This window comes from Shewanella putrefaciens, assembly GCF_016406325.1.
Lineage (GTDB): Bacteria > Pseudomonadota > Gammaproteobacteria > Enterobacterales > Shewanellaceae > Shewanella > Shewanella putrefaciens.
In genome coordinates this window covers 2,651,170-2,881,855 of the sequence record NZ_CP066370.1, presented here as the reverse complement: position 1 = coordinate 2,881,855, position 230,686 = coordinate 2,651,170, and the positions used below count along the sequence as shown (strand labels likewise).

181 protein-coding genes, 15 tRNA genes, 1 pseudogene, 1 riboswitch and 1 other annotated feature (2 of these 199 running past the window's edge) are annotated in these 230,686 nt (G+C 43.9%); of the genes and pseudogenes, 108 read left to right on the top strand and 89 right to left on the bottom strand.

Going from position 1 to position 230,686, the window contains the following annotated elements:
* A protein-coding gene (locus JEZ96_RS12815) for a hypothetical protein (protein WP_061783063.1) crosses the window boundary here: on the bottom strand, positions 1-695 show its 5' end (the start). Its footprint begins 1,225 nt before the window's first position; the window shows 695 of its 1,920 coding nt (coding positions 1-695); the start codon lies at positions 693-695; the stop codon falls past the left edge of the window.
* A gap of 230 nt (positions 696-925) precedes the next feature.
* Here JEZ96_RS12815 and JEZ96_RS12810 point away from each other — a divergent pair, with 230 nt between their 5' ends.
* Both JEZ96_RS12810 and JEZ96_RS12805 read left to right on the top strand, forming a co-directional pair.
* On the top strand, positions 926-1,708 hold the full coding sequence (locus tag JEZ96_RS12810; RefSeq protein ID WP_011919592.1) for an MlaA family lipoprotein: 783 nt from the start codon (positions 926-928) through the stop codon (positions 1,706-1,708).
* 119 nt (positions 1,709-1,827) lie between these two features.
* A complete protein-coding gene (locus JEZ96_RS12805) occupies positions 1,828-2,958 on the top strand; it encodes a response regulator (protein WP_025008418.1) in 1,131 nt (376 codons plus the stop codon).
* A 496-nt stretch (positions 2,959-3,454) separates the two neighbouring features.
* On the opposite strand, the gene JEZ96_RS12800 is transcribed toward JEZ96_RS12805, so the two are convergent.
* Positions 3,455-4,960: a peptide MFS transporter gene (locus JEZ96_RS12800; protein ID WP_025008419.1), complete on the bottom strand. Its 1,506-nt coding sequence runs from the start codon at positions 4,958-4,960 to the stop codon at positions 3,455-3,457.
* 473 nt (positions 4,961-5,433) lie between these two features.
* Between JEZ96_RS12800 and rfaH the strand changes: the two genes are divergently transcribed.
* From rfaH to wecA (JEZ96_RS12695), 22 genes and pseudogenes are all read left to right on the top strand, one after another.
* Positions 5,434-5,940: a transcription/translation regulatory transformer protein RfaH gene (gene rfaH, locus JEZ96_RS12795; RefSeq protein ID WP_025008420.1), complete on the top strand. Its 507-nt coding sequence runs from the start codon at positions 5,434-5,436 to the stop codon at positions 5,938-5,940.
* Positions 5,941-8,205: 2,265 nt separating this feature from the next.
* Positions 8,206-10,941: an SLBB domain-containing protein gene (locus JEZ96_RS12790; protein ID WP_061783246.1), complete on the top strand. Its 2,736-nt coding sequence runs from the start codon at positions 8,206-8,208 to the stop codon at positions 10,939-10,941.
* Between the two features lie 196 nt (positions 10,942-11,137).
* A complete protein-coding gene (locus JEZ96_RS12785) occupies positions 11,138-11,491 on the top strand; it encodes a four helix bundle protein (RefSeq protein WP_025008839.1) in 354 nt (117 codons plus the stop codon).
* 241 nt (positions 11,492-11,732) lie between these two features.
* Positions 11,733-12,722, top strand: a complete 990-nt coding sequence (locus tag JEZ96_RS12780; protein ID WP_025008838.1) for a Wzz/FepE/Etk N-terminal domain-containing protein — start codon at positions 11,733-11,735, stop codon at positions 12,720-12,722.
* Positions 12,723-12,971: 249 nt separating this feature from the next.
* Positions 12,972-14,054 (top strand): dTDP-glucose 4,6-dehydratase, encoded by a 1,083-nt coding sequence (gene rfbB / locus JEZ96_RS12775; RefSeq protein ID WP_025008837.1) that lies wholly within the window; start codon positions 12,972-12,974, stop codon positions 14,052-14,054.
* Positions 14,055-14,131: 77 nt separating this feature from the next.
* Entirely contained in the window at positions 14,132-14,311 is a 180-nt protein-coding gene (locus tag JEZ96_RS19595) for a four helix bundle protein (RefSeq protein ID WP_306303471.1), read from the top strand.
* A 16-nt stretch (positions 14,312-14,327) separates the two neighbouring features.
* A pseudogene (locus JEZ96_RS19590) lies at positions 14,328-14,483 on the top strand (four helix bundle protein); the annotation flags it as partial.
* Between the two features lie 50 nt (positions 14,484-14,533).
* Positions 14,534-15,400 carry a glucose-1-phosphate thymidylyltransferase RfbA gene (gene rfbA, locus JEZ96_RS12765; RefSeq protein WP_025008836.1) on the top strand — a complete coding sequence of 289 codons (867 nt, stop codon included), beginning with the start codon at positions 14,534-14,536 and terminating at the stop codon, positions 15,398-15,400.
* 10 nt (positions 15,401-15,410) lie between these two features.
* A complete protein-coding gene (locus JEZ96_RS12760) occupies positions 15,411-15,833 on the top strand; it encodes a sugar 3,4-ketoisomerase (protein ID WP_025008835.1) in 423 nt (140 codons plus the stop codon).
* On the top strand, positions 15,811-16,272 hold the full coding sequence (locus JEZ96_RS12755; protein ID WP_025008834.1) for an acyltransferase: 462 nt from the start codon (positions 15,811-15,813) through the stop codon (positions 16,270-16,272). The genes JEZ96_RS12760 and JEZ96_RS12755 overlap by 23 nt, the downstream gene beginning before the upstream one ends.
* A gap of 1 nt (position 16,273) precedes the next feature.
* Positions 16,274-17,377 carry a DegT/DnrJ/EryC1/StrS family aminotransferase gene (locus tag JEZ96_RS12750; protein ID WP_025008833.1) on the top strand — a complete coding sequence of 368 codons (1,104 nt, stop codon included), beginning with the start codon at positions 16,274-16,276 and terminating at the stop codon, positions 17,375-17,377.
* Entirely contained in the window at positions 17,374-18,624 is a 1,251-nt protein-coding gene (locus tag JEZ96_RS12745; RefSeq protein ID WP_025008832.1) for an O-antigen translocase, read from the top strand. The genes JEZ96_RS12750 and JEZ96_RS12745 overlap by 4 nt, the downstream gene beginning before the upstream one ends.
* Entirely contained in the window at positions 18,621-19,346 is a 726-nt protein-coding gene (locus JEZ96_RS12740; protein WP_128090284.1) for an acyltransferase, read from the top strand. Before JEZ96_RS12745 ends, JEZ96_RS12740 begins: the two co-directional genes overlap by 4 nt.
* Positions 19,347-19,640: 294 nt before the next feature.
* Entirely contained in the window at positions 19,641-20,615 is a 975-nt protein-coding gene (locus JEZ96_RS12735; RefSeq protein WP_198779809.1) for a glycosyltransferase family 2 protein, read from the top strand.
* Positions 20,616-20,790: 175 nt separating this feature from the next.
* The gene (locus JEZ96_RS12730; RefSeq protein ID WP_061783243.1) at positions 20,791-22,077 is read left to right on the top strand and encodes a hypothetical protein; all 1,287 of its coding nucleotides are present in this window, start codon (positions 20,791-20,793) and stop codon (positions 22,075-22,077) included.
* A gap of 4 nt (positions 22,078-22,081) precedes the next feature.
* A complete protein-coding gene (gene pssD / locus JEZ96_RS12725; protein ID WP_025008828.1) occupies positions 22,082-22,573 on the top strand; it encodes a PssD/Cps14F family polysaccharide biosynthesis glycosyltransferase in 492 nt (163 codons plus the stop codon).
* Positions 22,570-23,043, top strand: coding sequence for a PssE/Cps14G family polysaccharide biosynthesis glycosyltransferase (pssE, locus tag JEZ96_RS12720; protein ID WP_025008827.1), 474 nt, complete (start codon positions 22,570-22,572; stop codon positions 23,041-23,043). Before pssD ends, pssE begins: the two co-directional genes overlap by 4 nt.
* Positions 23,040-24,029 (top strand): glycosyltransferase, encoded by a 990-nt coding sequence (locus tag JEZ96_RS12715; RefSeq protein ID WP_025008826.1) that lies wholly within the window; start codon positions 23,040-23,042, stop codon positions 24,027-24,029. The genes pssE and JEZ96_RS12715 overlap by 4 nt, the downstream gene beginning before the upstream one ends.
* A 143-nt stretch (positions 24,030-24,172) precedes the next feature.
* Positions 24,173-25,177 carry an NAD-dependent epimerase gene (locus tag JEZ96_RS12710; RefSeq protein ID WP_025008825.1) on the top strand — a complete coding sequence of 335 codons (1,005 nt, stop codon included), beginning with the start codon at positions 24,173-24,175 and terminating at the stop codon, positions 25,175-25,177.
* 251 nt (positions 25,178-25,428) lie between these two features.
* Positions 25,429-26,595 (top strand): nucleotide sugar dehydrogenase, encoded by a 1,167-nt coding sequence (locus tag JEZ96_RS12705; RefSeq protein WP_128090288.1) that lies wholly within the window; start codon positions 25,429-25,431, stop codon positions 26,593-26,595.
* Between the two features lie 230 nt (positions 26,596-26,825).
* Entirely contained in the window at positions 26,826-27,899 is a 1,074-nt protein-coding gene (gene wecA, locus JEZ96_RS12700; protein WP_025008823.1) for a UDP-N-acetylglucosamine--undecaprenyl-phosphate N-acetylglucosaminephosphotransferase, read from the top strand.
* A 145-nt stretch (positions 27,900-28,044) separates the two neighbouring features.
* On the top strand, positions 28,045-29,088 hold the full coding sequence (gene wecA, locus JEZ96_RS12695; protein WP_025008822.1) for a UDP-N-acetylglucosamine--undecaprenyl-phosphate N-acetylglucosaminephosphotransferase: 1,044 nt from the start codon (positions 28,045-28,047) through the stop codon (positions 29,086-29,088).
* A gap of 560 nt (positions 29,089-29,648) precedes the next feature.
* On the opposite strand, the gene JEZ96_RS12690 is transcribed toward wecA (JEZ96_RS12695), so the two are convergent.
* Positions 29,649-30,095, bottom strand: coding sequence for a copper resistance protein NlpE (locus JEZ96_RS12690; protein WP_025008820.1), 447 nt, complete (start codon positions 30,093-30,095; stop codon positions 29,649-29,651).
* A gap of 373 nt (positions 30,096-30,468) precedes the next feature.
* Between JEZ96_RS12690 and JEZ96_RS12685 the strand changes: the two genes are divergently transcribed.
* Positions 30,469-31,818, top strand: a complete 1,350-nt coding sequence (locus tag JEZ96_RS12685; RefSeq protein ID WP_025008819.1) for a GAF domain-containing sensor histidine kinase — start codon at positions 30,469-30,471, stop codon at positions 31,816-31,818.
* 780 nt (positions 31,819-32,598) lie between these two features.
* Positions 32,599-32,901, top strand: coding sequence for a GIY-YIG nuclease family protein (locus tag JEZ96_RS12680; RefSeq protein WP_011788823.1), 303 nt, complete (start codon positions 32,599-32,601; stop codon positions 32,899-32,901).
* A gap of 69 nt (positions 32,902-32,970) precedes the next feature.
* Here the strand turns inward: JEZ96_RS12680 and JEZ96_RS12675 are convergent, their stop codons facing one another.
* From JEZ96_RS12675 to JEZ96_RS12655, 5 genes are all read right to left on the bottom strand, one after another.
* Positions 32,971-33,261, bottom strand: coding sequence for a hypothetical protein (locus JEZ96_RS12675; RefSeq protein ID WP_025008758.1), 291 nt, complete (start codon positions 33,259-33,261; stop codon positions 32,971-32,973).
* Positions 33,262-33,471: 210 nt separating this feature from the next.
* On the bottom strand, positions 33,472-35,838 hold the full coding sequence (locus JEZ96_RS12670; protein ID WP_025008759.1) for a YjbH domain-containing protein: 2,367 nt from the start codon (positions 35,836-35,838) through the stop codon (positions 33,472-33,474).
* Entirely contained in the window at positions 35,838-36,623 is a 786-nt protein-coding gene (locus tag JEZ96_RS12665; RefSeq protein WP_025008760.1) for a capsule biosynthesis GfcC family protein, read from the bottom strand. Before JEZ96_RS12665 ends, JEZ96_RS12670 begins: the two co-directional genes overlap by 1 nt.
* Before the next feature lie 8 nt (positions 36,624-36,631).
* Positions 36,632-37,342, bottom strand: a complete 711-nt coding sequence (locus JEZ96_RS12660; RefSeq protein ID WP_025008761.1) for a YjbF family lipoprotein — start codon at positions 37,340-37,342, stop codon at positions 36,632-36,634.
* A gap of 147 nt (positions 37,343-37,489) precedes the next feature.
* Entirely contained in the window at positions 37,490-37,741 is a 252-nt protein-coding gene (locus tag JEZ96_RS12655; RefSeq protein ID WP_025008762.1) for a hypothetical protein, read from the bottom strand.
* A 482-nt stretch (positions 37,742-38,223) separates the two neighbouring features.
* Between JEZ96_RS12655 and JEZ96_RS12650 the strand changes: the two genes are divergently transcribed.
* Entirely contained in the window at positions 38,224-39,348 is a 1,125-nt protein-coding gene (locus tag JEZ96_RS12650; RefSeq protein ID WP_011788828.1) for a patatin-like phospholipase family protein, read from the top strand.
* 142 nt (positions 39,349-39,490) lie between these two features.
* Here JEZ96_RS12650 and JEZ96_RS12645 read toward each other — a convergent pair whose 3' ends face one another.
* The 8 genes from JEZ96_RS12645 to JEZ96_RS12610 all read right to left on the bottom strand — a co-directional run bounded on the left by JEZ96_RS12645 (position 39,491) and on the right by JEZ96_RS12610 (position 48,433).
* The gene (locus JEZ96_RS12645) at positions 39,491-41,206 is read right to left on the bottom strand and encodes a proline--tRNA ligase (RefSeq protein WP_011919566.1); all 1,716 of its coding nucleotides are present in this window, start codon (positions 41,204-41,206) and stop codon (positions 39,491-39,493) included.
* Between the two features lie 80 nt (positions 41,207-41,286).
* On the bottom strand, positions 41,287-41,430 hold the full coding sequence (locus JEZ96_RS12640; protein WP_156471686.1) for a hypothetical protein: 144 nt from the start codon (positions 41,428-41,430) through the stop codon (positions 41,287-41,289).
* A 13-nt stretch (positions 41,431-41,443) separates the two neighbouring features.
* Entirely contained in the window at positions 41,444-42,088 is a 645-nt protein-coding gene (locus JEZ96_RS12635) for an acyltransferase (RefSeq protein ID WP_025008763.1), read from the bottom strand.
* On the bottom strand, positions 42,089-42,823 hold the full coding sequence (gene tsaA, locus JEZ96_RS12630; protein WP_011919565.1) for a tRNA (N6-threonylcarbamoyladenosine(37)-N6)-methyltransferase TrmO: 735 nt from the start codon (positions 42,821-42,823) through the stop codon (positions 42,089-42,091).
* A 138-nt stretch (positions 42,824-42,961) separates the two neighbouring features.
* Positions 42,962-43,342, bottom strand: a complete 381-nt coding sequence (rcsF, locus tag JEZ96_RS12625; protein WP_025008764.1) for an Rcs stress response system protein RcsF — start codon at positions 43,340-43,342, stop codon at positions 42,962-42,964.
* Between the two features lie 76 nt (positions 43,343-43,418).
* Positions 43,419-44,735 carry an amidohydrolase family protein gene (locus JEZ96_RS12620; protein ID WP_061783240.1) on the bottom strand — a complete coding sequence of 439 codons (1,317 nt, stop codon included), beginning with the start codon at positions 44,733-44,735 and terminating at the stop codon, positions 43,419-43,421.
* Positions 44,735-47,824, bottom strand: a complete 3,090-nt coding sequence (locus tag JEZ96_RS12615) for an amidohydrolase family protein (RefSeq protein ID WP_128090290.1) — start codon at positions 47,822-47,824, stop codon at positions 44,735-44,737. Before JEZ96_RS12615 ends, JEZ96_RS12620 begins: the two co-directional genes overlap by 1 nt.
* Positions 47,825-48,040: 216 nt before the next feature.
* Positions 48,041-48,433 carry an H-NS histone family protein gene (locus JEZ96_RS12610; RefSeq protein ID WP_011788835.1) on the bottom strand — a complete coding sequence of 131 codons (393 nt, stop codon included), beginning with the start codon at positions 48,431-48,433 and terminating at the stop codon, positions 48,041-48,043.
* Between the two features lie 312 nt (positions 48,434-48,745).
* On the opposite strand from JEZ96_RS12610, the gene JEZ96_RS12605 reads away from it, so the two are divergent.
* The 3 genes from JEZ96_RS12605 to JEZ96_RS12595 all read left to right on the top strand — a co-directional run bounded on the left by JEZ96_RS12605 (position 48,746) and on the right by JEZ96_RS12595 (position 52,363).
* Positions 48,746-49,495 carry an electron transfer flavoprotein subunit beta/FixA family protein gene (locus tag JEZ96_RS12605; RefSeq protein WP_025008765.1) on the top strand — a complete coding sequence of 250 codons (750 nt, stop codon included), beginning with the start codon at positions 48,746-48,748 and terminating at the stop codon, positions 49,493-49,495.
* Positions 49,496-50,422, top strand: coding sequence for an electron transfer flavoprotein subunit alpha/FixB family protein (locus tag JEZ96_RS12600; RefSeq protein WP_025008766.1), 927 nt, complete (start codon positions 49,496-49,498; stop codon positions 50,420-50,422).
* Between the two features lie 95 nt (positions 50,423-50,517).
* A riboswitch (Lysine riboswitch) is annotated at positions 50,518-50,714 on the top strand.
* An 80-nt stretch (positions 50,715-50,794) separates the two neighbouring features.
* Positions 50,795-52,363: a Na+/H+ antiporter NhaC family protein gene (locus JEZ96_RS12595; protein WP_011919562.1), complete on the top strand. Its 1,569-nt coding sequence runs from the start codon at positions 50,795-50,797 to the stop codon at positions 52,361-52,363.
* Between the two features lie 70 nt (positions 52,364-52,433).
* On the opposite strand, the gene JEZ96_RS12590 is transcribed toward JEZ96_RS12595, so the two are convergent.
* Complete coding sequence (locus JEZ96_RS12590) at positions 52,434-54,587, bottom strand: M3 family metallopeptidase (RefSeq protein ID WP_061783237.1); 2,154 nt, start codon at positions 54,585-54,587, stop codon at positions 52,434-52,436.
* Between the two features lie 200 nt (positions 54,588-54,787).
* Positions 54,788-56,890 (bottom strand): multiheme c-type cytochrome, encoded by a 2,103-nt coding sequence (locus tag JEZ96_RS12585; protein ID WP_128090337.1) that lies wholly within the window; start codon positions 56,888-56,890, stop codon positions 54,788-54,790.
* Positions 56,891-57,432: 542 nt separating this feature from the next.
* Here JEZ96_RS12585 and JEZ96_RS12580 point away from each other — a divergent pair.
* On the top strand, positions 57,433-58,011 hold the full coding sequence (locus tag JEZ96_RS12580) for a thymidine kinase (RefSeq protein WP_011788841.1): 579 nt from the start codon (positions 57,433-57,435) through the stop codon (positions 58,009-58,011).
* A gap of 102 nt (positions 58,012-58,113) precedes the next feature.
* Positions 58,114-61,185: a transglycosylase domain-containing protein gene (locus JEZ96_RS12575; protein WP_011788842.1), complete on the top strand. Its 3,072-nt coding sequence runs from the start codon at positions 58,114-58,116 to the stop codon at positions 61,183-61,185.
* A 106-nt stretch (positions 61,186-61,291) separates the two neighbouring features.
* Here JEZ96_RS12575 and JEZ96_RS12570 read toward each other — a convergent pair whose 3' ends face one another.
* The 11 genes from JEZ96_RS12570 to JEZ96_RS12520 all read right to left on the bottom strand — a co-directional run bounded on the left by JEZ96_RS12570 (position 61,292) and on the right by JEZ96_RS12520 (position 68,946).
* A complete protein-coding gene (locus JEZ96_RS12570) occupies positions 61,292-62,671 on the bottom strand; it encodes a sigma-54-dependent transcriptional regulator (RefSeq protein WP_128090291.1) in 1,380 nt (459 codons plus the stop codon).
* Positions 62,668-64,479 (bottom strand): sensor histidine kinase, encoded by a 1,812-nt coding sequence (locus tag JEZ96_RS12565; protein ID WP_061783234.1) that lies wholly within the window; start codon positions 64,477-64,479, stop codon positions 62,668-62,670. Before JEZ96_RS12565 ends, JEZ96_RS12570 begins: the two co-directional genes overlap by 4 nt.
* 111 nt (positions 64,480-64,590) lie before the next feature.
* Positions 64,591-65,988 carry a TRAP transporter large permease gene (locus JEZ96_RS12560; RefSeq protein ID WP_011788845.1) on the bottom strand — a complete coding sequence of 466 codons (1,398 nt, stop codon included), beginning with the start codon at positions 65,986-65,988 and terminating at the stop codon, positions 64,591-64,593.
* Positions 65,988-66,632, bottom strand: coding sequence for a TRAP transporter small permease (locus tag JEZ96_RS12555; protein ID WP_011788846.1), 645 nt, complete (start codon positions 66,630-66,632; stop codon positions 65,988-65,990). The genes JEZ96_RS12560 and JEZ96_RS12555 overlap by 1 nt, the downstream gene beginning before the upstream one ends.
* A 62-nt stretch (positions 66,633-66,694) precedes the next feature.
* Positions 66,695-67,717 carry a TRAP transporter substrate-binding protein gene (locus tag JEZ96_RS12550; protein ID WP_011788847.1) on the bottom strand — a complete coding sequence of 341 codons (1,023 nt, stop codon included), beginning with the start codon at positions 67,715-67,717 and terminating at the stop codon, positions 66,695-66,697.
* 592 nt (positions 67,718-68,309) lie between these two features.
* Positions 68,310-68,385 (bottom strand) — tRNA-Val (locus JEZ96_RS12545).
* A 28-nt stretch (positions 68,386-68,413) separates the two neighbouring features.
* Positions 68,414-68,489: transfer RNA gene (locus tag JEZ96_RS12540), tRNA-Val, on the bottom strand.
* Positions 68,490-68,517: 28 nt separating this feature from the next.
* Positions 68,518-68,593: transfer RNA gene (locus JEZ96_RS12535), tRNA-Val, on the bottom strand.
* A 44-nt stretch (positions 68,594-68,637) separates the two neighbouring features.
* Positions 68,638-68,713 (bottom strand) — tRNA-Val (locus JEZ96_RS12530).
* Between the two features lie 37 nt (positions 68,714-68,750).
* A tRNA-Val gene (locus JEZ96_RS12525) sits at positions 68,751-68,826 on the bottom strand.
* Between the two features lie 44 nt (positions 68,827-68,870).
* Positions 68,871-68,946: transfer RNA gene (locus JEZ96_RS12520), tRNA-Val, on the bottom strand.
* Between the two features lie 414 nt (positions 68,947-69,360).
* On the opposite strand from JEZ96_RS12520, the gene gltX reads away from it, so the two are divergent.
* From gltX to JEZ96_RS12470, 10 genes are all read left to right on the top strand, one after another.
* Positions 69,361-70,770 carry a glutamate--tRNA ligase gene (gltX, locus tag JEZ96_RS12515; RefSeq protein WP_014610857.1) on the top strand — a complete coding sequence of 470 codons (1,410 nt, stop codon included), beginning with the start codon at positions 69,361-69,363 and terminating at the stop codon, positions 70,768-70,770.
* Between the two features lie 104 nt (positions 70,771-70,874).
* Positions 70,875-70,950, top strand: a tRNA-Ala gene (locus JEZ96_RS12510).
* Positions 70,951-71,025: 75 nt separating this feature from the next.
* Positions 71,026-71,101, top strand: a tRNA-Glu gene (locus JEZ96_RS12505).
* Between the two features lie 114 nt (positions 71,102-71,215).
* Positions 71,216-71,291, top strand: a tRNA-Ala gene (locus tag JEZ96_RS12500).
* A gap of 166 nt (positions 71,292-71,457) precedes the next feature.
* A tRNA-Glu gene (locus tag JEZ96_RS12495) sits at positions 71,458-71,533 on the top strand.
* 131 nt (positions 71,534-71,664) lie between these two features.
* Positions 71,665-71,740, top strand: a tRNA-Glu gene (locus JEZ96_RS12490).
* 223 nt (positions 71,741-71,963) lie between these two features.
* A tRNA-Glu gene (locus JEZ96_RS12485) sits at positions 71,964-72,039 on the top strand.
* Positions 72,040-72,262: 223 nt separating this feature from the next.
* Positions 72,263-72,338 (top strand) — tRNA-Glu (locus tag JEZ96_RS12480).
* A 236-nt stretch (positions 72,339-72,574) separates the two neighbouring features.
* Positions 72,575-72,650: transfer RNA gene (locus JEZ96_RS12475), tRNA-Glu, on the top strand.
* Between the two features lie 100 nt (positions 72,651-72,750).
* A tRNA-Glu gene (locus JEZ96_RS12470) sits at positions 72,751-72,826 on the top strand.
* Between the two features lie 381 nt (positions 72,827-73,207).
* On the opposite strand, the gene JEZ96_RS12465 is transcribed toward JEZ96_RS12470, so the two are convergent.
* On the bottom strand, positions 73,208-75,037 hold the full coding sequence (locus JEZ96_RS12465) for an ABC transporter ATP-binding protein (protein WP_198779808.1): 1,830 nt from the start codon (positions 75,035-75,037) through the stop codon (positions 73,208-73,210).
* A 498-nt stretch (positions 75,038-75,535) separates the two neighbouring features.
* Here JEZ96_RS12465 and JEZ96_RS12460 point away from each other — a divergent pair, with 498 nt between their 5' ends.
* The 7 genes from JEZ96_RS12460 (at position 75,536) to JEZ96_RS12430 (ending at position 82,708) form a co-directional block, all read left to right on the top strand.
* On the top strand, positions 75,536-77,227 hold the full coding sequence (locus JEZ96_RS12460) for an Ada metal-binding domain-containing protein (RefSeq protein ID WP_061783306.1): 1,692 nt from the start codon (positions 75,536-75,538) through the stop codon (positions 77,225-77,227).
* A 45-nt stretch (positions 77,228-77,272) separates the two neighbouring features.
* Complete coding sequence (locus JEZ96_RS12455) at positions 77,273-77,830, top strand: methylated-DNA--[protein]-cysteine S-methyltransferase (RefSeq protein ID WP_025008712.1); 558 nt, start codon at positions 77,273-77,275, stop codon at positions 77,828-77,830.
* Between the two features lie 47 nt (positions 77,831-77,877).
* A complete protein-coding gene (locus tag JEZ96_RS12450) occupies positions 77,878-79,161 on the top strand; it encodes a DEAD/DEAH box helicase (RefSeq protein WP_061783307.1) in 1,284 nt (427 codons plus the stop codon).
* A 64-nt stretch (positions 79,162-79,225) separates the two neighbouring features.
* Complete coding sequence (locus JEZ96_RS12445) at positions 79,226-79,696, top strand: phosphatase domain-containing protein (RefSeq protein ID WP_025008713.1); 471 nt, start codon at positions 79,226-79,228, stop codon at positions 79,694-79,696.
* A 131-nt stretch (positions 79,697-79,827) separates the two neighbouring features.
* On the top strand, positions 79,828-80,727 hold the full coding sequence (locus JEZ96_RS12440; RefSeq protein WP_011788854.1) for a chemotaxis protein CheV: 900 nt from the start codon (positions 79,828-79,830) through the stop codon (positions 80,725-80,727).
* 153 nt (positions 80,728-80,880) lie between these two features.
* Complete coding sequence (gene sstT / locus JEZ96_RS12435) at positions 80,881-82,107, top strand: serine/threonine transporter SstT (RefSeq protein ID WP_011788855.1); 1,227 nt, start codon at positions 80,881-80,883, stop codon at positions 82,105-82,107.
* A 76-nt stretch (positions 82,108-82,183) separates the two neighbouring features.
* The gene (locus JEZ96_RS12430; RefSeq protein ID WP_025008714.1) at positions 82,184-82,708 is read left to right on the top strand and encodes a CIA30 family protein; all 525 of its coding nucleotides are present in this window, start codon (positions 82,184-82,186) and stop codon (positions 82,706-82,708) included.
* Between the two features lie 56 nt (positions 82,709-82,764).
* On the opposite strand, the gene JEZ96_RS12425 is transcribed toward JEZ96_RS12430, so the two are convergent.
* Positions 82,765-84,144, bottom strand: coding sequence for a Gfo/Idh/MocA family oxidoreductase (locus tag JEZ96_RS12425; protein WP_128090294.1), 1,380 nt, complete (start codon positions 84,142-84,144; stop codon positions 82,765-82,767).
* 322 nt (positions 84,145-84,466) lie between these two features.
* On the opposite strand from JEZ96_RS12425, the gene JEZ96_RS12420 reads away from it, so the two are divergent.
* The gene (locus JEZ96_RS12420) at positions 84,467-84,901 is read left to right on the top strand and encodes a hypothetical protein (RefSeq protein ID WP_061783309.1); all 435 of its coding nucleotides are present in this window, start codon (positions 84,467-84,469) and stop codon (positions 84,899-84,901) included.
* A gap of 57 nt (positions 84,902-84,958) precedes the next feature.
* On the opposite strand, the gene JEZ96_RS12415 is transcribed toward JEZ96_RS12420, so the two are convergent.
* Both JEZ96_RS12415 and JEZ96_RS12410 read right to left on the bottom strand, forming a co-directional pair.
* The gene (locus tag JEZ96_RS12415; protein WP_025008716.1) at positions 84,959-85,630 is read right to left on the bottom strand and encodes an RluA family pseudouridine synthase; all 672 of its coding nucleotides are present in this window, start codon (positions 85,628-85,630) and stop codon (positions 84,959-84,961) included.
* Positions 85,631-85,840: 210 nt separating this feature from the next.
* A complete protein-coding gene (locus tag JEZ96_RS12410) occupies positions 85,841-86,455 on the bottom strand; it encodes an acyl carrier protein phosphodiesterase (RefSeq protein ID WP_025008717.1) in 615 nt (204 codons plus the stop codon).
* 106 nt (positions 86,456-86,561) lie between these two features.
* Here JEZ96_RS12410 and JEZ96_RS12405 point away from each other — a divergent pair, with 106 nt between their 5' ends.
* The 9 genes from JEZ96_RS12405 to JEZ96_RS12365 all read left to right on the top strand — a co-directional run bounded on the left by JEZ96_RS12405 (position 86,562) and on the right by JEZ96_RS12365 (position 94,601).
* Entirely contained in the window at positions 86,562-86,780 is a 219-nt protein-coding gene (locus JEZ96_RS12405; RefSeq protein ID WP_011788861.1) for a hypothetical protein, read from the top strand.
* 56 nt (positions 86,781-86,836) lie between these two features.
* Positions 86,837-87,874, top strand: coding sequence for a tRNA preQ1(34) S-adenosylmethionine ribosyltransferase-isomerase QueA (queA, locus tag JEZ96_RS12400; protein ID WP_061783319.1), 1,038 nt, complete (start codon positions 86,837-86,839; stop codon positions 87,872-87,874).
* A 158-nt stretch (positions 87,875-88,032) separates the two neighbouring features.
* Positions 88,033-89,157, top strand: a complete 1,125-nt coding sequence (gene tgt / locus JEZ96_RS12395) for a tRNA guanosine(34) transglycosylase Tgt (protein ID WP_011788863.1) — start codon at positions 88,033-88,035, stop codon at positions 89,155-89,157.
* Positions 89,158-89,184: 27 nt separating this feature from the next.
* The gene (gene yajC, locus JEZ96_RS12390; protein ID WP_011788864.1) at positions 89,185-89,517 is read left to right on the top strand and encodes a preprotein translocase subunit YajC; all 333 of its coding nucleotides are present in this window, start codon (positions 89,185-89,187) and stop codon (positions 89,515-89,517) included.
* 17 nt (positions 89,518-89,534) lie between these two features.
* A complete protein-coding gene (gene secD / locus JEZ96_RS12385; RefSeq protein ID WP_011788865.1) occupies positions 89,535-91,385 on the top strand; it encodes a protein translocase subunit SecD in 1,851 nt (616 codons plus the stop codon).
* Between the two features lie 12 nt (positions 91,386-91,397).
* Positions 91,398-92,345 (top strand): protein translocase subunit SecF, encoded by a 948-nt coding sequence (gene secF / locus JEZ96_RS12380; protein WP_011788866.1) that lies wholly within the window; start codon positions 91,398-91,400, stop codon positions 92,343-92,345.
* A gap of 233 nt (positions 92,346-92,578) precedes the next feature.
* A complete protein-coding gene (locus JEZ96_RS12375) occupies positions 92,579-92,896 on the top strand; it encodes a putative signal transducing protein (RefSeq protein WP_011788867.1) in 318 nt (105 codons plus the stop codon).
* 153 nt (positions 92,897-93,049) lie between these two features.
* Positions 93,050-93,961 (top strand): precorrin-2 dehydrogenase/sirohydrochlorin ferrochelatase family protein, encoded by a 912-nt coding sequence (locus JEZ96_RS12370; protein WP_011788868.1) that lies wholly within the window; start codon positions 93,050-93,052, stop codon positions 93,959-93,961.
* A 94-nt stretch (positions 93,962-94,055) separates the two neighbouring features.
* Positions 94,056-94,601 carry a YaeQ family protein gene (locus tag JEZ96_RS12365; RefSeq protein ID WP_011788869.1) on the top strand — a complete coding sequence of 182 codons (546 nt, stop codon included), beginning with the start codon at positions 94,056-94,058 and terminating at the stop codon, positions 94,599-94,601.
* A 56-nt stretch (positions 94,602-94,657) separates the two neighbouring features.
* Here the strand turns inward: JEZ96_RS12365 and JEZ96_RS12360 are convergent, their stop codons facing one another.
* The 17 genes from JEZ96_RS12360 to JEZ96_RS12280 all read right to left on the bottom strand — a co-directional run bounded on the left by JEZ96_RS12360 (position 94,658) and on the right by JEZ96_RS12280 (position 115,900).
* Positions 94,658-97,096 carry a S8 family serine peptidase gene (locus JEZ96_RS12360; RefSeq protein WP_128090295.1) on the bottom strand — a complete coding sequence of 813 codons (2,439 nt, stop codon included), beginning with the start codon at positions 97,094-97,096 and terminating at the stop codon, positions 94,658-94,660.
* A 561-nt stretch (positions 97,097-97,657) separates the two neighbouring features.
* Entirely contained in the window at positions 97,658-98,038 is a 381-nt protein-coding gene (locus tag JEZ96_RS12355; protein WP_041408159.1) for a rhodanese-like domain-containing protein, read from the bottom strand.
* Positions 98,039-98,069: 31 nt separating this feature from the next.
* Positions 98,070-98,282 carry a YgaP family membrane protein gene (locus tag JEZ96_RS12350; protein ID WP_011788872.1) on the bottom strand — a complete coding sequence of 71 codons (213 nt, stop codon included), beginning with the start codon at positions 98,280-98,282 and terminating at the stop codon, positions 98,070-98,072.
* 41 nt (positions 98,283-98,323) lie between these two features.
* A complete protein-coding gene (locus JEZ96_RS12345; protein WP_061783312.1) occupies positions 98,324-101,551 on the bottom strand; it encodes an efflux RND transporter permease subunit in 3,228 nt (1,075 codons plus the stop codon).
* 25 nt (positions 101,552-101,576) lie between these two features.
* On the bottom strand, positions 101,577-102,599 hold the full coding sequence (locus tag JEZ96_RS12340) for an efflux RND transporter periplasmic adaptor subunit (RefSeq protein WP_011788874.1): 1,023 nt from the start codon (positions 102,597-102,599) through the stop codon (positions 101,577-101,579).
* A gap of 170 nt (positions 102,600-102,769) precedes the next feature.
* The gene (locus JEZ96_RS12335; RefSeq protein ID WP_011788875.1) at positions 102,770-103,486 is read right to left on the bottom strand and encodes an SIMPL domain-containing protein; all 717 of its coding nucleotides are present in this window, start codon (positions 103,484-103,486) and stop codon (positions 102,770-102,772) included.
* A gap of 107 nt (positions 103,487-103,593) precedes the next feature.
* A complete protein-coding gene (locus tag JEZ96_RS12330) occupies positions 103,594-103,980 on the bottom strand; it encodes a VOC family protein (protein WP_011788876.1) in 387 nt (128 codons plus the stop codon).
* Between the two features lie 104 nt (positions 103,981-104,084).
* Positions 104,085-105,392 (bottom strand): OmpP1/FadL family transporter, encoded by a 1,308-nt coding sequence (locus JEZ96_RS12325; protein ID WP_025008718.1) that lies wholly within the window; start codon positions 105,390-105,392, stop codon positions 104,085-104,087.
* A 345-nt stretch (positions 105,393-105,737) separates the two neighbouring features.
* A complete protein-coding gene (gene putP / locus JEZ96_RS12320) occupies positions 105,738-107,189 on the bottom strand; it encodes a sodium/proline symporter PutP (RefSeq protein ID WP_041412347.1) in 1,452 nt (483 codons plus the stop codon).
* A 156-nt stretch (positions 107,190-107,345) separates the two neighbouring features.
* Positions 107,346-108,050 carry a DUF3379 domain-containing protein gene (locus tag JEZ96_RS12315; RefSeq protein WP_128090296.1) on the bottom strand — a complete coding sequence of 235 codons (705 nt, stop codon included), beginning with the start codon at positions 108,048-108,050 and terminating at the stop codon, positions 107,346-107,348.
* Positions 108,043-108,606, bottom strand: coding sequence for a sigma-70 family RNA polymerase sigma factor (locus JEZ96_RS12310; RefSeq protein ID WP_011788880.1), 564 nt, complete (start codon positions 108,604-108,606; stop codon positions 108,043-108,045). The genes JEZ96_RS12315 and JEZ96_RS12310 overlap by 8 nt, the downstream gene beginning before the upstream one ends.
* Positions 108,607-108,681: 75 nt before the next feature.
* Positions 108,682-110,325, bottom strand: a complete 1,644-nt coding sequence (locus JEZ96_RS12305; RefSeq protein ID WP_061783314.1) for a BatD family protein — start codon at positions 110,323-110,325, stop codon at positions 108,682-108,684.
* Positions 110,319-112,310, bottom strand: a complete 1,992-nt coding sequence (locus JEZ96_RS12300) for a VWA domain-containing protein (protein WP_128090297.1) — start codon at positions 112,308-112,310, stop codon at positions 110,319-110,321. Before JEZ96_RS12300 ends, JEZ96_RS12305 begins: the two co-directional genes overlap by 7 nt.
* Complete coding sequence (locus JEZ96_RS12295; protein ID WP_128090298.1) at positions 112,310-113,329, bottom strand: vWA domain-containing protein; 1,020 nt, start codon at positions 113,327-113,329, stop codon at positions 112,310-112,312. Before JEZ96_RS12295 ends, JEZ96_RS12300 begins: the two co-directional genes overlap by 1 nt.
* Complete coding sequence (locus tag JEZ96_RS12290) at positions 113,323-113,886, bottom strand: DUF4381 domain-containing protein (protein ID WP_025008721.1); 564 nt, start codon at positions 113,884-113,886, stop codon at positions 113,323-113,325. Before JEZ96_RS12290 ends, JEZ96_RS12295 begins: the two co-directional genes overlap by 7 nt.
* Positions 113,887-113,965: 79 nt before the next feature.
* Complete coding sequence (locus tag JEZ96_RS12285; RefSeq protein ID WP_198779807.1) at positions 113,966-114,919, bottom strand: DUF58 domain-containing protein; 954 nt, start codon at positions 114,917-114,919, stop codon at positions 113,966-113,968.
* Between the two features lie 24 nt (positions 114,920-114,943).
* A complete protein-coding gene (locus JEZ96_RS12280; protein ID WP_014610834.1) occupies positions 114,944-115,900 on the bottom strand; it encodes an AAA family ATPase in 957 nt (318 codons plus the stop codon).
* Positions 115,901-116,162: 262 nt separating this feature from the next.
* Here JEZ96_RS12280 and fadI point away from each other — a divergent pair, with 262 nt between their 5' ends.
* From fadI to JEZ96_RS19530, 3 genes are all read left to right on the top strand, one after another.
* Positions 116,163-117,473 carry an acetyl-CoA C-acyltransferase FadI gene (fadI, locus tag JEZ96_RS12275; RefSeq protein ID WP_061783317.1) on the top strand — a complete coding sequence of 437 codons (1,311 nt, stop codon included), beginning with the start codon at positions 116,163-116,165 and terminating at the stop codon, positions 117,471-117,473.
* A gap of 5 nt (positions 117,474-117,478) precedes the next feature.
* A complete protein-coding gene (fadJ, locus tag JEZ96_RS12270) occupies positions 117,479-119,599 on the top strand; it encodes a fatty acid oxidation complex subunit alpha FadJ (RefSeq protein ID WP_025008723.1) in 2,121 nt (706 codons plus the stop codon).
* A 328-nt stretch (positions 119,600-119,927) separates the two neighbouring features.
* Positions 119,928-120,128: a hypothetical protein gene (locus JEZ96_RS19530; RefSeq protein WP_011788889.1), complete on the top strand. Its 201-nt coding sequence runs from the start codon at positions 119,928-119,930 to the stop codon at positions 120,126-120,128.
* Positions 120,129-120,424: 296 nt separating this feature from the next.
* Here the strand turns inward: JEZ96_RS19530 and JEZ96_RS12265 are convergent, their stop codons facing one another.
* The 3 genes from JEZ96_RS12265 to JEZ96_RS12255 form a co-directional block, all read right to left on the bottom strand.
* Entirely contained in the window at positions 120,425-121,123 is a 699-nt protein-coding gene (locus tag JEZ96_RS12265) for a hypothetical protein (protein ID WP_128090299.1), read from the bottom strand.
* 109 nt (positions 121,124-121,232) lie between these two features.
* A complete protein-coding gene (locus tag JEZ96_RS12260) occupies positions 121,233-125,510 on the bottom strand; it encodes an EAL domain-containing protein (RefSeq protein ID WP_061783167.1) in 4,278 nt (1,425 codons plus the stop codon).
* A gap of 284 nt (positions 125,511-125,794) precedes the next feature.
* Positions 125,795-128,584, bottom strand: coding sequence for an insulinase family protein (locus JEZ96_RS12255; RefSeq protein ID WP_025008265.1), 2,790 nt, complete (start codon positions 128,582-128,584; stop codon positions 125,795-125,797).
* Positions 128,585-129,015: 431 nt separating this feature from the next.
* Here JEZ96_RS12255 and sixA point away from each other — a divergent pair, with 431 nt between their 5' ends.
* Positions 129,016-129,486 carry a phosphohistidine phosphatase SixA gene (sixA, locus tag JEZ96_RS12250; protein WP_011919532.1) on the top strand — a complete coding sequence of 157 codons (471 nt, stop codon included), beginning with the start codon at positions 129,016-129,018 and terminating at the stop codon, positions 129,484-129,486.
* A gap of 77 nt (positions 129,487-129,563) precedes the next feature.
* Here the strand turns inward: sixA and smrB are convergent, their stop codons facing one another.
* Positions 129,564-130,094, bottom strand: a complete 531-nt coding sequence (gene smrB, locus JEZ96_RS12245) for an endonuclease SmrB (protein ID WP_011788894.1) — start codon at positions 130,092-130,094, stop codon at positions 129,564-129,566.
* 81 nt (positions 130,095-130,175) lie between these two features.
* On the opposite strand from smrB, the gene prmB reads away from it, so the two are divergent.
* From prmB to JEZ96_RS12215, 6 genes are all read left to right on the top strand, one after another.
* Positions 130,176-131,120 (top strand): 50S ribosomal protein L3 N(5)-glutamine methyltransferase, encoded by a 945-nt coding sequence (gene prmB, locus JEZ96_RS12240; protein ID WP_011788895.1) that lies wholly within the window; start codon positions 130,176-130,178, stop codon positions 131,118-131,120.
* A gap of 124 nt (positions 131,121-131,244) precedes the next feature.
* On the top strand, positions 131,245-132,339 hold the full coding sequence (gene aroC / locus JEZ96_RS12235; protein ID WP_014610826.1) for a chorismate synthase: 1,095 nt from the start codon (positions 131,245-131,247) through the stop codon (positions 132,337-132,339).
* Between the two features lie 67 nt (positions 132,340-132,406).
* The gene (locus JEZ96_RS12230) at positions 132,407-133,582 is read left to right on the top strand and encodes an MFS transporter (protein WP_011919528.1); all 1,176 of its coding nucleotides are present in this window, start codon (positions 132,407-132,409) and stop codon (positions 133,580-133,582) included.
* 50 nt (positions 133,583-133,632) lie between these two features.
* Positions 133,633-134,811 carry an ATP-NAD kinase family protein gene (locus tag JEZ96_RS12225; protein WP_011919527.1) on the top strand — a complete coding sequence of 393 codons (1,179 nt, stop codon included), beginning with the start codon at positions 133,633-133,635 and terminating at the stop codon, positions 134,809-134,811.
* A gap of 4 nt (positions 134,812-134,815) precedes the next feature.
* Complete coding sequence (locus JEZ96_RS12220) at positions 134,816-135,100, top strand: YfcL family protein (protein WP_011788898.1); 285 nt, start codon at positions 134,816-134,818, stop codon at positions 135,098-135,100.
* A complete protein-coding gene (locus tag JEZ96_RS12215; RefSeq protein ID WP_025008267.1) occupies positions 135,090-135,863 on the top strand; it encodes an RNA methyltransferase in 774 nt (257 codons plus the stop codon). The genes JEZ96_RS12220 and JEZ96_RS12215 overlap by 11 nt, the downstream gene beginning before the upstream one ends.
* A gap of 75 nt (positions 135,864-135,938) precedes the next feature.
* Here JEZ96_RS12215 and mnmC read toward each other — a convergent pair whose 3' ends face one another.
* A complete protein-coding gene (mnmC, locus tag JEZ96_RS12210; protein WP_061783165.1) occupies positions 135,939-137,981 on the bottom strand; it encodes an FAD-dependent 5-carboxymethylaminomethyl-2-thiouridine(34) oxidoreductase MnmC in 2,043 nt (680 codons plus the stop codon).
* Positions 137,982-138,119: 138 nt separating this feature from the next.
* Here mnmC and fabB point away from each other — a divergent pair, with 138 nt between their 5' ends.
* The 9 genes from fabB to purF all read left to right on the top strand — a co-directional run bounded on the left by fabB (position 138,120) and on the right by purF (position 150,351).
* A complete protein-coding gene (gene fabB, locus JEZ96_RS12205; protein ID WP_061783164.1) occupies positions 138,120-139,331 on the top strand; it encodes a beta-ketoacyl-ACP synthase I in 1,212 nt (403 codons plus the stop codon).
* A gap of 158 nt (positions 139,332-139,489) precedes the next feature.
* Positions 139,490-140,620 (top strand): 4-phosphoerythronate dehydrogenase, encoded by a 1,131-nt coding sequence (locus JEZ96_RS12200; RefSeq protein WP_025008269.1) that lies wholly within the window; start codon positions 139,490-139,492, stop codon positions 140,618-140,620.
* A gap of 2 nt (positions 140,621-140,622) precedes the next feature.
* A complete protein-coding gene (locus JEZ96_RS12195; protein ID WP_061783163.1) occupies positions 140,623-141,639 on the top strand; it encodes an aspartate-semialdehyde dehydrogenase in 1,017 nt (338 codons plus the stop codon).
* A gap of 177 nt (positions 141,640-141,816) precedes the next feature.
* The gene (locus tag JEZ96_RS12190) at positions 141,817-145,110 is read left to right on the top strand and encodes a FimV/HubP family polar landmark protein (protein WP_061783162.1); all 3,294 of its coding nucleotides are present in this window, start codon (positions 141,817-141,819) and stop codon (positions 145,108-145,110) included.
* A gap of 102 nt (positions 145,111-145,212) precedes the next feature.
* Entirely contained in the window at positions 145,213-145,998 is a 786-nt protein-coding gene (gene truA, locus JEZ96_RS12185) for a tRNA pseudouridine(38-40) synthase TruA (RefSeq protein WP_011919520.1), read from the top strand.
* Between the two features lie 69 nt (positions 145,999-146,067).
* On the top strand, positions 146,068-147,339 hold the full coding sequence (gene folC, locus JEZ96_RS12180) for a bifunctional tetrahydrofolate synthase/dihydrofolate synthase (RefSeq protein WP_025008270.1): 1,272 nt from the start codon (positions 146,068-146,070) through the stop codon (positions 147,337-147,339).
* Positions 147,332-148,102: a cell division protein DedD gene (gene dedD / locus JEZ96_RS12175; RefSeq protein WP_014610820.1), complete on the top strand. Its 771-nt coding sequence runs from the start codon at positions 147,332-147,334 to the stop codon at positions 148,100-148,102. Before folC ends, dedD begins: the two co-directional genes overlap by 8 nt.
* Positions 148,103-148,216: 114 nt before the next feature.
* Positions 148,217-148,705 carry a CvpA family protein gene (locus JEZ96_RS12170; RefSeq protein WP_011788908.1) on the top strand — a complete coding sequence of 163 codons (489 nt, stop codon included), beginning with the start codon at positions 148,217-148,219 and terminating at the stop codon, positions 148,703-148,705.
* A gap of 131 nt (positions 148,706-148,836) precedes the next feature.
* Positions 148,837-150,351, top strand: a complete 1,515-nt coding sequence (purF, locus tag JEZ96_RS12165) for an amidophosphoribosyltransferase (protein WP_011788909.1) — start codon at positions 148,837-148,839, stop codon at positions 150,349-150,351.
* A 102-nt stretch (positions 150,352-150,453) separates the two neighbouring features.
* Here the strand turns inward: purF and JEZ96_RS12160 are convergent, their stop codons facing one another.
* Positions 150,454-150,753 (bottom strand): hypothetical protein, encoded by a 300-nt coding sequence (locus tag JEZ96_RS12160; protein ID WP_025008272.1) that lies wholly within the window; start codon positions 150,751-150,753, stop codon positions 150,454-150,456.
* Positions 150,754-150,915: 162 nt separating this feature from the next.
* Here JEZ96_RS12160 and JEZ96_RS12155 point away from each other — a divergent pair, with 162 nt between their 5' ends.
* Positions 150,916-153,042 (top strand): DNA topoisomerase III, encoded by a 2,127-nt coding sequence (locus JEZ96_RS12155; protein WP_128090300.1) that lies wholly within the window; start codon positions 150,916-150,918, stop codon positions 153,040-153,042.
* Positions 153,043-153,290: 248 nt separating this feature from the next.
* The gene (locus JEZ96_RS12150; protein ID WP_061783160.1) at positions 153,291-154,460 is read left to right on the top strand and encodes a porin; all 1,170 of its coding nucleotides are present in this window, start codon (positions 153,291-153,293) and stop codon (positions 154,458-154,460) included.
* A 129-nt stretch (positions 154,461-154,589) separates the two neighbouring features.
* Here the strand turns inward: JEZ96_RS12150 and JEZ96_RS12145 are convergent, their stop codons facing one another.
* A complete protein-coding gene (locus JEZ96_RS12145) occupies positions 154,590-156,116 on the bottom strand; it encodes a sigma-54 interaction domain-containing protein (RefSeq protein ID WP_011788912.1) in 1,527 nt (508 codons plus the stop codon).
* A gap of 165 nt (positions 156,117-156,281) precedes the next feature.
* On the opposite strand from JEZ96_RS12145, the gene JEZ96_RS12140 reads away from it, so the two are divergent.
* Genes JEZ96_RS12140 through JEZ96_RS12130 form a run of 3 tightly spaced genes read left to right on the top strand, consistent with a single transcriptional unit; the run spans position 156,282 to position 159,939 of the window.
* Complete coding sequence (locus JEZ96_RS12140) at positions 156,282-157,835, top strand: flavocytochrome c (protein WP_011788913.1); 1,554 nt, start codon at positions 156,282-156,284, stop codon at positions 157,833-157,835.
* A 40-nt stretch (positions 157,836-157,875) separates the two neighbouring features.
* The gene (locus JEZ96_RS12135; protein ID WP_025008273.1) at positions 157,876-159,513 is read left to right on the top strand and encodes an HAL/PAL/TAL family ammonia-lyase; all 1,638 of its coding nucleotides are present in this window, start codon (positions 157,876-157,878) and stop codon (positions 159,511-159,513) included.
* 42 nt (positions 159,514-159,555) lie between these two features.
* Positions 159,556-159,939, top strand: a complete 384-nt coding sequence (locus JEZ96_RS12130) for a cytochrome c3 family protein (protein ID WP_025008274.1) — start codon at positions 159,556-159,558, stop codon at positions 159,937-159,939.
* A 220-nt stretch (positions 159,940-160,159) separates the two neighbouring features.
* On the opposite strand, the gene JEZ96_RS12125 is transcribed toward JEZ96_RS12130, so the two are convergent.
* Positions 160,160-161,449: an alpha/beta fold hydrolase gene (locus JEZ96_RS12125; RefSeq protein ID WP_025008275.1), complete on the bottom strand. Its 1,290-nt coding sequence runs from the start codon at positions 161,447-161,449 to the stop codon at positions 160,160-160,162.
* A gap of 181 nt (positions 161,450-161,630) precedes the next feature.
* On the opposite strand from JEZ96_RS12125, the gene JEZ96_RS12120 reads away from it, so the two are divergent.
* The 10 genes from JEZ96_RS12120 (at position 161,631) to JEZ96_RS12075 (ending at position 171,261) form a co-directional block, all read left to right on the top strand.
* A complete protein-coding gene (locus tag JEZ96_RS12120) occupies positions 161,631-162,275 on the top strand; it encodes an MBL fold metallo-hydrolase (protein WP_011788917.1) in 645 nt (214 codons plus the stop codon).
* Positions 162,276-162,516: 241 nt separating this feature from the next.
* Complete coding sequence (locus JEZ96_RS12115) at positions 162,517-163,533, top strand: XdhC family protein (protein WP_011788918.1); 1,017 nt, start codon at positions 162,517-162,519, stop codon at positions 163,531-163,533.
* Positions 163,533-164,207 carry a nucleotidyltransferase family protein gene (locus tag JEZ96_RS12110; protein ID WP_049766855.1) on the top strand — a complete coding sequence of 225 codons (675 nt, stop codon included), beginning with the start codon at positions 163,533-163,535 and terminating at the stop codon, positions 164,205-164,207. Before JEZ96_RS12115 ends, JEZ96_RS12110 begins: the two co-directional genes overlap by 1 nt.
* Positions 164,208-164,210: 3 nt before the next feature.
* On the top strand, positions 164,211-164,714 hold the full coding sequence (locus JEZ96_RS12105) for a (2Fe-2S)-binding protein (RefSeq protein ID WP_011788920.1): 504 nt from the start codon (positions 164,211-164,213) through the stop codon (positions 164,712-164,714).
* 1 nt (position 164,715) lies between these two features.
* A complete protein-coding gene (locus JEZ96_RS12100; RefSeq protein WP_128090301.1) occupies positions 164,716-166,962 on the top strand; it encodes a xanthine dehydrogenase family protein molybdopterin-binding subunit in 2,247 nt (748 codons plus the stop codon).
* A 385-nt stretch (positions 166,963-167,347) separates the two neighbouring features.
* A complete protein-coding gene (locus JEZ96_RS12095; RefSeq protein WP_011788922.1) occupies positions 167,348-167,839 on the top strand; it encodes a DUF1097 domain-containing protein in 492 nt (163 codons plus the stop codon).
* A gap of 127 nt (positions 167,840-167,966) precedes the next feature.
* Positions 167,967-169,421 (top strand): methyl-accepting chemotaxis protein, encoded by a 1,455-nt coding sequence (locus JEZ96_RS12090; protein ID WP_025008276.1) that lies wholly within the window; start codon positions 167,967-167,969, stop codon positions 169,419-169,421.
* 368 nt (positions 169,422-169,789) lie between these two features.
* Entirely contained in the window at positions 169,790-170,212 is a 423-nt protein-coding gene (locus JEZ96_RS12085; protein ID WP_233058878.1) for a hypothetical protein, read from the top strand.
* A 106-nt stretch (positions 170,213-170,318) separates the two neighbouring features.
* Entirely contained in the window at positions 170,319-170,750 is a 432-nt protein-coding gene (locus JEZ96_RS12080) for a nuclear transport factor 2 family protein (RefSeq protein ID WP_011788925.1), read from the top strand.
* A gap of 73 nt (positions 170,751-170,823) precedes the next feature.
* The gene (locus JEZ96_RS12075) at positions 170,824-171,261 is read left to right on the top strand and encodes a hypothetical protein (RefSeq protein WP_011788926.1); all 438 of its coding nucleotides are present in this window, start codon (positions 170,824-170,826) and stop codon (positions 171,259-171,261) included.
* 135 nt (positions 171,262-171,396) lie between these two features.
* Here JEZ96_RS12075 and xthA read toward each other — a convergent pair whose 3' ends face one another.
* From xthA to JEZ96_RS11995, 16 genes are all read right to left on the bottom strand, one after another.
* On the bottom strand, positions 171,397-172,209 hold the full coding sequence (xthA, locus tag JEZ96_RS12070; RefSeq protein ID WP_011788927.1) for an exodeoxyribonuclease III: 813 nt from the start codon (positions 172,207-172,209) through the stop codon (positions 171,397-171,399).
* Positions 172,209-172,508 carry a YciI family protein gene (locus JEZ96_RS12065; RefSeq protein WP_011788928.1) on the bottom strand — a complete coding sequence of 100 codons (300 nt, stop codon included), beginning with the start codon at positions 172,506-172,508 and terminating at the stop codon, positions 172,209-172,211. The genes xthA and JEZ96_RS12065 overlap by 1 nt, the downstream gene beginning before the upstream one ends.
* Positions 172,508-173,053 carry a septation protein A gene (locus JEZ96_RS12060; RefSeq protein WP_011788929.1) on the bottom strand — a complete coding sequence of 182 codons (546 nt, stop codon included), beginning with the start codon at positions 173,051-173,053 and terminating at the stop codon, positions 172,508-172,510. Before JEZ96_RS12060 ends, JEZ96_RS12065 begins: the two co-directional genes overlap by 1 nt.
* Positions 173,054-173,272: 219 nt before the next feature.
* Positions 173,273-174,397: a siderophore-iron reductase FhuF gene (fhuF, locus tag JEZ96_RS12055; protein ID WP_061783155.1), complete on the bottom strand. Its 1,125-nt coding sequence runs from the start codon at positions 174,395-174,397 to the stop codon at positions 173,273-173,275.
* 144 nt (positions 174,398-174,541) lie between these two features.
* Positions 174,542-176,755 (bottom strand): TonB-dependent siderophore receptor, encoded by a 2,214-nt coding sequence (locus tag JEZ96_RS12050; protein WP_025008279.1) that lies wholly within the window; start codon positions 176,753-176,755, stop codon positions 174,542-174,544.
* A gap of 96 nt (positions 176,756-176,851) precedes the next feature.
* Entirely contained in the window at positions 176,852-178,780 is a 1,929-nt protein-coding gene (locus JEZ96_RS12045) for an IucA/IucC family protein (RefSeq protein ID WP_061783154.1), read from the bottom strand.
* Positions 178,781-178,834: 54 nt separating this feature from the next.
* Complete coding sequence (locus JEZ96_RS12040) at positions 178,835-179,470, bottom strand: GNAT family N-acetyltransferase (RefSeq protein ID WP_061783153.1); 636 nt, start codon at positions 179,468-179,470, stop codon at positions 178,835-178,837.
* Entirely contained in the window at positions 179,470-180,987 is a 1,518-nt protein-coding gene (locus JEZ96_RS12035; RefSeq protein WP_061783152.1) for a lysine N(6)-hydroxylase/L-ornithine N(5)-oxygenase family protein, read from the bottom strand. The genes JEZ96_RS12040 and JEZ96_RS12035 overlap by 1 nt, the downstream gene beginning before the upstream one ends.
* A 686-nt stretch (positions 180,988-181,673) precedes the next feature.
* Positions 181,674-181,958 (bottom strand): DUF2798 domain-containing protein, encoded by a 285-nt coding sequence (locus JEZ96_RS12030; RefSeq protein ID WP_025008281.1) that lies wholly within the window; start codon positions 181,956-181,958, stop codon positions 181,674-181,676.
* Positions 181,959-182,029: 71 nt separating this feature from the next.
* A complete protein-coding gene (locus tag JEZ96_RS12025; protein WP_061783151.1) occupies positions 182,030-182,461 on the bottom strand; it encodes a hypothetical protein in 432 nt (143 codons plus the stop codon).
* Between the two features lie 70 nt (positions 182,462-182,531).
* Positions 182,532-183,368, bottom strand: coding sequence for a tryptophan synthase subunit alpha (gene trpA, locus JEZ96_RS12020; RefSeq protein WP_025008283.1), 837 nt, complete (start codon positions 183,366-183,368; stop codon positions 182,532-182,534).
* Positions 183,369-183,373: 5 nt separating this feature from the next.
* Complete coding sequence (gene trpB, locus JEZ96_RS12015) at positions 183,374-184,564, bottom strand: tryptophan synthase subunit beta (protein WP_011919509.1); 1,191 nt, start codon at positions 184,562-184,564, stop codon at positions 183,374-183,376.
* A gap of 112 nt (positions 184,565-184,676) precedes the next feature.
* Complete coding sequence (gene trpCF / locus JEZ96_RS12010; RefSeq protein WP_128090302.1) at positions 184,677-186,155, bottom strand: bifunctional indole-3-glycerol-phosphate synthase TrpC/phosphoribosylanthranilate isomerase TrpF; 1,479 nt, start codon at positions 186,153-186,155, stop codon at positions 184,677-184,679.
* Positions 186,156-186,161: 6 nt separating this feature from the next.
* Positions 186,162-187,208, bottom strand: a complete 1,047-nt coding sequence (trpD, locus tag JEZ96_RS12005) for an anthranilate phosphoribosyltransferase (protein ID WP_061783149.1) — start codon at positions 187,206-187,208, stop codon at positions 186,162-186,164.
* Positions 187,205-187,807, bottom strand: coding sequence for an aminodeoxychorismate/anthranilate synthase component II (locus tag JEZ96_RS12000; RefSeq protein ID WP_025008284.1), 603 nt, complete (start codon positions 187,805-187,807; stop codon positions 187,205-187,207). The genes trpD and JEZ96_RS12000 overlap by 4 nt, the downstream gene beginning before the upstream one ends.
* Positions 187,808-187,816: 9 nt before the next feature.
* Positions 187,817-189,442 (bottom strand): anthranilate synthase component 1, encoded by a 1,626-nt coding sequence (locus JEZ96_RS11995; RefSeq protein WP_128090303.1) that lies wholly within the window; start codon positions 189,440-189,442, stop codon positions 187,817-187,819.
* Between the two features lie 97 nt (positions 189,443-189,539).
* Positions 189,540-189,648: a sequence feature (Trp leader region), on the bottom strand.
* 210 nt (positions 189,649-189,858) lie between these two features.
* Between JEZ96_RS11995 and rnm the strand changes: the two genes are divergently transcribed.
* The 6 genes from rnm to JEZ96_RS11965 all read left to right on the top strand — a co-directional run bounded on the left by rnm (position 189,859) and on the right by JEZ96_RS11965 (position 194,818).
* Positions 189,859-190,719: an RNase RNM gene (gene rnm, locus JEZ96_RS11990; protein ID WP_061783148.1), complete on the top strand. Its 861-nt coding sequence runs from the start codon at positions 189,859-189,861 to the stop codon at positions 190,717-190,719.
* Positions 190,716-191,336, top strand: a complete 621-nt coding sequence (locus tag JEZ96_RS11985; RefSeq protein ID WP_011788944.1) for an L-threonylcarbamoyladenylate synthase — start codon at positions 190,716-190,718, stop codon at positions 191,334-191,336. The genes rnm and JEZ96_RS11985 overlap by 4 nt, the downstream gene beginning before the upstream one ends.
* A gap of 159 nt (positions 191,337-191,495) precedes the next feature.
* Positions 191,496-192,284 carry a segregation and condensation protein A gene (locus JEZ96_RS11980; RefSeq protein WP_011788945.1) on the top strand — a complete coding sequence of 263 codons (789 nt, stop codon included), beginning with the start codon at positions 191,496-191,498 and terminating at the stop codon, positions 192,282-192,284.
* A 3-nt stretch (positions 192,285-192,287) separates the two neighbouring features.
* Positions 192,288-192,884: an SMC-Scp complex subunit ScpB gene (scpB, locus tag JEZ96_RS11975; RefSeq protein WP_011788946.1), complete on the top strand. Its 597-nt coding sequence runs from the start codon at positions 192,288-192,290 to the stop codon at positions 192,882-192,884.
* Complete coding sequence (gene rluB / locus JEZ96_RS11970) at positions 192,877-193,752, top strand: 23S rRNA pseudouridine(2605) synthase RluB (protein WP_011788947.1); 876 nt, start codon at positions 192,877-192,879, stop codon at positions 193,750-193,752. The genes scpB and rluB overlap by 8 nt, the downstream gene beginning before the upstream one ends.
* A 100-nt stretch (positions 193,753-193,852) precedes the next feature.
* Positions 193,853-194,818, top strand: a complete 966-nt coding sequence (locus tag JEZ96_RS11965; protein WP_025008285.1) for a hypothetical protein — start codon at positions 193,853-193,855, stop codon at positions 194,816-194,818.
* Between the two features lie 146 nt (positions 194,819-194,964).
* On the opposite strand, the gene JEZ96_RS11960 is transcribed toward JEZ96_RS11965, so the two are convergent.
* Positions 194,965-195,702 (bottom strand): YciK family oxidoreductase, encoded by a 738-nt coding sequence (locus tag JEZ96_RS11960; protein ID WP_128090304.1) that lies wholly within the window; start codon positions 195,700-195,702, stop codon positions 194,965-194,967.
* 261 nt (positions 195,703-195,963) lie between these two features.
* On the opposite strand from JEZ96_RS11960, the gene JEZ96_RS11955 reads away from it, so the two are divergent.
* Both JEZ96_RS11955 and sohB read left to right on the top strand, forming a co-directional pair.
* On the top strand, positions 195,964-198,438 hold the full coding sequence (locus JEZ96_RS11955; protein ID WP_128090305.1) for a VolA/Pla-1 family phospholipase: 2,475 nt from the start codon (positions 195,964-195,966) through the stop codon (positions 198,436-198,438).
* A gap of 123 nt (positions 198,439-198,561) precedes the next feature.
* Entirely contained in the window at positions 198,562-199,578 is a 1,017-nt protein-coding gene (sohB, locus tag JEZ96_RS11950) for a protease SohB (protein WP_061783146.1), read from the top strand.
* 93 nt (positions 199,579-199,671) lie between these two features.
* Here the strand turns inward: sohB and JEZ96_RS11945 are convergent, their stop codons facing one another.
* Positions 199,672-200,739 (bottom strand): DUF3083 family protein, encoded by a 1,068-nt coding sequence (locus JEZ96_RS11945; protein WP_011788952.1) that lies wholly within the window; start codon positions 200,737-200,739, stop codon positions 199,672-199,674.
* Positions 200,740-200,884: 145 nt separating this feature from the next.
* On the bottom strand, positions 200,885-201,484 hold the full coding sequence (locus JEZ96_RS11940) for an arylesterase (RefSeq protein WP_011788953.1): 600 nt from the start codon (positions 201,482-201,484) through the stop codon (positions 200,885-200,887).
* Between the two features lie 52 nt (positions 201,485-201,536).
* Here JEZ96_RS11940 and JEZ96_RS11935 point away from each other — a divergent pair, with 52 nt between their 5' ends.
* On the top strand, positions 201,537-202,292 hold the full coding sequence (locus JEZ96_RS11935) for an ABC transporter ATP-binding protein (protein ID WP_011788954.1): 756 nt from the start codon (positions 201,537-201,539) through the stop codon (positions 202,290-202,292).
* A gap of 2 nt (positions 202,293-202,294) precedes the next feature.
* Positions 202,295-204,790 carry an ABC transporter permease gene (locus JEZ96_RS11930; protein WP_128090306.1) on the top strand — a complete coding sequence of 832 codons (2,496 nt, stop codon included), beginning with the start codon at positions 202,295-202,297 and terminating at the stop codon, positions 204,788-204,790.
* A 58-nt stretch (positions 204,791-204,848) separates the two neighbouring features.
* Here the strand turns inward: JEZ96_RS11930 and gltS are convergent, their stop codons facing one another.
* From gltS to folX, 3 genes are all read right to left on the bottom strand, one after another.
* The gene (gltS, locus tag JEZ96_RS11925; protein ID WP_011788956.1) at positions 204,849-206,072 is read right to left on the bottom strand and encodes a sodium/glutamate symporter; all 1,224 of its coding nucleotides are present in this window, start codon (positions 206,070-206,072) and stop codon (positions 204,849-204,851) included.
* Positions 206,073-206,587: 515 nt separating this feature from the next.
* Positions 206,588-207,481 carry a TIGR01777 family oxidoreductase gene (locus JEZ96_RS11920; protein WP_011788957.1) on the bottom strand — a complete coding sequence of 298 codons (894 nt, stop codon included), beginning with the start codon at positions 207,479-207,481 and terminating at the stop codon, positions 206,588-206,590.
* Between the two features lie 94 nt (positions 207,482-207,575).
* Entirely contained in the window at positions 207,576-207,947 is a 372-nt protein-coding gene (gene folX / locus JEZ96_RS11915; RefSeq protein ID WP_011788958.1) for a dihydroneopterin triphosphate 2'-epimerase, read from the bottom strand.
* 97 nt (positions 207,948-208,044) lie between these two features.
* Between folX and JEZ96_RS11910 the strand changes: the two genes are divergently transcribed.
* Complete coding sequence (locus tag JEZ96_RS11910; protein ID WP_011788959.1) at positions 208,045-209,151, top strand: AI-2E family transporter; 1,107 nt, start codon at positions 208,045-208,047, stop codon at positions 209,149-209,151.
* 7 nt (positions 209,152-209,158) lie between these two features.
* On the top strand, positions 209,159-210,073 hold the full coding sequence (locus tag JEZ96_RS11905) for a class I SAM-dependent methyltransferase (RefSeq protein WP_128090307.1): 915 nt from the start codon (positions 209,159-209,161) through the stop codon (positions 210,071-210,073).
* Positions 210,074-210,505: 432 nt separating this feature from the next.
* Here the strand turns inward: JEZ96_RS11905 and JEZ96_RS11900 are convergent, their stop codons facing one another.
* The 3 genes from JEZ96_RS11900 to ackA form a co-directional block, all read right to left on the bottom strand.
* Positions 210,506-210,934 carry a hypothetical protein gene (locus JEZ96_RS11900; protein WP_011788962.1) on the bottom strand — a complete coding sequence of 143 codons (429 nt, stop codon included), beginning with the start codon at positions 210,932-210,934 and terminating at the stop codon, positions 210,506-210,508.
* Between the two features lie 482 nt (positions 210,935-211,416).
* Positions 211,417-213,570 (bottom strand): phosphate acetyltransferase, encoded by a 2,154-nt coding sequence (gene pta, locus JEZ96_RS11895; RefSeq protein ID WP_011788963.1) that lies wholly within the window; start codon positions 213,568-213,570, stop codon positions 211,417-211,419.
* A 118-nt stretch (positions 213,571-213,688) separates the two neighbouring features.
* Positions 213,689-214,891 carry an acetate kinase gene (ackA, locus tag JEZ96_RS11890; protein ID WP_011788964.1) on the bottom strand — a complete coding sequence of 401 codons (1,203 nt, stop codon included), beginning with the start codon at positions 214,889-214,891 and terminating at the stop codon, positions 213,689-213,691.
* A 140-nt stretch (positions 214,892-215,031) separates the two neighbouring features.
* On the opposite strand from ackA, the gene yfbV reads away from it, so the two are divergent.
* Positions 215,032-215,475 carry a terminus macrodomain insulation protein YfbV gene (gene yfbV, locus JEZ96_RS11885; protein ID WP_014610792.1) on the top strand — a complete coding sequence of 148 codons (444 nt, stop codon included), beginning with the start codon at positions 215,032-215,034 and terminating at the stop codon, positions 215,473-215,475.
* A gap of 44 nt (positions 215,476-215,519) precedes the next feature.
* On the opposite strand, the gene pflA is transcribed toward yfbV, so the two are convergent.
* From pflA to JEZ96_RS11870, 3 genes are all read right to left on the bottom strand, one after another.
* Positions 215,520-216,260 (bottom strand): pyruvate formate lyase 1-activating protein, encoded by a 741-nt coding sequence (gene pflA / locus JEZ96_RS11880; RefSeq protein WP_011788966.1) that lies wholly within the window; start codon positions 216,258-216,260, stop codon positions 215,520-215,522.
* A gap of 63 nt (positions 216,261-216,323) precedes the next feature.
* The gene (gene pflB / locus JEZ96_RS11875; RefSeq protein WP_011788967.1) at positions 216,324-218,606 is read right to left on the bottom strand and encodes a formate C-acetyltransferase; all 2,283 of its coding nucleotides are present in this window, start codon (positions 218,604-218,606) and stop codon (positions 216,324-216,326) included.
* Positions 218,607-219,250: 644 nt separating this feature from the next.
* Complete coding sequence (locus tag JEZ96_RS11870; protein WP_011788968.1) at positions 219,251-220,783, bottom strand: DUF3360 family protein; 1,533 nt, start codon at positions 220,781-220,783, stop codon at positions 219,251-219,253.
* A 916-nt stretch (positions 220,784-221,699) separates the two neighbouring features.
* Between JEZ96_RS11870 and focA the strand changes: the two genes are divergently transcribed.
* A complete protein-coding gene (focA, locus tag JEZ96_RS11865; RefSeq protein WP_025008290.1) occupies positions 221,700-223,313 on the top strand; it encodes a formate transporter FocA in 1,614 nt (537 codons plus the stop codon).
* Between the two features lie 79 nt (positions 223,314-223,392).
* Here the strand turns inward: focA and JEZ96_RS11860 are convergent, their stop codons facing one another.
* Entirely contained in the window at positions 223,393-224,304 is a 912-nt protein-coding gene (locus JEZ96_RS11860; protein ID WP_011788970.1) for a LysR family transcriptional regulator, read from the bottom strand.
* A gap of 355 nt (positions 224,305-224,659) precedes the next feature.
* Here JEZ96_RS11860 and yfcC point away from each other — a divergent pair, with 355 nt between their 5' ends.
* On the top strand, positions 224,660-226,213 hold the full coding sequence (gene yfcC / locus JEZ96_RS11855; protein WP_082785982.1) for a putative basic amino acid antiporter YfcC: 1,554 nt from the start codon (positions 224,660-224,662) through the stop codon (positions 226,211-226,213).
* Between the two features lie 108 nt (positions 226,214-226,321).
* Here yfcC and JEZ96_RS11850 read toward each other — a convergent pair whose 3' ends face one another.
* Together JEZ96_RS11850 and JEZ96_RS11845 are read right to left on the bottom strand one after the other, a co-directional pair.
* The gene (locus tag JEZ96_RS11850; protein WP_011788972.1) at positions 226,322-229,222 is read right to left on the bottom strand and encodes a TonB-dependent receptor domain-containing protein; all 2,901 of its coding nucleotides are present in this window, start codon (positions 229,220-229,222) and stop codon (positions 226,322-226,324) included.
* 699 nt (positions 229,223-229,921) lie between these two features.
* Positions 229,922-230,686: the 3' portion of a TDT family transporter gene (locus tag JEZ96_RS11845; RefSeq protein ID WP_011788973.1), read on the bottom strand. Its footprint extends 240 nt past the window's final position; the window shows 765 of its 1,005 coding nt (coding positions 241-1,005); its start codon lies off the right edge, out of view; the stop codon is at positions 229,922-229,924.

The window sequence follows — 230,686 nt, the reverse complement described above, 5'->3', positions numbered from 1 at the left end:
TTCCTCAGAAAGCTAGCATAAATCTGGGCAGGTTCTGCTTTTGCGATAACCACGTTTGCCGCTTGTTTATCGATTATGGGAACATTAGTTTCATTTATTGAAGCGCCGATAAGGATTTCAAGTTTGCTCACAATAGGGGTGAGTACTAATATAGGACGTCCCTGTGACAAGGCAATTTTAGCTTGGTATTCACCAGCACTCAGTCGAGTCCCCGCGTCTTGTGCAATAACAGTCCCATTTGAAAATTGGAACTCTTTGTGGGTAATAGTGACATCGGGAAGTGGGTAACCTTGAGGGCGCCCAGCTAAGCTGAATAAGCGTTCTAATGATATGCCATTTTGCTGGGCGAGCTGAGCAATAGCTTCTGGTAATTTTAGTGTTAATGCGGTGCCAAGTGCTGTGAGTTGAGCTGGTTGGCTTGCTGTTGTTATGGCAGCGTTAGGTGTCGTATTGGCCGCAGGCTCTGCTGTCGTTTGCGTTAGTAAAAAACGATTGGCGTTAATCAGTGCTTGTCTTTGTTGAGCATCAACGAGCTTTAAATTATATTCTGTACCGTTTAGAATAATACTGTCGCCCTTAGGTGATACAAGCACTTCAACAGGTATTGGACGTGCAGATACGTTTGAGGCATCGTTTTGGTATGCTGGAGCAGGTTGCTGTGGGTTAGCATTATTGATGACTGGGATCGACTCCATGGGATGACCTTAAATAGTTTATCCTGCGGCATGGCATGTTGATAAATTAACAATTGACCAAAATAATTTGCCAAGTATGCTTATGCGTTTTGTGAAAACAATATCAATAGCAAGCTTTCGCAATACTAGAATATACGGCTAAGACGAATGTTACTTATATCGTCACTTGTCTATAGTCACTTTAGCGAAAACTTTGCACCTAAGCAGTACATTTATATTAAGAGATCAATATGAAGTTGAAATGGATAGGGCTATCGTTAGGATTTGTATTATTGCCCCAAGCATATGGGGCAGAAGTCTCCGTACCTGATACCACTTCTCAAGACATTACAGCAGTGACCATTACCTATGATGATCCACGGGATCCTTTCGAGGGTTTTAACCGTGCAATGTGGGATTTTAACTATCTGTATCTTGATAAATATCTCTATCGTCCAGTTGCCCATGGTTATAACGACTATATTCCCCGGCCCGCTAAAACGGGTATTAATAATTTTGTACAGAACTTAGAAGAGCCAAGTAGCTTAGTTAACAATGTGTTACAAGGCAAGTGGGGATGGGCTGCGAATGCTGGCGGGCGTTTTACCGTTAACTCCACAATAGGTTTGTTAGGCGTTTTTGATGTGGCCGATATGATGGGAATGCCGCGTAAGCAAGACGCATTTAACGAAGTGCTGGGTTACTATGGTGTGCCAAATGGTCCTTATTTTATGGCGCCATTTGCGGGCCCCTATGTTGTGCGTGAACTCGCAACAGATTGGGTTGATGGTCTATACTTTCCACTATCAGAGCTCACCATGTGGCAATCCGTTGTTAAGTGGGGGCTTAAGAGTCTTCATGCGAGAGCTTCAGCGATTGATCAAGAAAGGCTCGTTGATAATGCGCTTGATCCCTATGCTTTCGTGAAAGATGCGTATTTACAACACATGGACTATAAAGTCTATGATGGCAATGTTCCTCAGAAACAAGAAGATGATGAGTTGCTTGATCAATATATGCAGGAGCTTGATTAACGTTACGCAACATGGCTATCGATGTTGCTTTCACAACCTAGTCCTTGCCGTATCGAATGATTCTTCCGATGTCATGATTGAGTTATTGCTATAGCAATGAATTTTATTCGGGAATCTTTATGGTGTTAAATGGTGTTTCGATTCTTTTGGTTGAAGATGATCCTGTGTTTCGGCAAATTGTCGCCACGTTCCTTTCTGGGCGTGGCGCTGATGTAGCTCAAGCCTCTGATGGTGAGCAAGGACTGAGTGTTTTCAAACAACAGCGCTTTGATATTGTCTTGGCTGACTTGAGTATGCCAAAGTTAGGAGGACTCGATATGCTCAAGGAAATGACTAAACTTGAGCCACTTATCCCTTCCATTGTGATTTCAGGTAACAATGTCATGGCAGATGTTGTCGAGGCATTACGCATTGGCGCCAGTGATTATTTAGTTAAACCCGTATCCGATTTATTCATTATTGAACAAGCCATTAGGCAAGCCCTACATAAAATCCTTGGTGATGAACCTATTCAAGCAGAAATAGATGCACTGTCCCGGCAAGAGCTAAGTGATAATTTAGCCCTTTTGGAGCAAAGTGTAGAAGCCGCAAAACAGGTTCAGCAGCAGCTATTTCCTGCCTCTAATATCAGTTACCCCGTCGCCAAAGTTGACTACAGTTTGTTTAAAGACAGTGATATTAGTAGTTATTTTATAGACTCGACTATGGTCGGCAATGATCATTTGATCATGTATATGGCACATCTTTATCCTGAGGATAATCGCGCAGCATTTGCCTGTGTATTACTGCGTAGTTTTGTCAATCAAAAGCTTAAAAATTATCGTAGTGGCCAGAGTAAAACAATTATTGAACCGTTCAATATGCTTAGCTATTTGAATGAGCGTTTAGTTAACTCTGGTTTAGATATCACGGTCGATATTATTTATATTTCAATTGAATTGACAAAATATCGAGCGGCGATAGCCCAAGCAGGGAGGGGATTACGCTGCTATTTACGTAATGATCAAGGGCTTAGTCCTTTGGCACTTTCTGATAGTTTACAGTTAGGTTTACTTGACTGGGGTAAACCCAGTATTCAGTTCCGCACTATCCTGCCACAAGAACAACTATGTATAGCTACAAGTGAACCTATACATAAGCAAAATCTACTCGAAAATAAATTCAAAGGGTTAGTTTACGATCGCCATATTCCCGCTGGTGGATTTATGCAATTAAGTCTACCTATAGAGCGTTCGCAAGCTCACGGCTAGGGCACAGTAAAAGGCGCTGTTGCTAGAATCGAGTAAGGCTTCGCAGCGTTCTACATCCTCCCGCGTCCATTTGTTATTTCCGCAATCCTTATTATTTTCGCGTTCCTTTGTTATTCGAACCTCCTCGTCATTTTGCATTCTTTTGTTATTTGAACCCCATCGTCATTTTCGTATTCTTTTGTTATTCCAATCCCCTCGTCATTCCTGCGAAGGCGGGAATCTATAAGTGCACTCTTTTGATGTTTTAAGGCTGGGTGGTTTAAAAGTCAAAGCTGGATCCCCGCATACGCGAGGATGACTATTTGAGGCGATGATGGCTTAAATGCGAGGATGGCTTAAATGCGATGACGACTTAAATGTGAGGATGGTTTACATCGAGGATGGTGGTCAAAGGTTGCTTCGCAACTAGTAGAACATTCGCAGGATTGCTCAAGAACATCACTGCGAGACTCTATAAGAAGCGAAGCCTTTATCTAGCTAGATTCTAGCTGTTATCTTATCGTTTAATCGCTTCGTGCTCAGCAGTTACGGCAATTTCATCTTCTAAAGCCTGCGCTTCTGAAGAATGCTTCGTTTCTGCGCCATGCATCCAGTCAACTAACTTGTCTGCCATAAAGTAGAGCACCACAGCAGAAAATGTGGCTGTAATGGCAATACCTGCGAAAATAGACATGGCATTCGCGAGTTGTTCCTCTTTGCCACCACCATGGCCAATAAACGAACCTACAACACCAGCCACTTTGTTCGCCATAGCGATAAAGAGGAACCAAGCGCCCATCATTAGCGATGCAATACGTAATGGAGCAAGCTTAGTTACCATAGATAAGCCAATAGGTGATAAGCAGAGTTCACCCATAGTATGGAAGAAATAAGCACCCACTAACCACCACATGCTGGATTTAGCGTTAGGATTGCCCCCCATTTCAACTACCGCGCCAATCATAAATAAGAAACCGATCGCCAATAAGAATAGGCCTAAGGCAAATTTAACGGGTGAGTTAGGTTCATTTTTACCTAAACGGATCCAAATTGAAGCAACAACGGGGGCAAATAACACAATGAAAATGGCGTTAAGTGATTGGAAATAGGTGGTGGGGACTTCCCATGTACCAATATAACGGTCAGTGAATTCATTGGTAAATAAGTTCATTAACCCGCCAGCTTGTTCAAAACCTGCCCAGAAGATGATGGTAAAGAGACCAAGCACCATAATGACTTTAATACGGTCGCGTTCAACTTTGGTTAGCGGTTCTTTACGCACATTCCCCAACTGAGCTTGGCGTTCACGTTCAAGTTTCGCCGCAGGCACTGTACCAATATCACCAAGTAGTTTTTGGGCAAATAAGAATTGAATAACAAGGGAAAGTAGCATACCAATACCAGCACAGAAAAAACCTGCTTGCCAGTTATTAACAAACACTTCTTGGTCATTGATTATTTCAGTATGACCAAAGCTGGTATAAGCCCATGCAACAACAAAACCAGATAATGCAGCACCTAAGTTAATCCCCATATAGAAGATGGTAAACGCACCATCGCGTCTATGATCGCCTTCTTCATAGAGATCGCCAACCATAGTGGATATATTAGGTTTAAATAAGCCGTTACCTAAAATAAGCGTTCCCAAACCTACATAGAAGAGTGTCGTTTCAACACCAGGAAACCATGCATGTGGTGCGGCTAACATAAACTGGCCCGCAGCCATCAATGCGCCACCAAAATAGATGGCTTTACGTTGACCAAGAAAATTATCTGCTAACCAGCCACCAATCAGTGGCGTTAGGTAAACTAAAGCAGTGAAGGTACCATAGAGTGACAGTGCATCAGCTTGGCTCCAACCTAACCCACCACCACCTTGCTTGCCAACTTGATCAACTAGATACAGCACCAAAATGGCACGCATTGCGTAATAACTAAAACGTTCCCATAGCTCTGTTGTAAATAGCAGGAACAATCCTTTGGGATGCCCAAGCATTGTCCCTTGTGGTTTTGCTACGCTCATGAAGTCTTCCACCTTAAGCTCGTGATTGCCTGTGGGCCCCTGAAACAGGATGATGTCACCACAGAAAAATGATTTTTCTTATCCCATTAATCGACTTACATTTCAGCAAAACATCTACACGAGAAAGCTCGAATAAAGTTGTTGAATAACTGCAAGTTACGTATGGGTTATTGTTACGTTTTTATAATAAAAGTAATATTTTAAGCGGCAAATTGAATCTTTTCGCTAAAATCCCACCTTATATACCCCTTAAAAGCAACGAAAGTCAATTTTGGCTTGCAAACTGGCGACATAACCAACGATTCAAAGCTAGAGCTGATTACAGTTGATTTACCTAATATAAGTCACACTTGTACGCATACCGAACAGTAGGTCCTCTATGGTGAAAAACTGCTTCCATCGACATTAACATCTTTGTTATGATTGCCGCCCGTGAATGGACGTCACTTGACATAGGGTAATGAGATAAACAAATGAAGGCATGGTACCTTTTGTACTGTAAACCTCGGAGTGAAGCGAGAGCACAGCAGAACTTAGCACTTCAAAATTTAGAGACCTACTTACCAATGGTCTCTGAAGAAAAATCTCAGCGTGGACAGAAACGGATCTGCCGCGTACCGTTGTTCCCAAATTATTTGTTTATCAAATTTGACCCAAGCCAGACAAGCGTCAGGCAGGTCCACTCTACCCGTGGAGTAAATCGAATCGTCAATTGTCAAGAAAAAATGACACCCATTGATGACCGTATTATTCACACCATTCGCATGAAAGAATTCACATCTTCCCAAACCGTATTAGCCGAAGAATCTGAGCTAAAAATGGGGGAAAAAATTCGCTTTAAAGATGGTCCATTTGTTGATTTAGAAGGTATTTTTCAAGAAAAATGCCCAAATAAACGCTGCCATGTTTTATTTAGTCTTATGGGGCAAGTCAATACTATTACTGTTCCAGAAGAATCACTCGAACGAGTTTGTGTATAGGTATGGCATCAGAGTGTTAATGTAAGGATTGTGCTGAGTATTTTGTGAGATATTAGCTATAGTGATGACATTTTTTGTTTATTTTTAATAAAAAGCAGCATTAAAAATATCTATAAAGTCATAACTTTAAGTTGATTTGATTATTAGATGGTTTATTTGCATCTAAAGTGGTGAAAAAGTGAGCTGCGATGCCCGTGTATGAATATTAATTGAACATCCACGGTCGGAAATACGCAGTAAAATTCGGCGGCTAAATTTTTCGTGACTAAACTTAACGATAACTTAATCATACTAAAGATTGATGTTTAGCTACTTTTGGCACTGTTATTGCCGTTTTTACCGGAAATTTCTCCTTTATTTTTCGCTAGATAATGGAGTCAAGTATGGTGTGTTTAATCACGTTTCTACTGATATCTTTAAAGATAAAATCTGACACGGTTCAAATACACGCTAAAAACTAAGAAATCACAGCTGAACCATTCTTTAGCTTTAGTTTATGGACTGTTGGTTTCTATTTTATTGAAAAATATGAATTTTTGCATTGCAAAGGGCAGTATAGAGGCCGCAATCTATGGGCGGTAGCGTGCCTGGAAGGCAAAAGACAGAAAAGTTTCTGTCTTTTAGCGAAAGCCGAAGGGCGTCTCGCCCGCCACGCGGATCGGTAGCGTGCCTGAAAGGCATCGAATGAATAGTTTCATTCGTTAAGCGGACGCCGCAAATAATTGTCTGGAACAATTATTAACAGCTTTAGCCGATCCCAAGGATGAAGTATAGGAAGTACTGAATAAGGCCTCGGGCCGCCACGCGGATCGGTAGTGGGCCTGAATGTTAATAAGAAAAGGCGTAAGTTCACTGCTAGAGCATTATTTCGCGGCTGCTAGATTTTTGTGTCAACTAGATTTTAGAACTTACGTAGCTGCAGGAGAACTTTACACTTTGGTTATTCCGGTGTTACTCAAGTAAGACTCGCTTTTTACGTCATTCCCAGTTTCTTGACGTTATACCTGTGCTACTTCGTTACTCTCAGCTTCTGAGGCTTACGTACTACTTCGTTATTCCGGTGTTTCTCAAGTCAGTCCAGTTTGTTACACCATCTCGGCTTCTTGATGTTATTCCGTGTTCCTTCGTCATTCCCGCGAAGGCGGGAATCCACAGCAGAGTCTTTTTGCTGTTTGAACCTAGAGATATGAAAGCCAAAGCTAAAAGCTGGATCCCCGCATTCGCGAGGATGACGGCTGAAAGGCGAATATGACGGTTAAGAAGTAAGGATGACGGCTTATAGGTAAGGATGACGGTGTAAAAGGCAATATAGCAGCTTAGAGTCAAGAATGATGATTAAGTGTAGGAATCCAGCGTCTTTACGTCATTCCCGTGCTACTTCGTCATTCCCAGTTTCTTGACGTTATACCTGTGCTACTTCGTTACTCTCAGCTTCTGAGGCTATTTTCGTACTACTTCGTTATTCCGGTGTTTCTCAAGTCAGTCCAGTTTGTTACACCATCTCGGCTTCTTGATGTTATTCCGTGTTGCTTCGTCATTCCCGCGAAGGCGGGAATCCACAGTAAAGTCTTTTTGCTGTTTGAACCTAGAGATATGAAAGCCAAAGCTAAAAGCTGGATCCCCGCATTCGCGAGGATGACGGCTGAAAGGCGAATATGACGGTTAAGAAGTAAGGATGACGGCTTATAGGTAAGGATGACGGTGTAAAAGGCAATATAGCAGCTTAGAGTCAAGAATGATGATTAAGTGTAGGAATCCAGCGTCTTTACGTCATTCCCGTGCTACTTCGTCATTCCCAGTTTCTTGACGTTATACCTGTGCTACTTCGTTACTCTCAGCTTCTGAGGCTATTTTCGTACTACTTCGTTATTCCGGTGTTTCTCAAGTCAGTCCAGTTTGTTACACCATCTCGGCTTCTTGATGTTATTCCGTGTTGCTTCGTCATTCCCGCGAAGGCGGGAATCCACAGTAAAGTCTTTTTGCTGTTTGAACCTTGAGATATGAAAGCCAAAGCTAAAAGCTGGATCCCCGCATTCGCGAGGATGACGGCAAAAAGGCGAGTATGACGGTTAAGAAGTAAGGATGACGGCTTAAGCCGAAGATGACTGCTTAAATCAAGGATGACTGCGATAGACCTAATTGACTTAGAAGTCGCGTAGCGACGTTCTGCATTAAAAGCAGCATTCTGCTTTAAATGCTTTAAATGCTTTAAATGCTTTAAATGTTTTAAATGTTTTCCATCTTTAACCCAATCGGAGATATCTGGTGTTACAACAAATCAAAAAATTCATCATAGTTGGCCTTAGCGCCACGATATTGATGGGCGCGCAGGCGCAAGCCGTTACGCCCTCTCCGCAAATGATTGAGCAGTTCAAACAACTCCCAAAAGCGGAACAACAACGCCTTGCACGCCAATATGGTATTGATCCCAATATGCTTTCTGGTAACCAGGCGCAATCACAACCCATTGTTAATCCCGATATAGTGGGTAACCGTGAGGTTAATGCTGCTAACAGTGCAGATAAGAAAGCCAATGCTGAATTGGACTTTACTGAAGACACCAGCAAGCTAAAGTTGCGTCGTTTCGGTTATGAAATGTTTGCTGGCGAGCCTAGTACCTTTGCGCCTGTTTCCGATGTGCCTGTGCCTGGCGAATATCTTGTTGGCCCTGGTGATAACATCAAAGTGCAGCTTTATGGCAAAGAAAATAAAGAATACGACTTGGTGATTAGTCGCGACGGTGTCATTCAATTCCCTGAATTAGGACCAATTCCGGTGATGGGGTTGAGCTTCTCTGAACTTCGCGACTCGCTTTCACAGCGCATAAAGCAGCAGATGATAGGTATTGAGTCGAATATCACTATGGGGCAATTGCGCTCAATTCGTATTTTTGTCGCGGGTGATGCCTATAAACCTGGCTCTTATACAGTTTCAAGCTTATCAACTATCACCCAAGCGTTGTTTGTTGCTGGTGGTGTTAACGAAATTGGCTCATTGCGTAATATCCAATTAAAACGTAATGGCAAATTAGTCGGTTCTTTCGACCTTTACGACCTGTTACTACGAGGCGATGCATCGGGGGATTTGCGCCTGCAATCCGGTGATGTAGTGTTTATTCCTTCCATTGGTGGCCTAGTTTCAGTAACAGGCGAAGTCCGTCGCCCTGCTATTTATGAGCTAAAACAGCATGAAACCATGGCTGATATTATTACTATGGCAGCAGGATTGAACCCTGGTGCTTATCCTAAAAGTAGCTCAGTCGAGCGCTACAATAGCAAATCGCTTAAAACGATAGTGAATGTAGATTTAACCACTGAGCAAGGTAAAAATACTCTCGCCAAAGCGGGTGATGTCATCCGCGTGAAGAGTGCGTCAGAGCAGTACGAAAGTGCAATTACTATTGTTGGTGCAGTCGTTCGCCCTGGTAAATATCAGTGGCTTGCAGGGCAAAAAATTAGTGATGTATTACCATCGCTATGGGGTGATCTTGCCATTTCAGCCGACTTAGATTACGGTCTTTTGGTACGCGAAATAAACCAATATGGTGATGTTCAGGTATATCAATTTTCCCCTGGTCAAGCGATTGGCAATAAAAATACCAGCCAAGATTTAGCCTTACAGCCCCGTGATAAAATCATCATCTTTAACTTCTCGGATGAAGAACAAAACCGTTTTGAACTTAATAAACTGGTAAAGCAACGCATTCAAAAAGTGACATCACTCAGTGATGATAAAATTCTGGGTACAGATCTGTTTCAAGCTGGCTTTAGTCAACTTGACGATGTGAAGTTAACCAGGCGAGCACAAGTGGCTGGTATTGTGGTTACTGATAACGATGGTAATGAACAGGTTGCTGTTGTTAAAGGGGTTGTTGGTAAAATGCTAGCTAACCTTTTTGAAGATAACGACCTTATCAAGCTAAGTAGTCAAATGCGCCGCAATGAGTTGCTTTACCCCATCATGGTTAAACTCAATAACCAGGGTAAAGCAGGTGCAGGTACAAGCATTGTCGCTATCAGTGGTCAAGTTAAACAGCCAGGTGCTTATCCGCTTACTGTGGGGGCAAAAATATCGGATCTTGTGACTGCTGCGGGTGGTTTAAAAGAAGGCGCTTACACCGTTAGAGCAGAGCTAACTACAACCAGTACGACAAGCGAAGGCGTAAATATTGAACACCGCTCAGTAGACTTACAGCAGGCGTTAAGTGGAGATAGTAGTGCAAATCTGCGTTTGGTGAGTCGTGATAATCTAACGGTAATGACTACACCAGATTGGCAAGAAGCTAAAGTGGTTGAAATCCGTGGTGAAGTGAAATTCCCTGGCCGTTACAATATTCGCCGTGGTGAAACATTAAGCCAGTTAATTACTCGTGTAGGTGGTTATACAGAGTATGCCTATTTACCCTCAGCGGTATTTGTGCGTGAGTCAGTTCGTCAGCAAGAACAGATTGAAATTAAAAAGTTAGCCGATCAACTCCGCCGTGATATTGCCACCCGTGGTGTATCAAAAGATGGAACAGTCGTTAACTATTCCGATGCTCAGTTGATGTTGACGGATCTTGAAAATATCAAAGCAGTGGGTCGTTTAGTCGTTGATTTACCAGCAATCAGCTTAGGCATTAAGCAGGCCGATCTGCAATTAGAAGATGATGATATTCTTTATGTGCCATCAACTAAACAGACTATCGCTGTTATGGGTGAAGTGCAGCATCCTGCCACCCACAGATTTAAAGATGGCTTAACCTTAGACCAATATTTGGCAATGTCTGGTGGCGCCAGAGAACGAGCCGATGCTGACCGAACTTATATTATTCAAGCTAATGGGTCAGTATTAATGCCTAGCCGTTCGAGTTGGTTTAGCAGTGGTGATCAGTTACAACCTGGTGATACTGTGATTGTCCCACTTGATACTGAATATAAAGATAACCTAACGCTTTGGTCACAAGTGACAGGCATCATCTATAACACCGCGGTTGCAGTGTCAGCCATCGCAGGGCTGTAGAACTAAGGATCTAGGACGCTGCTTCGCAACTGCGAGAACGCAGCAAAAAGCGCTGCTCTAGAACGCCACTACGTGGCGCTAGAATCTAGAAGGAGTGAAGCGACGCTCTGCTTTTAGCTTTTGCTTGTATAGTAGGCCGAAGGCCGTTCTAGCCGCGAACCGTCCTAGATTCTAGTTTCTGCTCTCAAGGAAGATTATGCGATTCGAACAACTGGATGTTTGGAAAAGAGCTTCACGATTATCTTGTCAAATATATCGAGTGACTGAATCAGTAAGTAATTGGGGTTTTAAAGATCAAATAACCCGTTCAGGGTTATCTGTCCCTTCAAATATTGCTGAGGGTGAAGAGCGTGAAACACTAAAAGATCAAATTCGCTTTTTGTACTATGCCAAAGGCTCTCTAGGAGAGCTAGTTACCCAACTTTATATAGGTATTGAAGTTGGATATTTGGCAAAGGAACCCGCGTTACTTATGGTTCAAGAAGCAAAAGAATTAGCCAAAATCTTAGGTGCAATTATCAAACAAAAGCAAAGTAAGAGTAAAAGCTAAGAAGAACGCGGCAAAGAGCGCTGCTCTAGAACGCGGCAAAGAGCGCTGCTCTAGAACGCAGCAAAAAGCGCTGCTCTAGGACGGCCTTCGGCCTCTAGAACGCTTCGCTCTAGATTCTAGAAGGAGCGAAGCGACGCTCTGCTTTTTCTAGCAGCGCAGCGTTCTGTCTTTATCTTTTGCCTTTATAGAAGCGCAGCGCTCTCGCCGCGCAGCGTACTAGAATCTAGAATCTGAAGAACCAATGAACACACAAATTACTCAAAATCCAAACACATACCAATCCGACGCTAGATTTCCTCAAGTGCAAGACGACGAAATCGATCTTCGTGAGTTGTTTTCTGTTATTTGGCAAGGCAAATGGCTCATTATTGGCATAACTGCTGTTTTTGCTATTGCCTCTGTCGCCTTTGCTATTTTGCAGCCCAATATCTATAAATCCGAAGCCTTGTTGGCACCCGCATCAGAGGAGCAGGGCGGTGGCTTAAGTGCCTTGGCATCGCAGTTTGGTGGTTTAGCCAGCCTTGCAGGGGTTAACCTTGGCAGTAAAGGCGGCACAGATAAAACCGAATTGGCGATTGAGGTATTAAAATCCCGCCAATTTACCAGTGAGTTTATTCAAAAGCACAACATCCTTGCCGATTTAATGGCGGCTGAAAAATGGGATAGGGATACGGATAAAATTATCTATGACCCTGAGTTATACAACGAGCAAACCAATAATTGGGTGCGTGATGTCGAACCACCATTTAAACCTGAGCCATCCATGCAAGAAGCATACAAAGAGTTCAGCAAAATTTTTGCCGTCAATAAAGCCAAAGATACTGGCATGGTGACCATATCTGTTGAGCATTTATCCCCAACGGTTGCAGAGCAATGGGTCACTTGGTTAATTCAAGATATTAATAAAGTGATGAAGGATCGCGATGTCGCAGAGGCTAACCGTAGTAGTGAGTTTTTAAATAAACAAATAGCCTTAACCAATGTGGCCGATATTAGAACCATTCTTTATAAGTTAGTGGAAGAGCAAGCCAAAACCATTATGTTTGCCGAAGTACGTGATGAATATGTGTTTAAGACTATCGATCCTGCATTAGCGCCAGAAGAGAAAGCCAAACCGAAACGCGCATTAATTTGCGTATTAGGCACCATGCTCGGCGGCATGTTAGGTGTGATGTTAGTACTGGTAAGGCATTTTATGAGAAAAGAGCAGAATTTAGAGTCTAGAGTCTAGAGTCTAGAGTCTAGAGTCTAGAGTCTAGCCCCTTTCTGTTCCGGTATACTAGCCCTTCAGCCGTCATCCTTGCGAACGCGGGGATCCAGCTTTTTGCTTTAATCTGTGAGCTTTGCTCTTCAGCCGTCATCCTCGCGCATGCGGGGAGCCAGCTTTTCGCTGTTGCTTATAGCCGTTATTTATAGAGCTGGCAGCGTTTTTGCCGCTCGATTCTTTACTCAACATTGTTATTTTATCGAGGTTTTTGTTGTGAAAATTCTAGTCACAGGTGGTGCTGGTTTTATTGGTTCTGCAGTTGTAAGGCATATTATTAGTAACACCAATGACAGTGTGGTTAACGTCGATAAACTGACTTACGCTGGCAACTTAGAATCATTAATTACAGTTAGCGGCAGCTCACGTTATGCCTTTGAACAAATAGATATCTGTGACCGTGCAGAACTTGATAGAGTCTTTTCACTACACCAACCTGATGCCGTTATGCATTTAGCGGCAGAGTCACATGTTGACCGTTCAATTACCGGCCCGGCTGATTTTATCCAAACCAATATAGTGGGGACTTACACGCTACTCGAAGCCGCACGCAGCTACTGGCTACAACTTGCTGCCGGGCGTAAAGCTGCATTCCGCTTTCACCATATTTCAACCGATGAAGTGTATGGCGATTTGCCACATCCAGATGAGCAAGAAGGACAAGCAGTAAATCAAGAACTGCCTTTATTTACAGAAACAACGCCTTATGCGCCGAGCAGCCCATATTCTGCCTCTAAAGCATCAAGCGATCATTTAGTACGCGCATGGCTTCGCACCTATGGCCTGCCGACGATTGTAACCAACTGTTCCAATAACTATGGCCCATATCACTTTCCAGAAAAGTTGATCCCACTGGTGATTTTGAATGCTCTTGAAGGTAAGCCGCTACCTATTTACGGTAAAGGAGATCAGATCCGCGATTGGTTGTATGTAGAAGATCATGCTAGTGCCTTATACAAAGTAGTTACCGCGGGTAAGATTGGCGAAACCTACAATATCGGTGGTCATAACGAAAAGCAGAACTTAGAAGTGGTCCAAACCATTTGTAGCATCTTGGACTCATTAGTACCTAAAGCCACGTCCTATGCTGAGCAAATCACCTATGTAACTGATCGTCCAGGTCACGATCGCCGCTATGCAATCGATGCAAGCAAAATGAGTGCAGAACTTAATTGGCAACCACAAGAAACCTTTGAAACTGGCTTACGTAAAACGGTTGAGTGGTATTTAACTAACCAAGAATGGTGCCAGCATGTACAAGACGGCACATACCAGCGAGAGCGCTTAGGCGCACTTTAATTGTGAATTGTGAGTGGTGAGTTGTTAATGGTGAATGCGCCACTAACCAGCAATGACCAATAACGCAGGTTCAAGGAATGAAAACGCATAAGCAGCTTGATGTATGGATACAGGCTATGGCGCTGGTAAAAATGGTATATGCAGTTACATCCACTTTCCCGCGTGAAGAGATGTTTGGTTTAACAAGTCAAATGCGGCGAGCTGCAGTTTTAATACCATCGAATATTGCCAGAAGGTGCTGGTCGGAGTGGTTGTAAATAATTTACGCATTTCCTCGATATTGCTCGCGGTTCATTAGCGGAATTGGATACGCAATTCGAAATTGCACAAATGCTCAACTATTTGTCACTAGACCCATTGATTACACAACAACTAAATAGTGTTGGCGCATTGCTCACCGGACTAAAGAAAAGCATAAAAGGTTTATAGAAATGGAAAGCAAACAATTAACAAATAACAACTCACCAGTCACGAGTAAAATAAAAGGAATTATTTTAGCCGGAGGCTCAGGTACGCGTTTATATCCCATTACTAAAGGTGTATCCAAACAGTTATTGCCAGTTTACGACAAGCCAATGATTTACTACCCTATTTCTGTGTTAATGTTGGCAGGTATCCGTGATATTTTGATTATCACCACACCAGAAGATCAATCTTCTTTTCAACGTCTTCTTGGCGACGGTAGTGAGTTTGGCATCACATTACAATATGCAGTTCAAGCAACGCCTGATGGGCTAGCACAAGCATTTATTATTGGTGAAGAGTTTATCGGCACAGACAATGTGTGTTTAGCACTAGGGGATAATATCTTTTGGGGGCAGGGGTTTTCACCAATACTAAAGAAAGCGGCTGTAAGATCAGAAGGTGCATCAGTATTTGGTTATCAAGTCAAAGATCCTGAACGCTTTGGCGTGGTTGAATTCGACCAAGACCAAAAAGCCATTTCCATTGAAGAAAAACCTTTAAAGCCAAAATCTGATTTTGCAGTTACTGGCCTTTATTTTTACGACAATCGAGTTGTAGATATTGCTAAAAATGTCAAACCCTCCGAACGTGGTGAGTTAGAAATCACCAGTATTAATCAAGCCTATCTTGAAATGGGTGAATTAAATGTTGAGTTACTCGGTCGTGGTTTTGCTTGGTTAGATACAGGTACGTATGAAAGCTTATTAGAGGCCGCATCATTTGTTGAAACGATCGAAAAACGCCAAGGCTATAAAATCGCCTGTTTAGAGGAAATAGCATGGCGTAATAAATGGTTGACTGATGAACAGATAATCGCAGTAGCTAATCAGATGGCCAAAAATAGTTATGGCCAATACTTGTTTGATTTATTGGGTAAATAAAAGGGATAGCATGAGCCTGATTACTATAATTGATTTTCCAGTGTTGGGTGATGAGCGCGGCGCTTTAGTCGCGCTAGAAGCAAATCGCCACATTCCATTTGAGATTAAGCGGGTTTATTACATTTATGGCACAGCACAAGATGCGGCCAGAGGTTTTCATGCACACAAGGCGCTTAAACAAGTCGCCATTGTGGTGCGCGGCTCTTGTCGTTTTGTATTAGATGATGGTAAGAAACGGGTAGAAGTATTGCTCAATAATCCAGCTCAAGGTTTGTTGATTGAATCCTTTATGTGGCGGGAAATGTATGACTTTTCTGAGGATTGTGTGCTAATGGTGTTTGCTGACCAAGTTTATGATGAATCTGATTACATTCGCGAATATTCAACATTTATTGAGGCAGCAAATACTCATGTTTATTCATCAGCTAAGTGATGTACAAAGTAGCAAAATAGGTGAAGGTACTCGCGTGTGGCAGTTTGCTGTTGTGCTAAAAGAAGCCACAATTGGTCGTGATTGTAATATTTGTGCCCATACCTTGATTGAAAACGATGTGGTACTAGGAGATAACGTAACTGTTAAATCTGGCGTATATATCTGGGATGGTACCACCATTGGCAATCATGTCTTTATAGGTCCTTGTGCGACCTTTACCAATGATAAAATGCCCCGTTCTAAAGTTTACCCTGATACATTTTCTAGAATAACCATTGAGGACCATGCCTCTATTGGTGCTAATGCCACCTTATTACCCGGCATAACGATTGGAAAGCATGCAATGGTTGGTGCGGGTTCTGTGGTGACTAAAGATGTGCCTGCTTATGCTGTTGTTGTCGGTAATCCAGCCAAAATTATTAAATATATAGAGCAGTAATATGATCAACTTTCTTGATTTAAAAGCCATTAACAACCAATACCAGCAAGAACTGAAAGATGCTTGTGCTCGGGTGATCGATTCTGGCTGGTATATTATGGGCAATGAGCTAACCCAATTTGAGACCGAGTTTGCTGCATATTGCGGCACCAAACATGCGATAGGTGTGGCTAATGGACTCGATGCACTCATTCTCACACTGCGTGCATGGAAAGAACTGGGTAAACTAAACGCTGGTGATGAGGTCATTGTACAGGCTAATACCTATATCGCTTCTGTGTTGGCAATTACCGAAAATGATCTCGTGCCAGTATTGGTAGAACCAAATCCAGATAGCTATAATCTCGACCCTGAAACGCTAGTCGCTGCCATTACCCCTAAAACTAAGGCGATCTTACCAGTGCATCTCTATGGTCAGTTGTCGCCGATGCCAGAAATTATGGCGATTGCTAATGCACATAACTTGCTAGTGTTGGAAGATTGTGCTCAAGCCCATGGGGCTGAAATTAATGGTAAGCGAGCGGGAAATTGGGGAGATGCGGCTGGATTTAGCTTTTACCCTGGTAAAAACCTAGGAGCGCTAGGTGATGCTGGTGCTATTACGACCAATGATGAAGAATTAGCTCAAACAATTAAAGCACTGCGCAACTATGGTTCGCATAAAAAATATGAAAACCTTTATCAAGGTGTAAACAGTCGCCTTGATGAAATACAAGCGGCTATGCTGCGTGTTAAGTTGCGCCATTTAGATGGCGAAACCGCTCGCCGCCAGCATATTGCTCAAACATATCGAGCTGAGATTAGCAATCCACTAATAACGCTACCGCAAGTAAATGAAGAGCTCGCACACGTCTGGCACTTATTTGTGATACGTTGTGAGAAACGTGAAGCCTTGCAGCAGCATTTAGCTGCAAAAGGCATTCAAACCTTAATTCACTATCCGATCCCTCCGCACAAGCAGCGGGCGTATCATCAATATGCAGATATGCCATTACCGCTGACTGAATTAATCCATCAGCAGGTGCTTTCTATTCCGCTAGATCCAACCATGAGTGATGAAGCTATTGCTCAAGTTATTGCAGCTATGAATGAGTTTGTTGCATGAAGCGTTTGCTCCAAGTTACCGCCATGACAGGATTACTAACGCTATTACGCATGGTGATGGGTTTTGTGATTGCTAAAGTGGTGGCAATTTATACTGGCCCAACTGGTTTGGCGATGCTTGGGCAAGTGCAAAGCATGGTTGGCTGTTTAAACGGCATTATTAATGCGCCAGCCGGAAGCGGTGTGGTGCGTTATACTGCTGAAAATAAAGAACAAGGTTTTGAGGCCTGCGCCCCTTGGTGGCGCGCTGCATTGCAATGGGTGTTGATCATCTCGTCCATAGCCATTCCACTGGGGATGTTATTAGCCAAGCCCATTGCCAGCGGTTTGTTTAAAGATGCTAGTTTAGCTTGGGTGGTGGTGGCGACTGTCTGCGTGTTGCCCTTTGCTGCTATCGGCACCTTATGTAATTCGGTGATCAACGGGCAGCAGCTATATCGCCGTTATGTCGGTCTTGGCATGATTTCAGCGCTAATTTCGGGTGGAGCGATGTTGTTCATGATCGCTTTGTACAATATTCAAGGTGCATTATTAGCTGCTGCTGTACAGTCTGCTTTAATTGGCATCGTGATGTTAGTCGCTAACCTGCGTCAGCCTTGGTTTAAACTACTTTATTGGTGGGGAGCGGTAGAGCCTGAAGCACGCAAACAAATAGGTGGCTATATGTTGATGGCGATCACTAGTGCCTTGACGGTGCCTGTATCGTTAATCTTGGTGCGCAATATTTTAATTGAGCAAGTAGGCTGGGATGCTACCGGACAATGGCAAGCGGTATATAAAATCTCTGAAGTGTATTTAGGGGTGATTACTATGGCGCTGGGCACCTATTATTTGCCGCGCTTGGCGTCATTAACCAGTGTTGATGCCATCGTTAGTGAAATTCATAAAACCGCGCGTGTGATTATCCCGATTGTCACGACCATGGCTTTTGGTGTTTACTTATTACGTGATGTGGCTATTTCATTATTATTTACTGAAGCATTTCGTAGCGCCCGTGAATTGTTTGCGATCCAATTAACCGGTGATGTGATTAAAATCGCCAGTTGGTTATATGCCTATCCGATGCTATCCCGTGGTTCTACCAAATGGTTTGTTAGTACTGAAATTATATTTTCACTAACATTTGTTATCTTGACTTATTTATTTGTTTCAAAGATAGGTCTGAAAGGTGCAACACTTGCTTATCTGATAAATTATGTGATTTGTTTAGTTTACGTATTAATTAATTGTAGGCGTTTCATAAGATGATTTCGAATTTTAAAGCTAATGTAAAAAATAATTTTATTTTATTTTGCTTCTTTAGGCGTCTTTGGTTAAGGCCATACTTGTTAGGTCTTGATTTTGTTTTATGTTATTTTTACTCACTTTATTTATCTTACAAGTTATTTGGATTTTCAATTTCTCCTAAGGTTTTCTTTAGCTCAGATATTTTTAGAGTAATTATTGTTAAATCTGCTAAAAGCAAAGTTTCCAGTACTGTACCAATGGCGCTTATATTTGAATCATTTCAGCATGGTATTGAACGAACTGTCTTGATTATGAGAGAGGGGGCACATTTAGAAATCTGCAATACATTTCATATTGGTAATGGTTGTGCTTTCTCATTAGCAAAAAATGCTAAATTAAAACTCGTCGGAAAATTAGATAACTTCACATCAGGCATAACATGTCAAAGTAAAATTTTATGTACTGATGATATTCATATAGGTGGAGGTGTTATTATTTCCTGGAATGTTTTTATTACAGACAGTAATAATCACTATATAAATGGTATTTTACTAAAAAAACGTGTTTATATTGATGATCATGTTTGGATTAGTGAGGGTTGTACCATAGCTCCTGGTTCTTTGATTGGTAAAGGTTCTATAATTGGCGCTAAATCTTTTGTCAATGCAGAGTTTGTTGCTAATTCATTAATTGCGGGTTGTCCTGCAAAAATAAAAAAGACGAATGTTTCTTGGGCGCGTTAGGCTTTAATTTGCTTAATTTATTATTGATAGCAATTAAACTGTTTCCAGTACTAATTGAAATAACCTGATTAGATTTCATTATTTTGATGGTTACATCTTAATGATAAAAGTTGCATAAATCTTGAACAAGAATTATCATCATACATAAGTGTAAGTAGGTGTTAGTTTCAATTTTTCTATTATTTTTAGCATTAGCATGCTACAAAAAATGAACTCTAAATGATTCGGTTTCATATATTCAGTATCTAATATGCCATAATCATATGATTGTAATTCCAGAATTGAGATGACACTATGAGTGAAAAATATAAAAAAAATATTATTACGGTTGCTGTGATTACTTATCATTCTGCTGCAACTGTACTTGAAACACTAGATAGCATTGTTACACAGACCTATGGCCCAGAGAATATAGAGTTAATTATTTCTGATGATGGCTCGAGGGATATGACCGTAGAAGTAATCGAGTTGTGGTTAGTGCAAAATCAGAATAAATTTTACAGAGTTAAGTTCTTTGCCAATGAAAAAAATTGTGGAGTCTCAAAAAATTGTAATGTGGCTTGGAAAACTGCTACATCTGAGTGGATAAAGACTATAGCAGGGGATGATATACTTTTGCCAAACTGCATTGATGATAATATTAAATATATAAATAGTCATACTGATGATACACCGGCAATAATTTTTTCTTATATGAAATTATTTACTAACAATAATTCAAATAATCTAGTTTTGTTAGGAGAAATGCCAGCTAAAGATGAGTTGGTTTTCTTTGACTATAATACCAGCAAGCAAATAAAATATCTGCAAAGCACTAATATTTCAGGTGCACCATCTGCATTTATAAATAGAAGTATCCTTGATAAAGTTGGCTATGCAGATGAAAGATTTCCTCTAATTGAAGACTACCCTCTATGGTTTTCAACTGTCAAAGCAGGTCATAGAATTGGATTTGTAGCCAAGCAAACTGTATTGTATAGAATTGGTGAAAGTAGCAGCAGGACAAAATTGAGGCTAGTGAATGAAAAGTACATAAAGCAACTATTACTAATTGATGAAAAATTGATATTTCCTACACTCAACTCTACTCAAATTTTCTTGAAATTTCGTAAAAGACTATGGATTAAATTGGTTTTGTTATTATCTTTAATTTCTGGGAATAAAAATAGTCCTACATCAAGATTTTTCCTAATTTTAATATATTTTATTAAACCTAAATACATGTATCAAAAGTTCGCAAGATTTTTTAATAGAGTTGTAAAAAGTTAAATTAGTATCAGATTAATTAAAATAGTCCAATATATATTTCAAGGCGGCTTATAATGTATGGTTGGTGTAATTAGAATGCTCTTGATTTAATTTCGGCGTATCTAATATTAATTTAAAACAGTCAAAGTTAGAGGGGTGCAGTTTTGAAAGCTGTCAATTTTAATGTGGTTTGTGTATGAATATTAAATTTAGAAAAAAGTTGGTTGTAGAGTATTTATTGTCATTTTTTTTAGCTTTCTATTTTTATTCTGCTAAGTTTGTATTTTTACCTATTGATACCTCAAAATTGATTTGGTTATTATTTCTTTTGTTTTTTATATTCACTTTGTTTTTTTCTAGTGCAGCAAGGTATGTATTATCTGATTTTATTTATCCTTTAATAATTTCATCTGTTTTTTTATATTTTGGTTTGTCACTACTTCTATTTTCAGTAATAAGTGATGCTGATAATTTTACCTTTCCTCTATATGTCATACTCTATTTTTTAGATGTCACTCTTGTTGCTTTCTCTTTGACTGTCTTGTTCTCTTACCTTAGGTTCAATATTCAAAATATTTTAAATGTCATTATTAATGTTGGATTTATTCAGGCTGTGATGATGTTTAGTATGTTGTTGATACCTGAATGGAATAACTTATATAAATCAATTACTATTACAAATTCACTTATTAGTAGCTATTATGAATATAGATATGTTGGCTTGACAGGGTTTGCTAATTATACTGTAGGGATAATGCAAGGTTTATTTTTTTTAGTGGCATTAGTCTCATATTATGAAGAGAGAAAATTCTCATTAAGCAGATGTATAATATTGATTACTATCTTTATCAGTTCTATGCTTGCATCAAGAAGTTCGTTAGTATTGATTTGTATTGGTTTTATAATCTTTTTTTTGACTAATTTATCAAATAAATATTTTTTTAAAAAAATCCTCCCTTGGATCGTTTTTTCTTTGTTTTCAGCTTTTACTTTAATATATTTTTGTGTAACAAATGAAGAGTTGTTATCAAATAATATTTTATTAAAATGGGCTCTGGAACCGTTTTATAATTTTGTACACTATGGTGAATTGAGAACAAATTCTTCAGATACAATAGAAAATTATTATTTCAGACCTTCTGATAATACTTTTTATTGGGGGGATTGGAAGTATGTGAATCAAGATGGCTCTTATTATATGCATGTTGATGCGGGTTATATGCGTTTGTTGTTGTATATGGGACTATATTTCTCTTTGGCTTTCTATTCTTTTTTTACATTTATTTATTTGCTAAATTTTTACATTTTAAGGAACATGTTTAATGCTGTAATAAAAAATATAGATGTTCTATATATATCTGTATTGTTATCTTTTTTTATATTTCAATATAAGGGGAATATATTTGTAGATGGATTTGGTGTTTTGAAAGTCATCACACTTTTGTTAATTATAAATCATAGTAAAATATTGGCGAGGCGATAATTAAATGGTTGCGAAAGTTTTATTGATTTATGGTGAGGGAGGCCATGCCGAACAGATGCGTCGCCTTAAATCACTAATTGATACACCTTCTCTTAGTGCTAATTTTTATGCTGTTACTGACAATGAAAAAAGAAAGAAATTAAATTGTTCAAAAACGTTCATTGTTTTCCCTATGCGACTAAAAGAAGATAAAGGGAGGTTTGTATCATTCTGTTATAGTTTTTTTGCTGGCATATACAATCTAATACTAAGTTTGATAATTTTGTTGAAAGTAAGACCTAATGTTGTTATATCAACAGGGCCTTTGATTTTTTTATTTTTCTTCGTATTTTGTAAGCCATTTAATATAAAGCTGATATACATTGAAACGTGGTCTAGATTTTATTCAAAATCTATTTCAGGTAGGGTCGGTTATTTTTTTGCTGATATTTTTTATATCCAAAATGAAGAGTTGAAATTACTATATCCTAAATCAGTTTATAGTGGAAGATTATGAAATCTACAATTTTACTTACTACCGGTACCACTAGGTTTGATACGTTAGTCTATGCTGTTATCAATGATTCTGTATCATTTGGCTTAAATTCGTTCATTATTCAGTCTCCAAGTATAAAGAATATTGAAATTAATTGTGATTGTGAAAAGTTTGAATATGTTGATAATATAGAGTCATACGTTAATAAATGTGAGATAATAATCACGCATGCAGGAGCTGGAAATGTGTATCGTCTTCTTGAAAATACAAGCATTACAAAGAAAATTATTGTAGTTCCAAATTTGGAAAGAAAAGATAAACATCAAGCAGATTTGGCAAGGTTTATTGAAGAAAAAAGGTATGCTTTTGTTTGTTGGGATGTAAATGAAATTTATACGGCAATTGATATCGCTGTTAATTATTTTGAACGTCAACCTTATTCAAAAGTGTCTTTTTTTAAAAGTAGTGATATTTTGAAGGACATATTGTGATTTCAGATGAAAAAAAGTTTCACGTACTTTGGCTTACAAATATGTATCCATCAGAGAAAAGTCAAAAAGGAATCTTTGTGCAGGAGCAAGTGTTATCTGTCAGTAAGGCTGATAAAAATTTTACTCATAGTGTTTTTAATATTGATGATTTTAATAAGTATGGTTTTTTAAAGTATTTTTTTTGTAATTTAAAGCTGGTTAAAGAGTTGTTGAAGAAAAGGGTAGATATAATTCACATCCATTTTGGATTGTCAGGATTATCTTTGTTTCCTTTGTTTATTTTTATTTTATATTTAAGACCTAAAGTTTTTTTGACATGTCATGGTTCGGATTTAATGGGAGGTAAAATAGTCAATTTAATTACAAATGTAGTTGCTTTTTTCTCCGACGCTTTAATTCTTGTGTCATCAGAGCAGTGTTCATATTTGTGGGGTGTAAATAAAAGAAAAGAAATTCTATTTATACCTTGCGGTGTTGATTCTAAGTTTTTTTATTATAAAAATGAATGTATAACTAAAACTGAAAAAAGGGTGAGATTAATATTTCCATCATCAAGGTCTAGGCCTGAAAAAAATTATAACGATTTTGTTAACGTTACTACGCGATTAAGTTTAATAGGGATAGAGGTTTGTTCAGTATATTTTGAGGATATGAATAGGGATGCAATAAGAGATGCTTATTTTGATAATGATCTTTTACTTTTAACGTCAAAGAGAGAGGGGTCGCCCCAAGTAGTAAAAGAAGCTATCTTTACTGGTTTACCAATAGTCTCATTCGATGTAGGCGACGTAAAAGACATTTTAGATGGTAGTGATCAATGTCTGATTTCTAATGATCTTGATGAAATTGTAAATTTTATTGCCAGGTTTGAATCTTATCCGTATAGATTAAAAAGAGAGTTTGTTGACGATGTTGTTAACAGGTATGACGCAAGTGTAATTGCTATAAAAATAATAAATGGATACTACTCAATTCTGCATAAATAGGTTTTTATATTAAATCACCACTGTCGATACTGGGTATGTTGGTCTCTCAAACGCTGTTTTATTAGCCCTGTACTATCAAGTTGTCGCTAATGAAAGACACCCCCTACAAGTGCGATCTACTCGGTTCTGACTAAGGATTAAAAATGAAGTATTTAGTAACCGGCGCAGCGGGTTTTATCGGTAGTGCGGTTATTGAGCAGCTAATAATAAAAGATCATCAGGTTGTTGGTGTAGATAATTTTAATGCTTACTATGATGTTGCTTTGAAAGAGGCGCGACTCGATCGTATCAAACACGCAAATTTTACACTCGTCGACTTGGATATTGCCGATCGTAATAGTGTAGCTAAATTATTTGAAAAAGAGCAATTTGATCGAGTAATTCACTTAGCGGCGCAAGCCGGAGTACGTTATTCAATTGAGAATCCTCACGCTTACGCCGATTCAAACTTAGTTGGTCATTTAAATATTCTTGAGGGATGTCGTCAAACAAGAGTAAAACATTTAGTCTATGCATCTTCTAGTTCAGTCTACGGTTTGAATAGTAAAACACCATTTGCTACTTCTCACAGTGTTGATCATCCCGTGTCACTTTACGCTGCCACCAAAAAAGCCAATGAGTTAATGGCGCACAGCTATTCTCATCTTTACAATATTCCGACCACTGGGTTACGGTTTTTTACTGTTTATGGCGCTTGGGGCCGCCCCGATATGGCACCATTTATTTTCACCAAAAAGATTTTAGAAGGTGAAACCATTGATATAAATAACAACGGTGATATGTGGCGTGACTTTACTCATGTTGATGATATTGTCGAAGGGGTTATTCGTATTGCGGATGTTATTCCTACACGAAATGAGACTTGGACGGTAGAAACGGGTACACCAGCAAGTAGCTCTGCGCCTTATGCGGTGTATAACATTGGGCATGGTTCGCCAATTAATTTAATGGACTTTATTAGAGCTATTGAAGATGAATTAGGTATTGTAGCGAAAAAGCATTTTCGTGAAATGCAGCCTGGCGATGTGTATCAAACTTATGCAGATACCCAAGACTTATTTGCTGCAACAGGATATCAACCTAAAGTTGGTGTAAAAGAAGGCGTTGCTGAGTTTGTGGCATGGTATCGCAGTTATTATAAGATTTAAGTTAGTTAAATATTCTATTTGAATAATTTTAACAATTTAAAAACTAAGACGGATTTTATGTCGTACTTTACGTATCACGTAAAATAACTAATTTGACGAGTGCCGAAATGGATTCCCGCCTGCGCGGGAATGACAGTACTCTTGTGAATGACAGTGGTTAGGGAATCACGGTGTTTCAGGGAATGACGAAATTTTGAGTAGTATTTTTCGTGAGCAATTTAAAATAGCTCGTGCGGATTAGGATATAAATAATGAAAATCGCTATTGCTGGTACTGGCTATGTAGGCCTTTCTAATGCTGTTTTATTAGCCCAATACCATCAAGTTATTGCTGTTGATGTGATTGCTGAAAAAGTGGAATCCATTAATAACAAACGGTCTCCGATTGTAGATAATGAAATTGAAGAGTTTTTAACTCATCGTGAGCTAAATTTAACTGCTACTTTGGACAAACAGTTAGCTTATCAAAATGCTGATTTTGTGATTATTGCTACACCTACTGATTATGACCCAAAAACCAATTATTTTAATACTTCCTCTGTTGAGTCGGTCATTCAAGATGTTATTGGCATCAACCCTAATGCGGTGATGGTGATCAAATCAACCGTGCCAGTAGGCTTTACTGCCAAGGTTAAGCAAAAATATCATTGCGATAATATTCTATTTTCGCCAGAGTTTTTACGTGAGGGTAGGGCGCTTTACGATAATTTGCATCCATCGCGCATTATTGTCGGTGAACGCAGCGAGCGCGCCAAAGTATTTGCTGATTTATTAGTGCAAGGCGCAGTTAAACAAGATATTGAGGTGTTATTTACTGACTCGACTGAGGCCGAAGCGGTTAAATTATTCTCTAATACTTATCTTGCGATGCGTGTAGCTTATTTTAATGAGCTAGATACTTATGCAGAAACTCATGGATTAGATTCACGCCAGATTATTGAAGGGGTGTGTTTAGATCCGCGTATCGGAAATCATTATAACAATCCATCCTTTGGTTATGGTGGTTACTGTTTACCCAAAGATACTAAGCAGTTAAGGGCAAACTATGCCGATGTGCCAAATAGCATTATTGGTGCGATTGTGGAGTCTAACACCACTCGTAAGGATTTTATTGCTGACTCCATTTTAAGCCGTAATCCTAAGGTGGTGGGCATTTATCGCCTAATTATGAAATCTGGTTCGGACAACTTTAGAGCTTCAAGCATTCAAGGGATAATGAAGCGCCTTAAAGCTAAAGGCATCGAAGTCATCGTCTATGAACCTGTTCTTAAAGAGAAAGAGTTTTTCCATTCTCGCGTAGTGACCGATTTAACTGCCTTTAAAGCTATCGCTGATGTGATTGTTTCAAACCGGATGGCTAAGGAATTGGTGGATGTTGCAGACAAGGTGTATACCCGCGACTTGTTTGGAAATGATTGATGGGAAACGCCACTTTGTGGCTAAAGGACGCCGTAAGCGGCTTCTAGAGTGTAGCAAAAGCGCTGCTAGGACATTACTTCGTGACTCTAGAATCTAAAAGCCGGATCCTTGTATTCACGAGGATGACGGCGATATAATCTAGCGGCGCTTTAGCCGTGAAACGCCCTCGCTTTTAGAAGGCCAATGGCCTCGCTGCATTTTCCTTTTTTGCATATTTTTAAGTGGTTTTTATGTCAACAAATATCGCTGTTTTATTTGTTTTTTTAGTTTCTTTTATCAGTTTGTTTGTATTTCGCAAGGTTGCTCAAAGGATCGGATTGGTTGATAAGCCGAACGAGCGTAAGCATCATAAAGGCCAGATCCCGCTTGTTGGAGGGATTTCTATTTTCTTTACGATAATACTTGCCTTGTTCCTAACCCCTGAATTATTGCTGGCACCACAATTGTATGCAGGATGCGCTTTTATTCTTGTGGTCATAGGGGCAATTGATGACCGTTATGATATCAGTTTTAAGTTTCGCCTTGTTGTCCAAGCTGCGGTTTCGATGCTGATGATTGTGCTCGGTGAGCGCAGTTTACATAACTTAGGTTATTTGATGGGGAGTGAGGCGATACATTTACCCGAGCTTATCAGCATATTGTTAACGGTTTTTGCAGTTATCGGTGCAATCAATGCGTTTAATATGGTTGACGGTATTGATGGTTTATTGGGGGGATTAGCCTCTGTTACTTTTGGGGGCTTAGGCATTCTGTTTTATTTTAATGGCATGCAGGGTTTTGCTACTTTTTGTGCGCTGCTCGTTACTGCTATGCTGCCTTATATCATGTTAAATTTAGGTTTTCCGTTCGGGCGGCGTTTTAAAGTGTTTATGGGGGATGCGGGGAGTATTTTTATCGGCTTTACGGTGATTTGGTTATTGATTGTGGCAAGCCAAGGTGAGCGAGCTACTGCACTTCGCCCTGTGACCGCACTTTGGTTAATTGCGTTGCCGTTGATGGATATGGTGTGCATTATGATCCGTCGTATTCGTAAAGGCCAATCGCCTTTTAAACCTGACCGCGAGCATTTGCACCATATTTGCCAAAGGTTGGGGATGTCATCCCATTTATCGCTGTTAGTAATCTGCAGTGCAGCAGGGGGGATGGCTGCTATCGGCATTTGGTCTGAGTTGACTAAAGTTAGTGAAAGTATGATGTTTTTTGTATTTTTGGCTGTGTTTGCTCTGTATTTTTCTTTAATGAATAACATATGGCGCATTACTGCATTTTTACGTAGAGATGTTAAATTTACTAAGACTATTTAAGGAGTTAACTTTAACTGGCCTTTTAAGATCGTTATGGGCTTATCTGTTTTAGCGTAGACTGCTATAATCCCATGTCATTTTTTTGAAATTAAATGTGATTAAATTCATCTTTAATCATGATGTATTTGACTTAAGGAAGAGATCTATGGAATACCTCATACCCCTTTTTACTGTATTTTGTTTAACCTGTATTGCAATTAAAGTATTTAATCCTATTGCTCAGAAGGTCGGTTTGGTCGATTTACCCAATGAGCGTAAGTTACATGTTGGCGCCATCCCTTTGATTGGTGGTATTTCTATCTACTGCAGTGTGTTACTCGTTTCGAGCATAGTGATAGAACAAAGCCAAGTTTTTAATCTATATCTTATCTCTGCTGCGTTAATCCTTTTTCTTGGCGTACTTGATGATAAATATGATCTTTCTGTGCGGGTGAGAATGACTGCGCAGGTTATCACTGCGTCAATTTTGATTTTTGGTGCGGGATTATACTTAACGTCATTTGGTCATATCCTGCATTTTTTTGAGTTTAAATTAGGCTATATAGGTATTTTCGTGACCATTTTAGCTGTAATTGGGGCAATCAATTCCTTCAATATGGTTGATGGTATAGATGGTTTGGCAGGAATGTTAAGCATCGTCACCTTTGCAGCTTTAGCTTTTTTGTTTTATTGGGCAGGGAATAATTGGTTTATGCTTCCCTTGCTATTTATTGGCGCGATTATGGGTTACTTGCTTTTTAATCTAAGGTGGCCGTTTCCTTCTTTCAACAAAATCTTTATGGGTGATGCCGGTAGTATGTTAATCGGTTTAACTGTGGTTTGGATGTTGGTAGTTGGTACTCAGCCTAATGTCGCAGTGTTTTCGCCCGTAACAGCTTTGTACTTAATTGCAATACCGTTAATGGATATGACTGCGATTATGTATAGAAGAGTGAAAAAGGGGATATCGCCGTTTAGTCCTGATCGCGATCACTTACATCATATCTTTGAGCGAGCAGGTTATAATCGCAAGCAAACCCTGATTAGAATTTCATTCGCTTCACTTTTACTTGCCATCGTTGGGATTTGGGCTGAACTCTCACAAGTCCCAGAGTGGATTATGTTTGTCGCTTTTTTAGGTATTTTTGCCTGCTATAACTGGGCGTTATCTAATGTGTGGCAAATCTTGACTTGGGTTCGTAAAGATTAGTTTATTTCTTTAGTGTATTTCTTAATGCCAATTCATTTGAATTGGCATTTTTGTTTTAACGGTTTAAGACTTGTAGGCCCTTGTTTGCGCTGTTAAGCGCAAAGATGCTTTCCTCTTTGTTATTCCTATGCACCTTCGTCATTCCCGCGTAGGCGGAGGAAATCCACAGTAACTCTCTAACTCCTTCGTCATTCCCGCGTAGGCGGAGGAAATCCACAGTAACTCTCTAACTCCTTCGTCATTCCCGCGAAGGCGGGAATCCACAGTAACGTCTTTGGGTACGGTAAAAGTGGGTGACTTAAATGCCAAAAGCTGAATCTCCGCATCGATCACTGCTCCCTGCACTCTTTCTAATAAAGCGTTCAACCTCCTACATCTGACCACCATGGAGGGGGGGAATGTCATATTTTGTATGGAACAAAATTGACCATGCAGTCGTTCTCGAGTATGGCGGCGTAAGGTTTCGGTAATGGCTTGCGGCATCAGAGTTAAAATGCCGCGTAATATATGGGGATTATGAATACAAAAATTTATCGCCAACGCTAGATTGAGATTACTGCTTATTCGCTCTTCTTTTTCAGCACGTAATTAGTGGCTAATTCGCCAGTGATACGTTTACCTTCAGTGTCTAGCATGATGAGTTGGTTCTCACCAACGAGATACTGAGTACCATCGGCCAAGGTTATTTTTTGCCCTTGCGCATCCCATACTGCGGTACCTGTCACTTTAAAAATCTTCTCATCTTTGCCTAAATAAATGCTTTTAAGTTCAAAGCTATTATCGGCCTTTAGGCTGATATGCGTTTCAATACCTTCACAACTGGCACAGGGAAGTACGCCTTCGTAATTGCCGGGCCAATCGAGTGAGTTTTGACTTGTATCCCCTGTAGGAGTATTTGCCGCGGATTCAGTTTGGGCTGGTGTGGTGTCTGTTGGTTTAGGCGCAGGATCTGTGCATGCAGTGGTAAAGAGTGCTAAAAGGGCGATACCTAAAAGTGATTGTTTCATGTTGGCTCCAACCTATCAGTTCAAACTTAGAATATGAACGACCATCATACTCGGCAACCTTTACCAAGCCAAATTCACAGCACCTTAATGTTATGGCAGGAAAAGTATTGTGTCTTATATAGGCGTATTGATTTTATCTTGATACTTAAATGTTATGGTGTTGATGCGGTATTTTTGGTCGTTAGCCGTTTTTTATCCTTTAAATCAAACCAGTTGTTGGATTGAATCTATACTGAAAGCAATGTCTTGTTGATTGTATGGTGTGATTGTGACGTTTTTAAAAATGTTAATATTTGGCGAATTTAACCCGTCATACCTAAGCAAATTAGTAATAAAGAGACTTGCCCTACTAGTGCTAACAGGATGAGCAATCATGACACGCATGTTTGACAGGATTTTATTTGATGTTAGTCAGTCCCCTTTGATTGATAAAGGAGACTTAACTGTGGCTGCGCAGTTGATTGTATCTTCTGTTTGTAAAGGGCTGAATGTTAAGCGGGTAGGTATTTGGTTATTGAGTGAAGATAGGCAATCGATATCGTGTTTTTATCTGAGCCATCATCCCCAATTAGAGCAAACCTTGACACTGGCTCGTGTGCAATATCCCCATTATTTTGACTTATTAGATACCGAGCGAACGATAGTGCTAGATCATAGGCAACTGGATTTAGCGAGCCAAGAGTTAACCACAACTTATTTTATCACTAATAACATCAGCGCCATTTTAACGAGTCCAATACGATACCATGGAAAAATGGTAGGGATTATTTGTATTGAACATCAAGGCGAGCCTCGCGAATGGATGCCAGATGACAAAGCGTTTGTGTCGACTTTGGCGGAAATATTTGCCCGATCGATAAGCGCAAGGGACCGTCTAGATTATCAACGGCAGTTAAAAGTGGTCAATGCAGATCTTGAACTGCGGACACAGGAGCTAGAAGCCGCTTTAGCTCATTTAAGCGCGACGCAAAATCATTTGATTGAAAAAGAAAAAATGGCAGCATTAGGCAGTTTAGTGGCAGGGGTTGCCCATGAAGTGAATACCCCTCTAGGGATAGCGGTGACGTCAGTGACTCATTGTTTAGATGAGCTTGCCTTACTTAAGAGATTCTTTGAATCTAATGAACTCGATCAGGAAAAATTTTTAAATTTTATGACTACAATGCAAGACGGCTTGTCTCTTGTTGATCGTAATCTTGCGCGGGCAGCAGAGTTAGTGCACAACTTTAAACGAACGGCTGCGGATCAATCTATTTGGGAGCGGGAACGATTTAATTTAAAAGCGTATATTTTGCAGGTTTTTAGCTCATTAAAACCCTTAATGCGTAAAAAAAGTATTAGCTTAACGATTAATGTTGATGATGGTATTTATCTTTATTCTTACCCAGGGGCGATAGCTCAGATTTTTACTAATTTAGTGTCTAATAGTTTTCGCCATGGTTTCCCTGATAATTTTACGGGGGAGAAACAGATCATCGTTGAGGCAGATAAAACCAGTTCTACTATCAATATCATCTATCAGGATAGTGGTGTTGGAATGTCTGATGATATTAAAGCAAGAGCCTTTGAACCTTTTTTTACGACAGCGAAGCAATCGGGTGGTACAGGTTTAGGGATGTCTATTATTCATAATCTTGTCACTCAAAAACTTAATGGCCGTATCTCGCTTATTTCGGCTCCAAACCAAGGTGTAAAAATCGAAATGCAGCTCCCAGAGGAGTAAAGTTAAAGCACTTATTGTAAGATCCCTCGCTATTTCTATGTAGGCATAAATTCAGAACCTTTGTCATTCACACTAAGGCTGGAATCTAGCGCCTACGTCGTTCCCACGAAGGTTTAAATCTAGCTCTTACGTCATTCCTGCGAAGGTGGGAATTTAGCACCTTATGTCATTCCCACGCAGGTGGGAATCTAGCACCTTATGTAATTCCCGCGAAGGTGGGAATCTAGCACCTTATGTCATTCCCGCGAAGGCGGGAATCCACAGTAACGTCTTTGTTTTTTTAAAAGCGAGTGACTTAAAAACCAAAAGCTGGATCCCCGCATGCGCGAGGATGACGGCTTTGCTATTCACAGACTCCTTCGTCATTCCCGCGCAGGTTTGAATCTAACGCCTTATGTCATTCCCGTGAAGGCGGGAATCCACAGTAACGTCTTTGGGTGTTTTAAAAGCGAGTGACTTAAAAACTAAAAGCTGGATCCCCGCATCGATAACAGCTCCCTGCACTTTTTCTAATAAAGCGTTCTACCTCCTTCGTCTGACCACCATGGAAGGTGGGAATGTCATATTTTGTACGGAACAAACTTGACCATGCAGTCGTTCGCGAGGATGACGATTTAGTGTTCCCTATGTCATTCCCGCACTGGTGGGAATTACGCATATTCTTTATTCCAGAACATGTGAGAATCTAGCACTTCTACCATTTCTACACAGGAGGGATCCAGTTTTTGAGTTATTATTTAAATCACGTATAAATGGATTGTCACTACTCAAGGATGAATTATGCAACCCTATGTATACATTATGGCTAGCCAATTTAATGGTACTTTGTATATTGGTGTGACAAGCCATTTAGAACAGCGAATATGGCAGCATAAAAACGCTATTGTTGATGGATTTACCCATAAATACAAAGTCGATCAGTTAGTTTATTTTGAAGTTCATGCCTCCATGTACGATGCTATTTGTCGTGAGAAACAACTAAAAAAATGGCGCCGTGAGTGGAAAATTAATTTGATTAATTCACAAAATCCCAAGTGGGAAGATTTATGGTACACCGTCATCGTTGGATCCCCGCATCGATAACTGCTCCCTGTATTCTTTCTAATAAAGCGTTCTACCTCCTTCATCTGACCACCATGGAAGGTGGGAATGTCATATTTTGTATGGAACAAACTTGACCATGCAGTCGTTCGCGAGGATGACGACTTTGTTATTCACAGGCTCCTTCGTCATTCCCGCGCAGGCGGGAATCCACAGTAACGTCTTTGGTGTTTTAAAACCAAGTGACTCAAAAGCCAAAAGCTGGATCCCCACATGCGCGAGGATGACGGCTTTGCTATTCACAGGCTCCTTCGTCATTCCCGCGAAGGCGGGAATCCACAGTAATGTCCTTGGGAGTTCTAAAAGCGAGTAACTCAAAAGCCAAAAGCTGGATCCCCTCATCGATAACTGCTCCTGCGTTATTCTACCTCCTGCATCCATGCAGTCGTTCGCGAGGATGACATGTAGAGGTGAGGATGATGTTTAGAGGGAAGAAGATGGTATTGAATGGGTTATATAAGCGCTTAATATAATGGCAGGTTCCGTCTAGATAACGGTTCCTGCCATTATATGGTCATACTTAGAAATAACAATTAGGTTGCTAATTGCACGCTATTTTTCAGTGCTCGGTTTGGTGTACCAAGGTGCACGGGCATCTGTAACATCAAATAGATTATATTTACGCCCAAGCATTTGACCTCCATCTCGCGTCAGCGGTATCCAAGAGAGGAAAGCACGACTGTGAGTTGACTTAATGGTCATCAGATCAAATGGAACCGAGATATAGAAGCCTTTGGTAAAACTGCCTTCACCATACTCATCTGCAGATAGGTTTGTTTTAGTGGCAAAGGCCCCTACAATCACTCCGCTATCAAATTGTTTTGATAAATCAACGGTGACACCTTTATCTTCAGTGAGATATTGTCCAGCACTTACCCTGAGTAAAGTATTAGGGAACCACTCGGGTTGATAATAAACCGTAGCATGCCCAGTCATTGCGCCTGTTTGTACTCTATAGGCTCGGCCGATGAGAGGGTCAAACTGATGTTCGTCTTTAAAGAAACCAAACATATTGTCTGGATCCCGTTGTTTTACATAGTTGACATCGATACCAAAGGCCCATTGACTATTGAGTGGGCGATACATAAATTCGGTTCCGACACCGCCATACATCATCTCTAAATAACCACCATAGGCTTGGTAGGAGACATTATCGCTAAGATTGTCCATCCAAGTGAGTTGAAGGTTATTCATCCTTACAGGGTTATCATGAACGTATTGACGGATCAGCGTTCTAACACGTTTTAAGTCAGTACCATCTGGTGGCACATCGTATAAAAACTTATCGTAGTTATCGTATAAGTTGAGGTAAAGAGAACCGCCAAATTCAAAGTTATCGGTAAACTTATAATTTGCGCTACCCGTTACGCCAATATTAAACATATAGAAGCCTTCAGAGCCTCCGAAGGATTGCACCATAGTGGGAGAAACATCAAATCCCAGTTTGTCTAGCCAGTCTGTGTTTGTTTGGGTCACGAGAGTGCCTTGGGGGGCACTCGGTACACTGACTTGGCTTGCATCACTCACTTTTGCGTTGAGATATGCAAAATTGGCCACTTTGGCAAATTTTTCAGCATCGATACGGGTTTCTGTAATCGGTTGACTGTAATGGGTTTCAATCAGACGATATTCTTTAATTTGGGATAGGGCGCTATTGTTGGCGAGTATTGTCGCTGCTCTGTGGTGAGCCTCGCTTCTATCGCGAAACTTAGTCTGTTCACCAACAACTGTGATTCTATCTGCTGCAAGATAAATTTTTGCATTGTTATAGCCTGCAATTCGTTGCAGATCCTGCGCAACCTTATTCCAGTCAGTCGTTTCTGTTGCAGCGGTTGATAGAGATGCAGTATTCACTGTGCTATCAACGTTTAGGGCCGTATCTGCTTGAATGTTGTCCGTATTGCTCTCTTGATATGAAGCAGTATCAATTGAGGCTACGCTTGATGGGGTATCTTCCGTCTGTGCTAATTGCGCTTGGGTCATAGGTGCTGCGGGTAGCGGTTTATATTTAGCCGCAGCAGGATCGCGTTTAATTTGCGTTAAGGTATTAAAGTTCGTCTGCAAGCTAAAGCCGAGCGTCCAAGTATTACCGCGCTCATAGCTTAAATGCAGATCTCCCCAGTTACCAAAACGATACAGTAAGCCGTAGTTAAACTTGCTGTCCTGAGTCATATCTATACCGCCCCGTACGACGGGAAAGTCAGACTCGTAATCGTTGGCGTCATATTCCACTTTTACCCTAAGGGGATCCCAAGGGGTTTGGTATTCCACACCACCAAAGAGTGCTGCACAGCCTTTAAACCAACGCTGATAATCGACTTCACCGCCCTTACCACCATAGGAAGTGTCTCGGTCACAGTTATAGTTAAGATCTTTTTTATCCGAGGTTAAATTACCGCTATTTCCGATATAGCCCCAGCCAATACCCAGCGTAAAATCTAATGGGCCGACTCTTTTTGTGGCGGCAATAAATTCGCCATCAAATAATCCTGTGCCGCCAAAGTCACGTACACCGATAGATGTTTCTGGTAGCCAGTAACTTTCTTCAAGTAGCCGGACTTTAAAGTCTATGCCTTTATCCGTGTATTTAGTGTTACCACTAAAATTGGGATCGTTGCTATAAAGCAAGTCGTGCACTAAGGTGTATCGTACTGTGGTTTCAAACCAAGGAAACAATTGCACTGATGCAGTATAGTGTTGATATTCATCGTTATATGTGGTCGAAAAATTAAATTCACCCTCAGCGGCCATGCGACCTGTGGGCATTTGCATTAAGCCAACGCCACCAAAATCCGATTGCGAGGGTAACAGCGTTGGATAAGCAAATTCATCAGCGGAGGCATGTAACAGTGGCAAGAGTGCCAGCGAAAGCGCAGATAAACGGCCTAAGGTATGGATGGAATGGCTAGGCTTTTTCATTACAGAGTCCGATTCTTGAGTAATTCAATGATGTTTTCATTTAAATTGGCGTAGCCATCAAATAGGCTTGAAAACTCAACAAAAAGTGTTGCACCAGGGGCGATATCCTGTGCTTGGTAATTCCAATAGGCGATAGGTTGTCTAATTGCGTTGCCATCGGGTTGAATAATCCAAACAAAGCTGGTTTCTGCGTTCTCGAGTAAACCTGCTTGTTTTAGGTAATCTTTACTGCTTGTTTGGCTCTGCCATGGCATATTGCCTGTTTGAGTGACAGCGCCAACAAGTGTAATCGTGCTGGGACGAGGGGGGAGAACGAGTTGATATTTACCCTCGATAATGGCGTTATAAGACTCGGTAATACGAATCGCATCAATATCTAAGGGTTGCATCACTCGCTGCCCCAGCTTAATGCCACGTAAAAACTGCGCTAATTGGGCAAGCTTAGTAATGTAGCGACTATCATTCGTAGCTTCTCCCATCTGCGCGAGCTGAGAGAGTACTTGTTGGCGTTTAGTTTCTAATAGTGCGGTATTTTCAAGATCCACTAAGGCTGCGCCTAACCAGTAAATAGGCATAACCTCTTTGTTATTCGTTTTATTATAGAGAGGCAGTTGTTGTAATCCATCTTGCACTGCTTGCCCAATACGAATGCCAGTAGGATAAACGATATGCAGTTGTGCATCTTGAGTCGAGGAGGTTGTTACAAACAGCTGAGTTTCGGCATAAGCCACTGTCGAGAATACTGAACTCACTAGCAGCGCCAAAGGTGTTAAATAGGATTTCATCGTGTCTCCTAAGACGCAAATGGCTTGAGTAAGATAATGTCGATAAAAGGCAGATTAGGCGCAATTTTCTGACGACTTTTTACCACATGCCCATTATCTGGCTTTAGCCAAAAATCATTTTGATATTGAATATTTAGACCTTCAACAGATACCGTTTCGCTATAGTGTAATAGCTGCGTTGGGGTATCGTTGATCAGGACGTTTTCGTCGGCAATCAATTTAAATTGAGAAGTCACTTTATAACCATAGTGGTACCCAGGTTGCCAGTCGAGTGTGCGAGTCCAGGTTTTGGGGGTGTTGTCTAAATGCAAACCTAGCACAATAGGATCAGGCTCATGGCTTTCTACAGCAGCTAAATTACCCTCCAGCAGATTATGGGTTTTAATTAAGCGTCCATTTATTGTCACTAACATGCCATTATCAGCAGATAACCATTTGAGCTCTGTGCTGTCAGGCTCTGGTCTAACATGGGAAAGGGTCACTTTAGGTTCTGCAAAGGCTAAAACCACAAATGCCTGAGGGGTGTCGCCTATCTTGGCATAAATACTGGCATAGGGATTCGATTTCACTTGTTCAGACGTGAGCTTAACGTCATCCTCGCCGAGGAATGCTAATTTGATGGTATCGTTGAGGGCGCTAATTCGTTGACTACAACCCGTTATGCCCATCAATACAGTGGAAATGGTTAGTAGTCGCAATAGATTTTTATTTATACGCATCCGAGTTGCTTATTCTCAATAGTAATAAATATCAAATGTAGAGAGATGTGAGAGTGATTTCAAGAAATGGAATTATTTCTACTCTTCTCTGGGTGAACAAAAAAAACAACCGCCGATAGGCGGTTGTTTTTAATTATCCAAGATGGATTAGTTAGCACCAGAATTTGAAGTCGTTGTAGTTCCAGTGCTGGTGATTGGGTTACCATCAGAGCCGTTAGAGGCTACAACAACACCCGCAACAACTGCACCCGCAGCGATTGCACCCGCAGCAAGACCACCAACAGCACCACCAGTGGTTGCGCCACCAGTTGCGGTACCTGCTTCAGTTTCCGCAGCGTTAACAGATACAGAAGCTAACATAGTTAAAGCAGTAACAAGTGCTAATGAAGTTTTTTTCATCGTGATTCCCTTTTAGAAAAAATTAACCTAATTTTTAGCTAATCTAGTACGGCATGATAGGTGATTCAAGTGCAATATTCAATGTTAAATTTATTTAAGTATTCCAACTTTTGACTGATATTTAGTCTTGTGCTTAAGAAATACTCCTTATTTTTTAATGTGTTTTGGAGATTGTGATAAGAATTAAGATAGACCTAATGAATGCTTTTCCTTATATCATTTTCAATGTTCATATACAAAGTCCTAGCCGTGTATGCTGCAATGTCAATGTTTTTAGTATGAGATTTTCAGACTCTTGAACTGAGGTTAGGCACAAGTAGCTGTGGATTGTTATTTATTCGATCTTCGTTTCTATAACAACATTATTTGTTTCCAAAACTTTAAAATTGCATAAATTCTCTAAGGATCAAGTGCTCGGACTTGCTTTTTAGCGATATGCATTGCTTTAATAAATTATTAAAACAATTAATTGGGCCTGTACATTGCCAACATCTACAGCATTAGTTCTCGGCGGCGGTGGTGCTCGAGCCGCCTATCAAGTAGGCGTGTTAAAGGCACTCGTTCAGCTTTATCCACGCAACCATGGTATTCCCTTTAAAATCATTTGCGGAACATCCGCTGGAGCCATTAATGGTACTGCGATTGCGACCCATGCATCTTGCTTTCACCTTGGAGTGAGAAAACTGGAATGGGTCTGGCGCCATTTTGAAACTCGAAAAGTTTATCGTGCCTCTATTTTTGGGGTATTGAGTCATTTAGCAAAAATGGCACTTAAGGGAATGCAGGATGATAAAGTGAATACGGATGCGGGGAGTTTGCTTGATAATGATCCCTTAAGAAAACTGCTTAACGAACTTATCGATTTCAAACGGATTGACCGTAATATACGCAGTGGCTCACTGACTGCGCTTAGTGTGGATACATCCTGTTATAACAATTCCCGTTCAGTGACGTTCTTTCAAGCCTCTCGGGATATTGATAATTGGACAAGGGCAAGGCGTAGTGGTCAACGTATGATGCTCAATACTGAGCATTTATTAGCGAGTTCAGCGATTCCTATGGTGTTTCCATCCATTAAGCTCAATCAGGCTTATTATGGTGATGGTTCGGTTCACCAACTTGCACCATTATCAAGTCCTATCCACTTAGGTGCCAAAAAACTATTAGTGATTAACTTAGATAGCCCGCATAAGCACTTTCCGATGGAATTGGAATACCACCCAAAAACAGCCACTATTGCAGGTCATCTACTTGATACTATCTTTTCAGATACCCTTAATAGCGATCTTGAAAGATTAGAGCGGATCAATAATACCTTGGCGCAGATCCCCGAGGAAAGCCGTAAAAAACTGACGTTACAGCCTATAAAAACCTTAGTTATCAAACCGAGTGAAGACTTAAGTAAGCTTGCCGCGCGGTTTTATGATGATATGCCTTGGGCAATAAGGGTTTTACTTGGTTTTACCGGCATTAATCGCCAGTCAGATTCGAGTATTGTGTCTTACTTATTGTTTGAAAAATCCTATACCAGTGCGTTAATCGATTTAGGGTATAAAGATGCAATGGAGCAAATGAATGAGCTTAAAGCCTTTTTTGATTTAAACTAGACCTATGAGCCGAGTTTGCCCTATTTTAGCCAATGATGATGTACTGATATTCACGATCGTTAAAATAGACTTTTCAATGACAATAAAAAACGCACTTAATCTTAAGTGCGTTTTTTCATGCTTATCTGAGTAACATTAAGCGTTAGCTTTTAACCGCATTTTTCAGGAAATCAACAAGTTGATCGAACGGAATATCTTGTTTCTCACCTGTGCGGCGGTTTTTGTATTCAAATACGCCCGCATCGATATTGCGATCGCCAATCACCACAGTGTGTGGGATACCAATCAGTTCCATATCGGCAAACATTACACCTGGGCGCTCTTTACGATCATCCAGTAACACTTCGATACCCGCTGCGCTTAAGTCTTTGTATAACTGCTCGGCGATATCGGTGACGCGGTGCGACTTGTGCATATTCATAGGTAAAATGCCCACACTGAACGGCGCAATTGCTTCTGGCCATACAATGCCGCGGTCATCAAAGTTTTGCTCAATCGCAGCGGCTACGATACGGCTCACGCCAACACCGTAGCAACCCATCAGCAATACCTGAGATTTACCGTTTTCATCAAGAACAGTGGCATTCATTGATTTAGAGTAGTTAGTGCCGAGTTGGAAGATATGGCCGACTTCAATACCGCGTGCCATCGCATAAGTCCCTAAACCATCAGGCGTGGGTTCACCTTCAACCACGTTACGGATATCGGCCGCTTGGGCTAATGGCAGATCGCGCTCCCAGTTGATACCAAAGTAGTGTTTATCATCCACGTTGGCACCGGCTGCAAAATCGCTCATCACGCTGACGCTATGGTCGATAATGATTGGCATATTCAGACCAACAGGGCCAAGTGAACCTGGACCTGCGCCAATGGCGTCACGGATCAGGGCTTCTGGCGCCATTTCCAATGGTGATGCGACTAAATCTAACTTGTCAGCCTTGACTTCGTTGAGTTCATGGTCGCCACGAACGATTAACGCCACTAGCGGAGCGGCTTCTGTTGCACCTTTAACGATCAAGGTTTTGACCGTTTTAGTGATATCCAAACCAAACTGCTCAACTAATTCCGCAATGGTCTTCGCATTTGGGGTATCGACTAAACGCAATGCTTCAGTGGCTGCGCCGCGTGGTTCGGTTGGCATAGGTGATTCGGCTTTCTCAATGTTAGCTGCGTAATCGCTGCCCGTTGAGTAAGCAATTAAATCTTCACCGCTTTGTGCTAGAACATGGAACTCGTGTGACATACTGCCACCGATTGAACCCGTATCAGCTAAAACTGGGCGGAAAGCTAAGCCCATACGCGATAGAATGTTGCTATAGGCTGTGTACATGGCCTCATAGGTTTCATTCATGGTATCGACGTCAAGATGGAAAGAATAAGCATCTTTCATCAAGAATTCCCGTGAGCGCATCATGCCAAAACGTGGGCGAACTTCATCACGGAATTTGGTTTGAATTTGGTAAAGGTTCAGCGGTAATTGCTTGTATGAACTGACTTCTTTACGAATGAGATCGGTGATCACTTCTTCATGGGTTGGCCCCAGTACGAAGTCGCGATTGTGACGATCTTTAAAGCGCAGTAGCTCTGGACCAAATTTGTCCCAACGACCCGTTTCTACCCACAAATCAGCCGGTTGTACCATCGGCATTAGAATTTCAATCGCTCCGGCTTTGTTCATTTCTTCACGAACAATCGCTTCGACTTTTCGTAGTACACGTAAGCCCGTGGGGAGATAGCTGTAAAGGCCAGACGCATTACGACGGATCATGCCCGCACGTAACATTAATTGATGACTAATGACCTCTGCATTGGCAGGAGTTTCTTTTTGTGTTGATAGCAGGTACTTGCTGACGCGCATTACCGATGTCCAAATTTGAGTTGAATGGGCGCCATTTTATCACCTGCTTTGGTGATGTCACCTAGGGATTTAGGTTAAATTCAGTTAGCTGGCAGATAAATGGCATTTTTTGATGCTGGATAACGGATAACGGATAACGGATAACGGATAACGGATAACGGATAACGGATAACGGATAACGGATAACGGAGGAGTGCTGCGCAGCTAGAGCGTGACTTCGTCATTGCTAGGCTAGTATCAAGATTCTCGTTTCTGCTTACTTCGCCTATCGCCAATCACGCGTGCAGGATTGCCAGCAACAATAGCCCAGTCGGGCACATTTTTAGTCACGATGCTGCCCATTCCGACCACGGCGTGATCGCCAATGGTCACACCATCGACTATGCCAGCCTGCGCGCCAATCCACACATCTTTGCCTATAACAATGCCTTTGGAGTTAGCGGCTTGTTGATATATAGGTGTATCTGGTGCCATGCCGTGGTTAAAGGCATAGATGGTGACATTGTTGGCAATGCGAGTTTGGTCACCAATCTGAATTCCCACTCGACCACCATCGAAGGAGCAGCCATGATTAATCGCGACTTCATTCCCTAAAGTGATAGGCCCATGTAAAAAACACTCGGCGGCAATCATGCAGCGATCGCCGATGTTGATGTCGCGATTTGGCTCGGCAAATAACTGTGCCTCGGGGGCAATAAAACAGTTATCACCTATGGTGACGGTTTCGAGGGCACAAAGAGCCGCTTGTACTTGATCTTGCCAAGGCTTTGCCCAGACTAAGTGTTTTTCTTTTAATGAAAAATACAGCCAGGGCATCCAAGACAGGCGCTTTTTATGTTGGCTTTGATAATCAGGTTTTGATGTAGGTGTTGGCGCAGACATTTAGCCACATTTCCCCGGTTTGAGTTCGAGCACTTGAATGTATTCCCGATCATCGTCATCGACCGCCATCTGCCAGAAGATATCTAAATCATATAAAGCGACTTGGTATAACTTAGGATCATCCTTGGCTTTTTTATATGCTGGGCGAGGATCTTGCCCCAATATGCCGCGGATAAGTATCGCTAAATCAGTATAAGCGTCCTGTTTGCCATAGGTATCAATCTGGGTCGTTGCGAGATCGGAAAACACTACGCTAATCAGTTTAGGGGCTTCTTGGGCGATACCGCCCACTGCATTCATAATCGAATCTGAGAAGGGAATATAGGGCTTAATATCAATTATCGGCGTGCCATCGACAAGATCCATACCCGAAATTTCAAGGCACACTTTGCCCTTACGCTGCACTACCCCGTGGAGTTTAACAACCGACTGACCAATGCCATTAGGCCTAAAAGTGGAACGAGTGGCAAACACGCCGAGTTTTTCATTACCGCCTAAACGGGGTGGCCTAACTGTGGTTTTCCAGCCTTGGGCGAGATTTTCATGGAAGCAAAACAACAACCAAAGGTGGGAATATTGCTCTATGCCACGCACAGCATCGAGATGATTCACATGAGGTTCGAGTTCGACATAGCCGCGAGCTTCAACGAGTCCGGGTTGTCTTGGAATACCAAACTTTTGTTTATAAGGTGTACGGCATGTCGCTATGGCGACAATTTGGTTGGTAAATGTCATGCAGAAAATTACCTAAAAGGGAAATATAACAACCGCTTAAATTTGTGATTAAATGCCTATTGTTAAGGATTAATCATCAAGCGGTTGATATGGGTAATCTCAGATCGTTACAAGCTGTACGTTTAACACCCGTAAGTACTACTCGGTTGTGGCAGTCTTAATCGCTTGGCCTACGCATAGTGCGCGGCTAATACAACCTTGAGCAGCTTCTTCAAACATGACACATTGCTTGATGATAATGCCGTTCGCGCCTTTATCCGCCGCACTTCGGCGAGCTTGGGTTCTGGCATCGGCTAGGGATGCTGGCACGGCATTAATATCGGCTTGGCAAGATTCACCTTGCACTAAACCTTTTAATTCATAATGGCCTTTAGGCAGGGACTCACCTTCGTAGAGAGTGACATCGGATGCCTTGAAATAGTCATTAATCGCCTCTGTATCTAAATTACTGTTAAAACGGTAATCGCTTGCACAGGCACTGAGCAGTAACACTAATGCACTTGAGAGGATGATTTTCATGGTTTGACCTGAGGTTGAGGAAAAATGGCGCAGCCCAATGGACTGCGCGATACGATATTATTTATCTGAGCAAATTCTACCGCTTAAGGTACTTTTGATAAAGCTGCTGATGACGATTATTCAAATCTATCTGCCGACCGTCAATCCACATTGCCTCGATCTTGTTGGTTATAGGGTCGAGAATATCTCCCGCTGAAAGTACCACACTGCCTCGGTATCCCACAGCGATAGCCCCTAAATCCGCTATACCTAATAGCTTTGCGGCATCTAAGGTGATGGATTTAAGCGCTTGATCAGGTGTTAAACCATAGGCCGCACTGTAACCTGCTGCATAGGGGAGATTTCGGCTATTCCAATCCGATGAGAACCCGAGAGCGAAGGGGATATCCGCATCAGTGAGCAAAGATGGAATGCTAAAGGGTAAATCGACGGGTTCATCTTTACGTTTAGGCAAGCTGAAGGTGTGTGGGTAAATCACTCCTGCTTTAATTTCCTTCAGGCTTGAGGCTAAACGCCATGCATCATATCCACCGACAATCACCAGCTTGAATTGGTATTTTTTAGTCAGGGCAATGATTTGTTCAATTTGTTCTACGCTATCAGCATGGGCAAAGAGTGTGGCTTTGCCTTGATATAGCGGCAACATCGCCTGCCAGCGTAGGTTATAAGTTGTAGCAGTCTTATCTTTCTTATCTTTACTTATAGCTTGCTCACTTAAGAAGTAACGGTAGCCATCTTCAAAGGCGATATTGAGTTGAGCAATCGCCTGTTGATTTTTCTCTATGGCCTTAATTTTTTCCTTATCATCTTCTGGCATACGTTTAATTTGCGGCCAATAGACATGGAATTGTGCTGTACTGGGGATGAGCGCATCTTCAATCGTCCAAGCGTCGAGGTTGACAACGACTGATTGCCCCGCTAAACCCTCACCACTCGGGACGATTTGGGCATGTGTAATGCCGTTGTAGCGAATTGTTGGGAGCAGTTCTGAGTCTGGATTATAAGCGCTGGCGGCACTGATATGTGGATTGATATTTCCCACTTCAGCTTTATCTACCGTTGGGCGACTCATATCTATTTCAACTAAACCCAGGCTTGTATCGAGGGCAATCAGGCCGGGATATAAGTGTTTTCCGCTGGCATCGATAATATGAGTGTCGTTAATTTTTGCTGTTGTAGGCGTTGAGTTTAACTGTGTTCCCACGGCGGTAATTTTGCCGTTTTCAATTAAAACGTCAGTATTACTCAGTACACCTTGGCTAACTGTGTGCACAGTGGCATTTTTTATCAGCACGTTACGCACTTGCTTAGGGGCGGGGACTATATCGTTAGCAATGATTGGCATTGCCACCATTAAGCTTGCAAGCAGGAGTGTCGTTGGTAAATATTGCATTAGTGTGCTCCCTGATGATTGTGGCCCCATGCCTGATAGTGGGTATCGCAGTGCCATTGTGGCTCGTTTAACGGTGTGATTTTTTCACCTGCTTTCGCTGTATCATCACTGTTGAGAATTTTTTGGATAAGTGCGGCGCGCTCTTTCACCACAGCTTGCTGGGCAAGTTGATCTTGGTCGCGGTCAAAATAGCGCTTACCCTCCACCCATGCATGGGTTACTTTAGCGTAAATGGATAGAGGTTCAGCGTTCCACAGGACAACATCAGCCATTTTCCCTGGGGCAAGTGAGCCTACAAATTCATCGACTCTCAATTGCTTAGCCGGATTGATGGTGACCATGTTCCAAGCATCCTCCTGTGACATATCACAATACATCATTGATTTGGCGGCTTCTTGGTTAAGCCTGCGCTGCATTTCATAATCATCGGAGTTAATGCTGGTGGTCACGCCCTTGTTTAACATCAGACAAGCATTTTGGGGAATGGCATCATACACTTCGAATTTATACGCCCACCAATCGGCAAAGGTGGATGCGCCAGCACCGTGAGCCGCTAGCTCACTCGCCACTTTGTAACCTTCGAGCACATGGGTAAAGGTTTGTACCTTAAAGCGATAAGCCTCGGCTAAACGTAAAAACATCAGAATTTCAGATTGTACATAGGAGTGAATATGCACATCGCGTTGCTGTTTTAATACCTCGGCTACCGCTTGAAGACGGTAACTTGGACGTGGGGTAATGGTGTTTTTCTTATCGCTTGAACGCAGCTCGTTATAGGCTTTAAAGGCTTTCTCATAGGTAAGGGCGGCATCGAAGGTTTCTTCGAATAATGCTTTAACGCCCATACGCGTTTGCGGAAAACGCTGCACAAACTTTTCTCCCCAGTTGCTTTGTTTAACATTTTCACCTAAAGCAAACTTGATACTGGCTGGCGCATTAGCGAACTTAAGTTGTTCGGCTGGCTCGCCCCATTTCATTTTGATCAGTTGCGATTGGCCGCCAATAGGGTTAGCACTGCCATGGAGGAGTTGTGCGCTGGTGACGCCGCCCGCTAAAGCGCGGTAGATTGAGATATCTTCGGGATTAATGATATCGCCAATGCGCACTTCTGAAGTCACGGCATCGGTGCCTTCGTTAGTGCCGCCATTAATAGCGATATGGGAATGCTCATCGATAATACCCGCCGTAAGGTGTTTACCCGTAGCATCGAGCACTTGATAGCCTGAAGGTGTGCTTAGCTGTTGGCCCACTTTTTCGATACGACCATTGGCCATCAAGAGATCAGCATGTTCGAGAATGCCTTGCTTATCCGATGTCCACAGGGTGGCATTCTTGATATGTAGTTTCTCCACCTTAGGTACTTCGCTCAGTCCGTAAGCGACGTTAGGGAAGGTGAGGTGACTCACTAGGCTCGTGTTGGCTTCATTCTTGGGAGCTCGATTGCTTGCTTGGTCTGTACTTTTGAGCTTTGCAGTTTGAGTCATAGCGATACCGGCAACATTTGTAGTGCGACTTTTTGCATCGACCATACGACCTTGAATGCCGTCATCGGCCATCCACAGCGTAAAGCGGCTAAGGCCGTTAATGCCTGCGGCGCTCAAATTGGCAGTAAAGCTCAATCTCCCGTTATCATCTAACTTAAGTTGAGTGAGTGAGATACTTTGTTCGCCACTGCTTAAGCTGCCTTGGATGTTGGGTTTATCACTTTTACTGTTATCATGTAGCGATAAATCTAGCGTGAGGTTATTGAGGCTTAATTGGTAATCCCCCAGTAATCGAGCTTGGGGAAGTGAGCGCAGACTTTGCTCCTGACCTTGCAACCAAACACTGTAGATCTGGCCATCCTTAAAAATATTACCTTTTGTCACAACAAAGTCAGCCATATAACCGGGAGCGAGTTTACCCGTTAACTCGGCAGTGCCTATCATTTCGGCAGCTTGAGTTGTAAGTGCTGCGAGGGCTTTTTCTTCGGTTAATCCTTGGGCGATGGCTTGACGTAGGCGAGGCCAGAATGCATCGCTTTTAATCCCATATTGGGTGAATGCGAAGGGCAATTCGGCTTTAGCAACAACATTGGGGTTTGTTGATGCCCGTTCCCAGTGCCTTAATTCTGCAAGGGATACTTCGCGTTCTGTATCATCTGTTGTCACTTCTGGGGCTTGAGGATAGTTTAAGGGGAGAATCAGAGGATAATTTAACGCCTTCAATTCATTAATCCGTGCATATTCCTGGCCATTTCCCAGTAAGTAACCAGAGAGGTTATGCTCTTTAAGTAAATTAGCGGCACGTAATAAATCATTAAGATTTTTGGTTTCAAAGACGATGGGTTTCTCAGCTAACTTATCGAGCCGTTCAAAGGCAATATTAAATTCGATTTGACTATTTGTTGTGCCATTTGCTGATTTGTTTTTATTTTGGTTATACCAGTTGGCATCGGCAAATGTTTGCCTAATGAGCGCAATACTGCCCATTAATGAACTGGGATAATCTTGTTCTGAACTGCCTTTATCAAATGCCATAAAAGGTTGGCTGCGGGCGCGGTAAATGACTTCGTTAGCCGTTTTGTCCGCTAAAGAAAGACTGACACCTGTACCGCGAAAAATACCATCGAGTTTGCTTGTTTGTACGCTAGTAAAACCATTATTAATCCAGTCTTTAGCGCGTTCTTTATTTGGATAAACATAATTAACCCATTCTTTTTCAGAATGAATGGCGCCATTTTCGGCATTACCACCGATACGTTTAATATCATAAACAGGGCGTGTCAGTCCCAGTTTTGGATATTCAAATTCAATACCATAGTCGGTAAAGGGATCGATAAATCCGGGATAAATGGTGTAACCCGTTAGATCAATTTGTAAAGCTGCTGCGGGGATCTCTCCCTGCTCAATTACCGCTTTAATTCTATTGTTTTCAATTAATAGCGTTGCATTGCTGAGTCGTTTATCTGGGGAAATAATTAATTCTGCGTGGGTCAATGCTGTTAACTTATTTACAGGCGTTACAGGGTTGGGCGCAGCGAATATTGTTTGGGATACTAAGCTGCTTATCATGCAGGAGCTTAGTATTAACTTATTGTTTATCTGCATTTTTATTAATTTTTTAGAGGGTGGTGATAAAGAGTAACTTAAAGCGATTGTAAATACTAAGGTTGAATTGTAACGTAATTTTAGTGATTACTTAGATAAGGTAGAACGTGTTTCTTACCACATTCGAGATATAAAAAAGCTCGCTAAACAGCGAGCTTTTTATGTTACTCAGCAGTACTAACGAGGATAGTCCTTTTTACTGCGAGTTTGTATGGATTAGATTAAGAAATCATCCATAGAACGGCCTTTGTTGACTTCGTTCTTAAATACGGTTGGCATGCGGCCTTGGCCTGTCCACTGGATCATTTCACCGTCAACTTCAATTTGATATTTCGCTGGGCGAGGTGGACGCTTTTTGCTTGGAGCTTTAACTGCTACACCGCCGAGATCATCAATGGATAAGCCTACCGCTTCCATTTGTTGACGGATTTCTTCAATCTTAGCATTACGAGCAGCAATCATTTGCTGTTCTTCTTCAGCCATTGATTCACGCTCAGATAAAATTTTATCTAGCTTTGAGGCTAAATCTCGTAGTTCTTCAATGCTGAGATCTTTTACTGCAGCTTTAAAACGACGTCCGTGAGTTAATATTTCTAAAAAATCGCTCATATCTATTTTCGTCCCACTTTAATTTTTAATACAGGATAATGGTGAACAACCTCTAAATGATAGAAACTAATATAGCTCGAATCAAATAAAATTATGCAATAAATCGAAATTAAATATTATTTAAATTTTGAACTTTTCGATATATCGCTAATAGCTGTTCAAAAAAGTGGCCAGTAACACAGCATCAAAAAATGCAAACAGTCGTTTGAGTTAGATTGACGTTAACGTTAACAGCACGTAAAGTTGCTCTATCCTGCATTGGTTATTGCCAATGTTTTGTCCATGTACATGAAAGTGTAGGAAGGAAACCCTATGAAAGTATTGGTGCCTGTTAAGCGTGTAGTTGATGCCAATGTGAAGGTCAGGGTAAAAGCTGACAACACAAGCGTTGATACCGCAAACCTAAAAATGGCGTTGAACCCTTTTTGTGAGATCGCAGTCGAAGAAGCGGTTCGGTTAAAAGAATCGGGTAGTGCTACCGAAGTGGTTGTTGTCAGTATTGGTAATAAAGCCGTACAAGAACAGCTACGTACTGCATTAGCACTCGGTGCAGACAGAGCCATTCATATCGATACTGAAGATGATTTAGTGCCCCTTTCAATTGCTAAGCTACTTAAAGCTGTACAGGAAAGAGAGCAAGCGGAATTAGTGATTTTTGGCAAACAGTCCATTGATGGTGATAATAATCAAACTGGCCAAATGTTTGCCGCGTTAATGGATATGCCACAGGCGACCTTTGCTTCAGAAATCAAATTAGAAGCGAATACAGTACAAGTCACCCGCGAGATTGATGGTGGTATGCAGACGCTGAATTTACCCTTACCCGCAGTGGTTACCGCCGATTTAAGATTGAATGAACCTCGTTATGCTTCTTTACCCAACATAATGAAAGCTAAACGTAAGCCATTGGATGTGATAACGGTAGCAGATCTAGGCGTGACGTTAAAAAATCACCAAACCGTAGTAAAGGTCACGCCTCCTGCAGAACGCAAAGCGGGCATCATGGTAGCGTCGGTAGCTGAGCTAGTCGAAAAGTTAAAAAATGAAGCGAAGGTGATCTAAATGGCCATTTTAGTATTAGCTGAACATGATAATGCGGCGTTGAAACTCGACACAGCTAAGGTTGTTAGCGCAGCACGGGCAATAGGTGATGAAGTCCATGTACTTGTCGTGGGCCATCAATGTGGTGCGGTAGTGCAAGCTGCACAGGCGCTACAAGGTGTAAGCCAAGTGTTAGTGGCCGATGCCAGCGCCTATGAAGCGCATTTAGCGGAAAATGTAGCCAAGGTGCTAGTGGATTTATCCCCTCAATATGGCCATATTCTGTCTGCCGCATCGAGTATGGGCAAAGACACTCTGCCACGTGTTGCAGCGCTTTTAGATGTTGCACAAATTTCTGAAGTGATTGCTGTGGTGAGTGCTGATACGTTTGTGCGCCCTGTTTATGCAGGTAGTGCTTTAGCTACAGTACAGAGCCATGATGCGATTAAAGTCATGACAGTGCGCGCTAGTGCATTTGATGCTGTGCCAGAAGGGAATAGCGCTGTTGTGACTCCGCTTGATAAAGTATTTGAAGCAAAGACGCAATTTGTTTCTCAATCACTTACGGTGTCAGCACGTCCCGAACTAGGTAATGCTGGCATTATTGTATCAGGTGGTCGTGGCATGGGCAGTGGTGAAAACTTCGGCATGCTAGAGCAATTAGCGGACAAACTTGGCGCCGCAGTGGGAGCCTCGCGAGCAGCGGTTGATGCGGGTTTTGTGCCTAATGATTTGCAAGTGGGTCAGACGGGTAAAATTGTCGCCCCCAATCTCTATATTGCTGTCGGTATTTCGGGGGCAATCCAGCATTTAGCGGGGATGAAAGACGCTAAAGTCATCGTTGCTATCAATAAAGATCCTGAAGCACCGATATTCCAAGTCGCCGATTATGGCCTCGAAGCGGATTTGTTTGAGGCTGTTCCGGAGTTGATTGCAAGTCTAAGTTGATTTTATCTGTGACATCGGTCACAGTAAGCGGCTTTGCGGTAGCATCTGCTTAGCCGCTTATGTTTTTATGTGCCTCACGCCCGTGAATGGGCGTTCTTAGAAGTAGAGGCGCGCCAAATATCAGTAGTGATCAGTAGGGTGATTCCGAGGATCGATTACGAAAGGATTTGGTGCCGAAGTGGTTTGATTTATCACAATCAACTGCTGGGGTTGTACCGAATAGGTGCAGCACTGCCATAGTATTTTCTAATACGGATATTGGAAATAGTTACTATGGAGCGCTACTGATAGGACAGGTGATCTTGGGTATCTATTGCCTTTTCCCACCAGTTCAGTCGCCCTCCATTCGTATTTTTGACGAAGAAATAATCAATGACTGTTATGAGTTATGCCGATTCGGCACTTTCTTTGCTGCCGCCTGCGGTAGCGATTGTATTGGCGATTTTTACTCGCCGAGTTCTACTGTCCCTTGGATTAGGAATTGTCATTGGAGCGTTATTGCTTAACCAATACTCGCCTGTTGCCAGTGGAGCCTTTTTGTTCAGTAGTGTAAAAGGTCTTTTTTGGGCTGATGACGCTGCTAATACGTGGAATTTATATATTCTTGGTTTTTTAATCGTTTTAGGAATGATCACCGCATTAATTACTGTTAGTGGTAGTGCCCGCGCATTCGCCGATTGGGCTCGTTTGCATATTCGTAATAAGCGTGATGCAAAACTACTCACCATGTTTTTAGGTTGTGTTGTTTTTATTGACGATTATTTCAATAGCTTAGTTGTGGGTTCTGTCGCAAAACCCGTCACAGATCGTTATTATATTTCTCGCGCTAAGTTAGCGTATTTATTGGATTCAACGGCGGCGCCCGTTTGTGTTATTTCACCAGTATCTAGCTGGGGAGCTTATATTATTGCCTTAATTGGCGGTATTTTAACGGCTCATGGTTTTGCAGACTCTGGACATTTGAGCGTATTTGTCCAAATGATACCAATGAACTTCTACGCTATCTTCTCTTTGTTATTATTACTTTGTGTTGCGTTTATGGGACTCGATATTGGGCCAATGCGTGAACATGAGTTAAATGCCCAACGGGGGAATTTATACGATGAAACAAAAGGATTACCCCCCGGAGCGAACGCGGATTTACCCGAGGCTGAAACGGGTAAAATTTTAGGCTTATTCCTGCCGATCACTGTGCTGGTATTTGCAACCTTATATTTTATGATTAGCAGCGGTGCTCAAGTGCTCGCCGCTGAAGGCATTGAGTTTAGTCTTATTTCAGCTTTTGAAAAAACCGATGTGAGCTCATCATTATTTTTGGGTTCCCTGTTCGGGTTAGCCGTGGCTTTAGTGGTTAACGTGGTACAAGGAGTCGAAAAGTCGATGATTGTAAAAGGTGTAGTGCAGGGCGCTCGCTCTATGCTACCCGCGATTTATATTTTGTTATTTGCATGGACAATTGCAGGGATTATTGGCCAACTCGAAACCGGTAAGTTTATGGCGAGTTTAGCGACGGGTAATATTCCTTTTGCTTTCTTACCTGCGCTTATGTTTATTCTGGCGGGATTAACTGCGTTTTCTACGGGCACGAGTTGGGGAACTTTTGGTATTATGTTGCCGATTGCAGCCGATATGGCGATGGGCAGCCATACTGGGATGATGTTACCTATGTTGGCCTCTGTTTTAGCGGGTGCGGTATTTGGCGATCATTGTTCACCTATCTCAGATACCACAATTTTGTCGTCAACTGGCGCGAGTTGTCACCATATAGACCATGTAGTCACTCAGTTACCCTATGCCTTGATAGTGGCGTTTATCAGCTTGGTGGGTTATTTGGTACTCGGGTTTACAGAGTCGGTCAGTGCAGGTTTAGTGACCTGTAGTGTGTTGTTGGTGATGAGTGTTATTTGGCTGAGAATAAAATCAACAGGTGCAGTGAAATAGGACTAAGTGTGTTTGGATATAAAAATCAGCCAGCAATTGCTGGCTGATTTTTATGGATCTGATGTTCGTTTTATTTATTGGCGCTATTTAAACCACGGCGGTTAAGTAAACCCTCAGTAGTGGGCTCTTGACCTCGGAAGTTTTTATAGGCCTCCATTGGTGGCACACTGTTACCCACTTCACGGATCGTTTTACGATACTTCATGCCAATCTCTCGATTGAGTCCGCCTTGAGTTTGTACATAGGCGAAAGCATCTGCTGCTAAAATTTCACTCCACATATAAGCATAATAACTTGCCGAGTAACCGCCGGGGAAGGCGTGGGCAAAATAGGTTGACTTATAGCGTGGTGGCACGGCGCTAATGTTTAAGCCGTGTTTTTTAAGCGCATTAGCTTCAAAGGTGGCGACATCTTGCAGCGGCGTGTCAGGGCTTAATGAATGCCACTCCATATCCACTAATGCGGCGGCCATATATTCTAAGGTATCAAAACCTTGGTTAAAGCTGCCTGATTTCAGTAACTTTTGCAGTAGTTCATCAGGAATCGGCTTACCAGTTTCATAGTGTTTAGCATAGTTAGCTAACACTTTAGGATGGGCTGCCCAATCTTCTTCAAATGTGGATGGGAATTCCACAAAATCACGGGAAACTGAGGTGCCAGCGAGGCTTGGATAAGTTACCTTTGAGAACATGCCATGGGTACCGTGACCCATTTCATGGAACATGGTTGTGACTTCGTTATAGCTAACGAAGGTTGGCTCGCCCTCCGGTGCCTTTTTAATGTTCATCACATTGACGACAACAGGTTTCGTGCCTTCTAAGAAAGATTGACCCACAAATGAACTCATCCATGCGCCACCACGTTTACCTTCGCGGGCAAAATAGTCAGCATAGAAAATCGCCATGCTTGAGCCATCGGCATCAAACATTTCATAGGCTTTCACATCGGGATGGTACACAGGTAAATCTGGGCGTGGTTTTAGGGTGACGCCGTAAAGTTCTTTAAGTGTATAGAACACCCCGTCTTCTAGTACACGGTTAAACTCAAAGTAAGGGCGAACACTGTTGGCATCAAGCGCGTATTTTTCTTGGCGCACTTTTTCAGCGTAAAATTCCCAATCCCAAGGGGCGAGTTCAAACTTACCACCGGTTTTAGTGATCATCGCTTGAATATCAGCCGCTTCTTTTTGAGTGTTGGCAACTACCGCGGGCACCATAGAGCCAAACATGCTGTAAACCGCTTCAGGCGTTTTAGCCATTTGCGGCGCTAAGCGATAGGTTGCCCAGTTTTCATATCCTAAAAGAGCCGCTCGTTCGGCGCGAAGTTGTGCTAAACGCGAGACTAATGATGCTGTTTCATTTTCCCCCGTTAAACCGCGGTTAGCGGAGGCTTCCCAAATACGTTGGCGTAGCTCACGATTTTCCAATGAGGCGAGTATCGGCTGGCGTGTTGTGTTGGTGATATTGATAAGGTACTTGCCATCGTGTCCTGCGGCTTTGGCATCGTTGGCGGCTGAAGTGATTTCACTGTCGGTTAAACCTACCAGTTCATCTTTTGAATCAACAACGATAGCGATTTCTTTCGTTAAGCGCAGTAAACGCTGAGAGAATTCGTTTGTTAAGGTTGATTGCTCTTCATTTAATGCACGGATTTTGACTTTTTGTTCGTCAGTGAGTTTTGCACCCGCCATGATAAAGCGTTGGTGGTAAACCTCAACTAAGCGTTGAGCCTCAGGTGTTAAACCTAGGTTGGTGCGGTCATTATAAATGGCTTCGATACGGGCAAATAAGGCGGGATTTAAATTGATATTATCCGAGTGGGCAGCCATCTTAGGGGCCATTTCCCCTTGGATTTTACGTAGCTCAGGATTGCTGTTTGAGCCAGCTAAGTTATAAAACACGCTTGAGGCACGATTCAGTAGCGCGCCGCTTTTTTCCATCGCAACAATGGTGTTCTCAAAGGTGGGGGCCGCAGGATTATTGGCGATAGCCAGAATTTCTTGATATTGCTCGGCAATACCTTGCTCGAGTGCGGGTTTAAAATGTTCATCTTTGATGAGGTTAAAGTCGGGAGCTTGATATTGCAGTGTACTGGCTTGTAGCAATGGATTTTGGACAGGTATTGAAACAGCATTAGGTGCAGCGTTTTCTGTGTTGCTGCAACCTGCCATCAATCCGGCGGTGAGCGTGGCGCCGATGGCTATGGCAATAAAACTTTTACGCATTTAAATGACTTCCTTAGAATTTGTTGTTTTTTTAGGACTCTAACCTTAATAACTTAAATAGGTCTGAAAATGTTTGTGCCCGGCTATCTTGCCATAAAAAAGGAGCCTCGCGCTAGCGAGACTCCTTGAGCTATTTCCTTGCAGGGAAAATAGGTACCGCTTTTTACTTACTGCTTAATCACGCGATGATGGATGATTAATTAGCGAGTAAACTTGTGGTATTTATCAATACCATAACTTCTACCTGTGTCATGACATACTGCACAAGATTCAGAGGTTGGTTGTTTAAACCAGTCAGCCACTTTTGGTACGCTGATTTCACCACCGTTAGTTGCCATATGCGCCTTAGCAGAATCGCTAGTGTGGCAGGCATAACAGTTTGCGGTGACAGGGCTTGTCATATTACCACCCGGTTCAGCGATGTATTGATTTGGCACTTTGCTTAAATCAATGGCTTTAGTGTGACAGGCTACACAGCTAGTAGAGGCTTCAATTGCGCCTGCACCGTTAGCGATTTTTGCTTGAGTGCCATCGGCTTTGACTTCACCCACTTTAGCACCATTACCCCAGTGCCAGCTGTGTACCATAGGACCAAAACCAGCACCTAAGGCTGCTGTAGTACGTTCCATACCGTTATCATGGCAAGCGATACAAGCCTTACCACCTTCATCGAAGGCACCATTTTTGTGGAAGGCAGTTCCATCGTTGTGGCAAGTGGTACAACTGTTATCGCTAACCACTGAGCGGCGGCCAAAGGCTGAGACTTTTGCACCAGTCGTTGGGTTAACAACGTCAGAGTAAGCGGTGAAAGATACGCCCATGGCGCCATCATATCCGTTAGCTCTTAGGTTGCCATTGCTTTGATAACGCGCTTTACCATCATACTCCATCCAACCAGCGGTACTGAATGTTACGCGAGCTGAGTAGACATAGTTAGCATTCACTGCGGTGATATCAGTCAGTAAGTGACAGATATTTTTAGTACCATCAGTGTTGTAACCATAGTAGTAGTTAGTACGGTTACCTGGGCGTCCCACTAAGCTGCCATTTTCATAGGAATGTAAATAGGCACCTGCATAGACGATTGGTTTCGCGGCATTAAATACTGTTGTGTAGTTGAACTTATCTTTAATGTTGAAAATGTTACCATCAACATCTTTAACCGTTAATGTAGTACAGAAGCCTGGTGCTGCTACTGATGCTGTGGCATTCGTTGGTGCATAGTGGTCAGTTTTAGTCGAAATATCATCGACTTTAACAGGAGTTGATAATTCCAATTTGTACTTAGCACGAATGGCTTGACGTTCTGTTATACCCGCTTTGCTTTCGTGCATAATGCGTAAATCCGCACCATTGCTTGGGATCACAACGCCTGGTACACCACCACTGTTGTGGCAGTCAATACAACCTGGGCCAGATACGTTGATATTGTTAGGCGCTTCAACGTGGCAAGAAGTACAGTTCATCACGCTGAAATCTTTAGTAAATTTCTGGTGATTGATATGACCAATTTTGGATAGTGTGTTAGTCGCGTAGCTACCGGTAGAGAAACCTTCAGCATTGACAACTGCGCGGCTGACAGAACCGTGACAGACTAAACAGCCTTCTACGAAGGTGACTTCGCTGTCCATTCCGCTTGCAACATAGCTTGCATGACGACGTGGGCTAGTGGAGTAGTCGATATGACAAGAGTAGCAGCTATCGGTTGTGGTTGAATGTGTGCCTTCTGGTTTGTTAACGACTAAAGGCCTAGACGTTGCAATGCCATCATTTCCACCGACACGTAACCAAACGATACCTTCAGTGGCAGGGTTTACCCCTTTCATTGGCACTTTAAACTGGTAGTGGCCATCAGCCAAAGCCGTTAACTCTGCACTCGCAGTTGCTTGAGTCGCGTCACCACCTACATGAACATTGTCTGCAATACCGTTTTTATCGGCTTCAGTGCGGTTGGTGATAAAACCTTTATCGGTTAATGCCGCCACTTTAGCTTGAGCATTTAACAGTCCATTGATTGGGCTATTGTTTTCATCTGTAATTTCGAATTCGTAACTAATACTACCTTCAGCAAAGCTGTAGTTAATTACTTTAACATTGGTTACGGTCGATTTGGTTACTGGCGCTGGTGTCCATGGTTTACCAGGTTCACCAGGGGTTCCTGGAGTACCGGGTGTTCCTGGGACCCCTGGTGTGCCTGGCGTGCCAGGGGCACCATCCTTACCATCATCCCCACAGCCAACAAGGGCGCCGGTTAAGGCTAAGGCAACAACATATGCCAGTTTTTTAGAGGTGAAAATTCTCATCATAATCTCCAATTGATCCAATATGCGAATAAAGGACGGATTGCAGCACTAAGTTTGCAGGGGAGATTAGTGCTTTTAACCGCTGATTTTAATTTGCAAGCTATCGAATACTTTTATTTTTTTAAAATTGAGCACTTATTGTCTCAAAGGGAATATTACTGTTAATTGTTTGTTGTTTTTTTGAGCCTTACCGCATTTATGACTATTACTTTAGAGGTAGATCTCAATTTTGGTATTTAGCGTCCATCACTTTTTCCTGATAAAACAGCATTTAATCTTGGTTTAAGGTTATTTTAACAATTTACTGACGATTTACATTTGCATTACATCTTGTTTAGTGAGACTTAAATTAGCGTAAGTAGAAATGATGATGCTGGGGAGCGAAATTTAAGATTTGGATGTAATTTAGTGCGATTATCTTAATTCGTCATAAAAGCTTAGATAAGGATAGTGTTTTGATGGGGGAGGCAATGTTAAACTAATATGCAATTTTGCTCTGGTGATTGACACGTAAGAGATAATGTTTTTAAAGGGTATAAGTTTTGGCACAACTGTATTTTTACTATTCGTCAATGAATGCGGGCAAATCCACGTCATTATTGCAATCTTCTTATAATTATCGCGAACGTGGTATGCATACCTTAGTGATGACGGCCTCTATTGATGATAGATATGGCAAAGGTAAAGTGGCCTCCCGTATTGGTATTGAAACCGATGCACAGGTTTTTAGTAGCCAAGATAATCTGACTGAAATGATCCAAGCCGTGCATCAAGTTACGCCATTAAGTTGTGTTTTATTGGACGAATGCCAGTTCTTAAGTAAAGAACAAGTAAAACAGTTGACTTATGTTGTTGATAAGCTAGATATTCCAGTGTTGTGCTATGGGCTGCGAACAGACTTTCAAGGTGAACTTTTTAGTGGTAGTCATTATTTGTTGGCTTGGGCCGATAAGTTAGTCGAGTTAAAGACGATTTGTCATTGTGGACGTAAAGCAAATATGGTGGTTCGTCTTGATGATGAAGGTAAAGTGATGCGTGAAGGTGAGCAAGTGGCTATCGGTGGTAATGAGCGTTATGAATCAGTGTGTCGCAAGCATTTTCGTGAATTTATCTGGGATTAGATTAGACAATAGACAAGATCGATATTTAGGTACCTAGATTTTACCAAAAGCGGTTAATAGTGAATAAAATACGTTCTCGCTTTATGATTTTTTGGAGCAGTTTTGCCTAATTCTACGCAAGAGATGCAGTTCGAAAATTATCGTCCTCGCCCACCGCAACCTGAGCCTAAAGCCAAGGCTCAGCCTAAGGTTAGATCTAAGGGGCGTGCTTGGTTTCTCTTTTTTATCCTTATTTTATGCTTGGCCATTTTAATTGGCCAAGAAATGAAGACTTCTTTCTACCAAGCAAAATTTATCCATCAATATGCTAAAACCCTCACCTATGAATTAAAAAATGAGCCAACGCAGTCAGTTATTTATCCAAGTTATGGTCCTTTTGATGAACGTCATGGCTATAGCAAGTTACCGAACTATATTGACAGATTGTTGCAGCGAAACTTTCAGATAACGCGGCAGGTGGCATTCTCGCCAGCGTTACAAGAGTATACCCAGTTGGGTTTTTTCCCTCCTTACCATGAGAAGGCGCAATCGGGATTAACACTGCTTGATTGCCGCAATACAGATCTTTATCAGTTTACCTATCCTAAGCGGGTTTATCAGGATGACGATAAGATCCCTAATGAGATTGTGAATACCCTCTTATTTATTGAAAACCGAGAGCTTTGGACCACCGAAAATAAGCTAAACCCAGTGATAGATTGGCCACGCTTTGTGGTCGCCGGATTTAGTCAAATCGCAGAAATGCTAGGTTTTAATGTTGCCACGGCGGGTGGTAGTACTCTCGCGACTCAAATTGAAAAGTTTCGCCATTCTTCACAGGGCTTAACCTTAAGTATTAAAGATAAATTATTGCAAATTGGCTCTGCCAGCGTGCGAGTTTACCAGCAAGGTGAAAATACTGAACCTGCTCGCAAGCGCATTGTGCAGGATTACTTGAACACAGTTCCGCTATCCTCAGCACCAAATCACGGTGAAGTACATGGTATTGGTGATGGTTTATGGGCGTGGTTTGGGACGGATTTTGATACGGCTAATAAGCTGTTGTCGGCTCCGCAAATCAAAGCCAATGCGGTAAAACGCGGCCAAGTATTCCGCCAAGTGGTTGCATTAATGATTGCCCAGCGTCGTCCGTCCTATTACCTATTACAGGGGCATGAAGATTTAGAGAATCTGGTTGATAGTCATATTCGCTTGCTCGGAGAATATTATTTAATCGACCGAAATCTACGTGATGCTGCGTTAGCACAACGCCTTGAATTTAAAGTGGCGAAACCGCAACGTAATGTGCAATCGGGTGCCGATAAAGGCATTAATACGATTCGTATACGTACTGCTGGGATGCTGAATGTAGGGCTTTACGATTTAGATAGACTCGACCTCACGGTAAATAGCAGCTTGCATAGTGATTTACAGCAGCAAGTGAGTCAATACTTACGCAGTCTTGCTCAAGCGTCTACGGCAGAGCAAGTTGGCTTATTGGGTGAGCGTTTGCTTGAGCCTAACCAACTGCAGAATGTGCTCTATAGTTTTACCTTATATGAGCGAACTGATACGGCTAACCGTGTAAGGGTTCAGACTGATAGTACCGATCAACCCTTCGATATTAACGAGGGGAGTAAGCTCGAACTCGGTTCTACGGCTAAATTGCGGGTTATGGCCACTTATTTGGAGATCATTGCCGAGATCCACGATAAATATTCCAAAAAACATGGCATAGAATTAGAGTCGATTATTATCGAGCCTCGGGATCATTTAACCCGCTGGGCAATTGATTACCTTATTGTTAATCCTGATAGGCGTCTTGATCGCATGTTAGATGCGGCACTGCAGCGTGAATATTCAGCCTCACCGAATGAGCAATTCTTTACGGGTGGTGGTTTGCATGTGTTTAATAACTTTAAAAAAACAGAAGATTTAAAAATACCCACACTCTACCAAGCTTTGCAGGATTCAATCAATTTACCCTTTGTGCGCCTTATGCGCGACATAGTCAATTACAGTAGCAGTATGCAAAATGAGGGCAATATGGCCCAGTTGCTACGTAATGACAAAGATCCTCGTCGCGAAGAATATTTACGGGTTTTTGCTGACAGGGAAGGTAATACCTTCGTCACTAAATTTTATCGTAAATATAAGAAAGTGGCGGCTAATGAGCGTTTAGACATGTTCTTCGATGGTCAATCCCAATCGGAACAACAACTGACGGCAGCATATCGTTATTTGCTCCCCGATGAGTCTATGGCGTCATTTAAGGCATTTTTACAGCAGCGTCTGCCACAAACCACCTACAGTGATAAGCGCATTAAAGATCTGTATAACAAATACGGGCCTGATAAATATAATTTGCCTGATCAAGGCTATATTGCACGCGTGCACCCGTTAGAGCTATGGGTGCTGAAATATCTTAATCATCATCCCGATGCCAATTTGAACGATGTTAAAGAGGCTAGCCAGCAGCAGCGCCAAGAAGTCTATCGTTGGTTATTTAGAACTCGGCATAAAAATGCCCGTGATGTTCGTGTGCAAGTGATGTTAGAAGTTGAGGCCTTCTTAGATATTCATCAGCGTTGGGCGCGTTTAGGTTATCCCTTTGAGACTATGGTGCCATCTTTAGGTTCGGCCCTTGGTAGCTCTGGGGATAGACCTGCAGCCCTTGCTGAATTGATGGGCATTATCCAAAACGATGGCTACAGGTTGCCTACCGTGCGGATTAATCAATTGCATTTTGGTGTTGATACTCCTTACGAGGTGATGTTACAAAATCAGAGCCTTCAAGGTGAACGTGTTATGCGCCATGAAGTTGCACAGGCTTTAAAAGCGGCGTTGGCGAATGTGGTTCAAAATGGTACAGGACGGCGTTTAAAGGGCCTTTTTGTTGATGAACAAGGCGCTATGTTGGCGATTGGAGGAAAAACTGGCACGGGAGATAACCGTATTGTGACCCAAATGCAGCAGGGCAAAAAGGTTGCTACGACAGCCATGAATCGAACCGCGACCTTTGTATTCTATTTAGGGGATAAATATTTTGGCACTTTAACCGCTTTTGTGCCTGGTAGTAAATCCGATGATTTTAGTTTTACGTCGGCACTGCCACTGCAAGTAATGAAAGGAATGATGCCTATTCTGTCACCTTATGTGACAACGCCAAAGGGCATGTGTGTTGTTGCTGAATAAACGTATTTTTGAGATTATTAATAAAATCCCCGTTTAGATAAATCTAAGTGGGGATTTTATTAAGTTGAGTTATGGTGCGATTTAACAGTTGAAATCGCAATATTCCCTAGTCCTCTGAATTTACATATTGCTTGCGGTCTAAATCATATTTGCGCATCTTGTCATATAAGGTTTTGCGAGGGAGTTCAAGCTGTTCCATCGTCAGTTTGATACTGCCTTTGTTGTGGCTTAAGGCTTCCTCAATCAGTACACGCTCGAAAAACTCGACCCGTTGCAGTAAAGACATGCTGGAGTGCAGACTTGGTGTATTGCCAAGTGAACCGGCAAAAGCGGCTTCTCCACCGAGTAGTACATAGCGTTCAGCCAGATTACGTAATTCACGTACATTGCCCGGCCAGTCGTGTGAGGTGAGTATGGCATTTTGCTCAGCATTTAACGCGATAAGTGCTTTGTGATATCGAGCCGATGCGACTCGCGCAAAATGTAAAAAGAGTAGGGGAATATCTTCACGTCGATCCCTTAGTGGCGGAATGGGAACCGTCACTAGATTCAAGCGGTAGAGTAAATCTTGACGAAACTCCCCAGTATCACACAGGCTTTTTAAATCAACTTTGGTGGCGGCAATCACACGTATATCTAAATTGATGCTTTTATTGGAACCTAAGCGTTCAACTTTACGATCTTCTAACACTCTGAGTAGTTTCACTTGGAGCGAGAGTGGTGTACTTTCAATTTCATCCAAAAACAGTGTGCCACCATTAGCGTATTCAAACTTACCCACCCGCATTTTATCGACCCCCGTAAAGGCACCAGCTTCGGCGCCAAAGAGTTCACTTTCGATAAGATTTTCAGGGATCGCGCCGCAGTTAATGGCCACAAAGTTGGCTTGGTTACGGTTGCTGTGATCGTGCAGATAACGGGCAACGAGTTCTTTACCTGTGCCTGTTTCTCCTTCAATCAATACGTCAGCAGGCGTATTGATGACTTGTTCAATAATATGGCGCATACGGTTAATGCCAACACTGTGCCCCAAAATACGTGGCCCGGGAACGCTTTGGCTCTCTAGCTCTTTTTTTAGTTTACGGTTTTCTAGGGTCAAACTGCGTTTACCTAAGGCACGTTTAACCACATCAAGCATATGTTCATTATTAAAGGGTTTTTCGAGAAAATCGTAAGCGCCTTGCTTTAAGGCATTGACTGCCATAGCGATATCGCCAAAACCTGTGAGTAGGACTACTGGTAAATCAGGATCTTGCTGGCGAATTTGTTGCATAAGACTAATGCCATCAAGCTGTGGCATATTCACATCGGAGATCACGACTCCGGCCCAATCTTTATCAAGCAGTTTGGCAATATCTTTAGGTTCAGTGCGAGTGATGGCTTTAATACCTTCTAGTTCGAACAATTGCACTAAGACGGTGCCTATATGTGGCTCATCATCGATGATAAGTACTGAATAGTCTTGGATTGAATTGGGCGCATTCATAGTGACTGGCGTTCCTCGAGTAAATAAATCGGTAAAATAATCTGAAAAATAGCCCCACCATTTTCGGCATTGGCGACATTAATCTGGCCTTGCATAGACTCGATGATACGTTGTGAAATTGATAGGCCTAATCCTAAACCATGGCGCTCGTTTGTCGTGAAATAGGGCTCAAAGATTTTTTCCATTTGGCTTTCGCGAACACCTGGGCCCGAATCTTGAATGCTGATACAAAACTTATCTTGTTTGCTTACCCTGATAATCAGACGGCGTTTAATTGATTGTTGCATAGCGACAATCGCATTACTCATAATGTTGACCAACACTTGCTGTAATCTGACTTTATCCCCCCAAACCTGATAATTGCCATCGGGGAGTTGCACATCCAATTCTACGCCTTGTTTATCGATAGCTGGTTGAACTATGGTTAAGGCTTGTGTGATGCAGCGATTAATATCTGTAGCGCTATCAGTACCTTGGCTTTTACGAGTAAAACTTTTAAATTGGCCGACAATATCGGCGAGTCTGTCGGTGAGTTCGATAATAATTTTAAGATTATCCTGTGCCTTATCTTGCATATCCCTCGCAAGAAACGTCTGAGTGTTTTGTGCATAACTGCGCAATGCCGCCAAAGGTTGATTAAGTTCATGGTTAATACTGGCAGATAAGCTACCGATAACGGTTAGCTTTGCCGCTTGAATAAGTTCATCTTGAGTATCTTTGAGGCGTTCATTAGCTTGTTGTAAATCTTGTGTACGTTCTTCAACCCGTTGTTCAAGAAGACTTTGTGCCAGTTGCATGCGTTGTAAATTACGTCTCCGCTCTGCACTAAATAAAAGCGCTAATGCAAGCAACAGATAAATCGAAGCAGAAAGTAGCATAAGAGCGGGCATGGATTCGTGTAAGGGTTTCATTGGCGCTAGAATGTGAACTCGCCAACCCGCTTTTGTCATCTCGTGGTGGGTATCCATATATTGAGCTTGGGTTATACCCGTGCGAATTTGGTAAATATGGTCGTAGTTTTCGCCGCTATATTGATAATGTGGTTTGATTAATAGTTCGCTAATAGTCCGTTCGGCGTAGCGTTTTGAAGCATTTAGCGCGTATTGTTTAGCTTGGGTGAGTGGCGTTAAGGAGGTGAGGCGCCATTCATCAATACTGGAAATAAAAACGATATCATCGGGATCGCTGATCACAAACTGATACTGGCCCGCAATGGCAATACTGGTGCTCTGTTGCTCTATATCGGCAATATTCACTTTCACCACAATCGCGCCGAGTATACCTTTCCCACCTTGCTGATAAATCGGGTAAGAGAAGTAAAAACCACGTTTATCTGAGCTAGTACCGACGGCATAATAGCGCCCTAAATTTCCTGAAATGGCATCGGTATAATAGGGCCTGAAGGAATAATCTTTACCAATAAATGAGAAACTCTGTTGCCAGTTACTGGCGGCAATAGCAATACCCAGCGCATCAATAAGATAAATATCAGATGCTTCAGTAACATGCTGGATTTCTTCTAAATAGAGATTCAACTCTTGGACTTTTTGAGGATTCTGCTGATCGTTGAGCACCTGCGCCAGCATTGGGTTGGTCGAAAGCACGTGGGGGATACTCTCATAGCGTGAAAGCGCACCATCCAAAAAACTGACGAGTTCCTTTAATTGTTGTTCAGATTGGGTTTGGATTTCAATTTTACCTTGATGCAAATGAATCCAATAGGTCAACTTTAGGATTGCGAATAATCCCGTGAGTAGCACTATCGTCAAAAAGAGACGTTTTTTGGCTGTTGGCGTCATGGGGAGCATAGCGGGCGATCCTGATTATCACTTAACCTAAAACAAAGCGAGCCTAAGTAGGCTCGCTTAAAAACTATCTATAATCAAGGAATAATATCGACTCCTTGAGAAGACCTTTTACTAATACCCCCTTAACTTATCCAGCATCTCGGGTAAAAACAGGGATATTTGTGGCACATAGGTAATAAAGGCTAAGAAGACTAGCATCAACAATAGCCATGGGAGTACGGAGTGGATAACCCAGCCAATACTGCGTCCAGTAATCCCCGATGTCACAAAAAGGTTGAGTCCAACAGGCGGCGTTAGCATACCTATTTCCATGTTCACCACCATGATAATCCCTAAGTGAATAGGGTCAATTCCCAACTGAGTTGCAATTGGAAAGAGGATCGGCGCCATAATTAGTACTATCGCAGACGGTTCCATAAAGTTCCCTGCCGCGAGTAGCAACAAGTTGACGATAATCAGGAAGCCCCAAGCGGGTAGACCCATACTGACAATATATTCGGCGATTATATGGGGTATACGCTCTGTTGTAAGTACATGCGCAAACAGCATTGCGTTAGCAATAATAAACAGCAGCATAATGCTGACTTTAGCACCATCACGCACCACATTTCGTACTTCAGTATCTACGGGGGTTTTTATTAAGCCCAATATCATATGCCATAGGTTGCGGGCAATCGCATTCGGTAGGCTTTCGCCTGAGTTGCGCCATGCGACATTTTTCAGCGGCCCAATATCACGATAACCAAATACCGCAATCAAATAAGCATACATACAAGCCACAGCAGAGGCTTCAGTTGGACTGGCAATACCACCGTAAATGGAACCTAAAACTATCAGAATAAGTGCTAAGCCACCGAGCGCCTTAGCACTGGAAAGTCCTAATTGTTTAATGCCAGGGAAGGGGCGTGATGGTAGGTTTTTAAAACGGGCAACGATATAGATGACTACCATGAGTAGCAAACCCATTAATAAGCCAGGAATCAAACCTGCCATAAACATTCTTGCTGCTGATACTTCGGTCGCTGCCGCATACACTAACATCACAATCGATGGCGGGATCAAAATCCCAAGAGTGCCTGAGGTAGTAATGACACCAGCTGCAAATTTTTCAGGATAACCCGCTTTTACCATACCAACGATCACTATTGAACCAATGGCGGCAACGGTTGCAGGGGATGATCCTGAAACCGCAGCAAACAGCATACAGGCCATAACCGATGCCATCGCGAGACCACCACGGATATGTCCAATACTGTCCATGGCAAAGTCAATAATACGCCTTGCTACACCACCAGTTGATAAAAAGGCTGACGATAGGATAAAGAAGGGAATGGCCAGTAGCGTGTAATGCTCTGATGACGACTCATAGAGTTTTAGGGCAATAGAGGCTAAAGAGTCATTGGAGAAGAATAAAATGGTGAGCATGCTGGAAAAACCTAGCGCAATGGCGATCGGCATGCCTAAAAACATACAGACGAGTAGGGCGGTAAATAGGGTTGCAATGGCCATTATTTTACCTCCTTGTTATCTGTCGTTGTGTGAGTTTGCTGCGCACTTTCATCGATTAAATGCATACTTTCTTTCGCTTCATCGGCAAATTTTAAGCCTGAGACTTGGTTGCGGAGAATGGCGATAAATAATTCTAGAAAACGCCATGTGAGCATAGTAAAACCAATCAACAGGATACTTTGGGATAACCAAATGGGGACAGCCCCATCATCCACGTCAATTCTTAGGGTATTCCAAGCAAAATCAGGATCTAAATTATTGAGTAATGCTCTTGGAAAATGGATGTCTTCCATTGGTACACCAACGTGATACATCTGCGATAGATATTCAAAACTGCCTTTTAAAAACAATCCACAATAAATTAAACAGATTGAGGTTGTGATTAAGGAGGTGATTTTTTTTGCCTTTGGCGGCAAGCTTTTTACAAAGGCATCGACACCGATATGTGCGCCAACCTTGACTCCGTAGGACATACCAAACAACACAAACCACCCACACAGGGTTAATGTCAGTTCTTGGATCCACAGAAAACCGGTATTAAAGAAAAACCGTGCTACAACCTCTGTAAATACAAGCAGTGTCATCAGGGTAATAAGTAAATTGAGCATACCTATTTCAAAGTAACCAAAAATTCGCGATATCACAGTTTGTACTCCCCTCGCTCAAATACCGCTTAACCTCAACTAAGGTTAAGCGGTTATTTTAATTATTGTTTATTTGCAGCAACGGCGGCTTCGATGATATCTTTGCCAACTTGATCTTCGAATTTCGCCCACACAGGTTTCATTACATCTACCCATTGTTGACGTTCTGCAGGCGTTAATGTCACTAACTGTGAGCGTTTAGAATCGAGGATTAATTGTTTATCTTCGTTATCTTTCTCGGCAGCAATTTTATTCCCTAATGCGATTGACTCATCTAAGGCTTCTTTGATGATTTTACGTTTGTCTGCTGGTAATCCTTTCCAGAAGGTATCTGAGGTTACAACCATATAATCAAGTACACCATGATTACTCTCTGTGATATGGCTTTGAACTTCATAGAATTTTTGTGAATAAGTATTAGACCAAGTATTCTCTTGACCATCGATAGCGCGGGTTTGTAGCAGGGTAAATACTTCCGAGAACGGTTTTTTTACTGGAATCGCACCAATCGCATCAAATTGAGCCGCTAATACGTCCGATGCCATCACGCGGAACTTTAACCCTTTTGCATCAGAAGGTTGTTTAAGCGGGGTATTGGCTGAGAATTGCTTCATACCATTATGTAAATAGCCTAAGCCGACAATCCCTTTACGTGTCATTGAGTTTAATAATGTTTGCCCCGCTTCTCCCTGCTGGAAGCGATTTACTGCATCCATATCGTTGAATAAAAAGGGCAGATCGAATATCTGTAAACGTTTTGTGTAGCGTTCAAATTTTGATAGAGAAGGCGCTACAAATTGCACATCATTTAATAGTAATGCTGCTAACTCGTTGTTATCCCCAAATAACTGTGAGCTAGGATATACACTGACTTTGTATTCACCCGGTAAGCGTTGTTCAACCAACTCTTTAAATTTCAACGCCATTTGGCCTTTGGGGGTGTTTTCTGCAACCACATGAGAAAACTTAATTTCGACGGGGGCTGCAAGCACGTTAAAACTGGTTGCAATAACAGATGCAATAGCAAGCATCTTCGCAACAGTTTTCAATGGGCGGTTCATACTAATCTGTTGATTCAATGTCATTTTGAGTTCCTTTTTCTGTTGTTAGGATTTGTCCTCAGTCTTGGTTAGTTTGTTACCAAGTGTGAGTAGGAATACAGCCTTGACTTCCCTGAGGTCTGTTCTACTTAACGCAAATACCACGCCAACTTACATTGAAGTCTGTAAGTGTTTGGTTAACAAAGTGTAGTTCATTTGATGTGTGTCACACCGCTGAATTGGTGGGTGAGATCTCGCTCACACTGATATGGTGAATGGGTGGGAACCCACCCAAAAGTTAATAGTGGCTTTATTTCTATTGAATATAGAGTGCCGACTAAGTGAGCAGAATGCGTTATTTTTAGATCAAAATGTGATTTATAAATCAATGCTCCTTAAATCAAAACTTGCCGTGGTTGCTATTTTGTCATCGGTGTTAATTGGAATTATTGCCGGTACATAGTAGGGCTAAAAAAGCATTTAAGAGGGCATTTGTACTGAGCTGGCTGTATTTATGGCGTATTTTATAAGTATTGTTTGTGGTTAATTAAATGAGGAAAAGATATTTACAGGCAAGGGTGTTGTAGTTAGATCTTGAGCGTAGATTTAGCTTGGGGCTTCGAACAACAGGGGGATATGGTGGTCGCTACTGGGTTCGAACCAGTGACCCCCTCCTTGTAAGGGAGGTGCTCTCCCAGCTGAGCTAAGCGACCTGGGATTTCAATCGGGTATTGCAGAATATGGTGGTCGCTACTGGGCTCGAACCAGTGACCCCCTCCTTGTAAGGGAGGTGCTCTCCCAGCTGAGCTAAGCGACCTGGGATTTTAATTGAGTATTGTAGAATTTGGTGGTCGCTACTGGGCTCGAACCAGTGACCCCCTCCTTGTAAGGGAGGTGCTCTCCCAGCTGAGCTAAGCGACCTGGGATTTTACATTACACAATTGGAGTCATTATTCACTGAAGAATGGTGGTCGCTACTGGGCTCGAACCAGTGACCCCCTCCTTGTAAGGGAGGTGCTCTCCCAGCTGAGCTAAGCGACCTGGGAATGACTTACACAGTCCTGTAAATTAAGTTATATGGTGGTCGCTACTGGGCTCGAACCAGTGACCCCCTCCTTGTAAGGGAGGTGCTCTCCCAGCTGAGCTAAGCGACCTGGGATATAACTATTATCTACAGCGGTTATTTCTTTCAAATAAATGGTGGTCGATACTGGGCTCGAACCAGTGACCCCCTCCTTGTAAGGGAGGTGCTCTCCCAGCTGAGCTAATCGACCTCGCTGTGTGGAGCCGTATTATAGGGAGGTTCGATCTAGTGTCAACGCTTTTTAATGAAAAAAGCATTGGTCGCGCTATTTTTGTTCGCATTGACTTAATGTTAAACATATCACCGATTAAAGTGTTATTTCAGGGGGTTGTACCGTGCAGAGACTTATCGGCATAGATCATTCATATGGGCTGAGATAAAGTCAGCAAAGTCATCATTGATTTTCGTTTTCATATGTACCCAAACCACCTGAATCCTGCGCCTTCAGGTGGTTTGGGTATTAAAGGTCATGATTCAGAGATCCAATTTAATGAGATGGGATATTTGTCCCATTTGCAGGGCCTGCTTTGACTGTTAGAATAAGCCCACTTTTTATCGTACTTGTCTTTATTTAGACGACTTTTATATAGGTTAGTGTCCCATTATGACAACTAAGACGCGTTTTGCCCCTAGTCCTACCGGTTTCTTGCATGTTGGTGGTGCCCGTACTGCACTTTATTCTTGGTTACAAGCCCGTGCCAATAACGGTGAGTTTGTATTACGTATTGAAGATACGGATATTGAGCGTTCAACTCAAGCTGCTTGCGATGCGATTTTAGAAGGCATGAACTGGCTAGGTTTGACATGGGACGAAGGCCCATATTACCAAACTAAGCGTTTTGACCGTTATAACGAAATCATTGCTCAAATGTTAGAAAAGGGCACAGCGTATAAATGTTACTGTTCACGTGAGCGAATCGATGCCTTAAGAGAATCACAGGCCGCTAACGGTGAAGCGCAAAAATACGATGGTTGCTGCCGTGATTTGCCAGCCCGTGACACTGATGAGCCTTTTGTGGTGCGTTTTAAAAATCCAATCGGTGGTTCAGTGGTATTTGATGACCATGTTCGTGGTCGTATTGAATTTTCTAATGACGCATTGGATGATTTGATCATTGCTCGTACCGACGGCGTGCCAACATATAACTTCTGCGTAGTCGTTGATGATTGGGATATGGGGATTACCTGTGTGGTGCGTGGTGAAGATCATATCAATAATACGCCTCGTCAAATTAACATCCTCAAAGCGTTAGGTGCACCAATTCCTGAATATGCGCATGTATCGATGATTTTGGGTGATGACGGCGCTAAGTTATCTAAGCGCCATGGCGCTGTTAGCGTAATGCAGTACCGTGATGATGGCTATTTACCTGAAGCGTTGCTCAACTATTTAGTGCGTTTAGGTTGGTCACACGGTGATCAAGAAGTTTTCTCTTTAGAGGAAATGAAGCAATACTTTAAGCTAGACGATATTAATAAGGCGCCTTCAGCCTTTAATACCGATAAGCTGGTTTGGTTGAACCAACACTATATTAAGACGCTTGACCCTGAATATGTGGCAACTCACTTACAATGGCACATGGACGACCAAAAGATTGATACCTCAAATGGCCCAGCATTAGCCGAAGTGGTCACAGCATTAGCTGAACGCGCTAAGACGTTAAAGGAATTAGCCGCTTCTAGTCGTTACTTCTATGAAGACTTTGCAGACTTTGATGCTGAGCAGGCGAAAAAACATTTACGTGGTGTTGCGTTAGAACCGTTGCAATTGGTGCAACAAAAATTAGCCGCATTAACTGAATGGACGGTTGAAGCAATACATCAGGCAATTGAACAAACGGCAACTGAATTAGATGTAGGTATGGGGAAAGTTGGCATGCCTCTGCGTGTTGCTGTAACGGGAGCAGGGCAGTCTCCAGGTTTAGATATCACATTATTTTTAATAGGAAGAAGTCGCTCTGAGCAAAGAATATCCAAAGCGATTGAATTTGTAGCAGATAGAATAAATTCCTAAAAAACGAGTTGACACTTTTAGGTGTGCTGCATAGAATGCGCCACGCAGTTGAGACACAGGCTGGCTAAAGCTTGCAGTGCACTTAATTGAGTTAAATAAGTTTTGGGGCTATAGCTCAGCTGGGAGAGCGCTTGCATGGCATGCAAGAGGTCGACGGTTCGATCCCGTCTAGCTCCACCAAACTTACCGTAGATGTTAGACGGGAACCTTTCTTCTTATATTAAGAATGAAAAGTTCAAATTAATATGTCCTTGTGTCCCCTTCGTCTAGAGGCCTAGGACACCGCCCTTTCACGGCGGTAACAGGGGTTCGAATCCCCTAGGGGATACCATATATATTTTATAGAAAGTGGTTCCTAGCAAATAACTAACGAGTTGTTTGGTAAGAACAAAATCTAATTCTATGCTCATGCCCACTGTTAAAGTTCGGTGTTGAAGCAGAATTTGGGGTTATAGCTCAGCTGGGAGAGCGCTTGCATGGCATGCAAGAGGTCCACGGTTCGATCCCGTGTAGCTCCACCAATTTACTGCCTTATTAAGCTGGAACTTTTTATAATGGAAAGTTCGAATTAATATGTCCTTGTGTACGCTTCGTTCTTTAGAAGAGAGTGCCTAGGACACCGTAGATGTTAAACGGGGACCTTTCTTTTTATATAAGAAGGAAATGTTCAAATTAATATGTCCTTGTGTCCCCTTCGTCTAGAGGCCTAGGACACCGCCCTTTCACGGCGGTAACAGGGGTTCGAATCCCCTAGGGGATACCATCTATATTTTATAGAGAGTGGTTCCTAGCAAATAACTAACGAGTTGTTTGGTAAGAACGAGACATTTGCTTCCTAGCCTACTGAAGTGAATGTATTACAAAGCTCGGTTACGAGTTAAATCATAAGTCCGGGTCCCCTTCGTCTAGAGGCCTAGGACACCGCCCTTTCACGGCGGTAACAGGGGTTCGAATCCCCTAGGGGATACCATCTATATTTTATAGAGAGTGGTTCCTAGCAAATAACTAACGAGTTGTTTGGTAAGAACGAGACATTTGCTTCCTAGCCTACTGAAGTGAATGTGTTACAAAGCTCGGTTACGAGTTAAATCATAAGTCCGGGTCCCCTTCGTTCTTTAGAAGAGAGTGCCTAGGACACCGTAGATGTTAAACGGGAACCTTTCATAACGAAAAGTTCAAATTAATATGTCCGGGTCCCCTTCGTCTAGAGGCCTAGGACACCGCCCTTTCACGGCGGTAACAGGGGTTCGAATCCCCTAGGGGATACCATCTATATTTTATAGAGAGTGGTTCCTAGCAAATAACTAACGAGTTGTTTGGTAAGAACGAGACATTTGCTTCCTAGCCTACTGAAGTGAATGTGTTACAAAGCTCGGTTACGAGTTAAATCATAAGTCCGGGTCCCCTTCGTTCTTTAGAAGAGAGTGCCTAGGACACCGTAGATGTTAAACGGGAACCTTTCATAACGAAAAGTTCAAATTAATATGTCCGGGTCCCCTTCGTCTAGAGGCCTAGGACACCGCCCTTTCACGGCGGTAACAGGGGTTCGAATCCCCTAGGGGATACCATCTATATTTTATAGAGAGTGGTTCCTAGCAAATAACTAACGAGTTGTTTGGTAAGAACGAGACATTTGCTTCCTAGCCTACTGAAGTGAATGTGTTACAAAGCTCGGTTACGAGTTAAATCATAAGTCCGGGTCCCCTTCGTTCTTTAGAAGAGAGTGCCTAGGACACCGTAGATGTTAAACGGGAACCTTTCCTTTTATATTCAGAAAGAAAAGTTCAAATTAATATGTCCTTGTGTCCCCTTCGTCTAGAGGCCTAGGACACCGCCCTTTCACGGCGGTAACAGGGGTTCGAATCCCCTAGGGGATACCATCTATATTTTATAGAGAGTGGTTCCTAGCAAATAACTAACGTGTTGTTTGGTTGGAGCAGTAAGTAAGACCTCCGTTATGAGGTGAAACATAAGTCCTGTGTCCCCTTCGTCTAGAGGCCTAGGACACCGCCCTTTCACGGCGGTAACAGGGGTTCGAATCCCCTAGGGGATACCACTTCAACTAAAGTTAATCGCTAACGTTAGTTGAACACAATAAACCACCTAAAGGTGGTTTTTTTGTACCTATCATTCTTTATTGTTCCACAAGCCACAAGCCACAAGCCACAAGCCACAAGCCACAAGCCACAAGCCACAAGCCACAACTCATTGCTCATTCAGCTTGGTCTTATGATCGGGTTTCTGCGCTTTTATTGGTTGTAGACTTGCTTGCAGCATAATTGTATTGAGGTCTTGAAATGATGGCTCGTTATTGCAATGGCAGGCGCTTAGTTCAGAAAGCTTGCTCGACAAACTAACAGGTGGACTATGTTATGGGTAATAAAAAAGGCGACTCAATGTCGCCTTTAAAATCAAAGTACTGAGTTATAATTTAACATTATTCAGCCCCTAAGAATCCACCGGTTTGGTGGGCCCATAATTGAGCATAAATACCGCCTGCGGCGATGAGTTCATGGTGCGTGCCTTGCTCAACGACTCGGCCTTGATCTAATACAATTAACCTGTCCATCGCGGCAATAGTCGAAAGTCGATGGGCAATCGCGATCACTGTCTTGCCTTGCATTAATTCATATAAACTTTCTTGAATGGCGGCTTCGACTTCAGAATCTAGCGCAGATGTGGCTTCATCAAGCAGTAAAATGGGCGCATTTTTTAATAAAACTCGCGCGATGGCGATACGCTGTCTTTGGCCGCCAGAGAGTTTTACGCCACGTTCACCCACTTGGGCATCTAAGCCATGATTACCGTTAGGATCACTGAGCCCTTGAATAAAGTCATAGGCTTGAGCTTGTTTGATCGCACGATCAAGTTGCTCTTCACTGGCACTGGGATTGCCGTACAGAATATTCTCGCGAATGGTGCGGTGCAATAGGGAGGTATCTTGGGTCACCATGCCAATTTGTGAGCGTAGCGAATCCTGTTTAACGGTTTTAATGTCTTGGTCATCGATATTAATCTGACCTTTTTCAACATCGTAGAATCGCATTAGTAGATTCACTAGGGTCGATTTACCCGCGCCAGAACGCCCCACTAAGCCAACTTTTTCACCTGCTTTAATATTCAGATTCAGATCTTCAATCACGCCAGTCTGCTCACCGTAATGGAAACACACTTGGTTGAAATTAATCTTGCCATGATTGACGACCAGCGCCTTTGCGTTTGGCTCATCTTGGATGATCGTTGTTTTCGATAAGGTGTTCATTCCATCGGTAACTGTGCCGATATTTTCGAATAACGAACTGATTTCCCACATGATCCACTGTGACATGCCGTTTAAACGCAGTGCTAAACTGACCGCAATGGCGATGGCGCCGACCGTAATTGCGCTATCGGTCCATAGGGCTATCGATACTGCTGCAATACTAAAGGCCAACAGATAGTTGATGATTTGCACGCTGACGCTGATCCCCGTCACTAAGCGCATTTGGCGATAAACCGTGTCTAAAAATATCCGCATACTGGATTTGGCGTATTCGGCTTCTTTTTGCGTGTGGGCGAATAGCTTCACTGTGGTGATGTTGGTATAGCTGTCGACGATACGGCCTGTCATGGTTGAGCGGGCATCGGCTTGCTCGGTAGAGACACTTTTTAGTCTAGGCACAAAGTACCATTGCAGCCCAACATACAGTGCAAGCCAGACGAGCATAGGTATGACTAAGCGCAGATCAGCGCTGGCGATCATCACTAGCATAGAGGTGAAATACACTAAAATGTATACCAATACATCGAGCAATTTCATCACAGTTTCGCGTACGGCTAAGGAGGTTTGCATCACTTTCGTGGCGATTCTGCCTGCAAAATCATCTTGATAAAACGATACACTTTGTTTTAGCAAGTAACGGTGGGCGAGCCAACGGATCGACATGGGATAATTGCCAAGCAAGGTTTGATGCATGATAAGCGCATGCAGTAATACCAATATTGGCATCACAATTATCACCATTCCTCCCATCAGCATTAAGGTCGTGCCTTCGTCTTGGAATAAAGTTTCGGGATTTTTTTTCACCAGCCAATCCACTAATTGGCCCATGAATCCGAACAGAGACACTTCAAGCATGGCCAGCATGGCGGTCAGCACTGACATTAAGATCAGCGGCAGTTCGTAGCCCTTAGTATAGTGGCGACAAAAAGCATAAACCCCTGTGGGTGGTTTAGTGGGTTCATCATCGGGTAGGGCTTCAACCCAGGATTCAAATCGTTTAAACATGAATTAACTCTATGGTGAGATAAAAAATAGTCGCGTATAGCATATACCTAAACAACCTGAAGATGCAGGATTCAGCGGGAATTTAACGCACTTTAGGCAAGGCCATTTATTGCTCCTGCATAAATGACATTCACGCCATCCATGGCGATTGCGGTTATTTGCAGACCTAGTGGACTAAGTTAAAAATAACCAACACGGCATAAAGTGCGTTACCCCGTGGTTAACATCAGCCGCCGGGACGGAGCGTCTAGGGCACTCCACTTCCGTGTTGCATCAATTCAAAAGGTGGCCGACATTCTGTCATTGATGCGCCTTGAATTGAAGCACCCTAGACGCTCTGAAACTCGTATCTTCAGGTCGCTTGGGTATATAAGATTTCATGCCTTAAAAGCATTGAAATGATTGAGTTCCGTTTTCCGCTAGTGCTACATGCTAGTTTTACGTAAAGTAATGAACAAGAAATTAATTGTGAGCGAATATTGTCGGGCGTGATGAAAAATGAGTACAGATAGAGCGTCTGAGAGTGCAAATAAGCGTGATGAAATAGATTCGGTGCATTCGCTGGAGTTCTGTGCAGGGCAACTTTCTGCGTCCATTTGCCGTGAAGCGAGGATGAGCCGTGACCCGCGGTTTGATGGTAAGTTTTTTGTGGGCGTCTTAACAACGGGCATTTATTGCCGAACTGTGTGTCCTGCTGTGGCACCAAAAGAGCAAAATGTGCGTTATTTTGATTCGGCCATTAAAGCCGCGCAGGCGGGATTACGCCCATGTTTACGTTGTCGGCCCGACAGTGCGCCGGGATCGAATCCTTGGAAGGGGACTGGCACAACGTTATCGAGGGCCATTAGCTTAATCGAAGCGGGCGCCTTAGCGGGAAAGTCATCGGGAGAGCCAGCCTCGACAGTAACACAATTGGCTGACCGATTAGGGATCAGCAGTCGTTATCTCAATAAGCTCTTTACCGAAGGCTTTGGCACTTCGCCAAAACAATATGCCTTATATCGGCAGTTACTGTTTGCTAAACAATTATTGCACCAAACCCAATTACCTATCACTCAAGTCGCGATGGCGGCGGGTTTCAACAGTATTCGCCGTTTCAATGAGGCGTTTAAGCAAACCTTGCAATTGACGCCGACCCAGTTAAGAAAGAGTGCATTAACCAAAGCGGCAAAGGAGTCCATGAGTGAGCCATCATCAGGATTAGGTGAAATTGATACTATGGGTGAATTTGTGCCGCACTATGGATTAACCTTGTATCAGTATTATCGGCCTCCATTGGATTGGGCATCACAGCTGGGGTTTTATCGCTTACGTGCGGTAACAGGGATGGAATGGTTCACACCGCAGATGAGTCATCCACAAGCGAGCGATGTCGTTGGCGATGAGGCGTCCGTGGTAGATGAGGCCAAAGCTGGCGATAATGGGCTCGAATATGGTCGCTGTTTTGCCCTAGGTAAGATGCGCGGCACAGTGCACATTATCCATGAGTCTAAGCTAAATCGCTTCAAACTCGCGATAATGTTGACCGAAGACTCTCCTGTCGATGAACTGCAGTTGCTGGTCACTGAAGTGCGACGCATTTTAGATCTCGATGCGGATATGCTGCAGATTGAACAAGGCTTAAGTGCGCTACCAAGTTTAGGATTAACACCGTTTTCGGGATTACGCATTCCCGGTGCAGGCTCCTTATTTGAGGCGGCTTGCCGTGCGATTTTAGGCCAGCAAGTGACGGTAGTGCAGGCGACTAAGCTACTTAATCAATTGGTTGAAGCCTATGGCGAGCGCTTTAGTCTCAATGGTTGCGAGTATCGTTTATTTCCTACACCCGAGGCCATTCGTGAGGCGAGTCTAACAGAGCTAAAAATGCCCGGCGCTCGTAAATTAGCCCTCAATGCGCTCGCGGCGTTTATCTGCGATCATCCTGAGGCGAGTGTCGATGATTGGCTCAGCGTTAAGGGCATAGGCCCTTGGACAATCGCGTATGCTAAGCTCCGCGGTTTGGGCGATCCCAATGTGTTTTTGCATACCGATTTGATTGTTAAAAAGCATTTGCTGGCCTTGTATGGCAAGACCCATAGGCTGGATGAAGCCGCTGCGGGTGCAGTCAACTACCCGCAGCTGTGCCAGCAATTGAGTCAAGAAATCGCGCCTTGGGGCAGTTATTTAACCTTTCAGCTTTGGCATCAATAGCGACTAAAACGATTTAAGTTGAAGACATAAATAGAGAGATAAATTATGAAGCATGCGATTCGTCAATTGAGCCAAGCTCCGAGTATTGCTGCGTATCAGCCCTGCGCCGTGGATACGTTTATCAGTCCTGTCGGAATATTGCAGTTAAATGCCAATGCCTATGGACTGAGCCATTTAACGGTTGTCGGCTCGGATCGCACTGAGATTGCGCTTGCTAAGGTGAGTGAGGATGCCCTAAATCAAGCTAAGGTGCATATTAGTGAAACTCAAGTGCAGCTCGCGCGTTATTTTGCAGGTGAACTGATTGAATTTAATGTAAAGCTCGCACCTAAAGGCACTGAATTTCAGCGTGAAGTTTGGCAAGCCTTGCTCAATGTAGATTATGGTCAGAGCTGCAGCTATGGGCAGATTGCCGAGCAAATTGGTCGGCCTAAGGCGGTGCGCGCCGTGGGCGCGGCCAATGGCGCCAATCCCATCGCGATTATTGTGCCTTGCCATAGAGTAATAGGCAAAAATGGCAAGTTAACGGGTTACGCCTACGGGCTGGCGATGAAACAGCAGTTGTTAACGCTGGAAACTGACAAGCACTGCCTCGATATTTAAGCTAGAATAGCCGCCTATTAAGATATTGGTGAGCAGTTAAACTTTCTATGACTCAGGCTTCTTCCTCCGTGGCAAGCTTTGCCCAACTCGGCATTATTGCACCCTTGCTAAATCGATTAACCGAATTAGCGTATGTTTCGCCCACACCAGTACAGGCGGCAACGATTCCCGCTGTGCTTGCGGGGCGCGATGTGTTAGCCGGTGCTAATACGGGCTCGGGTAAAACGGCAGCCTTTGCCGTGCCGCTGTTGCAACAACTTGTTGACGCAAAAACAGAGGATAAGACAGGCGCTTATGTTCGTTGTTTGGTCTTAGTCCCAACCCGCGAATTAGCCCAGCAAGTCGCAGACAGCTTTTTATCCTATGCCTCACATCTTAATGGCAAGCTAAAAATTGTCGCTGCGTTTGGCGGTGTATCGGTGAATGCGCAAATGCAGAGCTTACGTTCTGGCGCCGACGTACTCGTAGCAACGCCGGGTCGTTTGTTAGATCTGTTGTCGAGTAATGCCATCAAACTCAATCGTGTCAGCGCCTTAGTGCTAGATGAAGCTGACCGCATGTTAAGCCTTGGTTTTACTGAAGAATTAGCCCAAGTGCTCGACGCTTTGCCCGTCAAGAAACAAACCTTATTATTCTCTGCGACATTCCCTGAAGAAGTCCGTGAGTTAACGGCAAAACTGCTTAATAATCCACTTGAATATCAATTGCAAAGTGAGCAAGAAAGCACGATTCATCAACGGGTGATTACGGTTAATCGTCCGATGAAAACCGCATTATTGGCGCATCTGATTAAAGAACATCAGTGGTCACAGGCGTTGATCTTCGTGAGTGCTAAAAATACTTGTAATCACTTAGCGCAAAAGCTGTCTAAACGTGGGATCACTGCCGAAGTGTTCCATGGCGATAAAGCCCAAGGCGCGCGTATGCGGGTGCTCGATGGCTTTAAAAATGGCGAGATCAGTGTGTTAATTGCGACCGATATTGCCGCCCGTGGTATCGATATCGATAAACTGCCTGTGGTGATCAACTTTGATTTACCAAGGAGCCCCGCAGATTATATGCATCGTATTGGCCGTAGTGGCCGCGCTGGTAAAGCAGGCTTAGCTGTGACCTTGATTTCCCATGATGATTATCACCACTTTGGCGTGATAGAGAAAAAGAACAAACTTAAGTTAGTGCGTGAGCAAATTGTCGGTTTTGAAGCCGATGATGACATGCCCGCCGAACTGTTAGAACAAGCTAAGCCTGTCGCCAAACCTGAAGGCACAGGTAAAAAAAAACGTAAACAGTTACCGCAAGCCAATGTTGAATTTTGGGGAAAAAAATCTTAAGTCGTTGGAAAAGCTACGATGAGCTAATCTCAACGTTAGTTGTTATCTCACTTGTGGGAGTTGTATGCAGCATTTATTCTGGTTGGTAGAAGGGCAGATCGCCGGGCGCAGTGGCCCCAATAAAGATCCTTGGGATTTAACTGAATTGAAGGCGGCGGGTATTGGTGCCGTGTTGTCGGTCAATGGTGGCGAAGATTGTGATCCTCATAGCTTTAAAGGCTTAGGTTTACGTTATGAATGTATTCCTTTTTCACGGAATGTACCGCCTCAGGATGGCGACATTGCGATTTGTGTCGCTCAGTTGCCCAAGGCTCTGGCCTTTATTCAGCAATGTGAAGCCGATAATCTTCCAGTCGTTATCCACTGCCGCTCAGGTAAGGATCGTACCGGGCTCATTATGGCCTATTATTTAATGGTCAATGGTGCCGCGCCTCTTCATGCCGTAAGCCAAGTGCGTAGTATTCGTGACATTGCATTTACTGCAGAAGGCTGGGATCAGTTTGCTTTTGATGTATTGTATGCATTGCAGGAATAATTCAGTTGCAGGTGGATTTTTAGCCTGCTAATACAAGATAGATTTAGTTTCATTTGACCTTAGTCATCACTTTTTGCTGTGATAGGGTTAAGATACTGGCAGGCTATATTGAGAGAGTTATAAATTCAATTATGAAAAGTAAGGCAAATCAGTCACAAGGGTTGCTCCTTTTTCGGTTATCTCAATCCCAAGTTTTTGCCTTGGGCACCTTAAAAGTGCGTGAGTTGGTGCCTTATACACCACTAAATAAAATTCCCCAATCGCATCCAACCATTTTGGGTGCTGCAACGATACGTGGTCATACCATTCCTGTCATCGATATGGCTGCCGCTATTGGTTATCGACCTATTACGGATGAGGAACGAGAAAGTTGCTATATTATCATCACCGATTGTCAGCGGATGATTATCGGCTTCTTAGTGCGTGGTATTGATAAAATCATTGAATGCAATTGGCGAGATATTGAAGCGCCATCTGCGAATTTGGGTAAAAATGCGTTTTTAACTGGTGTAACTCGTTTTGATAATCAACTTGTCCAGTTGCTTGATGTTGAACTCTTATTATCTAAAGTTTTTCCCGATAATCCTGAAGCGAATCGCGCGATTTTAACCGATGTGCAGCGTGAAAAATTAAAGCCGATGAATATTCTGCTTGTTGATGACTCTAAAGTAGCCCGTAAACAGTTATCGGATGCCTTAGATATGATTAATATTTCATATCGGGTGACGGCTGACGGTAAAGAGGCGCTGGCGATAATGGAGCAAGCCGCCGCCGAGCATCATCCAATTGATATCTTGGTGAGTGACATTGAAATGCCAGGGCTTGATGGGTACGAATTAGCCTTTGAGGTGCGTGATAATCCGCAGTTGGCAAGTGCTTATATTATTCTGCATACCTCGCTTTCCAGTGAGATAAGTGTCAGTCAGGCTCATCAAGTCGGGGCCAACGAAGCTCTGACCAAATTTGATGCCCATGAATTGATTGATGCTATGCTACGCGGTGCTGATTTGGCCACGAAAAAGTCAATCTAAGCGGTTTTTTGTGGGGATAAGGTCATTTACTTTACTTATTTCCCTGCAAAGCTAGACAAGTCCCGCCACATCCTATAAAAACCTTATTGGCCTCAAATCCGAAGGCGTGGGCTGGGTTATCTCAGCCGAAATATAATAATGATAGGTTAAGTCATGAAACAAGAATCATCACTTTTAGCTAAGTTGGCTAATGGCAGTCTGGTATTGCAAATTCTATTGGGGATCGCAGCAGGGGTTATTCTTGCTAGCTTTTCACAGGATGCGGCTAAGCAAGTTGCATTTTTAGGGAGTTTATTTGTCGGGGCATTAAAAGCAATCGCTCCTATTTTAGTGTTTATCCTCGTGGCATCTTCTATTGCCAATCAAAAGAAAAATACGCAAACCAATATGCGCCCAATTGTGGTGCTTTATCTATTTGGGACATTTGCCGCAGCGTTAACGGCTGTCGTGTTAAGCTCGATTTTCCCCACCAATTTGGTATTAGTGGCAGGGATTGAAGGTACAAGCCCACCTCAAGGCATTGGTGAAGTGATTAATACGCTGCTTTTTAAATTAGTGGATAACCCCGTTAATGCGCTAATGACAGGCAACTATATTGGGATCCTTGCATGGGGTGTGGGTTTAGGTTTAGCACTTCATCATGCCAATGATTCTACTAAGCAAGTCTTTGCCGATATGAGTCATGGTATTTCACAAATGGTACGCTTTATTATTCGTTTAGCGCCTATCGGTATTTTTGGTTTAGTGGCAGCAACCTTTGCCGAAACAGGCTTTGCAGCAATTGCAGGTTATGCGCAGCTATTAGCTGTGTTGCTGAGTGCAATGGCAATTATTGCGCTGATTGTGAATCCACTTATTGTTTACGTAAAAATTAAACGTAACCCTTATCCCTTAGTGCTTCGCTGCCTGCGTGAAAGTGGGGTAACGGCATTTTTCACCCGTTCAAGTGCGGCGAATATTCCGGTTAACATGGCGCTGTGTGAAAAGCTTAATCTCAATAAAGATACTTATTCTGTTTCTATCCCTCTTGGTGCGACCATCAATATGGGTGGTGCTGCAATCACTATTACAGTGCTGACCTTAGCGGCAGTTCATACGCTTGGTATTCAAGTCGATTTACCCACAGCCTTATTATTAAGTGTTGTTGCGGCGGTTTCTGCTTGTGGTGCTTCGGGGGTTGCGGGCGGTTCTCTATTGCTTATTCCTCTAGCCTGTAGCTTATTTGGTATTTCCAATGATATCGCCATGCAAGTTGTGGCTGTTGGTTTTATTATTGGTGTGATCCAAGATGCGGCTGAAACGGCATTAAACAGTTCGACCGATGTGATTTTTACCGCAGCAGCTTGTGAAGCTGCTGAAAACAAAGCTAAACTTGGGTAAAGTGCTGTTATTAGCGTAAAAGAAAGCATCATATGAAGCAGTCACTTAGGTGGCTGCTTTTTTTATGGGAGTATTTATGATCCTTTTTGATTTTAGAACCTTAGACGCTGCAAAGTCTTGGTACAGTGTGAATGATACTGTGATGGGTGGTTTGTCGCGCAGTAAACTCACTATTTCCCCCTTAGGTTATGGGATTTTTAGTGGTCATGTATCGCTTGCTAATGGTGGCGGATTTGCTTCTGTGCGTTGTGAGTTTGAACAAATTAATGTGGTTGAGTTTACGGGAATTTATCTCGAGCTTGATGGTGATAGAAGCAAGCATTACAAAGTGAACCTAAAAGATGTTGAAACGCCGCAAAGTACTGTCTATCAAGCTGTGATGCCTGCGCCAACGCATCAAACCTTTGGGGTGAGCGGTGCGAGTGCGATTCATTGGCAACGTATCGAAATTCCATTTACCGATTTTTATCCTCAGTGCCGTGGTAAACCGATAGTGCGTGCAGCGATTGATCTTAGCCGACTAACCAGTATAGGGCTGGTAATTGGAGCGCAGCAAAGTGGTGATTTTACTTTAAAAATTAAATCGATAGGCTGTTACTGAGCTAAAGGGATAAGTAAAGCTTATCCCTTTCGTTTAAACTCTCAGCTTAGCGCGATTTAGGCGCCTACAATCCCTAAGGGTTTGGCATGTTCCCAAGCGCCGCGGGTAAAGTCAGGGAAAGTGACTGAATTACTGCGATTGTTAACCGATTGCTCACTTAAAATATTGACCACAGACCAAGATGCCGCATCGTACACATCTTGATCTAACGCTTCGCCATTGCGCAGGCAATAAATCATGCGCCATAACATCACAAAATCCATTCCACCATGACCACCATTGATCTCTGCTTCTTTACCTATACGTTGCCATAGGGGATGATCGTATTTGTCATACCACTTTTGCATGTCCATATCCCACTCGTGATAACTCTGACCAAAGCCACCATTTTCGATGGCGATTCGATTGGGAAAGCCGGCAAACACGCCATTCGTTCCTTGGATCAAATTATGACGACTGTAGGGTCTTGGAGTCGTTGTATCATGTTGGACCATGATAGTCCGGCCCTTAACGGTTTTAATCAGGCTGGTATTGATATCACCATTGATATATTTGAGCTGATTACGCTCATGATCGGCGGGAAACTCTCGTTTAGCATAGAGCGCACGGCCAAGGGCAGGGGAACTCATCGAGGTTAAATAATCGAATCTGTCACCGCGGTTGATATTCATATACTGGGACACTGGCCCTAAACCGTGGGTCGGGTATAAATTGCCGTTACGTTTGGTATGCCAGTAAGTGCGCCATGAGCCTGTCTTATGGTCGATTTCCTTCATCTGCCAGCGTAGCTCATGAATATAAGCGGCTTCACCGTGGAGCAACTCACCAAATACACCTTGGCGCACCATGTTGAGCACCATAAGTTCTTCGCGGCCGTAATTGACGTTCTCCATCATCATGCAGTTTTTCTGAGTGCGCTCTGCGGTATCGACAATTTGCCAGCATTCTTCAACGGTGAGCGCCAGCGGCACTTCAACAAAGGCGTGTTTACCGCTTTCCATGGTCTCTATCGCCATTGGTGCATGCCATTCCCATGGGGTTGAGATAATAACAATATCAATATCATCGCGACTTAATAGATCGCGATAGCTCAGGTCATCACCCGTATAAACAGTGGGCTGAGGTCGATTTTGTTTAGCAATATGAGCTACTGCTCTATCAATAACAGCTTGGTGAGTATCGCAAATCGCTTTGAGTTCAACGCCTTCTAAATGGCAAAATTGCTCGACATGGCTAAAGCCCCGCTCGCCGACGCCAATAAATCCGACTCTAACCACGTCCATCTTGGGCGCAATAAGCCCGATAACGGATTTTCCAGTTTGTGGTTTAGGAGTAACACTGTTGGCATGCGTACTGGCCGTGATATTGGCGGTGATAAGTCCTGCTGTAACTGCCCCCGCAGCTTTAAGAAAATGACGACGATGAATGTTATGCATAATGCTTCCTGCTTTATTATTTTGTCTGTAGGGATATTGAAATCTTCTTTGTTATATCAGAATCCCTATCTGAATTGGCAATAAAAGATGTAACAAGCTCATACAGCTTATTTGATAAGTCTTTTAGCCGCCTTTACTTTAGCGATAAGTAAATAGTGATAAAGATCGCGTTTTTATTTTTAGATTAAGCTACACTGCCGATTAATTAATCAAAGATATTTATCTTTTATATTTTAAATATTTAGCAAATTTAAATTAACCAAAAAGTTACATTTCACGGTCGATTTGACGTAATTTGCTTCGGTGGGGAGTAAAGAGTTAAATGGGTTCTATGCTTAATGTATTACCACAACTGACTTTCACTTTAAGTGATTGGGTATTGCATAAGGATATCAGGATGTCTGGGATTGAAAAACGCCGTCGCCTTCACTGGCGGGAGACAGATATGCAAAATCGTGAAATTATTGGTCGTTGGTTAGATGAACGTCCTTTATTAGGTGACAAAATCACTCTTTATAAAGAAGACGATAAATATTTTTTAGAAACTTGGTTTAGCGATGGCTGCCATAGTTTAGACGAAGTGCTGATGACTGAGACCTCTGCTGGCCATAAGGTTGAAGATGTGGGGGGGAATTTTTTTGGTGAGTATTTTATTGTTACTCCAACACAGCAACTGCAATTTTGTAATGAGCAGGGCTGCTATTTCCAGGTTGACAAATTAATGGTTGATATCGATTTTAGTCAGCGAGTCGCTTAATCTTAATGTTGTTTATTCTGTTTATAAAAGGCCGCCTTATCGCGGCCTTTGTATTGATTATTCATTAAAAGGATGTTTGCTGTGAAAGCTCATCGGTTTCCCCGAATAAGGGTGACTAAAACGAAGACTTTGGGCATGTAAGCATAAACGTGGTTTAGCGTTAATAACGGCGGCATCACCGTAAAATTCATCACCTAAAATAGGATGCCCTAAGGCGAGCATATGTACTCTGAGCTGGTGGGTTCGACCTGTCTCAGGTATTAGTTCAACTAAGGTGCTGTTTTCCCTACGTTCTAAAACGCGATAATGAGTAAGGGCACTTTTGCCTCCAGCCTCTCCCGCTTGGAGTGCTTTTTGGTAGGGAGGATGCTCACAATTAGGTGCTATCGATAGATTGATAATTCCTTGCTCATTGGTAATCAAGCCCATGACCTCGGCAATGTAAACTTTCTTGCTTTGCCTATCTTGAAACTGAGTTTTTAAATGCGATTCGGCTTTTTTATTCCGAGCAAACACCATAATACCTGAGGTCGCGCAGTCAAGCCGATGTACTAAAATCGTTTCTGGATAAAGGCGTTGTAAGCGGGTTAATGCACAATCATAGGTGTGTGCAGCAATACCTGGATTAGACAATAACCCAGAGGGTTTATTGATAATAATCAAGTCTCTATCTTTATAGCGGATGTCTAGCCAAGGAATTGCTGGGGGCTGGTAATCAAATATCTGCATCTTGTCCTCATCTTTGCGTGGCCATATTAGCAAAATTTACGCCGGCACACAGCATAATTTCAACCCGCTTTCGGCGGGGAAATACAGCAGATAACCATACCAAGGATTATATAAACAGAGATTAAAATGATGCCGCTCAACATCAATTAGGGGCGGTTGTCACTCTTGATCTGAACTGAACACTTAAAGCTATCGGGATGAATCTCATCTCTAGGGTAAATATTCCGCAGGGGTCTTACGACTCCAAATCCGGCTATATGCCATTAATTGCGGATAAAAAGTGCGGAATGTGGTTTCAATTTCAATTTGCATTTTATTCACAACTTTATGGGCATCTTTAAACAGCGCTGCCTGTGGATGCGGTTTGGCCACTTGTGCTAAGGCTTGTTGTAAGCCATTTTCGGTGGCGTAACTGCCGAGCCAATCTTGGCTGCGCATGGTGGGTAATAGCTTAATTAAAGCTTCTGGATGATATTGATCTATCCCTTGGGCTGCAAAATTCTCTAAAGCGTCATAGGCTTTGTGACTAAATTCATTCAATGGCTGGTGGTGATATTCTTCCCAGTAGTAAGCTAAATAGTAATCAAAGCTCACCGCCATCAGTTCTGCTGCTATGCTTCTTAAGGGCGCAGGGAAGGCTTCCATTAACTCAATCGTCAATTCATGGCTGGCGCATAGCGTATTAATTTCTTGGTTTAGCCATAAAGCTTGGCGAAATTCAACGGGGGCTTGCGCAATTGGCGCTTGGATATAGTTGCCTGCTACGTTGGCTGCAAGATGAGTTTTACTGATGTCAGCGAGATGTAAGTGTGTAAGAAAGTTCATTTTTTGTGCTTGGTTAACCACGTCGGTTCACGGTATCATGCACGAGTATGCTTAGGAAAGCACGAAAGCCCAAAATATCGTATTTTTTCACTTTTTAGGATCATGGATGATGTGGAATTGGTTCTCCAAAATGCTTGGTAGACACGAGCAGCCAAAGCGCAAAAAAGTGCAGGTAGAAATCCCTTTTGAACAACACCGTTTTAGCATGGATGATTTCAGTTATACGCGGCTAAAATTTGATACCGATGCTAATTTGCCCCAACAAGATGCTGTAAATCTAGATGGATCACAACAAGAAGTGGACGCGGGTAATAAGTCATCTTGATCTTATGGGGCGCTAACCATAGACTAGCCGCCGTTCTAAGTTACCCTGAGGCCAATATGCGCGTTGCAGACTTTTCTTTCGATCTCCCCGATGAGCTGATCGCTCGTTATCCTATGGCGCAGCGTAATGCATCCCGTCTGTTAACGTTAGACGGCAACTCTGGTGCGTTAGGCGACAAACAGTTTACTGATCTGCTGGAAATGATAAATCCAGGCGATTTAATGGTGTTCAACAATACCCGTGTGATCCCCGCGCGTATGTTTGGCCAAAAGGCCAGTGGCGGCAAGTTAGAAATTTTAGTTGAGCGTATGCTCGATGATAAGCGGATCCTTGCCCATGTTCGCAGCTCTAAATCCCCGAAAGTCGATTCGTTAATCCATCTCGATGGTGGCTATCAAATGAAGATGGTCGCCCGTCACGATACTTTGTTTGAACTTGAGCTGTTATCCGAGCTGACCATTCTAGAGGTGCTTGAAGCAGTAGGGCACATGCCTTTGCCTCCCTATATTGATAGACCCGATGAAGATGCCGACAAAGAGCGCTATCAAACGGTCTATAACCAAAACCCCGGTGCAGTAGCAGCGCCAACGGCGGGTTTACATTTTGACGATGCCATGCTCGATGCATTAAAAGCCAAGGGCGTCAATATTGCCTTTGTGACTTTGCATGTGGGCGCGGGAACATTTCAGCCTGTACGTGTCGATACCATTGTTGAGCACAAAATGCATTCCGAGTGGGCGAATGTGCCGCAGGATGTAATCGATTTAATCGCGCAAACTAAAGCGGCGGGTAAACGTGTGGTTGCAGTCGGTACGACTTCTGTGCGTTCACTCGAGAGTGCGGCGCGCGCAAGCCTTGGCGAACTCAAAGCCTTTAGTGGCGATACCGATATCTTTATTTACCCTGGTTATCAATTCCAAGTGGTTGATGCCATGGTGACAAATTTCCATCTGCCGGAATCAACTTTGATTATGTTAGTCAGTGCTTTTGCGGGTTTTGATCATGTGATGGCGGCGTATCAACATGCTATCACGCAAAAATATCGCTTCTTTAGCTATGGCGATGCCATGTTTGTGACGAAAAAAGCCCACTAAACGACGATTTTGTTTTAAAATAGCCGCCCAAATGAGTTTGAGCGGCAATTTTTATCTATAGGGTTGAACCTTTTAGATCCGTCCCTATCTCTATTGTTAATCAAAATGGCATTTGCCATTACAAATGTAGTCAGACTGTTTATCTGGCGAGGTGAATTATGAAATTTGAATTAGACACTACCGACGGGCGTGCGCGCCGTGGTCGGTTGATTTTTGACCGTGGCACAGTAGAAACCCCCGCTTTTATGCCGGTAGGAACCTACGGCACAGTGAAAGGTATGACACCTGAAGAAGTGCGTGCCACAGGCGCAGATATTCTGCTCGGTAACACTTTCCATTTATGGTTGCGCCCAGGCGAAGAAATCATGCGTAAGCACGGTGACTTGCATGATTTTATGAACTGGCAGCGGCCTATTTTAACGGACTCGGGCGGTTTCCAAGTCTTTAGCCTTGGCGATATCCGTAAAATTACCGAAGAAGGTGTGCACTTCCGCTCGCCCATCAACGGTGAGAAAATCTTCTTAGATCCTGAAAAATCCATGCAAATTCAAGATGCATTGGGCAGTGATGTGGTGATGATTTTCGACGAATGTACGCCGTATCCCGCCACCGAAGATGAAGCGCGCAAGTCAATGCAGATGTCACTGCGTTGGGCAAAACGTTCACGCGACGAGTTTGATCGCTTGAAAAATCCAAACTCACTGTTTGGTATTATTCAGGGCGGCGTGTATGAAGATTTACGCGACGAAAGCTTAAAAGGCTTAGTCGAGATTGGTTTTGACGGTTATGCCGTCGGTGGTTTGGCTGTAGGTGAACCTAAAGCAGATATGCATCGCATTCTTGAGCATATTTGCCCGCAAATTCCTGCAGACAAGCCTCGCTATCTGATGGGGGTCGGTAAACCAGAAGATTTAGTTGAAGGTGTACGTCGTGGTGTTGACATGTTTGACTGTGTGATGCCAACCCGTAATGCCCGCAACGGTCATCTGTTTACGAGTGAAGGTGTGATCAAAATACGCAATGCGCGGCATCGAGATGACACGTCACCACTTGATACTAAGTGTGATTGTTATACCTGTAAAAATTATTCACGGGCGTACCTTTACCACTTAGATCGTTGTAATGAGATTCTGGGTGCGCGTTTAAACACCATTCACAACTTGAGATACTATCAAATGTTAATGGAAGGTTTGCGCGGTGCGATTGAGACGGGTACATTAGACGCCTTTGTGGCGGACTTCTATACCAGTCAGGGTCGCGAAGTACCAGAGTTAGTCGATTGATTTTTTGCTAATAAGAAGAGAAAAATTATGTTTATTTCAAATGCATATGCAAGCGCTGCCGGCGCACCACAAGGTGGCGGCACGATGGAACTGATTTTCATGCTGGCGATTTTCGGCCTGATTTTCTATTTCATGATTTTCCGTCCGCAATCAAAACGCGTTAAAGAGCACAAAAATCTGATGTCTTCATTAGGCAAAGGCGATGAAGTGTTAACCAGTGGTGGGATTTTAGGTAAGATTGCAAAAATCAGCGATGACAGCGATTACGTGCTACTGAGCCTTAATGACACGACGCAAATCACGATCAAGAAAGACTATATTGCAGCTGTATTGCCTAAGGGCTCTATCCAGTCGTTGTAAGCCAAGAGGGCTCAGGCGTGTTAAATAAATACCCAATGTGGAAAAACATTATGGTGATGCTTATCATCGCCATAGGTTGTTTCTATGCCGTACCGAACCTTTTTGGTGAAGATCACGCGGTGCAAGTGGTGGCGACTCGTGGTGCAGAAGTAACTGCATCTACCCAAGCCAGAGTGAACGAGCTGTTAGCCGGTAAGGGCATTGCGGTAAAGCGCTCTGAGCTTGAAAAAGGCCAGTTGTTGGTTCGTGTGCAGAACGCGGATCAACAATTATTAGCAAAAGAAACGATCGCAGAAGATTTAGGTGATAAGTTTAGTGTTGCACTTAACTTAGCTCCAGCAACACCGCAATGGCTCGAGTCTATGGGCGGCAGCCCAATGAAACTCGGTCTCGATCTTCGCGGCGGTGTGCACTTCTTAATGGAAGTGGACATGGGCGAAGCGATCCGCAAGATGGAAGAGGCCAAGGTTGCTGACTTTCGTGCTCAATTACGTGAAGAAACAATCCGTTATGCGGGCATTCGTGTTAATGCCTCTGGGATTGAGATTAAATTCCGTGATGCTGAAAGTTTAGCCAGTGCAGAACGTTTCCTTAAATCTCGCAGTAACGATATGGTCTTCACCGATGTGAGCAAGGGTGAAGATTTTGCCCTGCAAGCGGTGATGAGTGAAGCTTATCTTAAGCAGGTTAAAGAAGAAGCACTGCAACAAAACATTACCACTATTCGTAACCGTGTTAATGAGTTAGGTGTTGCTGAACCTGTAGTACAGCGCCAAGGTGCAGAGCGTATTATCGTTGAACTGCCCGGTGTACAAGATACGGCTCGCGCTAAAGAAATTTTAGGGGCAACCGCATCGATTGAATTCCATATGGTGGATGACAAAGCCGATCCTAATGCCGCGCAATCAGGACGTATCTCTGCAGGCTCTGAAGTGTATCAACGTCGTGAAGGCGGCCAAGTCGTATTGAAAAAAGAAGTGATGCTAACGGGAGATCATATCACCGGCGCCCAACCTAGCTTTGATCAATACAGTCGCCCACAGGTGAGCATTAATCTTGACGCTAAAGGCGGTACCATTTTCTCTAATGTGACGAAGGACAACATAGGTAAACCTATGGCGACCTTATTCATTGAATATAAAGACAGTGGTGAACGTAACGCCGATGGCAGCGTGAAAATGCAGAAAATCCAAGAAGTGATTTCTGTGGCAACCATTCAAGCCCGTTTAGGTCGTAACTTTGTGATCACAGGTTTAAGCCACGGTGAAGCACAAAACCTTGCTTTGCTGTTACGCGCTGGAGCTTTGATTGCACCTGTATCCATTGTTGAAGAACGTACCATTGGTCCAAGTTTAGGCGCTGAAAATATTGAGAATGGTGTTCAAGCCATGGTGTGGGGTATGGCCGTCGTCTTAATCTTCATGCTGGTGTACTACCGCGGTTTTGGGCTTATCGCTAACCTCGCGTTAACTGCAAACTTAGTCATGGTTGTAGGCGTGATGTCGATGATCCCAGGCGCAGTATTGACCCTTCCCGGTATTGCGGGGATGGTGTTGACAGTGGGGATGGCTGTTGATGGTAACGTACTCATTTATGAGCGTATTCGTGAAGAACTTCGTGCAGGACGTAGTGTACAGCAGGCCATCCATGAAGGTTATGGTAATGCGTTTTCAACCATTGCCGATGCGAACATCACGACTTTCCTTACCGCATTAATTTTATTTGCTGTGGGGACTGGTGCTGTTAAAGGCTTCGCGGTGACCTTGATGATAGGTATTGCGACTTCCATGTTTACCTCTATCGTGGGTACTCGCTCCATCGTTAATGCGATTTGGGGTGGTAAGCGCGTGAAGACACTGTCTATCTAAGGAAAAGTCATAATGCTAGAAATTTTATCCTTAAAACGTACAGTAAACTTTCTCCGCCATGCGCTGCCGATTAGTATCTTATCCGCGGTTCTTGTGCTTGGCTCATTAGTGTCGCTTGCGATCAACGGTATTAACTGGGGTCTTGATTTCACTGGCGGTACTGTTGTTGAAATGGAGTTTACTCAGCCTGTTGACTTGAATACGCTGCGTGTGCAACTGACGACACCTGATACCGAAGGCGCGATAGTACAAAATTTCGGATCAAGCCGCGATGTATTAGTACGCTTATCTGTAAAAGAAGGCGTTAAGAGCGACGTGCAGGTTAAATCTGTTATGGACGCCGCACAGAAAGTTGATCCTCAAGTTCAGCAAAAGCGTGTTGAGTTTGTTGGCCCACAAGTGGGTAAAGAACTGGCTGAGCAAGGCGGATTGGCAGTATTAGTAGCGCTGATCTGTATTATGATCTACGTGTCTTTCCGCTTCGAATGGCGCTTAGCATTTGGTTCTGTTGCGGCACTCGCCCACGACGTTATCGTAACCTTAGGGGTATTTTCGTTATTCCAATTGGAATTCGATTTGACCGTATTGGCAGGTTTATTGACAGTGGTAGGTTACTCGCTTAACGATACTATCGTGGTATTTGACCGGATCCGTGAAAACTTCCTCAAGTTGCGTAAGAGTGAACCAGAAGATATCGTTAACATCTCTATCACTCAAACCATGAGTCGAACGATTATTACCACGGGGACGACCTTAGTGGTTGTCGTGGCACTGTTTCTTAAAGGTGGCACTATGATCCATGGGTTTGCGACTGCATTGCTAATGGGTATTTTTGTAGGTACCTATTCTTCTATTTATGTGGCGAGTTTCTTGGCCATTAAATTGGGGATTAGCCGCGAGCATATGATGCCCGTTGAGATCGAGAAAGAAGGCGCCGATCAACCGTCTATGATGCCTTAACGGCGATGTTAGGCGTAAAAACCACCTTTCTGAGGTGGTTTTTTTTATCTTATTTTCGGTGAGTGCAAATATTCTGCTAGCTATCTCACAGCGTTATAGTCAGTAATGCTGTAAAAAGCAAATGTTAATTCCATTAACAACTGATGTAAAAAACAGCACTCGACAGGCTCGGCTATTTAGCAGTAGGATGTCGGCACCCCGTATTCTTGATAGTGGTAGCAGTAGGATGTCGCATGGAAGAACGTAAGTGTTTAGTTGCTGGTGGAAATCTGTTACAGGCCCACACGTGGAAAGGACTTTTAGAAGCTTGTGGTATCCATGTTGAGTTACGTGGTGAAGCGTTATTAGGCGGTATCGGTGAGTTGCCAGCGGATATGCATAATGTGGAGTTGTGGGTTGGTGAGTCCCAATATATGCTGGCAAAGGCACAATTAACGGCACTGGATGTGGTGAGCCCGCAATGGCAGTGTGTGCAATGCCATGAGTTAAACGATGGTAATTTTGAATTATGTTGGCAATGCAGCTCTGAACGCAGTGAAAGCCACAATTAGTCAGTGATCGAATATTTTCTTCTTCATATCCTATGCTAAAACCCAGTGTTATCATCTGATTGGGTATCATTACCCAATGGCAGCCCATATACACAAGATGCGTACTATGAGGCATGATACCTCGATTAGAATTTAGGCTTAGGGTTGAATGTAATGCAATATTTTCCGTTATTTATCGATACTATTAACTTAAATGTGCTGTTAGTAGGGGCGGGTGAGGTCGCAAGTCGTAAATTAGCGCTTTTAACCCGAACTGAAGCCAACATTCATGTGATTGCGCCACAAGTGAACACTGAGGTTCAGCGTTACGCTGAGACAGGCCGTATTCTTCTCTCTGTGCGTGAAGTGGTTCACGCTGATATTCAAAATTATGATTTAGTCTATTTAGCGACCGCCAATGACAGTCTTAATGCTGAACTTGCGACCCTAGCCACAGCGCGGGGGATCTGGGTTAATGCAGTCGATAATCCTGCGTTTTGCCGTTTTATCACACCATCAATTGTTGATCGTGGTCGTTTAGTAGTGGCCATCAGTACGGCGGGGGCTGCGCCTGTTTTTGCTCGTACCGTTCGCTCGCGCTTAGAAGCAAGCCTTCCACAATCCCTTAAACCCCTCTTTGATTTTGTCGCCGATAGACGTATTGAAGTGCAGGATAGGCTTAAGTCGACAGCTGAACGACGTTTATTTTGGGAGCGTTTTTTCGAGACTAATGGTGATCGTTTCGATAGTTGGACGCTTGAACGCTACCATAATGCCTTTAATCACTTGCTCAGTCGCGGTGAAATCTTGCTAATAGAAGATGTAGTACAAGTCGACTTATTACCGATTGCAGCGATGCCATTATTGCAGCGACTGGATTGGATATACTCCCAAGGGGCGTTAAGTGAGGCACTTGCTGAATTAGTACGTCGAGATGCAAGTCGGGGCGAGTTACCAGCACTGAGCGAATTGAGTAAAGCCTATGAGCAGGGCACAAGGATGTTGTTGGTGGCCGATATACAGAAAATCAATCAGCTTAAAGCCCATTTCCCAATGGCGAAGCATTTACGCCCTGGAGCGATTTAATCGGATAGGTATTCGTTTGAGCAATGCCTTAGTCTCAGGTAGACTCGGCTCCTTTCATATGATTTTGAATTTCACTCTTTAATCGGGATAGACTATGGCCCTCAAATCGACCGTATTTAAGGTCAACTTACAAATTGCCGATATGGATCGGAATTATTATCAAGATCACCAACTGACTCTCGCACAGCATCCTTCTGAAACTGACGGGCGTATGATGGTACGTTTACTGGCTTTTATCATAAATGCCAGTGACACCTTAAGTTTTAGCAAAGGGCTTTGTGTTGATGATGAGCCAGAGCTATGGGATAAAAGCTTGTCTGGTGAGATCAATTTGTGGGTTGAATTTGGTCAGGCAGATGAAAAGTGGCTGAGAAAGGCCAGTGGTCGTGCCAAAGCGGTGCAGCTCTTTACCTACGGTGGTCGCAGCGTGCCCATTTGGTGGAAACAAAATCAGCAAGCATTAGAACGCTATCAAAACTTGAAAGTATGGAATATTGCTGAAGACTCAGTGACTGCGATGGAAGCCTTAGTTGGGCGTAATATAGCCTTACAAGTTTCTATCAGTGAAGGGCAGATTTGGTTATCCGATAGTGAAAACAGTGTCCTCATTGAACCTGAAATCTTAAAAGATCATCAGTAACGCTGCTAAAAAAGAGCCTGCAATTGCAGGCTCTTATCATTGATACCGATATGTGGTTAGTTAAAACTGAGCTCCCAGCTATCGATATAACCAACGTCACCTCGGGAACTGTCTACGGCTTTTAACTTCCATATGCCGCTTGAGTCTGCCCCTGCCATATCCGCTGTATAGCTTTTGTTGATATTGTCTGTGCCTGCACCTGTATTGTTGTGCAGTGTAACCGTTTTACCTGAAGGGCTGATAAGCTGCACTTTCAAGTCACCAATGTAAGTGTGAACAATGTTCACTACCACAGTCACAGTGCCTGAGTCACCCGTACGAGTCACTGTGATTGGGCTAGTGATCCCTGCGGCTTTATTATCAGGGATGTTGTAGTTATCAGTATTGCTATAGCTTGTTGGCGCGCCGCCATCATTAGATGCTGTATAGCTTGCTGTTAACGACACATCGCTGAAGGCAGAATATCCCTTCACCATAGCGTAGTAAGTACCTGATTGTATATTGGTAATTGAGCAAGATTCACTATTGCCACTTTTATAGGGGCGGCAATCGTAGTTGGAGGTAGTTGGTGCTGCGCCGTATTGAACATATAAGTCAGCATCGCCTGTTCCACCATTCATCACAAAGCCTAGGTTTGTTGCTCCTTGTGGTACGTTAAAGGAGAAGTGTAACTCCTCACTCGCACTGCCGCTTAAGCCTGTTTTAGCCACACCGTTCACAAGTACACTATCGCCCGGTTCGGTTGGATCAACAGGATCGGTAGGACCATTACAAGAGGCATCCAAATAAGCTTTTGCGGCAACGGCATTGACTAGACCATAGCCGTAATAGTTATCACGGCCCGCAGTCCCAAGATCTTCTGCGGTCATTTTCAATGCGTTACGCACTTGCGCTGCACTACATTCTGGGTGATAACTCCATACTAATGTGGCTACGCCAGAAACATGGGGTGTCGCCATTGAAGTGCCGTTGTAGTACTCATAATCTTTGTTGCCTTGGTTACTGACGGTGACGGTTGCACCAATTTGATTACGTAGTGCTAAGCCAGTGGCACGATCCACCGAAACGGACACTAAATTAGCTTCGTTGTTGGCATCCACTAAGAAGGGGTTTTGCAGGCCTGGTAAGCTAGTGTTACTGAAAACAATGACCGCACTGGCACCTGCATTTTTACAGGCTTTTACGGCATTAATTTCTGGATAGCTAGTGCCCTGATTGCCGACGCGTTCAACTAAACAGATTTTATTGGTCATGTTGCCGCAGTTAAAACTTGTGCCGCTAACGGTACATTCTGCTAGTGCCGCTGTCGCCGTGCCATTAAACGGTGCGGGTACGTAGTTGCTACCTGATGAAACATATCGATTATGGGGTACAACACCTGCATCAAAATACGATTGGCTGCCAATTGTGATATCGGCTAGCCGTCCTTCACCACGGGTAACGGTAGAGAGCACCGCTTCACCGGGACCTGCGATTTCAACTTGATTTGTGTACTGGGAAAAGGCCGAGTGGTTTTTATTGCTGTCGACTGAAGCCACTGACATCACACTATCATAGGAAGCGGGGTAGCTGTGGGTGCTATTTCCCGCATTTCCTGCCGCGGCAATAAGTAGCACGCCATTATTATAATGGGCTGCCATCGCATTACGTTCAGTTGTACTCGAACCTGAGCCACCTAAGCTCATAGTCACAACATTGGCTCCGTTTGTAACACAGGTATCTATTGCTGAAACTAGGGATGAGGAGTAACCCCAGCCTGATTCGTTAAATACTTTAACGATATGAATATTGGCATTTTGATTTGGCATTACACCGACAACGCCATCGTTGTTGGCGATTGCGGCAATGGTACCTGCAACGTGGGTGCCATGGGCGTTGTTATTACCCGGTTCAAACCAGTTACCTGTGCCTGAGTTATTGGTACCTGTGACATTGTTACCATTGAGATCGCTATGCCCGCGATCGTAGCCTGAATCGATAATACAAATGGTACGATTACCCGCTTGGCTATCACTCAACTGGGTAGCACCCACATAGGTTTGTCCCCAAGGCGTGGTTTCGCTCAGAAAATGACGCGGTAAATCCTCCTCAACATATTCCACATCGGGTCTGGATTTTAATGCGCTAATCCCTTTGGCATCGAGTTTGACCGAATAGCTATTCGTGCGTCCAATACGCTTCATTTCTTTCGCTTGGACTTTATTCAGCGCACTGTGTTGAGCACTGATCTCAGCGACCATTGGCTGATAGTCCATTGTGGTAGGCAGAGCATCAACTTGGACACCCTCGGTTGATTGTAAATTATTGGCAGACATGGCCGCTGCTGTGTCAGCATTTTTGAATTTGACAATATACCGTTTAGGTAGTGGAGAGGTTTGTGCTTGCATTCCGGCGGCTAAATCAAGTGGTAGTGGCGCAGCATTTATCCCTACTGAAATAGCAATGGTTAAGCTTGATAGGCCTAAAGCTATTTTTGTGCCTTTATTTCTAGTCATATTTTCGTCCATGGTTAATTTAGTGTTAATCATTATTATTTTGTGTTTTTAAAGAATAACTACGACACAGATGCTACTCGGTTAGTGAATTTATCTTTGATAAAAAGATTTGTAAATTGATTGTTATATTTAGTAGTGAGGGGGCAATAGGCGTGTTTAACAGTCGTTATTTGTGAATAAAAATTCAATATGTAACATGTTGTAACGATTTTTAGGTGGCTTTAGATGTTTTTTTATGTGGATTACATGAATAAGTGAATGCGAATTTACGCGTTATTTCAGCCTTTGATGTGTAACTGCTATATCGTAATTCACTGATATTTAGTTATATATTAATTTTCCATTTAAAATTATTTTTTATACTTTTTTGTTATATTAAAAATGAGGGCGGGGAGTAAGTGATTGATTATGCTTTCTTGCTGCAATTTGTAGTCAATGGTGTGGCATATGCCAATTTATTGGCCCACGACAAAGGAGTCACTGATTTTGCACGGTAAGGAAAATCAGCGCGATAAAAAAGCGCCATCATAAGGCGCTTTTAAGCAGTAAAAGTATTCTCCACTATCTTCGGGCTTCGATTAAACTCTGATAGGCACCAGCATCAAAGGCTTGGGTGTATCCTGCTGCAACTAAATCGGCTACGGCGATACCACTTCGCCGACCACTGCGGCAATACAGTACAACAGGCGTATCTTTAGGTATGCCTCGATTCATAAATTCTTGTGTTACTTGCTCAAAAGGAATATTAACGGCATTGGCGAGATGCCCCTCTGCAAATTCTTCAGGCGTTCTCACATCGAGCACCATGGCGCCGGCCACTATTTTCTCCCATGCCAAAGTGGGAGCTAGCTCTGTGGCCTTTGTCATTAATGGTACTAAAAATAGGCTAAATAATGCCATGTACAGCAGACCCTGACCGCGATGCATCAGTTTGTGGATCACGTCGACTCCTCCTAGAAAGATCATATCTTGATTAAGATTGTTTAGCGATTTCAGCCTCTGATTTTACCCCTAATTTACGTAACACTATGGCGGCAGGGCAAAAACCGGTGAAAGCACTTTGAAATAGATTAGCGCCAACAAAGGCGGTTAACCAGAGGAAGTTGTGGTGCACATAGGCGGTTAACACTAATGACAGTAATACCATCAATCCGGCAAAAGCCATTATGCTGCGTTCTAAAGACATATTTTACTCCTTGAGGCAGGGTTATACTGCCAGTATTGTGATTAAGCTATTGTTTCAATTTTTTTTATTCGATTTTTCATTGCTGCGTAGTACAGCACTGGGATCACAATAAGCGTCAATAGGGTAGAAATAAAAATACCAAAGATGAGGCTTATCGCTAGTCCGTTGAATATAGGATCGTCAAGAATAAACAGTGCACCTATCATGGCTGCTAATGCCGTCAGCATTATGGGTTTTGCTCGTACAGCACCAGAGTGGATAACCGCTTGCTCAAAGGGCACGCCAGACGCTGTCTCTTGATTGATAAAATCGACCAATAGTATTGAGTTACGCACAATGATCCCCGCCAGCGCTATCATGCCTATCATGGATGTTGCCGTAAATTGTGCTCCGAGTAAGGCATGTCCTGGCATTACCCCAATGATGGTCAGTGGGATAGGGGCCATAATAACGAGTGGCACAAGATAGGATTTAAACTGGGCCACAACGAGTAAATAAATGGCTATCATGCCAACGGCATAGGCAATACCCATATCTCTAAAGGTTTCGTATGTGATTTTCCATTCGCCGTCCCAAAGCACGGCGATTGAGTCTAGCCCCGTAGGTTGATGGATATAATGTTGAGCAAACCCTAAACCATCTACGCTATCAATATTACCCGCCATATCAAACATACCGTAAAGTGGGCTATCTAGTGGCCCTGACATATCTGCAATCACCATGACCATAGGGATCATATTTTTGTGGATAATAGGCGCATCAATCTTGCCACGTTTAATGGTGACAAGTTCTGAGACCGGGACAGATTGCCCCGTTTGGCTCTGTAGTTTCATATTCAGCACTTGCTCTAAATCGACTTTTGCACCTTCTTTGAGTTGCAAGCGAATTGGAACAGGTTGTTTTTGTCGGGCTTGATGTAAGTAACTCACGTCTTTACCACCAACTGAGGTGGCAATAAGATCGACGATATTGCTATAGGGAACCGCCATCAGACTGGCTTTACTGCGATCGATCATCACTTGCCATTTTTGCTGGGCAGCAGGCAAAAAGATATCAATGTCTACAACATCTTTGGTTTCATGAAAGAGTGCTTGTAAGTCATAGGCTGCCTGTTCACGGATAGCGGCACTCGGACCATACACTTCTGCCACTATGGGAGACCAAACGGGTGGCCCTGGCGGCACTTCTACCACTTTAATATTGGCTTGATAGGGTTTGCCTATTTGTTGCAACTCATCCCTCACCGATGTCGCAATGCTGTGACTATCACGTTTGCGATGTTTTTTATCCACGAGATTGACTTGGATATCGCCAAGTTCTTGGCTGTTACGCAGGAAGTAGTGGCGCACTAAGCCATTGAAATTCATCGGTGCGTTAGTGCCAGCATATAATTGTACATGTTCAACTTCAGGCACAGTGGTAAGGTAGCGACTCAAATCTTGCAGCACCCTTTGGGTTTGCTCTACTGGCGTACCTTCAGGCATATCCACCATCACTTGGAATTCAGATTTGTTGTCAAAGGGCAGCATTTTAAGGACAACAAGTTGAGCAATGGGCAGCGCGACGGCAATACCAATCAGCACAAAGACGCCTGCGGCTAAGCCTATCCTTGCTTTACGTGCATTTTTACCGAGTAAAAACGGGCTGATAAGATGAGTAAAAAAACGCACCATTTTGTTGTCAGCTTCTTCACCATTCTGGGCCGGATGATTCGCATGGCTTTTAAGCAGTTTACGACTCAGCCAAGGCGTGACAATAAAGGCCACCACGAGGGAGATAAGCATCCCCATACTGGCATTAATCGGTATCGGACTCATATAAGGGCCCATAAGACCCGAGACAAATGCCATCGGTAATAATGCGGCTATTACGGTAAAAGTGGCCAGAATGGTTGGGCCGCCGACCTCATCTACGGCAATCGGAATAAGCTCACTAAAGGATTTTTTGCCGAGCGCCATATGCCTGTGAATGTTTTCTACCACGACGATGGCATCATCGACCAAAATCCCAATAGAGAAAATTAAGGCGAATAATGACACTCGATTTAAGGTAAATCCACATGCCCAAGATGCGAAAAGGGTGATCGCGAGTGTGATAATAATGGCCACGCCTACCACTAAGGACTCACGGGCGCCCATCGTTAAGAAGACCAGCATCACCACCGCACTTGTTGCAAAAATGAGCTTTAAAATAAGTGTGTTAGATTTATCTGCGGCGGTTTCGCCATAGTTTCGAGAAACGGTAACGTCCACATTCGCGGGTATCAGCACATTGTTGACCTTGGCGATACGATCCAATATCGCATCGGCAATATCAACGGCATTCTGTCCCGGTTGTTTGCCAATAGCGATTGTCACCGCGGGGTAAATATCGGTTTTATTTCCATGCCAGACGTTCTGTGTGGGGATATCACTCTTTAACGTAATATCGGCAATGTCCGCTAAATAAATGGGGATACTTTTGCCATTTTTATCTTTATAGACACTGACCACTAACTGCTTAATATCATCGATCGATTGTAAAAATTGACCCGCTTGAACTTTAATTTCTTGATTACCTTGCACCATCGAGACTGGCATCGAAATATGGTTATTATCGTTAAGACTTTGCCTGAGTGTGTCGTAAGTGAGGTTATAGCTATTCATTTTGGCTGGATCGATCCGCACATTGGCCACAATATTATGTTGACCAACAGTATAGATTTCGCGAGTGCCAGGAATACGTTTAATCTCAGTTTCTAATCCTAATGCCACATGAGTCAGTTCTTCAGCGGATGTGTTTTTATCCTTCGACCAGAGGGTTAGGCTAACAATTGGGACATCATCTATGCCTCGTGGTTTGATCAGCGGTTCTCCCACACCTGCACCTTGGGGCAATTTATCCATATTGGAATAAATTTGGTTATACAGGCTAACAATGGCATCGTTACGTGCGACGCCAACTTTAAAGATCACAATGATCAACGCGCCGTCGGGTTGGGAAAAAGAATAAAGGGTATCTATTCCCTTTATTTCGGAAATCACTTGCTCGGCAGGGAGAGTGACTAAGTTTTCAACCTCAGTTGGCGTCGCCCCGGGAAAGGGAATAAAAACATCGGCAAAAGTGACATCAATTTGCGGTTCTTCTTCCTTTGGTGTCACCAGAATAGCGAACAATCCCAATAGCAGCCCAAGTAGTGCTAATAATGGGGTGATCGCACTATTTTGGAATGCTGCAGCAATTTTGCCGGAAATGCCAAGTGTGGTGTGCAAAGTCGGTTCCTGTTTCATAAAACAACCTCAATAAAACAATAAGTCACTCAGGGCGAGATGACTTGTTTAGCAGCACTTGATAAGCATCTACAGCGACCTTGTCACCCGATCTTAATCCCGCCAGTACTTCGACCTCACCATCTACAGGTTCGGTGACACGCACTTGGGTGAGTACAAATTCGTTACCTTGTTTGAGATAGACGCTGCTGAGTTCATTCATTGTCAGTAATGCTGATATGGGCAATTGGATTTTTTCCCGCTCACCATTTTTAAATGTTGCTTTTGCCCACACACCTGGCTGGAGATTAGCTTCATCTTTAGGCAAATTAATTCGCACTTGATAACTGTGACTTACGGGATCGGCAAAGCTAAAGATAGTGAGATCCGTTGAGGTAAATTCGCGTCCATCGCTTAAGTGCACTCGAAATTGCGGTGCATCTTTTAGCTGATTGATGTAACGCTGTGGTACATGGGTTATTGCCCGCATTTGATGTTGTGAAAAACCTGAAAGTAGCGGTTGTCCTGGGCTGATTGATTCACCGAGTTGCACTAAACGTTCTGTCACTATGCCGCTAAAAGGTGCTGATACTACGGTATATTTTAATGATTCAGTCGCTTTAACGACTCTAGCTTGTGCTGCCCTAACTGCTTGCTCAGTGGCTTTAGCGTTGGCAGTGGCTTCATCCATCGCACCTTTAGAGATAGCGCCTTTTGGAAAGAGCTCTTTGTAGCGAGTATATTGGGCTTGGGCCTCGTTATTTAAGGCGTTGGCTTTGGCAAGTTCAGCTTCAAAGCTGGCTAATTCTGCCCCTTGTTCTTTACTGGTCATTTCGAGTAGTGCAGCCCCCTCGGGGACGATATCGTTGACATCATAATTGAGCTTAATGATGCGGCCAGAGGTTTGTGCTGAGACGGTTGCCGCTTTGACTGCCTCAATGGTGGCATCTAAAGTCACCCAATTGGCATAAGGTTTACTCAATACTTCAAGGGTTTCGATAGTATTCGCTTGGATTTGTGCGCTTGATAAAGCGACAACTAAGAGTAAAGCGCGGGAAGTAGGCATCATCACTAGTATCACCTCATACACGGTTAATGAGAAAATTCTAATGGAGTTGTTTTCAATAGGCAATCAATATTTATTAGAAAAATTTAATGTTATGGGTTTCCCTAATTTAGGAATAAGACGAACAAACGTCTTATTCCTATGTTTCAATGAGTTATGATTAAGCCTGAAATTTAGTCATTCAAATAATAGGTCAATGTTGAAACAATCCTAATTTGTTTAATGTAAGGCGTGCTGCTGTCGCGGTCTGAAATCGTAAACTGGCCTTGACTCGCGCTTTTAATTTTCCCGAGGCGAGAATCCGAATCTTTAGCAAATTTTTCAGCCACTTCGCGGGCATTTTGAGTAGCCTCTTGTACCATGGTTGGCTTGACTGTATTGAGTTCAGTAAAGAGGAATTCAGTTCGGTTCTCATAGTCTTGGCTTGCAATAGCAATACCTTCTTTCGCCAGATTAATCATTTGTTTGCGGGTATTTAACATTAAATCGATTTGCGGGGTGTAAATGGATAAATTCACTTTTGCCGAGTAACGGTATCTGACGTTGGGATCGACATAACCTTGAGCTTGACGATCTTCAATGGACGGCAGTGAGATTGTGATTTCTGTGTCGCTAAAGCCTTGCTCTTTTAAAAAGCTAACCACGCGGTCGGTTTTTTGTTGTACAGTTTCATAGAGTTTTGGCAGGTTATTATCGACCTCAGTGAAATTGATAGGCCAAATAGCCACATTGGCTTTGACTTCTTTTTCAGCCAGCCCTTTTACCGTGACAGTCCGTTCCATGGCTTTCATTTCAAGCAATGCGGAGCTTGCACTGTGACCCACATAAATGAGTCCTGCACATAAGAAACCACCCAATAATAGGGCGGGGAGTGTGTTTGTTTTTTCCATGGGGCAATCTCTTCGTTAGATAACTCAAGCTACGATACCCAATAAACAGGGGCGGTGCACTGGGTTTATTCCGAATGTTCGCCGCTTTAATGAGGTCTAGCAATAGCTTAGTTTTTGAAAGGTATGGCACTGGGCTGCCATAGTTCAACTTTGTTACCATCGGGGTCGATAAACCAACCGAAACGACCAAATTCAGAGTCTTCGATGATACCGACTTGCTGACCACCCCCTTCAATCACCTGCACGAGTGCTTGTGCCAGATCGTCAACGATAAAGTTGAACATAAAGTTTTTATCCGAGGGCGAGAAATAGTGAGTAGTTTGAGCTAATGGGGTCCAAACATGATAGCCAGGCGTGGGTTTATTATTATGGTAGAACGCGGCACCGCCCCAGTTTTCAATGGGGACTTGAAGGTGGTTTTTATACCAAGTTGCCAAGGCAATAGGGTCTACACTTTTAAAGAAAATCCCACCGAGTCCAATGACTTTAGCCATAGCCGTAGCTGCATTAAGGTGTATGTGGATTAACTGTAGGCAATAAATGGACAAGATACAAAAAAGCCGCAAAAAATGCGGCTTTAAAGTAGATTCATGCTCAATTAGAACTGATAACTGTACTGTACTGAGTAGTACATACCGCTTGATTCCGTAATTGCATTGACGGGACCTGTAATAGCGCTATTTTCAATTAAGTGAACTTCTTCACCTTTAACATAGGCGATACCAAAATCAACCGTATTTTGCGAGTTTACATGGTAGCTCATACCTGCAGTAAACCAATTGCGATCTGAGTCTGGAATAGAGATAGAGCTAATTTCATCCACTACGCCTTGATCGTGCATGTAACCCGCGCGAACTGTAAATTGGTCATTGATAGTGTATGTACCACCCAGACTCATTAACCATGAGTCCTTCCATTGATACTCTTTGAGAGCGATATCACCAGCATTGATTGACATACCTGCACCGGCTTGACCAGGGAGAATGGTCGCTACACCATCTTTCGCTGTAATTTGGTGAAAGTCACCCCATTTAGTGAATTGGGCTGTGTAGTGCAACGCAAATTTAGGTGTTAGTTGATGGAAACCTGCAAATTGGAAGATATCCGCTAATGGCACATCAAGGCTATCAAAGCTGGTGGCAAGTTTGGTTTGTGCCCCAAGTCCTAGTGCGGATAAATCCTTAGTAGAAATGGTATTAACATCACCTTTAACATTGACCGTTGGGCTAAAGCGGTAACTTAAACCAAAACGGTTTTCTTTATTAAGCTCAATGGTTGCCCCTACAATCCCACCTAATGCCCAGCCATCGGCATCGACGTCAACGATAGGCGTGGTTCCGGCATCGCGAGTGAGGCGGCCTTCACCATAAACACCATCAAGACCTGCACCGATACTGAACATATCGTTTATGCGGTATGAAACACTGGTATTAAAGTTAACTGTGGTGACTTCTGTTTTACCTAAAAGGTCAAAGGGCGCTAAAGGCTCATTTTTAGACAGAGAACTGGCATCTGTGCCTGTACCGAAATTTGAGAATACGGCAAAACCTACTGCGAATTTATCGTTAATAGGGTGGATATAGAAAAGGTTAGGGATAAGTTTTGTGCTGCCCGCATCATCGATGCTGCCAAGATCGATTGCACCGCCCGCAAAGTTAACATCTTTTACATCAACGGTAATATCAACATAGGTTAAACCAACAGAGAGTGCATCTTTATCAAATAATGCCATAGCAGCAGGGTTGCGTGACAGAACAGAAGCGTTATCGGCAATCACAGCATCACCAGAAAATGCCCGTCCAATGCCGGTTGCGGATTGGCTATTGAGCTGGAAACCCGCTGCCAAGGTCTGCGTGCTTGCTAATGCGACCGAAACGGCAATGAGTGTCTTGTTGAATGTTTTCATTATTATTCTCTCAATTTTTATCATTATTGGATTTTTGTTCGTCTTTCGTCCCCAGAACAATAGTCAAATCCTTTTAAAGTCTTCGGCATCTTAGGGATCGAATGTAACCTCAACAAGTCCGACCAGATTTAAGTTTTTGTTAATTTTCAGTTAATTAAATGGTGTTGTGACTGTGTTTTTTGTTAGGTGTGATTAAATGGTCTGGCCAGACGCTTGATATGAAGGAGTTTGAGAAAACCATAGGGTTTAAATGTAGGTTAATAGTTTGTAAGTAAGGGTTTGCTGATAAAAAAGATACAAAATGTAAAAAGCGTACAAGTGTACGCTTTTTATCAAACCAGAGGTTTACAGTGTGGACTTAAATTGCTCAAACTCAGCCATGATTTTGGCATTAGGTGCAGACAATTTACTGACAACAACCCCTGTCATTATCGCCAAAATAAAGCCGGGTAGAATTTCATATACATCAAAAATTCCCCCCGTTAATTGTTTCCAGATCACCACAGTTAAGGCGCCAACAATAATAGTGGCAATAGCACCATTGCGGCTATATTGCTTCCAAAATAGGGATAACAAGACAACGGGACCAAAGGCGGCCCCAAAGCCCGCCCAAGCATAACTCACTAGACTGAGTACGCTGCTCTCAGGGTTTAATGCAATAATGCCCGCAATCACAGCGATAGCGAGTACGCCTAAACGACCTACCATCATTAACTCTCTATCATCAGCAGTCGGTCTTAGCCATTTGCGATAAAAATCCTCAGTAATAACGCTTGAGCAAACTAAAAGTTGCGAATCAATAGTGCTCATAATGGCCGATAAAATAGCGGCGATTAATAGACCACCAATCCATGGATTAAAGGCCGCTTGAGCTAAATGAATAAAAACCGTTTCGGCGTTCGCTAAGGGCGTTGTTGCAAAATATACCGAACCCGCCAAGCCTGTTGCTAGAGCACCAATAAGTGAAAGTATCATCCAGCTCATAGCAATACGGCGAGATAGTGGTAGTGCATTAGCACTGCCAATCGCCATAAAGCGTGACAGAATATGTGGTTGACCAAAATAACCCAGTCCCCAAGCAAGGAGCGATATCATACCTATGGTGGTCGTTTTATCATTGACGAGTGCCAGCATGGCAGGGTCAATAGCGTCAATTCCCGCATGGGTTTCTGGGTGGGAAAAAATCGCAAAAGGGATAATCAATAATGCGATAAGCATCAGACAACCTTGAAAAAAATCAGTCCAACTGACCGCAAAGAACCCGCCAATAAAAGTGTAGCCAACAATAATAGCTGAGCCAATCACTAAGGCTGCGGTGTAATCTAAACCAAAGACCTTTTCAAATAAAATGGCACCCCCCACCATACCTGAAGAGGCATAGAACGTAAAAAAGACTAAGATAGTGACGGCTGAAACGAGCTTGAGGTAGCCTTGATTATCGTGGAAGCGTTTTTCAAAAAAATCCGGAAGGGTGAGGGCATTATCGGCCAATTGAGTGTAAATTCGCAGACGTTTTGCCACAAATAACCAGTTAAGCCACGCGCCAAAAATAAGACCGATCCCAATCCATGCAGCACTTAAACCACTTAAGTATACAGCGCCGGGTAAGCCGAGTAATAACCAGCCTGACATATCTGACGCCCCAACGCTAAGTGCCGTAACAGCGGGCCCCATCTTACGTCCACCTAAAATATAGTCATCAACAGTATCCGTGGCGCGGTAAGCCCAAAAACCGATGGCCATCATTAATACTAAATAACCTACAAATGTGATTAAAATTGGGTTTTCGATCACCATAATTGCCCATACCATCTTTTTATTATTAAAAGTGGCAAGCATGCTACCAGATGTTTGAGCAAGAACCCATTAGTAGATGGAAATGTGATCAAAATCTAACCTGCGATGTGTATAAATATCTAAGGCCGATTTAAAAACTATTTAGATAATATAGGGTTAAATAAAGATATTTTGGATTTCTTGTTTTACAAAACGAAGATCAGCTTGATCTTCAGCTACAAGTAAAATAAATGCCTCTGCAGTTTCAAAGCCAATTCCCTGATATTTACTGTCGGAAAAGGTGTGATCCAAAACCATACGTTTCTCAAGAGGCACAATAAAAAGTGTGACTTTTCCTTGCTGCCCTTGCAGGACTAAATGCAGACTTTTCACCCCTTGAAAATCACAGTACGAGGTGAAATAAACCTTACCCGGCTGCTGTGTGAATTTGACTCTACCAAGGTTGTTTATCGAAGCAAGTTGAGCATTCAATTGGTTAACATTGACGTTTTGATCGATATGTAACGCAATATTTTCATGGTACACATGAGTCAGAGCATGCGCTGCTAAATCGACAGGGCCTAACCGTAATAAACTAAAACTTACCCCGACCACAAAGGCGATAGAGGCAGCCATTGCGACTAAAAAGCCTGTTTGACGGCGCTGTTTATGGTGTTGTTGTAACTGTTGGCGCAAAATAAGTTTGTCGGCTAAATCTTCTGGAACATCGATTTTGAGTGCATGCATTAATTTGGCATCTAAGCCCTTTAGCTCATTAACCAGTGCCAGATGTTCACTCTTCTGACGCATTTGTGCGAGAAACTCGGGATCTTGATTATGAGGATCTTCAAAAGCTTGACGTCTAAATTTAAGCTCATCCATTGGATTGACCTCTTACATCATTTTTTTCAAGTAGCTCTTTCAACTGATTTCTAGCCCTAAATAAGCGCGTCATCACGGTATTACGATTAAGCTCCATCAGTTCAGCTATTTCATCGCCGCTAAAGCCACCAATGAGTTGTAATAGCAACGGTTCACGATATTCCATATCTAACTTGGCAATGTGCCTACGGATTAAATATTGTTCAACTAACTCTTCACTACTATTGCCAAGCGTATCTTCTAATGTGTCTTGCTCGATATCAGCATAATCAAATTGTTTACGTTCAAAACGCCGCGCATTTTCTCGTCTAAGGATAGTGATTAACCACGCCTTTGCAGCTTTATCATCTTTAAGTGAATCTAAAGCACGCCACGCCCGCAGGAAGGTTTCCTGAGTAATATCTTCAGCCACGTGTTTATCACCACATAGCCAATAGGCATAACGGAAAATATCGGCATGGAGTGCCTTGACTAGGCTGTTGTATCGTCGTTGCTTGCTCATCATGTCTGAAGAGACCGCAGGCTGAGCGGATTTATTTCGCCAAGAAGCAAACATTTTTATACTTCGTTTTTTATTTTAGTATTCACTATTTCTAGCTCATTTATCTATGTCTACCTTATTTATCTATGTCTACCTTGGATTAAGTGGACTTAAAGGGGCATGGACTTTCGAGGGCAGAGTAAACTCACTGGCTTTAACGGCGTTAAGCAATGCATTGGCGGCGTCACTTAAGCGATGTTGGCTTTCAGTTGTGTTGCCTTTGGCGCTATAGGCGATGCTTTGCAGCCGATTAATCGCCTCCGCAAGTTGGGGAGAAAGCGCCGCAATTTTATCTAATGTCATGGTATTGCCAGTGGTGTGGCTAAAATGATGTTGCAATTGCGATAAAATATCGCTGGTATTGCCGCTAGCGCAGGCTTGCTCTAAGCCTTTTAAACTTTGTATTGGTGCAGTTTCTGGACGTGGAGTTGCAACGATAGTCGTTTTATGTGTCAGCGCGCGGCGCCATGCCACGAATGTGACAAGCCACAACATGGCAAAAAGAGCACTCACCCAAGGCCAATAATTTTCGGTATCGCTGTCAACTTGCCAAGTAGGTTGCACTGTAGCGTCAGGAACGGCTCCACCTTTAACGACTATGGTACGTGCTGGGAGCGTAGCGGTTTCTTGGCGTTTAAGGTGTGGATTCCACCAAGGGACGTTAACTTCCGGCAAGATGAATGTGCCCGCTTGGGTTGGCACTATTGCCGAGGTAATACTGTACTGGGAGACAATTTGTGCATCGCGTACAAAGGTTTGGCGTTGAGGTTTTTCTGGGTATTGCTTTAATTCATCGGGTAAATCTTGCATAACATCTGGCAGACTATTTTCATCGGCATTTGACGCTAACAGCGTGATTGTTCGAGTAATCGGATTGCCAAGGGTAAATTCTTTACTCTCCTCAGGGAAATTTTCTTTGAGTACGACAAGATCTGCCACTAACCATTGGCCTTGAAAACTTGCTGGTGCGGGTTCTACTTGTACTGTCAATGACGGTGCACCAGCTTGCATAGGACGGCTTTCATTAAAGCCAAACATACCGCCACGGCGTTGAGATTCGACTAATACATCACCCGAGAAGGTCGCGCCTTTAATATTCACTTGACCGGGTAAGTCGGGAATAATGCCATAGGTGCGTTCAATTACACGGTAACGACGACCATCAACAATTTCTGAGCCATCTTTATCTTCACCAATCTGCTTAATTTGTGCGCCTTCAATGACGGGAGCATTCAATACCCCCCGTTGTAACTCTACCGCCAGATAGAGTTTTACCTTGTAAGTGATCAATTGGCCGACATAGGCCTCATTGGTTGAGACTTTAGCATCAATAAACAGATTGTTTGTTTGTGTGACTTGGCTGCCGCTATCAACCACTTTGAGCGGAATAGGAGCAGAATTTACACCATCAATACTGAACGCTGGGATCGTTAATTGTCCCTTTTGTTTTGGTGCTAGGAGCACTTGCCAACGAGTCTCTTTTACCGCATCAAAATTCATTATCTGGGTGCTGCGACTCACGCTAGTACGGCCGACGATAAAGTCTTTTAATAGGGCTGATGTGTCGAGCTTAGCCGTATCAATTTCATCATCAGCACTGATATTTAGCACAAAGTACTCGCCCTCCATCACGGGGTTTCGATCAACCGAAGCCTCCAGCTTAGTGATGGCATATACGGGGTGAGTTACTCCAATAATAAGGAGTAAGAGGATAAAAAATTGTCTGATTACCACTGTTCGTTATCCCTTGATATTTGGCCATTTTGACGGCGTTTTTGGTATTCCAATTGCATTTTATTACGCAATAACACTTGTGGATCTTCACTCACGCCCCGCAGGGCTCGCTGCATTTCTGGTGGCAGTGGTTCGCTATTCATGGGCGGTTCGAGTGATTCAGTTATTGTTGCGTCTTGTTTATCTGGTGTATTTTTTTCAGGAGCTTCCTTGGCACCAAGGTTTTGTTTTTCTTGCTCAGCAGATTGCTCTGTATCGGCTGTAGTCTGTGCTTGCATTTTTGCTTCATTCTCTACAGGTGCATTTTCTTGCGCTTCATTGCTATCACTCTGATTATGACCATTCAGCTTCTCTTGTTCTGACGGTTGTTCATCCTCTTTTTGCTGCTCAAGATTTTGATCCGCGTTGGCATTATCCTGTTGCTCTTTAGATCCTTGTTCTGCTTGCTCTGATTTATTTTGCTGAGATTTGTCTTGGTCAGGCTGCTGTTGCTCCTGTGATGCTTGACTGCCTGATTGTTGATCATTCGATTGTTGCTCGCCATTGTCTGACGAGTTTTGTTGATCCCCTTGTTGACCTTGGTTTTTATTCTGTTGATCATTTTTACTTTGCTGTTGCTGCTCTTCTAATAGTTTTTCAGCAAGGGCAAGATTAGCCTTTGCATCGGGAAAGTTGGGTTGTTGTTCAAGCGCCGCTTGATAGCGTTCCTTAGCTTTATCGGGTTTACCGAGTTGCATCAATGCATTACCTTGATTGTAAAGGCCTTGGGCTGAGCTATCTTGCTCGAAGGTTTTTAATGCTTGCTCATAATCCCCCGCTTTATATTGTGCGCTGCCACGCCATTGGGGCGACTCAAATTGTTTCGCAGCGTTGGCATAATCTTGGGATTGATAGGCCTGCATTGCTTGTTGATCTGCGGTTTGCCATAAATCATTCCACAGACTGGCTTGGGCTGGCTGAGGCACTGCCGCGAGCAGTAAGCCGCCTGTAAGAGTGACGAACCCAATATTGGCCACGATTCCTTGTCTAAAGCTGAAAAGGGCGGGTAGCAGTAATAATAAGGCGAGGTAAGGACCGAGATCCTGCCAAGTTTCGCCATCTAAATCCGTGGCTTTAGCATCACCCGTTTCACTCAACCACTGCTGTAATTGGAGTAAATCGTTACCATCGGTGCGATTTTGGATTAATGTGCCTTTATAGTTCGTTGCCAGTTTTTGTAATAAGGCAAAGTCAGTGCTGGCTACCACGACTTCATTACTGCTATCGCGCTGTAATTGTCCATCAGGTAGCCGGATTGGCGCACCTTGGCTCGTTCCAAAAGTGATAATCGCGAGGCGATATTGCGTGCCGCTTAATGCCGAGTTGGCCTCATTAAATTGGTGCGGGGTAATACCATCTGTCATTAGGATAATATCACCACGGATATGACCACCTTGGGCCAGTAGCATTTTGGCTTGGATTAGCCCTGCCGCTAAGTTTGAACCACGCACTGGCATGATCTCAGGACTTAGGGTCGGCAGTAAATTGAGTAGTGTGCCAGTATCACGGGTTAAAGGACTGATAGTAAAGGCATCGCCGGCAAAGGCGACTAAACCTGTTTCACCTTCTTTAAGATTACGCAGGAGATCGGTTGCCCTAAATTTGGCTTGGGTTAATCGATTCGGCGCAAGATCGGTGGCGAACATCGACACAGACATGTCCATGACTAACACGCGACCTTGCTCTGCTGCAAACACAGGTAAGGATTGCTTATTAACGGCAGGTCCGGCGAGTGCCAACGTCGCAATCAACCAAGTGAAGGCTAATAAGTACAATGGATGGCGAGATTTATTACTGCCTTGGGAGACTAATATTTTGGCTAAGTGCGGTGCAATATAACGGTTCCAAGCACTGTGGTTTTGGTGGTGTCGCCATAAAATCAATAACACTAAGGCCAGTGGTAATAGTGCTAATAGCCATTCGGGACGAATAAAATGCAGGCTCATTATTTAATTTTCCCCTGTGAAGTGGTGGCGACAGAGGGTTTAACGCGGCGTACCGCAAAGATTGGCAATTGAGCAAGGGCAATCCACAGACTTGTGAGAAGTGCTAATGCTAGCGGCCAATAGAATAATTCGACCTGCGGACGATAGCTTAATTGATCGCGACTTACAGGTTCGAGTTTATCGATTTCTTGGTAAATCTGGTCTAGCTCTTGGCTGTTACGGGCGCGAAAATAGCGGCCGTGGGTGACGTCGGCGATATGCTTAAGCTGGTTCTCATCTAAATCCATCGAAGGGTTAACCCGCTCGCGGCCAAAGAGTGTACGGCGCTCCATTACATCGGCCCCGACACCCACAGTGTAAATAGTGACTTTGCGATTTGCGGCAATTTGTGCCGCCTGTTCAGGTTCAATATTACCCGCGTTATTAGAGCCGTCGGTCAATAAAATCAGTACTCTGTTACTCTCATCAATTTTATCGAAACGCTTAACGGCTAAAGCGATGGCTTCGCCAATGGCCGTTTGTTTACCCACTAAGCCGATTTGCGCTTCCTTTAAAAATTGTGCCACTGAACGTCTATCCTGCGTGAGCGGCGCCTGTAAATAAGCGTGATCGGCAAATAAAATCAAGCCGATACGATCACCTTTACGGCGTTCAATAAAGTCACTGACGACGTGTTGGATTAAAGTGAAACGGTCGACAGTTTTGCCATTTACCACCATATCTTCAATTTGCATACTGCCAGATAAATCCACCGCCATCATCAAATCGCGCCCTTTGCTTGGTAGTTCTATGGGATCCCCAAGCCATTGAGGACGAGCGATAGCGAGCACTAACAAGCTCCACATCAACCAATAGCGTTTACGGCTCTGACGCGTGTTGGCCGCTAAGCTTTGTTTGCCCGTTTGGCTTATTCCGGGTAATTGCAGACGGCCACCCTCCACTTGTACTGTGTGTTGGCTCCAAAAAATCAAAGGTAAGGGTAATAACACCAATAACCAAGGCCATGTAATTGTTAACATTGTGCCTCCGTTTGTTGAGTGTTAGTTGGTTGGATTTGCGCATGAGCCGGCTCAGGCGCACTCAGTTTTGTTTTCGATGTCAACCAAGCCTGTGCCAGTTGATGCAATTCATTAGCTTGAGCTAAGGTCAACGGCGTTGGCTGATGGCGTTTGGCTAGCAAAGGGCCGATCCGTTGGCGTTTATGCTCGGGTAAATAGCTGTCTAGCCAAGTCGCCCAAGCCTCACCATCTAAGGGGGCTATCGCTTCTCTGCTGAGGTAACTCATGGCGGTACGTTTTAATACACTATTGACGTCAGAGACATAGGAAGGTGCTTGCCTATCAAGCCTATTCAGTAACTGCTTGGCGGCTTTTTTCGGCGCTAAGTCACGGGCGCGTTTTCTTAGCCAGATAGCTAAGAGTGTAATGAGGGCAATCACAAGTGCTAAAACCAGCCAATAACCGATTGCCCACGGCCAAGCGCCAATAGGATCGGGGACTATGATGTCTTTCAACTCCGCGAGTACCGTGGGGTTGACTTGATCCAAGGTCGCTGGATTCACTGTTTGTGTATTCACTCTGTCTGACTCACTTTTACATGGTTTGAATTTACACTTGTCATATTGTCTTTGCTTGACTGATTGGCGCTAAATTGACCTATTGCAATAGGGTTAATTGACCAGCGAGGGGAATCGCTGCATCAATAAGTTGAGTGCGTACTCGTAATTTTTGCATCATGGCAATAAAGTTATCCTGCTGGCGCTGTTGTTGTAAAAGCCACGCTTGATAGCTATGTGGAGTTAACACAAGATCTTGATTTGCTTCGCGTACCGGTAAACTAAATTGCTTGGGTAAAGTCAAGGTTCCTTGCCTTAGTGGATCGGTAATAAGGTAGGCACCCATATCGCAATGTCGTTTAAGCTCTGTTAGGGGGGCTAAACATTGGGGGCTAAAATGGCTGCCATCTGTCACTATCCAAACCAAGGAGCCGGGTTTGGCGATACGTTGTAATCGCTGACAGGCACGCAGGATATGATCAGGATCGCGCTGATGATTTCCCATATGATTGAGCTGATTTTCGTGTACACGGCAAAGGCCTGAGATCAATTGTAATATGCCTTGGCGACGGCTACGGGGTTTGAGCTCTAGATGCTCAGATTCGCTGGCGATCAAGGCGCCGAGCTTGTCTCCATGGTTAATTGCATTCCAACCTAAGGTGGTCGCAAGGTGTCCTGCTTGCACCGATTGCAGCAATAAACTCGAGCCAAAATAGAGGCTTTGGCTCAGGTCGATTAACAATAAAATAGGGCGCTCACGTTCTTCGACAAATAACTTAGTGTGAGTTGTGCCTGTACGAGCGGTAACGCGCCAATCAATGGTGCGCACATCGTCGCCCTGTTGGTAGTGGCGCACCTCGGCAAACTCCATTCCGCGGCCTTTGATTAAGCTGCTGCGATGGCCCGCTAAGTTAGCGCGGGCACGGCTATAACGCTCTGGCATAGCGCGAGCGATATTTTGGCACGCCAGCAGCTCTTGCTCGGTTAAATGCAAGCCATCGGCAAAAAGCGGCAAGCCATCGACCGAGGCTGAGAGTCGCGCTGTGTCACTCATCTTATTTCACCTTTATCTTCACCGTTAAGGTACTGCAACTTGACTCAAGATGTGGTCGATGACCTGATCGCGGCTGACACCCTCGGCTTGTGCTTGGTAGCTGAGTAGCAATCTGTGTCTTAACACGTTCGGTGCGACGGCTTGAATGTCTTCCGGTGAAACAAAGTCTCGCTCGTGCAGCCACGCACGGGCGCGGGCGCAGCGTTCTAACGAAATAGTTGCGCGCGGGCTGACGCCGTACTCAAGCCACTTAGCTAAGTCTTCGCTGTAACGTAAAGGCTCACGGGTCGCCATCACGATTTCAACTATGTACTTTTCAAGCGGCTCGGCGAGATAGATTTCCATGGCTTCGTCACGGGCGGCAAACACATCCGCCTGAGCAATCGGCTCAGTGGTTGGCAATTCGTGGGTGAGCGCTTCTTTGCGAGATTGACGCAGAATTTCGAGCTCAGTCTCGCCGCTTGGGTAATCAAGGTTTAAGTGCATCAGAAAACGGTCAAGTTGTGCTTCGGGCAGGGGATAAGTGCCTTCATTCTCTAATGGGTTTTGGGTAGCCATCACTAAAAACAGCGGTGGAAGTTTATAACTGTGCTTACCAACTGTAACTTGACCTTCGGCCATGGCTTCTAATAAGGCTGACTGAACTTTGGCTGGTGCACGGTTAATTTCGTCCGCCAAGATTAAATTGTGGAAAATCGGCCCGGCTTCAAATTCGAAGGTGCCAGTTTGCGAGCGATAGATATCTGTGCCAGTTAAGTCGGCGGGCAGCAGATCTGGGGTAAATTGAATGCGGTGGAAATCGCCCTCAACCCCGTCACATAAGGCTTTCACTGCACGGGTCTTTGCCAGTCCCGGTGGGCCTTCAACTAATAAGTGGCCATTGGCAATTAGTGCAATGAGCAGATTTTCGGTCAATACTGGCTGCCCTAAAACAACCTTATTTAGGTAAGTGCGTAATGCGTGGAAGCGACTCAAAGGCATGATGCTACTCGTTTTATTATGTTGAAAATGCGTGTGTGGGCTATAGACCATGGATATGGTAAAGAATTCCCTTAGGGTTTGGCTAGTGTTAAAAAAACAAACAGGTGTTTAAAACTTGCTGACAAGAAGTTAGAATCAGATCACACTTTAATGGTCAGACCTGTTATTGGGCGTTTTTCGCCGTAAAACAATGGGTCAAACATGGAAATCGATAGCGCCGCCTGAAATCTCTCAGCGATAGCGCACATAAAGAGGGTGACAAATGAGTGATAGACAACAGGTTACGAACGCCAAGGGTGAACGTATCGCCATTGTAGCGGGTTTAAGAACGCCATTTGCGAAACAAGCCACGGCATTCCACGGTGTATCGGCATTAGATATGGGCAAAATGGTGGTCAATGAATTATTGGCGCGCTCTGAACTCGATCCTAAGCTGATTGAGCAATTAGTCTATGGACAAGTCGTGCAAATGCCGGCTGCACCGAATATAGCCCGGGAAATCGTGCTCGGTACTGGCATGAATGTGTCGACCGATGCCTATAGTGTCACTCGCGCCTGTGCGACTAGCTTCCAATCTACTGTCAACGTGGCCGAATCTATTATGACGGGCAATATCGACATCGGTATTGCGGGCGGCGCCGACTCTTCCTCTGTATTGCCTATCGGTGTGTCGAAAAAATTAGCTCATGCGTTAGTCGATTTGAATAAAGCCCGTAGTTTTGGGCAAAAGTTACAAATTTTCCGCCGTTTAGGTTTAAAGGATTTATTACCTGTGCCGCCTGCAGTGGCAGAGTACTCAACGGGCTTGTCTATGGGACAAACCGCCGAGCAGATGGCAAAAACCTACAATATTAGCCGTGCCGATCAAGATGCCTTAGCGCACCGTTCACACACCTTAGCGAGTGAAACTTGGGCTTCTGGCCATTTGCGTGACGAAGTGATGGTCGCGCATATACCGCCGTATAAGCAGTTTATCGATCGTGATAACAATATCCGCGAAAACTCGGTATTGGAGTCATATGCTAAGTTGCGCCCTGCATTCGACAAACAACATGGTACTGTGACGGCGGCCAATAGTACGCCACTGACGGACGGTGCGTCTGCGATTATTCTGATGAGCGAAGGTCGAGCTAAAGCCTTAGGTTATCAACCGATTGGTTATATTAAGAGCTACGCCTTTAGCGCCATTGATGTGTGGCAAGATATGCTGATGGGGCCATCCTACGCGACGCCACTGGCGTTAAAACGTGCTGGAATGGAATTAGAAGATCTTACCCTGATTGAAATGCACGAAGCCTTTGCTGCGCAGACATTAGCGAACATGCAGATGTTTGCTTCGAAAAAATTTGCCGAAGAAAAACTCGGCCGCAACCGCGCGATTGGCGAAATCGACATGAGTAAGTTTAACGTGCTCGGTGGCTCGCTCGCTTATGGTCATCCTTTTGCGGCAACGGGAACCCGTTTAATAACCCAAGTGTGTCGTGAGCTTAAGCGCCGTGGTGGTGGAACTGGCTTAACGACGGCCTGTGCGGCCGGTGGTTTGGGCGTGGCTATGATAGTGGAAGTGGAGTAATTGGCATGGAAAAGACCTTTAATTTGACCCGCCGCGACGACGGCATTGCCATTTTGACTATGGATGTTCCTGGCGAAACCATGAACACCCTAAAAGCACAGTTTGGCCCTGAAATCAGTGAGATCCTTGCTGAGATTAAAAGCGATCCTCATATTCGTGGACTCGTGCTGATCTCTGGCAAAAAAGACTCTTTCGTTGCGGGCGCGGATATTTCCATGCTCGATGCCTGTAAAACGGTGGGCGATGCCAAAGCCTTATCCCAGCAAGGGCATGTGGTTTTTAATGAGTTAGAAGCATTAAAAATTCCTGTGGTTGCGGCAATCCATGGTGCCTGTTTAGGTGGTGGCTTAGAGTTAGCCTTAGCCTGTCATCAAAGGGTATGTAGCGACGATGGTAAAACCATGCTCGGCGTACCGGAAGTTCAACTTGGCCTATTGCCTGGCGGCGGTGGGACGCAACGTTTGCCTCGTTTAGTCGGCATTACCACTGCCTTAGATATGATGCTCACCGGTAAACAAATCCGTCCTAAACAAGCCTTGAAAATGGGCTTAGTGAATGATGTTGTACCGCAGACCATTTTGCTGCAAACCGCCGTTGAGATGGCGCTTGCTGGTAAACGTGCACCGAAACCTATTAAAAAGTCACTCGTTAATCAAGTGCTTGAAGGCACGAGCTTTGGCCGTAACATTATTTTCGATCAAGCGACTAAACAAGTCGAAAAGAAAACCCAAGGTAATTATCCAGCACCAGCCAAGATTATTGACTGCGTGCGTCAAGGGATTGCGAAGGGGATGCAAAAAGGGTTAGAAGTCGAAGCGAGTCATTTTGCCGAATTAGTGGTATCAAAAGAATCTGAAGCGCTGCGCAGTATTTTTTTCGCCACCACTGAAATGAAGAAAGAAACTGGCGCAGAGGGTGCAACACCGCGCAAAGTGAATAAAGCGGTGATCTTAGGCGGCGGTTTAATGGGCGGCGGTATCGCCTCTGTGACCACCACTAAGGCTAAAATCCCTGTTCGGGTAAAAGACATCAGCGAAAAGGGTTTAAGCAATGCCTTATCTTATGCCTATAAGTTGTTAGATAAAGGGGTAAAGCGCCGCCATATGACGCCTGCTGCCCGTGACAACTTAATGGCGCTGATGACTACAACCACTGAGTATAAAGGCGTTAAAGATGCCGACATCGTAGTGGAAGCGGTATTTGAAGACTTAGCGCTTAAGCATCAAATGGTGAAAGACATTGAGCGTGAGTGTGGTGAGCACACTATTTTTGCGTCAAACACCTCATCTTTGCCTATTAGCCAAATCGCCGAGGCGTCGACGCGTCCTGAGAATGTAATTGGTCTACATTATTTCTCGCCAGTGGAAAAAATGCCGCTGGTGGAAGTGATTGCCCATGCTAAAACGTCGCCAGAAACCATTGCGACTACTGTCGCATTTGCCCGTAAGCAAGGTAAAACACCGATAGTGGTACAGGATGGCGCGGGTTTCTACGTGAACCGTATTCTGGCACTCTACATGAATGAGGCCGCGCAATTACTACTCGAAGGCCAAAGTGTTGAGCATTTGGATAAAGCTTTAGTGAAATTTGGCTTCCCTGTGGGACCAATTACTTTGCTCGACGAAGTGGGTATCGACGTGGGCGCAAAAATTTCACCGATCCTTGAGAAAGAATTGGGTGAACGTTTTAAAGCGCCAGCCGCATTTGACAAGCTTTTAGGTGACGATCGTAAAGGCCGTAAAAATGGCAAAGGCTTTTATCAATACGGCGCATCGAGCAAGAAAACTAAAGCTGTCGATGAAACTGTGTATGGCGTATTAGGCATTAAGCCTGGCACCAATAAAGACGCAAAAGCACTTGCTGAGCGTTGTGTTGTACAAATGCTCAATGAAGCGGTGCGTTGTTTAGATGATGGTATTATTGCATCGCCAAGAGACGGTGATATTGGCGCTATTTTCGGTATTGGCTTCCCGCCATTTCTCGGTGGTCCATTCCATTATATTGACACTTTAGGCGCCGCGAACTTAGTGAAGATCCTTGAAAGTTATCAAAGTCAATTCGGTAACAGATTCGAACCTTGTGAGCGCTTAAAAACCATGGCTAGAGAGAATGTTAGCTTTTTCTAACAATGGATAAATGTTTATAGTGCACTTTGTTGTATAAAAAAGCGGCAATTGATTGCCGCTTTTTTATTGCCTTGAGGATAGTTGTTGCCTAAAAAATGTTCACATTTTTACGATAGATCTTGTATTATCCGCTTCCTTAAACGGAAAATGTGTTGCTCATAGTTGAGATGTCCGCAATGGGTATTACTCGCTTTATGGGAGGCAGAAAATATTATCTAACCTTTAAAAAAAGCGGTCTTAAAAATGCGCGCTAATGAATGAGGCTCTCAAGAAGCACGATTGTTTCGATGGAAATTTAAATTGTACTGTTAGCATTTTGAGGTGATTTGTGGTTTTTCTGATTATCTTTATAGCCTTATTCTCGGCTTTATACTTCGGTTTAGCGGCTTTTACTGTGGGTCTTTCAGTTAAGCTATGGGTGTTGCTGGGTTTAATGCTTGGGCCGCTGGCCTATCCACTCTTTATGACACACAGCCATTTAGCGTTGAGGAAAATCCGTTGCAGTGAGGAAGGGATATTTAATAGCTAACAAATCAATTGGTTATGCAATACTTATGTTTTTAACACTTTTTTAAATTCACTTAAAACTAAAGGGAGCTTTTGCTCCCTTTATTGTTTCTAAGCTGCGCTAGCTTAATTAACTATCACTGTGCATGAGTGAGATTCATCGGTACAGAACTTAAATTAGTTCCACCAACCTTTTGCAGAAATCACTTCAAGACGATTCAAGCCTTCAGGCAACTTGACTTTTTTACGCACAGGCTTGGATAAACCGAGTGCTTTTTTGATTGAATTTAGCATAGTTATCTCCTTAACAAATATATGTTATACCAGTTCAAACGATTTGAATTTAACGTTTGGAGAACCTGCAACTTCTAATGGCTTGAATTTAACGTTTGGAGAGCCAGCAACTTCTAATGGCTTGAATTTAACGTTTGGAGAGCCAGCAACTTCTAATGGCTTGAATTTAACGTTTGGAGAGCCAGCAACTTCTAATGGCTTGAATTTAACGTTTGGAGAGCCAGCAACTTCTAATGGCTTGAATTTAACGTTTGGAGAGCCAGCAACTTCTAATGGCTTGAATTTAACGTTTGGAGAGCCAGCAACTTCCAATGGCTTGAATTTAACGTTTGGAGAGCCAGCAACTTCCAATGGCTTGAATTTAACGTTTGGAGAGCCAGCAACTTCTAATGGTTTGAATTTAACGTTTGGAGCTCCAGCAACTTCTAATGACTTGAATTTAACGTTTGGAGAGCCAGCAACTTCCAATGGCTTGAATTTAACGTTTGGAGAGCCAGCAACTTCCAATGGCTTGAATTTAACGTTTGGAGAGCCAGCAACTTCTAATGGTTTGAATTTAACGTTTGGAGAGCCAGCAACTTCTAATGGTTTGAATTTAACGTTTGGAGAGCCAGCAACTTCCAATGGCTTGAATTTAACGTTTGGAGAACCTTCAAGAGCAAAGTTTGCAGCATAACCAATTGAAGATAGCAAAGTAACGACAGTCAGGATTTCTTTAATCATTCTAATATTCTCTCAGGGCAAGTTGATATTGATTTATTATTGACACTGTTTATGCTGTTGCATCTGCCGTGCCAATGTTGTCAAACTTGCATTTATGATATTAAAACGATCAGATAATGTTGTTTTTTGTGGTTTCCTTAACCATGTCCGCTTGAAGAAGTAGAGTAAACTCGGATTCCTTTATCGCTTTGCTAAAAATATAACCTTGGATTTCTTCACAATTCAATGCTCGCAAAATATTTAATTGTGCAGTTTGTTCGACGCCTTCACCAACCACAGAAAGCCCCATATTATGGGCGATGGTGATAATAGAATCGACCATTTTGAGATCGCGATCAGATTTATCAATATCATCAACAAAGGCTTTGTCAATTTTTAAGGTATGAATAGGAAAGCGTTTTAAGTATGAAAGGGATGAGTATCCTGTGCCGAAATCATCTAGTGCTAAACTAACGCCCATTTTAGCCAATTGCTGCATGACGATAATCGCTGCCTCTGGCTGTTTAATGACGGTACCTTCAGTAATTTCTAACTCAAGATGACAAGCGGGGAGTTTGGTTAGTCTTAAAATTGACTCTATTCGTTGCTGGATATCGGGCAGTGCAAATTGACGCGACGATAAATTGACAGCGACTCTACCGTTAAATAACCCCTGTTCACGCCATTTCTGTGCAGCAAAACAGGCTTTACGTAAAACTATTTCACCAATCTCAACAATTAAACCACTTTCTTCTGCGAGGGGAATAAATTCCTTAGGAGGAATTAAACCTTGCACAGGATGATTTAACCTCACTAAAGCTTCCATGCCAGCAACACGACCTCGTTTTAGATCAATTTTAGGTTGGTAATAGACTTCAAATAGATCTTCTTTCAGCCCTTCACGAATAAGATTTTCTATTTCCAACTGTTTAATGGCATGCTGATTGAGCGATTCAGAGTAGAATTGGTAGCAATTTCCTCCTGCCGATTTTGCATGGTACATAGCAATATCAGCTTTTCTGAGCAAGGCCTGCTCGTTCTGTTCATCTTCAGGGTATAAAACGATTCCAATACTTAATCCTAAAACGAGTTGTTCTTCATTTATGTTAAAGGACATTTTGAATGCTTCAATTACTCGTCCTGCAATTGCAGCACTGGCACTAATATCAGAACCTTTATCCAGTACGATTGCAAACTCATCGCCACCTAAGCGATAAATACTCGTATTCTTAGGAAGAATAGATTTTACTCTAATAGAAACAAGTTTTAGCAATTGATCCCCCACTTGGTGGCCCAATGAGTCATTGATACGCTTAAAGTTATCAAGATCAAGTACCATCAAAGAATGGGCAATCTCCTTATTCACTAAGTTACTTAACGTGACCTGTAGATTCGATCTATTGGGGAGTCCAGTCAGTAGATCATTATTGGTTAATTTTCTAAGTTCTTCTTCCTGCTGTTTACGTCGAGAAATATCTGAAAAAACCCCAACATAATGGGATAGTTCGCCCAATTCATCATAAATAGCATCGATAGTGAGTTCCATATGAAAGTGACGATTATCCCCTCTAACTGCTTCGACTTCATTTGCCCAACGACCTTGTTGTTTGAGCATGGTTCTTATTTGAGAGGAAAAGTTTTCAGGATATAAATCAAATGTGAGCAAGTTGCCAATAAAATCAGTTCGGTTACGTAATGAAATCTTACAGCACGCTTCATTGACTTCAACAAAACGGTATTCACTGTCGAGAATAAACATGCCTTCTGAAATATTTTCAATGGCTTTTTCAAAAAGTCGTAATTGCTCTTCTTTTTGTTTAAATTGACTAATATTTTTAATGGTTCCCGTCATACGTAGGGCATTATCTTTATCATCTCGTTCTACAATTTTAGCTCTATCTAAAATCCAGACCCAGTTTTCATCTTTACCTTTTACTCTGTAAGCTGCCTCAAAATGATCTGTTTCTCCATAAAAGTGTTTATTAAGTGCTTCCCTAACACGCTCCTGATCCATTGGGTGAATATTACTTTCCTCGTTGTTTTTACCTGAACGATGACCATCGCGAGGGAATTCAAGGGAACCCCAAATATTTGAGCGAAAAATATTGCCCGTTTCTATATCCCAGTCCCACATTTCATCACCACTACCCCATAGGGATAGTTTTAATCTTTCTTCACTTAGAGCTATTTGTCGCTGAGTTTCTCTTCTGCGTAAAATAGTCTTTGTGACAATTAAAAGAGATACCACTAAAAGTATAAAATAAAGTGACTTAGCTTCAGTTGATAACCACCATGGGGGTGTTATGATTATGTCAATACTTTTAACGGGACCTTTTTTTTGAGTTAATAAATCAATTGCATATACTTTAAAAATATACTTTCCAGGTGATAGGTTAGTGTAGGTTGCAGAATTAATGTTATTTGATGCTATCCATTCATCAGATAATCCATCCATTTTATAATAATAAGAAGTGGATAATGATTCTGATGTGGGAGAATTGAATGAGATTGAAAATGGATAGTCTGAGTATTTAAGTGTAATATTCTCCGCAGTGTTTAATGAACCAATAAAGTATCCTGAGTTATTGCTTGTTATTGAATTGAATACGCGCAATTCAGATAGTTCAGATCGAGGTGCTGGAAGTTTTTCAATGTAGTCTAGTACATTGCTTTTTGATATAATACTTAATCCGTTGATGCCGCCAAATAGTAAATGATTCTCATCAATTACACCTCCGCTGGGAGTGTTGTATTCATATTGACTTCCATTTGAAGTGGATAAAATATAAGTGGAGTTGTCATGGATTAAAATAATTTGACCTTGTGAAGATGCAAAGATCGTATTCTCTAGAATTAATATTGAGTATATCCCCTTGTTATTCGAGAATAACTTGCTTAATGTTTTTGTTTCAGTATCATACTTGAACAGTGATGATGAAGTTCCAAATAAAATGTTGTTATTAAACTCTTTGATACTATACGTTAATTCGTTATGGATTTTATTCAATTTACCATTTTTATAATGGTACATACCATTTTGGCTTGCTATAAAAATATTGTCCTTTGAAATATATAATACCTCAAAAATAGGATCTTCCTTTTCCAGACTTAATATGTGATAGATCTCACGGTCTTCTATGAAAAAAACTTTCCCATCTGAAGTGCCAGCAATGATATTATTCGAGTTTATTTTATTTAAAGTAGTGACTTTTTCAGATGTTATATTTTCTTCTACATCTAAGTTATTTATTAATTTAACTCCATTTGAACTGCCAATAAAAACACCTTCTTTTGTCATAACAGAATTCTTATAGCCATATACGTTGCTGTCATAGCTTTTTTTAAGATTAAGATTTTTGTCATAATAATGTAACAGTGGACTATCTGAGGATATTAATATGTTTCCATCAAAACTAAGACTGATATGCCAAACATTTTCATCCAGTAGATCTGTATGATACACTAGGTTATTTGATTTCTTTATTAGTTCAAAACCTTGATTATTTAGTCCGATAATTAAAGAATTTTGGTATGCAATAAAATAGGTTTGCTCTATTTTTTCTTTTCTATTTGATATTTGACCGATAAGAATGTTTCTTTTTATGTTGTAAATTTTATTTTTATTTATTCCGTATAATTCTCCTTCTGTTTCACTTAGGAAGTCATAGATTATAGAGGATGATTTTTTTAAATTTCCTTTTCTGTATTTATATAAGCCATTATTTGTCGAAATAAAAAGATTTCCTTCGTAACTCCCTATATCCAAAACGTCTGTCATTAACATTTTTTTATTGTTATTTTTAATTTCGAATAATTTACCATCATAACTTTTTATAAATATTTCATTGTCAACATTTAAACTTTTCTTTACTTCAAGATAATCTTTCCCTATATAATCATTTCTAATATTGTTATTCTTTAAGTCAAGGCTGACTATGCCTTTATTTATCCCAACTAGAATTTCATTATTAAAGTCATTGTTGGATAAACTCCATATCTCACCATCCAGATATTCGCTCTTGATATCGAGAGTGTTAAACGACTCATCATTTTTATTATATAAGACAAGTCCTTTGTCAGTGCCGATTAAGAGTTCATTTTCATTTGTGATAAGTAGGCTTCGAATGAATGAGCTTGGTAAACCAGAAGCACTATCATCAGCATAAAAATGTCTAAATTCTTTACCATCAAAACGATTTAGTCCGTTAAGTGTGCCAATCCAAATATAACCATCTTTGTCTTGAACGATAGAGGTAACTGTACTCTGTGAAAGCCCTTGCGGAACGCCGAAAGATTGCGATTGTAGAACTATTGGTGACTTATCAGAAAAGAGAGATGCATTTACGTCTTTTAATGTGTACAAGCATAAAATAGCGAGCAAGACGATTTTCAAGAGAATGTTAGGCATAGTATTGTTCTTAATATTATCCGATGATGCCATGAAACAATTATGTTACATCACTTTTCCAGAAAGTGATGGGTTTGTCAAAACTGACTTTGTAAAAAATCCTTTTAGTAGCATGTAGATGAGGTAAATTTGAGCGCTATTTGTAGGGTAAGATGGCATCCAACCATGTTTTCCATTGAGATAACGCATAGGCGTGGAAGATACTACTGTAGTATGACGTTATGACAGGGATTTTGTTTGTTCGTCAAAAATGATGCTGTTTCATTATTATTTGCAGTTCATGCTCAAAAATTAAACTTATCGGCATTTTGTTTAAATATTTTTAAATCGTTTATCATTTTCTCTGACTTCAGTGCTGCCTGAGCTCTGTGCTGCTCGCCAGTACTAAATAGCACTAAACGATCACTGTGTTTTGTACGCATTTTACGCATCATAAATTTGAGTAAATCTGTACGCGTGAGCTTAGTGATTTCTTCTACGACCAATTCTCTTTGATTGAATTGATAATCCCGATTGCCCACACTCACCCAATAACGTTGACTGCGGGTTTTTAGGTTCGCATCATGTTCCATCACTTGATTAATCAGGCCGAGTTTAGTGCTTTCCCATTCTTCGTTGGTGATCTGCATGACTGCATAGTTAAAGTCGGCAATAAATTCGTCTATGGCCTCTAATAGATGCAATGGTCCAGTGGTGGGGGATTGGATATAGAAAATAAGCCCTGGATGACGATTGAGTGGTAGATAACCTGTGCCTACCATATAACCCAATTGCTTTTCGGTGCGCAGTTCATGGAAGAAGGTTGATGACATAGTGTGATTCAACAAGCTGAATAGTGCCATTTTTTCTGGCGTTGCAACAGCTGATTGATAATAAACGATAATAGCGCTGTCTTGGTGGTTTATGGCGAGTTCGCGCAGTAGTGTGCCTTGACCTGTTAGATTGACTAATTCTCTAGTTGATTCGGCACTTGGCGTCGAGACTAAGGATAAAATATGTTCTAAACGCTTGCCAAGTGCTTGTGCTTCAGAGACTAACCAATCCCCGTAGACTAATCCTTCAAGATAGATTTTTTCGTAGAAGGCACGCACATGGTTATGTAAATCCTCTAGGGTGATATTTTCTAGCATTTGGGCCATGCGCGCCGGTTCATAACTGCGTTTTTGCAGAGTGACGGTAAGGCTAGTAAATAGTTGTGTAATAGGCTTAGCTTGTGCCAAATTCTGCCAACTACGTAGCAGTTGGGATTTAATCAGTGCAAAACGCTCTTCGGTAAAATTGCGCTCCCTCGCTTTGTGGATCAACAATGCTAATAGGGCTTCTTGATTACCGGTAAAACCTGATAAGTGCAGAGTAATCCCCCCTTGATGCGGGTAAATATTGTAGCTTAAGCCCGCAACTTCGGCCTGATAGGTGGGCTCGGTCAGATAATCGAGTAGCATCTCAACATACAAGCGGGTGAGGGCGGCATGTTTTGGGGTTTTACTTGCTTGCTCTGAATCAAGCGATAAATACATATGGCCCTTTGGCACATTGAACTCATCGTCTTTCTTGTGCCAAATTCGGTATCCCGATGATTCTGCAACTATCACAGGCACAGCGACTAGGCTTTTATCTGGACGAGCAATCGAGTCGGCGACAATAAAAGGGTTCGCTGTGGGTAATTGTAACTCGGGACGGATATGCTTTACTTGCCAGCGTGCAATAGATTCTGGAGGGATAGAGCTAACTTTGTAAGGTGTATGATACCAATTAGCCTGACGATCTGTTTTCACGGACTGTGCAACAAGCTGTAAGCGCATATTTTGTGGCACCATCAATTCAAGTAGCTCGATGGTCTCCGCAATATCCAGTCCATCCATGCGATAGTCACCAAAGACTAAGTCTTCAACCTCATAATGATGCATATTGATGCTGAGATGGCTGGCTAAATCGAGGGATTTAACTTGCTCTTGGTACCGAAACGCCATTTTGAGTAGGTTTGCTCTTTCTAAATAACGCCACTCATCTAAACCTTGGGTTTTGATGAGTTCGATATACTCAAAACAACTGCAAATAATGTCATCAAGATTGGCCAGCCCTTTATCTGTTAGCTGCAATCCAATACTGTAATCTTTAAAATTATATCCATTAACACCGCCACCAGCAGACAAGTTATTCACCAGCCCTTGCTCTTTAAGATAAGATAATAAGCTGCCTTTACTCTCATTACCTAGAATATGGCTTATATAAGTCAGAGGTTTACGTTTGTAATAGTGATCAATGCCGGGGAAATTAAAGCTGATACTTAGGCGTTTTTGATCTTTAAGCGGCACTATATCAACTTGAGTTAGTAATTCTTTTGGTGAAAAAAGCGGTACTTGAGGATAGTTTTTCACTAAATTTAAGTTACGGATCCCACTGAAATAATAACGGGCTAAGTGTGCTAATTCATCAAGGGGAAATGGTGCAACTAAGCACAAGGTCATTAGGTTGGCACTGTAATGACGCTGATAAAAATCCAATAATTCCCCACGGATCTGCGCTTGCTCCCCTCCTAATGTGACTAAATTACCCACGGAAAACTTCGAGAAAGGATGCTGTGGATTAACGGTTTCTTTCAGCACTTGGTATATTCGGCGGATATCATCCTTCAGCTTTAAACTAAATTCAGATTCAATGGCTTGGCGCTCTCTATCGACTAAGTCTAAGTCAAATTTAGGTGCGATAAAAAATTGGCTGAATCTGTCTAAGGAATCGGCAAATACGTCTTCATTGATGGTGAAAAAGAAATTAGTGTGCTCAGTGCCTGTCCAAGCGTTATTGCTGCCGCCATGTTGATTGATAAAGGCGTGATACTCGCCTGAATCGGGGAATTTTTCTGTACCAAGGAAGAGCATATGCTCTAAAAAGTGTGCCATGCCAGGTCTATCTGTGGGATCATCAAAATGACCTACACCAACAGCCATCGATGCAGCCGCTTGGCTGGCATCTAGATCTTCAACCAATAGCACCCTGAGCGCGTTATCTAAAACAAGATAACGATACTGGCGATGGTCGTTTGGGCTTTTATAAATAGACTGAGAGGCTTGCAAAGAGACACTCCGATAACGATAGCTTGTTATATATTGATAGTCTTAATGGTTTTTAGCAAATATCTCTTGTGTTTATCGACTAAAGATTAAGTCGTATACCCAAACCACCTCAAAATGCAGGATTCAGCGGGAATTTAACGCACTTTAGGCAAGGCGGTTATTTGCGAACCTAGTGGGCTAAGTTAAAAATAACCAACACAGCATAAAGTGCGTTAAAAGCCGCCGGGACGGAGCGCCTAGGGCACTCCAATTCCGTGTTGCATCAATTCAAAAGGTAGCCGACATTCTGTCATTGATGCGCCTTGAATTGAAGCACCCTAGGTGCTCTGAAACTCGTATTTTGAGGTCGCTTGGGTATACAGGTTTGTCGAAACGAATTTTAGGGCTACAATTGGGATAAAACAAAAACAAGTGTGGGTAGCGAGAGAAGTATGCAGCTATTTTTGATGCGACATGGTGACGCAGGATTTGATGCTCAATCCGATAGGGATAGAACCCTAACCGATTTAGGAAGGCACCATACCGTTGTGATGAGCAACTGGTTAGCTCGAAGTATCACAGATTTTGATCTTGTCTTGGTTAGCCCTTACTTACGTGCACAGCAAACGTGGCAGGAACTGAGCCAACACTTTCCTGAGCCACGTAAGTGGCTTGTTGCCGATGATCTTGTGCCTTCTGGCGATCCTGCTAATGTTGCCGCTTTAATTGTTGCTTATGCTGAGTTATACAAGGCAGATAGAGTGTTAGTCATTTCTCACATGCCATTATTGGGATACTTAGTGAGTGAATTGGTTGCAGGGGTTGAACCGCCACTGTTTGCCACCTCTGGAATTACCTTGGTCGATAAACATGCCGAGCAAGCGTCGATTGTGTGGCAGCACGCTCCCCATAGTATTAGCTAATTTAGATTTATATCTCTTTTACAAAACAAACGGCCCACATTAAGTGGGCCGTTTGTTTTGTAAAAGCTTGAAGCTAACTAACGTCTATGCGGGAGCTCACCAAGGTCGATTAAGACTAAAAGCGCGGCATCGCCACCCCATTCTTTTGGCGCCTGATGGAAGGCTTTCACCATAGGATGCTGTACTAGCCACATGGGAACTTGTTGTTTCAATATGCCACTGCCGTAGCCGTGCATTACACAGCAACATTGGCTCTGTTGTTTAACGCAGGCCTGAATGAGCGCCGCTAACTCGAGTTTGGCTTCTGACTGACGATAGCCATGCAAATCCAACAGTAAATCGGGTTGGTAATCGCCGCGTCTGAGTCGTTTTAACTCTAAGCTATCCACGCCATCATCTAACCAACGCATCGGTCCTTGTATAGGCAGTAGTGGCTGATAAGTATCTGAGAAATAGCTGTTTGCATGCAGTTGCTGCTCTTTCAGTGCTATTTCCTGTTTGGTTTTTAAGGGCGTGCGAAAGTGCCGCTTATCCTGAGTGATGGGCTTAATACCATCGATAAGCGCTGAGAACATCGCCAAGCCTTCTTTGTCATCGTCTTTATTCATGGCGGGTATTCTATTGAATCCTATGGTTTCTGAATAGAGTTCAGTTACAATGTTTGGCGAACAAACTAGCAGGAGCACGTTTTGGATAAGATCTTTGTAGATGAAGCTGTGACAGAATTACGTACCATTGGCGATATGTTACGTTGGGCCGTGAGCCGTTTTAACGATGCCAATGTTTACTATGGTCATGGTACTGATAACGCGTGGGATGAAGCCATCGCCTTAGTTTTCCACGCTTTACACTTACCAGAAGAAATCGGCCAGCAAGTGATTTTAAGTAACTTGACCAGCAGTGAAAAACACAAAATTGTCGAGTTGATTATTCGTCGGGTGAGAGAACGCTTGCCTGTGCCTTACCTGACCAACAAGGCCCGTTTTGCAGGGCTTGAGTTTTACGTCGATGAGCGCGTGTTAGTACCACGTTCGCCGATTGCCGAAATGATCGCTAACCGTTTTAGCCCTTGGTTATATAACAAGCCAGTCACACGTATTTTAGATTTATGTACAGGCAGCGCTTGTATCGCGATTGCCTGCGCCTATGAATTTGAAGACGCCGAAGTCGATGCGCTGGATATCAGCGAAGATGCCTTAGATGTGGCGCAAATCAATATTGAAACCTTAGGTGTGATGGACAGAGTGTTCCCGATGCAATCGGATCTGTTTTCGGCCATCCCAGAAGGGCCTCAGTATGATTTGATTGTTTCAAACCCACCTTATGTGGATGCTGAAGACATTGGCGACATGCCGGATGAATATCACCATGAGCCGGCTATTGGTTTAGCCTCAGGTCGCGACGGGTTAGATTTAACCAAGCGTATACTCGCCAATGCCGCGCAATACCTCACGCCAACGGGTTTACTCGTGGTCGAAGTGGGAAATTCTATGGTGCATTTGATTGAGCAGTTCCCAGAAGTGCCATTCACTTGGATTAACTTTGAAAATGGTGGCGATGGCGTATTTGTGTTAACTCGCGATCAACTGGTTGAAAATCAATCTGTATTTGGCATTTATCGCGATGCGCAATAGCCTAAAATAGCAAATTAGGTTGAGACTTTTCCCGCTGCCAGTTAGGCTTGCAGCGGGAAAATAAATTGTCCAGTGGTCGCTGGACACGGAGCGATGAACAAATATTCTAAGGTGTACAAAGCGGATGTCTGGAAACAGTATTGGTCAAAATTTTGTAGTGACGACGTTTGGTGAGAGTCACGGTGTAGCACTCGGTTGCATTATTGATGGTTGCCCACCTGGGCTTGAATTAACCGAAGCCGATATGCAGCATGATCTTGACCGCCGTCGTCCTGGGACATCCCGATATACCACGGCCCGTCGTGAGCCCGACGAAGTGCGGATTTTATCCGGCGTTTTCGAAGGTAAAACCACGGGCACCTCAATTGGACTCTTGATCGAAAATACCGATCAACGCAGTCAAGATTACTCAAATATCAAAGATTTATTTCGCCCTGGGCACGCCGATTATACCTACCAGCAAAAGTACGGTATGCGTGACTACCGCGGTGGTGGCCGCTCATCAGCCCGTGAAACCGCGATGCGCGTTGCGGCGGGTGCGGTGGCGAAAAAGTATTTAAAGCAAGTTCACGGTATCGAGATCTACGGCTATATGTCGCAGCTGGGTCCTATTTGTGCTGAGACTATTGATCTTGACCAAATCGAGCAAAATGCCTTTTTCTTCCCCGATGCTAGCAAGCTTGAAGCGCTAGATGAATACATGCGTGAGCTGAAAAAATCCGGTGACTCCATTGGCGCGAAAATCTCCGTTATCGCGACAGGTGTGCCAGTGGGTTTAGGTGAACCCGTATTTGATAGACTCGATGCCGATATCGCCCACGCTTTGATGGGTATTAATGCCGTCAAAGGTGTTGAGATTGGTGATGGTTTTGGTGTGGTGACGCAAAAGGGCTCCGAAGGGCGTGACTTAATGTCGCCGCAAGGCTTTGAATCTAATCATGCGGGCGGTGTGCTCGGTGGGATTTCATCTGGTCAGCCGATAATTGCCCATATTGCGCTCAAACCCACATCAAGTATCAGCGTGCCTGGTCAAAGTATGACGGCGCAGGGTGAAATGGCCGAAGTGGTCACTAAAGGTCGTCACGATCCTTGCGTTGGGATCCGCGCGGTACCGATTGCCGAAGCTATGCTTGCCATTGTGCTGATGGATCACTTGTTAAGACACAGAGCGCAAAATCAAGATGTACGCAGTCTCACACCCGTGCTTGGTATGCGATAAGTGGTATGAGATAGGCGGTATGCAATTATGAATTCGATGCGTGGCATGAGATAAATGGAATGCGTTAATGTCAACTTCTTCTAGCACAAGCCAGCAATTGCGCTGGCTTTGTGCCTGCTATTTTTTCTTCTTTTCTATTCTCGGTACTATGGTCCCTTACCTTGGGGTCTTCTTCGAGAACCGCGGTTTTAATCCTCAAGAAATTGGCTTTCTACTCGCTATCCTGATGGCGACGCGCATCGTTGCGCCGAATGTGTGGGCTAAAGTGGCTGACCGAACGGGGATGCGCGCCGAGCTGATCAAAATGGGCGCGGGAGCCGCCGCGCTGGCGTATTTGAGTTTCTTCTATCATGGCGGTTTTGTGTATATGGCGCTGAGTTTGGCCCTCTATACTTTCTTTTGGAATGCGATCCTCGCTCAGCTTGAAGTGATCACCTTAGAAACCTTAGGCGAGAATGCCAGTCGCTACGGTCAAATACGCAGTTTTGGCAGTATAGGTTTTATCTGCCTTGTGGTGGGTGCGGGCTTTGCTATCGGCCAGTGGGGCACCGAAGTGTTGCCTTATATCGGCTTGACGTTATTTACCGGGATGCTGCTTAGCGCGTTGCCGCTACCCGCCAATCGAGCGGTGCGCCCCGCGGGGCAGGAGCGGCACCGCCTTAAATGGACTAAGCCAATTGTGTGGTTCATGATTTCCGCTATGTTGTTGCAAATGAGCGCAGGGCCTTTCTACGGCTTCTTCGTCTTATATTTAAAGCAAGCAGGTTACTCGGAATCCTCGGCGGGCATATTTGTCGCCCTTGGCGCTATGGCTGAAATTGTGATGTTTATGTTCGCGCCGCGTTTACTCGGCCGCTATGGCGTGAATACCTTATTGATTGTCAGCATTGGCATGACTTGTCTACGTTGGTTATTGGTTGCCTTTGGGGTAGATAGCGTATTGTGGCTAGGTTTTAGCCAATTATTACATGCCTTTACCTTTGGCTTAACCCACGCCGCATCGATTCAATTTGTGCATAAACATTTCGATGCGAGTCACAGAAGCCAAGGTCAAGCCCTATACGCCAGTTTAAGTTTTGGGGTTGGCGGCGCGCTCGGTACTTGGATCTGTGGCTATATTTGGGGCGATGGTAGCGGGGCGGTTTGGTCTTGGGTATTTGCCGCAGTATGCGCCTTTGCCGCTATGCTGGCGGTATTCTTTATCCCTAAGGATAAACCGGGTGTTGCAGCCCATACGGCCTAGTCATATCCATTAAGATAAAAATCAAAAGATTGCGTTAAGTGAGGTAAAGGGTGATTCGGTTTCGTTTAGGGTTAGTTGTCAATCCGTTGGCTGGCTTAGGTGGCAGTGTTGGTCTTAAGGGCAGCGATGGCGTTGCGGAAGAAGCGCTCGCCTTAGGCGCTGAACCCAAAGCCGCCTTGCGTATGATGCAGGCCCTCGAGGTTATCCGCGATTATAGTGATGACATTGAAGTCATTACCGCTTCAGGCATCATGGGTGAAGACGCCGCTAAAACACTCGGTTTTACCACGCGAGTGGTGTATCAAACTCCGGATAAAACTCAGGCACTGGATACGCAGGCCGTTGTGCGTGCGCTGCTGGATGAACCGCTGGATTTACTCCTTTTTGCCGGTGGCGATGGTACGGCCCGCGATGTTTACTCCGTATTTGAACAAGCTACTATCGACGACAAACTCCCTGTGCTCGGCGTTCCCGCTGGGGTGAAAATTCATTCCGGCGTTTATGGGATTACGCCCCATGCGTCTGGCATGGTGGTCAAAATGTTACTCGATGGTGAGCTCGTCAGTTTAATGTCCGCCGATGTGATGGATATTGACGAAGTGGCCTTTCGCCAAGGCACAGTGCGTGCTAAACGATTTGGCGAGCTTTTAGTGCCCGCCGAGCCGCGTTATGTACAAGCGGTGAAGATGGGCGGCAAGGAAGTCGATGAACTTGTGCTGGCCGATATCGCCGCCGATGTGATCAATCAAATGGAAGATGAACTGTACATCATGGGCTCTGGCAGTACGGTTGCCTTTGTGATGGAAGAGTTAGCTCTGGATAATACCCTGCTCGGTGTTGATCTTATTCAAAATAAAAACCTTGTCGGCAGTGATTTAACCGCCAATGAATTACTCGAACTGACCCAAGATAAGCCGACGAAGTTGGTGATTACCTTAATTGGTGGCCAAGGCCATATCTTAGGGCGCGGTAATCAACAGTTATCGCCCGAGCTCATTCGCCGCATCGGAAAAGACAATATTATTATCCTCGCCACAAAAACTAAGCTAAAAGCACTTGATGGACGACCACTAATTGTGGATAGTGGCGACCCTAAATTAGATAGCGAGCTTGGCGGCTATTACAAAGTGACGACGGGCTACCATGATTACGTTATGTATCAGGTGGCCAATCCAGATTTATTGGTCGCAGCAGATGTGTCGGCCAATCCAGTATTAATGGAGAGTTAGACCCATGTTAGAGCATTACGAAGACGCATTAGAACAGTGGATCGCCAGTGTAGTCAGCCATGGTGATGACGATGCTTTGTTTGCCTGTGGCTACTTACAGGGCCATGTGGCCGTAGTGTTATCCCAATTGGAAGCACAGGGTGAAACGGATCTTGATGCGTTAATGCTAAAAATGACCGACTGTCTAGCACTCGCGCGCCAAGAATTAAACGATGCCGATTATGCCTTGGTTGAACAGGCATGGGCACAGCTGCAGGCAAAGATTATAGGCGAATTGGATGTTGCCTAGCTCCCAGCCGATGACTGACAACGAGCAAGTGACTAATACCGAAGTAACGAGTGTAGAAATGCCGAGTGCTGAATTAGCCTGTGAGCAAACGCTCGATGCTAGCGCGGTATTTATTGGTTTAGTGAATCCTAAAACGCCCGTTAACGTCGGTGGCATTATGCGCGCATCAGGTTGTTATGGCGTCAATGGCGTATTTTATACCGGCAGGCGCTACGAGTTAGCCGCGCGTTCGGGGGCTGTGCAATACCATGTCGATACTAAAGATGCTGGCGAGCGCATTCCGCTCACGGGCGTCACTTCATTGTTAGCCGCGATTCCGGCGGACACTCAGCTTATTTGTGTCGATTTGGTGGTGGGCGCAACGCCGCTGCCGGATTTTGTTCATCCCGCGAAAGCCTTTTATGTGTTTGGTCCTGAAGATGGCACCATTGGCCAAGAGATTATCGATAAAGCCGACGCCGTAGTGTATGTGCCTACGGTCGGTTGTATGAATCTTGCGGCTTCGGTCAATGTGTTGCTATACGACAGATTGGCCAAATCCCATCGCGTTGCTGCAAGCCTGACATCGAGCCTAGCATCTGGTCTACCTTCGAACCTAAGTGGCGATGCGCTTATTCGTCAGAGTCGCGATAACAACAATCGTACTCGGGTAAAAGTGGCAAGAGAATCGAGAAAGCCCCGACATATTGAGGCTAGTTGTGTAGAGCCTAGCTGTCTTGAACCTAGCAGCAGTGATAACACTATTGTTGTTACTGCCGCTTAAGTGGTTTACAGAAAATAATAAAAGGGATTAAGCCTTGGCTTAATCCCTTTTTTATTTGTACAGGCGATGGCAAAGCTAGAGGGATTTTCCCTTGAGTAACTTTCGCAACCACATACGATTAGGGTTGAGTTTACACAGGGTTGCTTTATCGAGTGGTATTGGTTCGCCGCAAAGCTGCGCCGCGAGACATTCGGCGGCAAGTGGCCCAGAACTGAGTCCCCGTGAGCCTAACCCACCAAGAATATACAGCCCTTGATGCACCGGCGCTGGCGTGGTTTGCCAGTAGTGGCGACTCTCTTTAGTGAGTTGATGTTGCTCATAATCCTCAAGGATTTTCGCCACATCGGGCGCGCAGCCCATCATAGGGAAATGATCCCGCGTCACCATACGCACGCCAACGCGAGCATTGTTGCCACTCATGTCGATATCATCAAGCCAGCCTTGGTCAGGATAACTTTCATGCATTTTGGCGAGATTTTCTTGCTGCTCCTGCGGGCAAAAATCTAAATGCTTAGGTTCTTTAACGTAACTCGCGCCAAGACAGTGGAGTCCTTGGTGACTTGGGGTTAAATAACCGTTGGCGCACAGCACAGTCGCGAGCTGACTCAATTGAAATTGAGTGGGCACATGGCTGACTTGGCCGCGAAAAGGGCTAATTTGTAATTTGTTACTGGCATCAAATTGCGTGAGTGCTGCGCCATTGGCGAGCACAACTTGCGCAAAGGGGCCAAAGCGATGCTTAGCGGTGATTAAATACCAACCTTCACTTTGATGCTCAATTTCAAGGATCTCAGTCTCCAAATGGAGTTTGACCTCGGTAAGCTGCTGCGCTTTTTGTAGTGCGGCTTCGGCATATTCGTAGGGACAAACCCAGCCAGCCAGCGGATAGAAAAAGCCTGATTTGTCAATATTAATGTTCGCAAGAGAATTGGCCTGCTGCGCATCGACTCGATAAGCGATTTCACTTGGCCAGTTCTGGCTTTGAATAATTTTATCGAGTCGTAATTGGCTGCGTTCATCGTGGGCGGTTTGCAATACCCCGCAAAAATTATGGGAAATCGGCGTTTGATTTGGGGCGGGGACAGATGTCAGCGCCTGTACTCTACGGCGGCTAAATAAGAATGCCTGCTGGAAGAAGCGGCTTAATTCATCATTTTCTGGGGTCAGCAGTGGATAAATCGCTCCTTGGCGGTTGCCCGAAGCGCCTTGGCCAAGCTTGGCATCTTTACAAAAGATCTGCGTGCTTTGGCCACGCTCCGCCAAAGACAGCGCCAAATGCGCCGAGGCTAACCCGCCGCCTATGATGGCAATCGAGCTGGGCGGCACCGAGGGTAAGATTGCAGCCATAGGATTAAAGGCATAGGCTTTAGCGTCTTGCTGGCGTAAGACGTGGCGCTCGTGTAACAAAATGGCATCAGGCTGAGGGTTTGTCTGTATTTCAGCGCAGGTAAAATCCCTCACCTCAAAGCCACAGGCTTGGAAACGATTGACTGTTGTTTCGCTTAATCCGCTTGATTCGTTTAATCCAATCGTTGCAACAGTGGCGCCATCGTCACTGAGTTTTGCCATCTGCCAATGGATCTGCTGATGTAACCCATTTTGTAGATGGGGCAATACCAGCCAGTGCTGAACGGGGTGCAGCGGAGAATTGATGAGTGAACTGAGTTGGGATTGAATATCACCAAAGTGCAGATCGATTGTGGTACGACCGTCATCAAAAATTAATCTCTGACAACCTATAATAGCCGTCGGCTCTGTATGAAGTAAGCGTTGGGCAAGTGGCTCAAGTTCAGGCACTTTGGTTAAACTGGCGGATTGATCCCAAAGTAATTTAAGTTCGTACGCATTAATCGGATGGGGTTCGAAGACTTTAAGGAGTAATCGTTGGTTAGGATTCGTCTGAGTGCGCCACCAAGATAAGAGTTCAAGCCCGTTGCCTAAACCCATTTGGCCTAATACTAAGAGTTTTTGCTGTGAATGAGCCTCAAATACCCGCTGCTGATAAATGCTCAACTTGCTGAGATAGTGTGCATCAGTGTGAGCTGTTGCGGGATAAAGGTTGATTAATTGCAGGTAATCGCGCTTAATTTGGCAAGGTTTATTGGGCTCTGCAGTCAAAGAAATTTACTCTCGGTCTCATAATTGGCATTATTTTACTCGCCTTTATGGAAAGCTGACCACTTAATTGAGTCAAAACAGATACTATTGGCTCAGCGAAAAGTAGGTACTGACATGTACACAATGGATAGCAATAAAATGAAAAGAGTCGTGATCACCGGAATGGGTGTTGTTTCAAGTATCGGTAATAACAAGCAAGAAGTGACCGAGTCACTGAAAGCGGGCCGCAGTGGTATTACGCATTCAGCTCAGTTTGAAGAGATGCAATTACGTAGCCATGTATGGGGTGACATCAAGTTAAACCCTGCTGAGCATATCGATCGTAAGGCATTGCGTTTTATGGGTGATGCGGCAGCTTATGCCTACATTGCTATGCAAGAAGCGGTTGCCGATGCCAATTTAACTGAAGAGCAGTATTCAGATCCGCGCGTAGGGCTGATTGTGGGTACAGGCGGCGCATCATCGTCTAACCAAGTACAATCTGCCGATACACTGCGTGAAAAAGGCGTTAAACGTGTTGGTCCGTATATTGTGCCTCGCATCATGTCGAGCACGGCCAGCGCCTGTTTAGCCACGCCATTTAAAATTAAAGGCATGAATTATTCTATCAGTTCAGCCTGTGCAACTAGCGCCCACTGTATTGGTCACGCCGTTGAACTTATCCAAATGGGTAAGCAAGACATGGTGTTTGCCGGTGGTGCTGAAGAAGTGGATTGGACACTGACCATGGGCTTCGATGCTATGGGCGCACTGTCAACTAAGTACAATGCCACACCCGAAAAAGCCTCTCGTACCTATGATGCTGACCGTGATGGTTTTGTGATTTCTGGCGGCGGCGGTATTTTAGTGGTTGAGGAGTTAGAGCATGCTCTGGCTCGCGGCGCAAAAATTTACGCTGAAGTCATTGGTTATGGCGCGTCTTCAGACGGTTATGACATGGTGGCTCCATCGGGTGAAGGCGCTGTGCGTTGTATGCAAATGGCGATGATGGATGTCGATACCCCAATCGATTACATCAATACTCACGGCACTTCAACGCCAGTGGGCGACGTGCGTGAATTAGAAGCGCTACGTGAAGTCTTTAAAGACAAGTGCCCACCGATTGCATCGACTAAGTCTATGACAGGTCATGCATTAGGCGCCGCAGGCGTACATGAAGCGATTTACAGCTTAATCATGATGGAAAACAGCTTTATTGCCCCAAGCATCAATATCGATAATCTGGACGAAGCGGCGAAAGATATGCCTATCGTGCGTGAATATCGCGATGTTGAGCTGAATACAGTCATGAGTAACAGCTTTGGTTTTGGTGGTACAAACGCCACGCTAGTGATGCGTAAATTCAAATAAGTTTGTTTATCAGATACGATAGAAGGGAAGCTTAGGCTTCCCTTTTTTATGAGCATTTTTGTAAACCTGTTGCATCAACAAGGATTTATCCCATTAGTCTTGTTAGAATACCGAGCATCTTGATGCCTTCCATTCCCATTTTTTCAAATCAGGTGCCCATGAAGATTTTAGTCGATGAAAATATGCCCTTTGTTGAACCGCTATTTGGTGATCTCGGGGAAATTATTCCTGTTAATGGCCGCACGTTAACCGCAGCGCAAGTGCGCGATGCCGATGTGTTATTAGTGCGCTCAGTCACCAAAGTGAATGCCGAGTTGCTCTCGGACAATCATCAACTGAAGTTTGTCGGCAGTGCCACTATAGGCACAGATCATGTGGATTTAGCCTACCTTGGCGAGCGTAATATCCCCTTCTCTAATGCGCCAGGTTGCAATGCGACTGCGGTGGGGGAATTTGCTTTTATCGCTATGCTGGAGCTAGCACAGCGCTTTAATTCGCCGCTTAAGGGCAAGGTCGTCGGCATAGTGGGCGCGGGCAATACTGGTACTGCAACAGCAAAATGTTTGCAAGCCTATGGTATTAAGGTGTTGCTTAATGATCCCATCAAAGAGAAACAGGGCGATCCGCGCAGTTTTGTGAGCTTAGAGACTATCATGGCACAGGCCGATATCATCAGTTTGCATGTGCCCATCACGCGCACGGGCGAGCATAAAACCAAACATTTATTCGATGAGGCGCGCTTAAAAGCGCTCAAACCCAATATATGGTTAGTGAATTGCTGTCGTGGCGATGTGATAGATAACAAAGCACTTGTCAGAGTTAAACGCCAGCGTGATGATCTCAAACTTGTACTCGATGTGTGGGAAGGCGAGCCAACACCTATGCCAGAACTCGTGCCACTGGCTGAATTTGCCACGCCGCACATTGCAGGTTACAGCCTAGAAGGTAAGGCGCGCGGCACTTTTATGCTCTATCAAAAACTGTGTCAGTTACTTAATATTGCTGCCGATAAAAGCCTGCTGGATCTCTTGCCAAGCTTTAATATTAAGGCAGTTGAACTGGCGACAGCACCTGACGAAAAGGCACTCTTACAGTTGGCACGTTTTGTTTATGATTTGCGCGATGATGACAAGATGTTCCGAAATATATTCTTAAATGAGAATGGCTTTGACACTATGAGAAAAAATCACCGACATCGACGCGAATTTAGTGCATTGGCGCTGGCGTATGACGGTCAACTTGAGGTAGATTGGTTATCCAATTTAGGGTTTTCAGGAGTCGGTCAGTAGCTATGTCACAGGAATTTAATGTTGTCGTTTTAGGTGCGTCGGGCGCAGTGGGTCAAACTATGATTGAGATCCTTGAAGAGCGTAATTTCCCGGTTGCCAATTTGTACCCTTTAGCCAGTAGCCGCAGCGCCGGTGAAACGGTCAGCTTTCATGGCAAACAAATTACCATTCTGGACGTAGAGACCTTCGATTGGAGTCAAGCCCAAATCGGTTTCTTCTCTGCTGGTGGTGATGTTTCTGCCATATGGGCACCGATTGCCGCTGAAGCAGGTTGTGTTGTGATTGATAACACCTCTCACTTTAGATACGACATCGATATTCCTTTGGTTGTACCTGAAGTGAATCCGCATGCTATCGCGGATTTTCGCAATCGCAATATCATCGCTAACCCAAATTGCTCAACGATTCAAATGTTGGTGGCACTTAAGCCTATTTATGATGCCTATGGGATCAGCCGTATTAATGTCGCGACTTATCAGTCAGTATCGGGTACAGGTAAAAAAGCCATTGAAGAGTTAGCGCATCAGTGCACTAAATTACTGCAAGGTTTACCCGCTGACGCTGAAGTCTATCCGAAGCAAATCGCTTTTAACGTATTGCCACAAATCGATAAATTTATGGATAACGGCTATACCAAAGAAGAAATGAAAATGGTCTGGGAAACCCAGAAGATTTTCGGTGACGATGAGATTTTAGTGAATGCGACAGCTGTACGTGTGCCTGTGTTTTATGGTCACTCGGAAGCCATTAATATCGAAACCCGTCAGCCTGTTGATGCCGAAGACGTTAAAGCTTTACTGCGTAATGCCGAAGGAGTGGTATTGTTTGAATCCGATGAGGATTATCCAACAGCAGTGACCGATGCCGCAGGAACCGATCCGGTTTATGTGGGTCGCATTCGTAAGGATATTTCTCATTCTCACGGCATTAATCTGTGGGTCGTGTCTGACAATATTCGTAAAGGTGCAGCCTTAAATAGTGTGCAAATTGCCGAGATCTTAGTGAGAGATTATTACTAAGTATTAACGTGCATTTGATGCCATTGAAAAAGCCTGCTGTCAGCGGGCTTTTTTTGTTTTACAATTGTGAACAGTAGCAGGGCGGGGATTTCTAGTTTATAGTAATCTCAATAAATACAATTGCCTAAAGCCTGTTATCAGCGAGATAACTTTACAGCGCTTCAAAGGGAAGGATTGATGAAATTTCGCACTTCGTATCTTGTCGGTCTAATGGCCACTGTTTTAGCTGTTTCTTCTACTGCTTATTTTATTGATCCCGCTGTTGCTGCAGATACGCCTAAAGTAAAACCTTTAAAAATCATGGGGCCAGACGGACAGATCCGTCAAGTTAATCAACAATATGGTCCAACGACCTCAAAAGACACTTTTTGGAGTATTGCACAAAAAGTCCGCCCCGATGCGAGTGTGAGTGTCTATCAAGTTATGGCTGCTTTATTTGAAGCCAACCCCCACGCCTTTAACTCTGATAATTACAACAGCCTTGAGCGTGGCATGATTTTGCTTATTCCTTCGAAAGAAGTCATGCTTGCCATTCCCAATAGTGTGGCAATTGCTCGTGCTGAACGTGATGATAAGTTAGCGCGTGCAGGCGTAAAATCTCCAGCTAAGACAACCACTCCTCGCGCTAAAGAACCTAACACCACGAAAGCCATTGCGCAGACATCACCTGTCGTTGCTCCTGTTGTTAAGGTTGAACCTAAAACTGAGCTTAAGGTTGAACCTAAAGTTGAGCCAAAGTCTGAACCTGTTGAATCTAAACAGGATGCTGTGGCAAAAACAGCCACTGTGGTTAAGTCTGAACCTAAAATGTTGAGTTCGGATGTCAATGCACGCCTAGAGGCTGCGGAGCGGAAAACCCTCTCTTTGACCGATGAATTAGCTCGAACCCAAGATCAACTCTCAGTTCGTAACTCGGATGTTGAAGCATTAAAAGCTAAGGTTGAAGAATTAAATCAACAAATTGCGGTACTTGAAGAAACGCTTCTTGCTAGTAAGCAGCAGAACCAAGCGTTAAAAGCAGAAGTGGAAGCGGCACAATCCGCTGATGTTGTTTCCGTTTCTGAACCCGATATGCCAATAGAGCCAGATGACTTATGGCGGAAGATTATCAATAATCCTGCAATGTTAATTGCAGCCGCAGTAATACCTGCGCTACTGATTTTATTACTTGTATTTATGATGCTTCGTCGTAAACGTAATAAAGAGCGCCGTGAGTTAGCGGCGCAACAAGCCGCTATGGCTGCCGCTGGCGCAGGTATGGCGACAGGAGCCAGTATCTTATCGATGGATGAGGATGACCTCCATGATATGGCCATTCATTTAGATACGGATCATGCTGATTCTATAGATAGCTTATTAGATGTTGGCAGTGTAAGCCTGCAACCTGAACAAGGTATGGTTGATAGTGATGAACAGATGAACATCGCCTCTGAAATGTTTATCGATACAGGCAGTACGCAAGCAGAACCACAATTTGAAGAAGACGAAGGTCAATCACTTGATGACCTTTGGGCTGAGGCTATGGGCGATCAAGAGGAGGAATCCGTTGAGGATAAACCTAAATCAGGGAACATTCTTGAGGAGGAAGATCTCGATGCTCTGTTGGCGGGACTTGGCACGGAAGACTCAGCCAATCAAGCCCCTGATGATGTTGATACCTTAGCGAATGTTGCTGAAGCGTCGGTTGATACTGATGATTTTACGGATATTGAAACTCCGGAGAACAATGATGCAAGCATTGATTTAGGCGCTGAAATTGCCGCAGAACTGGATGCTGAGTTAGATGATCTTGATATCGATAACAATGATGATATCGATGCGTTACTTGCCGATTTCGATAAACTTACACCTTCAGAACAGGCTGCTGATCTTGGTGAGGAAATTGCCGCAGAACTCGACAGTGATCTTGAGTCTTTGGGGGTAGAAGAGATTGATGATATTGATGCCTTATTGGCGGATTTTGATAAGCCTACCGCCCCTGAACCCGATTTACGCGATGAAATTGCTGCTGAATTAGATGAAGAACTGAATGATATTGCAGTAGCCGATACCGAGGATATTGATACCTTACTTGCTGGGTTTGATGAGCCAGCCAGTGCTGCTGTATCTGTGGATGATGACGTTGCCCAAGAAATCGCTGCTGAGCTCGAAGATGAACTCGATACCAATTTGTCAGCCACCGATGATGATCTTGAACAGCTTCTTGCCGAATTTGATATGCAAGATGAAGACGATATTGCTCCCCACAGCGATATATTTTCAGAAACGGGAACAGTCGATACACCAAGTATTGCCGATAATCGCGGCATGCATGATGAGATTGCCGAAGAACTCGAAGCATCATTACCCGAAGATCTTTCAGATTCAGAAGATGATCTTGATGCACTTTTAGCTGAGTTTGATGTTCCAGAACAGGGAGAAGCTGACAGTGATGATTTCAACTTTGATATAGAAACGACGCCGCTTGATACTCAAGAAAGTCCTACAGATGAAGATAATTTACTCAAAGGGATTGGAGCTAGCCACGCGCTTGACGGCACTGATGATACTTTTACCTTAGTAGAAGACCTCAGTGATAATATCGATGCGACTGCCGAAGACGCAAAATTCACCGGTTTCAATAGTGATGATGTTAATTCCGATGCTCTGACTACAGCGGCGCTGGCCGCTACTGTTGCTGCAGCAGCGAGTGCTAAGGAAAAAGAATCCTCTTTCTTCAATGATTTAAAAGCAAATAAGAGTAAAGAACCCCACGTGCTGGATTGGGATACAGAGCTTGATTTTGCGTCTACATCCCCAGAGCCTAAGGTTAATATCACACCAACCCTCGATGAGTCGATGGATGCGAGTTTAGATGCACCAGTGATTGCTAAGTCGAGCGCGCTTGATTTTCCATCAGAAACCACTAGGGCTGAGCCTAAAATTGACTTTAATCTTGATGATGATCTCGATTTAAGCACAGATCTTGATCTGAGTGATGACAGTGTTCTTGCGGCATTTACCGCAAATACCGATTTTGATGACGATGATATATTAACGACCGAAGATAGCTTTGCCCTCGATGATGAACATACTCTGACGGTCGATGAAGCCTTAGCCGCATTGGATGCGCAGGAATCCCGTCAATCAAAAAAATTAGTGCCAGAGCACGATTTGACCAACTTCCAGAATGAAAATGGTTTTATTGATATCGATAAATTACTTAACGATGCGGAGCAAGATCGCTCCGATATAGATCTCTATCCTGAAGTTGACATTGAGATGAGTGACGTTGGTGCCTTACTTGGCGATGCCGCTATGATTGATGTCGATGATGAAGAAAACTCGGTCAGTGCCAAACTGGATTTAGCCCGTGCTTATATTGAAATTGACGACAGTGATAGTGCAAAAGCATTGCTCAAAGAAGTGCAAATAGATGGTAATGAACACCAACAGGATGAGGCCGGACGTTTACTAAAAGAGATTAGTTAATCTCGATTAACCGAGTTTCAATCTAACGGCGCTTCGGGCGCCGTTTTTTTTAAGGGATGCTGTGATAAAATGCGCCGCTAAATTCATTGTGAGGGTGTGTGGATGCGAATTGCATTAGGTATTGAATATGATGGCAGTGGTTATTTTGGTTGGCAACGTCAGGCCGAAGTCGATTCAGTACAAGGGCAATTAGAGCGTGCTTTATCGATAGTGGCAAATGAACCTATAGGGTTATTTTGTGCCGGACGTACTGATGCGGGTGTGCATGCCACAGGCCAAGTGGTGCATTTTGATACGAATGCAATCCGAAATGAAGGCGCTTGGACTTTAGGGGTAAATGCTAATTTACCTGATAATATTGCCGTACGTTGGGTCAAGGAAGTCGACGACAGTTTTCATGCGCGCTTTTCGGCCACCGCCAGACGCTACCGTTATGTGATTTATAATCACAGTTTTCGCCCTGGGATTTTACGCCATGGTGTAAGCCATTATCACGGTAATATTGATGCCGACAAAATGCACCAAGCGGCGCAGGTACTTTTGGGTGAGCAGGATTTTACCAGTTTTCGCGCGGTGCAGTGTCAGTCGAAAACACCGTTTCGTAATGTGCATTGCGTCAATGTTACGCGCCAAGGCATGTATGTGATTGTCGATATCGCCGCCAATGCTTTCTTGCATCATATGGTGCGTAATATCGTCGGTTCATTGTTAGAAATCGGTCTAGGTAATCAGCCACTGACTTGGATGGGTGATTTGCTCGCGTTAAAAGATAGAAACCAAGCCGCAGCAACGGCTAAACCTCATGGACTCTATCTAGTTGATGTGACTTATCCAGAACAATATCAATTGCCTAAGCTCGCGCTTGGGCCATTATTTATGTTGGATTAATGTCGTTGGGATAATTAGACCAATATCTGAATATGATTATCGAGCGTGATTAAAGGAAGGAAATAACAGATGCTAACAGCCCCCGCGTCAAATGCAGCACTGGAACAGTGGTTGGATTATTTGTTGTCCATTCATCCAAGTGAAATCGATATGGGGTTAACCCGTGTCGCTAAGGTCGCGCAAATTCTCAATCTTTTGGATTTAGGTCAAACCAAAATAGTGACAGTGGCGGGAACGAACGGTAAAGGCACCACTTGTGCCATGCTCGAAAATATTCTGCGTTTATCTGGCTTAACCGTCGGTGTATATAGCTCGCCGCACATGCTGAAGTACAATGAACGAGTGCGAATCAATGGTAGCGATGCCAGTGACGGTGCTTTTGTTGCGGCATTTGAGCAAATTGAAGCCGCACGCGGCGATATTTCTCTGACCTTTTTTGAATACGCTACGCTTGCAGGCTTGATACTCTTTAAAGCGGCAAAGCTTGACGTGGTTATTTTAGAGGTCGGTTTAGGTGGGCGTTTAGATGCCACTAATATTATCGATGCCGATATCAGTGTGGTCACGTCAGTCGACTTAGATCATGAAAGTTATTTAGGTAATACCCGTGAGCTTGTGGGCCGTGAAAAGGCAGGTATTTTCCGCTGTGGTAAACCTGCGATTGTGGGGGAGCCTAACTTGCCACACACAGTTAATGAAGTCGCCAATGAGGTGGGCGCAATCTTATATCGCGTTGGCAACGAGTTCAGTTATCAAGTCCATGGCAAGCTGTGGGATTTTAAAGGCCAAGTACTCAAACTGCACGATTTAGCGTTACCCGCTTTGCCATTACCTAATGCGGCGACTGTATTGGCTGTGATTGAACAGGGGTGGCCGAATATCGCGCCTGCTGTTATTGCAGAGGGGATTAACTCGGCTCGCTTAACGGGTCGACTGGAACGGGTGAGTGAGCAACCGTTAGTGCTACTCGATGTGGCTCATAATCCCCATGCGGCGCGGTTTTTGGTACAACAGTTAGCATCAATGGTTGTGGGTAAGCGCGTCTTTGCCCTTTGCGGTATGTTGAAGGATAAAGATATCGCGGGTGTATTACCTGTGGTTGATCCTTTAGTGGATACTTGGTATTTAGTCAGCTTGCATGGTGAACGTGGGGCGAGTGCAAGCCAATTACGTAAAACCTTAGCCGCAGAGGCTAATGCGTTTGAATTTGAGGGAATAGATGCCGCTTGGTCGGCATTAAAAGCGCAAATTAGCCCTGATGATGTGGTAATTGTGTTTGGCTCCTTTTACACTGTGGCAGGATTTAAATCTCTATTTAAGCAGGATGTCAGTTTTGTCTAGCCAGTTTCATAATCGTTTAGTCGGCACTGTAGTGCTGGTCGCCCTCGGGGTGATATTTTTACCGGATATTTTGGACGGCAAAAAAGAGCGTCAAGAAGAGCAGTTTGCAGAAATCCCTTTGCGTCCCCCTCTCGTTGAGCAGCGGAAAAATGCCGATGATATGTTTGAGGTGCTATCGACCAAGGAGGTCGTGGCACTTGAAGGGGAAGACGCTGTTGGTACTCATTCAAGCAGTGACGAAGCTTTGTTAGCGCAAGCGGTTAAAACAGAACCCGCAACATCTGTTCCTGCTAAGGAGGTTGTTAAACAAGACACGTCTAAACCGGAAAATAAGCCTGAGCCAACGAAATCCGAGCCTAAGAAAGAGCCTGCTAAATCGGCTGTGGCTAAGTCTGAACCCGTGAAAAAGCCTGAGGTCAAATCGACCACAGTTGCAAAGACAGAAAAGCCTAAAGCTGAAACGGCAAAAACCACTAAAGATGATGGTATTAAAGTCGTGAGCCGCGACTCGATTAAACCAGGGCTAACCTTACAATTGGGCGCTTTTAGCAATGCCGCTAACGTCAAAGCATTGGTTGCACAGCTACGTAAAAATGGTTTTAAAGCGTACACTATTCCAGACACTCCAAGGGATGGCGTATTAACCAAAGTCTTTGTTGGTCCCGATGTCTCTGAAGCCAAATTGAAGAAAATGTTAGAAGATATTGAAAGCCTTACTGGCTTAAAAGGGCGGATTGTCCCTTTTAATCCTCTGGAATCTTAATGGCGATAACCCCCTTGAGACTGAAAATAATTTATTTACCCTCTAGGGGTGAGAATCATTTCAGTCTCTGGTAGAATCGCGCCGTCTTAAAGCCCATGTCGGAAAGCCATCTCAATGGTTTGGATTGATTACGCTATCATATTCGTCATCGGATTATCGACTCTTATCAGTCTGATCCGTGGATTTGCCAAAGAAGCCATGTCCTTAGTGGTATGGTTTGCGGCTTTCTTTGTTGCCAGCCAGTTTTATCAAGATCTTGCCGTTCATTTAACCCAAATGAACGATGAAATGCTGCGTAATGGTGTATCCATTGCCATCCTCTTTATTACCACCTTGATACTCGGCGCCTTAGTCAATTACATCCTTGGGCAACTAGTTGTTAAAACAGGATTATCTGGCACTGACAGACTCTTAGGTCTGTGTTTCGGTGCCATTAGAGGTGCGCTTATTGTTAGCGCCTTGTTGTTTTTTATGGATGCTTTCACAGGTTCTCCCAACGCCCAATGGTGGAAGGATTCTGTGCTAGTGCCCGAATTTGGCGTTGTTATTCAATGGTTTTTTAACTATTTGGAAAACACCTCCAGCTTTGTACCCAAAATATAAAAAAGACAATAAATTTATCCTAATTGATGAATATAAACCTAAGTCAAAATGTCTATTCAACGTCATTTATCTTTTTGCTTATATTTCAACATGAAAGGACATAGAACATCTTACAATGAGGAAGCTTACCCATGTGTGGTATCGTCGGAATAGTTGGCCAATCATCGGTTAATCAGACCATTTATGATGCACTGACCGTGCTTCAGCACAGAGGTCAGGATGCGGCAGGTATTGTGACCGTTGATCGTGGTGCTTTCAGACTACGTAAAGCCAACGGTCTGGTAAAAGATGTATTTGAAGTCAAGCATATGCAGCGCTTACAGGGCAATGCAGGGATTGGCCATGTACGTTATCCAACTGCGGGCAGTTCAAGCGCATCAGAAGCGCAGCCTTTCTATGTTAACTCGCCATTTGGGATTTCATTAGCCCACAACGGTAACTTAACCAACACAGTCGAATTAGCCGAAGGGCTGATTAAAAAACGTCGTCATGTGAATACCACCTCAGATTCTGAAGTGTTATTAAATCTCTTGGCGGATGAGCTGCAAAAAACCACGAGTTTGACTCTGACGTCGGAAGAAGTGTTCGATGCGGTCGCGAATGTGCACCAGCAAGCCCGTGGTGCCTACGCTGTGGTTGCCATGATTATTGGCCAAGGCTTAGTCGCGTTTCGTGATCCATTTGGTATTCGTCCTTTGGTGTTAGGTAAGCACGAAACTGCTACTGGCACTGAATACATGGTCGCTTCAGAAAGTGTGGCACTCGATGCCGTTGGCTTTGAAGTGATGCGTGATGTCGCGCCGGGTGAAGCGATTTATGTGTCAATTGACGGCCAGCTGTATACCCGTCAATGCGCGGCAGAACCGAGCTATGCGCCTTGTATCTTCGAATTCGTTTATTTTGCCCGTCCAGATTCGACTATCGACAAAGTGTCTGTGTATGCAAGTCGCGTCAACATGGGCGCTAAGCTTGGCGAGAAGATTAAGAAGGAATGGTACGATCACGATATCGATGTGGTGATCCCTATTCCTGAAACCTCCTGCGATATCGCGCTGGAAATTGCCCGTTGCATGGACTTACCGTACCGCCAAGGTTTTGTGAAAAACCGTTATATTGGCCGTACCTTCATTATGCCTGGTCAACAGGAACGTAAGAAATCAGTGCGCCGTAAACTCAATGCAATCAACACTGAGTTTAAAGGTAAAAATGTACTGTTAGTGGATGACTCTATCGTTCGCGGGACGACCTCTGAGCAGATCATCGAAATGGCTCGTGAAGCGGGTGCTAAGAAAGTGTATTTTGCTTCTGCTGCGCCAGAGATTCGTTTCCCGAACGTGTATGGTATCGACATGCCGACCTCGAATGAGCTGATCGCCCATGGACGTGATGCCGATGAAATCGCTAAACTGATTGGTGCAGATGGTATTATTTTCCAAAATCTGTCTGATCTAGTTGAAGCGGTGAGAATGGAAAACCCTGAGATTAAACGCTTCGAGACCTCAGTATTCGATGGTCACTATATTACCAATGACGTTGATCAAGCGTATTTAGATCACTTAACGCAACTGCGTAACGATGATGCAAAAGCGGATCGTAATAAAGATATTGGTACTAACTTAGAGTTGCATAACGTCTGTCACCCTTAACGGCAAGTGTTAGGCAGATCATGGGCCAGTGATGATATCACTGGCTTTTTTTATGGTTCTTTAAGCATATTGATTATACCAATCGTATTAAAAACCGGTGATTTATCCCCAGATCCAAAGCAACATCCAAACGCTAAATAGACTGCTTAAGCTATGGCGAGTCACTTGGTGGCGTAGTAATAGTGATAGACTCACCGCAATAGGAATCAATAGAATAACCCATCCAATCAGTGGTATATCAATTAAGCTAAGCTGTCCTAGCCATGAACTCGTAAGTAAACTAATAGCAAGTAGTAATAGGGTATGAAATATAAGTAACTGATTAAATCTTAGGACTAATGCTGTTTTTTCTGCATGAGTGTTGTGTATGTTGTGGATTAATTTTTTTGCTAATCGGTTCATAAATCCTCCTTGTCAATGTGCTCACTCTATACTTTATTGAGAATAATTCTCAATTGAATTTACAATTTAATAATTGCTTTCCTGTCAGGCTTGCTGTGATTTGCACTTAGAAGGACTTTGAGCTAAATTGTACTGTAATTATATCCAGTGTTTGGTGTTTGTATGATCCTCTATATCGCAGAAAAACCTAGCCTAGGGCGGGCCATTGCCGATGTATTGCCTAAACCCCATAAAAAAGGCGATGGATTTATCGAAGCCGCTAATGGCGATTGCGTGTCTTGGTGTGTCGGTCACTTGCTCGAACAAGCAGAACCTGATGCCTATAATCCTGAATTTAAAGCATGGAAATTTGAGCACTTACCGATAGTGCCAGACAAGTGGCAACTGACACCTAAGGCAGCAACCCGCAGTCAACTCACTGTGCTTAAACGATTAGTTAAACAAGCGAGTATGCTGGTTAATGCGGGCGATCCCGACCGTGAAGGGCAGTTACTCGTGGATGAAGTGATTGCCTATCTTGGTGTGACGGGGGACAAGCTACATCAAACCCAGCGTTTACTGATCAGTGACTTAAACCCACAAGCTGTAAAACGGGCTCTAACGCAGCTACGCAGTAATCGCGAATTTATCCCATTATCTACCTCTGCTTTAGCCCGTAGCCGTGCCGATTGGCTCTATGGTATGAATATGACGCGTGCGTACACCATCCAAGGTAAAAAGGTCGGTTATCAAGGCGTGTTATCAGTCGGCCGAGTACAAACGCCATTGCTTGGGCTAGTGGTGCGCCGTGATAAAGAAATTGCTAATTTTCAGTCTAAGCCTTTTTATGAAGTACTGGCACATTTGGCAACGGACAAGCAAGAAACCTTCAGCGCCAAGTGGCAACCGAGTGAAGCTTGTCAGCCTTATATGGATGAAGAAGGACGAGTGTTAGCGAGAGGGTTAGCGCAAAATGTGGTGAGTCGCATCAGCGATAAACCCGCCTTAGTCACTCAATTAGTGGCTAAGGATAAGAAACAGCATCCGCCTTTACCTTACAGTTTATCAGCGTTGCAGATTGATGCGGCTAAACGGTTTGGTATGAGTGCTAAGGATGTGCTCGATACCTGCCAAAGTTTGTATGAACGTCATAAACTCATTACTTACCCACGCTCCGACAGTCGTTATTTACCCGTTGAGCAACATAATCTTGCGCCTTCGGTACTTAAGGCGATAAGTGACGGTGCTGCTGAGTTATTGCAAGGTGCTGATGCACCCGATCCCCGTCTTAAATCTAAAGCATGGGATGATAAAAAAGTGGACACCCACCACGCAATCGTTCCAACAGAGAAGACGGCTAACTTATCTAGCTTGAGTCAGCGTGAGAGGCAGTTATATCTTCATATTGCCCGCCAGTACTTAGCCCAGTTTTATCTGGCTTATTGTTACTGTGAAACCACAGTGCAAGTGACGATTGAAGGTGGCTTATTTAATACCAAGGCGCGTCAGGATAAATCCCTCGGCTGGAAGCAACTCTTTGCCCGCCAAGAGCCAAATGGCAGTAAGGCGAGTGGCAACAAGTCGACGGAAGAAAGCATGGGTAAGGACGATGAGGAGAATGACGAGTTTATCGGCCAATTACCGCCTTTGAAATTGGGGCAAGCTTTGCATTGTACTCGAGGCGAATTGCTTGAAAAAAATACTCAGCCACCAAAGGCCTTTACCGATGCGACCTTACTCAGTGCGATGACGGGCATTAGTCGTTATGTCACTGACCCTGAGATCCGTAAAATTCTTAAAGAAACCGATGGATTAGGTACTGAGGCCACCCGTGCAGGTATTATCGAATTGCTATTCAAACGCGGTTTTTTACAACGCTTAGGTAAATCCATTGTCTCGACAGACGTGGGGAAAGGATTGATTAACAGCTTGCCTTTGAGCGCCACTACGCCGGATATGACGGCGCTTTGGGAAGCGAGCTTGAACGGCATTTGTCATAAAGAAACCTCCTATCAAGGATTTATGCAGCCGTTGCTTGGCACCTTATCCACACTTATCCAAAATGCGGGAGCACAGTTGCCAACGGCGCTTAATGGATTAAAAGGGCAAGGTTATCGTAAAACGGCAAGTCATAAATCCGGTTATCGTAAGTCGTATTCTAAAAAATCAAGTTCAGCGAAAGGCATAGGTACAACAAAAAACGATGTTTCCAACAAATATGGTTCCAAAAATACTAGTTCTAAAAGTTCGGTAACTCGATCAACCAGTCGTTCAGCTTCTAATAGCCGTAAATCTACAACAGCAGTGTAATGACACACTTGTTGCATACATGTCGTTATTGTCTTTTGATGTAATAACGACATTTAATTTATCTAACGGTATTTAACAACCGATAATCACGATATTTCGAGATTGCCTGATCCGTATCTAAAAAACACCTTGATTTTCAGCTTTCCCTACCTATGGCACATAACCTGCTTAGTATTGATTGGGGAAAATAATATATTAAATAAATCATGTGATTATATGTGATTTTGCTGAATTTTAAGGTAGATAAAATGAAAAAGACATTGCTCGCTTTGATTATTCCAAGCTTATTGTTAACGGGAACATCTCAAGCCGTTGAACTGTATAATGACCAAACTAATAGCGTTAACATGATCGGTTGGTTAGGATTTACCGCGTTAAATGATGGTCATGAAACTTCTGTTATAGATAATTTTTCTCGCGTTGGGTTTCGTTTCGACCGTCAAGAGAAAAATGGCTGGAGCTCCTTTGCCCATACGGAATGGGGTATCAATATGGTGACCAGCGATGACGGCCTTATATACACGCAAGGCCAAGGTGGTGGTCAGTTATCGGCATCCAAAAATTCAGATTTTCTATTCAATCGACTGGGTTATGTTGGGATGTCCCATGAGAAATGGGGAAAGATCAGCTTTGGTAAGCAATGGGGGGCTTACTATGATGTTGCTTACACAACTGATGTGCTCAATGCTTTCACAGGTTGGTCTGTGGGGGCTTATACCTTCGGTGACGGTGGTTTAACAGGAGCTGGACGTGCCGATGCTGCGCTACAATACCGTAATACTTTCGGTAACCTGCATGTCGCAGTGCAGTATGCCTCTAAACAAAATAGCGATGTTGCCTTGTACGATGGTAATGGTGCTCCCTTGAAAGATGGTTCGGAATTGAGTTTCGAACCTAGCTATGGTGCAAGTGTAACTTACAACTTTACTGATAAATTTAAAGTGCTAGCGGGATTTAATCGTGGTGATTTTACCGGAAATCTTGCAGGCCAAGAGGTTGATAACACTAACCAAATTATTGGTATTGGCGCCCAATACGGTAGCTTCTATCAATATGCTCCAGGTCGCGATGCTGACGGTTTATACGTAGGTTTTAACGCTCATAAGAGTGAGCAAAACGAATTAGTGGGTGGAGATTTATATGATTCAACTGGAGCTGAGTTTATTGTTGCTTATCAGTATGACAGTGGTTTCGTTCCAACCATATTACTGACATATCAAGATCTTGATACCGATGAAAATACGGCGGTCCAAGGAAAATGGGCACGCCAATTTGCAGTGCTAGGTCTGCATTATCGTTATAGCCGCGATACAATTATGTACGTTGAGGCCAAAATTGATTTCAGCAACATGGATGATAAAGCTTATGAAGATCTACAAGAAAACAACTATGCGGTGGGAATCCGTTATTTCTTCTAGATCCTATGGTTAGTCATTAATTTTTCAAAGGTCACCTATGTGACCTTTGTTATTTATGCACTTTATTTATGCACTTTGTTAACCGATGTTTTTTATTTTTGTCATAGAACACTCGTTAGCCTTAAAAGACTAAACAATCCCCAGTTTCTTCATCTTGCTGCGCAGGGTATTGGCATTGATGTCCAATAACTCAGCCGCACCTCCTGGGCCATAGAGTTTTCCACCTGTAATTCGCAGTGCATGACTAATGTATTTTCTGGTCATAACATCAAGGGGCACAAGTTTATCGCTCGCATAGTTTGGATCTATGATAACGGTTTGATTTGCTTGGGTCGTAATTTCCTTATCCTGATGTGGCGCAAGGAAGCTAAAATCTAATGGTCCTGAAGGCTGCTGTATTATCGCCCGTTCGAGTACGTTAATGAGTTCTCTGACATTTCCTGGCCAAGCGTATTGGTTCAGAATATTTAATTGTTCCGGTGCAACTCTTGGTAATTGAGGCAGGTTGAACTTTGAACTCAGTTGCTCGATAAAATGCTGTACGAGTAAAGGAATGTCTGTACGTCTTTGTCTTAATGAAGGAATTTCAATAGGAAAAATGGCTAAGCGATACCAAAGATCTTCCCGAAACACTTCTCTGTGTATCATAGCTTGTAAATTTCTATGGGTGGCAGCCACTATCCGAATATCAAGTTGTACCGCATCGTGTCCACCTACTCGGGTAATACAACTATTTTGAAGTACACGGAGTAATCTAACCTGTGCGGATAATGGTAGTTCACCTATTTCATCGAGAAAGATAGTGCCGCCATTGGCTTGTTCGAAGTAGCCAATTTTACGGGACTCAGCCCCAGTAAATGCTCCTTTTTCATAACCAAAGAGTTCGGAGTCAATCAAAGTATCTGGAATAGCGCCGCAGTTGACCTTGATAAAGGGCTTATCTGAACGTTCAGAAAGTTCGTGAATCGCATTGGCTATCACTTCTTTACCACATCCCGTTTCACCGAGCATTAGCACTGTTGTATTAATCTTGGCAATGGATTGCACTTGCTGCATGACGTGTTTCAAGCCTGAATTGGCCCCCACTACGCCATTTTGCACGTCTAATGTTCTGCGAAGGCTCACATTCTGTTTTGAGAGTGCTTCATTTTCTTTAAGTAAGTTACGTCCGCGTAAATTGAGTGCAGTGATTAAGGCTAATGCATGCATATGCGGAGCAATTAAATCGGCATGACGAGGGCGAAAAACGCCTGTCGTTTTGGCATAAAATCCGACTATCCCAAGGTGGGTATTTTCGATAGACATTCTCAAAATGATCAGCGAACGAATACCGTTGATCACCTTAGGTGCAACTAAAGCTGTGATTGGGTCGTGCTCAATATCATTAACAATTCTCACGCGCGGGCGTTGAGGATCATCTAAGCTCTTAGCCAGTTCTTCAGGGATAGATATTTGCTTATCTAAGGTGCATGATTGGTTAGCATTGACATGAGCAATAAATTGTATGTCATTAAATTGTTTGCGAAAAATATTAATAAATAGCCCATCAATAGGCAGTTCATCCCGAATAAACTCGAAGTAACTTTGCAGGGACTTTTCGAGTTGTAGGCTACTGCATAATCTCAGTGTCGATTCGTGATAAAAGTGTTTTTCCATTGATATTTCATGTTAATCATTAAGTATCGTGATTGTAGATCTTTATATTTCGTGATTCCGTGCCTCCAATCAAAGTTCCCCACTTAATTACCTCTTTTTAGGTGCTTGGCACAGAGCATGCACTTCCATGCTGACAAGTTCCAGCCATTATTGAAGGAAGTAAGCATGAGTAAAACTCAAGATATTGATACAGGCCGTCGGCAGTTGCTAAAAGGTGGGGCCGTGATGGCTGCTGGCTTTGGGGCTGCAATAGCCTTACCTGCAACAGCCAATTGTGGCGTTGCTCCTGAAGTATTTGATGAGATTGTGGATGTATTAGTTGTCGGCAGTGGCTTTGCTGGGATGTCTGCGGCATTACAAGCTAGAGAGGCTGGTGTGAGCGTTATGGTTGTGGACAAGATGCCAGTCTTTGGTGGTAATTCAACTATCAATGGCGGTGCCATGGCTGTAGCGGGTTCTGAGTTGCAGAAACAAGCAGGCATTAAGGATTCTGTCGATGAAATGGTCGCCGATATGATGCGAGCAGGTCGGGGCATGAACGATGTTGAGATGTTAAAACTGGTGTGTAATGGCACGGCTGAATCTTGTCAGTGGTTGATTGAACATGGGGTTAAGTGGAAACCTTTCGTGCAGCATTTTGGTGGACACTCAATACAACGAGTCTTGCAAACAGTTGAAAGTTCAGGGGCTGGCATTATCAGACCGCTGATTAACGCCGCGAGAGATAAAGGCGTGGTGATGAGAAACCAGACCAAGCTCGAAAGCTTTGTGAAAGATCTCGATGGTCGCGTGATTGGGGTCGAAGTTCGTGAAGGTTTTTATTTCCCTAATGAGCGAACCGGTAAAATACGTCGCATAGGCGCGCGCCGTGGTGTTGTTATGGCAACGGGGGGCTTTGGTCGCGATATTGAATATCGCATGATGCAACTACCTGAGTTAAATAACGACTTAGATTCCACCAATCATGCTGGTGCAACTTCAGAAGCTCTAAAGCAAATGATGCTCTTAGGTGCTAACCCTATTCATTTAGACCAAATTCAACTCGGCCCATGGGCATCTCCCGATGAAAAAGGCTTTGGTACCGCATCCCAGTTCAACACGATTGCGACCTATCCTCACGGTATTGTGGTGGATGTGCGCACTGGTGAACGTTTTTTCAATGAACTTGCAGATCGTAAAGCGAGAGCTGACGCCATCATGACTCGCCGTGATGAACATGGTCAGCCTGTTTATCCTATTGGTTTTACTAATGCAGAAGGGGCTAGTAAGGCGCAAACCTTAGATTGGGGACTGAAATATAAGGTGATTAGTAAAGCAGAAACCTTAGATGAACTTGCTGCTATTTATGGTATGCCGGCTAAAGCACTAAAAGCTCAAGTCGCCCGTTGGAACGAAGCGGTAAAAAGTGGTGTTGATAAAGAATTCGCACGTCCTCTGCAAGAAGCCATTGTGCTAGATAAAGGGCCTTGGTATGCCGTTCGTATGTGGCCAAAAGTTCACTATTGTATGGGCGGCGTTAAAGTGAATACCCGATCAGAAGTACTGCATTTAGTCACCAACCAAGCCATTCCAGGGTTGTATGCCGCAGGCGAAGCAACCGGAGGAATTCACGGCGCTAGCCGTTTAGGCGCTTGCGCTGTCGCTGAGGGCGTTGTTACTGGTCGCAACGCAGGCCGAAATTGTGCAGCGGCAAAGGCGGCGGTGCTTAAGCAAGCATAATTAGATTTTATTAAAAATTACAATGTATTGGAGAATGGTAATGAATAAATCAGTGTTGATGGCATCGCTTACTTTAAGTCTACTCTCTGGGAGTGCTTTAGCGATGGAGCACGTTGTCCTCGATGGTAAACATTTAACGCAAGAACAAGCATGGGCAATCGCCGATGGCGCTAAAGTCAAGATTGCATCTCAAGCGAAAACTCAACTCGTTAAAGCTAATAGTTTGTTGATGGAAGCTGCTCGTTTAGGTAAGCCTGTTTATGGTCTTACTGTTGGCGTTGGTTTGAACAAAGATCACAAGTTATTTGATGCCAATGGCAAGTTAAGTGATGAAGTACTTGAGGCATCACGTAACTTTAACTACAGCACTTTTCGAGCCCATAGTGCTGGCGTCGGTGACGCTGCACCGATTCGGTTAACTCGATTAGCCTTGGCGGTACGCTTAAATACTATGCTCGCGGGACAAACAGGGGTGCAACCTGTTGTGGCTGAACTCTATGAGGCATACCTTAACAAAGGGTTAACGCCAGTCATCCCCGCTCACGGTACTGTAGGTGAAGCGGATATTTTGCTCTCATCCCATGTCGGGTTGGCTATGGTAGGTGAGTGGGAAGTATTCTACAAAGGACAACGTGTTAGCAGTAAAGATGCTATGGCGGATGCCGGAATTACACCACTTGTGCCTATGGGTAAAGATGCACTATCAATTCTGTCTAACAATTCGTTTTCAGTCGCTTATGCGATGCAAGGTTACCGTGAGGCCAAGCAATTACTCTCTATCTCGCCAACGCTATTTGGTTTAAGCCTTGAGGGATTAAATGGTAACGTGGCACCATTTTTACCACAAACCAATGATATTCGTCCTTTCCCTTATATTAAAGCCAGCACAAATGACATTCTAAAACAGTTAGATGGCAGTTATTTATGGCAACTCAATGATGAACGTCCTTTGCAGGATCCACTCAGTTACAGAACAACGGCATACACGTTAGCCAGTGCTGAACAAGCGTTAGCAGAATTGAATGATGTGGTAAATATTCAAATCAATCATTCGGATGATAACCCTGCAGTTATTGTTGGCGCATCAAATGAGTATGCGAAGTTTCCACAGGTTGCTAAGTATATCGTCGAAGGGCAAGGTGGTGTGTTTCCAACCACGAACTTTGAACCTTTGCCTGTTGCATTGGCAGTACAAAACTTGAGTGTCGCTCTGACACATGTATCCCATAACAGTGTTATGCGCACCATCCATTTATCTGATGACCATTTTACTAACTTACCCCGTTTTTTAAGTGCTCCAGGTAATAATGGTCATGCTTTTGGCGCGATTCAAAAAGTGTTTGTAGATATGCACGTTCGTAATAAACAGTTGGCGACCCCAGTGTCATTTGATGGGATCTCAATTGCTGGGGGAATTGAAGATACTTTCACTAACCTCAAGCTTGCTGCGGACAATTTGATCCAGATTGTTGACAACACACGTGTGATCTACGGTCTAGAGCTGCTGCATTCAAGTCAAGCGATTGATTTACGTAAGTTGGCTACTCCAGATCTTCATTTAGGTAAAGCGACCGAAGCCATGTACAAGGCGTACCGTGAAAAAGTGCCTTTTGTAGCTCAAGATCGCCCATTTACGCCTGATATCCAAACTTCAACTGAATTTATCGCAAACTATTAATATGTTATGCGGGGCTGCATGCCCCGCTATAGGAAGAGTCTGATGTTAAAACCCTTATATACACTTTTACTTGGTTGTATATTGATACTGCCAATAACAACAAATGCGATGAATATTAAGGATTATCATAAGGATGTGATGACAAGTGAGAATGGTCAGGTCGACTGTACTGCCTGTCATGGTGATGTAAAGCGTAAGACCATACCTGACGCTGCAGTGTGCGCTAACTGCCATGGTTCTCCTCAGGATGTGGCTAAACTGACTCAGCGACCCGAAGACGCGGGGCATTCGGTCGAGCCGAACCCACATGACAGTTTACATTACGGTACTGATTTGCCTTGTACTTACTGTCATCAGGAACATAAAGAAAGTAAAGTTTATTGTAATCAATGCCATGAGTTTACTTATCCAGCGATGAAACGCTAGATTTAAGGCTATTTATCACTCATTTCCCTGTATTTTTTTACCAATATGGTATGCACTCACTCTTTGGTGAGTGCATTTTTTTGCAAAAAAAAGAGTAAACCAATGGAGTTTACTCTTACGGAAATTGGTCGTAAAACATTGTAGCCAAAACCACTCCCATTTAGATTAGGAGCGTGGATACAATGCCAGTTCTGACTTAATTAACCCTTAAAATGGACTTTTACCTCAAGATTTCTCCTCGATTTAGATTGATTAATTTATCCAGAATATGTTCACCGTCCATACGGATGCCATTATGTTCGTATTCGGAGGTTAACCAGTATTTTAGTTGTCCGATTTGTTGTGCCGTTTCTAAGCTGTATTGCATGTCGACAAACATATCCTCGCTATAAATCGCCGCAGCGACAGGGACGCGGTTTTGTGCCAGTTGTTCGAGGTTGTAAAGTGTGGGCCAGTCGGATTTATAAGCCAGTATTTCTGCCGCCGTTTTAAGTGGCGTTAAATGACTAAATTGGTCGAACATCCAAGGATAAATCATCTCTCCAGTGAATAGGAAAGGTTTGCCTACTTGATAATTAAAGGCGGGGAATTGCTGCCTTACCCTGTGCGCGGACCACTGTGAGGCTGAGTGTTGGCAGTAGATAGCCTCATGTAAGAGGGCAAAAATTGGATTAGTATTGTAGTCGAGCATCTGACCAAAATGATTTAAAAACAAGGGATTAACCTCAGTCCCTGACGGCGTGTTGATCAGTGCTTGCTCAAGCAGATAGTAGACCGATTCTGGACCTTGCTCCATTCCGAGATGGATGCCAAGTAGTTGTAGCATTTCAACGGTTAAGCGTTCCCCTGTGGCTAAATACACTTCCTTTTCAATTAAGTGTTTTGCTAAGCGAGTGACTAAATGCTGGGCGTCGTGGAAACGATAAAAGAATTGTTTATTCTTCGTTAGTACGCGTTGATAAGTCGCCAGATAGACATCATCGGCAGGACGAGTCAATGATGGAATACCACCTGTGATATAGGCTTCGCTAACGCCTTGAGGTGCGGTGCTTAAATAATGTAGGACGCAGAAACCACCAAAACTTTGGCCTAGAATCGCCCATTTATCTGCCGGACAAAGCTGCGCGCGAATGGCTTCAGCATCACGGATAATATTGTCCGCCCTAAAGTGGCTTAGATAATTTGCTTGTGCCATTGGGTCTAAGTGTTTGAGACTCTGGTAGTTAATTGGCGTTGATAAGCCTGTGCCGCGCTGATCGAGTAATAACACGCGATATTCTTTTAATGCGCGGCGGATCCAGCCGCTGTTGCTGGTAGGGCGCATTGCGCCAAATCCTGGGCCGCCTTGGAAAAATACGATATAAGGTAACTTTTTATCTTTGTTTTCAGGGCTACACAATTCTCTGGCAAATACTTTGATTTGTTCTGCAATTGGATGCTGATAATTCAGGGGTAAGGTAAACGTGTGTTTTTTGGCGAGCACACCAGCAAGAACTATATCGGGTTTCATCAATCTACCTATGGGCTAAGGGCGCTGAGTTTTCTTGACGATTGTATACAAAAGTCGTTCTCCCGCAAGTTAGGATTATTTTGTTGGCTTTTGGTTAAGATCAATTTTTATTATAAAAAATTGAGCCAAGATAAAGGACTTAGCGTAATCTATCGCTTATGGATAACACGAGATTGAAGCTATGAAGTATCAAATTATTCCAGTGACACCTTTCCAGCAAAATTGCAGTTTAATCTGGTGTGAAAAAACTAAACTCGCTGCTGTCGTGGATCCCGGTGGAAACATAGATCGTATTCAAGCCGAGGTAGCAAAACGCGGGTTGACTCTTGAGAAAATCCTGCTCACCCATGGGCATATTGACCATGTCGGTGGGGCTAAGTCTCTTGCTCAATCAGCTAATATTCCGATTATTGGTCCGCATATCGCCGATAAGTTTTGGATTGATAACTTACCTAAGCAAAGCCAAAATTTCGGATTTCCCCATTGCGATGCTTTTGAACCGGCACAATATCTGCAGGATGGCGATATTGTTAAAGTGGGCGAGCAAAGTTTATCTGTGCTGCATTGCCCTGGGCATACGCCTGGCCATATTGCCTTTTATTCGGCCCAATCTAAGTTGGCGTGGGTGGGGGATATTTTATTTAGAAGCTCTATCGGCCGCACTGATTTCCCCCAATCAAATCATCAGGATTTAATTCACTCGATCACCGAAAAACTTTGGCCTCTTGGTGCTGATGTAGAATTTATTCCGGGCCATGGTCCTTTATCGACCTTTGGCGAGGAACGTGAGCATAATCCTTTTGTTGCGGATCAATTATTACTTTAGTGGTTTTCGTTGGTATATCTAAAAGTTGCGAGTGGCAACCACTCGCATACGTCTTTATGTCTTTTTAACGTCATCTTCACCTTTTACTCCTTCTGCAATCTATTATCCCTTTCAAAGCGAGGGCGCCTTTGTTAACTTGGTCGTATCGATTTTTTAATCTATTGGGGTTACCTAATAATTAACAGTCGTTTGGTTTATGTTTTTTGCGCTTGATAATCCTAACCTCTTGGAGTCATTACGGATGGATCACCAAATCGAAGATTTACTTGAACATTGGTTACCACTTGCGGATGACGCTTGGGTGCTTGCTGTTATCACTCATGTTCAAGGTTCCGCTTACCGTAAACCTGGCGCCATGATGCTGTTCCATGAGTTTGGCCAAGGGGCGGGCATTTTAAGTGGTGGATGTTTAGAAGCGGATTTGCGCCGATATGCTCAAAATGCGATGCAGACGAAGCAAGTGATGTGTGTCACCTATGATGCGAGTGATGAGTCTGATGCCAGTTATCGACTCGGCTGTGGCGGCATAGTCGATATCATGTTGATCCCGCTTTTAAAAGAAAATCATGATCTAGGTTTGATTGACCTTGTTCATGCATTTCGTCATGGGCAATCGGGATATTATCAATTGCCTTTAGTCGCATCTGGAACTGATGCGCGGCAGTATCAAGCACGTTTCTATTCCGCAGATGCTGCGCCATTTCCGATAAGCGATTTTGCTAAATCAAAGATTGTGAAACAAGAGTCAAATGACACCCTAGTTATTCCCCTGAGGCCCCGATTCCATATTGGGATTTTTGGTGGCGGTATTGATGCTAAACCTATCGCTGCGATTGCCCATTCATTAGGCTGGCAAGTTACCGTTATCGATGGCCGTACTGCTTACGCTAGAGCGGCAGATTTTCCCCATGCTCATATCATCAAACAAGCCGTGGGTGAACTTGCTGCCAATGTTATCGCTCAACTAGACTGCGCTGTGGTGATAAACCATAACCTGGGCTTAGATGCTGCAGTATTAAAGGCTATTCAACCTTATTCACTGGATTATGTGGCATTGCTTGGGCCTGCCCACCGGCGGGATAAAGTACTGGCGATGGCAGGTTTATCTGCACAATCGTTTTCTGGGGTGTTTTCGGCCCCCGCGGGTCTGGCGCTTGGCGGTGAGTTACCGAGCGCCATTGCTTTAAGTATTTTAGCTCAATGTCACGGTGTGCTACATGGAGCAACACTGAAACAACTTGATGAGATTATGGGTTAATGACACCTGTGAGGTTACTGGATAAACGGCTTCTTATCGTGGTCCTTGCGGCAGGTGAAAGTCAGCGTTTTGAAGGGGTTAAGTTAGCGCAGCTTCTACCATCACATAGTGCGACTGAAACTTGCGAACAAACCATCATTAACACTCATGTTGCGCGTTTACAGCAGCTTAATTGCCAAGATTTAGGTTTGGATCGCCAAGCGCATTTGTTAATCATACTCGGTGCTCATCGGCATATATTGCAGCCATTGTTAGCCGAGCTTAAATCTCACCAACCCTTTGATATTTTAGTTAATCCGCAGTGGCAAATGGGCCTAGCATCCTCAGTGAGTTTGGCGGCAAGTTATGCCAAGGAGCAAGGCTTTGATGCCATGCTGTTGACTCTCGCGGACCAAGTGGCCTTGAGTGTTGATGATTATCGACAACTGATTTTGACATGGCTTAAAACCGGCAAAGATGTTGCCGCCCATTATTTGGATGATGTAGGCGTACCTGCTATTTTTAATGCCTCTACATTACCGCTGTTCACTCACTTGAGTGGCGATCGCGGGGCTAAATCTATTTTAAAACAACAGGCACAGCGGGGAGCGTTAGTCGCTATAACACTACCCCGCGCCGCAATTGATATTGATACCCAAGCCGATCTTGCGTCGTGGTTGGCACTTAAGGAGTGAGTTATGGCAGAAGTATTATCAACCACTGCAATTATCAAGGAAGCCAGTACCGCCGCTTCCACCCAAACACTTTCTATTAACGGTAAATCATTTACTTTAGATGCCGATCCTAAGATGCCAATTCTGTGGGCACTACGGGATATTTTAGGGTTAACAGGCACTAAATATGGCTGCGGAGCAGGGCTATGTGGTGCTTGCACTGTGCATTTAGACGGCCAACCCGTTCGAGCTTGCTTAACCAGCCTAGGGCAAGCTCAAGGTAAACAACTAACAACGATTGAAGGGCTTGATAATCAAAAGCTTAAAAATGCTTGGGCCGAACATAACGTGCCCCAGTGCGGCTATTGTCAGGCGGGACAACTGATGTCGGCTGCGGCGTTAGTGGCGCAGCATCCTAAACCTACAGAGGAACAAATCAACTCAGCCATGTCGGGTAATCTCTGCCGCTGTGGCACCTACCCACGCATTAAAGCGGCGCTGCAACACTATGCCAAACAGGAGGGCTAATATGAGTACTTTTACTGCCGTAGAAAATTTAAGCCGCCGCGACGTGTTAAAACTGTTTGGCGCAGTAGGGGGCGGACTTGCATTAGGGGCGAGTGGACTAACTTGGAGCCCCATGGCGCTGGCACAGAATAAAGAAGCGCGGCTGAATCTATTTATTGCCATAGGTGAGGATAACAAAGTGTACCTCACTTGCCATCGCTCCGAGATGGGACAGGGGATCAGAACGGGTATTCTGCAAGTCTTAGCCGAAGAGTTAGAAGCGGATTGGGATAAAATCGTCCCAGTACAGGGGCTAGGCGATAAGCGTTATGGCAGCCAGAATACCGATGGTAGCCGCAGTATTCGCGATAATTTTGATTGTATGCGCCAGATGGGGGCGATGGCAAGAACCATGCTAGAGCAAGCCGCAGCCGCGCGCTGGAAAGTCCCCGTGAGCGAGGTGCATACCGCCAGCCATAAAGTGCTGCATGCTAAAACGGGCCGCTCGGCCAAGTTTGGCGAGTTAGCGTTAGCGGCATCAGCGCTGCCAGTACCTGCCGTTGAGTCATTAACCTTTAAAGAGATTAAAGATTTCAAGCAGATTGGCGCATCCCGCCAAATCGTTGATATGGATGCCATGTTAAGCGGTAGCGCAATTTATGGTTACGATATCAAACTCGACGGCATGCTCTACGCCAGCATCATGCGTCCGCCCGTGCTTGGGAGCGATGTTGCAAGTTTGGATGATACCGCAGCGCGCAACGTGGCCGGAGTCGTGGATGTGTATCGTTTGCCTATCCCTAAGGGCGCCCCCGGGTTTCAAGCTTTAGGCGGCGTTGCGGTTATCGCTACCAACACTTGGAGTGCCTTTAAAGGCCGCAAAGCATTAAATATCACTTGGACTCAGGTCGACAACAGTCAGCACGATTCGACACTTTATTTAAAGGCGTTAGTCGAGCGAGTACAGCAAGGCGGTAAAGTGGTGCGTCAAGTTGGCGATGAGGTCAAAAATTGGCCCGAAGCGAATACATTAAAGGCGGTTTATACCGTGCCCTACTTAATTCATTCACCAATGGAACCGCCAGTTGCAACGGCCAATGTGACGGCAAAGGAATGTGAAGTTTGGGCTTCAACTCAAAACCCACAAAGCACTCAACAAAGCGTGGCCGCAGCACTGGGGATTGAAGAGGATACCGTAAAAGTTCACGTCACATTATTAGGTGGTGGATTTGGACGAAAAGCAAAGCCTGATTTTAGTGTCGAAGCCGCGTTGTTATCAAAGCAGTTTAAGCGTCCAATTAAGGTGAGTTGGAGCCGCGAGGATGAAATCCAAAACGGTTATTACCATGCTATAAGCGCCCAGTCCTATCAGGTGCTGTTCGATGCTAACAATAAACCGACTGCGCTTTTAGCTCGGACTGGATTCCCATCGATCAGTTCAACCTTTGCCGAAGGCGTCGAATATCCCTCTGACGGTGAGTTAGATTTAGGTTTTGTGGACGTACCCTTTGCTTTGCCGCACTTAAGATACGAAGCGGTAAAAGCGCAGGCGCATAGCCGCATAGGTTGGATGCGCTCTGTGTGTAATATTCAGCATGGTTTTAGTGTCGGTAGCTTTGTCGATGAAATGGCTCACAGAGCTCAGATGTCTTGTCCCGATATGTGGCGCAGCTTACTTGGGCAATCAAGGCGTGAGACCTTTGATAACCAAGGCTTTAAATATGGTAACTACGGTGAAGACTTAAATCGCCATCCGGTGGATATAGATCGTTATTTAAACGTCATTAATGCCGTCGAACAGGCTCAAGCCAAGGCGCCTAAGGCGGGCAAACATCAGGGCTGGGGTTTTGCCGTGCACCGCAGTTTTGTGAGTGTGGTCGCTGTGGCCATGCGGGTGGAAGTGAGTGAGGATAAACAGCTTAAGGTACTTAATGCCATCGCTGCCATTGATGCGGGAACTGTGGTGAATCCTGATAGAGTGAAATCACAAACCGAAGGCGCAATTATCTTTGGTCTAAGCTTGGCCTTGATGGGTGAAATCACATACAAAGAAGGCCAAGTGCTTCAATCAAATTTCCACGATTATCCTTTGCTGCGACTCCCTCAAACTCCTGATATGGAGATCATCATTATCGAGTCCGATGCTGCGCCAGCAGGCGTGGGGGAGCCGGGTGTGCCGCCCGTTGCTCCGAGTTTGACCAATGCAATTTTTGCGGCGACAGGACAGAGGATCCGCGATCTTCCCGTGAATAAGCGATTGCGAGTTTAAGCCAATGCTAAAGGGTTAACGGAAAGTGATTTGAATAAAAAGCGCCTAATGAGCGCTTTTTTCGTTTTTTTACCACAAAAAAATTGCTTGTTAGCGATTTTACGGGCATTAATGCCGAAAATTAGTAATAGATCAGGTTTTTGTTACCAAAATAGAGGTAATTTAACCAATATGTTTACTCAAGTGATTTAAAGGTATGCAGGCTCGCGCACCCATTCATTTGGATCAGTTTCTCGTCGGCCAGTGAGTCAATCATTGATTGCAGATCCTTACTATAAATGGAATGACATGGAAGTGAAGGGCGCTATAACACCATAACTCAGCCGCACCTTGAGAACATTTGAATCATTAACTTCCGTGAATGGAATTACTAAAGGGGTCATCCATGGAAAATCGTTGGCAAGTCGCCATTTCTGCCGGCCTATTGGCCGCTATTTGGTGTGGTGTCGCTGATGCCTTTCATCTGGTCACTTGGATCGGTTTTTTAGGTTGTAGCACGTTTTTCGCTCAACCTAAGGCCGGTTTTCAAGGGGTGATGATGGCGTGGTGTACAAATCTGTCCGGTGTATTTTGGGCTTGGCTCATTATCTCGGGTAGCAGCTTTTTTGTTTCGCCTGTCTTTGGGTATATTTTTACCGGCATCGCCACTTCGGCTATGTGTTTACAGGCAAGTTATCAGAAACTCAGCTTTATCCCCGGTGCCTTTATTGGCTGTTGTATCACTTTTGCCATGGCAGGAGATATCGCCAATATTTTGCCGCCTTTAATCATTGGTGGGCTTTTGGGGTGGGGTATGAGTATGCTAACCGAACAATTGGTCGCACTGACCCCAAAATGGTCTGCCCCAACGGGTACTGAAATGACCCGTGTCGACTAGCTTGGTATTAGTTTGTATCAGTCATCTCCATTGCGCTGCATCAGCAGGTTTAAAATAGGGGGCTAAGATATGAACTATAATGCTGACTTAGTGCCAAATCGCCTCTCGGTTCTTAGGAAATATCAAGATGAAACAAATCCAGTTTCGCACCATTGATGCCATATTGATCAAGTGCAGCCTTAACGGAAAGTTTTGGGTTGTCTGTTCTATGGTGGCTTTAATCACCACAACTGTGGCGTTGATGAATTATCAATATGCTCAGCGTCATGTCGAATTGGCATCATTTGCGCGAGTTCAGGCGACTGTTGATGCGCTAGCAAAGGTAGCAAGCTCACAACAACTTGAGGGGGATGCCCTTACGCAATTTGCCCGTGACAATGGGCTGATATTGACAAATGGACAGGCTGGCCCCCAACGTCAAGTCAATACAGTGACTGCTATGGCCGATGTTTCAGGTAGGCAAGCTCTACAGCTTTCGCAAAATGTACAGCAATGGGAAGCCGATGCCCGTAGTGATGCCAATTTTATGTTGTGGTTGGCGTTATTGGGATTATTACCGCTATTTCAGCTAAGTTATTGGATTTCGACTTCACTCGGTGGCGGGCTATGGGATATGTATATGGCCATTAAACGCTTAGCGGATGGTGATTTAAGTTTTAGATTAAACTTTTTTGGCACCGATGATTTTAGCTTAATCGCCCGTGAAATAGACCGCTGCGCCGATAATATGAGTGAAATGGTCAACGCGATCAGCAAAAATGCAGATACGCTGGCACTGGCGTCTAACGAGTTCAATCAACAAGCGGTGACCAGTGATGAATTAATCGGTTTTCAGCATCAATTCTTAGACTCAGTCGCGGTTGCAATGGCACAAATGACCGCAGCTATTGAGGAGGTTTCGATTAATGCCAATAACACCTCAATGCAAACAAAAGAAAACGCTACCCATATGTCGACCAGCCAAGAACGTATTGTTCACACCGTTGAGGGAATAGGTTTGCTTTCGACTAAAATTGGTACGGCATTTTCATCGGTGGAACAATTATCTAAGGATGCGGCGAGTATTGATGCGGTGGTCACAACCATTAACAGTATTTCCCAGCAAACTAACTTATTAGCCTTAAACGCGGCCATTGAAGCGGCCCGTGCTGGTGAGCAAGGTCGTGGTTTTGCTGTGGTCGCCGATGAAGTGCGTACCTTAGCGGGTCGAACTCAACAGGCGACGGTTGAAATTCAGTCCATGATTGAAGGCTTACAGTCAGGCACGAGTCGTTTATCAGCGATTACCACAGAGATAGTTGATCAAGCCGATGAAGGGCGAAGTGCGATTATTGCCGTAGGGGAGGATGTCGAGGGTATGACACGATCGGTCAATGCGGTATTTGATATGAGTAGCCATATTGCCGCAGCCGCCGAGGAGCAAAGCGTCGCCGCGCGGGATATTGCAGGGCAATTAAATGAGATTCGCCATCAGTCCGACACCATCAAACAAACGGCAAGACGCAGTGTGACCTTGGCGAATGACTTACACCAAGCTTCAGTTGAATTGGGTGGGATTTTAAAGCAGTACCGGACTAGCTAAGTTGCTACGCTACGTCTTTAAGGTAGATTTTAGTTCTTCTTACACGGCTTAATAGTTAAAAATGTTAACGCATTTATTAAGCCGCTTTTCTCTCGTATCTTCATCCTTCCAAGCGAATTCTCCTTAATGTTTTAATTGCGTTCTACTAATCTCGCAATTGCACATTTTGCTCGGAAATCACCCATCAAATGTTTGTGGTTAATTTAACTTTTTGTAATGTAATAGAAATTTTTAAATCAATCTAAAGTGTGACTTTAGCATTATCATCAAAATACGGTTGGAGAATAGCTGAAGTTAGAGTAAGTTACTAACCACAAAGTAAAGCACTATCAATGGGTTGCTAACAATTTTCGTTCAAGATGTTAGAAATGAATATGGAAAAAGTTGAGATATCAGCCAAAGTGGTGAAAGAAACACTCGATCATTACCGAGAGGATTTTGCCAGTCTTGTTAAAGCATATGCAAATTTCTCCTATACCCAAGGTGAGGCCTATTGTGATTTTTTTGTTGATATAGGCTCAATGATGAATGGTGTCTGGCTAGTCACGGCGGATCTAGAGTCAGACACTGTTCCACCTTTTAAAGAGTTTAATTGGCATTGCATGTTAAATATTAACGAAGCAAACATGCCAGAAGATGAATTAATCGAATTATTGCAAAATGTCTACAAAATCGGCTATCTCTGGTTAATAGAGCAATTGTCATTACTCAAAAAACAAATAGATTTTATTGAGATCAGGCTTTATCACAATGGCAGTCTTGATTATCAAGCATTGAGTCAATTGGATTAGGTTGATTTATCAAGCTCAATTTATGCCTGTTAAAGTCATGCTGTAGTCTAGTGCGAACAACTCTCCTTAAAACGGCAAAAATCACCATAGAGAGATAGGGGAAATGATGGAAAAGGATGTGTTAGTTAAGCTTGTGATTGAATATTTTAAAAAAGTCGATGCGGGTGATGTGAGTTACCCTGATTTGTTTAGCGAAGAGGTGGACTTTTTTTTCCCTAAATTTGGACGCGCTAAGGGCAAAGACAGCTTAGTTGAATTTGGCAATCGCATCGGTAGCTCACTCAGCAGTATTTGGCATGATATCGACGGATTTAACATCACAGTTTCTGGTAATACTGTCATCGTCGAAGGGCAAGAAGGTGGAGTCATGAGTGATGGCATCGTTTGGCCAGACAATAAGATTTCAACAGGCCGTTTTTGCAGTGTGTTTGAGTTTACAGACCATCTTATCAGCCGCATGTATGTGTATGTTGACCCTGACTTCGCAAGCCTCGATGTAGAAAGAATCGCTATACTGTCAGGCCAACATCAGGTCTAGTCTTTGGCCCTGTGTACGTGATAAGTGAGTTAAAGGTTTACAGGAAACAAGCCTTAGAAATGGAGTATTATCAGTGACAACGAGAACGGAATTACTCAATAAATTAAGCGCCTTATTGGTCGCAGATCCAGAGAACAGTCCGGTAGTGACATTAGATGAGTTCTTTTTAGCAAACGAAGATGAAGAGTCCATCGCGCCCAATAATTGGGGCTATGGTCGACCATCTATCAAAGAAATCTATCGCAGCTTGAAAGAAATCGAACATAGGCCTGATGTGCAGGGGGTCTTTGTTGGTATGCACGATGAATGGTCCGAAGCCCTTGAGGATGATGAGCTATGGCCCGCAGCCGAGAACATTCATATCCTCTCCTGTGCGCCTGAGGTCGAAGTGGAAGCCTGGATTGCAGGAATCGCGGCAGATGGGCTCGGTACTGGCTGGCCCTATGGCGAACATAAACTTTCCCCTATGCCTCAAGATGGCTATCTTGTCTATACCGTGTATTGGGACTAGTGGATTTCTATATCACCTGTAGAGTTTGAAACTTCTCAACTTAAAGTGTCCAATTTGGGGTGACCAGTACACAAACAAAAACATCGGCCTAAGCCGATGTTTTTACATCCATTAAAATGATCGAACCCAAGCAGCTTAAGCTTCTTTGAACGTGCTCCAAATGGGCGCGTGGTCAGAGGGTTTATCGATACCGCGTAGATCGTAATCGACATCGGATTCGACTAAGCGCGCAGCAAGCGAGGGTGTTGCTAAAATCACATCAATGCGTAGGCCGCGGTTATCATCGAAACCTTTGCTGCGGTAATCGAACCAAGAATAACGCTCAGTGCGCTCTGGATGTAATTGACGGAAAGTGTCGATTAAGCCCCAGTCTTGTAAGGTTTTTAACCATTCACGTTCTTCGGGTTGGAAGCTGCATTTACCGGTTTTTAGCCAACGCTTACGATTGACTTCGCCAATGCCGATATCTAAATCGGTCGGTGAAATATTGATATCACCTATGATGGCGATATCTTCATCGTTGCTATGGTTCGTCTGCAAGTAGTGCATTAAATCCTGATAAAACTTACGTTTAGCAGGATATTTTGTTGGGTGGTCTATGCTTTCGCCCTGGGGGAAATAGCCATTGAATACGGTCAGTGGACGGCCATTTGCTTGGGAGAAAGTGCCGATAATCATTCGGCGCTGGGCATCTTCGTCATCGCTAGGAAACCCTTTTTGTATTTTTTGTGGTGCAACCTTTGACAGCATAGCCACGCCATAGTGAGCCTTACCACCGTGGTAATGTACCTGATAGCCCATCGCCTCAACTTCAGCGAGTGGGAAGGCTTCATCGTGCACTTTGGTTTCTTGTAGGCCGATAATGTCGGGTTTGTGGCTGTCGATTAACGCCTGCAATTGATGCAGGCGGGAACGCAGTCCATTGATATTAAAGGACACTATCTTCATTAAGGCAGAACTCGCTTAAAGGGTTTAACCACGACACTTTGGTAAACACCCGCAGCAAAATAGGGATCAGCATTTGCCCAAGCTTGTGCTGAGGCTAAAGAATCAAAATCAGCGACAACCAATGAACCGCTAAATCCCGCTTCACCTGGATTTTCGCTGTCAATTGCTGGGTGGGGGCCAGCAACCAGTAAACGACCTTCATCCGCTAATTCTTGCAAACGGGTTAGATGGGCAGGGCGCGCCGCTAAACGTTTTTCTAGGCTGTTCTCAACATCTTGAGCTGAAATCATATACCACATTATTTAAGTTCCTTGCGTTGGTCTTCTGGAAGGTGTTTATAAAGGTAAAATACGGTGATTACAGTATTGACTAAGGTTAAGGCAGTTAAACCAAAGACCTTAAAATTCACCCAAGTTTCTAACGGTAAGCTAAAGGCGACATAAATATTCACTAGGCCACAGGTAGCAAAAAAGATTACCCAATACCAAGTGATATGTGCCCAAATCTTGTCGGCTACTTGCATTTCTTTGCCTAACATCGACTTTAAAATGGACTTATTCAGTAACTGACTAATACCCAATGCCAAGGCAAATAGGGCATAGATAATGGTGACTTTCCATTTAATAAAGGCATCGTCATGGAAAACTAAGGTGAGTGTGCCAAACACTGTGACCATGGCGAAGGTAATAAGGTGCATCTTTTCAAGCTTTTTGTATAGCGCATAGGTCACGATTAATTGAAGCGCAGTCGCTGCGATCAATGCGCCGCTGGCGATATAAATATCAAAAAACTTATAGACAGCAAAAAAGATAACGAGTGGCAGAAAATCAAGCAGTTGTTTCATAAATAATCGTGATAAAGAGACGTGAGCCTGAGTGTAGCACGCGAGGCTAGTGGGAAAAAGCCATCATAGTACCTCGGTTGCGATCTTGCCCGTGAACCCCGTCTAATCTTGATGCTAAATAGCGGTTCCAAATTGCAACGCCCACGTAAGCTCCGCTGTTTTGGCTAAACAGACCCGATGGCTGCGAACTTGGGATTAGGTGAAGTCTCGCTGTTATCCTTATGCCCGTATTCTTTCTTTAACGTGTTGTATTAGCGGGCAATCGTGGCATTGGCCAGTGTTGGCGAGTTGATACCTTAAGCAGCAAGTACGGCGAATGCAGGAGATTTTGGGGCTAGGCTTTGAGTTTGTTTTTACGCTCGTTTTTGTGTTTGAGTTAGCACTGCTTTGCTCAGTGTCGATAAACAAGTTAATGCTGTTATACAGCGGATTGATGCTGCCATCTTGAAAGGTTGGCTGACGAAACAGAGCTTGTTTTAGGCGCAGGTTTTGTTGCTGAGATAATCCTAATTCCCCAAGATACCAGTGAATAAGATAGCCGAGGTGGCTCCAATATAATTTAGCGGGCGTAGGGCTTAGGGTGAGCAGACGCTCAACACTCGGTTGTAGTAAGTTTAAGATCAGGCCTTGTAGGGCGAGTTCTTTATCAACTGGCGGCTTATATGGGGTTAATGGTGAGTGTACCTTACTGTCTGTCTTGAAACTTGGCTTAGTGTTTGTTTGGGAAAGTGGCTCGATGCCGTGGTGTTTTTTAAAGGTCAAAGCGGTATTTGGCTGGCGCTTTGCGAGGTTAAATTCAAATTTTGCTACTCTGCCACTGGGGTGTACTTGCATAAAAATGGATTGTGGCTGCCAGTGAATAGGCTCGAATATGGCTTTTGGGGCGTTAAAAATCCATTCCATTATAGGTGGGACTAATAGGCCGAAATACCATTGGCCCCAGAGAGAATGCAATGCTTTGCGAGTGTCTTTTTTGCTGGCTACAGCGTTTTTACTAGCCGCAGTGCTTTTATTGACCACAGCGCTTTTACTGGAAAACGCGGGCGATCGGCTGGTTGCCGCTGTTTTACTAACCTCGGTTTCAGCCTCGATTTCAACCTGAGTTTCTGCGCTAGGATGTGCGATGGCAAAACGTGCAATGAGTTTTTGATATGTATCAGCGTTACTCCATTCATCAAAACTAAGCCCTGTGGGGGACTGCGTTGCATTAAGGTGCTCGCTATAGAAGGGCGCCCGTTGATGTAACAACTGATTGAGTGACAAAATAGTTTGATTCAACGCGTTGTGGCTTGGCGAGGTATCACACAATGTTTGCAGTCTGGTGTCTCTCCGTTGGCTTGCCATTGTCACTCCTTATATGATTGTGACTGATTCCCGCTGTTATTGATAAGCCCCACTATTATTGATAAATTCCATATAAATGAGGACCTTGTGAGCCAAATATTGGGGCTCACAAGGTTTTTCGAACGATCGCAATTAAAGTCTGACTTAGAAGCGATAGTCCAAGGTTAAGCTGGCACTTCGAGGCGTACCGTATTGGAATTGGCTATATTGACCGACTTGGCTGTAGTAGGTTTTATCTAAGGCGTTGTTCAGGTTGGCGCTAAGCTTAAGCTGTTCGGTAAAGGCGTAACTTGCCATTAAGTTGACTAGGGCATAGGCGTCTTGACCGACTTCCACCTCTATTGGGGTTGGTGGTGGTGTTTTCACTGTCATGTAAATGCGACTCTGCCAATTTATACCTGCACCGACTTGTAGCTTGTGCCAATCCCCACTAAATCGATAGGTTGTAAAGACTTTTACCTGCTGGCGTGGTGAGGTGGTATTGATGCGTTTGCCCTTAGGATCCTCGGTGCTGAACTGGGTGTAACCGAAGTAAATATTCCAGTCATCGGTGATTTTGCCTGTGGATTCAAACTCAAAACCTTGGGTTTGGGTGCCGTTAACCTCTCTGTACACTGGGATGGTGGTGTCAGGGAGTACATCGCCTGTACGTTCTCCGACATTGTCCTGACGAATTTCAAACACCGACAGCGACATATCTAAACTTTCATCCATCAGGCTGGCTTTAATCCCTGCCTCGTAGTTCTTACCCTTCACAGGGTCAATATAACTGGCATCGATTCGCTGCAAGGTTTGCGGTGCAAAAATATCCGTATAACTGGCATAGAGCGAATATTGCTCGGTCAGGGCGTAGGTGAGGCCGAAGTAAGTCGTGAGTTCGTTGTTGATGCTGAAATCGTAGCGGCTGCCAAAATTATCTTGGTCGGTTTCCCACTCATTGAGGCGTAATCCGACGAGGACAGCTAAAGCGTCGCTGAGATTAAGCTGAGTCGCCACATAGGCTGCACTCTGTTTGGTTTCGCCAAATGAGCCTGTGGTATAGGTTTCTTTCCACTGAGGTTTTGGATATTGGAAGTTCGGATCCCGAAAATCCCCCAAAGGCGGTACTGCCGCAGTGGGATAATAGTAGGGATTGGCGAACTCTTGGCGTTGGCCATTCCAGCCAAACATCAATTGATGTTCCTGACCAAAGAGTTGGTATTGTCCTTCGGCGCGTAAATCCACATTGTGTTGGGTGCGACTGCCGTCGACATAGGCGATAGAGCCTGCTGTTGCGCCGATATTAGTTATAGGATCGGGATATCCCGTGGCCCATAGCACATCGAACTCCAATGAGTTATCGCCGTAGGTGTAAGTCCCTTTTAGGTTCCAACCATTATCTAATCTGTGTTCGAGACTCGCAAAGGTGTTGAGTCCTTGGGTATGCGCCGAGCCCCAATCGGGCGCCGTTGAAGTGGCACGATCATAATTAGTGCGACTGCCATCGCTGTAAAATAGCGGTAAACCGCCCGACATAGTGCCGCTCGGCGTAGCATCTTGGTAATCGACACCAAGGGTGAATAAGGTGCTATCGCCAATATCGGTTTCGACTATGCCGTATAGCGTGGTGCGCTGCTGCTCGTACCTGTCTTGGAACGAATCTTTATCTTGATAGGCGGCCACCACGCGACCGCGTACAGAACCCGAGTCATTTAAGCCGCTGGAAACATCGACCATACCGCGCACATTATTCCATGAGCCCACACTTAACGAGGTGTTGCCCATAAACTCTTGAGTCGGGCGTTTACGGATAAGGTTAATGGCCGCCGAGGGGTTACCCGCACCTGTCATTAAACCTGTCGCGCCGCGTACCACTTCTACTCGCTCGTAGATGGCGGTGTCGATCAGATTATCCCCATAGTTGAAGCGGGTGTCGTAGGTGGTGGGCACACCATCGTACAAAATGCTGGTCACGGCAATGCCGCGGGCACTAATACTGTATCTGTCGTTATCCATTGGGCGGGCATTGATCCCCGCAACGCTGGTCATGGCATCAATCACGCTATTAAGCTGTTGATCATTCATCATTTGGCGGGTGATAGACGTGACCGATTGCGGCGTTTCTAGATAGGATAAATCGAGCCCAGTTGCCGTGTTCATCGCTTGGGTTTTATAACGGTTGTCGTGTAAATCCTTAGCGCCAATGACATTGATGACTTCAATTTCTTTCTGGTGCTTTTTAGTCTTACTATCCGCATCGACAGTGTCAGCTGTGGCATGGGGAACCGTGGCTAACATGGCTGAGTACAGCAATAGCTTCGGGTTAACGAGGGCTTGTCTGCAGACGAGTGCGATGCTGGAGAGAGGAAAAGTCTTCATAATGTTGATCTTTAATTCCGTTTAGGTTGGGGGTTAAACAAGCTGGGCCAACATTGGCCCATGCTAAATTTTCGGGGTTATCCACTTTGTGGTGTGTTAACGTGTCCTTTGCTCAGCGCTGCTAAGCATAGGGCGCTTAAAGGCATGGCTTTGTCTAAAGGCCGCCAAGGGATTGTCGATGCCACCGGCGAAACGCAGGTTTTTCTCCCTGTCGGCGAGGTCTATCATTTGTTGGTTATTATTCAATTGGATACGATTGAGGCACGTGCGTACAAAGCTGTCCTTAAACAGATCGTATTGGGCAAACTTGTCGGCCAAATGTGGATGCTGGGCTTGGTAATCACGTACATTGTCCGCCACTAACTCCCAGAATTGGCTTTCACTGACACTGGTTTGCTCATCGAGTAGCGGTGCTAAATAGCGGAAAATACAGTCAAAAATATCCAGTAAGATGTAGTTAAGCTTCATCTCTTCTTCAAGGCTAACTGCAAGGCGTTTTACATCATCAGGTAGCGGCTTCGCGCCATTGAGTACCGCGACTTCTTCGCCTATGTCTTTCATTAAAATCTTGACTGGCACATATTCATCGAGCACTAAGATCAGGTTTTCACCATGTGGCATAAAGACCAGATCGTAGGCAAAAAAGGCATGTAACAGCGGCGATAAATACAGGTTTAAATAGCGACTGACCCAATCCTTTGCTGGTAAGCCTGAGGCGACTATCAAGGCTGCAATAAGGGCCTTATCTTCATGATCCGTATGCAGTAGCGCTGCCATGGTCATCAGATTTTGCTTAGGCTCAATGTGCGGCAGTGGGCTTTCGCGCCACAGGGCTGAGAGCATTTTTTTGTAGGCGCTATCTTGGGTGAGTGCCTGCTCGTAATAGGTGTGGTGATAACCTATTGCGGCAATTTCCTTCAGGATCACAAAGCCTTGTTGGGCAAAGTAAGGATCGTTTTCAACTAAGTTTGCAACCCAAGCATTGATCTGCGGTGTGCAGCTCATGTAAAGGGGCGATAGACCACGCATAAAGCCCATATTTAGGATAGAAAGCGCAGTTTTGACGTAGCACTTTTGCGGTGATGCAAGATTGAAGAAAGTGCGTATTGATTGCTGCACTTGGTATTGTTCGCTGCCTTCACCAAGGTAAACCAGATCGCCACGGGCTATGTCGCCGGCAAAGACGCGGGCGATTTTTTCACGCCACTGCCAAGGGTGCACTGGCATAAAGTAGAAGTCCTGTGGATCATGCTGCTGGGTTTTAAGATGCTGCTGAAAATCATCGAACTGCTGGCCAAGCTCCTTCTTTAATAATGCGTCGTGACTCAAGTTTTCGAGGGCGGCAAACGTGGTTTTGCTCTTGCGTACGCCAAGCCAGACTAACTGCATCGGCATCGCGCTTTCTGGGGCAAATTGACGGTAATCCTGCATATCAAATCCAATCCGGCCATTATTGGCAATAAACACCGGATGACCTTCTGTCATACCCGCTTCTATGCTTTGATAATCGGCTCGCGCCAGTGTGGCGGCGGGGATCGCCTGATGCGCTAATTTGTACGCCTTGCTGTAGAGGGTGCTGGTGATTTCCTCTAAATACGTGGGCAGTAGGGGTTCGCTGATCCCTAAGTCATTTTTAAGGGAAATAATCAGCGACATTGCATCGAGGATTTGCTCTTTGCCTGCAAGTGAAACGCGGATGGTATCTGCATCAATCGCGAGATGATCTAGCTGATAGTGCCGCGCACTAAAATAGTAAGTGCTGTCTTTGAGCCGCAGTTCATAGTGATTGAGTCCCGCTTTTTGCCCGTATAGGGTCGGGGTAATGAGCTTCTCGTGGGTAAATTCGCAGAGAATTTTCTTCACTAAATGCCGATTAGCCGCTTGCCAATAGGTGGGGGTTAAATGCTCGGGCATAGAAGTCGATGTTGTCGATAGCGCCGAGCTTTGTTGAGCATGTACTGCTTGATCATGATGATCTTGCGTTGGCAATGGGTTCATTAATAAGGCTTTTGTGGGTAAGTTCATCTAATTCACCTAAAGAGTCGATAATGTTATGGGAGAGGTTACGGGGGCTTTCAACTAGCATGGCTGAGCTAAGGTTGTTTGGGCTAAGCGCGTCGAAGAAGCTGGGCTTGATGCGCGCAGACGATCAGCCGCAGTGCAAAATCCGAGGAAAGCCGCTTTAGTGTTTAATTGAATTGCCTTTTCATAGCGAATACCTACTCGGCTATTTAAGTGATGAATTTTCATATTGAGTTGATCGGGTTCAACTACGAGGCGAGTAAAGGCCAGTTTTTCAAGCACGAGCTTAGCTATTGCATCCATCACTTTGAAGGATAAGCCGCTGACGGGTTTGCCATCGGGCGGCGCGATAATCAGATGCATACCACAATCACCCGGCGCAACACGATAGTGCTGGCCGATTTCATCGTGGACAGGATCGTAGAGTTCCACCATAAATAGCGCTTTGGCCTGCCATTCACCTATCAAGGCAAACTTGTGTTCTGTAGTTGCTAACAGATTTTTTATGGCATCAAGGTTCAAGCCCTGCATACCCCAAAACTTGGCGTAATCTTGGTTAAGCCAAGACTGTAGTGTTGGAATGTCTTGTGTAAGATCTAAGGCTCTGAACTGGAAACCATTGATGCTTGTAATAGCCGATAGCTGTGTTAAACATAGCCGCGTTAAGCAATGGTTGCTAAATTGACTTGCCATTATTGCGCCTCCTTATTCGGCGCCATCAAGACTGACATGTGGGTTCCCGCACCTGAACTTGTGCCTGCACTTATACTTGAAGTCGCAGTTTGGGTTGGGTACAGACTATGAGGCGCGTCAGCAGTATCTGTGTGATTTGATGCCTTAGTGAAATGTTTAGTTTTAAGATTCAATGTGTTAATTGCATTGACGCCGCAGGGCTGATGACTGGCAAGTTTGGCCGGATCGAAGGTTTGAAACGCGATATGTTCCTCAATATGGTAGGGCGCATAACCGAGCACGGCTTTTAAGATGGTGCTGTTGCGATAACAGCCCATTCCCAGATCCGGTGAGCTTATCCCATGGGTATGCAAACCGACATTCTGGACAAAAATATCCCCTCGAATATCTATGCTGTAATCACGCTGCACACTAAGTTGTCCGGCGTCATCGAATTCGACTTGTTGTTTAATACCACTGATAAACTCGGGTAAACGATAGTGGTAACCTGTGCCTAAAATGACGGCGCCCGTTTCTTGCTCAAAGGTATGATTTTTTTCATTGTGGTGGAAATGCAACTTGAGCATATTGGCTTGGGGCTCGATATGAGTCAGCGCCGCATTCGTCATTAGTCGGCATTGAAAATCGGCCAATAGGCGCTTTTGATATAACAAATCGTAAATGTCGTTTATCAGCTCAGAATTTATTCCTTTGTAGAGTTGTTTCTGGCTGGCAATCAGTGAGCATCTTTGATTAGGGGTCAACTCGTGGAAGTAATCGACATAATCTGGCGAGGTCATCTCTAAAGTAAGCTTGGTATATTCCAAGGGATAAAAACGTGGTGATCGCGTCATCCAATTGAGTTGATAACCATAGGTATCAATATCTTGCAGTAGATCGTAAAACACTTCCGCCGCACTCTGGCCACTACCAATCACTGTGATGGCACTCTGACTCTGCAGGTAGGTTTTTTGCTGCATATAACTGGCGGTATGCATGATCCGTGCATCTTGGATTGGGCAATCCTTTGGCAGATAAGGTTCAGTGCCAGTGCCTAACACTAGCTTTCGGCATTGATAGGTATGGGTTTTGCCACTGCGTCTATCAAAACCTGTAACTCGATAAATACCTTCACCGGCGTTGTAATCCACTTGAGTGACCTTAAAACCAAATTTAAGGTTGCTGAGCTGTTGGCTCACCCATTGGCAATACAAGTTGTATTCGTGGCGAGGTAAAAAGAAATTCTCACGAATATAAAAGGGATAAAGTCTGCCCGTTTGCTTGGCAAAATTAAGGTAACTGTAGCGGCTGGTGGGATCGGCCATAGTTACCAGATCTGACATAAAGGGGGTTTGCAGTCTTGAGGATTTGAGTAGCATGCCTGGATGCCAGTCAAAACTGGTTTTAGCATCTAAAAATAAACAATTAAAGCCGTCAATAGGTTCTGATAAGGCGGCGAGGCCAAGATTGAACGGGCCAATGCCTATGCCAAGTAGATCAAAGATTTCGCGATCAATTTCCCTTTGTAGTGTAGTCACTTACGCCTCCTTTGGTTCTATTGTGCTAAGTAGAACTTTTCCAGTAATAGTCGACTGATAAGCAAGAATTTAGTGGATATCTCTATCAAAACTGATTTAACAATCCATTTATCTCGCTAATAGTGTTTTTAGCTATAGCTTCCTGCTGCGGTTATCTTTGATGATAATGGAGGGGTAAATTAGCACTTTAAAAATTACAAATGCAAATCGTTATCATTTGAGTGAATGGGAGTGATTCATACTTTTAGCGGATATAAAAAAGAATTGTATATTGTCTGTTGTGATAATGTTTAGTGATTGCTGTCGCTCACAAGAGAGACGTTTTTTGTGAAATGATGTTATAAATAACGCTATAAAACAGTTGGTTAATTTGTTTTTGAGGTTTAAAACTCTATTTGTCTCGACTCATTGAATGGATATAGAATACGCCAAAAATGATAGCTGCTAGTGACAAAATGATGTCAGTGTAAATCGACTGTAAATGTCTAGATATTGAACTTTCGATGAGAGGACGATGATATTTCGTTGTTTAAAAACAGCACTAAATAAAGGGTTATTAGGGCGTTAATAGGGTTTTGTGCAGAGTGGAAAGCTAATGTGTCATGTTAATTGTCCCGTTGAAAACCGTTTTTAACGACGGCTTTCGGTTTTATTCCATAAACACGATGAATAAATATCTACCAATACTAAGGGAGTTCGACAAAGGCGGCGGTGAGTTTACGTACTAAAGGTAACACCATCAGTAATGTCGGAAAGGCGACAATCCATGAGATCAGCCAAGCGCCGAGCCAGAGTTCGATAAATTGCGGTGAAGCGCCAACGCCATTGAAAGTGCTGATCCCAGAAACGATACAACTCATGAGAATAGAAAGAAAAAATGGCATCACCACAGTGGCATACTTGGCGGGTAATTTGGGTGTTCCCAAAAAAGTACGAGGTTTGTCATTGGCTAAAGATTTAGAAACGGTCATCGGATCCTCTAATGGAAATGTATCAGGCGAATGATTGGTCAAAGGTTAGCACTATACCTTCTTTTATCGACTTAATTCATCCAATTTGTTACCCAAAGTTCACCTGTCACATTGACCCAGTCACTGAGTGAGATAGGGGATTTTCCCAGTTCATTATCGAAGGGGAGCGGTAAGTTTGATTGCAACAGGTAAATCGTATCTTCGGGTGTTTGGCTGATGTCGATGATCTGTCCTGAAGCTTCAAAGTGACAGTTATGCAGCGGGAACTGCAGATGCTGGTGTGGCGCTTGTTCAATGATGTCAACTTGAGGGATCGCACTCGCCAGCCGACCCAATAATTCAACCGTCACCCATTGGTTAAGGGGAAAGCGCGCTTTTGCCTGCTGATCGCTGCCTTGGTAGTAAAACCAAATTGGCGCGCCATTGTCGCATTTTGCGGCTACTTCCCCTTCAAATCCACAGCCCCATGGTGTGAGTTCGAGAATATAGATCCGATACTGCATAAAAAGTCCGTTTTATTGTCGAGGCCTCCATGCTACCGAGGAACTGTGACTAAATAAATACGCAGTTAGTTTAGGTCGCAGCCTTCATGGCGCGAGTAAATTCCCCAAGCGTTGCAAGTAGCTTAACTTCATCGTGCTGGTGGGTTTCGATGATTTTTACTACGGCAGAGCCAGAAATCGCCCCCGCAGCGCCCGCTTTGATGGCGGCGCTTACCTGTGAAGGCTCGGCAATACCAAAACCGAGGAGCGGTGGCGGGGCGTTAAAGGCTTTTAATTTAGATAAAATTTCCTCTACCGGCACGCCAGCTTTCGTGTCTGTGCCTGTGACTCCCGCGCGGGATAAGAGATAGGTGTAACCTTCACCACTTTTACTCACTTGCTCAAGGGTTTCACTGTCAGCATTGGGCGGCGCGATAAAAATCGGCGCAATACCATGTGCTTTAGCGGCTTCGCTAAAGGGCGCTGATTCTTCCACTGGAACATCGGCGATAAGTACTGAATCCACACCCGCTTGCTGCGCTTTGGCGTAAAACGCATCTATGCCGTTAGCAAACACCAAGTTCGCATACAGCAGCAAACCGATTGGTAGTTCTGGGTATTTTGCACGTACTTGCGCCAGTAATTCAAAACACGCCGTTGGAGTCGTGCCAGCGGCTAAAGAACGCAGGTTAGCGCCTTGGATCACAGGGCCATCGGCCAAGGGATCGGAAAACGGAAAGCCCAGTTCTAAGGCATCGGCGCCGTTTTGCACTAAGGTATCGATAATTTTTAGCGATAACTCAGGGCTAGGATCGCCAAGGGTGACGAAGGGGACAAAAGCGCCACGGCCTTCGGCCTTGAGTTTGGCAAAGGTGGCTTGGTAACGGGCCGCTTGGTAAAGGCCTGGGTTAGTCAATGTATCACTCATGTTCGTTATACCTCTTTACCATTCAAAATGTCAGAAACGGTGAAAATATCTTTGTCGCCACGACCGGAAAGATTGACCACTAAAATGGTTTCTTTGGTGCACTCGCGCGCCATTTTGACGGCATAGGCGATAGCATGCGCCGATTCTAATGCGGGGATAATCCCTTCACAGCGCGCCAGTTGTTGGAAGGCTTCTAAGGCTTCATCATCGGTAGCCGATTCATAACGGGCACGGCCTGTGGCATTGAGATGTGCGTGTTGCGGGCCAACGGAGGGGAAGTCCAATCCGGCTGAAATCGAGTAAGATTCTTCGATTTGCCCTTCGCTGTCTTGCATCAAAGGCGCTTTCATGCCGAAGAAAATACCTGTCTTACCGTGTTTAAGCGGCGCGCCGTGCATTGGCGTGTCTATGCCTTTACCGGCAGGTTCGACGCCAATCAGCTCGACACTTGGTTCGTCGATAAAGTCAGCAAACATGCCGATAGCGTTGGAACCGCCGCCAACACAAGCGATAACGGCATCGGGCAAGCGACCTTCACGTTCCAGCATTTGCTTCTTGGTTTCTTCGCCAATAATGCGTTGGAATTCACGCACGATTGTTGGGAACGGATGTGGCCCCGCAGCGGTGCCCAGAAGATAGTGGGCCTTTTCGTAGCTGCCAGACCAGTCGCGCATCGCCTCGTTACAGGCATCTTTTAGGGTGGCAGAACCTGAGGTCACAGGAATGACTTCCGCGCCCATCAAACGCATTCTAAATACGTTAGGTGATTGGCGCGCAACGTCTTTTGCGCCCATATAGACTTTACATTTCAAGCCTAACAGCGCGCAAGCAAGGGCGGTGGCAACGCCGTGTTGTCCTGCACCGGTTTCAGCAATAATTTCTTTTTTACCCATGCGCTTAGCCAGCAGTGCTTGGCCTAACACTTGGTTGGTTTTATGGGCGCCGCCGTGGAGTAAATCTTCCCGTTTAAGGTAGATTTTCACCATAGGATTTGGGCTTAAATTGCGAGTTAAGGTGAGTGCTGTTGGGCGACCCGCGTAGTTTTTCAGTAAATCGGTAAATTCAGCTTTAAAGTCTTCATCTTCCTGCGCTTCCACAAAGGCAGTTTCTAATTGCTTAAGGGCTGGCACTAAAATCTGTGGCACATACATGCCGCCGTATTCGCCGAAATAAGGGTTAAGCTTTAACGTTGACATACCTTTTTCCTTATCTTATCAATCTGTTTGTCTGTGGTTTCTCAACTCAAGCATTTGTTAAATGTACGCTGTTAAATTGAGCCACAGATATAAATGTGTTTTATCTCGCCGTTTAGAGACGTAAGTTGGCAAAAGCTGTTTGGATCAGTTGCGCCGATTTAATTCCTGCGGCGGTTTCTAGGCCAGAATTAAAATCTAAACCGTAAAATCCTTGGGCATTGGCACTGGCCGCATTGTCGGCGTTGAGTCCGCCCGCCAACATGGCATGGGCCTTTTGCTGGCCTAAGGACTTCACATTAATATTTTGCCAATTAAAGGCTTGGCCCGAGCCGCCAAATTGGTCTGGCGTTTTACTATCAAAGAGATATCGCGATGCTCCCTGAGGTAAGTTACCAAGCTCACCCGTTTGCGCATCGACGCTGACAGCTTTCCAAATTTGAGTTGTGAGTCCCGCTTGCTCAAGTCGCTTAGTGAGCTCTGCGATTTCAAGTTCAGTTTCAGTGCCATGGAGCTGCACCGCCGATAACTGCAAACTGGCTGCGGTATCACAAATGGTTTCTGGCGCGGCATTAACAAACACGCCGACGAATTCAATGGCGGGAGCCTCGGATGCGCGATATTCCCTGAGCAATTGTTCAGCGGCATTAAGGGTTAAGGCGCGCGGGGATTTTTCAGCAAAAATCAGCCCGGCATAGACGGCGCCTGACGTTGCCGCGGCGAGAATATCTTCCATGCGGGTGAGGCCGCAGACTTTATTGTGACCGAAGATCAATTTACGGCAGGCTAAGTCAATATCAGCCTCGGCCATTATCGAACTACCGACGAGGAAGCCATCAACCAGCGGACTCAGGCGGCGCACTTGTTCATTGTTGTAGATGCCTGATTCGCTGATCACCACGCGGTCGCTACCAATGTGTGGCGCTAAGGCTTCTGTGGTGGCGAGATCGGTACTCAAATCCCTTAAGTTACGGTTATTGATCCCAATGATCGGCGCATCTAATGCGATGGCGCGTTTAAGTTCTTCTTCGTTACTGACTTCAGTCAGCACATCGAGTTGATACTTAGCGGCTTCTTTCGCTAGGCGGTGATATTGCGCATCATCCAGCACGGATAGCATCAGCAAAATTGCATCGGCGCCTTGGTGGGCGGCGAGTTTAATTTGGTATTCATCGACAAAAAAATCTTTGCACAGAATAGGTTGGTTCACCCGAGCGCGCACCTTAGGGATATAGTCCATATCCCCTTGGAAAAACTGCTCGTCGGTTAATACTGAAATACCCGCCGCATATTTACCATAGATATCGGCGATGGCTTCGACATCAAAGTCTTTACGGATTAAGCCTTTGGAGGGGCTGGCTTTTTTACATTCTAAAATGCAACCCGCCTTGGGCGCCTTGAGTGCGGCAAACAAACTGCGGTCAGAGATTTTTGGCGACAGACTGGCCTCGGGGAAACGCAGCTTCAGGGCGGCAATATGGGCAGCTTTGGTATCGACTATACGGGTTAACACATTACTTTTTGGCATAGAGTTTGTTGCTGCCGGTGGCTGAGTTCTCATATCTTGGCTATTTGTTATCAGTTCTTGAGTCATTGCCACTTATTCCTTTGTTTCACTGCTGACTTTAGCTAATTGGCTTAACAATTCAAAGGCTTTGCCGCTTTGTATGGTCGCGATCGCAAGTAAGGTTCCGGCTTTGACTGAATCAGCAATCCCACACACATATAAAGCACAACCGGCATTGATAGCGACCGCATTGGTATGCGCATCTGTGCCACAACCTTTCAAAATTGCCTCGGTGATCAAGGCATTCTGCGCGGGTTCGCCGCCTTCTAAGTCACTGATTTGTGCTAAAGGCACACCTAAATCGGCGGGCGTGAGTTGATACTCTATGATGTCGCCGTCTTTTAATTCGGCCACTTGGGTATTGCCGTGCAGCGCGACTTCATCTAAACCGCTGCCGTGCACTACCATAGCGCGTTTTGTGCCAAGCGCCTTTAATACTTTCGCTATCGGTAAGACTAACTCAGGGCTATACACGCCAAGTAACATAAACTCGGGGCGGGCGGGATTGATAAGTGGCCCTAACACATTGAATAAAGTGCGCGTTTTCAGCGCTTGCCTGACCGGCCCCGCATGTTTTACTCCACCGTGGTAGTGGGGCGCAAATAAAAAGCACAGGTTCAGTGCGTCGAGGCAACGACTGGCGGTGTCTGGTGACATGGTTAAGTCGATGCCAAACTGCGCCAAAAGATCCGATGACCCCGATTTACTCGATACGCTACGATTGCCGTGTTTGGCGACCTTAGCGCCCGCAGCAGCGGCAACAAAGGCGGCCGTGGTGGAAATATTAATGGTATTAAAGCCGTCGCCACCTGTGCCAACTATGTCAACGATACCATTGCTAAGGTTATCGCCATTCGAGTAAGGAAACGTCTTGGCGGCGGCGCGCATCGCATCGGCGGCGCCGCTGATTTCATCTATGGTTTCGCCGCGCATTTTCAGCGCAACTAACATGCCCGCCATAGTGGCTTCACTCATTTCACCGCGAATTAACGCGCTAAAAATCTCAAAGGCTTGCTCGCGACTTAAACTCTTACCTTGGTATAAAAGGTCGAGTAAAGGCTGAATATTTTTTGTACTCATGCGTCTACTCCTGCTGTCATGTCTTGGGTCAGAAATGCCAATGTTTGAATGAGCAGTGTGCTGCCCAACGTCGTCAGAATCGATTCTGGGTGGAACTGAAACCCAACGGCTCTATGCTGCGGGTGCAAAATCGCCATCGGCATAGCTTCAGTGGTTGCGATCACTTGCAGGCAGTCAGGTACTTGAGTGGCGACGAGACTGTGATAACGGGCAACGGGCAGGGGAGAGGGCAAACCGGCAAATACGCCAGTACCGTCATGGAAAGTCGGGCTTGCTTTGCCGTGTACCACAAAAGGTGCGCGTGCCACTGTGCCGCCGTAATATTCCACCATGGCTTGATGCCCAAGGCAGATACCCAGCATAGGCACCTTACCCGCAACTTTGGCGATAAGTGCCATCATAGATCCCGCCTCATGGGGTGCGCCAGGACCGGGTGATAACACGAGGGCTGCGGGTACTTGTTCGTTAAGCAGTTTTTCGGCAATAAAATCGGCGGCAACATCGTTGCGGTAAATCACCACTTCACAGCCTAGGCTGCGAAATTGATCCACTAGGTTGTAGGTAAAGGAGTCAAAGTTATCGAGTAGATAGAGTTTCATATTTGGCTCCTATTGATATTGCACTGAAGTGTTTACTTGTAGTCCAGCGCCCATCTTGATGGCTGAAATCACGGCTTGGGCTTTTTGACGGGTTTCATCTGCCTCGCTTTGGGGATCCGAATCAAATACCACGCCAGCGCCCGCTTGAATAAAGGCGATGCCATTTTTAACAAAGGCGGAGCGGATCACGATGCAAGTGTCCATGTCTCCAAGGGCGTTAAGGTAACCCACAGCGCCGCCATAGCTGCCCCGGCGCGCTTTTTCCGCTTGGCGTACCAGTTGTGATGCACGTACTTTTGGTGCGCCCACTAATGTGCCCATATTCATACAGGCCTGATAAGCATGCAGCGCATCTAAATCTTGGCGCAGTTGACCCGTTACGCGGCTGACGAGGTGCATTACATGGGAATAGCGGTCAACTTTTAGTAGTTCGGCGACTTTGCGGCTGTCGCTTTGGCTGATGCGCGCGATATCGTTGCGAGCTAAATCGACCAGCATTAAGTGTTCCGACAGTTCTTTTTTATCTAAGCGCAGTTCAAGTTCGATGCGGCTATCTAAGTCAAAATCAATCTCGCCCGTGGCGGTTTTACCGCGTTTACGGGTGCCAGCAATCGGGTAGACTTCCACTTGATTACTGCTGGCATCAAATTTGAGCGCACTTTCTGGTGAGGCACCAAAAAGCGTAAAATCATGCCCCCTGAAATAAAACATATAGGGGCTTGGGTTCGTCAGGCGCAGGGCGCGATAAGCCCCTAAGGTATTCGGGCAAGGCAAACTAAAGCTACGGGATGGCACCACTTGGAAAATATCGCCTGCAATAATGTGTTCTTTCAAATCGATAACGGTTTGTTTGAACTCCTCATCGGAAATATTGACTTGCTCAGTTGCATCGATGGCGACCAGTGTCGGCACATCGGCAGGTGAATTACCGAGGGTTTTACACTCTGCAGTTAAACTTTGTACCCGCTCACTTAGCGTTGCGGTGATGGCGGCATATTGAGCTGAATCGTGACTGAAGTTATGGGTAATTATGTCGGCTTGTTTTAGTTTATGGTCGATAAGGATTAAGGTTTCGGCGAGGTAGAATAAGTAGTCTGGGCAATCGTTATCGCGGTTCGGTACGGCGGGCAGTGGCTCAACGGTATCAATCAAGTCGTAGGCCAGTACGCCACCTAAAAACAGATCTTCAAAGGCGGGTTTAGTCTGGCTGTCAGTATGAGCGCCACAATCAATCTGCTGGATAAACATCCGCAGGCCATCGAGTGGCGAGGTCGATTTTAAGCGCGCATCTTCATCCTGCAGCTGAGTGTCTTTTTGCAGTGTGACCACTAAGGTCAAGTTATCTCTGACTAGATTTGCACTCGCGCAGAAAAAGGTTTCGATAGGGGCAAGTAAGCTCGCGCCATTGTCGGTCAGTGCGGTGAAGGTCAGTTGATAACCATCGCAGCGGATCATCATGGCGGCATGGGTCATCACCATACTTTTTAAATGATCTTTACTGTCGATTTCGGCCGATTCGAGCAACATAGTATGGGGTGCATCTTGGGTGATGTGCTGATATAAGCGCAGTGGATCGCTGTGGTAGGTTAATGCCGCCTTGAGCGTGCTTGAGCGTGCGAATGTCTGTTTGGGCATGTTCATACTCCAGCTACCTGATTAAATGTCTTTAACATTATGAGTTATCTCGCTTTCTTAATTTTTCACCCGAGTTTGCCGACATTTTTCGCACCTAACAAAAAAGCCCGCATTTCTGCGGGCTTTTTTGTTGATTCTGGTCACTTTCAAATGAGCACAGAGCTTCACACCACCCGCTACGTTGGGAAGTGCCACCACCAAATGATGTTTAATGAAGCGTTAATGTGGGTCATTCAAAAGGGTCTCGCTAATTCGTTAATGGACCTATAGAAAACATGAGCCGAGCAATAATGTCAATTGAATATTTTTCATTTTCTGCGATTTATCCACTTCAATGAGGCATAAAATTAATATGACTTAGCGACAAAGTGCGAGATAGCAGCGCATTTGTTAACAAATGCGCGTACAATAGCGCCATGAATACTCAAAGCATATTGGCTGATTTACACAGCCACACGACCGCGTCCGATGGTCAGTTAACGCCGTCTGAATTGGTGGCAAGAGCCCTTGAAAAGGGCGTGCAGTTATTTGCGATCACCGATCACGACACTGTGGCAGGTTTACCTGAAGCCAGTGCCTTTAATCAGGCACAAGCTGCACCATTGAAATTGATTTCTGGCGTGGAAATCTCTACTCGCTGGAATAGTTACGATATTCATATCGTGGCGCTTAACTTCGATGCTGATAACCTCGCGCTATTAGCATTTTTAGAAAACCAGCGTGAATTACGTGAATTACGTGCCCAAGAAATTGGCCATAGATTAGCTAAAGCTGGTATCGAAGGTGCCTACGAAGGCGCTAAGGCGTTGGCGGGTGATGCCGCGTTGAGCCGTGGACATTACGCTCGCTGGATGGCTGATAAGGGTCATGCTGTGGATATGCCGAGTGTATTTAAACGCTATTTAGCTCGGGGTAAAACCGGTTATGTGCCCAATAATTGGGGCGATATGGCTAGCGCGATTGAAGTGATCCATAACGCGGGCGGGTTAGCTGTGTTAGCCCACCCTAGCGGTTACAAGTTATCCGCTAAGTGGCTTAAGCGCTTAGTGCGCGAATTTAAAGAAGCAGGTGGAGATGCCATGGAAGTGGTACTCGGCCAGCAAACGTTAGACGACAGGGCCAATCTTGTGGCGCTGAGCGTTCAAAACCAGTTGCTTGCATCGATAGGGAGTGATTTTCACTTTCCAAGCAATTGGATAGAATTAGGTAAAAATCTGTATCAGCCCCAAGGTATTGATTGGGTCTGGCAATCGAGATCTTGGATGGAACGACCATGAGTCAGTTTTTTTATGTACATGAAGTAAATCCGCAAGCCCGTCTTATCAGTCAAGCCGTCGCAGCCTTAAAAGCAGGCGGTGTGATTGTTTACCCCACCGATTCAGGCTATGCATTAGGCTGCTTGATTGGTGAGAAAGACGCGATGACGCGGATGGCGAGAATTCGTCAAATTGAGAACGATCATAATTTTTCATTGATGTGCCGTGATCTCTCCGAGCTTGCAACCTACGCCAAGGTGGATAACCAAGCCTATCGTATTCTAAAAAGTTGCACGCCTGGACCTTATACCTTCATTTTTAAAGCGACCAAAGAAGTGCCCCGTCGGCTGCAAAATGACAAGAAAAAGACCATAGGTATTCGCGTGCCCGACAATGTGATCGCACTGGCGTTGCTTGAAGCCTTAGATGCGCCGCTGATGTCGACCAGTTTAGTGATGCCAAATGCCGAGTTTGCCGAGTCTGATCCTGAACAAATTCGTGATTTGCTCGAGCATCAAGTGGATGTGATTATCCACGGTGGTTATTTAGGCGAAAAGCCGACGACTGTAATTGATATGTCTGAAGATGGCGCCGAGATTTTACGTGAAGGCGCGGGTGATATCACGCCGTTCCTCTAAATCTGCCGCATTAGATTTATCGCTAATGGATGCGGGTAAGTGATTCGGATAGTGGTAGTCAACATTTGGCAGTTTTATCGCCGTAAATTTACAGGTATAATCGCGCGTTTGGCGTTAGCCTAGGTTGGATAGCGCAGTGTTAACGGAGCAAGATAGCGGATGCAGGGCACGCAACAGAGTTTACCCTTAGCCGTTATTCGTGGTCAGGCAATGACCGAAATGCCGCTGGATTTGTTTATTCCGCCGGAGGCATTGGAAGTGTTCCTTGAGTCCTTTGAAGGACCATTGGATTTACTTTTATATTTGATCCGTAAGCAAAAATTAGACGTTGTCGATTTACCCATTCAGCAAATCACCGCGCAGTATTTAGAATATATTACGTTGCTGACTCAGGCTCGAATCGAACTTGCCGCCGATTATTTAGTGATGGCAGCAACGCTTGCCGAGATTAAATCCCGTTTGCTGCTGCCGCGTATGGTGGCCGAAGATGAGGTTGAGGAAGATCCACGGGCACAATTGATCCGTCAGTTGAAAGCCTATGAAGTGATTAAAGAAGCGTCGCAAAAACTCGATGATTTACCGCGGCTCGAGCGGGATGTATTTCAAGCCAAAGCCGTGGCAGCACCCGGGATTAAGCCACTGGTGATCCCGCCAGAAGTTTCGTTGTTTGAAATTGCCCGCGCCTTTGGTGATGTACTCAAACGTATCGATGCCTATGAAGATCATCATGTTAAGCGTGAACAGTTATCGACCCGTGAACGCATGAGCCAGATTTTAGCCATGTTGAACTCGGAAGATTTTACGGCCTTTGAACGTTTATTTACCGTAGAAGAAGGCCGTGCTGGCGTGGTAGTCACCTTCTTAGCTTTGATGGAATTAGTCAAAGAATTATTGGTTGAATTGTACCAAACAGAGCCGTTTTCAACTATTTACGTTAAGGCCTATTAATTGATGCAGATAAATCCGACTCAATTAAAACAGCTTATTGAAGCGAGTTTGTTTGTATTGGGGAAACCCTTGTCGGCGAAAATGTTGAAAGACACTGTCTTGGTGGATTTCACGGTTTCCAGAGACAAAATAAAAGCGGCATTGGATGAGCTGCAACAGGATTATCAAGACAGAGGTGTACAACTTGTGAAAGTCGCTGGGGGTTATCGCTTCCAGACCTTAGAAGTATTGAGTCCTTTTTTGCAGCCCCTGTGGCAGGAAAAAGCCCCTAAATATTCGCGTGCGACATTAGAAACTTTGGCGGTGATTGCTTATCGTCAACCTGTGACTCGTGGCGATATTGAACAGGTGCGCGGTGTGGCTATAAGTAGCCATATCATAAAAAGTTTGTCAGATAGACATTGGATTAAAGTAGTTGGTCATAAAGAAGTACCGGGGCGACCCGCGTTATATGCCACTACCTTAGAATTTTTAGCATATTTTGGCTTAGACACCTTAGCGGATTTACCGCCGCTGTCGGATACTGAGTCATTGCAGGCGGTTTTTTCAGGTTTGAAATCAGCGCCAGAACAGTCAGAAGAGCAAAATACTAATGAGTGAAAAATTGCAGAAAGTCTTGGCCCGTGCAGGCCATGGCTCCCGTCGTGAGATGGAGGCATGGATTGCTGCAGGCCGAGTTAGTATTGATGGTGAGATTGCTAGCCTTGGGGATCGGATTGAAGCCGATGCCAAAGTGCGTATCGATGGCAGAGCCATTTCGTTAAAGTCTGCCGAAGACGTGATTTGCCGTGTACTGGCATATCATAAACCCGAAGGCGAAATTTGTAGTCGTAAAGATCCTGAAGGCCGTCCAACGGTGTTCGATCGCTTACCTAAAGTGCGTGATTCTCGCTGGGTAGCGGTAGGTCGTTTAGACATTAACACCTCAGGTTTATTGTTGTTTACCTCAGATGGTGAGTTAGCAAACCGTTTAATGCACCCATCGAACGAAGTGGACCGTGAATACGCGGTGCGTACCTTTGGTGAAATTCCAGAGGCGACAGTGCAACGTTTGCGTACAGGTGTGATGTTAGAGGACGGCCCAGCACAGTTTGATAGCATCAAGCCAGCGGGCGGCGAAGGCATGAACCAGTGGTGGCATGTGTGTTTACGCGAAGGTCGCAACCGTGAAGTGCGCCGTTTGTGGGAATCCCAAGAAGTGCAGGTGAGCCGTTTGATCCGTATTCGTTATGGTATGGTCGAATTGCCAAAATCGCTGCCCCGCGGTGGTTGGGTTGAATTGCCCGTTGAACAAGTTAATTATTTGCGTCAATTAGCGGGTCTTGAGCCTGAAACGCGCACTATGCTTGCTGCTGATAAACACAGTGTGGCCCGTGCTCAGGTTAAAAGCGCCAAAATTCGCCGCGCGGTGCGTAAGCATAAAGTCACAGGGGCTGGAAAAGCTAAACCAACGCGCCAGCGCAGTTAAGTTGTTCTATCCCAATCAAAAGGCCGCTTCGCGGCCTTTTTGCTTTCTGTTATTTGCAGCTATGTTATAACAAGTCTCAGTTGGATTGAGGAGTGAATGGATGAAGCTAATTTCAGTAAAACGAATTTGGGAACAGGGTGCCCATAATGCATTTACCGATTTAATCAGATTTCAGGGGGCACTGTTTTGCGTTTTCCGTGAAGGTACTGCCCATGTGTCACCCGATGGTGCACTGCGTATTCTACGCTCAGCAGATTTAGGTGAAACTTGGCAGAGCGTGGCGCTTATCTGTTCAGATGAGGCGGATTTACGCGATGGTAAACTGATTGAGTATCAAGGAGAATTACTCTTACTTGGCGGTGGGACTTTGCACGATAAGTCAGGCTTACAATCACATCTTTGGCGTTCACTCGATGGGCTAGTGTGGTCGGATGCGCTCAAAATTGGTGATAAAGGTTATTGGTTATGGCGCTTAACCGAATATCAAAATGCACTCTATGGCGTAGGTTATCGCGCTGGGCCTGATGGCGATACCCGCTTGTATAAAAGTGATGATGGGGTGCAGTTTGAGACTTGGTTAAAGGTGTTTAATAATCAGGGTTATGTCAATGAAACTGCCATTGTTTTTGATCAAGACAACGGCTTTTGTCTATTGAGGCGCGATCCCGTATGGGGACCAGAATATGTTGGTTTGCTTGGTTGCAGTCAAGCGCCATTTATCGATTGGCAATGGCAAGAACTCGATAAGCGCATTGGTGGGCCAGTGATGTTGATGTATCAATCCCGTTTGTTGGCTGTAGTGCGTTTATATGATGAACAAGTTCGAACGGCTTTAGTTGAAATTCATCCAAATACTGGTGTGGTTCAAGAGTTATTGACGCTGCCATCGAAGGGCGATACCAGTTATGCGGGCGTTGTGATTGACGGAAATGAGTTGTGGGTCAGTTATTATTCAAGCCATGAGTTAGCTGACTCACGGCTGGATACACAAAATTCGCTTGATGAGTCAAACAGAGTCGCCAAAGCTAAAACGATGATTTATTTTGCAAAAATTCAGTTAAGCTAGGATTGGCGGTGCGGTATCTTTGTCGTACTTAATATCATCGACAAGTTCTGGGTTTCATTTTGAGAATATCTAAAATAATAAAGAGCCATAAATAGGCCCTTTAATATTGCAGAATCATATCGGCAGAAACTGAATAAGCGATTTGATTACTGTGCGTTAAACTGCTGTCCGTTGACGGCACTAGAATCTTGACCCATCAAATATAGATAGGTCGGCATGATCTCTTCAGCGGTTTTGAGATCCAGTGGATTCTCTGCAGGGTAGGCTTTAGCGCGCATCTCAGTGCGGGTAGCTCCTGGATTGATGCTGTTAACTCGAACTGAGGTGCCATCGCATTCATGGGCGAGAACTTGCATCATGCCTTCGGTGGCAAACTTAGAGAAAGCATAAGGTCCCCAATAGGCGCGGCCTTGACGCCCCACACTGCTCGACGTAAAGATAATCGATGCACTGGGTGCTTGGCGCATCACAGGTAGTAATGCTTTAGTTAGCATAACTTGGGCCGTGACGTTCACTTTGAGCACATCTTCGAGTGATGAAATATCGATGTGTTCAAACGGACCTAAGGCACCGAGCAAGCTAGCATTATGTAATAAGCCGTCTAAATGACCAAATTGTTCTGCAATGGTGTCGGCCATATCTTGGTAGTTTTGTTCCGTTGCCCCCTTAAGATCCAATGGCACTATAGCAGGTTTGGGATAACTGGCTTGTTCTATTAGATCGTAAACCGCTTCCAGTTTTTTCACTGTTTTACCGAGTAAAATCACGGTGGCGCCGTGTTTTGCAAATGCAATAGCGGCCGCTTTACCAATACTAGCACCAGCGCCTGTGACTAAGATTGTTTTGCCCTGAAGTAAATCTTTTGCTGCTTGATATTCCAACATGAGTCTCTTTTTCCTCTTGGCGAGAATGCCCGCCACTTCTCGACTAGCCGAAGTGATAAACGCATGTTTCAAACAAATGAATGAAACTTTGTTATAAATAGCAAAAATGTTTGTGACAAACTTGTGGCTAACTCAATATTTTTACGTTAACTTGAAACGAGTTAGGGGCTAACATAAGCCCTATTAGTCACAGATTTTTTGCTATTGTGACTAATTTCTTGGGGAAAACAAAACTATTACAACAAGATTTGGGGAAAAAAGATGAAAAGACTCATTTTGGGTGTTGCGATTGCATCTGCACTAGGCCTCACAGGATGTGGCGAGGACAGCTATAACGAACTCAAGGATAAGACGGAAGTGCTCATCCCTGAATCGCGTATGGTGTTTGACCCTGCCAACGCTAAAGTTCCATTACCAAATGATTTGCTGTTCAGTGGCACGACTGACGGCACATTAGCGATCCCTGGCGAAAGTTCGGGTAATTATGTTGACCCACAAATTGCCCTAGGGGCCTTAGATGGTTGGTCAACAACATCACCAATTTCTATTGATATCGATTTAGCGAAAAAACATGACGGGACACCACTGACCTTAATGGCTGCATCGGTTGCACAGCCGGGCGCGGTGAGAATGTTTGAGGCCACTGTAGGCGGTGCACTATCGTCTGATCCCGAATGTAAGGCTAAACCGTCTGTTTCAGCCTGTAAAGTTGGCGCAGAACTGCAGTTTGGTGTTGACTTTGTATCAACCGCATCGGGCAACAAAGTGGTCATCGTACCGCTTAAGCCACTTAAAGCGGGCCAATCCTATATCTATGCGACGACCAATCTTATTCAAGATTCTGAAGGTCGTGGTATTGCGCCTTCAACAACCTATGGTTTGTTGAAGATGGATATCAATACGTTACCACTGGAAATGCCTGATCAACTGATGTTGCAAACCTTAGTCAACAGTTATGAAAAAGGGATTGCTGCCGCCCATAATGTAGACACTACCACGATTAATTATGCAGGACTATTTACCACCCAATCAGTGGCAAATGTCTATGAAACTACTAAGTTATTGATGGCCCAAGGTGCGCCATATGCCCCAAGTTTTGCCCAAATGCCAACACCAACAGGATTGACTGTTGCACAAGTGGCGGGGATAACAGATCAAACCAGTCCAGCATATGTCGTTGCAAACTTGGCTGATGTTTATACTGCGAAAATTAAACTCCCCATTTACGGTGATTGTTCTTCTGTCAGTTGTTTATCTTCTTCAGGACAACCATTAATTAATGGTCGTTGGAAAGCCCAAGGTGATAGTCCGGTTTCTGTGTTATTAGCATTGCAAGCGGGTACGTTGAGTCAAACTAACTTTGGTATGCAAGCTGTGGCTAACGGTATTGCCAATCCCGCTGATGCCTTGGCAAATCCTTCGTTAATGGCGGGTAAAACTTGGTTGTTAGATGATGGCACTGCGGTAGATAAGACTAAACATCTGACTAAGTTCAATCCTATCCCCGAGATTAAGGGATATGAAACGGTCCCCGTGCTGATTTCAATGCCTAACCCGACAAAATTGGCCGCATTTTATCAGCAGCAGGGTAAAACCTTTACACAACCAGCTGCCGGCTGGCCAACAACGCTTGCACTGCATGGTTTAGGTGGCGGTAAAGAGATGTCACTCGCCTATGCTGGCAGCTATGCGGCTATGGGCGTCGCAACCATTGCTATTGATATGCCGCTCCATGGAGCGCGTTCATTCGATGCTAACGGTGATGGTATTTATGAAGTCACAGCAACCGATCCTGCCTTCGGTGCAGTTGTGGGTAACTCGGAAGCCTTTAAAAATGGTAACCCGTTGGTGTTTGTGAATATTTCTAGCACGCTATCGGTGCGAGATAATTTCCGTCAAGCGACGATGGACCATTTAGGTGTAAGGCTGGCACTGACTGGATTAGCACAAGGGTTAGCACAGGCTGGACAGCCGCAACTTTTTGATGTTTATAACATCAGTGTACAAGGGCTTAGCTTAGGTGCGATAGTTGGTACCGATTTTGCTACCTATGCCAGTACAGGCATGAAACATCCAACGACGGGTGAGGCGTTACAAAATGCCTATGCTATCAAGGCTGCATCCTTAGTTGCTCCTGCTGGTGGCTTAGCGGGCGCATTTGCAGGTTCTGCAACCTTTGCTCCTGTACTGTTTAGTAATATTACGGCATCTACCACCTTCAAAGTGCTAGTGGATAAGGCTAATACCGCAGGTTATGAAGTCGGTAGCCCTGAATATGCGGCATTAGTACAAGCGGTTTACGCGCAATTTATTCCAACCTTTGCTTTTGCAGTACAAACTGCGATTGACTCGGCGGATCCTGTTAACCATGCTGCTATGTTAAAAGCGACTGGTTTACCTGTACATCTTATTGAAGTCGCGGGAGATGGTAATGGTAACTTAGGTGATCAGGTCCTACCAAACCGTGTGGATAATTTCCCATTATCCGGAACCGAACCTCTGATTGCTTCATTAGGTTTACCTTGTGTTGATGGCACAACTAAAGGAAAAGGTGTAGTTCGTTTTGCTAAAGGTCATCATAGTTCGCTTGTTGATCCTAAAGAAAAGGAATCAACGGATGGTATGGCAGCCGCTGCAACGGTTGAAATGCAAACCCAAGTAGCAACCTATGCAGCCAGTGGTGATGCAACCATTTTAGTGACAAACAGCAACGTGATTGCGACTTGTCCTAACTAATATTGCCTTAATCTGAAAAACCCAGCTCACGCTGGGTTTTTTTATGGACCTTTAGGCTGTTAGAATAGCCCGCAATAAATTAAGTGAAGAGATACGCAAACCTGCGTCCCAACGGAGAACACTTTGGAATTTTTATACGAATATGGCATGTTTCTGGCGAAAGCTATCACTATAGTGGTCGCAATTGTGGCCGTTATTATTGTGGTATTGGCTTCGACTGTGAAACATAAATCAGATAAGGGCGAGTTGAGGATTACCAACTTATCTGAAGAGTTAGAAGAGCTTAAACATGGCTTAAAAGAAGAATTACTCTCAAAAAATGAATTCAAAGCCTATGAAAAACAGCTAAAAATAGATGAAAAGGTCAAGGACAAAACAGAGGGGGATACCAGTAAAGGTAAGGTTTTTGTTATTGATTTTAAGGGCAGTATCGATGCTGCTGAGGTTGCTTCACTACGTGAAGAAATCAGTGCCATTTTAGCCATTGCCGAAAAAGGTGATGAAGTCGTTGTTAATGTTGAGAGTGGTGGTGGAATGGTCCATGGCTATGGTTTAGCCTCTAGCCAGTTAGATCGTTTACGTCAAGCCGATATCCCGCTGACGGTCTGTGTTGATAAAGTTGCCGCCAGTGGTGGTTATATGATGGCTTGCGTAGCAAATAAAATTTATGCCGCGCCTTTTGCTATCGTCGGTTCCATTGGTGTTGTTGCCCAATTGCCGAACTTTAATCGTTTACTGAAAAAACATGAAATTGACTATGAGCAGCATACGGCTGGCGATTTCAAACGGACGTTAACGGTTTTTGGTGAAAACACCGATGAGGGAAGGCAGAAGTTCCAAGAGGAACTCGAAGAAACCCATGTGTTGTTCAAAGCCTTTGTGAGTAAATATCGCCCCGAACTGAATTTGGAGAAGGTGGCAACGGGTGAGCATTGGTATGGTCAGCAGGCCATTGAACTCGGGCTTGTTGATGAAATTCTGACGAGTGATGATGTTGTCATGTCGCTGGCAAAAGATCGCAAAGTGTATAAGTTGCGTTATCAAGTGAAGAAAAAGTTGGCAGATAAGATTGCCCATGGAGCCTCTTTATCTGTTAATGCGATTTTTAATCGTCTTATCGAAAAAAATCGTCCAATGTAATCTCGATAATAACCTTCTGATTTTATAACCATTAAAACGCCTGCAAATGCAGGCGTTTTGGTTTAGTGAGCTTATTATGTTACATAGAAGACGTTAGATTTGATAACTAATATGTTGATGGAAGCGTATCACTAAGTCTTCACGCTCGGGGTCAATACCGATTTCGGCAGCAAAGGCTTTGAGTGCGGTTTCGACATTATTCATAAAACGTCCATAGCCAGCATCATCGCAATCCTTGGTGCCCGCAACAATCGTAAAGTGCGCCGCTTCAACTAAATTATCCGCATCCCAGCGGCGGATCACTTGCTGCTCTGTCGCATTAGGATCGAACCCTATCATTTGTACTTCAGTTTTGCTGTCCAGTTTTTCAAACTTACTATTGCGTACTAATGGGGTTAAGCCATTCGCAATCATCGCGAGTCGAGTCAGTTGCCTGTTTGCAGCAGCTTTGAGGAAGCTATCTTCAAGATGTTGATATAAAGGTGTAAAGTCGGTTGCCGAGTCAGGCAATAAACCTTGTTTAAGCTTACGGCTGAGTGGCAAGCTCACGGTGACATAGGTCAGTGAACTGACATTTTCTGGTAGTTCACATTTTCTAGCCTTATATCTTGGACCGATAGCTCGCAGCTTATAGCCATAGGTTTCTTTATTGCCTTTGGCTTTGGCAAACAGGTCATAGGATAAGTGTTGATGGTCACGGATCTTCACCTTCAGATCGGTTATCGGCAATTGCGGCATTAATTCATTGAGTAATTCGCGTACACGGATATGGAAACTGGCCGAGTTACTACGAATATCTTCACCAGTTGCGAGAAATACGATACGTAATTTACGCGCACGATAATTATCTTGCGTGAATAAATTTTGGGCCTCGTGGTAGGCAGGATTGTAGAAAAATAAAATTTGTTCGGTGGTTTGGAAGCAATAGGCTTCAGTATGAAAACGTACAACAGGCAGTTTATCGTTAGTGATCACGTGGACATTACGGAGATCGTGTTGTTCTGCCAAATTAAATATCAAGCGGCTCAAGGTCTGATAACAGCTTTGATAGTCTGGATATTGACTCAGTAATTCATCCGTCACTTTGATTTCGGCTGTGATGAATTGGTTGGTACGGGCTTCCTTGGGTATGTACACTTTTTGCTGATGGCTAAGGGACATATTGACTCCTTGTTTGAGTTAACCATTTGCTAACACTAATTTTACTGTTTATATATGATGTTATTCTTGCGTTAGAACACGTTTTTATCGCTCAAGCATGAGTTTAAGTCAGCAAGCTGTTTATTAGCTTAAAATATCCACAAACTTATTGGTTTAAGGCTTTTTCTATCCAAGGTTGCATCCATGCGGCAATTTTTGCTTGGGCCTTTTCATTGGGATGAATGCCATCCCGTTGCATTAAGTCTGGATAAGGAGCGATTTCCTGCATAAAGAATGGAATTAATTCAATATTCTGTGTTTTGGATATGTCTTGATACACTTGGGTGAACTTTTGGGTATAGCGAGGGCCATAGTTAGGCGGTACCATGATTTCGGTGAGTAATACTTTGGCGCCACTTTTTTGCGCTAGAGTAATGATTTGGATTAGATTATTTTCGAGTTGCGTTGGTGGGAATCCACGTAAACCATCATTCCCTCCCAGTTCAACGACCACAAGATCTGGAGAGACTGAATCGAGTAAAGCGGGTAATCGGCGAAGGCCGCCTGCGGTAGTTTCTCCGCTAACTGAACCATTAATAAACTGATGTTCAGGGAGATTTTTTTGCAACATTGCGACCCAGCCCAGTTGTTCCGACATGCCATAGCTTGCGCCTAAGCTATCGCCAAGGATCAGTACCTTCGCCGCATGAACTGGCGTAGCCATTAACATACTCAGTAGGATGAATGCCCCCAGGGTCTTCGCCATTGACTTTAATCTTAGCGATTGATACCAGAACGATTTATATAAGAAGGATCCTATGTCTAACGTCATCTTAAAAAACAGTGCCATCAATGTGGTTAACCTCGAAAAATCAGTGATCACTCAGGAAGGAACGCTCACTATCCTCAAGGGCATTAACTTAGATGTCAAGCAAGGCGAGAGTGTGGCGATTTTAGGACCCTCTGGATCGGGTAAATCCACCTTGCTTGGATTGCTCGCAGCACTTGATACGCCGACATCGGGTGAAATTTGGCTCGATGGCGTGGCGTTATCGCCACTCAATGAAGAGCAAAAAGCGGCACTACGTAAACAGAAAGTGAGCTTTATTTTTCAATCTTTTATGTTGGTTGATACCTTAACAGCACTCGAAAATGTGATGTTACCCGCCGAACTCGCAGGGGTGAAAAATGCCAAGGAAAAAGCGCAGGCCATGTTAGAAAGGGTGGGGTTATCCCACCGCTTGACCCATTTACCCAAACAGCTTTCGGGTGGGGAGCAGCAAAGGGTCGCGATAGCCCGTGCTTTTATCTGTGAGCCAACAGTGCTGTTTGCCGATGAACCTACGGGGAATTTAGATGGTGTTAACGGCCATAAGATCGCCGACATGCTGTTTGAGCTCAATCAAGAAAGTCATACCACCTTAATTCTTGTCACCCATGATCTGTTACTTGCTAAACGCTGCCAGCGGCAGTTGGTGATGGATAATGGCCATTTACAGGAAGATAACGCCAGAGCTGTTGTCTCAACCCCATCCGTTGCTCCCGATATACTCGCTAATGCTAAGGAGGCTTAAATATGGAGTTAAGTCTGGCATGGCGCCTATTTAAACGTGAGTTACAGCAAGGGCAATTGTTACTGATTATCCTCGCTATCACGCTCGCAGTATTGTCTGTGAGTGGTTTAGCGCGGGTGAGCGAGCGCTTGCAAGTGGCAATTAATGGAGAGGCTGCTGCGTTTATTGCAGCCGATCGTATTATCGATTCACCCGTGATAATTGATCCCACTATTTTAGCTAAAGCCGAAGAGCTTGGGCTTAAGCATGTGACTAGCATGCAATTTAATTCCATGGTCTATTCGGGAGATAAATTCCAGCTAGTGACAGTGCGCGCTGTTGAGGTGGGTTATCCACTCAAAGGTGAAATTGAGCTTACCACTGGTAAAACAAAAGCGTTACCTAAAGCGGATGAAATCTGGTTTGAGACGCGTTTAGGTGGGCTTTTGGGATATCCCAAATCCATAGAGTTAGGTAACAGTGAGTTTGTGCTCAGCAATGAGATCAGCCGTTTGCCCGACGCAGGGTTCAATCCTTTTGCTTCATCCCCTATTGTGTTGATGCGAATGGAAGATGTGGCAAAAACGGGGGTTATTCAACCGGGGAGCCGCGTCACGTATTTATATCAATTTGCAGGAGATGAAGCTGCCCTCATCGCTTTTGAGCAAAGTGCCAAACCGCTGCTGAATAGCACCCAACGCTGGGTCGATGTGCAATCTGGCGATTCGCCTATAGCAGGCGCTGTTAAGCGAGCAGAGCGTTTCTTGCTGTTAGCCAGTTTAATGGGAATTGCACTAGCTTGCGCTGCGATAGGTATTGCTGCTCAGCGTTATTGTCAGCGCCATTACGATGTGGTGGCCATGCTGAAAACCTTCGGTGCCTCAGCAAAACAAATTCGTCTGCTGTTTGGCATGCACTTATTACTTGTGACGTTATTGGGAATAGGCTTAGGTCTTATCGGTGGTGGGTTACTGGATTTTGGGATCAGTTATCTATTGCCACCCGAAATTGCTGCTTATTCACCGCCACTGACTCGACCATTATTGCTCGGGATAAGCACAGGGCTTATCAGCGCCTTTATGTTTTCAGCCTACCCTTTGATGCGGTTACTGGCGATTCCGCCACTAAGGGTGCTGCAGCGTCAGTTAGAAGGTCTGCAACTTGGCATGTGGTTGCATTTGCTACTGAGTTTAGGGGCGATGGCGTTACTGGGATATTTGTATTCCCAAAGTTGGGCTTTGACACTAACGGTCGTTGCGGCTGTCTTACTGCTTGGTGTGTTACTGAGTGTGCTGGGTTTTGTGATGATACGTGCAGGTCACAGCATAGGTATGAAAACGACCAATCCCTTACAATTGGCGCTAGCGGGACTAAGGCGTCGTGCGCGGCAAAATGCGGTGCAATTGGTCGGTTTTAGCGCGGCACTCGTGTTGTTATTGACCATTTTGGCGCTCAGGCAAGATTTACTTAACGAATGGCAAAAACAGCTACCCGAAAATGCGCCGAACTACTTTTTAGTCAATATTGCCCCCGATGATGCTAAGCCTTTACATGATTTTATGTCGGCAAATGGCATTACTGCGACGGATATTTATCCGGTGATCCGTGGACGTCTAACCCAAATCAACGGGGAAACCTTGATTTCTAATGAACAGCGGGAGGCTGGTGAAAAGGGGCGCGTCGGGATTTCTCGTGAGCTCAATCTCACATGGCGTAATACCTTGCCCGCCAATAACGAGTTAATAGAAGGGCAGTTTAATCAAGCTACCGATGACGTGTCAGTCGAGTCAGGTGTGGCGGAGCGTTTAGGTATTGGTCTTGGCGATAAGCTGACTTATATCATCGATAATCAGGAGCTTACCGTAAAAGTTGCGAGTATTCGTACCGTGCACTGGGAAACTCTGCAACCAAACTTCTTTATGATCTTTACCCAAGAAGCACTTGCACCTTTTGCGTATACCTCGATGGCAAGCTTTTTTTTAGATGAAAAAGGTCTTGATGCTCAGGCGACAAATGCAGAGGGTATGCCTAAGGCATCGGTTATCTTGGCGCTTATTCAGCAATTTCCAACGGTTTCTATCATTGATGTGGGTGCAATGGTGGAGCAGCTCAGGCAGATTATTGAGCAAGTCTCCCTGTCGTTGACCTTAGTGCTAGTTTTAGTGTTATTAGCCAGTGGCTTAGTGTTGATTGCACAGACGGAAGCTGGCATGGCGACTCGGCAGCGGGAACTTGCTGTACTGCGTACTTTTGGTGCTTCAGGATGGTTATTACGCAGTGCAACGGGTTTAGAGTTTGCTTTACTGGGAGGTATTGCAGGCGTGCTTGCTGTTATAGTGGCTGAATTTGCGCTCTATCTACTAAAAACTCAAGTGTTTGAACTTAATGTGTATATGCATTGGCCTTGGTGGGCAATTGCTCCTGTATCCGGTGCATTGTTGGTGGCCTTGCTTGGGGTGTGGCGTTGCCGTCAATTACTGAATCAATCCTGCTCTGAGTTATTAAAAGCAGGGAGTTAAACCGTTTATTACTTAAGAAAAGCACTGGGTGATCTCAGTGCTTTTTGATTGGAATAAGCTACATAATAAAACTTAAATAACCTTGCAAGACAATTAAGTTAACAATATCGATAAAGAAAGCGCCCACAATCGGTACGACCATAAAAGCTTGAGGCGATGGACCCGTGCGTGAAACCAGCGCCCCCATATTCATCACTGCTGTCGGTGTTGCGCCCATACCGAATCCACAGTGGCCACCTGTTATCACCGCTGCATCGTAATTACTGCCCATGACCTTAAATGTCACAAAATAGGCAAAGAGCGCCAATACTGCGGTTTGCACTAACAAAATCACGAGTAGTGGGATCGCTAAATCAAAAATTTCCCAGAGTTTTAAATTTATCAATGCCATAGAAAGGAACAGTGATAGCGAGACTGTGCCAATGACATCGATACTCTCAGTGTGAGGTTTATAGCCTCGGGTAAGTTCAGTCATATTGGCGATGGTAACGCCTAAAAAAAGAGCATACACAAAGTCAGGCATTTTTAACCAAGCGATACCCGATAGGCCAACCCACTCAGTAATCCATTTTGCGCCAGCAACGCATAATAAGAGCACAAAAAGGGTTTCGAGAATGGTTTTTGCGGTAACGTGATCTTCTTCTAATTGATCGTAAGTGACTAAGTGTGGGTGATCGACATGGTGCTTACGACCAATACCATAGCGAGAGACAAGATTATGCTTACCAATTAATCGTTGGGCCACTGGGCCACCTATAATGCCTCCCATCACTAAGCCAAAGGTTGCAGCCGCCATGGCAAACTCTAACGTATTGATCCCATAGTTTTCTGCAAAGGTTTGTGACCAAGCGACACCTGTACCATGACCACCCGATAGTGTAATAGAACCTGCGATAAGTCCCATTATCGGTTCAAGTCCTAATAGGCTCGCTAAACTGACACCAACTGCATTTTGAATAACAATATAGAGTGAAGCGACACCTAAAAAAATGAAGACCTTTTTACCACCACTGAGTAACAGTTTGTAATTTGCCGAAAGGCCTATAGTGCTAAAGAACATCAGCATTAAGGTATTTTGCATTGATAAACTGAAATTAAGACTAATATTTTGAACGTGTAAGCCCGCGATAACCGCGGCAACAACAAGCCCACCCACTATGGGCTCAGGGATATTGTATTGTCTAAAAACACGTACATGGCGATTGATGGAGTGGCCGATAAACAGCACGAAGATAGCAACTAAAAATGATTCTAGCTCGCCAATCGTATAAGTCGTGTGCATGAGAATTCCTTACAAACTGTTTTAGTGTGGGTGTGTGATTGGGTACAGTACCCATCAGAGATAACCCATCTCGTTATTAAGCACCTGCTAATGCTGGATGTTAAGCGCTCGATCTTAAGGACAGATCTTGAACAATCCCCTGATGTTGGAGAGGGATGAATAAGCGCGGATGAACGGTCTTGGTTTTACAGAGCAGTATTGCCAAAATGGCGCGTTACTGAGTACCAATCACTGGCGACTAGGGGCCAGTGTAGATTTTGCTGAGGTCAATGTACGGCTTTGAATGAAAGCTTTTATGACCGAATGGCGGCAAGTTTAACAGGAAAAGTCTTCTTTGTCGTTAAATCATCTTATAAATCATGTTGTTGCACAAATGTGTTGAAAATGTTTTGCACAAAAACAACCTAATCTATGAGCTTCATTAAGGTGGATTAATACGTTTTTTCATTGAGTTATAACCATATTTTTTACACATAGCGCAAATAACGCCTCCATTGTTCTTTTTATTCTTCTATTTAGCGGGCAACAATATCCGTTAATGCCGATTCGAGATCTGTGTACTGAAATTGAAACCCTGCCTCAAGCGCCCGTTTAGGGTAAACAAATTGGCCTTCAGTAAGTAGTTCAGACATTTCCCCCATGGCTAGACGTAAGGCAAGCGGCGGTGTTGTGATCATTGCGGGTCGATTAAGTGCCTTACCTAATGTTTTCGCAAATTCGGCATTACTCACAGGGTTAGGAGCTGTGGCATTAAATAGGCCTTGGCACTGGTCATGGGTGAGTAAAAATTCGATAAGAGAGATGAGATCGTTGACATGTATCCAACTCATGCCTTGGCGGCCATGCCCTATTGGGCCACCGAGACCTAGTTTAAAGGGAGGAAGCATCTTTTCTAGCGCGCCGCCGTGACCGAGTACGATACCGATCCGAATAATACTGACCCGAGTATGCTCTGATGCTGCATTTAGCGCTAACTGCTCCCAGGTTTTGCAGATTTCATGGCTGAATTCAATATTGGGAGTGCTATTTTCATTTAATAGTTGTTCACCTTGTCGACCATAAAACCCAATAGCAGAACCGCTCACCATAACACTGGGTGGATTACTACTTTGTTGAATAAGTTGGGTTAACCTAGCTGTTGTATTCCAGCGGCTACTGCAGATAAGTTGTTTTTGGTTTTTACTCCAGCGCTTTGCAACGATGGGCTCGCCCGCTAAATTTACTACCGCATCTATGGTATTTAAATCATCTAGTTGATCCAAACTAGCTAAATATTGATGCTCTGCACCGAGTACTTTACGCGTTTGTTCTGGAGAGCGGGTTAATAGGGTCAACTGATGCATAGGTGCTAAAAGTGCAACCAATTGGCGACCAATAAAACCACTAGCGCCAGTGATGAGTATTTTCATGGTATTTCCTTAAGTATATGGAACTCATTGGTTGAATTTCCCAACCCAACAAATATACGAAAACGGGCGTGAAGGGATCACTTTACGGTGATTGCTACTGCGCGGCTTTTTGATAGCAAAGTTCCATCGACACTGAATCAGCGAAGCGCAGAGCATGGGGTTTATCTATTTCAACACTAGCAAATTCTACCCAAGGATGTTCACTCGCGAGGGCTAAGGTTTGGCTTGTTAGATTTTCGAGCAGCGAGAAACGATTATTCTCAATCAGTTCAATGATCTTTTTAGTGATTGTGCGGTAATTGAGTGCGTCGTCTACATTATCACTATTACGAGCGCGTTCTGCGCAGTAATGGATCACGACATTGACTATCACATCTTGGCGATTCTGAATTTCATCTTCTTTTATGCCAATAAAAGTGCGAAGTCTTAAGTTTTTAATGCGTATAATCGCGGTTTCTGGTTTCATAATGACAACTTACTATTAAGGCTTAGGTGATTGAGATTGGTACTTTTGTCACGATAGCCTAACAATTTTATCTAAGATCAAGAAGGATTTTTAATAAATGACGCGACCTAATGCGCCTTCAGCAGCCTATCGTGGCTTTGCGGTGATGGCCTTTGTAGTGATTATTTTGGCAGGGATAAAGGCTGCCAGCCCAATAGTGGTGCCTTTTGTGTTATCCAGTTTTATTGCGATGATCTGTAATCCGGCCATTGGATTAATGACAAAATATCGTGTGCCTAAGTGGTTAGCTGTCATTCTTTTGATGTGTTTTATAGTCTTAATGGGACTTTGGTTGGCTTCCGTTGTAGGGAGTTCCATTAACGAATTTTCTAAACAACTTCCCCAATACCGTGATCAGCTAATAGAGCAGTTTTCTTGGATTATTCATAAATTACAGGCACTGAACATTCACATTTCAAAAGATCAAGTCTTAGCCTATTTTGACCCAGGTATGGCTTTATCGATGACAACGAATATGTTGTCGGGTGTAGGGAACGTAATGGCCAACTTGTTCTTGATCGTCTTAACCATAGTATTCATGTTGTTTGAGGCACAGTCTTTACCGAAAAAATTACATTTAGCGCTGGATGATCCTGATATGCGCTTACAGCAAATTGATCGTTTCTTGCAATCGGTTAATCAATATATGGTGTTAAAGACCTTAGTGAGCTTAGCGACAGGTCTCATTGTGGGTATTGGCTTAACCTTTATCGGTGTGGATTATGCTCTTTTGTGGGCTGTCATCGCCTTTTTATTCAATTACATTCCGAATATAGGTTCCATTATTGCCGCCATTCCTGCCGTGTTGTTAGCCTTTATTCAGCTTGGTCCCACCGCTGCTGGAGGGACTGCATTATTGTATATTGGCGCCAATATGGTGATGGGCAATGTGATTGAACCCAAATTTATGGGACGTGGCCTTGGACTTTCCACGTTAGTGGTATTTTTATCATTAATTTTTTGGGGTTGGTTACTTGGATCTGTAGGAATGTTACTGTCAGTCCCTTTGACTATGGTGGTGAAAATCGCCCTTGAATCCAGTAAAAGTGGAGGTTGGTTGGCCATTTTATTGTCGGATGATGTCGACGATAGACTCGTCAAAAGTACAGTGATATCTGAGCCTGTTAATCATCAGGCGACTCCTAGTTCAACAGAAAAGAAGTAAATTAATAATGCAACGTTTTTTACAAGCGCTCACCACGATAGAACTCGGTAATGATGCGGTACGTTTATTTCATGGTCGAGGCGGGCATTATGCTGGCTCTGAGCATATTTGTTTAGATTGGTTTGCCCCCGTTTTATTGTTAACCAGTTTTATTCCTCTCGAAGATACCGAGCTTGCGATGTGCCAGCAGGCCATTACAGCACGTTGGCAAGCATGGCATCCTGAAAGTCCTCTAAATCTCGTGTATCAATTTCGTTGTGCGGGGGAGACGTTTACTCAGTTACTTGAGGGCGAAATTCCAGAACCTCATATCGTTACTGAAAAGGGATCGCGATTTCAGGTGCATTTAATGCGCGGCCAAAATCATGGACTTTTTCTCGATATGGCCAACGGTCGAGATTGGGTGAGGGCAAATGCACGCCATAAAAAGGTGCTTAATTTATTTGCTTATACCTGTGGATTCTCAGTTGCAGCACTGCAGGGCGGGGCTGATGAAGTTGTGAATATGGATATGAGTAAAGGAGCCCTTGCTATTGGTAAACAAAACCATTTGCTGAATGGCTTTGTCGCTGGAGCACGTTTTTTAGGCCATGATATTTTCAAATCTTGGGGCAAACTTAAAAAGCTCGGTCCCTATGAAATAATAGTTGCCGATCCGCCGAGCAATCAGAAGGGGAGTTTTGTTGCTACTAAGGATTATGTGCGTTTAATTAGGCGGTTACCTGAATTACTTGCCGATAATGGTGAAGTGTTATTGTGTTTAAATGCCCCTGAACTGGATACCGCTTTTCTGCGCAAACAGGTTGCTGAAGCTGCGCCAGCATTGGAATATGTTGAGCGACTCGCTAATCCGCCAGCCTTTATCGATGTGTCGGAAGAAAAGTCATTAAAAGTATTACGCTATCGAGTGAAGGCTAACTGAAAGGTTTTCACTTCGAGATTCACTTTCGCCGCGTTAAAAGTGGATTTTGGTATTTTTTCGTTATTAATGGCAAACAAAACTGAAAGTTTTCTGTAACTGGATAATATGGTTTGTTATACTCCTGCCCACGGAAATCCCTTTCCTCATAGGCAAAATGTCAACATAGAAGGACATGCCTTTGTGACCTTACAAAATCAAGCAGGAGTTGTTATGGAAGTTCATGAATACGAAAATGCTTACTATCAAGTAAAGGACGATGTACTGACGTCTTTGCCTGCTGAAAGTGAAGAGGAAGTGATCCCAGCCTAAAACGCTAATGGATCTTGATGAGTCGGAAGTAACAAAACAAGCAACGAAAATAGCAACCCTAAGGTTGCTATTTTTTCTTTAAAATAAGGAGGTCTTGAAGCCTATACTCGCAATAAAAGTCACCTAGCCATTCACTCTGCGCTTTTCAGGCATAATCTCAACGATCACCCATTTATTACCGATTTTATGTAGGCGGATGGTTCTATCATCAATCCAAGGTTGTCCCGCTTTAAGCCCTTTCATCTTAATTACCACGAGAACATCTTTGGTAAATTTGCGAAAAAAATCGATATCAATATCATCAATTTCCATTTCAACGTTGGTCATAGAAAGACTGAGCATATTACGTTGTACTGCAGTGGCAATGTAGTAGTGGCTTAGCACTTCTTTTAGTGGATCATTGACGAACTGTTTGGCTTTTTCAACATCACGATCGACATAGATAGCTTTGAAAAAGCCTAAACTCACTTCCTCTGGGGTTAGTGTCGGCGGTTTCCCTGAATCGCCACAACCAAACAGAAATAATAGAGAGATAAAGAATAGAGTTCGCATAGGTTAGTGCCCTCGGAATTTGCTTCGAGTATCGCGATTTTAACGCCTATGTTCAAGTTTTGTAAGAATTTGACGAATAATAGGAAATGGGTTGACTGTTCGGCGGTGACTATGTCATATAGTAAAAGATACCTTAAAAGGTTATCCACAGAATCTGTGGAAAACTATGTTGAAGACTTAAGTGATGTTTTGTAAGTCACTGATATCGTCTTTATTTATCTGCTGGTCAAAAAGTGACGATTGGCTGTTACTTATTAGAATCCATTGTTGATTGTGGATATTTTCTTAGAATGACTCACTCTATACACATAGCTGAATAGCATTTCCTGAGTTCTTTCCATCGTTTTCTAATGTCATTTGGGTTTTTTATATCGCTAAACGATCAGTCAATCATGGTACATTTACCTGAAAATAGGTTAAAAAAAAGCACTGGGACAGGCCAGTGCTTTTTTGTGGTTATCATTTAACCGTATTTAACAGTGTTAGCGTTTTGCCGCATCGTTTTGTGAAGCTTGAATGGCTGTCAGGGCGATGGTGTAGACAATGTCATCAACTAATGCACCGCGGGATAAGTCATTTACTGGCTTACGCATACCTTGCAGCATTGGGCCGATACTGATCAGATCGGCGCTTCGTTGTACGGCTTTGTAAGTTGTGTTGCCTGTATTGAGGTCTGGGAATACAAATACTGTAGCTTGTCCAGCGACAGGGCTATTAGGCGCCTTAGAGCGGGCAACGTTTGGCATTACAGCCGCATCGTATTGCAAAGGACCATCAATGATCAGATCTGGGCGTTTTTCTTTCGCGATACGAGTCGCTTCACGGACTTTATCCACATCTGAACCCGTGCCCGAGTTGCCTGTTGAGTAGCTGATCATCGCCACTCTCGGCTCGATACCGAAGGCTTTTGCAGATTCCGCTGATTGAATAGCGATATCAGCTAGCTGCTCAGCATTCGGATCGGGGTTAATGGCACAGTCGCCGTAAACTAACACTTGGTCTGGCATCAACATAAAGAAGATAGATGATACTAAGCTTGAACCGGGTGCGGTTTTAATCAGTTGTAACGGAGGACGAATGGTATTGGCTGTCGTGTTAACGGCGCCAGAAACAATACCATCAACTTCATTTTGCGCCAGCATCATAGTGCCAAGCACCATGTTGTCCTCTAACTGTTCTTTAGCCACGACTTCAGTTAAGCCCTTGCTACGACGTAGTTCTAACATAGGCTCAACGTAACGATCACGTACGTCTTCTGGATCAATAATAACAACGCCTTCACCAAGCACGACATCTTGTTGGGCCGCGATACGTAGAATTTCTTCTTTTTTACCTAAGAGTACGCAGCGTGCAATACCGCGCTCTGCACAAATGGCTGCCGCTTTAATCGTACGAGGCTCATCACCTTCCGGTAAAACCACGGTTTTATGGGCTGCACGTGCCAGTTCCGTTAATTTATAGCGGAAGGCGGGTGGCGATAGGCGATGTTCTCGTGGAGAGTTTTTAGTGACGCTTTCAATCCAAGTTTGATCGATATGGCTTGCGACATAATCTTGGACTAAATCAATACGTACCGCATCATCGACGGGCACTTCATGGTCAAATCGTTGAATATTAAGCGAGGTTTGCCACGTGTTAGTATCAATTAAGAATACGGGTAAGCCTGTTTCAAAGGCTTGTTCACATAGCTTAAGGATTTCTGGCTCTGGCTCATAGCTACCGGTCAGAAGCAGCGCACCAATTTTAACGCCATTCATGGCTGCAAGGCAGGCAGAGACGATAACATCTGAGCGATCGCCAGAGGTAACGAGTAACGAGTCAGTTTTTATATGGTTAACCATATTGGGGATGCTGCGCGCACAGAAGGTCACTTTACGCAGGCGACGAGTGTGCATTTCACCTGCATTAATAATGCGAGCGCGTAAGTGCTTAGCAAGATCTGAAGCGCGTGGGGCGACTAGGTCAAGATTGTACGGCACACTGCCTAAGATACGCAGTGGACTCTTACCCGGCAGTTGGAACATACTGGCCGCATCGGAGCGTTGAACACCTTGGTGATCAAATACTTCGGATAAGTCAGGACGAGCGCGGCCCTCATCATCAACGGGCGCACCAATTTTGTTGATCACGGCACCAATTAAGCGTTTGTTCTTATTGCCACCCCATGAGTTATAGGCAATTTCGAGGCGATTCATTAGGCCTGTTGGTGTATCACTACCAGGGGTTGCAATGAAAATAACATCAGCATCCATGGCTTTAGCAATGGCGTAGTTAACATCGTCAGCGAAAGGATGGCTACGAGTAGGGACTAAACCTTCGACGATAAGTGTTTCGGTATTGCTGGCGCATTCCGCAGTACGGGCAATGATTTGCTCCATTAACACATCGATTTGGTCTGCACGAATTAACGCTTCAGCATGGGCCATATCGAAGGGTTCTAATGGATTTACTGTTGGTGACTTGCTTAAAATCGTGGTCGAGCGCTCTGGGCCATTATCGTTTGGACGAAGTTGAGAAATAGGCTTAAAGAATTGTACTTTAACCCCATGGCGCTCCAGTGCGCGAACCATCCCAAGGCTTAAGGAGGTCAGGCCAACTCCTGTGCCTATGGGGATTAACATAATATTTCGGGACATAAAAACCTCTAAGTTCGATGGTTTTTGGCAGATAGGTTCTGCGAGTTTGCTTATGAATGTGTTTACTGTAAGTCTTTAACAATAAAGCCGTTTGGATGAGCAAACGGCTTAGGTCATCTTATTCTTTGTTGATAAGTTTAATGGAGTCTTCGGCAATAACCCATTCTTCATTAGTTGGGATCACCATAGCAACAGTGCTGTTATCTTGGGTGATAATGCCTTTTTTACCGAAGCGCGCGGCTTTATTGCGTTCGCTATCGACATGGAAATTAAAGATTTCCAAGAGGTTAAGTACTTTCTCACGAATTAAGTCAGAGTTTTCACCAATGCCACCCGTAAAGACGACTGCATCTAAACGGCCCAGTGGCACTGTGTAAGAGGCAATGTATTTGGCTAAACGATAGCAGAAGATTTCTAAGGCTAAGGTCGCGCCTTTATGGCCGTCAGCATAACCTTCTTCGATGCCACGGCAATCGTTAGTCAGCTCGGAAATACCCAGCAGACCACTTTGCTTGTTCATCAGGTTATTGACTTCTTCAAGCGTGTAACCTAATTGATGGACTAAGTGATAGATGATTGAAGGATCAATATCGCCACAACGAGTGCCCATCACTAAACCTTCTAATGGGGTTAAGCCCATAGAGGTGTCGACACTTTTGCCACCTTTCACTGCGGTAACAGAAGCGCCATTTCCTAAATGTGCACAGATCACATTGGTTTCGGCTAACGGTTTGTTGAGCATTTTCGCCGCTTCACGGCTAACAAATAAATGGCTAGTACCATGCATACCATAACGACGAATACCGTGTTCGCGATATAACTTGTATGGTAAGGCATAGACGTAAGCTCTGTCTGGCATGCTTTGGTGGAAAGCGGTATCAAACACTGCTACTTGAGGCAATTTAGGGAAAGAGGCCATTGCCGCTCTAATGCCAATAAGGTGTGCAGGGTTATGCAATGGGGCAAGTGATGCACAATCTTCAATACCTTTGATCACGCTATCATCAATAATCACTGAACGAGTGAATTTTTCGCCGCCATGAACAATACGATGACCTACAGCTTGGATTTGTGCTGCTAACTCAGGTTGACCCGCAAGGATTTTATTAACAATGAATTCAACGGCTTCACGGTGAGCTGTAAATGCACCTAAGGCAGCTTCCTGTTTTTCACCGTTGATTTTCCATTTGATACGAGAATCTTCTAAGCCAAAACACTCGGCTAGGCCAGAGATCTGATCGTCACCTGTTTGCGCGTCAATGACGGCAAATTTGAGTGAAGAGCTACCGCAATTGAGTACTAAAACCAGTTTATTAGACATGTGTAAACCTTTTGCCATTGTGTTTAATATAACGATTCAAAAACTATAGAACCACCGAGTATTTGCCGTAACAGTCTTGGGGCAAAGCGCCAAATTATGCTATGGTAAAAACAGTATTCCATTGTTGTAGGTGTCTAAAATTGAGCATCAATATTCTCAAAACCTTAGGAGACGGTCGCCGTTATATGAAGACGTGGCCTATGGTTAGACAACTGGGTTTGTTTTTTCCTGAGTATCGGGTTGTGCGTGCGACTCAGCTTGCCATTCTGGTGATGCCAGTGTTGGCGGTTTTTGCGAGTATGAGCCAGCTATATATCTATGGTTGGGCATTTTTGCCACAAGCTGTCACTATCGCTTTATTTTTTATCAGCCTGCCAGTGCAGGGCTTATTATGGCTAGGTTGGCGGGCTCGCCATCCTTTACCTTTGTCGCTCTTCGACTGGAGTAACCAGTTAAGCGCAAAGCTGTCTTCCATGGGCATTCAATGCCAAACCTTAGGTGCTAAGGCTTGTTATCTCGATATGGCGGTTATTTTAAAAATAGCCTTTGAGCGCTTAGATGCCAGTTATTGGGAAGAACTCTAGTTTTATATTTTGTCTTAATGTGTTTTTAATCGCTGCTTAGTCGACTAATAAACCGCGTTTATGCCTTGCTGGACAAATACCGCTTTAATCTTTTCCATGGTTTCGCGGCTTGGGGGAGATACGCCATCGAGTTGATAGTTTTCGCCCATGGCTTCCCACTTATGCTTACCTAATTCGTGATAGGGCAGTAACTCTACCTTTTCAATGTTTTTCATGGGCTTGATAAACTCGGCCAGTTGCAATGCCGATGCTTCATCATCGGTAAATCCGCCCACGACGACATAACGTATCCATGTCGCTTGGTTGCGTTTTGCCAAATACTCGGCAAATTGCAGTGTTCTGTGATTACTGACTTTGGTTAATTCAATGTGTTTTTCGTCATCCATGTGTTTGATGTCGAGTAGAACCAAGTCAGTGTGGTCAAGTAACTCATCAATCACAGGTGTGTACTTACGTACAAAGCCATTGGTGTCTAAACAGGTATGAACACCCTCATTTTTACAGGCTTTAAATAATTCGGCGACGAATTCGGCCTGTAAAATAGCTTCACCACCACTTGCTGTTACACCACCATTGCTGGCATCAAGGAAAGGTCGGTAGCTGATGATTTGACTCATTAACTCATCGACTTGCACTTCTTTGCCACCATCAAGATCCCAAGTGTCACGGTTGTGGCAATATTGGCAGCGCATTAAACAGCCTTGCATAAAGGCGATAAACCGTATGCCAGGACCATCTACTGTGCCAAAGGATTCCACTGAGTGGATCCGACCGATAACTGCCATTGTGACTCCTGATAAAATAAGTGAGGCTGTAGTACAGTGTACTACAGCCTTTACTTATTTAGCTTACAGGCCTTTAGTAAAAGTACGTGTGATCACATCTTGTTGTTGCTCTGGCGTCAGTGAATTAAAGCGCACTGCATAACCAGAAACACGGATGGTCAGTTGTGGATACTTGTCTGGATGCTTAACAGCGTCTTCGAGCATTTCACGATTCATCACGTTGACGTTTAAGTGCTGGCCACCTTCTTTTTTGTCATTGTGGTCGAAATAGCCATCCATCAATGCTGCTAAGTTGGCGCGGCGTGCATCATCATCTTTACCTAAGGCATTTGGCACGATTGAGAAGGTATAAGAAATACCGTCTTGGGCGTGGGCGAAAGGCAGTTTAGCCACAGAAGTTAAAGAAGCGATTGCACCTTTTTCGTCACGGCCATGCATTGGGTTTGCACCCGGTGCAAATGGCGCACCTGAGCGACGACCATCGGGTGTGTTACCTGTTTTCTTACCATAAACCACGTTTGAGGTGATGGTCAGAATTGACTGAGTTGGTACTGCATTGCGATACATTTTACGGTCACGAATTTTGGCCATAAAACGTTCAACTAAGTCACAGGCGATATCGTCAACACGTGGGTCGTTGTTACCAAATTTTGGATAGTCGCCACTGATGTCGAAATCAACAGCAATGCCGTTTTCATCACGAACAGGTTTTACGGTAGCGTATTTAATCGCAGACAGTGAGTCGGCAGCGATAGATAGACCGGCAATACCACAAGCCATAGTACGGCGTACATCTCTGTCATGCAGTGCCATGAGGGCAGCTTCGTAAGAGTACTTGTCGTGCATAAAATGGATAGCATTCAATGACGCAACATATTGGGTTGCTAACCAATCCATTAAGCCGTCAAGACGATTCATTACATCATCAAAGTTGAGCACTTCGTCAGTGATCATGTCTGCTTTAGGGGCGATTTGGATTTTCAGTTTTTCATCAATACCGCCGTTGATCGCATATAACATGGTTTTTGCGAGGTTTGCACGAGCACCGAAGAACTGCATGTGTTTACCCACAACCATTGGGCTTACGCAACAGGCGATAGCATAATCGTCAGATTGGAAATCAGGACGCATTAAGTCATCGTTTTCGTATTGGATTGAGCTAGTATCGATAGACACTTTAGCGCAATATTTTTTGAAACCGATCGGCAGTTTATCTGACCATAGCACGGTGATATTAGGCTCAGGACTTGGACCCATAGTGTAAAGGGTATTCAAGAAACGGAAGCTTGATTTGGTCACTAAAGTACGGCCATCTAAGCCCATACCACCAATAGATTCAGTTGCCCAAATCGGGTCGCCGGAGAATAACTCATCGTATTCAGGAGTACGTAGGAAACGCACCATACGCAGTTTCATCACGAAATGGTCAATCATTTCCTGAGCTTGTAGCTCAGTTAAGGTGCCATTTTTCAGATCGCGTTCGATATAGACATCAAGGAATGATGAAGTACGTCCTAATGACATCGCCGCGCCATTTTGGCTCTTCACTGCGGCTAAGTAGCCAAAGTAAGTCCATTGAATCGCTTCGCGAGCATTTTTAGCTGGGCCTGAAATATCAAAACCATACTTAGCAGCCATTTTCTTCATTTGGCCTAGTGCACGGTGTTGTTCGGCAATTTCTTCGCGTAGTTGAATAACATTTGATAAATCTTCACCCGCTTCAAACTGCGCTTGCAGTGAGCTAAATTGGGCAAACTTATCTTTCATCAAGTAATCGATACCGTAAAGTGCGACTCGGCGATAGTCACCGATAATACGGCCACGGCCATAGGCATCGGGTAAACCGGTTAATACACCTGATTTACGGCAAGCCATAATTTCTGGTGTGTAAACATCAAACACGCCTTGGTTATGGGTTTTACGCAGTTCTGAATAGACGTATTTAACATCTTCATCTAGTTCACGACCGTAGGCGGCGCATGAGCTTTCCACCATACGAATACCACCGTTAGGTAACATTGCACGTTTTAATGGTGCATCTGTTTGCAAGCCAACGATAGTTTCTAAATCTTTGTTGATATAACCCGCATCATGGGAGGTGATGGTTGACACCATCTTAGTATCGAAATCAACAGGCGCGTGGGTACGGTTTTCCTGTTTAATGCCTTCCATCACTTTATCCCACAGTGTTGTGGTTGCTTCGGTGGCACCGGCTAGGAATGATTCGTCGCCTTCATAGGGAGTATAGTTTTGTTGGATAAAGTCACGTACATTGACTTCAGATTTCCAATCGCCAGGAGTGAAACCTTCCCATGCGCTGGCAAACAGTTCAGTTTTGTCGGTCATCGTACTAATACCTTTTGGTTGAGATAAAGGTTATTGGCGATCAGCGCTAAGCAATGCTGAGTATAAGCCAATAGCTAATTCCTGATATAAAAAGCTCCCTTCATGATGACGCCCTATGATGGGAACTGATTTTAAAGTGCCTGTTGTTTTACAACAGTTGTTACTTTAAAAGCCTGTCTATTGATACCCGATAAGATGACAAATATTCGTTAGTTCGGTTATCGATAATGTCTCATTATAATTGGTAAGACCAATTAACCATGTCCATATTACCATAGCTAACCTACTATGGCACTCAAATCAGTTTAGTTTGCCTTGAGTTAATTCCAAAATTGCTACCCAGATAGCATTTTTACCGCAAATTAACGTTTGCATCTCACCGATTAGTCATATATCTAAACTACGTTCAAACATGTTTAATTCAGCAATACAAATACACTGATATTCGGATTCAATTTTGGTAGAGCACACAAAAAAAAACATGTTTACTTATTTAGTCATTATAGGGTCAATGGTATATAGGCAATCTGGTTGATATGTAAATGTTTTTAAAATCAATCAGATTGACTATATATCAGCGAAATAAATAGTGCCTATCATTAGCGCAAACCAACAATATTATTGGCTTGCGCTAAACGGTTTTATCAAAGTAGTGCAGGGATACCTTCAATCATCCCAACGGCTAACATGGCAGCTAGACAAATGATAAATGCTAAGCCTGGAATGATGACTCGGTCAGCAAATGACAAGGTTTTTGGACGTTCCTTATCACCAATAAGACCATTGTTATCAAGCAGCATCGTTAAGGCCCAAGCAAGCACTGGGTTGGCAACAAAAGAGGCAAAAATACAAATCCCAGCCGCTTGGCTACTTAAATTGTCTTTTACCATTTGTAAGCCTGCTTCAAGCAGTGGTAAGAACACGCCGACCAACAATGCTATTGACATCACTGGACGCCATACCGTCACATCCATTGGATAACCAATAATTGCGACAATAATACAAAGGCTACCGAGTAAAATGGCACCAGCGGGAATAGGGCGTTTTGCAATGGCAGCAGGGATCATATAAGTCCCCCAAGATGATGTAATGTTACCACCACCGACTGCTGTGCCTACCATTTGGCGCAGTGAACAGGTTGTCATTGTGTCATCAACATCCATTAACACTTTTTCCGCGCCTTTAGGGTAATTCAGCTCTTGGAAAATACGATGTCCTAAGAAATCCGGTGACCACATAGCAACCGCTAAGATGGCAAAGGGCAGTGAAGCGATAAAGTGTGCAGTATTAGGTAAACCTAGTTGCCATCCATGCTCAGTCGAGCCCCACCAGTAGACAGGGTTAAGGTTAGGGATCCCTGGTTCTGTGACAAATTTCAGATCAAGGCCCGCTCCTAAGCCAAAGGCTAAGGCAATCGCAGTGATAGAGCATAGTGGAATCGCCAGCCAGCGTTTACCCACTTTAGCAAGGTAAGCATATAAAATGACATTGACGAGTAAGATTGCAAAAGCCACATAACCGAGTGAGTAATCTAAGCTATGTTTGGCCTGTAAACCGCCAGCCCACTCGAAGAGTGAACCAATTTGGCTTTTGGCGCCCATAAAACCGAGGAACACCAATAATCCCCCTGCTACACCGCCACTTGTCAGGTTAACGAGCCGCGATCCTCCCTTAAAATAACTGAGAATGAGACCAAATATCCCAATCAGCATGGCTAATGCAAGTGGGTGTGCGCCCGCTAAAGCGATGGCACCAATTAAGGGGATCATTGGGCCGTGATTACCACCTAAGTTAGCGCGAGGATTAATAAAACCAGAACTAATGATACAGAAGAGTAACGCGGGGATAAGCATTTCAACACGGACAACTTGGATGGCAAACTCTGCCCCTAAATTGATATGTTCCCACCGTTCAGTTAATCCTGCTGCCCATGCTGCCATCACCGCTGAATACATTACGGTAATTCCGATAGTTCCAGCTAATGCGGGGACTAAGTCCTCCCACTCGAAACGAAAGTCGCGACCCGGTAAATTTAATCCCCAGCGTCTTGGTTTCATGATTTTAAGCTCATGCTCCAAATACGCTTCGCGAGTGACAAACTGAGACGCTGGACGGTGCAGCTCTCTGTAAGTCCGCTCTGAGGCTTCCCTTTCTTCTTTTTTGACTGTTTCAGACATAGTTTCTCATTCTCCGAAAAGAACATTGTGATTCATCATTTGATGACAACCGAGCGTGTTCCATGATTTTGGTAACTGCTTTTGCTTGTTGCTTAGCAAGCTAAAGAGTAGTCACTTTTTAGTCGTCGATGCGGACAAGTTATTCACCCCAATTTGTCCTCATTCTGTCGTGTTCCTAATGCGTAAATTGGTCTGACCAATTTACCTGTTAAATCTTAACATAGGTAATTAATGTCATCACTAGGTATCAATAAATCTGAAACACCTGTTTTAGGGATTTGGGAGGCACTTAACAACTTAGGTGGGATAACGATAAAAATTGCCGCTTAGGCATGCATATTGCGTTACCTATTGATCACATTTGGCAGTGATTCTGTGTTATAGCGCAGCTAAATAGGGTGGGAATTTGAGGCTGCTTGAAATACAAGTCCTGATTGTGAGTTAGATCAGTAGGTGTGTATGAATAAGTGTGAGGCAAGGTGTGTTTTTTTATCGTTTTCTCTGAGATGTAAAAGGCAGATGTTTCATTATCAAGTGGGCTGATAATGTCCTGCTACGGGACAAAATAGGAGGGGGTGAGGTGATAATGTAATCGATAAGTATCATTGGCTAAGTGAGTGCTTTTTAGCTAAAGATCTTGATTAATAGGTGGTGAATTCTGAATTTATATTATTTTGTTATTTAAAACAATAGGTAATGTGTAGTGTTAAGTATTTTTTGCATTTTAACATTCTAGTTTGAATGAGGTTTTGTTATCAGGGTTATTGATGGTTCCTATCATTATTACCCAATTTTATTGAGTGATTCTTCAGGTTATTGTTTGATTGCACTATTCACAGGGCAATGAAATTACTGGAGAAATTTATGTTGTTAACGCTATTTTCCCCGAAAATATTCAGTGTTGGAGCTAACTGAGATGAAGGCATCACATTATGATGCTCATATGAGGGCGCAACCTCATCTCAGCTCGCCAACACCATTCAATCCACATCATAACGGAAAGACTGAGCCTGATAAGCGAAGTCTTTATCAACATGCTGAACACTATGGGCAAAGTAAGGTAGCTAAATCTGCTTGGCAATCATTTGGTTTGGCAGCATTTGCAGGCGGTTTTATTGCCTTAGCATTTGTATTTTATATCACAGTAACAACGGGGGCGTCTGGGAGTGCTTGGGGGCTTGTACGCTTAGCGGGAGGGTTAGCTTTTAGTTTGGGACTGATGTTGGTGGTGATTTGTGGCGGCGAGCTGTTCACGAGTACCGTGTTGAGTTCTGTTGCTTGGGCACAAAAGAAAGTCACGACTAAACAACTTGTTATGTGCTGGACGCGGGTCTACCTAGGTAATCTACTCGGTGCAATGGTGATGTTGCTACTGATTATGTCTGCCCGTATGTATCTGCTCGACGGGGGACGCTGGGGGATAAATGCCCTAACGATCGCTCAGCATAAATTACATCACGGCTGGTTTCAGGCATTTAGTTTAGGGATCCTTTGTAACATGTTGGTTTGCTTAGGGGTATGGATGACCTTTGCGAGCCGTGATGCGTTAACCAAAGCGATATTACTGATGTTGCCAGTCGCCATGTTTGTGAGCAGTGGTTTTGAGCACAGCATCGCTAATCTGTTTATGGTACCCCTAGGAATTGCCATTCATCTTTTTGCTGATCAGACGTTTTTTACCTCAGCAGCTATTGATGCCGCGCAATTCAGTGATTTAACCCTCAGCCACTTTGTCATTAAGAATCTTATTCCGGTGACACTGGGCAATATTGTTGGTGGTGGCATTTTTGTGGGACTCGGTTATTGGTGGATTGAGCAAGCCAAACCTCAACACCCATCAAACATTGAGCGCCACACCCCAACACTAACCTTAGTCAATGCATTGACTGCGACTTCTTCTTACTTAAGCAACGATATGCCAACGGATACCGCGCTTGCTAATGAGCCTGCGTTATCAATAAGTCCTGATGCTCATATTTATTCTATTTCTGCCGGAGATCAACCTACTATGTTAAATGCCAAAGCGGTTTCAAAATCTATTCCTAAAATGTGTGTGAGTGATGTGATGGACAGACATCCCATCACGCTAAGTGCCGATCAATCTGTTTATGCAGGTTTAAAATTATTAAGTGATGCAAATGTTCGCTCTGCGCCTGTGGTCGATGATAAACAAGCATTAGTGGGGTTTATTTCACAACAAGATTTATTACGAAGTCTTTGGGCACAGGAGTTTACCCGAGGTGTGCCTGATAAAGTGGCTGATTTAATGCAAACCGAGGTGTTAACTGTCTCTCCTAAGGATCCACTGGATGCATTAATTGAGTTAATGGTTGTTGATCGTCAAAAGTTGTTTCCTGTAACGGATAGCGGACTGATGATTGCGAGTACCTATCAAAGTTATGAAGAACGGCTGCGCCATGCCTATGCCACTAAGCCAAGTGCTTTTCCGGTGATAGAGCAGGGTAAGTTGTGTGGGATGGTGACTCGAGAAGAGATTGCCAAAGCGGTTTGTGGTGCTTTTTACGATTAAGTTTGATCGCTGTTAATTTAACCCCGAAACAAGCAGGGTTGTTTCGGGGTTTTCATTTTCTTGCTTCGGTATAAAGGTATTAGCGTTTAATTGTAATTTGTCGATGACGACTTAAGCGTCTTGCTTCAGTGATAACGCAGTCCCTGAGTGGATTTTCGCCTGAATCTGTACGCCAAATAAATGATAAATGCCGTTTCATATTGAGTTGTGGTGTCGACAGAATAACGAGTTCACCATTAGCGACATCTTTTTCAACATCCAAAAAAGGCAAGCTGCTTAAATAGGGACCATTCTTTACTAACGCCTTGAGTAGTGGGACGTGTTCATATTCTTTCCAGACGTTTAATTTTTCAATAACGCCATGAATAGCACCATCAAAAATACGTCTTGTACCTGCGCCTTGCTCCCTCAGTACCCATTTAGCCTGTTCAAGTTGCGATAAACTCGTGCTTTCATAACGAGCATAGGGATGGTGGGGAGAAGCGATAACCACTAAGTGATCATCTAACCATTGCTCTTGATGGAGACGCACATCATCGTTACGTCCTTCGATGATCCCTAAATCAAACTCATAGTTGAGTAAGCCGTCAACAACATGGTCGGTGTTTTCTACCATCAACTCAATGCGTAATTCTGGGAAATCCGTATCAATCTTGCTGATGAGTTCGGGTAATAGATGCTCCGCAGCCGTCTGGCTGGAACAAAGTTTAAAGCGACCACTGATTAAGTGTTGTTCATGTAGGCCTAATTCAATTTGTTGTGCATCTTGTAGTAGGCGTCTTGCTTTTGGACGTAACCAATTTCCCCAGTGACTTAATGTGAGCCTATTTCCCTGACGTATAAAGAGTGGACGGCCGAGTAAATTTTCAAGTTGGCCGAGGGACATACTGACTGCAGATTGTGTCATGGAAAGTTTTCTGGCTGCGGCACTCACACTTTCAAGGCTGGCAACAGCATCGAAAACGGCAATTTGCTTGAGTGAGTACTTCATGTGTTTATTTGCTCCTAGCTGAAAAATGGGGGTGTGAAAAGTATCAATTTTATTGATAGATCGACGAAATGATTTTAGAGCCGTGTCGAGTTGCTCACAAGCAAAGTTAAAATTAACAGTGTAGTTTTTAGAGATGCTTCACTTTTTATCCTTAACTGTGGAGTAAAGCCATTTTGTTATCAAATAGATACAAAGTATCCGCAGTGCTATCGATATGGTTTAAAGCCTATGATAATAGGCTAAAAGTAAGGTAAAGAATGAGGAACCTTGCGGAGTCATATTGATATTTTGTACTGATTTTATTTGCATTGGTTTATAGTGCGGCCTTTAAATTCACTAGAAAACTGGCGTACTTATGACGAATCCTCCAACTGAGTCAACTAAGGCTGTCGATGCCTCTTTATCTACATCTCTCTCGGGTAAATTAGTTATGCCCGATACCTTAGTGATCATCTTTTTTGTCGCTTTCGTTGCAGGGTTGCTCACGTACCTCATTCCCATTGGTTCATTCCAAACACAAGAGGTGCATTATGTGGCTGATGGTGTGCAAAAAGTGCGTACAGTGGTTGATCCTAACTCCTTTGCATATCAATTCGATGATATAGGTGAGCCCCAGTTACAGCCAGTTGCATTATTCAAAGGGGAAGGTGGCGTAGGATTTTTTAATTTTGCCTTCGAAGGCTTAACCTCAGGCTCTAAATGGGGGAGTGCGATTGGCGTTATTATGTTTATGTTAGTGATTGGTGGCTCCTTTGGCGTCGTTATGGCTACCGGTACCATTGATAACGGCATTTTGCGCTTAATCGATAAAACCCGCGGTAATGAGAAATTGTTTATTCCCGTGATATTTACCTTGTTTTCCTTGGGTGGCGCGGTATTTGGTATGGGAGAAGAGGCGATTGCCTTTGCCATTATTATCTGTCCGTTGATGATCCGTTTAGGCTATGACGGCATTACCACTGTAATGGTAACTTATGTTGCAACCCAAATCGGTTTTGCTAGCTCATGGATGAATCCTTTTAGTGTGGCAATTGCTCAAGGTATTGCGGGTATTCCAGTATTATCCGGCAGTGATTTCCGCTTTCCCATGTGGGTTGGCTTTACCTTATTTGGCATTATTTTTACGATGCGCTATGCCCATCGCATTCAGCAAAATCCTACCTTATCCCATAGTTATCAGTCTGATGCATTTTTTCGTGAGCATCACGCCAATGTAAAACTTGAGAGCCGTTTTAATCTTGGCGATGGTTTAATTCTACTTACGTTAGTGTTGACTATGATCTGGGTTATTTGGGGCGTGGTTGCCAACGCTTGGTTTATCCCCGAAATTGCGAGTCAATTTTTTACTATGGGAATAGTCGCGGGCGTGATTGGCTCGATTTTTAACCTCAATGGGATGACGCTAAACAAGGTGGCACAGAGTTTTAAAGAGGGCGCTAAAACAATGTTAGAGCCTGCTCTGCTTGTTGGTTGCGCATCAGGCATATTATTGCTGCTAGGTGGTGGCGAACCGACCCAGCCGAGCGTACTAAATACCATTTTAAGCAGTGCTGGTGGTGTAATAGGGCAATTACCCGATGCGTTATCTGCGTGGTTTATGCTGCTATTCCAGTCCGTATTTAATTTTTTCGTGACTTCAGGTTCAGGCCAAGCCGCATTGACTATGCCTTTGATGGCTCCATTATCAGATATTGTTGGTGTGACGCGGCAAGTGTCAGTGTTGGCATTCCAACTGGGAGATGGGCTCACCAATATCATTGTTCCGACTTCAGCTTCTTTAATGGCAACCCTTGGAGTATGCCGTGTTGACTGGGGCAACTGGCTCAAATTTGTGTGGCGTTTTATGTTATTGCTGATGCTCGTCTCAAGCGTACTAGTAATTGGTGCGCACTATTTAGGATTTAGCTAGATTTGAGTTAGTTTTAGAGATAACAAAGGATTGTAATATTGTTAATGAACGCTATATAACTGAATAAAAACGGCATCCAAGGATGCCGTTTTTATTACTAACTGCTAATTAAAATTTAAAGCTTGCCGTTGTATGGAAGAAACGTCCAACGTTGTCATATGCTGCGGCACCAGCACTCGTACCTGTTGTTCCATATGGCAAGTCGCGATCAAGCACGTTATCTATACCAAATTTCAAGGTCACACCAGAGTCGAACGCATAGGCCACAGAAATATCGCTGATAAAATAAACACCATATTCCATATTGCTACTTGGGTTTGCATTGCGAGCAAGTTCTTTGTCAGTGTAGAGGCTTACACCATCAATAAAACGTGTTCTCCAGTTCGCGCTCCATTGGGCGATCGAGTAGTTTAAAGACCAATTAGCTTGCCACTTCGCATAGCCCAAAGTTCCTGCTAATTCTTCAAAATCATTAGGATCATCTTGGAATGAATAGTCTTTGCGTTTAAGCAAACGAGTTGCAATTAAGTTTGTACGGAAATCCCCACCGAATGCATCAAAGTTATAGCCAATATCAAAGTCAATACCTGCAGCCTCTAAGGATGCGATATTGAGTGATGACTGTCTAATGGATGTGATTTCGTTTGTTGTTGGATTCCTCGTTATTAATGCACAATACTCGTTATTAATACCTGAAGCTGAATCTACACAGCGATCGATGATATTTTGTGCGCTTACAGCACTAATAGCGTCGTCAATCGTGATATTCCAGTAGTCAGTTGTAATCGATAGTCCATCGATGAAATTGGGTTGATATGCAAGCCCTACAGTATAGCTTTTTGATTCCTCAGGATCTAATGCTCTATTGCCGCTACTAACTCCCTCAACTCTTTTTGAGTCATAATCGGAGTTAAAATCACTAGGAACCCCTAGTGCTGCGCAGTTAGCCTTGCGTATATCAGGATTACTTAAGTCATTTAAATATTTAGTGCGACAGGCATCCTCAATACTGAAGAAGGTTTGGCTCTCTGCACCATATAATTCACTGATATTAGGAGCTCTAATCGCTTCAGAATAAGTTGAGCGAATACGCAGGTCATCATTCACTTCCCAACTTAATCCCGCTTTCCAAGTGGTGGCGTTACCGATAGTGCTGTAATCTGCAAAACGGACTGCTAACTCCATATCAAGTTGACGAATCATAGGAAGATCAGCCAGTAATGGCACACTGACTTCAGCGAATACTTCTTTAACATCGAAATCGCCTTTATCTTCACCTAGCGCATTGAAGAAAGTACCTGCAGCATTTGCTGGTTCGAAAATTTCACTTTCTTCTTTACGATATTCAACGCCTGTTGAAAAACCAACTACACCAGCTGGCATATCAAATAAAGCCGAGTTGGTTAAAGAGCCTCCAAGGACAGTTTGTTTGATGACAGATGTACCTGTTGAAGTCGTATTAACGTAATCGATAGCTGCTTGGCTTGGTTTTCCAAATCCAAAAATATCTAGAGGAACACATCCAGCAGCTCTTGCATCTTCATCACGACATACAGCAATTCCATCTACATTGATGGAATCTAATGCATGTTGATAATTAGCTAACACGAGGTTGTTTTTATTAACTCGTTCTAAATCTGTTTGGCCATATACACCATATACATCGTAATCCCAATCTTCAAAAACTAAGCCCTCAAGACCGAGAACATAGCGTTGTGTTTCACGGGTATCATCTTCTATACGTTGACCCAGGTCTGTCATAAAACGACGAATATTGATGGTGTCTAATGGCGCAGGATTGCCCTGAGCATCTTTATTCGCTTTCATTAATGCCACAAGTTCAGGGCTAATAAATGCATTATCAATTTTTACATCGGTATTTTTTAAAATATTTACACTATCTCTACCGAAGAAGAATGCAGGTTGGCCTTCATTTGATGCTTGGCTATTGACATATTTTGCTTCGAAATACGCATTCATATTGTCATTAAGCTGGTAGTTTGTTTTGAAGTTTATATTATAACGTTCAAATTCTGGCTGTAACTCCACAAACTGATTTAAGTTTGTATAATCACAATCGACACAGTAAATTCCATCTACTTTAGGGCCAGAATAAACATCGCGTAATGAGCCATCTGGATTGAAAGTTTTCCAGCCATCTAAGAAGAAGGTTCCTGCATTACTGATTGTGTAATGGCCACCATTAGGGGTGTAATATTTATCAGGATCTGATGGATGATTAGAATCAATAGGTTTACCATCTGGGCCAATTGGGCGATTGGTATTTTTTAGGTTGGTAAATGAGGTAGATGTTTCATCACGATCGAATGCTTTTAATTGATTTTGTGCGCTATATTCAACAGCAAAAGCGACATTACCACGATTTTGATCGAAATTAGTACCATAGGATAATGCAACACGATCTTTAGAGAGTGGATTATCTCCAGCCCAACCTTTAGTGGCGGAAACATCCAATCCTTCTACATCTTTTTTCAAAATAAAGTTTACAACACCAGTAACAGCATCTGCACCATAAATTGCTGATGCCCCACCAGTAATAACTTCGACCTTTTCAATCCAGACACTAGGGATAGTATTGACATCTACTGAAGACGTTCCTGCAGAACTGGCAACATGGCGCTTACCGTTTACGAGTACAAGAGTTCTGTCAGTACCCATGCTTCTTAAATCTAAAAGGTTTAAGCCTGATGTACCGATAAAGCGACCTGAGTTGGCTAAGGAATAGGTGTTGCCTAAGGCGGGTAATTGGTTCAGTGCCTCACCAATATTGGTTACGCCTGTTGATAAGAGTTCATCGCCAGTAATGACCGTTACAGGAGTTGGAGCGATCGCCCCTTCTCTGATTATACGAGAACCTGTGACTTCGATACGTTCAACTTTTGCTCCATCTTCAGCAGCAATAGCAACCGATGTCGATAATACTGCAGTAGTAGCACCGCTTATTAACGCAAAGCGAACCGCTTTGGCTAATGTAGAATTCGCGCGCATTTTATTCTCCCTTAACACTTGTTTATTTAATTTTTATTTTTCTTCTTAAATGGTTACTTATGTAATAAATCAGTATTCCATTTAATTAGGCTCAGGATATAACCACAAGAAAATAACAAGTGCAACATTGTAAATTTAGATAATAATGTTGCAAGTTTGTTTGTTTGAAGTGTTTTTAAGGAGGGGTGGTCGGTAAAAGTGATTTTGGATGTTTAATAGATACATTTGCATGTTAAGATATGTTGCTGTTGTTTATATTTGTGCGACTTTGATGATTAATTGTTTCAAATGTTCAATTTTATTGTTTATTTATTGTTTGGTGCAAGTGTTGTTGTTGGCTGGCTTGAAATCATACTTTTTTACATTTTTTGCTAAAAATATTTATATATTTAAATTTTTGTATATATCGAATGTAATACTGTTTTTCTTGCTGCTGTTAATTAGTGGTGGTGTACGGTTTGATTTGTTGTCTTTGTTTGGTTTGTTGATGTTTTCACATAGTGCTGCTTTAAATAAAACTAAGGATTAATTGCAATCAAATATTATACGCAATGCCACTCTGTTTAACTTTATTTTAATGTGAATACTTATTCATCTTTAGCCTATTTTTAATATCATAACTAGGCATGAGTGATAAGAAGTTATCAGATATAGTGGCATTGCTTTGCAACAAATCTAACTCAATATTGTTATCGACACTTATTTACTGTCCATGGTAGATATTTGTTCAACTACTTTAGTTTTATATTCATAAGGGAAGTAGTGCGTTAGGTATCGCAATGCGACGTAGATAACAACCAGAGTGGCAATCACTAATTCCACATCTGCTAAATATTTTATCCACATGGCTAATGCTAAAAAATCGCTAAATTGCATCAGCCAAGTTGAAGTTTTAAAGAGTGCAGTAGCACCTATCACCATAGGAAAAGTAAATGCTGCATACCCTGGGCTAAAAGGGAGTTTTAGTAGGTGAAAAAATGCTAAATAGATAATGCTCGTCATCAGAACCGCAATGCTGAGTAATAATGCAACCAGTGCAATGGCAGGCTGTTGGGATACGGTTAAGTAACCTGCTAATGATAAACTGGCAGGCGCTGCCAGAATGGCTATTGTGGGTTTAGCCGCATCAGGTACTGGCTGACAAAAAATAAGGCGGTATAGCATAAGGGGAAGCATCACGAGGTAGGCTAGCATTCCAAAGACTAAAATAGCATTAACGAGCCATTGATAGCCTTGTGAGGGAAAAGACACCGCCGCAACTATGATACCAATGGGGGGCACAAACCAACTTGGCACCATATGTTCCAATTTAAAATCAATGGCGCGATAGTAAATAAACGCTCCTAGAAAAATGACATGCATAATGATGGCAACAAGCCATAATGCTAACCCTGCATTGGGGGCGTAGTGACCTAGCATCTTTGAAATCACCATCAGTGCCATTGCAAATGTGGGGATCACACT

Excerpts from the sequence above, each read along its gene's own strand:
- yajC (WP_011788864.1), top strand. The coding sequence starts at position 89,185 with ATGTTTATTTCAAATGCATATGCAAGCGCTGCCGGCGCACCACAAGGT.
- sixA (WP_011919532.1), top strand. The coding sequence starts at position 129,016 with ATGCAGCTATTTTTGATGCGACATGGTGACGCAGGATTTGATGCTCAA.
- xthA (WP_011788927.1), bottom strand. The coding sequence starts at position 172,209 with ATGAAGATAGTGTCCTTTAATATCAATGGACTGCGTTCCCGCCTGCAT.
- JEZ96_RS12150 (WP_061783160.1), top strand. The coding sequence starts at position 153,291 with ATGAAAAAGACATTGCTCGCTTTGATTATTCCAAGCTTATTGTTAACG.
- JEZ96_RS12360 (WP_128090295.1), bottom strand. The coding sequence starts at position 97,096 with ATGACTAGAAATAAAGGCACAAAAATAGCTTTAGGCCTATCAAGCTTA.
- JEZ96_RS11960 (WP_128090304.1), bottom strand. The coding sequence starts at position 195,702 with ATGTTGGAATATCAAGCAGCAAAAGATTTACTTCAGGGCAAAACAATC.
- rnm (WP_061783148.1), top strand. The coding sequence starts at position 189,859 with ATGAATACTCAAAGCATATTGGCTGATTTACACAGCCACACGACCGCG.
- JEZ96_RS12145 (WP_011788912.1), bottom strand. The coding sequence starts at position 156,116 with ATGGAAAAACACTTTTATCACGAATCGACACTGAGATTATGCAGTAGC.
- JEZ96_RS12450 (WP_061783307.1), top strand. The coding sequence starts at position 77,878 with ATGACTCAGGCTTCTTCCTCCGTGGCAAGCTTTGCCCAACTCGGCATT.
- JEZ96_RS12050 (WP_025008279.1), bottom strand. The coding sequence starts at position 176,755 with ATGAAGACTTTTCCTCTCTCCAGCATCGCACTCGTCTGCAGACAAGCC.
- JEZ96_RS11980 (WP_011788945.1), top strand. The coding sequence starts at position 191,496 with ATGCAGGGCACGCAACAGAGTTTACCCTTAGCCGTTATTCGTGGTCAG.
- JEZ96_RS11965 (WP_025008285.1), top strand. The coding sequence starts at position 193,853 with ATGAAGCTAATTTCAGTAAAACGAATTTGGGAACAGGGTGCCCATAAT.
- aroC (WP_014610826.1), top strand. The coding sequence starts at position 131,245 with ATGTCTGGAAACAGTATTGGTCAAAATTTTGTAGTGACGACGTTTGGT.
- JEZ96_RS12025 (WP_061783151.1), bottom strand. The coding sequence starts at position 182,461 with ATGCAGTATCGGATCTATATTCTCGAACTCACACCATGGGGCTGTGGA.
- JEZ96_RS12335 (WP_011788875.1), bottom strand. The coding sequence starts at position 103,486 with ATGGAAAAAACAAACACACTCCCCGCCCTATTATTGGGTGGTTTCTTA.
- JEZ96_RS12310 (WP_011788880.1), bottom strand. The coding sequence starts at position 108,606 with ATGTTTGCTTCTTGGCGAAATAAATCCGCTCAGCCTGCGGTCTCTTCA.
- JEZ96_RS12745 (WP_025008832.1), top strand. The coding sequence starts at position 17,374 with ATGAAGCGTTTGCTCCAAGTTACCGCCATGACAGGATTACTAACGCTA.
- JEZ96_RS12230 (WP_011919528.1), top strand. The coding sequence starts at position 132,407 with ATGTCAACTTCTTCTAGCACAAGCCAGCAATTGCGCTGGCTTTGTGCC.
- JEZ96_RS12095 (WP_011788922.1), top strand. The coding sequence starts at position 167,348 with ATGGAAAATCGTTGGCAAGTCGCCATTTCTGCCGGCCTATTGGCCGCT.
- gltX (WP_014610857.1), top strand. The coding sequence starts at position 69,361 with ATGACAACTAAGACGCGTTTTGCCCCTAGTCCTACCGGTTTCTTGCAT.
- JEZ96_RS12220 (WP_011788898.1), top strand. The coding sequence starts at position 134,816 with ATGTTAGAGCATTACGAAGACGCATTAGAACAGTGGATCGCCAGTGTA.
- JEZ96_RS12800 (WP_025008419.1), bottom strand. The coding sequence starts at position 4,960 with ATGAGCGTAGCAAAACCACAAGGGACAATGCTTGGGCATCCCAAAGGA.
- purF (WP_011788909.1), top strand. The coding sequence starts at position 148,837 with ATGTGTGGTATCGTCGGAATAGTTGGCCAATCATCGGTTAATCAGACC.
- JEZ96_RS12565 (WP_061783234.1), bottom strand. The coding sequence starts at position 64,479 with ATGCTCCCCATGACGCCAACAGCCAAAAAACGTCTCTTTTTGACGATA.
- JEZ96_RS11850 (WP_011788972.1), bottom strand. The coding sequence starts at position 229,222 with ATGCGCGCGAATTCTACATTAGCCAAAGCGGTTCGCTTTGCGTTAATA.
- tgt (WP_011788863.1), top strand. The coding sequence starts at position 88,033 with ATGAAATTTGAATTAGACACTACCGACGGGCGTGCGCGCCGTGGTCGG.
- pta (WP_011788963.1), bottom strand. The coding sequence starts at position 213,570 with ATGTCCCGAAATATTATGTTAATCCCCATAGGCACAGGAGTTGGCCTG.
- JEZ96_RS12415 (WP_025008716.1), bottom strand. The coding sequence starts at position 85,630 with ATGCAGATATTTGATTACCAGCCCCCAGCAATTCCTTGGCTAGACATC.
- JEZ96_RS12090 (WP_025008276.1), top strand. The coding sequence starts at position 167,967 with ATGAAACAAATCCAGTTTCGCACCATTGATGCCATATTGATCAAGTGC.
- rcsF (WP_025008764.1), bottom strand. The coding sequence starts at position 43,342 with ATGAAAATCATCCTCTCAAGTGCATTAGTGTTACTGCTCAGTGCCTGT.
- JEZ96_RS12280 (WP_014610834.1), bottom strand. The coding sequence starts at position 115,900 with ATGCCTTTGAGTCGCTTCCACGCATTACGCACTTACCTAAATAAGGTT.
- JEZ96_RS12200 (WP_025008269.1), top strand. The coding sequence starts at position 139,490 with ATGAAGATTTTAGTCGATGAAAATATGCCCTTTGTTGAACCGCTATTT.
- JEZ96_RS12000 (WP_025008284.1), bottom strand. The coding sequence starts at position 187,807 with ATGAAACTCTATCTACTCGATAACTTTGACTCCTTTACCTACAACCTA.
- JEZ96_RS11935 (WP_011788954.1), top strand. The coding sequence starts at position 201,537 with ATGTCTAACGTCATCTTAAAAAACAGTGCCATCAATGTGGTTAACCTC.
- JEZ96_RS12215 (WP_025008267.1), top strand. The coding sequence starts at position 135,090 with ATGTTGCCTAGCTCCCAGCCGATGACTGACAACGAGCAAGTGACTAAT.
- JEZ96_RS11910 (WP_011788959.1), top strand. The coding sequence starts at position 208,045 with ATGACGCGACCTAATGCGCCTTCAGCAGCCTATCGTGGCTTTGCGGTG.
- JEZ96_RS12685 (WP_025008819.1), top strand. The coding sequence starts at position 30,469 with ATGACACGCATGTTTGACAGGATTTTATTTGATGTTAGTCAGTCCCCT.
- JEZ96_RS12060 (WP_011788929.1), bottom strand. The coding sequence starts at position 173,053 with ATGAAACAACTGCTTGATTTTCTGCCACTCGTTATCTTTTTTGCTGTC.
- rluB (WP_011788947.1), top strand. The coding sequence starts at position 192,877 with ATGAGTGAAAAATTGCAGAAAGTCTTGGCCCGTGCAGGCCATGGCTCC.
- JEZ96_RS12590 (WP_061783237.1), bottom strand. The coding sequence starts at position 54,587 with ATGCGTAAAAGTTTTATTGCCATAGCCATCGGCGCCACGCTCACCGCC.
- JEZ96_RS11930 (WP_128090306.1), top strand. The coding sequence starts at position 202,295 with ATGGAGTTAAGTCTGGCATGGCGCCTATTTAAACGTGAGTTACAGCAA.
- JEZ96_RS12285 (WP_198779807.1), bottom strand. The coding sequence starts at position 114,919 with ATGAGTGACACAGCGCGACTCTCAGCCTCGGTCGATGGCTTGCCGCTT.
- JEZ96_RS12420 (WP_061783309.1), top strand. The coding sequence starts at position 84,467 with ATGGGTTCTATGCTTAATGTATTACCACAACTGACTTTCACTTTAAGT.
- JEZ96_RS12675 (WP_025008758.1), bottom strand. The coding sequence starts at position 33,261 with ATGAGGGGATCCAGCTTTTGGCTTTTGAGTTACTCGCTTTTAGAACTC.
- JEZ96_RS12610 (WP_011788835.1), bottom strand. The coding sequence starts at position 48,433 with ATGAGCGATTTTTTAGAAATATTAACTCACGGACGTCGTTTTAAAGCT.
- JEZ96_RS12140 (WP_011788913.1), top strand. The coding sequence starts at position 156,282 with ATGAGTAAAACTCAAGATATTGATACAGGCCGTCGGCAGTTGCTAAAA.
- smrB (WP_011788894.1), bottom strand. The coding sequence starts at position 130,094 with ATGAATAAAGACGATGACAAAGAAGGCTTGGCGATGTTCTCAGCGCTT.
- sstT (WP_011788855.1), top strand. The coding sequence starts at position 80,881 with ATGAAACAAGAATCATCACTTTTAGCTAAGTTGGCTAATGGCAGTCTG.
- JEZ96_RS12810 (WP_011919592.1), top strand. The coding sequence starts at position 926 with ATGAAGTTGAAATGGATAGGGCTATCGTTAGGATTTGTATTATTGCCC.
- JEZ96_RS12365 (WP_011788869.1), top strand. The coding sequence starts at position 94,056 with ATGGCCCTCAAATCGACCGTATTTAAGGTCAACTTACAAATTGCCGAT.
- pssD (WP_025008828.1), top strand. The coding sequence starts at position 22,082 with ATGGTTGCGAAAGTTTTATTGATTTATGGTGAGGGAGGCCATGCCGAA.
- JEZ96_RS12445 (WP_025008713.1), top strand. The coding sequence starts at position 79,226 with ATGCAGCATTTATTCTGGTTGGTAGAAGGGCAGATCGCCGGGCGCAGT.
- JEZ96_RS12655 (WP_025008762.1), bottom strand. The coding sequence starts at position 37,741 with ATGAAAAAAACTTCATTAGCACTTGTTACTGCTTTAACTATGTTAGCT.
- JEZ96_RS12155 (WP_128090300.1), top strand. The coding sequence starts at position 150,916 with ATGATCCTCTATATCGCAGAAAAACCTAGCCTAGGGCGGGCCATTGCC.
- JEZ96_RS19595 (WP_306303471.1), top strand. The coding sequence starts at position 14,132 with ATGAAAACGCATAAGCAGCTTGATGTATGGATACAGGCTATGGCGCTG.
- JEZ96_RS12550 (WP_011788847.1), bottom strand. The coding sequence starts at position 67,717 with ATGACATTGAATCAACAGATTAGTATGAACCGCCCATTGAAAACTGTT.
- JEZ96_RS12065 (WP_011788928.1), bottom strand. The coding sequence starts at position 172,508 with ATGTGGTATATGATTTCAGCTCAAGATGTTGAGAACAGCCTAGAAAAA.
- pflA (WP_011788966.1), bottom strand. The coding sequence starts at position 216,260 with ATGGCAGTTATCGGTCGGATCCACTCAGTGGAATCCTTTGGCACAGTA.
- JEZ96_RS12115 (WP_011788918.1), top strand. The coding sequence starts at position 162,517 with ATGGATCACCAAATCGAAGATTTACTTGAACATTGGTTACCACTTGCG.
- JEZ96_RS12455 (WP_025008712.1), top strand. The coding sequence starts at position 77,273 with ATGAAGCATGCGATTCGTCAATTGAGCCAAGCTCCGAGTATTGCTGCG.
- JEZ96_RS12750 (WP_025008833.1), top strand. The coding sequence starts at position 16,274 with ATGATCAACTTTCTTGATTTAAAAGCCATTAACAACCAATACCAGCAA.
- JEZ96_RS12125 (WP_025008275.1), bottom strand. The coding sequence starts at position 161,449 with ATGAAACCCGATATAGTTCTTGCTGGTGTGCTCGCCAAAAAACACACG.
- JEZ96_RS12405 (WP_011788861.1), top strand. The coding sequence starts at position 86,562 with ATGATGTGGAATTGGTTCTCCAAAATGCTTGGTAGACACGAGCAGCCA.
- JEZ96_RS12110 (WP_049766855.1), top strand. The coding sequence starts at position 163,533 with ATGACACCTGTGAGGTTACTGGATAAACGGCTTCTTATCGTGGTCCTT.
- JEZ96_RS11905 (WP_128090307.1), top strand. The coding sequence starts at position 209,159 with ATGCAACGTTTTTTACAAGCGCTCACCACGATAGAACTCGGTAATGAT.
- JEZ96_RS12195 (WP_061783163.1), top strand. The coding sequence starts at position 140,623 with ATGTCACAGGAATTTAATGTTGTCGTTTTAGGTGCGTCGGGCGCAGTG.
- pflB (WP_011788967.1), bottom strand. The coding sequence starts at position 218,606 with ATGACCGACAAAACTGAACTGTTTGCCAGCGCATGGGAAGGTTTCACT.
- fadI (WP_061783317.1), top strand. The coding sequence starts at position 116,163 with ATGAGTGATAGACAACAGGTTACGAACGCCAAGGGTGAACGTATCGCC.
- JEZ96_RS12030 (WP_025008281.1), bottom strand. The coding sequence starts at position 181,958 with ATGACCGTTTCTAAATCTTTAGCCAATGACAAACCTCGTACTTTTTTG.
- JEZ96_RS12105 (WP_011788920.1), top strand. The coding sequence starts at position 164,211 with ATGGCAGAAGTATTATCAACCACTGCAATTATCAAGGAAGCCAGTACC.
- JEZ96_RS11995 (WP_128090303.1), bottom strand. The coding sequence starts at position 189,442 with ATGCCCAAACAGACATTCGCACGCTCAAGCACGCTCAAGGCGGCATTA.
- JEZ96_RS12410 (WP_025008717.1), bottom strand. The coding sequence starts at position 86,455 with ATGAACTTTCTTACACACTTACATCTCGCTGACATCAGTAAAACTCAT.
- folX (WP_011788958.1), bottom strand. The coding sequence starts at position 207,947 with ATGAAACCAGAAACCGCGATTATACGCATTAAAAACTTAAGACTTCGC.
- JEZ96_RS12370 (WP_011788868.1), top strand. The coding sequence starts at position 93,050 with ATGCAATATTTTCCGTTATTTATCGATACTATTAACTTAAATGTGCTG.
- ackA (WP_011788964.1), bottom strand. The coding sequence starts at position 214,891 with ATGTCTAATAAACTGGTTTTAGTACTCAATTGCGGTAGCTCTTCACTC.
- folC (WP_025008270.1), top strand. The coding sequence starts at position 146,068 with ATGCTAACAGCCCCCGCGTCAAATGCAGCACTGGAACAGTGGTTGGAT.
- trpCF (WP_128090302.1), bottom strand. The coding sequence starts at position 186,155 with ATGACTCAAGAACTGATAACAAATAGCCAAGATATGAGAACTCAGCCA.
- JEZ96_RS12080 (WP_011788925.1), top strand. The coding sequence starts at position 170,319 with ATGGAAAAGGATGTGTTAGTTAAGCTTGTGATTGAATATTTTAAAAAA.
- JEZ96_RS12170 (WP_011788908.1), top strand. The coding sequence starts at position 148,217 with ATGGTTTGGATTGATTACGCTATCATATTCGTCATCGGATTATCGACT.
- JEZ96_RS12670 (WP_025008759.1), bottom strand. The coding sequence starts at position 35,838 with ATGAAAAAGCCTAGCCATTCCATCCATACCTTAGGCCGTTTATCTGCG.
- JEZ96_RS12260 (WP_061783167.1), bottom strand. The coding sequence starts at position 125,510 with ATGCCTAACATTCTCTTGAAAATCGTCTTGCTCGCTATTTTATGCTTG.
- fabB (WP_061783164.1), top strand. The coding sequence starts at position 138,120 with ATGAAAAGAGTCGTGATCACCGGAATGGGTGTTGTTTCAAGTATCGGT.
- JEZ96_RS12120 (WP_011788917.1), top strand. The coding sequence starts at position 161,631 with ATGAAGTATCAAATTATTCCAGTGACACCTTTCCAGCAAAATTGCAGT.
- JEZ96_RS11920 (WP_011788957.1), bottom strand. The coding sequence starts at position 207,481 with ATGAAAATACTCATCACTGGCGCTAGTGGTTTTATTGGTCGCCAATTG.
- trpD (WP_061783149.1), bottom strand. The coding sequence starts at position 187,208 with ATGAGTACAAAAAATATTCAGCCTTTACTCGACCTTTTATACCAAGGT.
- JEZ96_RS12735 (WP_198779809.1), top strand. The coding sequence starts at position 19,641 with ATGAGTGAAAAATATAAAAAAAATATTATTACGGTTGCTGTGATTACT.
- JEZ96_RS11940 (WP_011788953.1), bottom strand. The coding sequence starts at position 201,484 with ATGGCGAAGACCCTGGGGGCATTCATCCTACTGAGTATGTTAATGGCT.
- JEZ96_RS12760 (WP_025008835.1), top strand. The coding sequence starts at position 15,411 with ATGAGCCTGATTACTATAATTGATTTTCCAGTGTTGGGTGATGAGCGC.
- JEZ96_RS11900 (WP_011788962.1), bottom strand. The coding sequence starts at position 210,934 with ATGCGAACTCTATTCTTTATCTCTCTATTATTTCTGTTTGGTTGTGGC.
- gltS (WP_011788956.1), bottom strand. The coding sequence starts at position 206,072 with ATGCACACGACTTATACGATTGGCGAGCTAGAATCATTTTTAGTTGCT.
- JEZ96_RS12465 (WP_198779808.1), bottom strand. The coding sequence starts at position 75,037 with ATGTTTAAACGATTTGAATCCTGGGTTGAAGCCCTACCCGATGATGAA.
- fadJ (WP_025008723.1), top strand. The coding sequence starts at position 117,479 with ATGGAAAAGACCTTTAATTTGACCCGCCGCGACGACGGCATTGCCATT.
- JEZ96_RS12375 (WP_011788867.1), top strand. The coding sequence starts at position 92,579 with ATGGAAGAACGTAAGTGTTTAGTTGCTGGTGGAAATCTGTTACAGGCC.
- JEZ96_RS12690 (WP_025008820.1), bottom strand. The coding sequence starts at position 30,095 with ATGAAACAATCACTTTTAGGTATCGCCCTTTTAGCACTCTTTACCACT.
- putP (WP_041412347.1), bottom strand. The coding sequence starts at position 107,189 with ATGGTGATCGAAAACCCAATTTTAATCACATTTGTAGGTTATTTAGTA.
- scpB (WP_011788946.1), top strand. The coding sequence starts at position 192,288 with ATGCAGATAAATCCGACTCAATTAAAACAGCTTATTGAAGCGAGTTTG.
- JEZ96_RS12430 (WP_025008714.1), top strand. The coding sequence starts at position 82,184 with ATGATCCTTTTTGATTTTAGAACCTTAGACGCTGCAAAGTCTTGGTAC.
- JEZ96_RS12730 (WP_061783243.1), top strand. The coding sequence starts at position 20,791 with ATGAATATTAAATTTAGAAAAAAGTTGGTTGTAGAGTATTTATTGTCA.
- JEZ96_RS12040 (WP_061783153.1), bottom strand. The coding sequence starts at position 179,470 with ATGGCAAGTCAATTTAGCAACCATTGCTTAACGCGGCTATGTTTAACA.
- JEZ96_RS11985 (WP_011788944.1), top strand. The coding sequence starts at position 190,716 with ATGAGTCAGTTTTTTTATGTACATGAAGTAAATCCGCAAGCCCGTCTT.
- focA (WP_025008290.1), top strand. The coding sequence starts at position 221,700 with ATGAAGGCATCACATTATGATGCTCATATGAGGGCGCAACCTCATCTC.
- JEZ96_RS11860 (WP_011788970.1), bottom strand. The coding sequence starts at position 224,304 with ATGAAGTACTCACTCAAGCAAATTGCCGTTTTCGATGCTGTTGCCAGC.
- truA (WP_011919520.1), top strand. The coding sequence starts at position 145,213 with ATGCGAATTGCATTAGGTATTGAATATGATGGCAGTGGTTATTTTGGT.
- JEZ96_RS11945 (WP_011788952.1), bottom strand. The coding sequence starts at position 200,739 with ATGTCCCTTAGCCATCAGCAAAAAGTGTACATACCCAAGGAAGCCCGT.
- JEZ96_RS12585 (WP_128090337.1), bottom strand. The coding sequence starts at position 56,890 with ATGAGAATTTTCACCTCTAAAAAACTGGCATATGTTGTTGCCTTAGCC.
- wecA (WP_025008822.1), top strand. The coding sequence starts at position 28,045 with ATGGAATACCTCATACCCCTTTTTACTGTATTTTGTTTAACCTGTATT.
- JEZ96_RS12660 (WP_025008761.1), bottom strand. The coding sequence starts at position 37,342 with ATGCGTATAAATAAAAATCTATTGCGACTACTAACCATTTCCACTGTA.
- JEZ96_RS12595 (WP_011919562.1), top strand. The coding sequence starts at position 50,795 with ATGACTGTTATGAGTTATGCCGATTCGGCACTTTCTTTGCTGCCGCCT.
- JEZ96_RS12755 (WP_025008834.1), top strand. The coding sequence starts at position 15,811 with ATGTTTATTCATCAGCTAAGTGATGTACAAAGTAGCAAAATAGGTGAA.
- JEZ96_RS12640 (WP_156471686.1), bottom strand. The coding sequence starts at position 41,430 with ATGACGAAGTCACGCTCTAGCTGCGCAGCACTCCTCCGTTATCCGTTA.
- JEZ96_RS12265 (WP_128090299.1), bottom strand. The coding sequence starts at position 121,123 with ATGATTAAAGAAATCCTGACTGTCGTTACTTTGCTATCTTCAATTGGT.
- JEZ96_RS12570 (WP_128090291.1), bottom strand. The coding sequence starts at position 62,671 with ATGAATGCGCCCAATTCAATCCAAGACTATTCAGTACTTATCATCGAT.
- JEZ96_RS11955 (WP_128090305.1), top strand. The coding sequence starts at position 195,964 with ATGAAAAGACTCATTTTGGGTGTTGCGATTGCATCTGCACTAGGCCTC.
- JEZ96_RS12295 (WP_128090298.1), bottom strand. The coding sequence starts at position 113,329 with ATGTTAACAATTACATGGCCTTGGTTATTGGTGTTATTACCCTTACCT.
- JEZ96_RS12425 (WP_128090294.1), bottom strand. The coding sequence starts at position 84,144 with ATGCATAACATTCATCGTCGTCATTTTCTTAAAGCTGCGGGGGCAGTT.
- JEZ96_RS12100 (WP_128090301.1), top strand. The coding sequence starts at position 164,716 with ATGAGTACTTTTACTGCCGTAGAAAATTTAAGCCGCCGCGACGTGTTA.
- JEZ96_RS12160 (WP_025008272.1), bottom strand. The coding sequence starts at position 150,753 with ATGAACCGATTAGCAAAAAAATTAATCCACAACATACACAACACTCAT.
- JEZ96_RS12635 (WP_025008763.1), bottom strand. The coding sequence starts at position 42,088 with ATGTCTGCGCCAACACCTACATCAAAACCTGATTATCAAAGCCAACAT.
- yfcC (WP_082785982.1), top strand. The coding sequence starts at position 224,660 with ATGACGAATCCTCCAACTGAGTCAACTAAGGCTGTCGATGCCTCTTTA.
- JEZ96_RS12620 (WP_061783240.1), bottom strand. The coding sequence starts at position 44,735 with ATGCAATATTTACCAACGACACTCCTGCTTGCAAGCTTAATGGTGGCA.
- trpA (WP_025008283.1), bottom strand. The coding sequence starts at position 183,368 with ATGAGTGATACATTGACTAACCCAGGCCTTTACCAAGCGGCCCGTTAC.
- JEZ96_RS12605 (WP_025008765.1), top strand. The coding sequence starts at position 48,746 with ATGAAAGTATTGGTGCCTGTTAAGCGTGTAGTTGATGCCAATGTGAAG.
- JEZ96_RS12350 (WP_011788872.1), bottom strand. The coding sequence starts at position 98,282 with ATGTCTTTAGAACGCAGCATAATGGCTTTTGCCGGATTGATGGTATTA.
- JEZ96_RS12130 (WP_025008274.1), top strand. The coding sequence starts at position 159,556 with ATGTTAAAACCCTTATATACACTTTTACTTGGTTGTATATTGATACTG.
- JEZ96_RS12325 (WP_025008718.1), bottom strand. The coding sequence starts at position 105,392 with ATGAAAACATTCAACAAGACACTCATTGCCGTTTCGGTCGCATTAGCA.
- JEZ96_RS12645 (WP_011919566.1), bottom strand. The coding sequence starts at position 41,206 with ATGCGCGTCAGCAAGTACCTGCTATCAACACAAAAAGAAACTCCTGCC.
- JEZ96_RS12560 (WP_011788845.1), bottom strand. The coding sequence starts at position 65,988 with ATGGCCATTGCAACCCTATTTACCGCCCTACTCGTCTGTATGTTTTTA.
- wecA (WP_025008823.1), top strand. The coding sequence starts at position 26,826 with ATGTCAACAAATATCGCTGTTTTATTTGTTTTTTTAGTTTCTTTTATC.
- JEZ96_RS12680 (WP_011788823.1), top strand. The coding sequence starts at position 32,599 with ATGCAACCCTATGTATACATTATGGCTAGCCAATTTAATGGTACTTTG.
- JEZ96_RS12085 (WP_233058878.1), top strand. The coding sequence starts at position 169,790 with ATGAATATGGAAAAAGTTGAGATATCAGCCAAAGTGGTGAAAGAAACA.
- JEZ96_RS12805 (WP_025008418.1), top strand. The coding sequence starts at position 1,828 with ATGGTGTTAAATGGTGTTTCGATTCTTTTGGTTGAAGATGATCCTGTG.
- JEZ96_RS12665 (WP_025008760.1), bottom strand. The coding sequence starts at position 36,623 with ATGAAATCCTATTTAACACCTTTGGCGCTGCTAGTGAGTTCAGTATTC.
- JEZ96_RS12740 (WP_128090284.1), top strand. The coding sequence starts at position 18,621 with ATGATTTCGAATTTTAAAGCTAATGTAAAAAATAATTTTATTTTATTT.
- fhuF (WP_061783155.1), bottom strand. The coding sequence starts at position 174,397 with ATGGCAAGCCAACGGAGAGACACCAGACTGCAAACATTGTGTGATACC.
- JEZ96_RS12300 (WP_128090297.1), bottom strand. The coding sequence starts at position 112,310 with ATGAGCCTGCATTTTATTCGTCCCGAATGGCTATTAGCACTATTACCA.
- JEZ96_RS12615 (WP_128090290.1), bottom strand. The coding sequence starts at position 47,824 with ATGCAGATAAACAATAAGTTAATACTAAGCTCCTGCATGATAAGCAGC.
- JEZ96_RS12460 (WP_061783306.1), top strand. The coding sequence starts at position 75,536 with ATGAGTACAGATAGAGCGTCTGAGAGTGCAAATAAGCGTGATGAAATA.
- JEZ96_RS11870 (WP_011788968.1), bottom strand. The coding sequence starts at position 220,783 with ATGTCTGAAACAGTCAAAAAAGAAGAAAGGGAAGCCTCAGAGCGGACT.
- queA (WP_061783319.1), top strand. The coding sequence starts at position 86,837 with ATGCGCGTTGCAGACTTTTCTTTCGATCTCCCCGATGAGCTGATCGCT.
- JEZ96_RS12190 (WP_061783162.1), top strand. The coding sequence starts at position 141,817 with ATGAAATTTCGCACTTCGTATCTTGTCGGTCTAATGGCCACTGTTTTA.
- JEZ96_RS12440 (WP_011788854.1), top strand. The coding sequence starts at position 79,828 with ATGAAAAGTAAGGCAAATCAGTCACAAGGGTTGCTCCTTTTTCGGTTA.
- pssE (WP_025008827.1), top strand. The coding sequence starts at position 22,570 with ATGAAATCTACAATTTTACTTACTACCGGTACCACTAGGTTTGATACG.
- JEZ96_RS12710 (WP_025008825.1), top strand. The coding sequence starts at position 24,173 with ATGAAGTATTTAGTAACCGGCGCAGCGGGTTTTATCGGTAGTGCGGTT.
- secF (WP_011788866.1), top strand. The coding sequence starts at position 91,398 with ATGCTAGAAATTTTATCCTTAAAACGTACAGTAAACTTTCTCCGCCAT.
- JEZ96_RS12780 (WP_025008838.1), top strand. The coding sequence starts at position 11,733 with ATGAACACACAAATTACTCAAAATCCAAACACATACCAATCCGACGCT.
- tsaA (WP_011919565.1), bottom strand. The coding sequence starts at position 42,823 with ATGACATTTACCAACCAAATTGTCGCCATAGCGACATGCCGTACACCT.
- JEZ96_RS12045 (WP_061783154.1), bottom strand. The coding sequence starts at position 178,780 with ATGAACTTACCCACAAAAGCCTTATTAATGAACCCATTGCCAACGCAA.
- JEZ96_RS12785 (WP_025008839.1), top strand. The coding sequence starts at position 11,138 with ATGCGATTCGAACAACTGGATGTTTGGAAAAGAGCTTCACGATTATCT.
- trpB (WP_011919509.1), bottom strand. The coding sequence starts at position 184,564 with ATGTCAACGTTAAAGCTTAACCCTTATTTCGGCGAATACGGCGGCATG.
- JEZ96_RS12340 (WP_011788874.1), bottom strand. The coding sequence starts at position 102,599 with ATGATGCCTACTTCCCGCGCTTTACTCTTAGTTGTCGCTTTATCAAGC.
- JEZ96_RS12705 (WP_128090288.1), top strand. The coding sequence starts at position 25,429 with ATGAAAATCGCTATTGCTGGTACTGGCTATGTAGGCCTTTCTAATGCT.
- JEZ96_RS12135 (WP_025008273.1), top strand. The coding sequence starts at position 157,876 with ATGAATAAATCAGTGTTGATGGCATCGCTTACTTTAAGTCTACTCTCT.
- JEZ96_RS12345 (WP_061783312.1), bottom strand. The coding sequence starts at position 101,551 with ATGAAACAGGAACCGACTTTGCACACCACACTTGGCATTTCCGGCAAA.
- JEZ96_RS12600 (WP_025008766.1), top strand. The coding sequence starts at position 49,496 with ATGGCCATTTTAGTATTAGCTGAACATGATAATGCGGCGTTGAAACTC.
- JEZ96_RS12315 (WP_128090296.1), bottom strand. The coding sequence starts at position 108,050 with ATGGATGAGCTTAAATTTAGACGTCAAGCTTTTGAAGATCCTCATAAT.
- JEZ96_RS12330 (WP_011788876.1), bottom strand. The coding sequence starts at position 103,980 with ATGGCTAAAGTCATTGGACTCGGTGGGATTTTCTTTAAAAGTGTAGAC.
- rfaH (WP_025008420.1), top strand. The coding sequence starts at position 5,434 with ATGAAGGCATGGTACCTTTTGTACTGTAAACCTCGGAGTGAAGCGAGA.